General features: G+C 50.6%; 175 protein-coding genes, 2 tRNA genes and 1 pseudogene (1 of these 178 only partly in view). 74 read left to right on the plus strand and 104 right to left on the minus strand.

Going from position 1 to position 230,686, the window contains the following annotated elements; translation table 11 throughout:
- Positions 1-68: the beginning of a PAS domain-containing protein gene (locus tag GK091_RS04785; protein ID WP_317166271.1), read on the minus strand. 364 nt of this gene lie to the left of the window's left edge; the window shows 68 of its 432 coding nt (coding positions 1-68); the start codon lies at positions 66-68; its stop codon lies off the left edge, out of view.
- 367 nt (positions 69-435) lie between these two features.
- Here GK091_RS04785 and GK091_RS04790 point away from each other — a divergent pair.
- Positions 436-512 (plus strand) — tRNA-Asp (locus GK091_RS04790).
- 102 nt (positions 513-614) lie between these two features.
- Here GK091_RS04790 and GK091_RS04795 read toward each other — a convergent pair.
- The 3 genes from GK091_RS04795 to GK091_RS04805 all read right to left on the minus strand — a co-directional run bounded on the left by GK091_RS04795 (position 615) and on the right by GK091_RS04805 (position 3,219).
- Positions 615-863 (minus strand): hypothetical protein, encoded by a 249-nt coding sequence (locus tag GK091_RS04795; protein ID WP_164035465.1) that lies wholly within the window; start codon positions 861-863, stop codon positions 615-617.
- Positions 864-1,449: 586 nt separating this feature from the next.
- Positions 1,450-1,758, minus strand: a complete 309-nt coding sequence (locus GK091_RS04800) for a hypothetical protein (RefSeq protein ID WP_164035466.1) — start codon at positions 1,756-1,758, stop codon at positions 1,450-1,452.
- 888 nt (positions 1,759-2,646) lie between these two features.
- Positions 2,647-3,219 (minus strand): hypothetical protein, encoded by a 573-nt coding sequence (locus GK091_RS04805; protein ID WP_164035467.1) that lies wholly within the window; start codon positions 3,217-3,219, stop codon positions 2,647-2,649.
- A 427-nt stretch (positions 3,220-3,646) separates the two neighbouring features.
- Between GK091_RS04805 and GK091_RS04810 the strand changes: the two genes are divergently transcribed.
- On the plus strand, positions 3,647-4,033 hold the full coding sequence (locus GK091_RS04810) for a hypothetical protein (protein ID WP_164035468.1): 387 nt from the start codon (positions 3,647-3,649) through the stop codon (positions 4,031-4,033).
- Between the two features lie 30 nt (positions 4,034-4,063).
- On the opposite strand, the gene GK091_RS04815 is transcribed toward GK091_RS04810, so the two are convergent.
- Positions 4,064-4,987 (minus strand): SMP-30/gluconolactonase/LRE family protein, encoded by a 924-nt coding sequence (locus tag GK091_RS04815; protein ID WP_164035469.1) that lies wholly within the window; start codon positions 4,985-4,987, stop codon positions 4,064-4,066.
- A gap of 273 nt (positions 4,988-5,260) precedes the next feature.
- Here GK091_RS04815 and GK091_RS04820 point away from each other — a divergent pair, with 273 nt between their 5' ends.
- Genes GK091_RS04820 through GK091_RS04830 form a run of 3 tightly spaced genes read left to right on the plus strand, consistent with a single transcriptional unit; the run spans position 5,261 to position 8,511 of the window.
- The gene (locus tag GK091_RS04820) at positions 5,261-7,498 is read left to right on the plus strand and encodes an ATP-binding protein (protein ID WP_164035470.1); all 2,238 of its coding nucleotides are present in this window, start codon (positions 5,261-5,263) and stop codon (positions 7,496-7,498) included.
- A gap of 3 nt (positions 7,499-7,501) precedes the next feature.
- Positions 7,502-7,942 (plus strand): response regulator, encoded by a 441-nt coding sequence (locus GK091_RS04825; RefSeq protein WP_317166272.1) that lies wholly within the window; start codon positions 7,502-7,504, stop codon positions 7,940-7,942.
- Positions 7,939-8,511 (plus strand): biliverdin-producing heme oxygenase, encoded by a 573-nt coding sequence (locus tag GK091_RS04830; RefSeq protein ID WP_164035471.1) that lies wholly within the window; start codon positions 7,939-7,941, stop codon positions 8,509-8,511. Before GK091_RS04825 ends, GK091_RS04830 begins: the two co-directional genes overlap by 4 nt.
- A 15-nt stretch (positions 8,512-8,526) precedes the next feature.
- Here GK091_RS04830 and GK091_RS04835 read toward each other — a convergent pair whose 3' ends face one another.
- From GK091_RS04835 to GK091_RS04870, 8 genes are all read right to left on the minus strand, one after another.
- Entirely contained in the window at positions 8,527-10,566 is a 2,040-nt protein-coding gene (locus tag GK091_RS04835; RefSeq protein WP_164035472.1) for a PAS domain-containing sensor histidine kinase, read from the minus strand.
- A 157-nt stretch (positions 10,567-10,723) separates the two neighbouring features.
- On the minus strand, positions 10,724-13,099 hold the full coding sequence (locus tag GK091_RS04840) for a M43 family zinc metalloprotease (protein WP_164035473.1): 2,376 nt from the start codon (positions 13,097-13,099) through the stop codon (positions 10,724-10,726).
- 4 nt (positions 13,100-13,103) lie between these two features.
- Positions 13,104-13,598: a hypothetical protein gene (locus tag GK091_RS04845; RefSeq protein WP_164035474.1), complete on the minus strand. Its 495-nt coding sequence runs from the start codon at positions 13,596-13,598 to the stop codon at positions 13,104-13,106.
- A 20-nt stretch (positions 13,599-13,618) separates the two neighbouring features.
- Entirely contained in the window at positions 13,619-14,542 is a 924-nt protein-coding gene (locus tag GK091_RS04850) for a hypothetical protein (RefSeq protein WP_164035475.1), read from the minus strand.
- A 77-nt stretch (positions 14,543-14,619) separates the two neighbouring features.
- Positions 14,620-15,993, minus strand: coding sequence for a RagB/SusD family nutrient uptake outer membrane protein (locus tag GK091_RS04855; protein ID WP_164035476.1), 1,374 nt, complete (start codon positions 15,991-15,993; stop codon positions 14,620-14,622).
- A gap of 35 nt (positions 15,994-16,028) precedes the next feature.
- Positions 16,029-19,067: a SusC/RagA family TonB-linked outer membrane protein gene (locus GK091_RS04860; RefSeq protein WP_164035477.1), complete on the minus strand. Its 3,039-nt coding sequence runs from the start codon at positions 19,065-19,067 to the stop codon at positions 16,029-16,031.
- 467 nt (positions 19,068-19,534) lie between these two features.
- Positions 19,535-21,223 carry a RagB/SusD family nutrient uptake outer membrane protein gene (locus GK091_RS04865; RefSeq protein ID WP_164035478.1) on the minus strand — a complete coding sequence of 563 codons (1,689 nt, stop codon included), beginning with the start codon at positions 21,221-21,223 and terminating at the stop codon, positions 19,535-19,537.
- Between the two features lie 19 nt (positions 21,224-21,242).
- On the minus strand, positions 21,243-24,506 hold the full coding sequence (locus GK091_RS04870; RefSeq protein WP_164035479.1) for a SusC/RagA family TonB-linked outer membrane protein: 3,264 nt from the start codon (positions 24,504-24,506) through the stop codon (positions 21,243-21,245).
- 456 nt (positions 24,507-24,962) lie between these two features.
- On the opposite strand from GK091_RS04870, the gene GK091_RS04875 reads away from it, so the two are divergent.
- Positions 24,963-26,279 carry a gluconate:H+ symporter gene (locus tag GK091_RS04875; RefSeq protein ID WP_164035480.1) on the plus strand — a complete coding sequence of 439 codons (1,317 nt, stop codon included), beginning with the start codon at positions 24,963-24,965 and terminating at the stop codon, positions 26,277-26,279.
- Between the two features lie 93 nt (positions 26,280-26,372).
- Here the strand turns inward: GK091_RS04875 and GK091_RS04880 are convergent, their stop codons facing one another.
- On the minus strand, positions 26,373-27,425 hold the full coding sequence (locus tag GK091_RS04880) for a fasciclin domain-containing protein (protein WP_164035481.1): 1,053 nt from the start codon (positions 27,423-27,425) through the stop codon (positions 26,373-26,375).
- A 138-nt stretch (positions 27,426-27,563) separates the two neighbouring features.
- On the opposite strand from GK091_RS04880, the gene amaB reads away from it, so the two are divergent.
- The 10 genes from amaB to GK091_RS04930 all read left to right on the plus strand — a co-directional run bounded on the left by amaB (position 27,564) and on the right by GK091_RS04930 (position 36,726).
- On the plus strand, positions 27,564-29,087 hold the full coding sequence (gene amaB, locus GK091_RS04885; RefSeq protein WP_164035482.1) for an L-piperidine-6-carboxylate dehydrogenase: 1,524 nt from the start codon (positions 27,564-27,566) through the stop codon (positions 29,085-29,087).
- A 112-nt stretch (positions 29,088-29,199) separates the two neighbouring features.
- Positions 29,200-30,396, plus strand: coding sequence for a tyrosine-type recombinase/integrase (locus GK091_RS04890; RefSeq protein WP_164035483.1), 1,197 nt, complete (start codon positions 29,200-29,202; stop codon positions 30,394-30,396).
- Positions 30,397-31,031: 635 nt separating this feature from the next.
- Entirely contained in the window at positions 31,032-31,676 is a 645-nt protein-coding gene (locus GK091_RS04895) for a VOC family protein (RefSeq protein ID WP_164035484.1), read from the plus strand.
- A gap of 338 nt (positions 31,677-32,014) precedes the next feature.
- Positions 32,015-32,488 (plus strand): DUF6985 domain-containing protein, encoded by a 474-nt coding sequence (locus tag GK091_RS04900; protein ID WP_164035485.1) that lies wholly within the window; start codon positions 32,015-32,017, stop codon positions 32,486-32,488.
- Between the two features lie 374 nt (positions 32,489-32,862).
- A complete protein-coding gene (locus GK091_RS04905; RefSeq protein WP_164035486.1) occupies positions 32,863-33,522 on the plus strand; it encodes a hypothetical protein in 660 nt (219 codons plus the stop codon).
- Positions 33,523-33,690: 168 nt separating this feature from the next.
- A complete protein-coding gene (locus GK091_RS04910) occupies positions 33,691-33,900 on the plus strand; it encodes a hypothetical protein (protein ID WP_164035487.1) in 210 nt (69 codons plus the stop codon).
- A gap of 48 nt (positions 33,901-33,948) precedes the next feature.
- Positions 33,949-35,115 carry a retropepsin-like aspartic protease gene (locus tag GK091_RS04915; RefSeq protein ID WP_164035488.1) on the plus strand — a complete coding sequence of 389 codons (1,167 nt, stop codon included), beginning with the start codon at positions 33,949-33,951 and terminating at the stop codon, positions 35,113-35,115.
- 39 nt (positions 35,116-35,154) lie between these two features.
- Complete coding sequence (locus GK091_RS04920; protein ID WP_164035489.1) at positions 35,155-35,550, plus strand: hypothetical protein; 396 nt, start codon at positions 35,155-35,157, stop codon at positions 35,548-35,550.
- 44 nt (positions 35,551-35,594) lie between these two features.
- Positions 35,595-35,804 carry a hypothetical protein gene (locus GK091_RS04925; protein WP_164035490.1) on the plus strand — a complete coding sequence of 70 codons (210 nt, stop codon included), beginning with the start codon at positions 35,595-35,597 and terminating at the stop codon, positions 35,802-35,804.
- Positions 35,805-35,997: 193 nt separating this feature from the next.
- A complete protein-coding gene (locus tag GK091_RS04930; RefSeq protein WP_164035491.1) occupies positions 35,998-36,726 on the plus strand; it encodes a 3-keto-disaccharide hydrolase in 729 nt (242 codons plus the stop codon).
- Between the two features lie 91 nt (positions 36,727-36,817).
- Here the strand turns inward: GK091_RS04930 and GK091_RS04935 are convergent, their stop codons facing one another.
- On the minus strand, positions 36,818-37,855 hold the full coding sequence (locus GK091_RS04935) for an aldose 1-epimerase (protein ID WP_164035492.1): 1,038 nt from the start codon (positions 37,853-37,855) through the stop codon (positions 36,818-36,820).
- 215 nt (positions 37,856-38,070) lie between these two features.
- Between GK091_RS04935 and GK091_RS04940 the strand changes: the two genes are divergently transcribed.
- A complete protein-coding gene (locus tag GK091_RS04940; RefSeq protein WP_164035493.1) occupies positions 38,071-39,141 on the plus strand; it encodes a phosphatidylinositol-specific phospholipase C1-like protein in 1,071 nt (356 codons plus the stop codon).
- A 36-nt stretch (positions 39,142-39,177) separates the two neighbouring features.
- Here the strand turns inward: GK091_RS04940 and GK091_RS04945 are convergent, their stop codons facing one another.
- Positions 39,178-40,422: an alkaline phosphatase family protein gene (locus GK091_RS04945; RefSeq protein WP_164035494.1), complete on the minus strand. Its 1,245-nt coding sequence runs from the start codon at positions 40,420-40,422 to the stop codon at positions 39,178-39,180.
- A gap of 310 nt (positions 40,423-40,732) precedes the next feature.
- Here GK091_RS04945 and GK091_RS04950 point away from each other — a divergent pair, with 310 nt between their 5' ends.
- Positions 40,733-41,704: a hypothetical protein gene (locus GK091_RS04950; RefSeq protein WP_164035495.1), complete on the plus strand. Its 972-nt coding sequence runs from the start codon at positions 40,733-40,735 to the stop codon at positions 41,702-41,704.
- Positions 41,705-41,716: 12 nt separating this feature from the next.
- Here the strand turns inward: GK091_RS04950 and GK091_RS04955 are convergent, their stop codons facing one another.
- The 3 genes from GK091_RS04955 to GK091_RS04965 form a co-directional block, all read right to left on the minus strand.
- Positions 41,717-42,541, minus strand: coding sequence for a TIGR02757 family protein (locus GK091_RS04955; protein ID WP_170312626.1), 825 nt, complete (start codon positions 42,539-42,541; stop codon positions 41,717-41,719).
- A complete protein-coding gene (locus GK091_RS04960) occupies positions 42,538-42,750 on the minus strand; it encodes a hypothetical protein (protein WP_164035496.1) in 213 nt (70 codons plus the stop codon). Before GK091_RS04960 ends, GK091_RS04955 begins: the two co-directional genes overlap by 4 nt.
- 78 nt (positions 42,751-42,828) lie before the next feature.
- Positions 42,829-43,932, minus strand: a complete 1,104-nt coding sequence (locus GK091_RS04965; protein WP_164035497.1) for a LysM peptidoglycan-binding domain-containing protein — start codon at positions 43,930-43,932, stop codon at positions 42,829-42,831.
- Between the two features lie 343 nt (positions 43,933-44,275).
- Here GK091_RS04965 and porX point away from each other — a divergent pair, with 343 nt between their 5' ends.
- The 3 genes from porX to GK091_RS04980 all read left to right on the plus strand — a co-directional run bounded on the left by porX (position 44,276) and on the right by GK091_RS04980 (position 47,722).
- Entirely contained in the window at positions 44,276-45,850 is a 1,575-nt protein-coding gene (porX, locus tag GK091_RS04970) for a T9SS response regulator signal transducer PorX (RefSeq protein WP_164035498.1), read from the plus strand.
- A 290-nt stretch (positions 45,851-46,140) separates the two neighbouring features.
- Entirely contained in the window at positions 46,141-47,397 is a 1,257-nt protein-coding gene (locus GK091_RS04975; protein WP_164035499.1) for a helix-turn-helix transcriptional regulator, read from the plus strand.
- A 118-nt stretch (positions 47,398-47,515) separates the two neighbouring features.
- Complete coding sequence (locus tag GK091_RS04980) at positions 47,516-47,722, plus strand: hypothetical protein (protein ID WP_164035500.1); 207 nt, start codon at positions 47,516-47,518, stop codon at positions 47,720-47,722.
- Between the two features lie 162 nt (positions 47,723-47,884).
- On the opposite strand, the gene GK091_RS04985 is transcribed toward GK091_RS04980, so the two are convergent.
- From GK091_RS04985 to galK, 5 genes are all read right to left on the minus strand, one after another.
- Positions 47,885-51,178 (minus strand): reprolysin-like metallopeptidase, encoded by a 3,294-nt coding sequence (locus tag GK091_RS04985; RefSeq protein WP_164035501.1) that lies wholly within the window; start codon positions 51,176-51,178, stop codon positions 47,885-47,887.
- 376 nt (positions 51,179-51,554) lie between these two features.
- Positions 51,555-53,351: a M61 family metallopeptidase gene (locus GK091_RS04990; protein WP_164035502.1), complete on the minus strand. Its 1,797-nt coding sequence runs from the start codon at positions 53,349-53,351 to the stop codon at positions 51,555-51,557.
- 198 nt (positions 53,352-53,549) lie between these two features.
- Complete coding sequence (locus tag GK091_RS04995) at positions 53,550-54,230, minus strand: cell division ATP-binding protein FtsE (protein ID WP_164035503.1); 681 nt, start codon at positions 54,228-54,230, stop codon at positions 53,550-53,552.
- A gap of 81 nt (positions 54,231-54,311) precedes the next feature.
- A complete protein-coding gene (gene fsa / locus GK091_RS05000) occupies positions 54,312-54,980 on the minus strand; it encodes a fructose-6-phosphate aldolase (RefSeq protein WP_164035504.1) in 669 nt (222 codons plus the stop codon).
- 80 nt (positions 54,981-55,060) lie between these two features.
- On the minus strand, positions 55,061-56,227 hold the full coding sequence (gene galK / locus GK091_RS05005; RefSeq protein ID WP_164035505.1) for a galactokinase: 1,167 nt from the start codon (positions 56,225-56,227) through the stop codon (positions 55,061-55,063).
- Positions 56,228-56,497: 270 nt separating this feature from the next.
- On the opposite strand from galK, the gene GK091_RS05010 reads away from it, so the two are divergent.
- From GK091_RS05010 to GK091_RS05020, 3 genes are all read left to right on the plus strand, one after another.
- Complete coding sequence (locus GK091_RS05010; RefSeq protein ID WP_164035506.1) at positions 56,498-57,217, plus strand: tetratricopeptide repeat protein; 720 nt, start codon at positions 56,498-56,500, stop codon at positions 57,215-57,217.
- A 164-nt stretch (positions 57,218-57,381) separates the two neighbouring features.
- Positions 57,382-57,735, plus strand: a complete 354-nt coding sequence (locus tag GK091_RS05015; protein WP_164035507.1) for a transmembrane 220 family protein — start codon at positions 57,382-57,384, stop codon at positions 57,733-57,735.
- Complete coding sequence (locus GK091_RS05020; RefSeq protein WP_164035508.1) at positions 57,732-58,577, plus strand: hydroxymethylglutaryl-CoA lyase; 846 nt, start codon at positions 57,732-57,734, stop codon at positions 58,575-58,577. The genes GK091_RS05015 and GK091_RS05020 overlap by 4 nt, the downstream gene beginning before the upstream one ends.
- A gap of 114 nt (positions 58,578-58,691) precedes the next feature.
- On the opposite strand, the gene GK091_RS05025 is transcribed toward GK091_RS05020, so the two are convergent.
- A complete protein-coding gene (locus GK091_RS05025; RefSeq protein WP_164035509.1) occupies positions 58,692-59,216 on the minus strand; it encodes a DUF7935 family protein in 525 nt (174 codons plus the stop codon).
- Positions 59,217-59,352: 136 nt separating this feature from the next.
- Between GK091_RS05025 and GK091_RS05030 the strand changes: the two genes are divergently transcribed.
- Complete coding sequence (locus tag GK091_RS05030) at positions 59,353-59,646, plus strand: iron-sulfur cluster assembly accessory protein (protein WP_164035510.1); 294 nt, start codon at positions 59,353-59,355, stop codon at positions 59,644-59,646.
- A 153-nt stretch (positions 59,647-59,799) separates the two neighbouring features.
- Complete coding sequence (locus GK091_RS05035; RefSeq protein WP_164035511.1) at positions 59,800-63,645, plus strand: sensor histidine kinase; 3,846 nt, start codon at positions 59,800-59,802, stop codon at positions 63,643-63,645.
- Positions 63,646-63,764: 119 nt separating this feature from the next.
- On the opposite strand, the gene GK091_RS05040 is transcribed toward GK091_RS05035, so the two are convergent.
- A complete protein-coding gene (locus GK091_RS05040) occupies positions 63,765-64,352 on the minus strand; it encodes an HNH endonuclease (protein ID WP_164035512.1) in 588 nt (195 codons plus the stop codon).
- A gap of 307 nt (positions 64,353-64,659) precedes the next feature.
- Between GK091_RS05040 and GK091_RS05045 the strand changes: the two genes are divergently transcribed.
- A complete protein-coding gene (locus GK091_RS05045; RefSeq protein ID WP_164035513.1) occupies positions 64,660-65,031 on the plus strand; it encodes a CoA-binding protein in 372 nt (123 codons plus the stop codon).
- Positions 65,032-65,158: 127 nt separating this feature from the next.
- On the opposite strand, the gene GK091_RS05050 is transcribed toward GK091_RS05045, so the two are convergent.
- The 7 genes from GK091_RS05050 to selD all read right to left on the minus strand — a co-directional run bounded on the left by GK091_RS05050 (position 65,159) and on the right by selD (position 70,786).
- Complete coding sequence (locus GK091_RS05050; RefSeq protein ID WP_164035514.1) at positions 65,159-66,166, minus strand: 3-oxoacyl-ACP synthase III family protein; 1,008 nt, start codon at positions 66,164-66,166, stop codon at positions 65,159-65,161.
- A 142-nt stretch (positions 66,167-66,308) separates the two neighbouring features.
- A complete protein-coding gene (gene purS, locus GK091_RS05055; RefSeq protein WP_164035515.1) occupies positions 66,309-66,560 on the minus strand; it encodes a phosphoribosylformylglycinamidine synthase subunit PurS in 252 nt (83 codons plus the stop codon).
- A gap of 55 nt (positions 66,561-66,615) precedes the next feature.
- Positions 66,616-67,317: a CDP-diacylglycerol--serine O-phosphatidyltransferase gene (gene pssA / locus GK091_RS05060; protein WP_317166273.1), complete on the minus strand. Its 702-nt coding sequence runs from the start codon at positions 67,315-67,317 to the stop codon at positions 66,616-66,618.
- 61 nt (positions 67,318-67,378) lie between these two features.
- Entirely contained in the window at positions 67,379-68,035 is a 657-nt protein-coding gene (locus tag GK091_RS05065) for an MBL fold metallo-hydrolase (protein ID WP_164035516.1), read from the minus strand.
- A gap of 62 nt (positions 68,036-68,097) precedes the next feature.
- Positions 68,098-68,799 carry an SAM-dependent methyltransferase gene (locus GK091_RS05070; protein ID WP_164035517.1) on the minus strand — a complete coding sequence of 234 codons (702 nt, stop codon included), beginning with the start codon at positions 68,797-68,799 and terminating at the stop codon, positions 68,098-68,100.
- A gap of 58 nt (positions 68,800-68,857) precedes the next feature.
- Positions 68,858-69,628 carry an alpha/beta fold hydrolase gene (locus tag GK091_RS05075; protein ID WP_164035518.1) on the minus strand — a complete coding sequence of 257 codons (771 nt, stop codon included), beginning with the start codon at positions 69,626-69,628 and terminating at the stop codon, positions 68,858-68,860.
- Positions 69,629-69,703: 75 nt separating this feature from the next.
- On the minus strand, positions 69,704-70,786 hold the full coding sequence (gene selD / locus GK091_RS05080; protein WP_164035519.1) for a selenide, water dikinase SelD: 1,083 nt from the start codon (positions 70,784-70,786) through the stop codon (positions 69,704-69,706).
- A gap of 327 nt (positions 70,787-71,113) precedes the next feature.
- Here selD and GK091_RS05085 point away from each other — a divergent pair, with 327 nt between their 5' ends.
- Positions 71,114-74,500 (plus strand): TonB-dependent receptor, encoded by a 3,387-nt coding sequence (locus GK091_RS05085; protein WP_164035520.1) that lies wholly within the window; start codon positions 71,114-71,116, stop codon positions 74,498-74,500.
- A gap of 153 nt (positions 74,501-74,653) precedes the next feature.
- Positions 74,654-75,517, plus strand: a complete 864-nt coding sequence (locus GK091_RS05090) for a glycerophosphodiester phosphodiesterase family protein (RefSeq protein ID WP_164035521.1) — start codon at positions 74,654-74,656, stop codon at positions 75,515-75,517.
- A gap of 24 nt (positions 75,518-75,541) precedes the next feature.
- Here GK091_RS05090 and GK091_RS05095 read toward each other — a convergent pair whose 3' ends face one another.
- Positions 75,542-76,507 (minus strand): patatin-like phospholipase family protein, encoded by a 966-nt coding sequence (locus GK091_RS05095; protein ID WP_164035522.1) that lies wholly within the window; start codon positions 76,505-76,507, stop codon positions 75,542-75,544.
- 276 nt (positions 76,508-76,783) lie between these two features.
- On the opposite strand from GK091_RS05095, the gene GK091_RS05100 reads away from it, so the two are divergent.
- The gene (locus tag GK091_RS05100; protein WP_164035523.1) at positions 76,784-77,758 is read left to right on the plus strand and encodes a polyprenyl synthetase family protein; all 975 of its coding nucleotides are present in this window, start codon (positions 76,784-76,786) and stop codon (positions 77,756-77,758) included.
- Between the two features lie 102 nt (positions 77,759-77,860).
- On the opposite strand, the gene GK091_RS05105 is transcribed toward GK091_RS05100, so the two are convergent.
- The gene (locus tag GK091_RS05105) at positions 77,861-78,649 is read right to left on the minus strand and encodes a sterol desaturase family protein (RefSeq protein WP_164035524.1); all 789 of its coding nucleotides are present in this window, start codon (positions 78,647-78,649) and stop codon (positions 77,861-77,863) included.
- A 201-nt stretch (positions 78,650-78,850) separates the two neighbouring features.
- Between GK091_RS05105 and pafA the strand changes: the two genes are divergently transcribed.
- On the plus strand, positions 78,851-80,533 hold the full coding sequence (gene pafA / locus GK091_RS05110) for an alkaline phosphatase PafA (RefSeq protein ID WP_164035525.1): 1,683 nt from the start codon (positions 78,851-78,853) through the stop codon (positions 80,531-80,533).
- A 107-nt stretch (positions 80,534-80,640) separates the two neighbouring features.
- On the opposite strand, the gene GK091_RS05115 is transcribed toward pafA, so the two are convergent.
- The gene (locus GK091_RS05115) at positions 80,641-81,408 is read right to left on the minus strand and encodes a biotin--[acetyl-CoA-carboxylase] ligase (RefSeq protein ID WP_164035526.1); all 768 of its coding nucleotides are present in this window, start codon (positions 81,406-81,408) and stop codon (positions 80,641-80,643) included.
- Between the two features lie 112 nt (positions 81,409-81,520).
- On the opposite strand from GK091_RS05115, the gene rsfS reads away from it, so the two are divergent.
- Together rsfS and ftsH are read left to right on the plus strand one after the other, a co-directional pair.
- Positions 81,521-81,934, plus strand: coding sequence for a ribosome silencing factor (gene rsfS, locus GK091_RS05120; protein ID WP_164035527.1), 414 nt, complete (start codon positions 81,521-81,523; stop codon positions 81,932-81,934).
- Positions 81,935-82,039: 105 nt separating this feature from the next.
- Positions 82,040-84,070, plus strand: coding sequence for an ATP-dependent zinc metalloprotease FtsH (gene ftsH / locus GK091_RS05125; protein WP_164035528.1), 2,031 nt, complete (start codon positions 82,040-82,042; stop codon positions 84,068-84,070).
- 66 nt (positions 84,071-84,136) lie between these two features.
- On the opposite strand, the gene GK091_RS05130 is transcribed toward ftsH, so the two are convergent.
- Both GK091_RS05130 and GK091_RS05135 read right to left on the minus strand, forming a co-directional pair.
- Positions 84,137-84,628 (minus strand): metallophosphoesterase family protein, encoded by a 492-nt coding sequence (locus GK091_RS05130; RefSeq protein WP_164035529.1) that lies wholly within the window; start codon positions 84,626-84,628, stop codon positions 84,137-84,139.
- Between the two features lie 17 nt (positions 84,629-84,645).
- Positions 84,646-86,328 (minus strand): fatty acid--CoA ligase, encoded by a 1,683-nt coding sequence (locus GK091_RS05135; protein ID WP_164035530.1) that lies wholly within the window; start codon positions 86,326-86,328, stop codon positions 84,646-84,648.
- Between the two features lie 544 nt (positions 86,329-86,872).
- Between GK091_RS05135 and GK091_RS05140 the strand changes: the two genes are divergently transcribed.
- Genes GK091_RS05140 through GK091_RS05160 form a run of 5 tightly spaced genes read left to right on the plus strand, consistent with a single transcriptional unit; the run spans position 86,873 to position 93,911 of the window.
- Positions 86,873-88,459, plus strand: coding sequence for a hybrid sensor histidine kinase/response regulator (locus GK091_RS05140; RefSeq protein WP_164035531.1), 1,587 nt, complete (start codon positions 86,873-86,875; stop codon positions 88,457-88,459).
- Between the two features lie 27 nt (positions 88,460-88,486).
- Entirely contained in the window at positions 88,487-92,101 is a 3,615-nt protein-coding gene (locus tag GK091_RS05145; protein ID WP_164035532.1) for a response regulator, read from the plus strand.
- A 59-nt stretch (positions 92,102-92,160) separates the two neighbouring features.
- On the plus strand, positions 92,161-92,526 hold the full coding sequence (locus GK091_RS05150) for a response regulator (RefSeq protein ID WP_164035533.1): 366 nt from the start codon (positions 92,161-92,163) through the stop codon (positions 92,524-92,526).
- A 12-nt stretch (positions 92,527-92,538) separates the two neighbouring features.
- Positions 92,539-93,348 (plus strand): CheR family methyltransferase, encoded by an 810-nt coding sequence (locus tag GK091_RS05155; RefSeq protein WP_164035534.1) that lies wholly within the window; start codon positions 92,539-92,541, stop codon positions 93,346-93,348.
- Positions 93,330-93,911, plus strand: coding sequence for a chemotaxis protein CheB (locus GK091_RS05160; RefSeq protein ID WP_164035535.1), 582 nt, complete (start codon positions 93,330-93,332; stop codon positions 93,909-93,911). The genes GK091_RS05155 and GK091_RS05160 overlap by 19 nt, the downstream gene beginning before the upstream one ends.
- Before the next feature lie 16 nt (positions 93,912-93,927).
- Here GK091_RS05160 and GK091_RS05165 read toward each other — a convergent pair whose 3' ends face one another.
- The 7 genes from GK091_RS05165 to GK091_RS05195 form a co-directional block, all read right to left on the minus strand.
- Positions 93,928-95,736, minus strand: a complete 1,809-nt coding sequence (locus GK091_RS05165; RefSeq protein WP_164035536.1) for a glycoside hydrolase family 9 protein — start codon at positions 95,734-95,736, stop codon at positions 93,928-93,930.
- A 147-nt stretch (positions 95,737-95,883) separates the two neighbouring features.
- Positions 95,884-98,067, minus strand: a complete 2,184-nt coding sequence (locus GK091_RS05170; RefSeq protein ID WP_164035537.1) for a plastocyanin/azurin family copper-binding protein — start codon at positions 98,065-98,067, stop codon at positions 95,884-95,886.
- A 26-nt stretch (positions 98,068-98,093) separates the two neighbouring features.
- The gene (locus GK091_RS05175; RefSeq protein WP_164035538.1) at positions 98,094-99,980 is read right to left on the minus strand and encodes a 3-keto-disaccharide hydrolase; all 1,887 of its coding nucleotides are present in this window, start codon (positions 99,978-99,980) and stop codon (positions 98,094-98,096) included.
- 71 nt (positions 99,981-100,051) lie between these two features.
- Positions 100,052-100,396 (minus strand): cupin domain-containing protein, encoded by a 345-nt coding sequence (locus GK091_RS05180; protein ID WP_164035539.1) that lies wholly within the window; start codon positions 100,394-100,396, stop codon positions 100,052-100,054.
- Positions 100,397-100,925: 529 nt separating this feature from the next.
- Positions 100,926-101,729, minus strand: a complete 804-nt coding sequence (locus GK091_RS05185) for a phytanoyl-CoA dioxygenase family protein (protein WP_164035540.1) — start codon at positions 101,727-101,729, stop codon at positions 100,926-100,928.
- An 85-nt stretch (positions 101,730-101,814) separates the two neighbouring features.
- Positions 101,815-103,077: a 3-phosphoshikimate 1-carboxyvinyltransferase gene (locus GK091_RS05190; protein WP_164035541.1), complete on the minus strand. Its 1,263-nt coding sequence runs from the start codon at positions 103,075-103,077 to the stop codon at positions 101,815-101,817.
- A 38-nt stretch (positions 103,078-103,115) separates the two neighbouring features.
- Positions 103,116-103,706 carry a hypothetical protein gene (locus GK091_RS05195; protein WP_164035542.1) on the minus strand — a complete coding sequence of 197 codons (591 nt, stop codon included), beginning with the start codon at positions 103,704-103,706 and terminating at the stop codon, positions 103,116-103,118.
- 103 nt (positions 103,707-103,809) lie between these two features.
- On the opposite strand from GK091_RS05195, the gene GK091_RS05200 reads away from it, so the two are divergent.
- A complete protein-coding gene (locus GK091_RS05200) occupies positions 103,810-104,877 on the plus strand; it encodes an Ldh family oxidoreductase (RefSeq protein WP_164035543.1) in 1,068 nt (355 codons plus the stop codon).
- Positions 104,878-104,928: 51 nt separating this feature from the next.
- Here GK091_RS05200 and GK091_RS05205 read toward each other — a convergent pair whose 3' ends face one another.
- On the minus strand, positions 104,929-105,552 hold the full coding sequence (locus GK091_RS05205) for an outer membrane beta-barrel protein (protein WP_164035544.1): 624 nt from the start codon (positions 105,550-105,552) through the stop codon (positions 104,929-104,931).
- A 216-nt stretch (positions 105,553-105,768) separates the two neighbouring features.
- Positions 105,769-106,437, minus strand: a complete 669-nt coding sequence (locus GK091_RS05210) for a PepSY-like domain-containing protein (protein WP_164035545.1) — start codon at positions 106,435-106,437, stop codon at positions 105,769-105,771.
- Positions 106,438-106,781: 344 nt separating this feature from the next.
- Between GK091_RS05210 and GK091_RS05215 the strand changes: the two genes are divergently transcribed.
- From GK091_RS05215 to GK091_RS05225, 3 genes are all read left to right on the plus strand, one after another.
- Positions 106,782-108,287 carry a circularly permuted type 2 ATP-grasp protein gene (locus GK091_RS05215; protein WP_164035546.1) on the plus strand — a complete coding sequence of 502 codons (1,506 nt, stop codon included), beginning with the start codon at positions 106,782-106,784 and terminating at the stop codon, positions 108,285-108,287.
- A gap of 121 nt (positions 108,288-108,408) precedes the next feature.
- Positions 108,409-109,389, plus strand: a complete 981-nt coding sequence (locus GK091_RS05220; protein ID WP_164035547.1) for a glycosyltransferase family 2 protein — start codon at positions 108,409-108,411, stop codon at positions 109,387-109,389.
- A 117-nt stretch (positions 109,390-109,506) separates the two neighbouring features.
- Positions 109,507-112,419 carry a T9SS type B sorting domain-containing protein gene (locus tag GK091_RS05225; RefSeq protein WP_164035548.1) on the plus strand — a complete coding sequence of 971 codons (2,913 nt, stop codon included), beginning with the start codon at positions 109,507-109,509 and terminating at the stop codon, positions 112,417-112,419.
- A 97-nt stretch (positions 112,420-112,516) separates the two neighbouring features.
- On the opposite strand, the gene GK091_RS05230 is transcribed toward GK091_RS05225, so the two are convergent.
- Both GK091_RS05230 and lysA read right to left on the minus strand, forming a co-directional pair.
- On the minus strand, positions 112,517-113,230 hold the full coding sequence (locus GK091_RS05230; RefSeq protein ID WP_164035549.1) for a YebC/PmpR family DNA-binding transcriptional regulator: 714 nt from the start codon (positions 113,228-113,230) through the stop codon (positions 112,517-112,519).
- Positions 113,231-113,336: 106 nt separating this feature from the next.
- Entirely contained in the window at positions 113,337-114,590 is a 1,254-nt protein-coding gene (lysA, locus tag GK091_RS05235; RefSeq protein WP_164035550.1) for a diaminopimelate decarboxylase, read from the minus strand.
- A 42-nt stretch (positions 114,591-114,632) separates the two neighbouring features.
- Between lysA and GK091_RS05240 the strand changes: the two genes are divergently transcribed.
- The 3 genes from GK091_RS05240 (at position 114,633) to GK091_RS05250 (ending at position 118,236) form a co-directional block, all read left to right on the plus strand.
- The gene (locus tag GK091_RS05240) at positions 114,633-116,000 is read left to right on the plus strand and encodes an alkaline phosphatase D family protein (RefSeq protein WP_164035551.1); all 1,368 of its coding nucleotides are present in this window, start codon (positions 114,633-114,635) and stop codon (positions 115,998-116,000) included.
- Positions 116,001-116,088: 88 nt separating this feature from the next.
- Positions 116,089-116,811, plus strand: coding sequence for a glucosamine-6-phosphate deaminase (locus tag GK091_RS05245; RefSeq protein ID WP_164035552.1), 723 nt, complete (start codon positions 116,089-116,091; stop codon positions 116,809-116,811).
- A 105-nt stretch (positions 116,812-116,916) separates the two neighbouring features.
- Entirely contained in the window at positions 116,917-118,236 is a 1,320-nt protein-coding gene (locus GK091_RS05250; RefSeq protein WP_164035553.1) for an NCS2 family permease, read from the plus strand.
- Between the two features lie 105 nt (positions 118,237-118,341).
- On the opposite strand, the gene GK091_RS05255 is transcribed toward GK091_RS05250, so the two are convergent.
- The 8 genes from GK091_RS05255 to GK091_RS05290 all read right to left on the minus strand — a co-directional run bounded on the left by GK091_RS05255 (position 118,342) and on the right by GK091_RS05290 (position 125,803).
- Positions 118,342-118,773: a BrxA/BrxB family bacilliredoxin gene (locus GK091_RS05255; RefSeq protein WP_164035554.1), complete on the minus strand. Its 432-nt coding sequence runs from the start codon at positions 118,771-118,773 to the stop codon at positions 118,342-118,344.
- 94 nt (positions 118,774-118,867) lie between these two features.
- A complete protein-coding gene (locus GK091_RS05260; RefSeq protein ID WP_164035555.1) occupies positions 118,868-119,179 on the minus strand; it encodes a DUF59 domain-containing protein in 312 nt (103 codons plus the stop codon).
- A 37-nt stretch (positions 119,180-119,216) separates the two neighbouring features.
- On the minus strand, positions 119,217-119,654 hold the full coding sequence (locus tag GK091_RS05265) for a SufE family protein (RefSeq protein ID WP_164035556.1): 438 nt from the start codon (positions 119,652-119,654) through the stop codon (positions 119,217-119,219).
- Between the two features lie 2 nt (positions 119,655-119,656).
- Positions 119,657-119,950 (minus strand): type II toxin-antitoxin system RelE/ParE family toxin, encoded by a 294-nt coding sequence (locus GK091_RS05270; RefSeq protein WP_164035557.1) that lies wholly within the window; start codon positions 119,948-119,950, stop codon positions 119,657-119,659.
- On the minus strand, positions 119,938-120,144 hold the full coding sequence (locus GK091_RS05275; RefSeq protein ID WP_164035558.1) for a hypothetical protein: 207 nt from the start codon (positions 120,142-120,144) through the stop codon (positions 119,938-119,940). Before GK091_RS05275 ends, GK091_RS05270 begins: the two co-directional genes overlap by 13 nt.
- 18 nt (positions 120,145-120,162) lie before the next feature.
- Positions 120,163-121,401 carry a cysteine desulfurase gene (locus tag GK091_RS05280; RefSeq protein WP_164035559.1) on the minus strand — a complete coding sequence of 413 codons (1,239 nt, stop codon included), beginning with the start codon at positions 121,399-121,401 and terminating at the stop codon, positions 120,163-120,165.
- Positions 121,402-121,648: 247 nt separating this feature from the next.
- Positions 121,649-122,032, minus strand: a complete 384-nt coding sequence (locus GK091_RS05285) for a DUF4870 domain-containing protein (protein ID WP_164035560.1) — start codon at positions 122,030-122,032, stop codon at positions 121,649-121,651.
- Positions 122,033-122,347: 315 nt separating this feature from the next.
- Positions 122,348-125,803 carry a pyruvate carboxylase gene (locus GK091_RS05290; protein WP_164035561.1) on the minus strand — a complete coding sequence of 1,152 codons (3,456 nt, stop codon included), beginning with the start codon at positions 125,801-125,803 and terminating at the stop codon, positions 122,348-122,350.
- Between the two features lie 241 nt (positions 125,804-126,044).
- Here GK091_RS05290 and GK091_RS05295 point away from each other — a divergent pair, with 241 nt between their 5' ends.
- Complete coding sequence (locus tag GK091_RS05295; RefSeq protein WP_164035562.1) at positions 126,045-126,482, plus strand: hypothetical protein; 438 nt, start codon at positions 126,045-126,047, stop codon at positions 126,480-126,482.
- 20 nt (positions 126,483-126,502) lie between these two features.
- Here the strand turns inward: GK091_RS05295 and GK091_RS05300 are convergent, their stop codons facing one another.
- The 3 genes from GK091_RS05300 to GK091_RS05310 form a co-directional block, all read right to left on the minus strand.
- Entirely contained in the window at positions 126,503-127,297 is a 795-nt protein-coding gene (locus GK091_RS05300; RefSeq protein WP_164035563.1) for a bacteriorhodopsin, read from the minus strand.
- A 66-nt stretch (positions 127,298-127,363) separates the two neighbouring features.
- A complete protein-coding gene (locus tag GK091_RS05305) occupies positions 127,364-128,023 on the minus strand; it encodes a DUF305 domain-containing protein (RefSeq protein ID WP_164035564.1) in 660 nt (219 codons plus the stop codon).
- A gap of 115 nt (positions 128,024-128,138) precedes the next feature.
- Positions 128,139-128,939, minus strand: a complete 801-nt coding sequence (locus tag GK091_RS05310; protein ID WP_164035565.1) for a Nif3-like dinuclear metal center hexameric protein — start codon at positions 128,937-128,939, stop codon at positions 128,139-128,141.
- Positions 128,940-129,288: 349 nt separating this feature from the next.
- On the opposite strand from GK091_RS05310, the gene GK091_RS05315 reads away from it, so the two are divergent.
- From GK091_RS05315 to GK091_RS05325, 3 genes are all read left to right on the plus strand, one after another.
- Positions 129,289-130,674, plus strand: a complete 1,386-nt coding sequence (locus GK091_RS05315) for an MATE family efflux transporter (RefSeq protein ID WP_164035566.1) — start codon at positions 129,289-129,291, stop codon at positions 130,672-130,674.
- Between the two features lie 214 nt (positions 130,675-130,888).
- On the plus strand, positions 130,889-132,175 hold the full coding sequence (hflX, locus tag GK091_RS05320; protein WP_164035567.1) for a GTPase HflX: 1,287 nt from the start codon (positions 130,889-130,891) through the stop codon (positions 132,173-132,175).
- 58 nt (positions 132,176-132,233) lie between these two features.
- Positions 132,234-132,308 (plus strand) — tRNA-Arg (locus tag GK091_RS05325).
- 211 nt (positions 132,309-132,519) lie between these two features.
- Here GK091_RS05325 and GK091_RS05330 read toward each other — a convergent pair.
- Positions 132,520-137,877 (minus strand): beta strand repeat-containing protein, encoded by a 5,358-nt coding sequence (locus tag GK091_RS05330; protein ID WP_164035568.1) that lies wholly within the window; start codon positions 137,875-137,877, stop codon positions 132,520-132,522.
- Positions 137,878-138,288: 411 nt separating this feature from the next.
- Between GK091_RS05330 and GK091_RS05335 the strand changes: the two genes are divergently transcribed.
- The gene (locus tag GK091_RS05335; RefSeq protein WP_164035569.1) at positions 138,289-141,561 is read left to right on the plus strand and encodes an ATP-binding protein; all 3,273 of its coding nucleotides are present in this window, start codon (positions 138,289-138,291) and stop codon (positions 141,559-141,561) included.
- 92 nt (positions 141,562-141,653) lie between these two features.
- On the opposite strand, the gene GK091_RS05340 is transcribed toward GK091_RS05335, so the two are convergent.
- Complete coding sequence (locus tag GK091_RS05340; protein ID WP_164035570.1) at positions 141,654-142,892, minus strand: serine hydrolase domain-containing protein; 1,239 nt, start codon at positions 142,890-142,892, stop codon at positions 141,654-141,656.
- 478 nt (positions 142,893-143,370) lie between these two features.
- Between GK091_RS05340 and GK091_RS05345 the strand changes: the two genes are divergently transcribed.
- Positions 143,371-144,990: a GAF domain-containing hybrid sensor histidine kinase/response regulator gene (locus tag GK091_RS05345; protein ID WP_164035571.1), complete on the plus strand. Its 1,620-nt coding sequence runs from the start codon at positions 143,371-143,373 to the stop codon at positions 144,988-144,990.
- 203 nt (positions 144,991-145,193) lie between these two features.
- On the opposite strand, the gene GK091_RS05350 is transcribed toward GK091_RS05345, so the two are convergent.
- Positions 145,194-145,520, minus strand: a complete 327-nt coding sequence (locus GK091_RS05350) for a YXWGXW repeat-containing protein (protein WP_164035572.1) — start codon at positions 145,518-145,520, stop codon at positions 145,194-145,196.
- Between the two features lie 593 nt (positions 145,521-146,113).
- On the opposite strand from GK091_RS05350, the gene GK091_RS05355 reads away from it, so the two are divergent.
- From GK091_RS05355 to GK091_RS05365, 3 genes are all read left to right on the plus strand, one after another.
- Positions 146,114-146,503: an HNH endonuclease signature motif containing protein gene (locus tag GK091_RS05355; protein WP_164035573.1), complete on the plus strand. Its 390-nt coding sequence runs from the start codon at positions 146,114-146,116 to the stop codon at positions 146,501-146,503.
- Positions 146,504-147,123: 620 nt separating this feature from the next.
- On the plus strand, positions 147,124-147,489 hold the full coding sequence (locus GK091_RS05360) for a hypothetical protein (protein ID WP_164035574.1): 366 nt from the start codon (positions 147,124-147,126) through the stop codon (positions 147,487-147,489).
- A 55-nt stretch (positions 147,490-147,544) separates the two neighbouring features.
- The gene (locus tag GK091_RS05365) at positions 147,545-148,078 is read left to right on the plus strand and encodes a hypothetical protein (RefSeq protein ID WP_164035575.1); all 534 of its coding nucleotides are present in this window, start codon (positions 147,545-147,547) and stop codon (positions 148,076-148,078) included.
- A gap of 75 nt (positions 148,079-148,153) precedes the next feature.
- Here GK091_RS05365 and GK091_RS05370 read toward each other — a convergent pair whose 3' ends face one another.
- Positions 148,154-149,326 (minus strand): PAS domain-containing sensor histidine kinase, encoded by a 1,173-nt coding sequence (locus GK091_RS05370; protein WP_246202143.1) that lies wholly within the window; start codon positions 149,324-149,326, stop codon positions 148,154-148,156.
- 685 nt (positions 149,327-150,011) lie between these two features.
- On the opposite strand from GK091_RS05370, the gene GK091_RS05375 reads away from it, so the two are divergent.
- Both GK091_RS05375 and GK091_RS05380 read left to right on the plus strand, forming a co-directional pair.
- On the plus strand, positions 150,012-150,251 hold the full coding sequence (locus GK091_RS05375; RefSeq protein ID WP_164035577.1) for a hypothetical protein: 240 nt from the start codon (positions 150,012-150,014) through the stop codon (positions 150,249-150,251).
- Between the two features lie 212 nt (positions 150,252-150,463).
- A complete protein-coding gene (locus tag GK091_RS05380) occupies positions 150,464-150,793 on the plus strand; it encodes a hypothetical protein (RefSeq protein WP_164035578.1) in 330 nt (109 codons plus the stop codon).
- A gap of 214 nt (positions 150,794-151,007) precedes the next feature.
- Here the strand turns inward: GK091_RS05380 and GK091_RS05385 are convergent, their stop codons facing one another.
- From GK091_RS05385 to GK091_RS05405, 5 genes are all read right to left on the minus strand, one after another.
- A complete protein-coding gene (locus GK091_RS05385) occupies positions 151,008-154,241 on the minus strand; it encodes a TonB-dependent receptor (RefSeq protein WP_164035579.1) in 3,234 nt (1,077 codons plus the stop codon).
- A 272-nt stretch (positions 154,242-154,513) separates the two neighbouring features.
- Positions 154,514-155,434, minus strand: a complete 921-nt coding sequence (locus tag GK091_RS05390; RefSeq protein WP_164035580.1) for an esterase-like activity of phytase family protein — start codon at positions 155,432-155,434, stop codon at positions 154,514-154,516.
- 86 nt (positions 155,435-155,520) lie between these two features.
- The gene (gene sufD, locus GK091_RS05395; protein ID WP_164035581.1) at positions 155,521-156,846 is read right to left on the minus strand and encodes a Fe-S cluster assembly protein SufD; all 1,326 of its coding nucleotides are present in this window, start codon (positions 156,844-156,846) and stop codon (positions 155,521-155,523) included.
- A gap of 78 nt (positions 156,847-156,924) precedes the next feature.
- Positions 156,925-157,674 carry a Fe-S cluster assembly ATPase SufC gene (sufC, locus tag GK091_RS05400; RefSeq protein WP_164035582.1) on the minus strand — a complete coding sequence of 250 codons (750 nt, stop codon included), beginning with the start codon at positions 157,672-157,674 and terminating at the stop codon, positions 156,925-156,927.
- A gap of 231 nt (positions 157,675-157,905) precedes the next feature.
- The gene (locus GK091_RS05405; protein ID WP_164035583.1) at positions 157,906-161,670 is read right to left on the minus strand and encodes an SdrD B-like domain-containing protein; all 3,765 of its coding nucleotides are present in this window, start codon (positions 161,668-161,670) and stop codon (positions 157,906-157,908) included.
- A 383-nt stretch (positions 161,671-162,053) separates the two neighbouring features.
- On the opposite strand from GK091_RS05405, the gene GK091_RS05410 reads away from it, so the two are divergent.
- Together GK091_RS05410 and ctlX are read left to right on the plus strand one after the other, a co-directional pair.
- Entirely contained in the window at positions 162,054-163,559 is a 1,506-nt protein-coding gene (locus tag GK091_RS05410; RefSeq protein ID WP_164035584.1) for an arginine deiminase family protein, read from the plus strand.
- A 102-nt stretch (positions 163,560-163,661) separates the two neighbouring features.
- A complete protein-coding gene (ctlX, locus tag GK091_RS05415) occupies positions 163,662-164,591 on the plus strand; it encodes a citrulline utilization hydrolase CtlX (RefSeq protein WP_164035585.1) in 930 nt (309 codons plus the stop codon).
- 52 nt (positions 164,592-164,643) lie between these two features.
- Here ctlX and GK091_RS05420 read toward each other — a convergent pair whose 3' ends face one another.
- Positions 164,644-165,663, minus strand: a complete 1,020-nt coding sequence (locus tag GK091_RS05420) for a Gfo/Idh/MocA family protein (protein ID WP_164035586.1) — start codon at positions 165,661-165,663, stop codon at positions 164,644-164,646.
- Between the two features lie 173 nt (positions 165,664-165,836).
- Between GK091_RS05420 and GK091_RS05425 the strand changes: the two genes are divergently transcribed.
- The 4 genes from GK091_RS05425 to GK091_RS05440 all read left to right on the plus strand — a co-directional run bounded on the left by GK091_RS05425 (position 165,837) and on the right by GK091_RS05440 (position 168,380).
- Positions 165,837-166,289 carry a MarR family winged helix-turn-helix transcriptional regulator gene (locus GK091_RS05425; RefSeq protein ID WP_246202144.1) on the plus strand — a complete coding sequence of 151 codons (453 nt, stop codon included), beginning with the start codon at positions 165,837-165,839 and terminating at the stop codon, positions 166,287-166,289.
- A gap of 50 nt (positions 166,290-166,339) precedes the next feature.
- Entirely contained in the window at positions 166,340-166,549 is a 210-nt protein-coding gene (locus tag GK091_RS05430) for a hypothetical protein (protein ID WP_164035588.1), read from the plus strand.
- A 170-nt stretch (positions 166,550-166,719) separates the two neighbouring features.
- Positions 166,720-167,442 (plus strand): head GIN domain-containing protein, encoded by a 723-nt coding sequence (locus GK091_RS05435; protein ID WP_164035589.1) that lies wholly within the window; start codon positions 166,720-166,722, stop codon positions 167,440-167,442.
- A gap of 89 nt (positions 167,443-167,531) precedes the next feature.
- Positions 167,532-168,380 carry an SDR family NAD(P)-dependent oxidoreductase gene (locus GK091_RS05440; protein ID WP_164035590.1) on the plus strand — a complete coding sequence of 283 codons (849 nt, stop codon included), beginning with the start codon at positions 167,532-167,534 and terminating at the stop codon, positions 168,378-168,380.
- Between the two features lie 98 nt (positions 168,381-168,478).
- Here GK091_RS05440 and GK091_RS05445 read toward each other — a convergent pair whose 3' ends face one another.
- On the minus strand, positions 168,479-169,366 hold the full coding sequence (locus GK091_RS05445; protein WP_164035591.1) for a porin family protein: 888 nt from the start codon (positions 169,364-169,366) through the stop codon (positions 168,479-168,481).
- A gap of 196 nt (positions 169,367-169,562) precedes the next feature.
- On the opposite strand from GK091_RS05445, the gene GK091_RS05450 reads away from it, so the two are divergent.
- Positions 169,563-170,276 carry an SDR family oxidoreductase gene (locus GK091_RS05450; protein ID WP_164035592.1) on the plus strand — a complete coding sequence of 238 codons (714 nt, stop codon included), beginning with the start codon at positions 169,563-169,565 and terminating at the stop codon, positions 170,274-170,276.
- Positions 170,277-170,305: 29 nt separating this feature from the next.
- Here the strand turns inward: GK091_RS05450 and GK091_RS05455 are convergent, their stop codons facing one another.
- The 4 genes from GK091_RS05455 to GK091_RS05470 all read right to left on the minus strand — a co-directional run bounded on the left by GK091_RS05455 (position 170,306) and on the right by GK091_RS05470 (position 177,314).
- Entirely contained in the window at positions 170,306-171,967 is a 1,662-nt protein-coding gene (locus GK091_RS05455) for a S8 family serine peptidase (protein ID WP_164035593.1), read from the minus strand.
- 78 nt (positions 171,968-172,045) lie between these two features.
- A complete protein-coding gene (locus GK091_RS05460; RefSeq protein ID WP_164035594.1) occupies positions 172,046-172,450 on the minus strand; it encodes a MaoC family dehydratase in 405 nt (134 codons plus the stop codon).
- Positions 172,451-172,555: 105 nt separating this feature from the next.
- Positions 172,556-174,166, minus strand: a complete 1,611-nt coding sequence (locus tag GK091_RS05465) for a RagB/SusD family nutrient uptake outer membrane protein (protein ID WP_246202145.1) — start codon at positions 174,164-174,166, stop codon at positions 172,556-172,558.
- A 13-nt stretch (positions 174,167-174,179) separates the two neighbouring features.
- The gene (locus tag GK091_RS05470; protein WP_164035595.1) at positions 174,180-177,314 is read right to left on the minus strand and encodes a SusC/RagA family TonB-linked outer membrane protein; all 3,135 of its coding nucleotides are present in this window, start codon (positions 177,312-177,314) and stop codon (positions 174,180-174,182) included.
- A gap of 1,213 nt (positions 177,315-178,527) precedes the next feature.
- Here GK091_RS05470 and GK091_RS05475 point away from each other — a divergent pair.
- Positions 178,528-179,871 (plus strand): amidohydrolase, encoded by a 1,344-nt coding sequence (locus GK091_RS05475; RefSeq protein ID WP_164035596.1) that lies wholly within the window; start codon positions 178,528-178,530, stop codon positions 179,869-179,871.
- A 71-nt stretch (positions 179,872-179,942) separates the two neighbouring features.
- On the opposite strand, the gene GK091_RS05480 is transcribed toward GK091_RS05475, so the two are convergent.
- Complete coding sequence (locus tag GK091_RS05480) at positions 179,943-180,740, minus strand: SDR family oxidoreductase (protein WP_164035597.1); 798 nt, start codon at positions 180,738-180,740, stop codon at positions 179,943-179,945.
- Positions 180,741-180,886: 146 nt separating this feature from the next.
- Here GK091_RS05480 and GK091_RS05485 point away from each other — a divergent pair, with 146 nt between their 5' ends.
- A complete protein-coding gene (locus tag GK091_RS05485) occupies positions 180,887-182,185 on the plus strand; it encodes a DUF2851 family protein (protein WP_164035598.1) in 1,299 nt (432 codons plus the stop codon).
- A 74-nt stretch (positions 182,186-182,259) separates the two neighbouring features.
- On the opposite strand, the gene GK091_RS05490 is transcribed toward GK091_RS05485, so the two are convergent.
- From GK091_RS05490 to GK091_RS05515, 6 genes are all read right to left on the minus strand, one after another.
- Positions 182,260-183,585 carry a Gfo/Idh/MocA family protein gene (locus GK091_RS05490; protein ID WP_164035599.1) on the minus strand — a complete coding sequence of 442 codons (1,326 nt, stop codon included), beginning with the start codon at positions 183,583-183,585 and terminating at the stop codon, positions 182,260-182,262.
- A gap of 83 nt (positions 183,586-183,668) precedes the next feature.
- Complete coding sequence (locus GK091_RS05495; protein ID WP_164035600.1) at positions 183,669-184,412, minus strand: 3-keto-disaccharide hydrolase; 744 nt, start codon at positions 184,410-184,412, stop codon at positions 183,669-183,671.
- Positions 184,413-184,504: 92 nt separating this feature from the next.
- Entirely contained in the window at positions 184,505-185,431 is a 927-nt protein-coding gene (locus GK091_RS05500) for a sugar phosphate isomerase/epimerase family protein (protein WP_164035601.1), read from the minus strand.
- A 196-nt stretch (positions 185,432-185,627) separates the two neighbouring features.
- On the minus strand, positions 185,628-187,340 hold the full coding sequence (locus tag GK091_RS05505; RefSeq protein ID WP_164035602.1) for a RagB/SusD family nutrient uptake outer membrane protein: 1,713 nt from the start codon (positions 187,338-187,340) through the stop codon (positions 185,628-185,630).
- A gap of 47 nt (positions 187,341-187,387) precedes the next feature.
- Positions 187,388-190,570, minus strand: a complete 3,183-nt coding sequence (locus GK091_RS05510; protein ID WP_164035603.1) for a SusC/RagA family TonB-linked outer membrane protein — start codon at positions 190,568-190,570, stop codon at positions 187,388-187,390.
- 68 nt (positions 190,571-190,638) lie between these two features.
- Entirely contained in the window at positions 190,639-191,445 is an 807-nt protein-coding gene (locus GK091_RS05515; RefSeq protein WP_164035604.1) for a FecR family protein, read from the minus strand.
- 469 nt (positions 191,446-191,914) lie between these two features.
- Here GK091_RS05515 and GK091_RS05520 point away from each other — a divergent pair, with 469 nt between their 5' ends.
- Complete coding sequence (locus GK091_RS05520; RefSeq protein ID WP_246202146.1) at positions 191,915-192,664, plus strand: hypothetical protein; 750 nt, start codon at positions 191,915-191,917, stop codon at positions 192,662-192,664.
- A gap of 91 nt (positions 192,665-192,755) precedes the next feature.
- On the opposite strand, the gene GK091_RS05525 is transcribed toward GK091_RS05520, so the two are convergent.
- From GK091_RS05525 to GK091_RS05560, 8 genes are all read right to left on the minus strand, one after another.
- Positions 192,756-192,956, minus strand: coding sequence for a hypothetical protein (locus GK091_RS05525; protein ID WP_164035605.1), 201 nt, complete (start codon positions 192,954-192,956; stop codon positions 192,756-192,758).
- Positions 192,957-193,540: 584 nt separating this feature from the next.
- Positions 193,541-195,562, minus strand: coding sequence for an alpha/beta hydrolase domain-containing protein (locus GK091_RS05530; RefSeq protein WP_164035606.1), 2,022 nt, complete (start codon positions 195,560-195,562; stop codon positions 193,541-193,543).
- Between the two features lie 78 nt (positions 195,563-195,640).
- Positions 195,641-196,783 carry a glycerate kinase gene (locus tag GK091_RS05535; protein ID WP_164035607.1) on the minus strand — a complete coding sequence of 381 codons (1,143 nt, stop codon included), beginning with the start codon at positions 196,781-196,783 and terminating at the stop codon, positions 195,641-195,643.
- Between the two features lie 223 nt (positions 196,784-197,006).
- Positions 197,007-197,966 (minus strand): D-2-hydroxyacid dehydrogenase, encoded by a 960-nt coding sequence (locus tag GK091_RS05540; RefSeq protein ID WP_164035608.1) that lies wholly within the window; start codon positions 197,964-197,966, stop codon positions 197,007-197,009.
- Positions 197,967-198,302: 336 nt separating this feature from the next.
- Positions 198,303-200,072 (minus strand): L-lactate permease, encoded by a 1,770-nt coding sequence (locus GK091_RS05545; protein ID WP_164035609.1) that lies wholly within the window; start codon positions 200,070-200,072, stop codon positions 198,303-198,305.
- A gap of 145 nt (positions 200,073-200,217) precedes the next feature.
- Positions 200,218-202,395 carry an alpha-amylase family protein gene (locus GK091_RS05550; protein WP_164035610.1) on the minus strand — a complete coding sequence of 726 codons (2,178 nt, stop codon included), beginning with the start codon at positions 202,393-202,395 and terminating at the stop codon, positions 200,218-200,220.
- Between the two features lie 323 nt (positions 202,396-202,718).
- Positions 202,719-204,428 carry a GMC oxidoreductase gene (locus tag GK091_RS05555; protein WP_164035611.1) on the minus strand — a complete coding sequence of 570 codons (1,710 nt, stop codon included), beginning with the start codon at positions 204,426-204,428 and terminating at the stop codon, positions 202,719-202,721.
- A 100-nt stretch (positions 204,429-204,528) separates the two neighbouring features.
- Positions 204,529-205,113 carry a gluconate 2-dehydrogenase subunit 3 family protein gene (locus GK091_RS05560; RefSeq protein WP_164035612.1) on the minus strand — a complete coding sequence of 195 codons (585 nt, stop codon included), beginning with the start codon at positions 205,111-205,113 and terminating at the stop codon, positions 204,529-204,531.
- A 463-nt stretch (positions 205,114-205,576) separates the two neighbouring features.
- Here GK091_RS05560 and GK091_RS05565 point away from each other — a divergent pair, with 463 nt between their 5' ends.
- Complete coding sequence (locus GK091_RS05565) at positions 205,577-206,578, plus strand: NAD-dependent epimerase/dehydratase family protein (RefSeq protein ID WP_164035613.1); 1,002 nt, start codon at positions 205,577-205,579, stop codon at positions 206,576-206,578.
- Between the two features lie 26 nt (positions 206,579-206,604).
- Positions 206,605-206,948, plus strand: a pseudogene (locus GK091_RS05570) (DUF4260 domain-containing protein).
- 20 nt (positions 206,949-206,968) lie between these two features.
- Here the strand turns inward: GK091_RS05570 and GK091_RS05575 are convergent.
- Both GK091_RS05575 and GK091_RS05580 read right to left on the minus strand, forming a co-directional pair.
- On the minus strand, positions 206,969-208,009 hold the full coding sequence (locus GK091_RS05575; RefSeq protein ID WP_164035614.1) for an AraC family transcriptional regulator: 1,041 nt from the start codon (positions 208,007-208,009) through the stop codon (positions 206,969-206,971).
- A gap of 27 nt (positions 208,010-208,036) precedes the next feature.
- On the minus strand, positions 208,037-208,786 hold the full coding sequence (locus tag GK091_RS05580; protein WP_164035615.1) for a helical backbone metal receptor: 750 nt from the start codon (positions 208,784-208,786) through the stop codon (positions 208,037-208,039).
- A 121-nt stretch (positions 208,787-208,907) separates the two neighbouring features.
- On the opposite strand from GK091_RS05580, the gene GK091_RS05585 reads away from it, so the two are divergent.
- From GK091_RS05585 to GK091_RS05595, 3 genes are all read left to right on the plus strand, one after another.
- The gene (locus GK091_RS05585; protein ID WP_246202147.1) at positions 208,908-209,750 is read left to right on the plus strand and encodes a GLPGLI family protein; all 843 of its coding nucleotides are present in this window, start codon (positions 208,908-208,910) and stop codon (positions 209,748-209,750) included.
- 64 nt (positions 209,751-209,814) lie between these two features.
- Positions 209,815-212,805, plus strand: a complete 2,991-nt coding sequence (locus GK091_RS05590; protein WP_164035616.1) for an outer membrane beta-barrel family protein — start codon at positions 209,815-209,817, stop codon at positions 212,803-212,805.
- A gap of 298 nt (positions 212,806-213,103) precedes the next feature.
- Positions 213,104-213,685, plus strand: a complete 582-nt coding sequence (locus GK091_RS05595; RefSeq protein WP_246202148.1) for a C40 family peptidase — start codon at positions 213,104-213,106, stop codon at positions 213,683-213,685.
- A 12-nt stretch (positions 213,686-213,697) separates the two neighbouring features.
- On the opposite strand, the gene argB is transcribed toward GK091_RS05595, so the two are convergent.
- From argB to GK091_RS05640, 9 genes are all read right to left on the minus strand, one after another.
- A complete protein-coding gene (gene argB / locus GK091_RS05600; protein WP_164035618.1) occupies positions 213,698-214,486 on the minus strand; it encodes an acetylglutamate kinase in 789 nt (262 codons plus the stop codon).
- 80 nt (positions 214,487-214,566) lie between these two features.
- Positions 214,567-215,541, minus strand: coding sequence for an N-acetylornithine carbamoyltransferase (locus GK091_RS05605; protein WP_164035619.1), 975 nt, complete (start codon positions 215,539-215,541; stop codon positions 214,567-214,569).
- 169 nt (positions 215,542-215,710) lie between these two features.
- Positions 215,711-216,853 carry an aspartate aminotransferase family protein gene (locus GK091_RS05610; protein WP_164035620.1) on the minus strand — a complete coding sequence of 381 codons (1,143 nt, stop codon included), beginning with the start codon at positions 216,851-216,853 and terminating at the stop codon, positions 215,711-215,713.
- Between the two features lie 167 nt (positions 216,854-217,020).
- The gene (locus GK091_RS05615) at positions 217,021-217,740 is read right to left on the minus strand and encodes an alpha/beta fold hydrolase (protein WP_164035621.1); all 720 of its coding nucleotides are present in this window, start codon (positions 217,738-217,740) and stop codon (positions 217,021-217,023) included.
- An 18-nt stretch (positions 217,741-217,758) separates the two neighbouring features.
- Positions 217,759-218,379 carry a hypothetical protein gene (locus GK091_RS05620; RefSeq protein ID WP_164035622.1) on the minus strand — a complete coding sequence of 207 codons (621 nt, stop codon included), beginning with the start codon at positions 218,377-218,379 and terminating at the stop codon, positions 217,759-217,761.
- Positions 218,380-218,588: 209 nt separating this feature from the next.
- Positions 218,589-219,200, minus strand: a complete 612-nt coding sequence (locus GK091_RS05625; RefSeq protein WP_164034597.1) for a hypothetical protein — start codon at positions 219,198-219,200, stop codon at positions 218,589-218,591.
- Positions 219,201-219,411: 211 nt separating this feature from the next.
- Complete coding sequence (locus tag GK091_RS05630; protein WP_246202149.1) at positions 219,412-220,038, minus strand: hypothetical protein; 627 nt, start codon at positions 220,036-220,038, stop codon at positions 219,412-219,414.
- 160 nt (positions 220,039-220,198) lie between these two features.
- On the minus strand, positions 220,199-221,431 hold the full coding sequence (gene clpX / locus GK091_RS05635; protein ID WP_164035623.1) for an ATP-dependent Clp protease ATP-binding subunit ClpX: 1,233 nt from the start codon (positions 221,429-221,431) through the stop codon (positions 220,199-220,201).
- Between the two features lie 479 nt (positions 221,432-221,910).
- Positions 221,911-222,585, minus strand: a complete 675-nt coding sequence (locus GK091_RS05640; protein WP_164035624.1) for a ClpP family protease — start codon at positions 222,583-222,585, stop codon at positions 221,911-221,913.
- Positions 222,586-222,825: 240 nt separating this feature from the next.
- Between GK091_RS05640 and GK091_RS05645 the strand changes: the two genes are divergently transcribed.
- The gene (locus GK091_RS05645; RefSeq protein ID WP_164035625.1) at positions 222,826-223,239 is read left to right on the plus strand and encodes a helix-turn-helix transcriptional regulator; all 414 of its coding nucleotides are present in this window, start codon (positions 222,826-222,828) and stop codon (positions 223,237-223,239) included.
- Positions 223,240-223,335: 96 nt separating this feature from the next.
- Here the strand turns inward: GK091_RS05645 and GK091_RS05650 are convergent, their stop codons facing one another.
- Positions 223,336-226,440, minus strand: coding sequence for an efflux RND transporter permease subunit (locus tag GK091_RS05650; protein WP_164035626.1), 3,105 nt, complete (start codon positions 226,438-226,440; stop codon positions 223,336-223,338).
- 210 nt (positions 226,441-226,650) lie between these two features.
- On the opposite strand from GK091_RS05650, the gene GK091_RS05655 reads away from it, so the two are divergent.
- Positions 226,651-227,481 carry a response regulator transcription factor gene (locus tag GK091_RS05655; protein WP_164035627.1) on the plus strand — a complete coding sequence of 277 codons (831 nt, stop codon included), beginning with the start codon at positions 226,651-226,653 and terminating at the stop codon, positions 227,479-227,481.
- A gap of 27 nt (positions 227,482-227,508) precedes the next feature.
- Here GK091_RS05655 and GK091_RS05660 read toward each other — a convergent pair whose 3' ends face one another.
- Positions 227,509-227,994, minus strand: coding sequence for a response regulator (locus GK091_RS05660; protein ID WP_164035628.1), 486 nt, complete (start codon positions 227,992-227,994; stop codon positions 227,509-227,511).
- Positions 227,995-228,165: 171 nt separating this feature from the next.
- On the opposite strand from GK091_RS05660, the gene GK091_RS05665 reads away from it, so the two are divergent.
- The gene (locus GK091_RS05665; RefSeq protein WP_164035629.1) at positions 228,166-229,443 is read left to right on the plus strand and encodes a sensor histidine kinase; all 1,278 of its coding nucleotides are present in this window, start codon (positions 228,166-228,168) and stop codon (positions 229,441-229,443) included.
- A gap of 79 nt (positions 229,444-229,522) precedes the next feature.
- Here GK091_RS05665 and GK091_RS05670 read toward each other — a convergent pair whose 3' ends face one another.
- Entirely contained in the window at positions 229,523-230,662 is a 1,140-nt protein-coding gene (locus GK091_RS05670; RefSeq protein ID WP_164035630.1) for an NAD(P)/FAD-dependent oxidoreductase, read from the minus strand.
- Positions 230,663-230,686 lie beyond the last annotated feature (24 nt).

Below are 230,686 nucleotides of genomic sequence, written 5' to 3' on the forward strand. Positions count from 1 at the left end.
TCGAATAACTCAGTGAGCTGATTGAACAGTGCAACTTCTTTCCGGCTGGCTCGCTGCTGTGCTTGCACAAGCAGAGAAATCTCAAAACAGGCAGCAGGATACGATCGATGACCTTCCTTTTGAGAATGACCATACATCCTGTTTGCTAGTTCTGAGTACGAATCTGATGGAAGCATGACGTGATATATAAACGGTTTTAGTAGAAAGGTAACGGGTAATGGTATCAAAACCTAACGACCACTGGTCATCTAGGTGACCAGACAACGAATGAATGAAATTTTTTTACGATAAAAGTGACTGATAGCCAGTAGCTATGAGTCCTTGGTGCCAGTTTTGTCTAATTTTTTTCGTGTACCCTCTTGTACATACCATTAAAAGCCTATACTTTTGTGGCACGATTAAGGGAAACGGAAACGCTAACCGGAAATCAAAAATGGTTCGGTAGTTCAGTTGGTTAGAATACCTGCCTGTCACGCAGGGGGTCGCGGGTTCGAGCCCCGTCCGGACCGCCACTGAAAATCAAGCACTTATCAGCAATGGTAAGTGCTTTTTTCGTTTTAGCTGTTAGCAACAGGTTCTATCTTAGTTCAGCTTACGTTTGCTGTTTGACGAGATTAGTGCTCCGAAGCGGCTCTACGACTGGTTGCTGATCGTATAGTTCGGATAGACTCGGCGAACGTAAATTGTGACGATAGGCCACCGTAGTTAAGTCCTTCGGCGGATTCGGGATAAAGGGCCTCATTATAGATTGTCCCGTCAGGTAGTAAAAAGCTCACCTGCATCTGCCTGTCAAGCACTACTCGACCATCTTCCTCCAAGTGGACCGTGATCGTGATACCATTCTGGGTTTCAGTTTTTTGCATTGTCTGATGAATAAAAGGAGTTTGTATCAGGAAGGAGCGGTACGGCTACTCGTCAACTGTAGATGAACAAAGTTGCTACTGCGCGAAATTAAATACTTCTGTCAATTTTGTTACCGAATAGTAGATATTGAATCTAATGTATATGTTTTACTCGTATATATACAATTAAAATTAGTAAAAGAGATAGTTCATAACAGATTACTCCGCTGGGGTAATCTGTTTTTTTGTGGTGATAGTATTAGAATTCAACCTATTACCAGAACTGAGCGGAAAAAGCATTGATTGATACCGAAAAAAGACCGAATAATAAATATGATCCCATTATGTGACTTTTTGTCCTTCTGAGGTCATCTGAATTCTTGCGTACTACGTATGTACGCTTGCATTAAAATTCAAAACACTAAGAATAGCGAAAAGAGCCGTTTCTATGAGATGGCTCTTTTTAATTTCCAACTACCAGGTAGCGATAGGCATTGGTAGAATCGTACTCAATTGGTGATGATGAGATAAGCCCGTAACGACTCTTGACATCAAGAACAAAGCCCTTGGGCAATAGAACGGTAAAGACCGTGTATGATCAATGCCCTTAGGCAACTGGCTGATTGATAGTCAGCGTAGGGTTATAAAGCTCAAATTCTTCCAGACCTTGCAGTCCAAATTCTGTTACCAGATAATGTATTTGGTCACCGTTGTTGTCACTAGCCTGTAATAGACCCTTACCCTCCAGATCGGTGATGTAGGCTTCCACCATGTGTTCATCAAAACAGGCCTGTCGTGCGACCTGAGATGGAGTCAAGCCCTGATCAGAGGCTAACAGAATATAGTACTGACCAAATGTAAGTTCCATATAACCAGATGAATAAATAATATATGTTGAAACGTTTGCGGCAATCATGCCCTGCCTGACCGGATAAGATCAGTGCTGAACAGATTGAAAGAAAGCGTTTCTCGTTGAGTATAAATCAGCTCTGAAAGAATCTTGATGGGAAATAGTTTCAGATGCATTTAGTGGTTTTGTAGCAAATGTAGTGCCATTATATTTTACCCACTTATGCTGTTAATGAGTGAATTAGTCATATTTGTTACTGAAAAAGTCGTAGTATGTATAGATGAGTACGTTTCTAACCCCACGTAATCTTGATTAAACTAATTAAATGAACACTTTTATGAAACAAGTATATGTGTTGAGTAGTGAACGGGATTTTGATTGGTAAATTTAAGCTGTCTTTTTTTTTAGCCTCTCGACTGCCACGATCATCGGGATTATTCTTATAACGGGCACAATCTTTGATTCCGTCAAAAAAATGATACAACTAGTGTATATATAGTTACTAAACTATTGTAGTATGCGTTTTCGGGATACTTCAGTGGTTTAAGTTTTCTGTACGTGCCGTGTTCTCCGCTAAGTTCTTATGATTACTCCTCGCATTAGCCTGCATGGAATCCTACGACTCAGACTAATCTTGCTTATTGTAGCTTAACCCGCTGTCGAAACGTTGCTTCACTACTTGAAACGGGCATGTTTTTAAGCTGTTCGCAACGGTTGTCTGGCGTTGCGCGTACTGGTGATAGAATAGGTAATATGAACAAGATGAAGCAAAACGCCCGACCGATTGTGTCGGGTTGTTTTTTGTGTTCAGTGCGTAGCTTAACCACCTTTTAACACCACCGCTCCCAGAACTACTTAACTTTGTTAGGAAGGTTTTTGGAAAAGAAGATAGTCAAAAAACGCCGGGCTTATTAGGCCCGGCGTTTTTACGTTGATGCCTTTTATCGGGTAGAGCTATCTATATACCGCTATCGCCAGCCCTTGATCGATATAACTGCGTGTATCAATACCCCGACTATCCAGATAGTTCAGCAACGCCTGAACGTTGATGCGGGCCGGACTGGCTAATCCGTCGGTCCAACGCTCAGACGTTATGACGCCTGCTTCGGTAATGACAAGCTTAATCGGGCCCGATCGGATATCAATCTGTGTTTCGCTCCGGATCAAGCTAACGGCTTCCCGCTGGTCCCAGTAGGGGTATCCCATCCGAAAACATTGTTTCGCTTCATGTTCAGCCAGGTTAGCCAGTGGACGCAGTAGTAACCGTACACTTTGCAAGGGTATCAGGCGTGGAATCGAATCACCATCGAAACAGATTCCTACTGTTGGTGTCAACGAATTACCATCTATTCGGTCGCGGACGTAGTTGAGAAGGCCAATCTCGCCATGTTTAGGATGCCCGGCAGAGTCAATCTGAACCTGTTGTCCAAGATGTCGGACCAGTTCTTTAGCTGTCAGAGTTATCCGTGGGGTCATCATCAACTGGTTTCCACTCGTCGCGAGTGCTGCTCTGTCTAGGCTTGGCATGTGCCAATAAATATCGGGTAGGAATGGATTTTCAACAAAAAAACTAGTGATTTTATAGGCAATACTTTAGTTTAGTATATCTATCCGGGTGAGACGATGCGCTAAATGAGCCGTTTTTCCGTCGTGATCGTGCCACGGACAAATAACCTCTGCATCGAAATGCCATTAATTATAAGACTGAAAATAAATGCTGAATAAGCAACAGAAGCTAAAGTTCAATAAATCTGGCCGTTCATCTCTACCGTATATAAACTAGAAAAGAAGCTTACACTATTCGGATCAGACTATCCCATTGGGGTAGTCTGACTTTTTTTACAGGAAACCGCTCCGGGGAATTCAACCGAGTGTGAACTTACTGTCGGAAAGAGTCTTGCTAGTTCCAACGCATCGGTGTGAAACGGAATCTTGATGCTATAACCGGCAGAACATGAAATCAGGACTTTCGTTACTTAGCATACTGGTAACCATATTGATGGGCTGCCGGACAACAGTTGACGTTTTACCAACGGACACCTGGTCCGAAGGCTGTATTGCGCTGACTCCCTACCAGGGGGCCTATCGACTGTCGGGCATGTGTTGCGAATACCTGCTGCTACCCGCACTGGAATTAACTAAAAGCAAACTATTCGTGGTCAGGGGAAGCTATCATTCGTTCACTGGTGCGGGCTTCAGCAATGTTCCTATTCAGGTAAAGGGGCAGCTATCAGCCGACGAAAAGGAACTGGTCATTGCTTATTCACTCAATTCAACCCCCGTTACGCACCGACTCGCCCCCGGACCGGCCAAAACAGCCTGCACGTGTTTCTGTGATTAAGATCGATATACCTCAACCAGAGCACCCAGGTTACTCGATACCTTTTACCCGCATCTGAAGCGTGTAGACGGATTCTGAAGCCGTAATAAATAACGTCTGGCGGTCTTTTCCCCCGAAGCACAAATTGCCGACCCAGCCGGAAGGAACCGGAATGGTACCCAGTTTTTTGGCTGAAGTGTCATACACCGTAACACCCCGCCCCGACAAGTATAAATTGCCCTGGCTATCAAGCGTCATGCCGTCAGAACCCTGCGAAACGTAAAGCTGTCGCTGGGCCAGACTACCATCCGGATTGATCTGGTATTTGTAGGTCTTATTGGCGCGAATGTCAGCCACGAATAAATACTTGCCATCGGGCGTTCCGACAATACCGTTGGGCTGCATCAGATCGCCATCGACCACAACCGCTTCGTTGGCTCCTTTCGGCAGATAATAGACCTTCTGGCCATCAAGGTCAGGCTTTTTTCGCTCCCAGTAATCACGCTGGTAATACGGGTCTGTGAAGTAAATACCCCCTTTTGGATCAAGCCACAGATCGTTGGGCCCGTTGAAGCGCTGGCCCTTAAAATTGCTGAGTAACACGGTAACTTTCTTGTCCGGACTAATCGACCAGAGTTCATCTTTTTCGTCTGCACAGGCTAATAAATTGCCTTTCTTATCGATGTATAACCCGTTGGAACGCCCCGTTTTGTCCATAAAAACAGCCAGCTTTCCGTCGGTGTCATATTTCCAGATTTTGTCGTTTGGCTGATCCGTAAAGTAAATGTTGCCCTTCTTATCGACGGTAGGGCCTTCCGTGAACGTAAACTGACTTGAGATCTTACGTACGGAAGCGCCGGGGGCCACGACATGTATAGAATCAACCGATTGGGCAGCGAGCTGATGAAAACACGTAGTCAGGAAAGGTATCAGAAGAAGGGTGGCCCAAAATCGGGAGAACTCGGAGGTCGTCATACGCAACAAACGGTTAGGCACAAAGAAGAATGGCTGGCTGCGGTTCTACTGATACACCCAGGAATGGGAATGGCCCGACGCATAGACCAGTAACCTTTCTTGGGTACTTAACCAATAAAAACGACATGGGCAAAACCATCATTCAGTCAATAGGTTTATATAAAATAGACCGCACCTATGCTTATATTGCCGATTGATACGATAATATCAGTACTGGTTCTATGACTTGATTGCCAGTCTGATTGACATAAGATGCCAACGTACTGTTGCTGAATGACTCCATCAACGTTTGATCTAACTAATTGCGAACGAGAACCAATTCATATTCTCGGTTCGATCCAATCATATGGTTATCTGCTGGCTGTTCTGCCGGATACCTACTCAATTGTTCACGCCAGCGATAATATTGCTGATCTGATCGGTCAATCAGCCGATGAGTTACTGGGGTTGCCTATCGATCAGGCCTTGTCCAATTCCAGTCTGTCGGCCAATGCACTGATCGAATTCCTGAATGTGGGTCGGCGAAGCGAATCATGGGAAGGACTCAATCCGCAACAGTTCGCAGTCAACGGAAAATCCTGGAATCTGATCGTTCACCAGCATCAGGGCCTTATTGTACTTGAATGGGAGCCAGTCGGTGAGCATAATATAGCCCGGAATCAGCAGTTGATTGCACAGGCGCTAACCGAGGTGCAGGCGAGTCGGACGCTGAGCGATCTGTTACAGAATACTGCCCAGCGGGTCAAGAAAATCATTGGATTCGACCGGGTCATGGTCTATCGGTTCGAACCAGATTGGCATGGCCATGTCATCGCTGAAGCGAAAGAAGATCATCTGGATTCGTACATGGGCTTGCATTTTCCGGCGTCTGATATCCCGCGTCAGGCCCGCGAACTGTATAAAATCAACCTGGTTCGGCTGATTGCCGATACGACCAGTACGCCTTCCCGCATTCTGTCGCAACCAGACTGGCCCAACGATAAACCCCTTGATCTCACCCACTCTGTGCTTCGGGCAGTGTCGCCCATTCATATCGAGTACCTCACTAACATGAGTGTACAGGCATCCATGAGCATTTCGCTCATGTACCGGGGTGAGTTGTGGGGATTGGTCTCCTGCCACAACACCGTTCCTCGTTTTGTCGATTATCCGGCACGACAGGCCGCTAAATTCGTGAGCCAGTTGCTTTCGACGGCGCTGGAGTTCCGCAAGGATGAAGAAGACCAGAGCAGTTTGCTCCACTTCCGTCAGAATGGACAGTATTTGCATGAACAACTCCTGCTCGATGAGAATATCGTGAAGGCGCTGACGAAGCAACCGGTTTCTATTCTGGATATGACGAAGGGAACGGGAGCCGCGCTGTTGTTCAACGGCACGGTTTACCGACTTGGACAGACGCCCGACGACGACGAGATCAGGGGGCTGGCCGACTGGCTGAAGCAGAACGATATGGAGTCTATATTGCAAACAGATCAGCTTCCTAACTTGTATCCTCCCGCCGAAAAATTCCGGCATGTAGGAGCGGGGCTATTGAGTATTATCCTGTCGAAAGAGCTGAATGAATATATTTTCTGGTTCAAAGCCGAGCGCATCCAGCAGGTTACGTGGGCCGGAAATCCGGATAAGCCAATTTTGGTTGACGCCGATGGTCAGCATCGAATCAGTCCCCGAACGAGCTTTGCCGCCTGGGTGCAGAACGTTCGAAATACGTCGGAAGCGTGGGCCGAGGCTGAGGTGGCTGCCGTCGTCAAGTTGCGTGAAGACGTATTACAGGTCATTACCAAACAGGCGAATGAAGTGCGGCTGCTGAACCAGCGGCTGCAACTAGCCTACGATGAACTGGATGCTTTCAGCTACACCGTGTCGCACGATTTACGGACACCACTGTCTTCGATCCGGTGTTATTCGGAAATCCTGCTGGAAGAATACGGACAGGATCTTAACCCCGACGCCACAGCGCTCTTTCAGAAGGTCATCGATTCAACTGAACGGATGCGGGCGCTTATCCGGCATATTCTGTTCTATTCCCGAATGGGCCGCACGGAGCTGAATACGCAGTCGATCGACATGAAACAGCTGCTGGAAGGCATCCGAGAAGAGATTATGATCACCGCCAAAGATCGCTCGCTGACCATCACGATTGGCGATACCCCCCCGATTGTGGCTGATGAGACGATGGCCATTCAGCTGTTTACCAACCTGCTTAGTAATGCCGCCAAGTACACGCAGTTAGAAAAAGAGGCTATTATTCGTATAAACGGAAAACAATCTGACGGCGAAGTTATTTATTCGATAGAAGACAATGGTATTGGTTTCGATATGAATCAGGCAGGTAAAATGTTTGACTTGTTCAAGCGACTGGAAAATGCCCGGACCTTTGAAGGCTCCGGTGTCGGATTAGCCATTGTCAAACGAATTGTAATTCGGCACGGGGGTAAAATCTGGTTTCACAGCGAACTTGACCGGGGAACGTCTTTTTATGTTTCATTGCCATCAACACAGACACGCTAGGCTATGGTAGATATGATAGACGTTCTATACGTAGAAGATAATGAAAATGATGCGGATATATTCAGTCGCCTGATGCACAAAATGGGGCGGCCGGTCACGTATACAATTCTGTCGAGCGGTTCTGAAGCACTTGATTATCTGGCGGGGCAGGGAAAATACAAACAGCAACTGACTCCGCTACCGAAACTGTTGCTGCTCGACCTCAATCTGGTGGGATTGAGTGGCATTGATGTCGTGCACAAAGCTCGCCAGCACGACCGGACGCGTTATCTGCCCATTATTGCCTTTAGTACCTCCGATAGCCCGAGTGATGTTCGATCGGCTTACGAAGCCGGTATCAACGCCTATGTTGTAAAGCCTGGTACGTATCAGGATACGGGAGCCCTACTAACTCACCTGTATGACTTCTGGCTTGAACGAAATACCCGGATTTACAGCAAATGATCTCCTTACCCGAACGGCTCCGGCACGAAACCCGACCCGAACACGAGCAAACAGAAGTTCTTTTCTATACCGAGTCGCTGCAAAACGGAACGCTGACAGTTGGCAAATACAGCCATTTGCTTCGAACGCATCTGGTGTTTCATCGGGCACTGGAGTCAGCCATCGATCGTTACCCCGCATTTTTTCAGGAATACGACGCTACAAACCGGCAAAAGACGCCGTGGCTACTCGCTGATCTGGCTGCTCTGCATGTACCGGAACCTCAGGAGTCAGTCAATTTATTTGCGGACTGGTCGCCCGTTGAATTACTCGGCGCGGCCTACGTTGGCGAAGGATCGATGCTGGGCGGTACGGTTATCTGGAAAATGCTCCAGCACAATCAGGCTGTGCTGCCTTTACTGACGCATGCGCGTTTCTTCCGGGGATATGGCTCGGAAACCGGAACCCGCTGGCGAACCTTTAGCGCATTTCTGGTTCAGCGCGGAGTTGACTTTCCAGACGAGGTTGTAACATCGGCCAAGCATGCCTTTACCGCTTACCAAACTGTTTTTCAACAAACGAAAGAGTAACCGCAAATTCAGAAGTTAGTCAGGGTTGGTGTCGGCAACTGGCAGGAACACCCTGAACGTCGATCCCGCGCCGGGCTGACTTGTTACGTCAATAGCTCCACCGTGACTTTCGGCGACACGCTGGCAAATAGCCAGACCAATGCCGGTACCGCTGTACTTCGTTGGGTCGTGCAATCGCTGGAAAGGCGTAAAGATCCGATCCTTATACTTTTCGTCGAAACCGATGCCATTATCTATAATGGTAATAAGCCAAAACGGCGACTCCTGCTGGTCGTGCAGTCGAGGAGGTAGGTCGTGGGCCTGAGCTGGCTCTACCCGTATCTGTAGCATGGGCACCTGATCGGGCTTCGAGAATTTAAGTGCGTTGATGATCAGGTTCTGGAAAAGTTGGCGCAGTCGTGATGTGCTTCCCAGGACAACCGGTAAAGGGGCTACATCAATGGATGCCTTCTTCTCCGTTATGGTCATCTCCAGATCGCTGATAACATCGGTGAGCACACTGGTCAGCGAAACGGGAGAGAACGGTTCCCGCTGCGTAGTCAGCTGCGAATAGGCGAGCAAGTCCCTGATCAGCATCTGCATACGCCGGGCCGATTTCTGAATCCGGCGAACCATATCCTTCTCACCATCCGACAGATTGTCCACAAACTGGCTTTGAAGCATATCGCTGAATGCCTGAATCCGTCGGAGCGGTTCCTGCAAATCGTGGGAGGCTATCTGGGCAAACTGCTGCAAATTTTCGTTAGACCGTTTCAGTTCAGCAACAGCCTCCTTTAGTTCATTTTCCTGTTGCTGAGCGGCTATTTCGACCTTTTTTCGGTCGGTTACGTTGTTATAGGTGACAACAACACCATCGTTACCCTGCTTAACCGCCGATACCTCAAACCAGCCTTCCAGTCCAAATTTATCCCGGTAATACTGAAGACTTTGTTCTGCCTGACCATTAGTAACTACCCGTATATACAAGTCGAAAAAACCGTTTTCGCGATTGCCCGGGAACACGGTCAGCAACGATCGACCAATGATCTGATCGGGTGTCATGAAGTTACTTTTGATGACCGCTTCGTTCGCGGTATCCATCATAAAATCGACGATACTACCAGTCTGGTCCCGCATGGCCGTCATGGCAATGATGCTGTTCAGTGATGCGTCCAGCGTGGTTCGCAATTGGTGTGTCTGACGCTCCAGAACCTGCGTTTGTTCGGCAACGCGCTGCTGAAGAATCTCTTCGGTCCGTTTGTTGGCTGTAATATCGATGACAGTACCGGTAAGACCGTTTGCCTGACCATGTTCGTCGAAGAAGGCCTGTCCATTTGCCTGTAACCAGCGAATTTTACCGTCGTTGAGGCCCACCGTGCGGTACTCGATTGCGTAATGACCACCACTACCGGATTCCAGCGAATCCTGAATCGTTCGCTCTACCCGGTCCCGATCAGTTGGATGAATACCCTGGATAAAGGTGGGATAATCGACCGATGCCGTTACGGGTAGCCCAAACAGTTCTTTCGTTCGATCTGACCAGGTCAGCTCATTTGTGATCGGGTTCAGTTCCCAGGTGCCTAATTTGGCCGATTCGATAGCGAGTCGTAGTCGCCCTTCAACTTCCTGGGCATGAATTTCGGCTTTTTTGCGGTCGGTGACGTCGACCAGCACCCCTGAAAAGATGCTCGGTTCGTTCTGGTCCGTGTAAGCTAACCGACCACGGGCGAGTACCCACTTTATGGTGCCCGTTCCGGTAACGATGCGGTACTCCGCTTCATAGGTCCGATTGAGTCGCATCGCATCCTCAATGAGCTGTACAACAAGCGAACGGTCGTCAGCATGAATAGCATCGGTGAATGTGTTCAAGGGTAACCCGTCCTCGGTTGGTAATCCCTGAATACCAAACAGTTGAAATAGGTTCGAATCGCCGTAAACCCGGTCGCTGCCAATGTTCCAGAACCAGGTCGCAATCATTCCTATACTGAGAGCGGTTTGGAGCTGATCGTATGAACGAAGAAGAATATCTTCCTGCAACAAATGTGGATTACGTTGAGCGGCAACGAGTTGGTTCATTCTTAACTGGCTAGTTACGATCAGATGTCCTTAATCAAGTGGTAACTAAAAACGTATACGGTTGGTTATTAGTGTTAGTACTCAGCCCGGTCGTCTCTTCATTGTGAAAAGACGACCGGGCTGAGTTAGCGTTTAACGACTACGAATGCTGACTTGCTTAGTTTTTTATTACCCGCTTCCTGAATATCTGCTCACCAATGCGCACTTCCACGAAGTAAACGCCACCCGAAGCCGATTGCAGGTTGAGCGACTGCTCGAAGGTATCGGTCGTTTTCTGATGCGCCTGCCGGACAATCTCGACGCCGTTCAGGTTCCGGACGGCCAGTGTCAGCGCCCCTCTTAACGGACTGCTGAAGGATACGGTCATCAACCCATCGCTGGGGTTCGGCGTTACGGTCATTGCCTGCTCGACCAGCGGGTTGGTGGCCGTAACGGTTCCTGTCCGCACATTGACGCGCACTGTCGCCTGGGCTGTACAAAGGTCAACGCCTGAGCCTGATACGGTGTACGACGTCGTTTGCGTTGGCTGTGCCACGACCTGTGGACCCAGGGTGGTGTTCAGCCCAGTACCGGACCACGTGAATACACTGGCTCCCGTCGCGTTCAGCGTAACGGTCTGGCCCGGATCGATAAACAGCGACGACGACGCTACCTGTACCGATGGCTTCATGCCGATGCGGGCGGTAATGTTATGCGAAACGTTTATGCCCAGACTATCGGCATAGCGCAGCCAGTCACCTTTCTGATTCTGCCGCCAGGCCGTGGCAAACAACGATTCCCCGTTTTGAGACGTGACCAGCGCAACAGTGTCACCAGCGGCATAGGGTAGGAGAACCCCAACATGGTACGATAAGCCGAAGAGCGGCACATTTTTGTCGAACGTCACGGTTGTAGGGCGGTTGTTGGCTACATCATCAAGAATAGTTCGCAACGGAACGTCTTTTTGACCCAGAATAGCGCCGGGGCCGTTCTGAAAACCGCGACCATTCCAGACCGTTACCGTCACGACTGATTCCGTAGCGGCACCTCGGGCGGCTTTGGCCACACCAAATTTTAGGGATGCACCTGCCAGATTATTATAGCTCAACGTGTTGTCGAAGAATTCCGAAACGGCCTGTGCCCGTTTGCTGTTCTGGCCCGCCAGATAACCCGTTCCGCCAGGCTCTCGTATGACGGTAGGTGTTCCGCTGAAGTTGGTGACCTCGGCGCATAAACCCTGATTCAGCACTTCGATGTATTCGGTGCGAACCAGCGGGTCCGATGTGCCAATGGCATTCGACGTGACCAGCGTTACTTTGAATTTACCGGGCTGATTGTACGTTACCGTTGGGTTCTGCTCGGTTGAGGTAGCCGGTGTGCCGCCCTCAAAGGTCCATTCCCATTTAGTCGGAAATCCACTCGAAATATCAGTAAAGCGAACCTGTCCGCCGAGCAATACTTTTCGCGTATTGGCTTGAAAGTTTGATGTAGGGCGAGATGCTACCAGCGTGCCACAAACGTTAGACGTGAGCAGGGTATTTCGGCGCGGACTGATTTCCATCACGGCCCGAATCCGGTCTTTTTGGTTCAGCGTAAAGATATTCATGCAGGCATCATTGGAATAGTCCATGTAGTTCTGCACCATGTTTGCATTGCCGCAACTAACTCGTCCCGTTGGGCAGCCACTACTGGCCGATGCCTGCGGGGGCGTATCGGCACAAAAATCATCACCGCAGTTAGCATCACCCCAGATATGGCGCAGACCCAGCCAGTGACCTGTTTCGTGCGTTAAGGTGCGACCCAGATTGTAGGTGTTCCGCATGGTCGGGAAATTACCTTTGCTGGCATTGCCAAACGACCGGTAATCGATCACGACACCATCGGTACTGGCCGGACTGCTGGTTGGAATACCCGCCAGATTAGACTGGCTCGGAAACTGCGCATAGCCAAGGACGCTACCTCCTCCGGCCACGGGTTCATTGAGTTCCAGCACCCAGATGTTGTAGTATTTGTCGGGATTCCAGTATGTACCTGGCTTAAGGATACCGTCCGTGTCGTTGATATTCCAGTTAGCGCGGTTGCCATTGTATCGATCAATACCCGGTTCGGCCATCGTCTGCCCCTGAGGATTGACCACTGCCGCACAAAACTCAATTTCGATATCCGCGCCAACCGGATTCGCGTTGAAACCCGGTGTGCCCGCTTTCCGGCGGTAATCCTCATTCAGCGTTTCCAACTGCGACTGCACCTGGGCGGCACTGATGTTTCGGCCCGAGCCAACTGCTTCGCCATTATGCACAACGTGAACAACAACTGGAATGGTAATAACCGTTGCTGTCTGGCGGCTGGCGGCCATTCGCTTCTTAAGTTCAACCATTTTGAGTTGCAGCTGCCGTTCAAAATCGTTGAGTGTGCCCAGCTGTGGGTATTTGGCACGTAAGGCACTGTCCATTTGCATGGTAGCGCATTTATCCGGTGGCCCAAGCGGATCCTGAGCCTGGATTGCTTGGCTGCAAATAAAGAGAAGTGACAGGCTGAGTAGTAATCGGAACATACGCCTATTTGGTAGTAACAGAATTGAATGTGAACCGATAACTGGCATCGATATCACCAAAGTAAAGTTCTACGGTTAAAACGGTAGCCGTCAGGGTTTTTACTGTAGCCAGGTACTTACCATCCAGAACCGGAATGTAGAACGCCAGCGTAGCATTGGCATTGACCAGATCCCAGCTATCCGTTAGGTAGATATCGGATGCCGATGATGAGCATTTGGTAGCGCCCTCACTCGCTTCGAGTTTGTGCTCGGCGTTGGCGTAGAAAGTGATCAGATCGTCATAGATGCAAGGATCGATACCACTCTGATTGACAGGAATGACTCCTGATCCGGTACCACTATCAAAAACCTGTAAAGAGACCATCTTCCATGATTTTTTTTCGGTGCCAGTCAGCAGTTGACTATAGGTGGTGGGTTTGGGTTCAATTTTTTCGGAACATCCCCCAAGCAGCCAGCCAACTATACTCGGAATGAGCAGAAAGCGTAAAAAGTATCGCATAAAGCAGCGTGTCGAACGGTTTATTGGGGTGTGTACGTCTGTGTAAAAAGAAGTGTGGTGTCCCGATAGGTAGTCACCGAATTACTCGTCATCCCGATCCGGACTTTTGCCTGAAGGTTCAGGGTGATCTGGCGATTACGTGGATTCCAGGCTCCGGTTCCGCTAAGTGCTCCATTTGTGCCAAGCGCGTCGTTTGCCTGCGAAGGAACAGTCAGTGAGTTATCACCATTATCCGTAAAAATTAACGCTGGCTTTTCGGCATTGAACCCGAACAAAGTACTGTTGCCTACAACCACAAAATTAATCAGACCGATGTTCCAGTTGCTTAGCGTATACTGCTTACAATCGGTGCTGGTTATCTCAACATTTGGCACCGTTGCTGTTCTTCCTGCTACGACGCCACTTCCCGTATAAAAACCGCCGAACAGGCAGTCGTCTTTGATTGTCAGCGTAAACCTTCTACCTATGGGTACTTCGCCCGTACCAAAACCGACCTGTAAGGTGTTGGGTTGCACACCCGTCAGTGTAAAGGTGAGCGATTGGGAGTCCAGGATATTGTTGGCATTATTGATCAGTTTTACGGAAATTTCGCCGAAGCTCTTGTTGGCTGGGATGATCACCGTCCCTTTCGTGCCGACAATACTATAGTCCTTTCCTTCGCGCGCTGTCCCGCTCACGCTGTAATTGATCGTAATCGGCTGACTTAGTATCGGACCAACATTATGCACCCGAATGGCAATCGGCTGGCTATAGCTTTCCTTGTACGTTAGCGTTGAATCGGTGAACCGGACGAAGTACGGTCCTTGGAACGTTCGGTTCAAATCGTGATCTTCCTCACAGGCCCCCGACACCCACCCAACCGCCACGACCATAAGAAGGGTCACCAGCCAATGGTGGCTGGTATACTGTTTACCCGATTGTTTATATGTAGTTTGGTCTTTCATATTGTAGACTTCACTGAATCGATTTTAAGAAATGTAAACCTATAGGGCTTTTGACACCCAGCACGCTCTGACCAGATCTAGTAACCCGGATTCTGGTTCAAGCTTGGGTTTTGCTGGATCTCACGCTGCGGGATAGGCCAGAGCTCGTAGCGGCTGTTCCAGTTGGGCGTGAAGGCGGACATAACTGCCTGCGCCCGCCCCGTCCGAACCAGATCGTACCACCGTTGTCCTTCGAACGCCAGTTCATAAACACGTTCCCGTTCAACGGCTAGCAGCACATCGGCCTGGGCAGATACGGCAACCGCTGGTGCTTTGGCACGGGTACGCAACACGTTGATGTCGGCAATGGCTCCGCTGGTACCGGTCAGTTTTCCCTGCTGAGCACGGGCTTCGGCCCGGATCAGATACAGTTCGGCGAGCCGCATTAAGACAATGTTGTTGTTATCCTCCGAAGCTGTACCGTATTTAAGTACCGTCCAGCCGTTGTCATTTCCTTTCAGGTTCTGAACGCTGAAGCCAATCGTAGCACTGCGTGTACCCGATTCCGCCGATGTAAGAGCAGCAACGATCTGATTCGATGGAATAACCTCCCGGCGGCTCACATACAGGTTATTTAAGCTATAGCTACTGGTTCCCGGATCATCGGTGAGATTGTAACCAACTTCAAGAACAGATTCAGCCGTAAAGTCTCTCAGAACAATATCGGAGTAATTGGTTAGCAGGGTATATACCCCCGCACTAATTACAGTTGAAGTCATCTGTTCCGCCAGTGCCCAGTTTTTCATGTACAGATAATACCGGGCCATAGCTGCCTGGCAATTCAGTTTATTGATGTAGGTCGCATTCGTGGTTACGTCCGTTGATCCAGAGGCTACGGAGGGTAAATCGGTGAGAGCTGCCTGGTAATCAGCCAGTACCGAAGCCAGAATGTCGGCTTTGGCCGTTCGGCCTATATTACGGTTCGTTGCCTGATCGGTCGTTATTACTTTTGGAATATCCCCGTAGGTGTACGCACCAATGAAGTTAGCCCAGCCGCGCATAAACTTCGCTTCGGCAGAGACCTGTTTCCGCGTGGCTTCCGTAACACCACTTACCTGCGGTAGCCTGTCCAAAATAAAATTAGCCACGTAAATGGTGCGGTACAGATTTACCCAAAGCTCATCAACGGCCCCGTTTGCCGCTGTAATTTGCTTGGTGCCCAGTTCCCGGTAATCGGTGAACGTTCCGTTATGCTGAATGTAATCAGCGGTGAAATCGCCCGCAATCATGTTTGGCGAGGCCATCCCCCGGAATGAGCTATACAAACCAAGTCGAACAGGCTGCACATCGTTCGGTTCGTTCAGGACCAAATCATCAACTAACAGGGCCACTGGCTCCTTGTTAAGTACCTGCTCACAGGAAGCCAGACTGAACAAGGTAAGTACTATACTATATCGTAGAAAGCGAATCATATCAAAAGTTGCGCTAATTGTCGAGTCCGTGCGGATCAGAACGTGAGTGTCAGTCCTGCCAGCACGGTTTTTACCTGAGGAAACGTAAAAAAGTCAATGCCCTGTGAGGTGGTTGAACCATCGAGCGTACTCACTTCTGGATCAGCCCCCGAATACCGTGTCCAGGTTAGCAGATTTGTCGCTGAGGCATAGAGTCGGACATTACCAACCTTATACTTGTTAGTCCATTTCTTTGGCAAGTTATAGCCAAGAGATACATTCTTTAGACGCAGGTATGAGCCATCTTCTACGAAGCGGCTGCTAAGGTAGTTGTTGTAGGTGTCCTGGTATACGTACTTCGGTACGCTGGTAATGTCGCCCTCTTTTCTCCAGCGTTTGAGCGCCAGCTTAGACTGATTGTTTTGTATGTCAGCACCGGTATTCAGCAGCGCGGTAGCGTTCGACAGGTTGAGCGTACTGTTTCCATACGAGAATTGAAGTAAGGCACTCACATCGATACCGTTCCAGGAAACCCGGTTCGTCAAGCCACCGTATAGTTTGGCCTGCGCATTCCCGATTACCTGTCCGTCGGCGGGTGTTATGCGGCCATCACCGTTCTTATCGTCATAGATAGCATTGCCCGTAGCAGGATCTACACCCAGAAACTTGAGTCCCCAGAACGTTCCCAGCGGTTGACCCTGCAAAATTACATTGGTTCTATCCACGCCGTTACCCGTATAGCCCCGGAACAAGGGTACGTCACTCGCTAGTTCGACGACCTTGTTTTCATTATGCGAGAGATTCAGATCCGTAGTCCAGCGAACAGCTTTATTCATATTGACAGACGAAATCGTTAGTTCGATCCCCCGGTTACCCACTTTTCCGATATTACCCTGTACCGTACTAAATCCGGTCGTTTGCGGAATGGGCTGCGCAAACAGAAGTTTGTTCGTCAGGTTATCGTATGCGTCAATGATCAGGTTCAGACGGCCGCTGAAGAACGATGCGTCTAGTCCAATATTGGCTTCGCGGGTGCGCTCCCATTGCAGCAGTGGATTGGCCAGCGTAGCCGGGCCGATACCTGTTGCTCCACTGTAGGTAGTGGAGGCCCACGTTCCCAGGAACTGATAGTCCCCAATGCGTTCGTTTCCGGTAAATCCGAAGCTGGCCCGCACTTTCAGATCGCTCAAAAAGCGGAATGACTCCATGAATTTCTCACTGGAAATTCGCCAGGCCAGCGATGCAGACGGGAACAGACCAAACCGTTTCTGCTGTCCGAACCGTGACGAACCATCGTAACGAGCCGTGATCGTTGCCAGGTATTTTTCGTCGTAGTCATAGCGAACTTCGCCAAAGGTCGACAGCAATCCGTTGTTGACAAAGGTAGATGTCCCCTGGTCAACGATACCGGCAGAGGTAATATAGGTAAAATCATCACTCGGGAATAGCCGGCCCTGTAAGTTGCCGTACCGCTCCGTATGCTGTAATATCTCAAGGCCGGCCAACGTATTAAATCGGTGTTTTTCGGCCAGTTGAAAGCTATAGTTCAACGTATTTGTATTGATTAGCGTCGAGAGGGTGGTGTTGCCGAAATCGCCATAGCCCTGCCCGCCAACGCTGGCCAGAAAGCCGCCAATGGCTGTTGTCGATGGTTCGAAATTGTCTTCGGTTACGTTATTATAATCAACACTAACCTTCGACCGGAAGCGCAGGTTTTGAATAATTTCGTATTCTCCGTAAATGCCCGCCAGTAATTTGACCGTCAGGGTATTGAAGCGGGGGAGAACGGCCTGTGCCAGTGGGTTGAAGTTCGGGAAGCCGGGGTAGTCCGGATCGTTGGGGACGGTGAGCTTGCCCTGGTCATTATAAGGCGAATAATATGGTAAACTTTTCATGGCCCCCGAATAGACCCCATCCAGGAAATTATCGCCTTTCACCCGCTTGTTGAACGCGCGTGACAAGGTCATGTTCGTGCCGAATGAAAGTTTTTGGGTTGCTTTGTGATCGAACTTAAATTGGCCTGTGTAGCGTGTAAACTGGTTGTTGACCTGAACGCCCTGCTCATCGCGGTAGCTGCCGCTCAGATAAAACTGCGTTTTGTCGTTGCCACCCTGCGTCGACAGCTGGTATTGCTGATAAACGCCTTTTCGCAACACAGCGTCTACCCAATCGGTATCGATGCCATCGGTAACGCCTTTTATCAGCCCCAATTTATCCGGGTTGAGCCCGGCATTGGTAACTGCTTCCCGTTGTAAATCGAGTAATTCGGATGAGTTAAGCAGATCTGGCCGCCGAACGACATCAGTCATACCGCGCTGAACGTCAAGGGTAAATCCTGTTTTTTGGTTCGATTTCCCCCGCTTGGTTGTTACAATCACAACACCATTAGCCGCCCGTGATCCGTAGATTGCCTTTGCCGACGCGTCTTTCAAGACCTCGATTGATTCGATGTCGTTGGCGTTAAAGAGCGAAAAGGCATTATCCTGCTGACCACCAAAATCGCGGCCAGTCAAATTACCATCTTCAACAGGAACGCCGTCGACAATAAACAAAGGTCGGTTGGAAGCAGAAATAGAGGTGTTGCCCCGGATGCGTACCGTCAATCCACCCCCCGGTGTACCCGACGACTGCGATACCTGGACACCAGCCGCCTGCCCTTGCAGGGCCTGATCGAAGCTGGCAACGGGAATATCCTTGAACCGATCGGGAGATACGGACGCAATGGAACCGGTGATGTCTTTGCGCTGGGTTGTGTTGTAGCCAGTTACAACGACCTGACTCAGTTCATTGATCGCTTCCTGCATTTGTACGTTCACGGTCGTACGGTTGCCAACGGCGACTTCCTGGGTAATTAGACCAATGGAGGTGAGAACCAGGACGGCTGTGCTTCCCGGAGCGGTGATGCTATAATTTCCGTTTGCGTCGGTGCTGGCTCCGGTGGTTGTTCCCTTAACCTGAATATTGACGCCCGGAATTGGTAACCCATCCTGCACCGATGTTACTCTACCCGTTATACGCTGGCTCTGGGCCAATAATCGAACCGGCAGCATAGCCAGTAAGACTCCGCAAATAAAAATACCGTAATAGTTCCTCATGTATAGCTTATAATCCAGACAAAATCATTTAGGGTAGAACGTGACTCAATCACAAAACAATGTACTGAAAATACAGTAGGATGCTACCGCTTTTAACGAAAAAATTGATTTCGTCGTATAAATCCATAGGCGAACTAGTGCCCTATTCCTACGCTTATTTTTATTGCCTTATCGCGCTCCAGGGCTGTTCCAGGCCGCTTGACCACACGTCATGAAAAGAAGGCGCAATAGGTTACGCAACGGTTTTACTGAGCAACTTCGCCTACTTTATTGATGATCAGTAGTATACGCACCGTGCAATGGGTGACGTTAGACGTTACCGATGCCTGTACAACATAAAGAGGTTCTTCCGCCTAAGAAGAACCTCTTTATGCACAAGTAGCTGTCTTTGCTAAATGAGCTTTCCTGGTAAGCCGTCAGCCTGATTTAGCTTACTCGCTGTAGGCATCACTCGCGTGGTCTGAGCGCTAGTAATTAGGATTTGTCGTTGAAACGCTGGAAGAAGGTACGTTCAGCACCGATTCGTCGGCGGGTACATCCCAATAATCCATAAAGTTGTAGTTGATGGTGACGTTCTTATTGACCGCGCCAGCCGTCGTTACAACCGTATTTCCGTAGCTTCCCCCGCCAACGGCAATATCATACGTCCAACCCCAGCGCCGACTGTCATAATAGGACAAGCCCCGGCTAAACAAGGCGACCCGTCTTTCGCGCGTCAGCTCAGTCAGGGCACCTGACAAGGATAAGCCGGTTCCCGCAACGGCTGCCACGCCAGCACCCTGGTAGGTTCTCTCCGCATCGACAAAAGCCAGCCCCGCATCAATGTTGCCTAAACGTATGTTAGCCTCAGCCAGCATCAGCGCGTTTTCCTCGTAACTACCCGCAATATACAGCTCATAGGCACCCGCTGTCCGGCTTCCCATCATGTACACACCAGCGGCTCCGGCGCCCCCATCAATCAAACTATACCGTGTCGTATAGATATAATTGTTTTTGTAGGTCGTCGTCGTGCTGAAGTTGTTCGTCAATCGCTTATCACCCGCGTTGAAATTCTGGATCAACCGTTCGCTGATTCGGAACGTCGTGCTGGTATTTGACCCCGCAGCCAACGACGCCACCGTTCCCCCGGCAGGGGAGAAGAAGTAATTAGACGCTGTACTTCTGCCCGTAAAGACAAGATCCGTCTTCTGAATGCCATTGGTTACCAGATTCAGTACGCTGGTCCAGTCAGCCGCTGTCATCGCCGTTGTCGATGATTTGGTGATTGTCGCATTCGGATTCCCCTTCACAAAAGGAGCCAGTTTGTTGACCAGAATGTTCCGGGCGAGCATCGTGTTGATATTCCGCTTCCACATATCTACCGTAAGTATACCACCACGTCCCACCTGACTATCCGACGGGATCAGCGCTCCCAGAACCGCCTGGTAATCAGAGACACTGGTGATCGCACTCAGCGTAGTGGCTGCCAACGTAAAATAGCTGTTCGACTGGTTGATGATGGCATCATGCAGCACGTAATCACTATTGGTCGTTCCTGCTTTGTCGTTGATCAGACCGGAGTAATACATGGACCCAATCGACGCATAGGCATAGCCTTTCCACCAGTAAGCCCAGGCTTTGATCGTATTTGACCGGGAAGCGGCATCTCCCGAAAACTTGATCCCGTCAACCAGGCTCAGTATCTGGTTACAGCCGTTGTTCAGCGAATACATATTCGTCCACTGGTAATACAAGGGGTTGTTGCCCGCCCCGGTTGCTGCCCGGCTGTTGAACGACCGGATAATACCGATCTGTGGCGATGGGTTCGTTACTTTCGTGCCATCGTCCAAAAGAATATAATCCGGCTGACCAATGGTTGTTACCTGGTTGTTCGAGGCATCGGCCCCAACTAAGTCGGCCATCAACGCGCTATAGCCCCAGGGTAGCGAAAAGTAGCTGTCTCCCAGCCAGTTGTCTTGACCATTGCCCGCAAACCCGTTGATGTAAACGGCCCCCTGAGCGAAGTTGATAAGGCCCGCTTCGGTATTGACGTTAGCATCGTACGTTGGTGCGTTGGGGTTACCGACATCCAGTTGTTCTTTGCAGGAAACCGCCCCCAGCAGGAGTACCGTCAAACAGGCAGTGTAGAGAAATTTATAGTTATTGATCCGTTTCATGTTCAAGGTAAGTTAACGATTAGAACCCGATGTTCAGGCCAACCTGATACGACTTGGTGTTTGGCAGTGTACTGTGATCTACCCCTCTGTCGAATGATGAGTTAGACGACCCTGAGCTAATTTCAGGATCATAGCCCGTGTATTTCGTGAGCGTAAAGAGGTTCCGGCCGGTCAGCACCAACTGAACCTTGTTGAGATACGGTAGTTTGACGAGTTTGGCTACGTCCAGCGCCAGCGATACGTTGCGCAGCCGGGCGAAAGAAGCATCTTCATAGAAGAAGTCTTTCGTGGCATTGTTGCCCGCACCCCGTGTGCTTCCCCAGAGTGCATAGTAAGCACTGGACCAATAGGCCGAATAAGCACCTGTTTTGCCATCGATGGTTACCGGTTGAGCAAAATCGCCGTGGATGCCGTCGCGGTACATCCATTCTTTCGTCTGGTTGTACAGGTGGCTGCCGTATACCCAGTCGATCTGGAAGTTAAAGGTCAGGAAGTCCCTGAACGTAAATCCGTTGATAAACGAAGCGTTGAATTTCGGGCTGGGATTACCAAACGAATAGGTCTGGTTGGTAAACATAATCTGGTAATCAGACTTGCGTACAACACGCCCGTTTACCATCGTGTAGTTCCCTTCGTCCGACTGGGGTATATACCGCGCCCCTTCTTTGTTTACGTAATCGAAGCTCGTCAGGGCTTTATAACCGTAAATCTGTCCAATTGGTTGACCCGGCGTCAGAACCAAAGCCGTGCTACCTGCTGCCGACGATAAAATAATATCGGCACCACCGGCAATGGCATCGATCTTCGAAATCTGATGGCCGAAGTTGGTCGTGAAGTCCCACTTGAAATTCCGGGATTTGTAGACCGGCAGCGTCAATTGAAACTGTACCCCGTTCGATGACATATTGATCGCGTTCGTCAACTGGCCCGTTGCGCCGGTCGATGGTGGTACGCTAACCGTATAGATCACGTTTGCACTCGAACGTTTCCAGTATGTGAACGAACCCGAAATAGAGTTCAACCACGTCCGGTTTGAATTACCCCCCAACGTAAAGTCGGTACCGGCTTCAAACTCTTTGGATACCTCCACCTGTAGGTTTGGATTATTGCTGGTGGTCTGAATCGAATAGACAAGGCCCGTACCTAGATTTTGCTGATTCAAAACAGGATACCGGTCAAACGCACCCGGCTGAATACCCGCTTCACCATAGGCTGCTCTTAACTTGAAGTACGTCAGCGTATTCGACAGACGATTGCCTTTGAAGAACGACAGGGGTGCAACGTGACCGTCGAAGTGCGGGAATGTGAACGGCGTCGAACCAGCACCAAACGCGGAAGACCAGTCTGTTCTGAACCCAGCCGTAACACCGCCATACTCACCAAAATCAACTTTCTGGTTGACCAGATAACCATACGTCACAAACGGTTTGACGTAATCAAGTGCCACGGCCTGTTTCGATGTAGACGAGATATTGTAAGGGGGGGCGGTTCCTAAGCCTGTGCCATAGGTGTCGTACTCGGTATACCGGTTTTTCCGGTAGTCGAACGAAATCTGCGTACTGGTTTCGATTGGCAGGTTGATATGAAAATCGTCCTGAAAATTAGTCCGAATGAAGGCGGTGCCTAAAAAATTCTGGAAGGTCGTGTTGTACTGCCAGTTATTAATTTCGCCACTACCACTGTTCACAAAGTTGTACGAATAACTCTTATAAAAGGTGGAGTTTACGTTTTGTGTCTGGTTGTAATACGTCCACCGGGCGTTCTCGTTCCGGTAGTTGATCCCGTATTTGGCATCCAGTTCCAGAAACTTGTTTACCTTATAATTGGCATCGAAATTCTGAATAACGTCTACCTTATTATCTAAACCGTCCGTGTACTGGAGGTTGTAGTATGGGTTACTCGCGTTGATACTCAAGTAGCTATCCCCTTGCTGGTGCCGTGGATACGAACCATCGGCCAGTTTGGCGGTCAGATCAAAGAAGGGAGAGGTATTGAGAAAGCCGTAGACTGAACCAATGTTACCCAACGAGTTTCCCTGTCCGTAGTACTGACCACCTGCGGCACCTAGTCCTGGTTTCAGCGTATTCTTAGTGTACACCAGCTGGGTTGTCGAGCGTATCGTGAACCCTTTAAACAGTTCCGTACCAAAATTGGCCGACAGATTGCTTCTGTCTATATACCCGTTTTTCAGAATTGGTGTAACCGTATGGTTGTTGGCCGCAGCTATGTTGAAGTCACTTTTTTCGGAAGCACCCGAAACGTTGATTGTGTTGTTGGTTGTGCTTCCCGTTTGAAATACCTGCTTGAAGTGATCGTAGTATTTCAGGTTCGCATTGTAGGCTTTATCCGCAACATTTCGGATGTCCTGAATGGCATAGCGCGTTGCACCGCCGTATTGGTAGGAAATGCCCGGTACTGACCCGTATTGGTCGTAGCTAACTATACCACCCGTAGCATTGACGAGGTTATTATTGGCATCCGTCAGATACGGATGTAGTTCCGCTTTGTGCACATTACCCGTGTTCAGAAATTCATTCGCCGAATAGCTGCTCGACAGGTTAATGGCAATCCGCCCTTTCTTCCCTTTTTTCGTAAATACCTGAATAACACCGTTGGCACCCTGAGCTCCGTAAATAGAGGCCGAAGCGGCTCCCTGAACAACTTCTACCCGGTCTACGTTGCTCAAGTCCAGTGAGTTGATGTCCGTGGCTGCCACCTGGATACCGTCTACCATGATCAGCGGCTTTGTACCACCCTGCACGGAATTGATACCACGCAGCAGAATATTTACGGGATCGCCGGGGTTACCACTAACCGACGAAATCTGCGCTCCCGGAATTTTACCGATCAAGGCCTGATCAATAGAAGCCGTTGGCGTTTGGGGCAGATCTTTTGCCGAAACACTTTCAACGGCAATACCCAATTTGGCCTTGCTGGTAGCAATACCGCTACCGGTTACCACAACTTCGGTCAGTAAGCGCGAATCGGATACCAGACTTATGTTTAGTTCTGATTCGTTGCCAATTGGGATCTCCTGAGTAGTGACTCCCACGAAGCTAAATATCAGCACGGTCCCTTTTGCCGATGGTATCGAGATGTCATAAACCCCGTTAACGTCGGTTGTCGTTCCTCTACTCGTTCCCTTCACAACGATGGATACCCCTGGCATGGGTGATCCATCTTCCGCCGACGTAACCTTGCCGATTACCCGGCGCTCCTGAGCCCAGGCCGCCGTCCAGAGTGAGCACAGCAAAAGCAGGCTCAGACATAAAATTTTTCTCATTTCTAACGAATCGTAGGTTAAAAAAACTTGTTCACTTCGACAAAACTAGAAAGGAGAAAAGACCCGAACAATATTGCTTCACCCTGGAATATGACCAAATATTAATTCTATCCTATTCTCAATTTGTAAAATATTATTTTAAGAATTAAAATATAATTAAATCAACATATAGTGTCTTTCATTAAGCAATTATAGGGGGCGTGTAAAAGTCAATGGGAGTATTTATACTTAGTACGCTTGTTGCTGGAACCAGTGAAGTTTTAGGCCGATTTAGTGTGATTCGTTCAGGAAGATCAGCCTCTAAAAAGCATTGCCTGATCCAGTATAGATGGCCCAAGCAAACAGGCCAACGTTGGGCCAACTAACGGCCCGGTACTGCTACAAACAGGATGGGATAAACGGGCTGACTGATTTGGTAAAGTAGTAAAACCGGTACGTGCCACTCTTTCTGCGATTATGCCCCTGCTCATCACTAGTCTCGGTATCCTCGTTCTGATCGTTCTGATTTCATACGTACGGCTGCACACGTTCCTGTCTTTCCTGCTTGTTTCGATGGGTGTTGGTCTGGCCCTGGGTATGCCGCCCCTGTTCATACTGGAATCGATGCAGAAAGGCATGGGCAGTACGCTGGGTTCCATTCTGGGCATCATTGCGCTGGGTGCTATGCTGGGGAAACTCGTGGCAACGAGCGGAGCCGCTCAGCAGATCGCCGTAACCATGATGGCGCTGGTGAAACCAGGAAACGCGCGCTGGGCATTTATGGTGACGGGCTTTATCGTGGGCTTACCGCTGTTCTATTCGGTGGGGTTTATGCTGCTGGCTCCGTTGGTCATCACGGTCGCTTACCGGTACAAACTGCCCGCACTCTATATAGGGCTGCCCATGCTGGCGTCATTGTCGGTCACGCAGGGGTATCTGCCCCCGCATCCGGCTCCGCTGGCGATTCTCAAACAGTTTAATGCCGATATGGGGCTGACGCTTTTCTATGGTATACTCGTTTCGATTCCGGCTATCCTTATTTCAGGAGCGTTGTTTGGGTCAACGCTCAAACGTTACACGACGCTGCCCAACAAAGCGTTTATGGCGGCTGAGTTAACGGATGAACAGATGCCTTCGGTAGCCGTAAGTTTCCTCACCGTTCTATTGCCTATTCTGTTGATCGGTCTGAGTACGGTGTTAAGCCCTTTCCTGGCCGAAGGGTCAGCAACCCGGCAAGTACTACTAACGCTTGGTGAACCCACGGTGAGTATGCTGATTGCTGTTCTGGTTGCCATTGTGACATTGGGGCTGCAACGCAACCGGTCAATGCCGGTCGTCACCACGTTACTGGCTGATTCTGTAAAGGAAGTTGCTATGCTTTTACTGGTTTTTGGCGGGGCGGGGGCGTTGAAGCAGGTGCTGACCGATGGCGGGGTAAGCCAGAACATAGCCGATCTCATGCAACATTCATCCTTGCATCCCTATGTGCTGGCCTGGAGCATGGCTGCGATCATTCGGGTGTGCGTAGGCTCATCGACGGTATCGGGTATTACGACGGCAGGCTTTGTGGCACCGCTTCTAACGGTTTCGGGTGTTGAACCGAATCTGATGGTCCTGAGTATCGGTGCGGGCAGTATGATGTTTTCGCACGTGAATGATACGGGGTTTTGGTTGTTCCGCGAATACTTCCAGCTATCGATGGCCGATACGCTCAAAACATGGTCGGTGATGGAAACGCTGGTGTCGGTGGCGGGGTTGGGGGGTGTTATGGTATTGAGCCTTGTCGTAGGTTAGTCCACAACAGACAAAAATGGAATGGACAAAAAAAGGACGGTCCCGAAAACACGAAGTCAACGGGACCATCCATCTACAAGCACGGCTTACTGCCTATCGGAACAGAGTTCCGCCAGCTTTGGGCATCAGCACAACATTGATGCTGTGCACGACACCGTTCGCTGATTTGTAATTATCAGCCGCATCGATCGAAGCCGTATGGCCCTGATCGTCGGTCAGATCAATGCTACCGTTCGATCCTTGTTTTGCTGTTAGCGTGCTGCCGGCCAGCGTTTGCAGTTCGGCCTTACCATTCCCCGCTTTAACTCGACGGGTCAGCTCGGCCATATCTACTTCACCCCGCACTACGTGGTAAGAGAGTAGCTGCTTCAGCGCTTCACGGTTGCTGCCTTCCAGCAGGCCATTCTGTGCGCTCGTTGGTAATTTTTTAAAGGCGCTGTTCGAAGGAGCAAAGACCGTATAGGGTCCGGTCCCTTTCAATGTTTCGAACAGATCCGCCGATTGCAGGGCATTTTGCAGGGTCGTATAATTCGGTGATGACGAAATGAAGTCGCCGACGCTGCTGCTCCGATTGGTGCTACCGGCTTTTACGGCCGGTGCTTCGCTGGAACGAGCACCCGACACGGCCGCTCCCGTACCCGACGTGCTGACACTTGTACCCGATGGTGTTGCACCGGTATTTGGCGAATAGCTGCCTCCGCTACTACTTCCCGAACTGCGGGCTGCCGAGTTATTCTGCCCGTTGCTCACCTGATCAGCAGGTGTGGTTGTGGTAATTGTCGATGGGTTGCTGCCGACACCGGTAGGGGCGTTGGTAACGTTGTTACTGTTATAGTTTGTCGTGTTGCTGTTGTTAATGGCGGTGCCATCGCTGGACGAACTCTTCCGATACTGACCGTCCTGAATGCTGGTCGAAGTACCTGAATTGGCATTTGTACGCGCGTTCTGTTCCATGGCTTTTTTAGTGCGTTTCATGGCTCGTCGCTGGCTTCTTGACGAATTTCCTGATGTTGAGTCGGGAACGATAGCGCCCTGCGGATAGGTCGTAGACGTAGCCGCTCCGGTGGGCGTAGTCTGTGCCCAGGTGGCTTCTGCTGCCAACACGGCACCGAGTGTCAGCAAGCTAAGGGTTCGGTTGATTTTCATAACGTTGCGTTGTCGTTGAGCGAATAAGTCGTCACAAGAAGAACCCGATTGAGCGCAAAAAGTTTACATTCAGGTGTCTGTTCTTTGAGGGGCGGCCACTAGATTTGTCCTCCTATTAACCATTGTATACCGAACGTTATGCAGTCGATTCTTCCCTTACCAACGCAACCCGTAAAACCCGGAACCAGCACCGGACAGCAGTTCTGGCAGTCGTCGGAGAAAACGCTCGATTCCTATTCACCCGCCGATGGGCAGCTCATTGCCCGTGTTCATCCGTCGACCCGCGCTGATTACGATCGCGTCGTCGAAACGGCACAGGCCGCATTTCTGGAATGGCGACAGGTCCCGGCTCCGCGTCGGGGCGAAATTGTCCGGCAGATGGGCGAGCAGTTTCGACGTTACAAACGGGAACTTGGCACACTTGTCAGTTACGAAATGGGTAAGTCGCTTCAGGAAGGACTGGGTGAAGTGCAGGAAATTATCGATATCTGCGATTTTGCGGTAGGGCAGTCGCGGCAGTTGTATGGGCTGTCGATGCATTCTGAACGACCGGCTCACCGGATGTATGAGCAATGGCATCCACTAGGCGTAGTCGGCATTATTTCGGCCTTCAATTTTCCGGTTGCTGTCTGGTCGTGGAATGCCATGCTGGCCTGGGTGTGTGGGGACGTTTGTATCTGGAAACCTTCGGAAAAAACACCCCTGACGGCTCTGGCCTGTCAGCAGATTATTGGCGAGGTACTGCGCAACAACGATGTGCCGGAAGGGGTTTCCTGTCTCGTTACGGGTGCCCGCGACGCTGGCGAATGGCTGGCCCGCGACCCACGTGTTGCGCTGGTATCGGCCACGGGCAGTACGCGCATGGGAAAAGCGGTGGCAGAGTCCGTTGCTGGACGGTTGGGTCGTAGTTTGCTCGAATTAGGTGGTAACAATGCCATTATCGTGTCGGAACACGCTGATCTTGATCTGGCCATTCCGGCTATCGTATTCGGCGCGGTGGGCACGGCTGGACAGCGATGTACGTCTACACGTCGGCTCATCGTTCAGGAGAGTATTTACGACGATGTGAAAAATCGGCTCAGAAACGCGTACGCTCAGCTGCGCATAGGGAACCCGCTAGACGAATCGTTTCATGTTGGACCGCTCATCGATCAGCAGGCCGTAAAGGGGTATCAGCTGGCAGTTGACGAAATCCGTGAATCGGGTGGGCGCTTTGTTGTTGAACCCGGCCTGATCGACGGAGTAGGGTTTGAATCCGGTTGTTACGTGAAGCCCTGCGTTGCTGAAGCGGAAAGCCAGTGGCCGGTGGTTCAGCGGGAAACGTTTGCGCCCATTTTGTACCTGCTTACGTACACGACACTCGACGATGCCATTGCCCAGCAGAACTCGGTGCCCCAAGGCTTATCGTCGGCTATTTTTACGTTGAATATGCGGGAGGCTGAGCGATTTCTGTCGGTGGCTGGCTCTGATTGTGGCATTGCCAACGTGAACATCGGCACGTCAGGCGCGGAGATCGGTGGTGCCTTCGGGGGCGAAAAAGAAACGGGTGGTGGCCGCGAATCGGGTTCCGATGCCTGGAAAGCCTACATGCGTCGACAAACCAACACCATCAACTACGGGACTACGATGCCGTTGGCACAGGGCATTACATTCGAACTGTGAGAGTAGGGGTTTCTGGCTGGATTCTCGGGATTGATCGTACGGCCTACCGCCTGTTCATCTCGGGAATCCTGCCGAAGAGAGACTTTTTGGTCGTTGTCAGGTCTTACTGTGTATGATCACGATCTGCCTTGACGACAAAGATCCCAATCTGCTTGCTGTTTCGTTTCCCCAGGATCCCATCGGTAACGACTTGATCCGCACCGTTCCGGGAAGGCGCTGGAGTTATTCCCGTCGGTGTTGGGTAGTGCCCAATACCCGCGAAACGGTAGTCCATCTTGGTAAACTTTTTGGTAAAGCCTACTGTCGTTTCGATGAAGCCCTGGTTCGGCTGTACAGACCCGATGCTACGCTTGCCGAGATTGAACAGGCTACCAATCCAGCGTGGCCTCCCATTGATGGGCGTATTGCAGGAAAACAGCGACTGCCGTTTCGTTACAGTCCGCGTTCAGGCGAGTATGACAAGCATCCGGCTATCATATCGTTGAGTAACACATTGCGTACCCAAAATTACAGCTATAAAACACTCAGAAATTGCAAGCAGGCAATCAGGGCGCTTATCCGATATTGTAACACGACACCGATCGATGAACTGACAAAACTTCAGTATCAGCAGTATTTGTTGTTTCTGGCAGAAAAGAAACGATTGAGCCCGGCCACCCGCAACGTTCACATAAATGCGTGGAAATTTTATCAGGAGAAAGTGTTACGGCGGGACAAAGCGTTTTACGATATCGATTACCCGAGGCAGTCCACGAAGTTACCGACGGTCTATAACGTAGCTGAAGTGAAAGCCCTGTTTAAGGCCACGACAAGCTTGAAGTACCGAACGCTTTTTAAGTTAGTGTACGCTACGGGCCTGCGACTCAGCGAAGCTGCTCAACTGCGTTTGACGGACATTGATCAGGTACGTAGACTCATTACTATTCGGGGAGGTAAGGGAAAGAAAGACCGGGTTGTGATGATGACTGACAAACTGGAGAGTACGCTCCAGGAGTATCTGAGTCATTATGCAACTAACCGTGGACCGTGCCAGATATTTTTGTTCGACGACTGGGAAACCGGTGAGCCTATTGCCAATCGTACGATACAACAAGTGTATAGTAACAGCGTTCAGGCGGCAGGTATTCAGAAGAAGGGAGGTATCCGTACACTCCGACATAGCTTTGCGACTCACCTGTTGGAAGCTGGCACTGATATTCGTTACATCCAGCAACTGTTGGGTCACGAAAGCATCCTGACTACGATGCGTCACACCCACGTAAGTGCTGACAAAATCAGTACGCTTAGAAGTCCACTGGACGATCTGTAGCTATGTGTCTGCGGAGGATGGGTCGCAGTTGGGCCAGACTGAAAAAACGGCTCTTCAGCACTTAGCCCATCGTGTAACAAACGACAACACGTTTATTCCGTTTCAGGCAACCTCTGGAATCAAAGCGATACAATTGCTTATCGTGCCCGAAGAAATAATTTGGGAATCCATCAATATCCCAGATACGCTCAACGTTGCCTGTGATATTAATTTTTGTGTCATAGTAGCATGTAAGACTCGGCTTATTTGTCTGTGATTTAAAAAATAATGTATCTTTAGTCGTGTCAGCAAAAGTACAAAAAAGGAATATACGATAAATGAATCTACCGCTGATTTTCAGGTGTTTATCATTTAGTGATTCAGCGTACAATAATACGTTGGGTGACCTGTTCAGCCAGTGCTTCCATTTCCAAGTTGCAGGCGACAGTTTGAGCGCCCCGTATGGGTATGCCTGGGCTTCCATTTCGACGTTTCGGTCGACAGGTTACAGGCCGTAGCGGTCATGTTTTTACTCGTTGGGCGGGTTCCGGCTGATACGAGAAACGACTTGGTTAGGCAGAGTACGTTTACAGGGCAGCGTCCCAGCGACAGGCTAAACATATTGGTTGGATAAGCAGCATGAATCAAAGCAAAAAATGAATATTGACCACATATTTATCTTCACTGAAGATAAAGGACAAGTAGCCGATCAACTTGTTGGCTTTGGATTAACCGAAGGAAGTGGCAGAACTCATGTAGGGCAAGGCACAGCCAATCGTAAATTTTATTTTGCAAATTTCTTTCTGGAGGTACTATGGGTTTATAACGAGGCCGAGATAAACAGCGAGTTGATCGTAGAGACTGGTCTTTGGCATAGAGCTAATTTCAGGGATACTCACTTTTCTCGTTTTGGGCTTTGTTTCGTTAACGATGATACAACGGAACGACTGTTCGACAAGGCAGGCAAATATCAACCAGTATATTTTCCGGAAGGACTGGCAATCGACATTTTGCAGAACAAGAATAACCCTAAATTTCCTTGGACTTTTAGGCTTCCTTTTAAAGGGCAAAAGAAAAACGAAACTGAGCCAACAGAACATAGAAACGGTATCCATTCATTAACTAAATCGATTTTTGAATACGAAAGCGTGGTTAGTGAGGATTTTCTTGAATACTTTAAAAATGAGAACGGCCTTGAATTTAAAAACTCTTCAAGAAATTGGTTAACCTTGATTTTTGACGAAGAAGCTCGGAGGCTAAGCTTTGATTTTGAGAGTCTTAGTTTAACAATTCGATACTGATTCGCTCCGAGCCGTGTAGCCCGGATGACAGGAGGCAGGCCGCAAGGTCAACCAGAGCAGCCCAACCGGCAGGGGGTGTAAAGGCAGGCGAGCCATTTGCCCATTTCAGCTAGCTTGTAGGGCCATCAACCCCCTGAGTCGTTGGGTGGACGTAACAGCCAGTGCTTCAAAGTCTGGCTCGCGTGCGACAGACGGCACGTCCCGTAATCGGGCGGCTTTAGTTCGCCAGGCGGCTTCGGTTAAAAAAACAAACGCCCGAGTTGAGCGGCTTAAAAAGTGAATTTGGTCAGGCGCGTGTGACAATGGAAACGCCCTGATAGGGCAACTAAAATTAATTTATGCTCATCCAGAATATAAAGTCTGATAGTAGTTTCCCTGAAGAACTTGAAGGAGAGGTGTTCTTTCCCCTGTTCAACAAAAAGATAAAAGTAAGTGAGTTCACTTCTGATAACATTGAGTACGCTAATGAATGTGCCAAGCTTCTCAAGGAACTGAATGATGAAGTAATTAGGCACCTATGCTTGGCTTCAATAAGGTATTGTAATGCTTTTTTAGAAGCCGACAGTGAAGAGCAATATTCATTCGACAATGAACGAGATGTATTAGCTTTGATTGACCCGCGCTTCTTACTGATTGAACAAGATGAAACCAGGCCAGCTATACACTTAGAGTTAGAATGTGACTGGGAACAGGAACACGGTATGGAGTGGGCCATACGAGATGGAAAGGTGGTGTACGTTGGCTCATACAATGGAGTTAGTCCTTTCGATGATTTTATTGAAAAGGATGAATGGAATTTTGCACAGCAATAAATCGCTTCGCGTGGGGTAGCTTACCGTCGACAGGACGCTCGCCGGTAAGGAAGCTTTGCAGCCCAACCAAACAGGGGTGTAAAGGCAGGCAGCTACGTTTGTGATTTGAAGTGGTTTTAGGGGCCATAAACCCCTGTGGGTGTTGGATGCGTTAGATAAATAGAAAAAGCGTGTGCTCCATCGCTCCGGCGACAGGCCGCACGTTTCGACAGGGTAGCTTTTTGCTCGTTGGTCAGGCTACGGTTGACAAAGAGCTAACTTAAATGAACAGTTCGACAAGTAGGGTAGGTCTTGTCTGACAAGCTGTTCTTCTCGACAGTCCATTCGCTGAGTGAAGCCAATTGGTTTAAAAGCAAACCCTTTACCTGTGAATAGTGACTATTAAAAAACTGCAAAATATAAAGCAAACGTTAGGCTTCATATTGCTACCAGCATGGTTGCTCTTCAGTTGTGGTTGCCCTCCTGATGTAAAATTAGGGGAAGTCCAATTGATAAAACCTGAGTTCTTAAGTGTGTCAGGGGCAGCATCAATGACTTATACCAACTCTATGACAGGTGAACTGCTTGCATTTAGGGGGGAACCAATGCAGTACAATTCGGAAAAGCTCATTGTGGCTTCACTATGCGCGAAACCGCCTATAAGCTCACAGATCAGCTACTACGAGGTAGTTCCTTTTGCCAGTAAACGCTATAAAACTGAAGGCCCTCAGTATGAAGAAATATATTTGTCTTACAAGGTGTACACGCCGGTTCAGGGTGATACGACATCAAGCATAGATTTGCTGTCAATAGCTGGCAGACAGATTAGTATGTCCATTTTGGTATCAGATCGTGGGAAGGCAACCGCAAGCTCTCTACCTCTGATCAGCGGTAACAATCAGACTTGTATTGTGGCTGACACGACGATAAATAACCAACGCTTTCAACAAGTATACTGCCTGGTTGTTAAGCCTACTGTCTATTTCACGCCCAACAGGGGCGTGATTGCTTTTTACCGTAATGAAGCATGGTGGTTTCAAACGGGTTTTAGGTAGCTACATGGCTCATACCATCCAGGCATAGTCGTCAAACTCTACCCTGACAAACCGTTCCACATGGGGGGGGGCTAAGCGACAGGGAGCACGTTCCGGAGGATGGCAGCGGCTATTGTGTATGCCAATCTGAAAAAATCAGATTAGGTAATGTGGTCAGTAAGGCAAAAAATGAAACGAAAGCCCTTCTTCATGGATGAGCCTGTTTGGGTCTGGATTATCATGTGGGCTGGCTCACTGGCTATACTCCACAACATGGGATTCATGCTTTTTCAGGACTATGACCAAAGCGGATCGTTTGAAAAATCGAGCAGCGCATTCGGTATGCTGACCTTTGCGTTCTATTTGAGCAGAGGGTGGTTCCTGGGGTATTGTAAGTAGTTGTGACTATGTCTCAAACACCTTCTTCGGGTTTTTTCTAGTATACGAATGAGAATCGATACTGTTGTCAAAGCTGTTAGTTGCCTAAGTTTCGCTTATCTGTGGTTCAGTCCCGTTTATGGGCAGTCCAAGCGTCTGAGCGATACGCTAACGTCAACCTATGTCACAGCGGTCAGTAGCTGGCTACATGGTCGCGACGAACAGGCTAAAAAACAGCTTCTTGCCGTTCCCGCTCATCATGATTCGACAGAACAACGTTCGGCTTGGCATCTGCTACTGGACGAATTTTACTTCTGGCCGGGGGAGTACCAGCGTTATCTGCAACTCGCTGACTCATTACAGGTGGCTGCCAATTTTTACGGTTCAGCTAAACTGCTTGCTCAGCAACCAGCAGTACAGTATCAGCTACGGACAGACAGTATAGTGATCCCTATCCGACTTAAACACAAAAGTCATCCGGTAGTAGACGTTCTGCTGAATGGACACATCTGCCGCTTGATCCTTGATACGGGGGCACAACGAACGATGCTTTCGCGCCGGTTTGTCAACCGATTAGGAGCCGCGAAATTAACCACTCTAACCGTAACGAACTATAATGGAGAGAACGTACAGGGTTCATTGTTGATGGCAGACTCGCTAGTCTTGGGCAGCCTGACAGTCAAAAATTTACCGGTTATTGGCGCACAAATGCCTTTTCTTGGAGTTGATGGGTTGCTGGGCTGGGATGTTTTACGGCAGTTTGCCATTACCATTGATTATGTCAACCGGCAATTCACATTACGGCGCTCTATGCCTAAGGCCAATGGCAACCCGAACCTGTTAGGAGGTAGTTACCCAATGGTGCTGGCTTATGGGGCTGTTAATAATCAGCTGAACGTAGTATTGGACACAGGAGACAACAGGCAGTTCTCTGTCTCGCCCACCGGCCTGACCAAGATCGGCCCCTATCGAACGAAACAACGTCTTGCATTTTCGTCAGCTGTGGGACAACCCGTTCACATAAGCCGTGATCGGCTTGTAAAACGAACGGCCATTTCCATTGATGGAGTCAGCTATCCGTTCAGGAACTCCGCCGTTTTTCGTGCCGATAATGTTGTTGGCCAGGTCATCAGGGATGGTGTGCTTGGTAGTGGAGCCTTCCGTCGAGGTATTCTAAGGCTCGATGCACCTAATCACCGGTTCACTTATCAACACAAATCGAAGCAGGATCAGTAAGCACTAGTATGGCATTTCACGTTATTCGGACTGTGGCCAATGAAAAATAAAAACCGGACTCTCTTCTCGCTTATACCTGCCTATTGGGCCGCCTTGTTCGATATCATTATTACCGTTACTCATCAGCATCCGGACTATTGGCAGGGAAACCTTAAAAAGGCCAATGAAGGTAACCCCATTGGCGCCTACATGATGGCAAATCATGTGTCAGGCATTTTCGTTATTTCCTTCATCTGGCTGGTCATTATTGGGTTGGCAGGGTATTTTTTACCTGAGAGATACGCGCGAATATTTTTGCTGTTTGTGCTGATCGCCCATTCGTATGGGGCTTCGACGTGGATTTCATTGCATTATGGTTTTTGGTGGGTGATCGTTTTTATCGCCATTAATTCAATTCTTTACCGGGTTGTTGAAGAGACGCCACTAAACCGGTAATTTGTCGAAGTGAGACAATTTACTGTTCACCTCACTGATCAGATATGTTTTGCACAAAAGTGAAGAAGGGGCTTGTTACGGTGTTGATGGTTCTTACCTGGCTGATAATGTTCGGTACGCTTATTGGCGCGCCCAGTCTGAAAGGTAAAATCGCGATTGTATCGACGGCCCTGCTGATCAACGGTATGCTGGCGATCTATTATAGTTGTCTCAATCGGCGTCCTGCCAACCTGAAAGAATGGTTCAGGATGTAGCTTCACGCAGAGTAGTACAACAATTCGATCCCGGTTTATAGCTGTTTCACGTGCCGACTTGTTTGAACGGGCCTGAAAAAGCAGAAAATCGCATAGCCGAGTGTGCTTTGTGGCAAAAGAAGCCTGGTTTCGGTCTCTAATGAGGAGGTATTCCTAACGCCGGGCTTTCTATGGGTAAGTAATCCCCTCAACTATGTTCCGTATTCTGTTTGCGCTCTTTTCTGTTATCGGTATCACCGCTGAAGTCGCCCGTTCACAATCGCTCAATACGTTATCAGCTCAGGAAAAAAAGGAAGGATGGACACTTCTTTTCAATGGTAAAAACACGACTGGCTGGCATACGTATGGCGGCAAACCCGTGGGTTCATCCTGGCAGATCGAACAGGGTGCCCTGAAATTAAATGTTCCTAACAGGGTCGGGAACAAAGCGCCGGATGGGGGCGACCTAGTAACGGACGCTGTTTTTGAGGGTGATTTTGAGTTTAAAGCCGACTGGAAGGTGGAGCGGTTTACTAATAGCGGCATCTTTTTCTTCGTGCAGGAAGCTCCTCAATACAAAAACATCTTTGACACCGGATTGGAACTTCAGGTACTCGATGACGCTATTTATGAGGGAGCCGCCGAGAACAAGCACCGCGCCGGCGATTTTTTCAGTGTTGCTAACGCGCGGGTGCGGGAATTGAAACCCGTCGGTGAGTGGAATCAGGTTCGGTTTGTTGTCAAAAATAAAAAGATGACGGTCTATCTGAACGGCTTTAGCATTCAGGAGCATGAGCTAACCGGCGCCGACTGGAAACAGCGTTTGGCTACCAGCAAACTGAACAACGCACCCATCAGTAAAGGCAACTACACTGGTCGGATTGGTTTGCAGGACTGGGGAAGTTCGGTCTGGTTCCGTAATATCAAGATCCGTACGATTTAGGGCATAAGGAGGTTGGGCCTTTGACACTAGCCAAAAAGGAGAGTCCTATTTGTCCAGATCAAAAGCCCAACGTATACCATCCAGGAAGAATCTATTTTAGCCGGACCCACATCGAACCGCTGAGTGTTTCGCCGGGGTTCAGCGTAACCAGCCCGTCGCCGTTGTTGAACGAATCGACGTTGGCCGTGAGTGGTTCAATCGCAATGCTGTCACGTCGGGGGGGGGTGTAGCAAACCAAGTAATTTAATTTACCCTCGCCCGTTTCCTGACCGATCACCAGTTTAACGCCTGCCTCCGGTGAATCCAATACCGTTTCGGCAAAGCTGATACCTTCCGGCGTCTCACCCGTTGGGTTGATTTTAAAAGGCGTATCTAATTCAAGGTCTTTTAGAGTCAGTGTTTCCGGTTCTTCCGCAGGTTTCTGGCCATTCGGGATCATGGCGTCGTCAAGCGTGATGGCCGTTCGGCCCGGCAGTGACAGTGTTAGTTCATCGATAGGGGAACTGGTGAAGGTGAAATAAGGGTGCCAGCCAAAGGCCACTGGGGACCGGGTCGTTCCCGTATTAAGTGCCGAGTAGGTGATGCGTAAAGCACATAACCGGTCGGCGTTGGGGTCGCTGCCCAGGGTTAACCAGTCGGCGCGGGTAAGTTCGTAATTTACCGTAAGCGCAAACGGGAACGGGTAACCAACGGCATCGCCGGAATAATCATAGCGAACCGTTAGACTGGCATGGTTTGGCGTTGTCTCCTGATCGATGACCGAGAAGGATTTGCCGTGAACGAGTCCATGCAGCGCGTTGTCACGACTGGCTTCATTCATTCTAAGCGCATGTTTTTCGCCCTCGAATGCGTAGATGCCATGCCGGATTCGGCTTGGGAACGGGAAGAGTAACGCGCTGGCGTATGATTCATCCGCGAACAATGCCTGTGGGGATTCTGGGGCTTTGAGTAGCGCAAACAAATGCTTGCCCCGACCAAGTACCAGACGCCGAATCATGCCGCCGAATTCGGGAATGATCGTCGCAAACTCACCTGTTTCTTCGTATTGAAGGATGTATTCAGTCAGCGGTTTATGATCAGTAGGTAGCGGCAGGGGACCAAATGGCCGCGTCGTAATTGAAAAAGGCATACTGCTTTTTAATAGTTAGGTTGGTAGTTTAGTAAGTAGTCCGATCGCGATTTTGTTTCTTTTCTTTACCAAATAGACTTTTTGTCGCTCACATCCCCTCGCTCAGCATGGGAGAGAAGTTGGTGAGGGAAAGGTGAGGGAGGTCCATAAATTTAACGTTGCCTTAATTCGCCTGTCAGTACCTTGCTCCTATAACTGAAACGCTTCCAACGTCCATGAATTATTCCCTTTTTGCTGTTCTCCTGGCTTGCCTTCCGGCCCTGACACCCGCTAATCTGGATAGTCTGCCGATTAATAAAATTCAGGTCATTGGCTCGCATAATAGCTACAAACAACCGATCGATCCGGCATTGGTTCAGGTGTTGAAACGAGCGGATTCATCGATGGTAAAATCAATCGACTACAGCCATCCCAGCTTGTCAGAACAGCTTTCGATGGGATTGCAGAATCTTGAAATCGATGTTTATGCCGATGCCGCAGGCGGTAAATACGCTCATCCGAAAGGACTTGACTGGACCGGGAAAAATGCGCAAACTACGCCCTACGATCCGCAGGGCGTAATGAACGAACCGGGCTTCAAGGTATTTCACATACAGGAAATAGATTTCCGCAGCAATTGCCTGACGTTCAAAAACTGTTTACAGGAACTCAAGAGTTGGTCTGACGCGCACAAGGGCCATTACCCCGTTTTCATTACGATGAATGCAAAAGACGACGTCATCAACCGACCGGGGTTTGCCGTTCCGGAGAAATTTACGGCGGAGGTTTATAATCAACTGGATCAGGTGATTGTAGAAACGCTGGGTCGGCAGAAGCTCATCACACCGGATGACGTGCAGGGATCGGCTGAAACGTTGGAAAAAGCCGTTTTAGCGGGCAAATGGCCAACGGTGGCAGCAGCCAGAGGCAAATTTATGTTCGTGCTGGATGAAATCGGCGCAAAACGAACGGCTTATATCGACGGACATTCATCGCTGAAAGGACGTATCTTATTTACCAACTCTGAGCCGGGCACGCCCGAAGCGGCCTTCATTATCCGTAATAATCCAATTACCGAATTGGCAGCTATTCAGGAGCTTGTCAAAAAGGGGTATCTCGTTCGTACGCGCGCCGATGCGGACACGAAACAGGCTCGCCAGAACGATAGACGAATGTTCGAGGCTGCCTGCCAGTCGGGTGCGCAAATCATCACGACGGACTATTACGTCAAGAGCAAACACTTCGATTCACCCTACGTTATCAGTTTCGAGGGGGGAAGCTACATAAAGCAGAATCCGCTGTTGTAAGCGAACTCTGCGCTGAACGTAAACTCAGTTCTCAACTCACTTCTGCCCTTCCGAAACTAACCACCGGTTAACAGTATTTGCAGGGCCTTCCAGCACAATTTTGTAAAAAGACGAGGGCATCTTGCTCGCGTTGATCAGATAGCGCTCATTTTTCAGTGGCACTTCAGCCATCAGTTTGTAATCGTCTTTACCGCCTGTTTCGAACTGATTCGTTGTGGTTAGCCACAGTTTAACGGTGCCGGTCGGGTCTACTGCTTTCCAGGTTACTGCTAGAAAATCACCCTGCTGTCGAACAGTGGGTTCCGCCAACGATACAGGGCCGGTGAGTGGTATCCCATCCAGTTCCCGACTGACTTCCGATGGAATTGTGATGTTCAGGAAACGGGCAATTGTGGGCATGATGTCTACTACCGCCGGCTGAAAACGAGTGGCATACGCATTGAGGTCGGGGGTATTGGTAACCAGCCACGTAGCACGCTCACGGGGCGATTGTCCACCGTGATTCTTACCTGTTTTTTCGTCTCTGCCGTGGTCGGTCGTGATGAAAATCTGCCAGTCCTCACCTTGTTTCTGACGCTCCTGAATGGCACGCCAAATGCGCCCGATTTCAGCATCCATTTGCTTCACGGCACGGATAAAGGGCGGACTATCGCCATAGCGGTGGCCCATGTCGTCGGTGTATTCGAGGTAAACCCACGATAAATCAGGTGCTTGTGTTTGTAAAGACGCTACCGCATCGGACACCACCTGGTGGTCAATTTTGGCCATAAAATCACGTTCCTGATCGTGTGGAAACCGTACCGTATCGAGTTCGTAGCCATCGGCGTGGTAATCCAGTTGCAAAGACCCGGTTTGTGAAAGGCCTTCACCAATCAGTTTTGTCCGATTATCGGTCCAGCTCGAAAAAACGGCTGTCTTTTTCGTCGGGTATTGCTCCTTGAACAGCCGGAAAATAGTCGGATAATGGTAGTTCGGCGCTTTGATGCTGTTATCCCAAACGTTGTGCTTGTTGACCCAGGTGCCGGTCAGCAAACTATTGTACCCAACCGCCGAGATGGTTGGCGTCTGTGAGTAGGTGCCTTTGATACCGCCGACGTAAGCCTGTTTATAAGCCCCTTTTTTGGCGATACTATCCAGATACGGAGTCGATTCCCGCTCGATAACATCCGCCGGAATACCGTCAACGATGATAAACAGCGCTTTCTTCGGTTTGCTCTGAGCGATCGACCAAAGCGGAGACAAAAGCCAGAAACCAGTTAGCAGGGTCAGAAGCCGACACATACGATTTTAGGGAAAACGCGAAATCACAAAGGTACAAAATCGCACTGGCAAAGGCTCAGGACCTCTATTATCATTCATGTATCGATCAGTTGCGGACTTCATAAGTGGATAAAGAATAGTGCGTTCATGCTACAACTGGCTGGAATTTTGCTACAACTAAAGAACTCGCTTGGTAGGCGAGCAGGAAAGAGATAAATAAATAATTTCGGCGTCATCTGAAAACTATTTGTTTACATATCTTTGTTATTGATTAATATATAGCTACTTCATTGGCATAAATAAGATTAGTGATGTGCTAGTCTGGCAACGAATGAAATTTATCGGCGCAGTGATTCTGGTTCTTATGCTGTCGTTGAACAGTTGTCAACCCGTTATTCAGTTGACGGGGATCGACTGGTTCGGCTCGACCGCGTCAAAATCGGATGGTTTACCGTGGGTGAACTACACGGCTGATGAACTGACGACTGACAGCACGTCGTTTACAAAACCGCAAGCGATTGGTTTACTGAACGATCCGGCTCTGACCGAGACATCAGGTATGGTAATGAGTCAGCGAAACTCGGGTTATTTCTGGACAGAAGAAGATTCGGGAAATTCAAATCAAATTCAGTTGCTGTGCCAAGATGGTCAGGTGATGGCCCGCTTCGTGGTGGACGGAGCGACCAACCGCGACTGGGAAGACATGGCCATTGGGGCCGGTCCGGTGGCGGGTGTACCGTATATCTATCTGGCCGATATTGGCGATAACAAACACCTGCGTTCTGAAAAGATCATTTATCGGTTTCCGGAACCAACCGTTGCGGGGCAGCGACTACCGTACGAAGGTCACATCACCAATGCCGAAATCATTCACCTGAAAATACCCGACGGCTCTCAGAATGCCGAAGCGATTCTGGTCGATTCGCAAACAAAAGATCTGTTTGTTCTGTCGAAGGGCGATCATTCTGTAGTCTACCGGGCCGCGTATCCGCAGTCGTTGACAAAGCCTGTTCTGATGACTCGTGAACTGGTATTGCCTTTCAGGGACGTTACGTCGGCGGCTGTTTCGCCGGATGGTCGCGAGATTCTGGTTCGTACGTATGAGCAGCTTTTTCATTACAGCCGTCAGGCAGATGCGACGATTACGGACGCGCTCAAAGCATCTCCCCGGATTCTGCCAGTAGCCTGGGAGCCTCAGGGTGAGGCTGTTGGCTGGTCGCTTCATGGCGACGGCTATTACACAACGACGGAAGGTATGGACAACATTCCTCAGGTGATTCACTACTATCCTCGCAAGCGATAGCGATTTTCGGGCTTACATTTCTCCTTCGACACCCAACCCAAACAGGGCAAAGTCATACCGTACCGGATCGATGGGGTCGAACTGGCGTAGTGCGTCCGTGAGTTCCAGTGCCGCTTTCCAGTCCGTTTGTGGCCGGGTTAGAAGCCCCAGTTTACGAGCTACCCGATTTACGTGGACATCAATCGGAATGACTAGTTGGTCGGGGCTAAGGCGACTCCAAATCCCAAAATCAACCCCGCCACCAACCGTATTTCGGTCGTCGCGCCGAACCATCCAGCGCAGAAACATCAGCAGTCGTTTGCACGATGAGTTACGGGCGGGCGTAGCAATGTGCTTGCGCGTACGTTCGGGGAAGAAATCCGTTAAGCTACAGAACCGGTCGTGGAAGGCAATGAGGTTTGGCTCGACTGTCTGTATGGTGGCTGGGAAGCCGCCTGCTGTCGTAGGAGGCTTTCCCGTTCCATTACTCAGAAACGCATCTTCTAATGAGTCGTGTTCCTGGTAATACTGGCGAAAGAAATGTAGGAAATAAAGTGCGTCGGTTGCGTTGAACGTGCGGTGCTTGAAGTTCAGAAACCGTTTGAGATCGCTTTCTTCGTGAGTCCGAATGAAGTCATAAGGTGCCCCATCCATCAAGTCAACCAGCTCGGTTGACTTCTTTAAAATGACCGACCGCTGTCCCCAGGCCAGCACCGCCGACCAGAACCCCATGATTTCGATGTCCTGCCTGGTAGAAAAGCGGTGCGGAATGCTGATGGGGTCCCGGTCAATAAAGGAAGGCCGATTATACTGATCGGCCTTCTGGTTGAGTAAATCGGAAAGCTCGTTGTGTGTCAATATGATTTCCCTCCACTAACGACCCAGGCCATGGCGCGGGACACGCCCGAAAACACGGCCAGTAGCGTTGACATGACGAATGTAAATACCGCAATGAACGGATAAGCCAGCATGAACATAACACTGAACGTTACGTAGCCCGGCGAGGCTTTCATCTTCTGATCACGTTCCCGATTGCGTCGGATAATGCGTTCTTCTTTCGTTTCCATACTCACTACATAGTCTGTATAATTCGGTTCAAGCGGCAGAGACTGGAAACCTGAAAACGACAGACGGTTGCGTTATTGTTAAGGGGCAATGTAACTGACCTCTGCTCGGAAACGTCGGTCCTGGGGGGAAAGTTTCGCAAACGCCTGCGCCGAGAGTTTTACGAGAATTTTATCGTTCACACCCGTGTTCGGCAGGCGGCCAATCACCTTTACCCATAAGCTCTGGTTATTGAACTCATTCCGGACCTGCACCAGCGTACCGATCGGGGCCGTGCGGTGGAGCGCCAGGTATTTGCCGGAACCGTCGCCTTCAATCATCTCCGCTACACCACTCGTGGCAAGGCGTCGGCCACGGGTTGGCATCGGAGCGTCGTTGCCAGGGTGGGGGATTTCGATAACCTCTTCGGTCTTGGCCGAAGTCGATGAGGCATTGTCTGGCTTCGTCGGAGCGGGGTTCTCTGGTTTCGGGGCAGCGGGCTCGGTTTTGGCCGTAGTCGTTTCTTCGGGTTTCTTCGGTGTCGGACGTTCCGGCTTGGGTGCTGTTCGTGCGGGGGTTTCCGGGTGAGCCGGGGGCGGAGTTTTTGCCGCTGCTGCTATCTGAGCTGCCGGTGTCCGGGCCAGATAGGCTTTCTCGCTCACGATCAACGCCTGGCCGATCAGGACATTGTTGCCGGGCAGGCTGTTCCACTTGCGCAGGTCGGATTGAGCGATGTCATACCGGACGGCAAGGCTGTACAAGGTCTGACCGGGTTCAACAACGTGAATACCTACTTTGGCGGGGTCATTACTTTTGCGCGCTTCCCGGTTTTCCTTTGTCGATGCCTTCGCAATGGCGTCCGGCGTGTTTTTTGCTTCTTTCTCCTTGGCTTTCTCTTGTTTCCGAATCGCCTTGTCGATCGTTTTTTCTTCTTTCCGGCTCAGCGAACCGGCAGCCATGGGGATTCGGACGATCTGTGCAGCGCGAACGGCATCGCCAATGGATGGGTTGGCCGCTTTAATCGCAGCTACGGAACTGGAATAGCGACGGGCAATGGAATAGAGTGTCTGATTCTGATCAACGCGGTGTAGAATAAACCGCTTGCCATCTTTTTTCTCAACACCCACAGAATCGGCTACGGTATGGGCGTTTGCAATACCACTTAACAAAAACGGCAGGGCAATGAGGACTATGTACTTTTTCATGGGTTGGTATGAACCAGAAACCGATAGGGAGTTCAAAAAACAGTGTTTGTCGTAAAAATAACGTAAAAATCCGGCCAACTTTCATTAAGAACGGTTTGAGCGTCAGTTTCTGTCTGATTTATCTGCCCCAATAGCACGCATTGCCTGTGTTAAAAAAGCTTAATTATGAACCGCTTAAACACAAGCGGGCGTTCTCTGTTTAAAAGAAGGGGATCTTCGGATTCATACACTCGCCTGACCTGCTGCGTTTCAGTTGCTTCTGATCAGCAAATCCTTCGCTACTAAGCCGAAGAATGTCAGTCGCTTAGTACTTAATTTGTTAACCATTGAAAAGCCAGACTACATGCAAAATTATTCGATACTGTGGGCCGACGACGAAATTGATCTGCTCAAGCCACATATTCTGTTTTTGAAAAACAAAGGCTACGATGTAACACCCGTCAACAGCGGAGCTGATGCACTCGAAGAGGTAGAGCAAGCCAATTACGACGTCGTATTTTTAGATGAGATGATGCCCGGTATGACCGGCCTCGAAACGCTTTCACAGATCAAACAGATGCGGCCAAACCTGCCGGTTGTCATGATCACGAAGAGCGAAGAGGAGCACATCATGGAAGAAGCTATCGGTTCCAAGATTGCTGATTACCTGATTAAGCCACTGAATCCCAATCAAATCCTGCTGTCCGTCAAGAAAATTCTGGACAATAAGCGTCTGGTCACTGAACGGACTAACATTGGCTACCAGCAGGATTTTCGGAACATATCGATGCAGTATAACGACCGCATGGATTTCGATGAGTGGGCCGATGTCTACAAGAAGTTGATATACTGGGAGCTGGAATTAGATACGTCGCAAGATAAAAGCATGGTCGAGGTGATGAACATGCAAAAAAGCGAAGCCAATTCTACGTTCTGTAAGTTCGTGATCGATAATTACGAAGACTGGCTGAACGAACCGAAAGCAGAGAGTCCTGTCATGTCGCACCAGTTAATGCGCAAGAAGGTATTCCCGCTGCTGGACCAGACGAGCAATGACAATTCGGGCCCCTTATTCTTTATTCTGGTCGATAACCTGCGCTATGACCAGTGGAAGGTGATCGAACCACTGCTGAGCGAATATTTCACGGTCGAAGAAGAATCGTCGTATTATTCCATTCTCCCAACAACGACGGGGTTCGCCCGGAATGCCATTTTCTCCGGTATGATGCCGAGCGAGATGGAACGGAAACACCCCGATCTGTGGGTCAATGACGATAGCGAAGACGAAGGGCTTAATAACCACGAAGACGAGTTTCTGCGTCGGCAACTCGAGCAGAGCCGCCTGAACGTGAAGATGTCGTACCACAAGATCCTGAACGTTAATCAGGGAAAATCGCTGGTCGATAACTTCAACAACCTGCTGCAGAATCAGTTGAACGTGGTTGTCTACAACTTTGTGGACATGCTATCGCACGCTCGTACGGATATGGCCATGATCAAAGAACTGGCTCCCGACGAGTCGGCTTACCGGTCGATCACGCGGTCGTGGTTCTTACACTCGCCCTTGCTGGAATTTATTCAGAAGATTGCGGCCAAAAACGGACGGCTTATCATTACCACCGATCACGGTATGATTCGGGTGCAGAAGCCAGCCAAAATCGTTGGCTATCGCGAGACCAATACGAACTTGCGTTATAAGCAGGGTAAGAACCTCGGCTTCGACGATAATCACCTGTTCGTGGGCCGTAAGCCGGAACGGTTGTTCCTGCCGAAGCCTCACGTTTCGACGGCGTATGTCTTCACGCTGGAAGATTACTTCTTTGCCTACCCGAACAACTACAATTATTACGTCAATCACTACCGCAATACCTTCCAGCACGGGGGCGTATCGCTGGAAGAGATGATTATTCCGTTTGCTTACCTGACGGCCAAGCGATAGGGGCAACGATTCAGATTCATACCATTAGTACAGTAAGAGGGCTCTCTACCAGGCTATCGTTCACGATCGCAGGTAGGAGCCCTCTTATTATTTACGACATGTAAGGAAACTGTTCGTTATTTTTGTTTTAATTTAAGCTGTATTAGTATACAACATGTTGCCAGCGTAAAATTAATTCACGGAAAAGTGATCAACCCTTGTTGCATTGGTTTTTCGTACTAAATAGTTCGCACCCGTAAAGACAGCTCTTACTGGTAACGACCAATGCTGAACAGCCAACTTGACATTCTATGACAACTCTATACACCGTACGTTTTCGTTTATTTTTCGTGCTTTCTTTGTTTACGACTTACCTGTACGGGCAGACGGGCTCATTTCAGCAGTTGGAGACGAAAGTTTACAAGCTGAATAATGAATTGAAATTCAACGAGTCACAGGCCTTGCTCTTGCCTGTGATACAGGATGATGCCGTAAGCAATGAGGATAAGTATCAGGCGGCTACGCTGTTGTCGTATACGTATAAGCGCGTATTCGATTATAAGTCGGCGCTAAAATTTCTGGACATTGCCCGAACCTTTGCCAGCGAAACGCCAAAAAAGGAACAGTACCTGACTGCAATCCAGTCTGAGAAAGCCTTTATTCTGTTCGACACCCATGAATACAAAAAGGCTGATCGCTTGATGAGCCAGCTGGCAAAGAACGGCTTTGCCTACATCAACCAGGAGAACAAGTCCAAGCTGATCATGCAGCAGGGCTATCTGTTGTTTCTCAGCAAGCAATACGAAAAAGCGGAGTCTACCTATGATCTGGCAGTTAGCCTGATGCGTACATCGTCACCCTGCGATTTGCCGATGATCTTCGTCAAGAAGATGCAGCTCTACAACGCCATGAACCGCTCCGACCTGATGACGGAAGCGTTGCGGAAATCGTCTTTTTATGCTGACTCGTGCAAGATTATTAAATATGACATCTACACATACGATGAGTTGTTACACATCTACGAAGGGCGAAATGATCTGGCGGCCATCCTCCAGACCAAGAAAAAATTGGATAGCCTGAACCTGGTGTATGCCAGTAACGAACAGATTGCGTCGCTACACGATCAGAAAGAAACCATCCTGCTGAAAAATAAGGATCAGCAACTAAGTCAGAAGACGAGCATGGAGAAATACCTCACGATCATACTGATCGGGGTAGTCGTGCTGGCTATGGCCCTGCTGGGCTGGCTGCTCCGGTATCGTCGCGGGCAGCGGCAACTGGAGGCCGACTTCATCCGGATGAAGTCGGAACTGGAAACCTACATCCAGATGAATAAGTCTGTTGCCCTGAGCAAGGAAGTACCCGAAAGCGGGCAGTCAGCCAAACTGTCGGAACGTCAGCAGGACGTGTTGAAATGCATGGCCACGGGAATGTCGAACAAACAGATCGCCGATAAATTGTTCATCTCTGAAAACACGGTCAAATACCACATCAAAAATATTTACCTATTACTGGAGATCAAGGATCGGAAGGAATTTCTGGTCAATGTCAAGAAGCCAACTGTTTAAACTACCCAATTGGGTAGTTTAAACAGTGAATCAAACTTATATATTTGAGCGGTGAGGGGACGCCAATAACTCGTTGGCACTGAAACCTATTGATCATTCATCCTATTCCTGTCCTGCAATGAACCTAGATGACAGTTTTGACTATGACGATAAAAGTGCCTACTCGGCAGGTTTTGAAAGGAACGCATTTGCCTATCTGTTGGCTCAATACAAACGGGCTGTTTACACAAAATGGTTTTCCATTGCCTTTCCGGAATCCTGGCAAACCAGTGAGTCGATCGACATACTATCCACCATCTACGGCAGAACCGATACCACGGAGTGAGTGACACCCGTGACGTATCAAATCAATAACGGTTGCTGACTCCTCATGCAGCGGAGCCAACACGATTTGCACTGAGTTATACGTAGTGACTGTTCCCTAAAAAGCCCCGACCATCTTTACCCAAAGACGGTCGGGGCTTTTTAGGTGATGCCTACTGGATACTTAGTCCACCTTAAGCACGGTTACGGCCTTTGACTCCGTGGGTGTAGCGACACGTAACACGAGCGCACCCATCGGCAGACGACCTACCTCGAATGTATGCTGCTCAAGCGAACGGGCTTGCTCAACATGATGCGAACCTACAGCCTGACCACGCATATCGGTTAGACTCAACTGCAACGGTTGACCAGTGGCACCGCGCACCTCGAATCGAACCTGTCCGTTTTGAGCCGGATTACCGAACAGCCGAATCGACAGCGTTGTCGGTTGCTCTGCGCTCACTTTAGATAGGGTTCCCGTTCCGCAAGCGGCCAGCCAGTTATAGATGAAACTGGCTTCGGCAGCCGTGCCGGTTTGGGTTGCTTTCAGGACGATAGCCGGATTGTCGGTATATAAATTGAGCGTATAAGGTCCGGATGCCGTCGTCGGTACCAGTTCATTAACCACCGAAAAGCTTACCGGCTGCCCGTTTGTACCTGTGTACTGGGGTGTGAAACGTACCTGACGTAAACCGGGAGAAACCGTCTGACAGCTCACCATCGTTGCACCGGTGATCGCGAATGACGCAGGGGTAGCGGGCGAACAGGCCGCCAGCCAATTGTAAGTGAAGCTGGCTTCGGTAGCTGTGCCAGCCTGGGTCGCTTTCAGGATAATGACCGGATTATCGGTATACAAATTGAGCGTATAAGGCCCGGACGCCGTCGTTGGCACCAGTTCATTAACCACCGAAAAACTCACTGGCTGCCCGTTCGTACCTGCATACTGGGGTGAGAAACTCACCTGACGCAAACCCGCCGATAGTGTCTGGCAACTTACGGGCGTTACGGCTGCAATGGTGAACGTGCCGGTGTCGTTGTCCTTGATGTTTAGGGTCGTTGTCAGAGCATCCGGATCTGGATCATACGCATCGTCATCAACCAGCGTAATGATGATTGTTTCGTCGCCCTCGATGATATCGTCCTCAATCGGGTCTACTTCTTCGGTGTAAACAGCCTGCCCATCCGCAAAGGTTACCGATGTGGGCAACGACGCAAAATCGACGCCATTGGTAGCCGTACCACCAATCTGATAATTGACGACCAGCGTACCTTTCGTGTCCGTACGCTCAAACCGGATAAAGCCCGGATCAGCGGCAGAGCCTGCCCGTGCTGCTCCCCGGCGCGAACCACCGGTACTGTTACCTTCAGACGAGTTAGGGTCGGTGCTGTTTACTTTAACGATGGGTGCGCCGGTCAGCATGATCGGATCGCTGATCGTGAAATTGGCGTTCGATATGTCGAAGAAAATGCTGTTGCTGCTAACGATCTTGATCCGGCCCTGGCTGGTTCTGATATCCGGAAAGCGAATGGCTTCGCTGCCATCGTTGGGCGTATTGGCTACCAGCGTCGTCGGAAATGTCTGACCGCCATCGGTCGATAGCAGAATGTTGACGCTGGCGCAGTTCACCGGGGGCGCAGTTGTATTGGCGACGCTCCAGGTGATGGTCTGGAGGGAGCTGGCCGGATAAGTGCCAGCCAGGTTCGTAGTCTCCAGAAATGGTCCCGAATTTCCGTCTACCGTCACGGTCATGCTCTGGAACGTTACGCCCCCAACATTGTCGCGTACCGTGAGGGTGTGGTTGGTGGTGATGCCCACCGAAGGAAGTTTGTCCCCCTTTGCTTTGTTCGATCCGTTCAGGATGGCATCCAGCCGGGGATACAACCGCGTACCGGTTGAGGATGGCGCATAGCTACGGAAAAAAGGTGGCAAGGCCGTATTGGCCAGTGTGCTGGCATCGGGTACAACCGTACCGATATCAGTCCCTTCCCAGGAATAGGTCAGCTGATCACCCGCATTGGCATCGCTCGCCGTGGCCGACAGCATAAACGGTGTCGATTTTGGAATCGTCACGTTAGCCGGGAAGTTGGTGATCATCGGTAACGCATTATTGAGCGGGGTGCTGGTGAAGCACGATAATGTGTTGATATAGTTAACAGCCTGCTGGTAGCTAACGGTATGGAAATTGAGAAATGGCTGATAGGGGGCTTCGTAATTGTCGTTTCGAGCGGTATTTTTATCGTCGCTACAGGTGAACCCGTAACTCATGATGGTGGTGCCCGCACCGGGTTCAACGGACGTTTTGGCTTCGCGGGTCGTGCAGACGGGAATGCTGCTGTTGAAGGTGTGACTCATGCTGAACTGATGGCCTACCTCGTGGTTGAACGTTTGATCGTCGAAAACGGGGGCAAATGAGCCATCACCAAAGCTGCTGGCTCCTTTAGCCTTGCTGGTAGGTACGCAGGCTGATGAACCCTCGGCCAGCCCCTCGCCCGATCCACTCGAATTGCCAATTACGTGCCCAATGTCATACCCGGCATTACCGATGGCGTTATCGAGAATAACCTGGTTTTTGTCCAGCATTGATCCTAAATCGCCATTATTCAGGCCCCCGTCATTGCCGGGTGAGTAGACAGTACCCTTCCCGCTTACCAGGGTAAATGCCACACTGAGTTCGGTTCGGTAAACGGCGTTCAGGCGGTTAACGTAGCCAACCACTGCGTTGAACGAACCATCGACAGTGCCTCCGCCCTTCGTTTGCGTAAATTCTTTCGTCACCGACAGCGCGAGTCGAAATGTACGCAACACCGTTCCGGTATTATTGAGTGCTGCCCCCGATCGTGCCTTTGCTCCCGACTTTTCGGGTAACGCTTCGATCAGTGGAGTAACGGTGCTGCATTTTCCAAACGAACCGAACGGTTTGGCGGGGTCATTTTTTTTTACGTCTCTGGCAAAATACGTAACGTATTGCTGGTTACTAACTTCGCGCGAAACTTTCGTGATATACACCGCGCTCGTTTCAACACCCAGCACAATTGCGTCGAAGCCGCTGGAGGTCAGGCTGAGCCGGATGGTGTAGGTCGGATGATTCAGTCCTTTCCCCGCGTACGTTTTGATGTCGCGGTACTGGGCAGCCAGTTGGGGAGATAGAACGGAAGACTCGGTCATAGCAAAGGGCTCGGTGGTGCCGTTAGGTAGTGGAATATCGAGCCGAAGCGTAGTCGTGGCAGGCTGAAACTCCTGCGGGGCTTTGGACAGGTGAGCCCGTAGCGCATCTGTTTTAAGCTGGTAAGCCGCAAATTTGTCAATGGGGACAATATCCGTCGCACTCGCCCGCAACTGCGAAGACGCGATGGGTACGAAGAAACCATCCTGTGCAACCGCCGTAACGGTATTTACCAGCAGACAGCCCAGCACAAGCCAGAGAGATAGGCCGTTCTTCTGGCTCGTGAAACCGACTCTGATAGAATCCGACGACATTCGTTGCAAGCTCGGAATCGGATAGGAGCTATCCGTATAACTACTTAGTCGTGCTTGTAAGAACCTGCGAACACGAATCGGGCAGGTAATCAAAAAAGTAAAGATTGGCATAGATGTATTTTATTAAAAAGTAGGCCAAAAGTAAGTAACTGTACGTCCGCCATTCCTACCCATTTGGGTAGTTTTGAGTCGATGAGGCACAATTCTCCCTGATTTGATAGGTTTTCTGAGGCAAAAACGGATTTGTCGGATTCGCGGTAGCACGTGTGATTGCCGGAAGCCATACCGCAAGCAACTCGTGAGGAATTACTGAAAAATAAAAGCCCCGGCTATTGTAATAGCCGGGGCAGTGTGTCGTGATGTTGGTTTGTTGATTCTACGAATTTTTCTGCCAGCGTTCGCGCAGTTGAATCTGCTGCGGGTTGGCTTGCGGATCAGGCTCAAACACGTATCGATTTACTTCGTCTATCTCCTGCATAGTCGCTTTGATCGGTACAGGCTGGCCATTGCGCCGAACCGTAATTTCATACGGATCGCCTGCTTTGAGGCCACGGATCTGCTCCCGAACGATCGAGATCGTCGACTTATCGATAGCTTGCTGATTAAAACTGATTAACTCATCATTTTCCTGAACACCTGCCTGGCTTAATGGGCTGGTTACCTGTTTCAGGCGAATCGTGTCGTTTGCCTGAACGAGCCTCATGCCCAGAGATGGCAGTTTCTTGCCTGATGCAACGGCTGGTTTGTACAGAATTCCAATCTTACCGAAATACTCCTGAAGCGGCAGATGCTCGGCACTCTTGACGTACCGATCGAAGAAATCGGCAATTTCGGGGTAGGTCTTTTGCGCAAAAATGTCGAAGAACTCTTTCTCCGGAAAGGGCCGGTTCGGACCGTAGGTTTTGGTCAGCTCATTGATCACCTCACGCAGACCGCGCTGCCCGCCAGATAACTCCAACAGGCGAATGTCCAGCAGACCCGCTACCAAGGCACCCCGGTTATAAATATTGCCATACTGTTTCTGGCCTTCGGGCGTGTAACAGGTCAGGGCCAGTTTCTGCAAGCTGTAGGTCGTGTCGAGCTGCTGATCGATTTTAACTTTCTGGCTCAGTTCGGTGCAGTAAGCCGATAAATCCGTCAGGCCACCCCGTAGTCGCATGGCTCCGTTAGCCCATTCGGTTACGCCTTCGTATAGCCACAAATGTTGGGATGGGGTAGGGGTAACGAAATTGAACTGCTGGATAAGCTCGCTGTGGATATTCAATGGAGTGACCACGTGGAAGAATTCGTGGGCGGCAATCGACGTAACCGTTTCGGCCAGTCGCGGAGAAAAGGGTGTTTCCTTAAAGATGTATTCCGAGCTATACGAATGCTCCCAGGCCCCCCAACTCTCGTCTTCGAAATGGTATAAAAAAGTGTATCGTTTTACCGGCAGTTGTTTCAGGAATTTTGCGGCTGCCTGAAGCATCGACTGCATGCTGTTGAGTAATTGCTGAGACGTTACCTGATCGGTTTTTGAGTACGTGTACATCTCGATGGCGGCTCCGCCAATGGTCGTTTCGGCGCGGGTCAGTCGACCCAGCAAAATCGGCGAATCAACGATCCGGTCGTAACTGTCGGCCAGAAAATAGCCATCCTTATTCTTTTCCAGCGCCGTACCGACTGTCCATTCCATCGGGTAGTTGATCTTCACCGCCAGCGGAGTTGCCTGCATACCCTGTGGAAAGCCAAACACGCCTTGTCCATTGATGAGTGCATGATCTTTCTCGATGGATGTGCCACACATGCGGTAGATAACGTCCTGCTTAACGGGCGTATCCCAGGTTTCGGCTATCTGATAGGTAATCTGGCGTAATTGAGCGGGTTGCTGGATTTTCCACTGATTCGTTGACATCTGCTGCGTTGCCAGCTCATTGCCTTTTTTATCGAATGCTTTGAACGAGCGGACGAAACGTCCGATATCCATGACTTGATAGGTGCCTGGTGCTGTCGATGCAAACTGATAGACCGCATTTTCGGGTTTCAGACCGTCAACGTGGAGCGTTACCTTAAACTGGTCATCGGCCCGGTTGGTTAGGTCAATATCATAGACCAGCGGGGCTGGACCGGCTGCCCACAACGGTGTTGCCATAGAACAGCAAGCCAATAGTGCGCCCCAAACAAAGTTGTTCATACTATGTGTGAAAAAAGTAAACGAATGCCTAAACAGGTAAGTGATCAGTAAATTTACGTAATCTTTCGAGCCTACGCCTAAAAACTGGGATGAGAGGAGTGTCGGCTGGATTTATGGAGCGCCAGTCGAAAAGTTAGCTAGCTCTAAATACGAAAAGCCTCCATAGAAGAGGCTATATAGCTGTAGAAACGAAGAAAATTAGCCCCCCAGTTCGATAACCTGCCCATCCTGACAGCGCAGCACGCGGGCCGGATACTTGTTGAGCAATTCGTAATTGTGGGTAGCCATGAGCACGGCTGTGCCAGCATTGTTGATGGCTTGAAAGACTTTCATGATCTGGTCCGACACGGCTGGATCAAGATTGCCAGTCGGCTCATCGGCGATCAGCATCTGTGGTTCATTTAGCATGGCGCGGGCAACTACAACCCGTTGCTGTTCGCCCCCCGAAAGCTGGTGGGGCATCTTCTTCTGAGCCGTTCCCAGACCAACCTGCATCAACACATCTGCGATACGATTATTCATCTCCGCCTTACTCGACCAGCCCGTTGCTTTCAGAACGAACCGCAAATTTTCTTCGACCGTGCGATCAGAGAATAGTTGGAAATCCTGAAACACGATGCCGATTTTACGACGTAAGAACGGTACGTCGCGGGGTTTTAGCTTTTCCAGCGGGTAACCGGCAACAAAACCTTTACCGCTCTGGAGCCACAGATCGGCGTACAACGTTTTCAGCAATGAAGTTTTCCCGCTACCCGTTCGCCCGATCAGATAAGCAAAATCGCCTTTGTTTATCTGAAACGACACATCGCCCAAAATCAGCTTACTGCCCTGATAAATGTCCGCGTGGTCTAGACTAAGAACGGGTTCGGTAGAAAACATAAATTTACTTGTTAATGAACAGTCATCAGTCACTGATGAGTCTTTCTAGACAACAACGACTGATGACTGCTCACTAGTTTGTTACTTTTTAACCGGTAAATTGGCTTTCTCGTGATCAGCCAGGAATTTAGCCAGACCACTATCCGTAAGCGGATGGTTGAGCAACATTTTGATAACGCTTAACGGAGCGGTCATCACATCAGCGCCAATTTCAGCACACTTGATCACGTGAATTGGGTGACGTACCGAAGCGGCCAGTACTTCGGTGGTGAAACCGTAGTTAGAGAAAATGGTTACGATCTGTTCGATCAGTTCCATACCGTCGGTTGAGATATCGTCTAACCGGCCAACGAATGGCGATACGAACGAAGCACCCGCTTTAGCGGCTACCAGTGCCTGACCAGCTGAGAAAATAAGGGTACAGTTCGTGCGAATGCCTTTTTCAGAGAAGTATTTGATTGCTTTGATACCATCAGCAGTCATTGGCACTTTAACAACGATATTTTCGTCGAGTTCAGCTAGTTCGTCGCCTTCTTTGATCATCTCGTCGTATTTGATCGAGATAACTTCCGCGCTGACATCACCTTCCACGATTTCGCAGATCTGCTTGTAGTGACGCATTACGTTGTCTTTGCCCGTAATGCCCTCTTTCGCCATCAGCGATGGGTTGGTGGTAACGCCGTCGAGTACGCCCATCTCCTGAGCCTCGCGAATGTCGGCCAGATTGGCCGTGTCAATGAAAAACTTCATAGTTAAATTAAATTAATTAGGTCGGTAAGTTGGCAAGCCCGAAAGCTAACAAGCAACAAATGCCTAAAAGACACACAGACTTAGTAACTTACTGACCTACTGATTAGGTTCGTACCGTTTTGAATTTTGCAGACGTGAAGGTACGTATCTTTACCCGTTCTGACTTTATATTGTTTAGTAATCAGGTGTGTAAAATCATCGAGCGCATTTTCGTAGACCAGATTGATCGTACAGCCGCCAAAGCCTCCTCCCATCATTCGGGCACCCAGCACGCCGGGATGGTCGCGGGCAATATCAACCAGCGTGTCCAGTTCAGGACAACTCACTTCATACCAATGGCTTAAGCCTTCGTGCGAACCGTACATGAGCTGCCCAAACGCACGGATGTCATTCGCTTCCAAAGCCGCCACGCCATCGAGCAGACGCTGGTTTTCCTGAACCACGTACGCACACCGCCGATAGATGAGCGGCTGGGCATGTTTCAGATGCGTGTCGAGCATGACCATCGTCACATCGCGCAAGCTGTGGATTTCAGGGTAAAACGTTTTCAGAAACCGAACACCTGCTTCACATTCGGCCCGGCGCGTGTTGTATTCCGACGTCACCAACGAATGCTTAACCCGCGAGTCGCAGAGAACGATGCTGATGCCGTCCATTTGCAGGGGCGCGTAGGCATACTCCAGTGAGCGGCAGTCCAGTTTAATAACGTGATTGGCCTTGCCCATCATGCTGGCGAACATATCCATGATGCCGACTTTGGCCCCCACAAAATCGTTTTCGGCCCGTTGCGACATTTTCAGCATCGCTATCCGATCCAGACCCAGCCCAAATAACTCATTGAGCGCAAAGCCAACACCATTTTCGAGCGCTGCCGACGACGACAGCCCTGCCCCCATTGGAATGGTGCCGCCAAAAACGCAGTTGAACCCTTTGATCGGTTGGCCCGCCAATCGGAACTGAGCGGCTACGCCCAGCAGATAATCGGCCCAGGTATGCGTTGGTAGAAGATCGTTTAATGTACCCTGATACGTTTTGTTCAGGTCGTAGGCTACGAAGTGAAGTTCATCGTCGGTACGGGGACCAACGGCCAGATAAATCGCTTTATCGATGGCAGCCGGCAGTACGAACCCTTCGTTATAGTCAGTGTGTTCGCCGATCAGATTAACACGGCCAGGGGAACAGATCAGGAGCGGATCAGAATGAAACGCGTCCTGAAACGACGCGGTAAGTTGATTGAGCAGATCCATGTTGGGTTCAAGGAATTAAGCGGTCTGATACAGCTACCCCGCATAATCCGCTAAACAAATGAATTGTTTCCGTAAAACCAGTATGGCAACCGATCGGAAATAAAAAATGGCAAACCAATGTCTCACCGCTACGACCACCTACCCTTGCTTCGGTCAAGACCTGGGGGATTCAGCAGGAGCTGGTAGCACCGATTTGCCGATGCAAAGTTAAGCAATTGTTCGTCAAACGACCAAATTTCGCCCGTACCTTTACGTCAAAATAGATGAGTGATGAAGAGTTATTTTTATAGTTTTTTTTGTACGCTGTTCATTATCAGCGCTTGTAGTTCGGCAGACAAACAGATCGAACAGGGACGAGATTATTTAAAACAGGGTAAATTTCGGGAAGCAATACAGGTTTTGAACCAGGCTGTCGAGTCTGATGCCGACAATGCCGAGGCATTCAACTCACGCGGTGTCGCTTATTTTGAACTGAAAGAATACGCCAATGCGACACTGGATTATGATCAGGCAATTAAAATCGAGCCCGGTTTTTATCGGCCTTACTACAACCGGGCACTGCTCAAAGTGGCACAGAATGACCTTACGGGAGCGGTGAAAGATTATTCGGATGCGATTCGGCTGGCACCCGATACGAGTCGTACCATCAGTGCTGAAATCTTTCTGAACCGGGGGCAGTTATTTGCGGCCCAGGGACAGATTCAGCCAGCTATGACCGATTTTTCACAGGCTATTTCGTTAGATCCGAAGAATGCGCTGGCTTTGTACAATCGGGGTAATCTCCGTTTTCAGCAAAAGGACCTTAAAGGAGCAACGACTGATTTCCAGCAGGCTGTGCAGGCCGACACGAAGTTTGGGAAGGCCTTCTACGGATTAGGTATCGCCCAGATCCTGCAAAACGAGCGGGAAGGCGGTTGCCTGAGTCTGAAACAGGCTCAGAATCTGGGCTATGCTGATGCCGCTAACGCCGTAGCCGAATACTGCCGGTAAGGAGCGTATGCTGGCGTATCGACCTCGTTCAGCCAGCACTTATCCGTAAGATGCGAATGGAATGATCGTCAATTATGTTGTGTGAGCAGATTTCGTAGCTAATGTCAGGAAACTGACTGGTACGTGACTGTTTTCTCGAAGTATCCAAATCATTATCCGACCTCATGCGTAAAGTGCTTTCAATTGTTTTTGGACTGCTTTTTGTTCTGTTTGCCGCTTTTCAATATAACGATCCGGACCCGGAAGTGTGGATTCCTATCTATGGATTCGCGGCTATGGCTTGTTTCATGGCCTACGTAGGGCTGGCACGCTGGTGGTTTCTGGTGGCCATGGCAATCATGTATGTGGTTGCGGCTACTTACCAGTGGCCCCCCGTTTTCGAAGGATTCATGTTCAGTGAAACGGGCATGCGAAGTCTGAACATCGAACTGGCGCGTGAGGCCGGTGGACTGGCCATCTGCGCAGTCGTGATGCTGGTGCTGGCTGTACTGTCACGTCAACCCGTTTCTCGCGCATGAAACTCATCGAATGTCCCCGTGATGCGATGCAGGGGCTTACGCATTTTGTGCCGACGGATCTGAAAATCAGGTATCTAAATGCCCTGTTGCAGGTTGGTTTCGACACGCTCGATTTCGGCAGTTTCGTATCGCCCAGGGCTATTCCTCAACTGCGCGATACGGCCGAGGTACTGGCTGGACTGGAGCTGGATGATACCCGAACGAAACTGCTGGCTATCGTCGCCAATGTCAGAGGAGCTGAACAGGCCAGTGCTTTTTCGGCCATTCAGTACATTGGGTTTCCGCTTTCGGTATCCGAAACGTTCCAGCAGCGAAATACGAATAAGTCCATTGCGCAGGCGTTTGAGGAAGTAGACGAAATTCAAAAGCTTTGCATAGAGGGTGAAAAGCAACTGGTTATCTACCTCTCGATGGGTTTCGGAAATCCCTACGGTGATCCGTATAGCCCCGATCTGATCAGTGATTTTACGGGAGAGCTGGTCGATATGGGCGTTCAGATCATTGCGCCTTCCGATACGGTAGGTTCATCGACGCCGGCGCACATCGAAACGCTATTTGAGCAACTTATAGCCACTTTCCCGACCGTCGAGTTTGGGGCTCACCTACACGCCCGACCGGGTGAAGGGCCTGCCAAAGTACTAGCTGCTTATCGGGCAGGCGTTCGGCGTATCGATGGGGCACTGCGCGGTTTTGGCGGCTGTCCAATGGCGGCCGACGATCTTACGGGAAACATTCCGATGGAAGATGTCGTCGAAACGCTTACGAATCAGGGCGTTTCCCTTCATCTCAACCAGGCTGCCCTTCAGAAAGCACTGGCTTTGTCAGCCGGCGTGTTTATGTGAATCTGCTGGCAGAGTGGTGTTCGATACGCCAAACGACCACTCTACAAGATATGGCATATCGAACACCACTCTGCCAGCAAACTCGTTTATACAGGCCCGCCCGCCTTGCGTTTATTACATGAACATGGCCTGGATCTCTTCCTTGACGGATTTGAGTGCATCAGTAGTAGGCAGCCGGTCTTTCTGGATAATGCGTTCGAAAATACGCTTAGACAGATCGAGAGCCGGTGCGTCGGGTTGTGTATCGCCGGAGGCCTGATTGATGAGTGTCATCACGTCGTTCATCGCCGTCTGGACCTTATCCCAAACAGCCTGACTCATGTAGACCTGCTGCGAGAGGTTGTGGTTGTATTCATCCCTGATTTCCTGTAAAAGCCGTTGCTGAAACTCAAGGGAGGTGGTGGCGGTTCCGCCCAGGCGCAACAGAAGATTGTTAGGGCTAATTCGCTCCAGAAACAACACCATCCGCTCGTAAGCCTGCAAACGTACAGGCACAACCGTTTCGGTATATCGGTTTTTAACATCGAAGCGATGGCGTTCTGCTTCACGCTCCAGCAGTAACTTGACCGTTACATACATGCCATACAGCACCAGACCGGCGGGTATAATTAATTTTAGAAAATCACTCAGCAACTCCATATACGGGAAAACGTTGTTTACGTAAAAAAAGGTAATTTTGAAAAAAGGGTTTATGGTTTTGTGCAATGGATCAGGGTAGGCAGATCGAACTGTTCACCCGAAACCAGACGCCAGAACTACAAACAACAACTAAATCATGCTGGTACTCGATAATCCTGTCCGTGTTCGGCCCGAAGCGCGGCAGCAGTTACTGGACACATTACAGTCCAATAAAATTCCTGACGAATACGGTTTACGCATTGGTATTCGGGGTGGGGGCTGTGGCGCATCCTGGCTACTGGGTTTCGATATACCCGGCACTTCCGACGAAGTGTATAACGTTGAAGGGGTTCGCATCATTATTGATCGTAAGCATTTGTTGTATGTATTGGGGGCCGAAATTGGATACGAACCGGGTGGATTCACGGTCGACAAAGACCCGCCCGCTTAATGGTTACCAGGCGATCGTCAAGAACTAACAAATTTGTTCGTGTAAGGGCCGGAAATAGCCCGTCATAAACCATCTGCTGTAGATTTTAGCCTGTTGCTGACCAAAATTGGCATGATTTTAGGTCAGTTTTGACCAAACCCTCCCACCGGGATCGTGAAGCGAATTGAACAACATATTTTTTTACTAGTCGCTATACTGGCTGTAGTCTCTTCGGTATTGTGCTATTGGGTTCTGGAGCAGAATGCGCCGGGAGCTACGGATGAGCAATACATGGCTGCCGTACAGCAACGGGTGAAGGAGGAAATGCGGGTCAGCACGAATGAATTAGCGCGTGTTGCCGAGAACCTTCGAAAAGCACCCAATGCTACGTTCGCCAGCATGAGCCTGCCAACTCAATATCCGTACTTCGTTTTTCGCAACAAGCCGGGTCAGCGGGGAGGGCCACAGCTGTTGTACTGGTCCGACTACCGATTTATTCCGGAGTACGCCCGCATTGCTTCCGTCAAATACGCGACGTTAATTGATTTTGAGCAGGGCAAATATATTGTCAGTCGTCAGCGCGTACGCAGTGGAGACGATACGCTGGACGTATTCTCGCTGGTGAACGTTTATCGGCAGTATCGCAACACCAATACGTACCTGCAATCGGGTTACAATCCCAGCTTGTTTGCTATTGACCCTGACTCGATCACCAACACCAGAACCAACGTTTACCAGGCTATTTACGATAATACGCCGGCTTATCTGTTTTCGGTGGTGCCTCCTAAGGTCGATGTGTTTCGGAATCATTCGACGCCCGTCAATACCGTAATTCTGGCTGCGCTGGGCATGATTTTTCTGGGCTTGTATGTCATTCAGACGCTGATCAGGCTCCGTCGGCGCCGACGTTACGAGCTGGGATTCGTCTGGCTGGCTGCTTATCTGGTCCTGCTACGGGTCGTGATGCTGTATTTCGGTGTGCCCTTCTTATTTGTCGAATCCGATCTATTCAATGCCAAATTTTACGCGTCGTCGATCTTCGTACCGTCGCTGGGCGATTTGCTGCTGAATGCCCTGGTTGTTCTGATTCTGGCCTACTATTGGGTCAATCATTACTACCGCTCCCGATCGTATGGCCAGCTTATCCACTTGCCGGATACTACAAAAAAATTGATTTCCATTGCCTGCGTGGTCGTCAGTTATCTGGTCTTCTTTGTTTGTTACGACGAGCTGAACAATATTTACGAGAAGTCACAATTCACGCTCGACATTACGCTCAACATCCGATTTTCTCCGTTAAAGATCGTTTGCCTGATTGTCTTCGTTGCCATTTCGTCCATCTACTTCCTGCTGAATCATCTGCTGGCCAGCCTTTTTTTGCGCTTCAATCGCGCTGTGGGCGTTGGCCTGGTGTGGATGTTGGTGGGCACACTAATTTCGACGGCTTTAGTATACGTAATCAACCAGTCCGTTGAGCCGATCATCTTCCTGAACGGATTCTACTTTCTATTGATTTACGTAAGTCGTTTTCCCAAGGCACTCTACACATTCCGGTATAAAACCTCTATCTATCTGTTCCTGACTGCCTTCATCTGCGCGGTCACGACGGCCTATGTCGTTTATAATCAGGAGATAAAAAAGCAGCTGATTCGTGAACGGGAGTTTGCCATGCAGCTATTGGCCGAAAATGATGAGTTTGGCGAATTCCTGATGAGTAAGGCGCAGGAGTCGATTATGGACGATGCCGATATTGCCCGCTTATTACGGAACGATACCCTATTGGTTCGCGAGCGTATTCAGCAGCGCATAAAAAGTGTTCATCTGGACAAATATTTCGATAAATACGACATCGATGTATCGTCGTACCGGGCTAACGGTCAGTCGCTCGATATTAGCCCGAACGCCAATACGTTGCCCAAGTTGAAGGCCCGGTACCGTCGGCCACTGTATCAGACGCAATATTCTGGCGTGTATTTTGTGAACGAAGCGGGGAATCAGTTTATCAAACAGTATATCTGCTTCATTCCTATCAAACGGATCGGCGAGGGACAGTCGACCACTGCCGACACAATCGGGACTATTGTGCTTGATCTCAAACTGCGCAGCGAACGGCCCAAAAGCGTTTATCCTGAACTGCTGGTCGATGCAAAATTTATGCAGACTCCTGATACGCAGGAGTATAGCTATGCCATTTTCAAAGGGCAAACGGCCGGAGGAACCACCCACCATCGAATCCTATACAGCGCGGGTAGTTACAATTATGACCGCAAAATGCCGCCTGCCCTGCTGGACGATCCAACTCTCTACAGTACGGGCCTCATCGCCAACGGGTATCAGCATGTTGGTCAGCGCGGGCAGGACGGGCGTATCGTAGTCGTTTCCTCGGCTGAATATCCCTTCCAGAACGTCTTTTCCAACTTCTCCTTTCTCTACCTGTTGCTTGTCCTGACCGTCCTGCTTGTTATCGTTACCTATGCCGCTTATTACGGATTCTCGCGCCTGAGCATAAATTATTCCACGCGGATTCAGATTCTGCTGAACGTCGCGTTTTTCCTGCCGCTGCTGTTCGTAATCGTCATTATTTTGAGCGTAATCAGTTCGAACTACATCACGAATCAGGAAAATTCGTACATCAGTAACACCCGGAACATAGCCTCCAATTTTGAAACATACCTCGATGAGTATTTACAGGGTAGGCGAAGTAAAGCGTCGATGGAGGAAGAGTTGCGCAAAATTGCCCGCGACGCCGATATCGATATCAACCTGTTCACGACAGATGGCCGGTTGAGCACCTCGACGCGCCCATTGATGTATGAGGGTGGGCACCTGTCTAAACGGATCAATCCGGAGGCCTACATCCATGTTATAGAGGAAAAAGAAAACCAGAAACTGCTAAACGAATCGCTGGGGAGCAAACAGTACCGAACAGCGTATGTAGGTATTAAATCCTACGACGGGCGGCTGCTGGGCGTATTGAGCATTCCCTATTTCTACGCCCGCCCCGAACTCGACCGGCAGATCATCGAAGTCATCTCGTCGGCGTTGAGCATTTTTACAGGTTTGTTTTTGTTCTTCCTGATCCTGTCCTACTTCGCGTCGAACGTGCTGACCAAACCACTTAAGTTACTGACGCAGAAGATCCGAAAAACGAATTTGAACCAGCCCAATGAGCCGCTGCCGTGGCGTTCGGACGATGAAATTGGCTTACTTATCCGTGAGTACAACCGAATGCTGGTCAAACTGGAAGAGAGTAAGCTGGCACTGGCGCAGAATGAGAAGCAGTCTGCCTGGCGCGAAATGGCCAAGCAGGTGGCTCACGAAATCAAGAATCCGCTCACCCCCATGAAGCTCACGTTGCAGCACTTGCAGCGAACACTTCCGGGTGCCAATGGTGACGAGAATGCATCGAGAAAAGCCAATGATCCGGCCATGCGACGGGTCATTCAGCGGACGTTCGATTCGCTCCTCGATCAGATTGATAACCTGAGCGATATTGCCACCTCGTTCTCTGATTTTGCTAAAATGCCGTTACCGAAGACCGAGGTATTCGAGGTGACCGGTGTTATCAACAAGGCCGCTGATCTGTACGCCGACGATAAGCATATTAGCCTACAGCGGGAAATTGCGTCCGGTCCGGTCATGGTTACGGGCGACCGCCAGCTTATCGGTCGTATTCTAACTAATCTGATAATCAATGGCATTCAGTCCGTTCCGTCCGATCGTAAACCCGTGCTCAATCTACGACTCTACACCAGCGACGATGACGTTCGGATCGAGGTGCACGACAATGGCGCTGGCATTCCGGAAGCGATTCGCAAAAAAGTTTTTCTCCCCAATTTTAGTACCAAGCGGGGCGGATCAGGATTAGGGTTAGCGATTGCCAAACGTGGGGTCGAACATGCGGGCGGATCGATCTGGTTTGAAACGAATGAAGGGGTTGGCACTTCTTTCTTCCTTTCATTGCCCCTGGCCCCCCAATCGGTCGATGAACAGGCTGCAAACCAACTGGCCAACCGCTAAGGGCAAGGCGTCCTCAAGGCAGGTCAGGCTATACCAGAAAACGACGAAGCCATTCAGGGTTTCCGAACGGCTTCATTAGGTGGTCTCCAAAACGGCGTATTGTCGAGTTCCCACTAGGGTTAATCGCCGTCGATCGTCACGTGTTTCCAGTTCTCGCCCGATCGAATTCGATTGAGTTGCGTGTGGGTGATGCCAAATTGCTTGGCGATCATTTTGAGTCGATTTTTATCGTTCCGGAGCAGTTTCTTGATGATTTTGACCTTGGTTTCCGTTAGCTTGTAGTTTCGGGTTGGGCGCGGCATCGGACGATTCAGAATATTCGGATTGTTCCGATTATGCTCGATCATCTCATTTTTACTGACCCATTGCAGGTTCTGGTAGTAATTGTTCTGTTTGTCGTGATCAAGGTGAATCACAAACGTCTGGTCCTCCTGCTGACGGGCAAGAAACTGTTCGGCAACCAGCTTATGCACATAGCGATTCAGCGTTTTTCCGTCGGTTCGGATGTTCAACGAGCGATACCCCTGAATGACAGATCCTTTGATAATTGTTCCAGACACATTGCCTGAACTATCGGGACGCGCGCCCTGGAAGCTACGCAGGCGCCCGTAATTTGACACGTCATAACGAGGTGGGTTTACAACACCGTCGAATAGAATGGGTACCCACTTCTCGTTCCAGAAACTCTGATTTTTTTTCTCCGTCATTGTCAGCGGTCATTATGTACCTGGATTGTAGTATGCGTTTATTTGCTTGAAAGTGATGTTTTGTTTAATCTACGTTCAACAAAAGTAAACGAAAATAATTACCCATCAACTATAAAAAAACTGATTATCAATCATTTCCGGATATGCTTGATAAAATACCGGTTTAAAGTAGCTAATTATATGAAATTGTGCTCAGATGTCCTGTGAAACCTATCCTACGAGAATAAAATGGGTTGAACTAACCTCGCTCCTATAGGTTTTATCAGAAAGACAGTGCGGGTCGGTGGACCAGCACGAATCAAAGCAGATGGAGGTAAAGCAAAAGAAAACAGTCGTAATCGGCGCGTCTGAAAATCCCGAGCGGTACGCGTACCGGGCTGCTCATAGCCTTTTACGGCACGGCCATGACATAGCGTTGGTTGGTGTGCGGCAGGGTGCTATTCAGGGACATCCTATTCAGACAGGGCAACCTGTTCTGACTGATGTCGATACCGTCACGTTGTACGTAGGGCCGCGTAATCAGCCGGTTCTCTACGAGTACATCAAAGCGATGAAGCCCAAGCGGGTCATTTTTAACCCTGGAACGGAAAATCCGGATTTTGAGAAGCAGTTACGGGCAGAAGGCATCGAGCCTATTGAAGCTTGTACCTTAGTGATGTTGTCGATTGGGCAATATTAGCCAAAGCTGGCTATCAGATGAGAAGAAATCCTGATCGCCTTTTGTAATGCTGCTCGATACGCTAGATCTTAAACACTTGGCGTATCGAGCAGCATTACAAAAGGCGACTGGTCCGGCTACAATTGAGCTACCATTTGATGAGTGCCGATGCCCAGGTGAATCCACTACCAAATGCGGCCAGGCAAACCAAATCACCGGATTTTATCTTGCCCTGTTCAAAGGCTTCGGTTAGCGCGATGGGAATAGAGGCCGCCGTCGTGTTACCGTACTTCTGAATGTTGTTAAATACCTTCTCATCAGGCAGATTCATCTGCTGCTGCACATAGCCTGAAATGCGGATGTTGGCCTGGTGGGGCACGAGCAGATCTAAATCCTCGTGCGTATACCCATTTGCATTGAGACCTTCGTTGATCACTTCCATGAAGCGCACGACCGCGTGTTTGAACACCGTGTTTCCGTTCATAACAACGCGGCTACCGCCCGATGTTGCCGTATCGGCCGTGATAAAATGATCAGGGCGGCTGCTACCGGGGTCTTTCAGGTACAACTCTTCGGCATAGCGCCCATCAGCGTGCAGGTGCGTTGACAAAATACGATGCTCCGGGTCAGTAGTAGCCTGAACAACAGCCGCGCCCGCACCATCACCGAAAATAACGGCAATACCACGACCTTCGGTTGTCTTGTCCAGAAACGTCGATTGTATTTCCGATCCAATGACGAGCGCCGTTTTATACATGCCTGACTTGATGAACTGATCGGCGATGGATAGAGCGTACACAAAACCGGAGCATTGCTGCCGAATGTCGATGACAGCTGTACCTTCGAGTCCCAGTTCACGCTGCATCAGAAACGCTGACCCAGGAAAGTAATAATCCGGCGATAAGGTAGCGTACACGATCAGATCAACGGCTTTCGCATCCAGCCCGGCGCGGTCGAGAGCCATTCGCGCGGCTGCGGTCGCCATGCTGGAATTAGTCTCTTTTCCATAGGTAAAAAAACGCCGTTGTTTGATCCCCGTTCGTTCCTGAATCCAGGCGTCGGAGGTTTCCATATACTGAGTCAGGTCGTCGTTCGTGACAATGTTGTCTGGTACGTAAAAGCCCAGCCCAGTAATCCTAGAATAAGTCGTAGTCATTCGCTAATGGCAAAATAATTGGCAAAAATAGCACTTTTTAAGGTAGCTATTGGGGCCGTAGCTTGCCTGTCCAAGTATTCATCGAAAAATGCAGTTTTTGTCTCGCAGACAAAACCCGCTCTATTCGCGCGCGAACTGACCGTTAAGCGGGCTGTAGGTCGAATGAATATTCTTCCATGATCAGGTTGGCCAGCAGTTGACGGCAGGCTGCATCGACTGTTTCGTGGGCTTTTTCCTGGCTGTCGGCGTCTACTTCGAGCCGGATATGTTTTCCGATACGGACGTTGTCAATGCTGTCCATCTGAAGATTATGAAGACCCAGTTTGACGGCTTTGCCTTGAGGATCAAGTATTTCCGACCGGGTCATGATGTTGATTTTAGCGACGTATTTCATTGGTAAACGTGAAAGAGAGAGGAATGACCGAATGCGTGTAACGAGTACAGAAATTTTACCCGTTCGCTTGTTCGCTCGTTCGCTCCTTAGAAAAAAGTGAAACAACAATATAAAGTAGAATAATCAGCGGGATCGCTGCAAACTGCAAAAATAACAAGAGTAGCGTGGAAGCGATCAGAAAACTATATTTAATCCGATTTTCGGTCCAGCCGAACGACTTGAATTTTAGCGCAAACAACGGTACTTCCGAGACAAGCATGAACGAAAAGGCAATCATCATGCCCATTGCAATGTCATTTTGCCAGATCGTGTCGTATTGTGGCTGGTAGTGACCCATAAGCGGAAAGGCGGCAAGCAGCATCGCATTCGCCGGTACGGGCAAGCCAATAAAGGATTCCGACTGCCGGGTGTCGATGTTAAAATTTGCCAGTCGCAGTGCCGACAATACAGCAATCAGAAAAGCACCGTATGAGATTGTCCCCAACCCCTGAAACCAGCACAGCTGAAAGACGATCGTAGCCGGCAATACGCCAAATGTAACGACATCGGCCAGGGAGTCCAGTTCTTTGCCGAATGGTCCCGACACGTGCACCATGCGGGCGACAAAACCATCGCCGAAGTCGAGTAGAGCCGCTAGACCGATCAGCCACGCAGCCGTGTCCAAATGCCCGCGTAAGGCCATCACCACGCCTATGCATCCACACAGCAAATTGCCGCAGGTCATGGCGTTGGGAAGATGTTTGAGAAAAGGTTTCAAGTAGGAATATGAAATTATAAAGTAAAATCAGGAAGGATAAACCGTCAGCAAGCTTGCCTATTCATCGCTCTTGAGTGGATGCTCCCTGAACAAACGGATTTGTGCGCTTTTCCTGCCCGATCGTCGTTGACGCCATATGACCAGCGTAGACAACGTAATCGTCGGGCAGCGTATAAAACTGGGTTCGGATGCTGTTGACGAGATCGGCGTGGTTACAGTAGGGGAGATCGGTCCGGCCCACGCTTCCCTTGAACAGCACATCGCCACCAATCACATACCGATCTTTGTGATTAATGAAGGCGACGTGACCCGGCGCATGACCCGGCACAAAAACAACATCGAGCGTTGTGGTACCAAACGTAAATTGATCGCCCTCCTTCAGGTATTTGTCGATCTCAGCAGGCTCATACCCCCGCAGGCCGTATAACGCGCAACGGGTCGGTACATCGTTGTAAATCACCCTATCCAGCTCGTGCAGATAAGCGTCTACCCCAAACTTTCGTTTGACGTAAGCCACACCAAATACATGATCGAGGTGAGCATGGGTAAGGAGCAGGTACTTGACCGTTAAGTTATGGGAGTCGACGAATCGCCCTAACGCTTCCTTTTCGGCCTGATCATAACAACCGGGATCGATGATAACTGCTTCGCCGGTCGCGTCGTCGGCAATAACATAGGTATTTTCGCTGAAGGGAGAAAATTCGAAGGCCTGGATCATTCGGGAACGCGGGTAGATGCCCGCATTTTTTGCTGTTTGCTGCGAGGTTCACCCGCGTTACCTCACAAAAGTAGAAATACGGTTGGTTTTTTGCGCAAATCAGGGACCTGTGTTTTCCACTCGCGAATGGTTCGGGTGCGGATGAAGGCGTCGGGTGCAGTCACGTTGCAGGCTACGCACAGGCGGGTGTTTGGTTCGCAGTTGGCGATAACCTCCGCAAAAAGCGCATCATTCCGGTAGGGCGTTTCCATAAAAATCTGGGTTTGCTGCCGTAACTGTGCTTCTTTTTCGAGATGGCGAACGGCACGGGCGCGGTCCTGCCGCTCAATGGGTAAGTAGCCATGAAAGACAAATGACTGACCACTCATGCCGGATGCCATAAGGGCTAGTAAGATAGATGACGGACCAACAAGCGGTTCGACTCGCCAGCCCAGCGCATGGGCCATACCCACCACCACCGAACCCGGATCGGCGACGCCCGGACAACCCGCTTCCGACAAGACGCCCGCGTTGCGTTTTCGTTCGGTCAGTTCCTGAATCTGTCGGCGGGTATCAACGGGGGGCGTGTCTTTGTCAAGGTCAAAAAAGGTTGTCTCATCGATAACGCGCGATGTTTTCAGGCCACTGATGAATCGCCGGGCTGACCGTACGTTCTCGACAAAATAGGCGTCGGTTCGTTCAATGATAGCTTTGTGATAAGCCGGCAGGACCTGTTCGGTTGTGTCGTCGGCCAGTAGGGTAGGAATGAGATAGAGCGTTGGCATGATGCATGAGCGCCGATAGTTGAAAAACGAGTCGTTGGCAGCGCCCTTCTGAATAGAGTTACTGGTTAAGAAAAGACATGAGCGCATCCACGAATTCCACTGGCTTTTCGGCCTGCACCCAGTGTCCGGCATCCTGAATGACCGCGAATGTAACATTCGGGAAAAGGCGCTCAATCACCGGAATATCGTCGTCTTGGATATAAGGCGATTTGCTGCCCCGAATGAACAGCGTGGGTTCGTTGACAATCCGTGGATTTGTGAGTTCTTGGCCGATACCTTCTAGTTCGCGCTCGATGACCGGCAGGTTTAACCGCCACGCAAACTTGCCCTGTTCGTCCCGGTACAGGTTTTTGAGTAGAAACTGCCGAACCGTCAATATGGGTTCGTAGGTACTCAACAGGGCGTCGGCCTCGTTGCGGCTTTTAAGACTGTCTAGGTCGATCGCGTTCAGACCACGTACCAGTTCGTCATGGTGAACGGGATAAAATTTGGGTGCAATATCAACGATAACAAGTTTTTCGAACGTGCCCGGATAGGTCATCGCATACTGCATAACCGCTTTACCGCCCATCGAGTGACCGACCAGAATGGGATTTTCTAGTTGATGATCGATTAGAAATTCGCGCAGATCGGACGCCATTGTCTGGTAATCGTGCTCATCGGCGCGGGGTGATTGGCCGTGGTTCCGTTGATCGAGGGCAAAAACGCGATAGCCCAGCGCAGCAATCGACTTGCTGTTGGTCAGCCAGTTGTCTGATGACCCAAAAACACCATGAAGAATGACAATTGCCGGACCGGTTTCGCCCGTTTGTCGGAAGAATAATTTCATTGAATCAAATAGAGAAAGAGCGAAAAAAGGCAAGAGCTAAAAAATGGCTATCGGTGTAGCGTGCTCGTTCACTCTTCAGTTTACATAAACTACTTTTTCCCGCTGGTTAACCAGTTCGCCAAAGGATTGGAGCGAGAAACCGTTTTCACTGGCAACCCGCTCAAACTCGGCTGTACTGTTTGGCTCAACGGCAATGAGCAACCCGCCTGACGTTTGCGGATCAGCCAGAATATAGCGTTGATGTTCGGTCAATTTGGTGATCTTGTGCCCGTAACTATCCCAGTTTCGGACCGTACCGCCCGGAAAGCTTTTTTGAGCCAGATAATCGTCCACAAAGGGTAGGGTTGGCACATCGGTAAACGAAATGACGGCACTTAATCCAGACCCTTCGGCCATTTCGGTAAGATGCCCCAACAAACCGAAGCCCGTAACATCAGTCAGCGCCTTGACGTACGGCAACCTGCCCAAAACAGCCCCGAAGCTGTTCAACTTTGCCATTTGCGTAGGTGCCAGCGTGGCATGTTCGGGTTTCAGAATCCCTTTTTTCTGGGCCGTTGTCAGAATACCAACGCCAAGCGGTTTCGTCAGGTATAGCCGACACCCCTCGGTGGCCGTATTGTTCTGTTTAAGATGATCGATGCGAACCCGGCCCGTAACGGCAAGGCCAAAAATGGGTTCCGGCGAGTCGATACTATGACCACCCGCGAGCGGAATCCCCGCTTCCCGACAAATGGCACGAGACCCCTCAAGCACCTGACCCGCTACCTCGGGCGGCAGTTTGTCCAGTGGCCATCCCAGAATAGCAATAGCCATAATTGGCTCACCGCCCATGGCATATACATCACTGATGGCATTGGCCGATGCGATCCGCCCAAAATCGAAGGCGTCGTCAACGATCGGCATAAAGAAATCGGTTGTGCTTATAATGGCTTCCCCATTGCCGAGGTCAAGAACGGCGGCATCGTCGCGGGAGTCATTGCCAACGAGAAGGGTTGGGTACTGTGGCTGGTCAATCGGTTGGTTGTCGACTCCCGTGCCGGGCCCAACTGTTCGACTGTGCAGAATCTGGTCCAGGATTTTGGGCGAAATCTTGCAGCCACAACCCGCACCGTGACTATACTGAGTGAGTTTAACAGGAATTGTTTCGGTTGGCGTCATAACAAGACAAAACTAAGAGCGTGACCACCTAAAATCGGAAAATCTATCACTAATGACTACGACCATCGCTGTCGATTGGTTCCTATTTTCGGTAAAGCTATCTAAATGAAACTGTGGACTTAATAATATGTTAACAACCATTTATAGAATCTAACCGCATTCGAATAGGGTTATTTTTAGAATCTTGGTTAAAGTCCAGCAAATAGTGGTACTTTTTGAAGATGCCCTGCTTTACCAACTCAAAAAAAGTAGCATCTTTGTCATTAAATTAATGACCTATCTGACTGGATGAGTTGCTCACGACTACAAACTAAATCAATCAATTTTATGTCAAAAAAATTACTGCATTTTAGGGCGGCTTTTGTGCTAGTCAGCGGTATGCTGCTGTCTGTGCTTGGTGGGAGCGGAGCACTGGCGCAGGTTACGACCGCTGTTATTAATGGTCAGGTAAATGATGACAAAGGAGCGCCACTGCCGGGTGCTACAGTTGTAGCGATCCACGAACCCTCAGGTAGCCGGTACGGTACGACGACGAATGCTTCAGGACGGTATACAATCCCTGGTGTTCGGGTGGGTGGACCTTTTAAGATTACCTCCACTTTTGTTGGTTTCAAGGATCAGGTTGTCGATGGTGTATTCACGAATCTGGGTACATCGTCAGACGTAAACTTCAAAATGACTGACAACAGTACGCAGTTGTCAGAAATTGTTGTAACAAGCAACCGGAATGGAATTATCAGCTCAAACCGCACGGGTGCTGCTGCATCGTATGGTCGGGAAACGATCAATACCGTTCCTACAATTGGCCGTACGATCAATGATGTTACCAAGTACAACGCCTATGGTAATGGTCAATCATTTGGTGGTCAGGATGCTCGCTTTAACAACATTACCATTGATGGTGCTGTGTTCAACAACGGTTTTGGTCTAGGATCATCGGCCATTGCTGGTGGTCGGACAGGAACAACCGCTGTTTCGCTTGACGCTCTGGACGAAATTCAGTTGAACGTAGCGCCTTATGACGTTCGTCAGACTGGTTTCTCGGGTGCTGGTATCAATGCCGTAACGCGTTCAGGAACGAACGACTTTTCGGGATCAGTCTATTATCTTTTTCAGAACAGCGATCTAGCTGGTAAAAAAGCGGATGGTAGAGATTTAGCACCCGTAACAATTAACAAAAACACATCTGGTTTCCGGTTAGGTGGGCCGATCATTAAAAACAAGTTGTTCTTCTTTGTGAACGTAGAGCAATTTAAAAGCAGTGTGCCTGCACTGGACTTCGTGGCTGACCGGGGAACAACGTCTGGGAACGTATCGCGTACAACGGCAGCTGATTTAGAGGATCTTAGTGCGTTTATGAAAACGAATTTCAATCGTGATCTAGGTGCTATTGATAACTTCAATAATGAAATAAAAAGTACCAAAGGTCTGATTCGGCTTGATTATAACATCAATGACAAACACAAACTGTCAGTGCGTTATTCTCACCATAATTCTCAGTCAGATCAGGCAATCAGCAATAGCAATAGTAGCAACACGGCTGGTAATGGTAACCGCACCGGCTATGCGTCTACGGGCTATTCTGGTAACCTGGCGCTTTCTCCACAGAACACAGGTTACAAGATTGCTGACAATACCCGCTCGATCGCTGCTGAATTGAACTCGACGTTTGGTGGCAAATTTGCCAATAAGCTGGTTGCCACTTATAACAAGCAAATTGAAGATAGAACCTATCGGACCGACGTATTCCCGACTATCGATATTCTGAAGGATGGAACGACGTATACCTCAATTGGTTTTGACCCGTTTACGCCGAATAACAAACTGAATTATTCGACACTGAATATTACGGATAACTTTAGCTACTTCGCCGGTAAACACACGCTGACATTAGGATTGTCTTACGAAAAGTACACGTCAAACAACGTGTTCTTCCCTGCGTCAAACGGTGTGTATGTGTATAACTCGATTGCCGATTTTAAGGCAGCCGCGCTTGCTTCAATAAGCAACCCAAATTCAACTACGTCGCCGGTTTCGGTAGCTCGCTACAATCTGCGTTACTCGCTAGTCGATGGTGGGGCAGAACCATTGCAAACATTGCACAGAAGTACGTACAGTGCCTATGTACAGGATGAGTTCCAAGTTAATCCCAGCTTTAAATTAACGGCTGGTGTTCGGGCAGATATTTTTGCCTATGACAACTCAACTGCTGCTGCTTTTACTAACGAGAAGGTCGCTAGTTTAAACTACAAAGATGAGAATGGGCTTGATTATAAAATCAACACCGGTGCCTTCCCCAAAGCTCGTTTACTAGTCTCTCCGCGTGTCGGTTTTAACTGGGATGTGAAGGGGGATAAGATGACGCAGATTCGTGGCGGTAGCGGTCTATTCGTATCGCGTATTCCTGAAGTATTAGTATCTAATCAACTAGGTAATAATGGTGTAAATACCGGCGTATTTAATATTCTGAACCAGAACATTCCATTTGTCACTGATCCGAGTAGAATCCCCGCAGGAGTATTACCCGCAATCACTTCAAATGTTCAGAGTTTATCGGGGTATGCCGTTAATGCAACTGACCCTAACTTGAAATACCCAACTGTTTGGAAAACAAATGTCGCTATCGACCAGCGGTTGCCTTGGGGATTGATTGGAACATTGGAAGTAATCTATAATAAAACCATTCAGGGCCTTCGCTATATTGATGCTAACCTGAAAGGACCTGACCGCCAGTTGACCGGCCCTGATACTCGGAGCCGATTCCCTGGATCGGGTTTGACCGGATCTGCTGTTAACGCAGCCCGCTACATTAACTCAACCAACACAAATGCTTTCGTTCTGAAAAACACAACGGAAGGTAGTGCTTATACATTCACAGCTAAACTTGAGAAGCCAGCTAATAATGGTTTTGGCGGAATGGTTGCTTATACCTATGGCTTGGCACGTGACTTAATGTCGGTAGGTAGCACGGTAGTTGGTAATACGCCCACGGTTGCTGGTCAGAATTATCTGACAACTTCGTATGGCGATAATGACCTGCGTCACCGGATCATTGGCTATTTGAATTATCGTCTCAATTACGGTGGCAAATTTGGTGGTTCTACTACGTTTACACTCGGCGGTACCTCTACCAGTGGTTACAAACAATCATACTTGTATGGTAGTGATCTTAATGGTGATGGCCAGACGAATGACCTGATCTTCGTTCCAAGAGCTGCGTCTGATTTGACATTTGCTACGCTTACGGTTGGCAGTGGAACTTCTGCTGTGACGTATACGCCGGACCAGCAACAAGCTGCTTTCGAGGCCTACATTAATGGTAACGATTACCTGAAAACCCGTCGTGGGCAATACGCCGAGCGGAATGGTGGGTTTGCGCCCTGGTTGAGTCGTTTCGACTTCTCAGTTATTCAGGATTTTTATGTCAAAACAGGTGCTAAGGGAACAAGACATGCCATCCAGTTCCGGGCCGATATTCTTAACGTTGGTAACTTGCTGAACAACAAATGGGGCGTAGGCTGGATTCCTACAACTGCTAACCCATTAGCGTTGGTAGGTGTTAATGCTGCTGGTTTGCCAAGCTATCGCCTTGCTACGCAAAATATCGTTGTTGATGGCAAAGCACAAACGATCCTATTGAGAGATTCATTCGTTAAAAGTGTAACGATTGATAACGTTTGGCAGGCTCAGCTTGGCGTTCGTTACTCATTCTAATAAGATTGATCAAGTGATCGAAAATCCCCCGCACAGCAATTGTGACGGGGGATTTTCAGTTTTCGACCAGATGAGAAGTATGGCGGGTGAGGGTAACTCATCGTCATCGCCCACATCGATTGATGTAGACAAGGCAACAACAATCTAGTTATTATGAAGCTGTATTCTTTTCTTTTGCTTCTCGTGCTCATGGCCATTGAGTCGTCTGCGCAGGCTGTCAATCGGTTTCAGGATGAGAAGGCGATTGACGCTTTCTTTACCTATCAGCCTGGACGAAAGCGACCTTATATCCTGGCGCATCGGGGTGGCCCCGGACCAGCAGATACGGAGAACGCCATCCCGACGTTCCAAAAAATTGCCCGTGTTCTGCCCGATGCTATTCTGGAGATGGACGTACGCATGACGCGGGACAGTAACTTTGTGTTGCTACACGATGCAACCTTAGATCGCGAATCGAATGCGGTCGGCGCAGTGGCTGATTGGTCGTTGAGCGATTTGAAAAAGGTTCGGTTAAAGACAGTCGCCGGTCAACTGACGGATCAACAAATGCCGACCTTTGCCGATGTACTGGCCTGGAATCAGAACCGGTATGTGCTGGCGCTCGATGTGAAACCCGGAACCGATCCCGTTCGTGTGATGAAGGAGGTACAAAATTACAACGCGCAACATTCGGTATTCGTTATTTGTTATTCGCTGGCCGATGCGCAGCGGGTGCGGGCTAGCTTTCCTACTCTCTGGCTGGCCGTGGGCGTTAATGGCATAGGTGATCTGGAGCGTTTGGAAACGAGTAATCTCGCTACGCGCCTGATCGCGCTAACCCCGCAGAAACTCCAGCCCGCGTCTTTTTACGACCGCTTGCACAAGCTTGGTATTCTCAGCTCCGTTGGCACATATGGGCCGAATCAACTGGACGAAAAGCCGCTCCCGGAAGCTACAGCTGGTTATCGTGAATTGTTGCGACTGGGCGGTGATATCATTACCACAGACCGTCCTCAGGAGGTATCCAGTCTATTTTAGACCTTGGCGGGTTGGCATTGAATCTTACCGTTGCGCTTTCATTACATCCGTTCCTGCCTGATAGCCCGAAACAATCATCCGGCCAATATCGTCGGAGGTGAATTTCATCAGGTTCAGGGACAGAGGCTCCGTTGGGCGAATGATCGTTAACGTAAGATCGCGACCATGGAGGTGTTCCCGCTCGGCGAAACGCTCGGCCCAGGCAATGTCATTGTTGACCAACTGATTGACCGTAATGTCTTTAACGCGGTCCATCAGGTTCAGTAAATTCCGGTAGTTGAATTTTTCGTTGTAAATCTTGCGGGAGTGACAGGCGACGCAGGCAATTTCGGTCGCTCCGTCTTCGATCGCAACGCGTAGGGGAGCTACCTCCCGCAGACCGCCATCCAAAAATGCCTTCCGGTGATCGCCCCCAATCTGCACGGCAGGCATCAGAAAGGGCAGGGAACTGCTGGCGTAAACGTATTCGAGAAAGTCGGGGTCCTGCGCATCGGCGTAGCGCATATCGCCTTCGATGATGTCCACGGCACCCACTTTTATGCGCAACGGCCCCTTCCGGATGGCTTCCAGATCGACGTGATTACGAATCAGGTTTTTGATCGGAGAGTTGTCAAGCAAACCGTCAAACCGCCGAATAAGCGTGTTGTAACCCAGTCGAAACCGCGACCGGATAAACGCGACATCATCGGGTTTGGTAATGTTCCGAATCCAGAATTCAATCAAAAATTTGCCAACTTTCTCCCAATCGATTTTGCCGCTCTCTGCATACTGACGGGCTGTTTCGTTGGCAATGAATGTGGCGTTGAGGCTACCAACCGAAATACCATAGAGCTGATCTGGCACAAATCCCGATTCGAAAAGAGCCATTACGGCCCCAGCCTGAAAAGCACCTTTCAGAGAACCACCGCCCAGGACAAGGGCTTTCGTGGACCTTCTCTCGGACGAAACTGCTGTGGGGTGAGGAACGGGAGGGACCGGATTATTGATCATGAACGACGCAGAAAAGTAAGATAGACGACGGTAAATTGACAGTTTATTGCGTAAGAAACAAAGGGAAAGCGATTATAAAATGGCGTTCTGGTTCATTGGTTTTCTAAGCGGCTTTTTCGGCGTCTGCGCTTTCCTTGCTATACTTGCCGAAAATTTAGCCAGTTGCGGGTTGTCGATGGCCGTTTATTCGCAGTTCGTAGCACATAATCGTTCATTCTGCTGTTAATGTGGTATAAACGAATGTGCACTACTGACCATTGACCACCTCACTTCACTATGTCTCTTTCTGTCGCTGATATACAAGCCCCGATTGCTGCCGAAATGGAATTGTTCGAGCAGAAATTTCGGGGGCAAATGAAAAGCGACGTCATGTTACTCGACCAGATCATGAACTACATCGTGAAACGGAAGGGTAAACAACTCCGCCCCATGTTTGTGTTTCTGATGGCGGGCGTCTGCGGTCAAATTACAGAAGCCACGTATCGGGGCGCATCGCTGATTGAGCTACTGCATACGGCCACGCTTGTCCACGATGATGTGGTGGACGATTCAAATTACCGGCGTGGTTTTTTTTCGGTGAATGCGCTTTGGAAGAATAAGGTAGCCGTTCTGGTTGGTGATTACCTGCTGTCTCGTGGCCTGTTGCTATCGGTCGATAACGGCGACTTCGAACTGCTCCAGATCGTCTCGAAAGCCGTTCGGGAAATCAGTGAAGGTGAATTATTGCAGCTTTACAAAGCCCGTCGACTGGACATTACCGAGGCCATCTACTACGAAATCATCCGTCAGAAAACGGCTTCGCTGATCGCTGCCTGCTGTGCGGTCGGCGCGCGGTCAGCGGGTGTTGATCCATCAACTGTCGAACGAGCCCGTAACTTTGGGGAGAAAGTAGGCATCGCTTTCCAGATAAAAGACGACCTTTTTGACTACGGTACTGCCGAAGTCGGTAAACCGCTTGGTATCGACATCAAAGAGAAAAAGATGACGTTGCCGCTTATCTACGCGCTCAATAATGCGGGTTTTCTGGAAAAACGCCGGATCATCAATATCGTTAAAAATGAGAGCGAGAACCCGAAAAAGGTCAACGAAGTAATCGCCTTTGTTAAGAATTCAGGCGGTATCGAATACGCGACCGAGTCGATGAACCGGTACGTCGTTGAAGCCCGGCTCCTGCTGGATTCGTTCCCCGAATCGCCTTACCGGCAGTCGTTGTATCAACTTGTTCAATATACCATTGAGCGCAGCAAGTAACCCGCCAGATATGCGCTGGCAGATTCAAGCAACCAGATGCTGACTTGTGAACGTACGCAACATAGGTAGACCGTTCAATATCCAACACCTGATCATTAAAAGTTAGCGTCCCGCATCTATTTTAGTGGTTTTCTGCTTGAACAGCCGGTGAAAGTCGGGGCTTTCCGTTTTCATCCACTTGTCCCAGAAAGTAAAATAAAGGCCGTAGTTAAATCTGAACTGCGAGTGATGGAGCCCGTGATGCGTAGCTCCGATAAGCCAGCGTCCCAGCCAGTGCCTGTCGAAATCGCGGGGATAAATTTCTGTGTTGAGGTGGTTGATCGCGCTCGAAATGGTCATAATCGTCAGGATTATCCCCACTGCCGAAATATGCAGTGGCAGCACAAACAAGAGCGCTGGAATGACAATAGCCTGTAATGTACTTTCGGTCGGGTGAAATGAGAACGCTGTCCAGGGCGACGTGGTAATACTGTCGTGGTGCGTTTTATGTACCCACCGATACACACTTGGTTTGTGCATCCAGCGGTGGAGCCAATAATAATAGGTCTCATGCGCAAACAGGACCAGCGAAATACTGATCGGATACCAGATCAGTGGATATGCCTTGATGTTCGTATAAATCAGTGTATGGCCTTCCTGATAGGCCAGAATCACACCCAGGGCAATCGCGGTAAAAATCAGTGAGGTCACGATCGACCAGCCGATCTCCCGCCAGTCCTGGCCAGGCTTACGGGGGCGGGTCTGCACCGCCCGATGCGCAAATTGGTCCTTCATAGAGACGCTGAACAGCCACCAGAAGCCCAGCGAAAAGAGGACATAACGCCCGAAAACGGCAAGAAAAAAGAACAAGGCTGTCAGCCAGAACGAAGTTGGCCCGGTAATATAAATCATGACTGCATTTGCGGCCGAATAGTCCGCGCTAAGGTCAACTGAATTGATAGACTAATGTTGAGAAATAGGTTTTTTCGACAAGGTTTTGGCTGCCAATGCGTCTAGCCACTCTTCATAATCGCTTCATCCGGGCCGTTGGTCTGCCTCCTTATTTGTTCGTACATTTGTGAAACGTGTAACGAATCAATCAATAACGGCTTCATGCGCCTATATTCTCCTGTTCTGCTGTTGTTGCTGGTCGCTACAACCGCCTTCGCCCAAACCAAAAAAACAACCCCAGGGGCATCGCCCGCATCTCGTCAGGTGGTAACGGGTCAGCCACTGGCCCGGCCAAAACTCGTGGTTGGTATTGTGGTCGATCAGATGCGTTATGACTACTTGTACAGGTATTACGATAAATATACGACTGGCGGATTTCGGCGGATGATGGACGGGGGGTTCAACGCCCGAAACAACCATTACCATTACGCGGCTACCTACACCGGTCCCGGTCATGCGGCCATTTATACTGGATCGGCCCCTGCTTTAAACGGTATTGTGGGTAACGATTTTTACGAGCGCAACGTTGGCCGGTTGATGTATTGTGCCGAAGATACAACGGTGACTACGGTTGGCAATACGGGAACTGCCGGTAAAATGTCTCCTCGCAATCTGCTGGTTACAACCATTGGCGACCAGCTCAAACTGGCAACCGACGGACGGGCGAAAGTCGTTGGCATTGCTTTGAAAGATCGGGGGGCTATTCTACCAGCCGGTCATGCGGCTACTGGCGCTTACTGGTTTGACTCGAAAGACGGCAATTTTATTAGCAGTACGTTCTATCAGAAGGAATTGCCCCAGTGGGTTCAGGAGTTCAACAATCGTAAGCTGCCTGAGCAGTTCATCAGCCAGAAATGGGAGCCAACACTCGCCATGGATCAATATGCGGAAAGCACGATCGATGATGAACCGTATGAATCGATATTGGCGGGCGAGACGAAATCCATTTTTCCGCATACCTTCAACGCGATGCAGGCGGGTGGCAGTAAGTACGAGCCGCTGAGAACTAGTCCTTTTGGTGATCAGATCACGAAAGAATTCGCATTAGCGGCCATCAAAGGTGAACAACTGGGGCAGCGTGGCATAACCGATATGCTGTGTTTGAGTTTCTCGTCGCCGGATTACATTGGCCATGCTTTCGGTACGCATGCTATTGAAACCGAAGACAACTACCTTCGGCTGGATCGGCAGCTGGCCGACATTTTTACGCAGCTCGACGCCACAGTGGGCAAGGGGCAGTGGGTGGCATTCCTATCCGCCGACCACGGGGTTGTCGATGCCCCCGGCTTTTTACAGCAATACCGGATTCCAGCTGGTTTCAAAAGTTACGGTGAAATTGGTGAGGTCGTGAAAACCGCGCTTGAGAAGGCTTACGGTCCGGGGCAATGGATGCTGTCGTACATCAACCAGCAGATCTATCTGAACCATGACTTACTGATCGAGAAGAAAATCACGATCAAGGAGGTGTATGAATACCTGAGCACCGTGTTGTTGAAACAGAAGGCAATCGTCAATGTCGTTAATTTGCACAACCTGGGTGCTGAAGCACTACCGCTGCTTCAGGAGAACCTGTTTCGCAATGTGTATCATCCTAATCGGAGCGGGGATATCTACGTCATGCAGCCACCGGGCTGGCTGGAAGGTCGTTCGAAGGGCACTACCCACGGAACCACCTACGCCTATGATACACATGTTCCGTTCCTGCTTTATGGTTGGGGTGTCCGGCCTGGTCAGACATTCCGCCGGACACACATACACGACATTGCCCCTACGATCACGGCACTGCTCAGCATCCTGGAACCAAGCGGCTGCATCGGCAATCCGGTAGAGGAAGCGATCAAGTAACTGAGTGAATTTGTGATTGGGTGATTGAGGGAATCAGCGATTGAGTAGATCTGACGTGAAGTAATCGCCTGGATAGGACGAACTCACTGACTTGCTCAGCCGCTCGATCACCCGATCACAAAGCGTATTTCTTTAAACCCGAAATAGCGCACCTGCCCGTCCTCGGCGACGGCCAATCGACCGACAGCATCTACGCCTACAATCGTTCCCCAGAAGAAGCGGCCTTCGCTCTCGAAGCGCTGTTCCTGCTGATATCGATAGAGCGTTTGCAGGTAATTGATTTTCAGGCTATCCCGTTGTCCGGAACGCAGTTGAAGGTAACGTTGTTCTACTTTCTCGCAGAGGGAGCTAAGAACGCCCGGAAGGTTGTAATTATCCGAAATTGGTGCCAGTTGCTGAAGCGATGTAGCGGTTGAGTAGTGGAATTCAGTCTGGTTAACGTTTAGGCCCACACCTGCAATCGACCAGGCAATGCTCTGTCCCTGTAACGTGTTTTCGATCAGGATGCCCCCTACTTTCTGGTCACCGGCATAAATGTCATTTGGCCATTTGATACGAAGAGGGGCGCCGATCAGGGGTTGCAGTGAGTCGTATATACCGAGTGAAATTGCCATGTTGAGCCAGAACTGCTCACTGGGTAGCAGAAACGACGGCTTAAGAATCAGCGAAAATGTCAGGTTCTGAGCCGGTTTTGCTTCCCAAATGTTACCCCGCTGACCTCGCCCCGCCAGTTGGTGGTCAGTTACGATAACAAGACCCTCTGCTGGATCCAGATGAGCAATCAAAGCCGACGCTTCGTCGTTAGTAGACTGACAGCTTGGCAGATATTTAACTATTTGCCCGATAAAAAGACTTTTGGGATAGATTTTGTACAAAATATTGTATAGTTTAGTAGTAGGAAGTTAATGAATGGTGCTCTGAATGTTTATGTATTCATTTTGTAAAGTACCCTCTGATTGGCTTGTCGTGCAATGTTAAACCGAAAGCATGAGAATTAAGATAAACAGTGAGTTTTCAGCCGAGCAAATCCGTGATTTCGTTGTACGGGGTATGCTGGAAAAAAAAGGGCAGGATGTTGTCGTAATGGACCTGCGGAACGTAAAAAATGCCATCTGCGACTATTTCGTTCTATGCTCGGGTACGTCCGACACACAAATTGATGCCATCTCGACCTCGGTGGAGGAAGAAGTTTACAAAGCCAGTCACCAGGACCCCTGGCACAAGGAAGGTAAGTTGAACCGGGAATGGATTTTGCTTGATTATGTGGATGTGGTTGCCCACGTGTTTAAAAAAGACCGCCGGTCGTTCTACGACCTTGAACAGCTCTGGGGTGATGCCGAAATTCATCACATCGAAGAAAGTGTGCTGGCAACGGCAGGCTATGAACAAGGGAGTTTATAACCGCTTATCGAGCAGGTAAACCGCCTGTCCGAACCACTCCGTCTAAGAAACATTAGTCTTCTGAACGGTGTTACGCTTAAAATCCGTTATGTACAACCTGAGGAAATGTCAGAAAACAATAATAGAAATCCGCTAGTACCCCGAGGTGGTCCGAGAAAACCTAACTTCCAGGGGTGGATTGTTGCACTGCTGATTGCTGCTATTCTGGGTATTACGTTCTTTAACAAAAGCTCCTCGACACACGAGATTGCGCAAAAGCGTTTTGAGCGAATGGTTAAAGAGCACGAAGTAGCCGATGTAGTACTCGTCAACGACAAAATTGCCGAGGTTACGCTTACCCAGCAAGCTGCACAAAGTCCGAAATACCGCAACCTGTTTGCTGAGAAGCCTTACTTCGGAACAAGCCACGGTCCTCATTTTCAATTCCAGGTAGCTTCCGGCGAGTCGTTCAAAAAGGACTTAGACCAGTTGCAACAGGGGCTTCCTGACAATGAGAAGATCGATTTTCGATTCGAAAGCCGGAGTGATTTCGGTAGTATCATCAGCACATGGGGCTTTTTGATTGTCATGATTCTGGCGATGTATTTTCTGCTGGGCAGAATGTCAGGCGCTGGTGGACCGGGTGGTCAAATCTTCAACATCGGCAAATCAAAAGCTGCGTTGTTCGATGCTGACAATAAGGTTAAGATTACGTTCAACGATGTAGCGGGTCTGGATGAAGCCAAGGAGGAAATTAAGGAAATCGTTGATTACCTGAAAAATCCTACCAAGTTTACCAAGCTTGGGGCGAAGATTCCCAAAGGCGCACTGTTGATCGGCCCTCCCGGTACAGGTAAAACGCTGCTGGCGAAAGCGGTAGCGGGTGAAGCGGGCGTTCCGTTCTTCTCGCTGTCAGGCTCCGACTTCGTTGAAATGTTTGTTGGGGTAGGCGCTGCACGTGTACGTGACCTGTTCAAACAAGCGAAAGAGAAAGCACCCTGTATCATCTTCATTGATGAGATCGATGCGGTTGGTCGTTCGCGGGGCCGTGGTTCTATGCCTGGTGCCAACGACGAACGCGAAAACACGCTGAACTCGCTGCTGGTTGAGATGGATGGTTTTGCTACCGACTCCGGTATTATCATCCTTGCTGCTACGAACCGTCCCGACGTACTTGATCCTGCTTTGCAGCGTCCCGGTCGTTTTGACCGCCAGATCAGCATTGACAAGCCAGATATTATCGGTCGTGAAGCGATCTTCCGGGTTCACTTAAAGCCAATTAAACTGTCGACGGATGTCGATCCGAAAGAATTGGCTGCTCAGACGCCTGGTTTTGCGGGGGCCGAAATTGCCAACGTTTGTAATGAAGCTGCCCTGATTGCCGCACGTAGCGACAAAGAGGCTGTAGACATGAAGGACTTCCAGGATGCGATGGATCGTGTTATTGGTGGTCTCGAAAAGAAGAACAAGATTATTTCGCCTGAGGAGAAAGAAATCGTTGCCTACCATGAAGCTGGACACGCTGTGGCCGGCTGGTACCTCGAACATGCTGATCCGCTCGTGAAGGTAACAATTGTACCTCGTGGTGTAGCGGCACTTGGTTATGCGCAATACTTGCCCCGTGAGCAGTATCTGTACCGCACAGAGCAACTTATGGACGAAATGTGCATGGCGCTGGGCGGTCGGGCTGCCGAAGATATCATCTTCGGTAAGGTGTCAACGGGTGCGTTAAGCGATTTGGAGCGTATTACGAAACTCGCTTATAGCATGGTGACGATGTATGGTATGAATGACAAGATTGGTAACGTGTCATTCTACGATTCGAAACAGGCGGACTACGCATTCAACAAGCCTTACTCTGAAGAAACCGCCAAGTTTATTGACGAAGAGGTTCGCAAGATCGTAGACATCGCGTACAGCCGTACTAAAGATCTGCTTACTGACAAGCGTGGTGCACTGGAGATCATTGCCAAAGAATTGCTTGAAAAGGAAATTCTGTATCAGAACGATCTGGTGCGGTTGATCGGAAAGCGACCTTTTGAACGCGAAACGGTGTATCAGGCTTATAAGAACAAAGGTGTAGCTGAAGAGATAAAAGAAGAGATTGGTAAAGAAGCAAAACCTGCTGAAACGGAACCCGAATCGCTTCCTTTATAGACTACCAATTGTAGATAGAAATGACCCTTATCAAGCTTGATAAGGGTCATTTCTGTTTATGGCTACTTACCGTTTCCCTAGCTCAATAACTTGCATGTCAACAATCCGGCCTTCGTCAATCGCAAACCGAATCGCCGTTCGCATGACATGAAAGCCGGTCTTGCCTGCTGCGCCAGGATTTATGAAGAGCATGTTAGCCAGTTTCGGGTCGCGTACAACTTTGAGAATATGCGAATGCCCACATATAAAGACGTCGGGCGGATTTCCTTGTAAAGTAGGTCGAACCGTCGGATTATACCTCGGTGGCGTACCGCCAATGTGCGTCATCCAGAAATGTAACCCGTCGATGGTGAACCGCTGATTGGCGGGAAGATCGTTTGCTTCCTGATCAATATTGCCAGAAACGACGCGCAACGGACGAAACGCCCGCAACTGATCAGCAACGGTTAGCGCACCGACATCGCCCGCATGCCAGATTTCATCACATGCGTCGAAGTGAGTGAATAGGTGGGGATCAAGATAACTGTGCGTATCCGAAAGCAGGCCAATACGAATCATGTTTTACGTAAACTTGATTACGACGAAAGAAGTTGCGCTTTCATTTCAGATCGGATACGCTTTTTATCGATCTTACCAACGCTGGTCTTCGGAATTTCGGAGACGAACAAAATCCGGTCGGGCATATACCACTTGTGTAGTTCGCCACGATCGATTCTGGACTGTAAGCTGGCTTTGATGCCTTCCGCCGTCAACTCATACCCCGGTTTCGGAATAATGAGGGCATGAGGCCGTTCTCCCCAACGATCATCGGGTAACCCAACCACCGCCGATTCCGCCACCCCTTCCAGCTGCGACAATGAATCTTCCATGTCCAGGGAAGATACCCATTCACCGCCCGTTTTGATAACATCTTTGGTGCGGTCGGCTACTATGATCCAGTGATCAGGGGTAATGCTGGCAACGTCGCCCGTGTGCAGCCATCCATGTTTCCACAGCTCAGCTCCCCGCTCCGGGTCATTGTAATACCCCTGCGTTGTCCAGGGTGTTCGTACCACAATTTCACCCAGCGTCTCGCCATCGTGTGGCAAAAACTCGCCCTCATCGTTCATTAGTCGCGCGTCGACATACGGAGCGATTCGACCCGCACGCGTGCGGAAGTCAACCTGCTCATCAAACGGTAATGCTCGTTCTGCGTCGTTCAAATAGACGACAGACAGAATGGGAGCTGTCTCCGACATACCGTAGCCGGATGTTACGTTAATGCCTAAATCCAGTGCTGCCTTAGCCAATCCCTTCGTCAGTGCTGAACCACCGATCAGTACACTCCATCGGCTCAACTGGTCGCGGAATTTTTGTGCTGCCGGGCTGCTGACGAGCATATTCAGGATCGTTGGTACGCAGTGAGAGAGCGTTACACCTTCAGTAACGAGCAGCCTGAGGAGCATTTCGGGTTCATACTTACCGGGATAAACCTGCTTGGCCGCCAACAGTGTAGCCAGAAAGGGAAACCCCCACGCATGAACGTGAAACATGGGCGTAATGGGCATATACACGTCGGTACGCGATCGGAAAGGTAATGCTTCGTAGCCGATCAGATACGTCAACAGGCCCATCGTATGCATGAACAATTGACGATGCGAGAAATAGACTCCTTTCGGGTTGCCTGTTGTACCCGTGGTGTAGAAGGAGGTTGCCCACGTATTTTCATCGAAGTCCGGGAAGTCATACTGATCAGAAACATCCCGCAGTAGTGCTTCGTATTCACCTGTCAGACCAGTCGGAACCTGACCAACGGCGTTGAGGTCCGTGTAGACTTTATCGCTGAGCAACACAAAGCAGTCTACCGTTTTTAATTGGCCTTTTATTGAATCAAGAATAGGAAGAAAGTCCTCATGAATAAGTACAAACTTGTCTTCCGCGTGATTCATCGTATACAGGATTTGAGCCGGAGATAGCCGTACATTGACCGTATGGAGAATGGCGCCAATGCTGGTTACACCAAAAAAACACTCGAGGTATCGATGGCTGTCCCAGTCTAAAACGGCAACTGTATCGCCCGGTTTCACGCCAAGTCCAGTCAATACGTTAGCTAACCGTCGAACCCGCTGGTTGAACTCGATGTAATTCATCCGGAACAGATCGCGGTAAACGATTTCGCGTTGCGGCTCATACTTGAGCGACTCGGCCAGTATGTTCTTTATCAGCATCGGTGGCTCAAAAGCTTCGTCGGTTCGGGGAATCAGTTTTGTCTGGATCATGGTTCGCGCTGATAGTTATGTAAAAAACGAAAAAAATAACCCGAAGTTGACTTATCAGAAGAAAAAATAGTAATTCCTGTGAGCTAATCGTTCGCTTACCCATCAATTCACTCAATAAGCCTTTACAAGCTGTATTGCCTAGTACTCAAGGAAACCAAGTTTGAGAAGCGTTATCGACGTAAACCTGGCTCTAGGCTGTAAATCCTGAAATAGACCAAATAGTTGACTGACAGATTGGCAGTGCTGCCTCTCGACAGTTCGATAAGCTATTAGGTTGTAGCCAGGTCAGGGTATGAAAAAATCGGGTTTAGGCAACCGGTTTGACTGGCTACAGGGCCGTATAAAAACTAAGCGTGGCTTTTTGGTTGCTGCGAACGTCATATGTTTGGATGCACCTGCTACTCTATTCTATCTTCACACACCCTTTTCTGGATGCTTTGATTTTAAACTTGACGGCTCATTGCCGAATTCAGCGAAATTTCGTTTCATCCAGAAAAACCGTTCCAGGCGGCTGATGTCAACGTTATAAACAGGTATCCCGAGTATGGTTCTTATTGTCGATGATAGGCCGGAGAATATTCTGCCGCTGAAAAAGATTTTAGAGCTGCATAAGTTTGCTGTCGACACAGCCGAGTCGGGCGAAGAAGCGTTAAAGAAAATCCTGAAAACAAATTACTCGGTCATCATTCTCGATGTGCAAATGCCGGGAATGGATGGTTTTGAAGTGGCTACTGCCATAACAGGTTTTAGCCGATCTAAAGACACCTCGATCATCTTTTTGTCGGCGGTCAATACCGAGAAAAAATTTATTACGAAAGGCTACACCTCGGGTGGCGTCGATTACCTGACTAAACCGGTCGATCCCGATATTCTGGTTCTGAAAGTGAAAACCCTGCACCGACTCTATGAGCAGCAGCAGGAGCTACGAGCCACACAGGATTCGTTACGGAAGGAGATCGAGGTACGGAAGCAGGCACAGGAAGAACTGAGTAGTCGAATGCAGGAGCTACGGCTGGTACTGGCGTCTCTGCCACAAATGGCCTTTACCGTCACTACCGATGGAACGATCGAATACGTGAACGAACATTGGTTTAACTATTCGATCAACTCGAAAGCGTTTCCTTTGACGCATGACGATGATTTGGATACCTGCCAGGAATGGCCCAGCTACTTAGAAAAAGGCATCGAGTTTACGCGCGAAATGCGGCTGAAAGAGATTGCTACCGGCGATTACAGGCATCATCTGCTGCGCATCACACCCATAAAACAACAGGATGCACTGGTACGCTGGGTAGGCACGTTCACCGATATTCACGCCCAGAAACTGGCTGCAGAAACCCTAGAAGAACAGGTTGCTACACGCACGAAAGAGCTCCTTCTCAAGAACACCGAGTTAGAAACGACCAACCACGAACTTCAGCAGTTCACGTGGGTTGTATCGCACGACTTGAAAGAGCCACTCCGTAAGATTCAGCTTCTGCACGATCTCATTAAAGAAAGATACCTGAACGGAAACCCGGAGGCTATCTCGTATCTCGACCGCTCGATCCGGTCGTCGGCTCGCCTGTCCAAACTGATCGATGATTTGCTGGCCTATTCGCAGCTAGCCAGACCCGCCATGTTCAAGCCAACGGACTTGAAGGCATTACTCGACGAGATTCTGGTTGATTTTGAGGATACGATCAACAAGAAGAGCGCGGTGATTACGATTGATACCTTGCCTGTGATTGATACGATACCGGGCCGGATCAGGCAGGTCTTTCAAAACCTGATCAGCAACGCGCTCAAATTCACCCGAACCAATGTGGCACCCATCATTACGATCAGGGCTGAACTCGTTGCGGAAAAGGAACTCGACAGTGAACGATGCGAGAACGGGAATTTTTGCCGCATTGTCGTGAGCGATAACGGTATTGGATTCGACGAGAAATTCCTCGACCGAATCTTCGTTATTTTTCAACGGTTAAATAATCGTACCAGCTACGAAGGAACGGGTATTGGCCTGGCCATCGCTAAAAAGAATATCGACAGGCACAGCGGACTGATTTCGGCCAGAAGCAAAATAGATGAAGGAACGCAGTTCATCCTTATCTTGCCCACACAGCAACTGGGCGAACCTGCCACGAATTGATAAAAATTGTCCACCCAGTTAGTAACTATGCCCAAGTACTCTACGTCGAATTCGGTGATACGGCAACTGCAACTTGTCTTCTCGATCTCTACATTTCTGTTAGTTATCAGTTTATTTGCTTCCTACTACAGCATCCAGAAACTGATCGATAATTCGAAGCTGGTGAACCACACGAACCAGGTGCTGATTGAGGCCGAGAATATTATCTCCTACGTGAAAGATGCGGAAACAGGTCAGCGAGGCTACCTGCTAACGCTTGATCCCCTCTTTTTGCAGCCCTACAATGGAGCGTATGACAAAGTCAAGAACAGCCATGACGCGTTGACCAGACTGACTCTCGACAATACGGATCAGCAGAAAAATCTGGCCGCTATAAAATCGTTGTATGAGGCAAAATTCGCGCAGATGCAGCGGATTATAAATTTGACCCGGCGAAATAACGCGTTCAGCCGGGACACGACAGCGCGGTATACGGAAATGGTTCGTGGTAAAAAGATCATGGACCAGCTCCGGCTGACGGTCAATCAGGTTGAAAGCGAAGAAAACACCGTACTGGCCAGCCGAATCCAGGAGCAGCAAATTTACATTACCTACACGCCTTTTCTATTGCTCGTCGCGGCTGCCATATCCATCATGATCACCATCAGCACGTACGTGCGCATCAAGAAGGACCTTGACGACCGCATTGCGAATCAACGGCTGGCGGAGACAAAATACAGGGAAACGACCGAGCGCATCAACGTGATGGAAGACATCACAACCGACATTGCGGGCGGAAATTATGCGGTGAGAAGTCAGGATACTCGCGACGATGAACTGGGGCAGATCGGTAAGGCACTCAACACAATGGCGACCGCGCTCGAGAGTACGTTTACCGATTTGACGAACAGAGACTGGCTGCAAAAGGGTACACTTACGCTGGCCGACTCGATTCGGGGTGAGCGTGATATACACACACTGGCTACCAATCTGATTACGGCCATCAACGGGTACTTGAATGCACCGCTGGGAACAGTATACATCATTGACCGTGATTCAACATTTAGGCTGGTTGGAAATTATGCTGCCAGCGATGCACCAACCACCGTCGTATCGGGTGTGGGCCTAATTGGTCAGGCCATCAAAAGTAAGAAGACCGTTATCATTGAGGACCTGCCCGCATCCTACCTAAGGGTGAATTCCTCGCTGGGCAGTACGTTACCCGCGTCATTGATCATTGCGCCTTTGGTCTACGCGGATGTGTGCATCGGTGCGATTGAACTGGGGTTGATGCGGAAGCCTAGTCCACTGGAAATGAGCTTTCTGGAGTCTAATCTGGATGTGCTGGCCATCGGTGTCAATTCGGCGCTGGACTACGTAAAACTTCAGAATTTTCTCGAAGAAACGCAGGCTCAATCGGAAGAGCTACAGGCGCAGCACAACGAGCTGGAAAATGTTAACGCCGAACTCGAAGCGCAGGCGCAGAAGCTTCAGGCGTCGGAAGAAGAGCTGCGCGTGCAGCAGGAAGAGTTACAGCAGACCAATGCCGAACTCGAAGAGCGTAGCGTCTTGCTGGAAGAGAAGAACGAGGAGATCGAGCGAAAAGCTGAGGAACTGGAAGTGAGCACGCGCTATAAATCGGAGTTTCTGGCCAATATGTCGCACGAGTTACGGACGCCACTCAACTCGATTCTGTTGCTCAGCCGGTTACTGGCCGAAAATAATGACGAGAATCTGACGAGCGATCAGGTTGAGTATGCAACAGTTATTCGGTCGTCGGGTGATGGATTGCTCGGCCTGATCGACGAGATTCTGGACCTGTCGAAGATTGAGGCCGGGCAGATGAAACTGGAATACCTGGACGTATCAGTTCAAGAAATAACGGACGAATTGCAGTCCCTCTTCAGACCGCTGGCCAACGAGAAAAAGCTGAAGTTTGCCGTTGATATAGAACCGACGGTGCCGAAGATCATCGAAACGGACAGGATGCGGCTGGGGCAAATTCTTAAAAACCTGATTTCTAACGCGCTCAAGTTTACGTCAGCCGGGGCCATTACACTAACCGTCAAACGATCACCGTCAGCGGATAATGCGTTGCAGTTCGTCGTTAATGATACCGGCATTGGTATCCCGGCCGATAAGCAGCACCTCATTTTTGAAGCCTTCCAACAGGCTGATGGATCGACCAAACGGAAATACGGCGGAACAGGTCTGGGCTTGTCCATCAGTCGTGAACTGGCTAAACTGCTGGGTGGCGAAATTACATTGATTAGTGCCGTTGGCAAGGGAAGCACGTTTACGATAACGTTGCCACTGGTAAACGGGCAGGGCTCGGTGCAACCGGAAACCGGTTTTGTGAGCCGAAAGCCAGAGCCCGCTCCGGCAAAAACCGAAAAAGAGCCGGAAGTAACCAATAAGTACATTAGTACCGTTATTCCTGAGTCGATTCCCGATGATCGGAATTCGATTCTGGCAACGGACAAGGTGATCCTGATCGTTGAGGATGATACTGGTTTTGCCAAATCATTGCTCGATTATTCCCGTAAAAAGGGCTACAAAGGCATTGTTGCGGTGCGGGGTGATGAAGGCATACGCTTGGCGGGTATCTACAAACCGCTCGGAATTTTGCTGGATATTCAACTGCCGATCATGAGCGGCTGGCAGGTGATGGATGCCCTCAAAGCAGACCCGCAGACACGACCTATTCCGGTGCACATCATGTCGTCGCACAAGTTGAAAAAGGAAAGTATCCTGAAAGGGGCTATTGATTTTGTGGATAAACCAATGGCCTTTGAACAGATGCAGGAGGTGTTCGAAAAGATCGATTACGTCCTGAATCGATCGACCAAAAAAGTGCTGATCATCGAAGATAACCCGCAGCATGCTAAAGCGTTAGCGTATTTTCTGGAGACGTTTAGTATCAACTCCGAGCTGAAAAGTACGATTACCGAGGGAGTTGCGGCTTTGCAGCGGGACGAAATCGACTGCGTTATTCTGGATATGGGCGTGCCCGATCAGAAAGCGTACGATACGCTCGAAGAAGTCAAGAAAAATCCGGGTCTGGAAAATCTGCCAATTATAATCTTTACCGGCAAAAGCCTGTCGATGGCCGAGGAGTTGAAAATAAAAAAATACGCTGATTCAATTGTTGTAAAAACGGCTCATTCGTATAAGCGTATGCTGGATGAGGTTTCCCTGTTTCTCCATCTTGTCGACGATTCAAAACAGACGCTGACCAAAACGGCGGAGCGACGAAAACTGGGTGCATTGAGCCAGGTACTGACCAACAAAACCGTACTCATCGCTGACGACGACGTCCGGAACATTTTCTCACTGTCAAAGGCACTGGAGAATTACAAAATGAATGTCATTACGGCGCTGGATGGGAATGAGGCCATGCAAAAATTAACCGAAAATCCGACGATCGATCTGGTGTTGCTGGATATGATGATGCCGAAACTGGATGGCTACGAAACGGCAAAAAAGATCCGTGAACACTACCAGTGGAAGTCACTCCCCATCATTGCCGTTACGGCCAAAGCAATGACCGGCGACCGGGAGCGGTGCATCCAGGCCGGTGCTTCGGATTACATCACCAAACCAGTCGATATTGACCAATTGATGTCGTTATTACGGGTTTGGCTGTACGAACAGCGTTCCTGATTAATAACACTAGGTAACGGGTTACCTTTGCGAAAAAGGGTGTCCTGACGATTAACGAAATGACGAAAAAGCGAGTACTGATTATTGATGACGATGCACGAAATATTTTTGCATTGACGGCCACATTAAAGGCAAAATCGTTTGATTGTCTATCTTGTTCGGGCGCAAAAGAGGCACTGGATTTACTGAAAACAGATGAGATTGTGGACGCGATCCTCATTGACATGATGATGCCCGAGATGGATGGTTACGAAGCCATTCCCCGCATAAAAAACATCGAAAAACGACGGAATACGCCCATAATCTCGGTAACCGCTCAGGCAATGGTAGGTGACCGGGAGAAGTGTTTGCAGGCTGGTGCCATGGATTATATTTCGAAGCCAGTCGATGTAGACAAATTGTTGCAACTACTGTTGCGTGTTTAATAGAATGCCCCAATGATAGAGGAAGCTCAAGTCGATATAATATTGAATGATCTGTACGAATTATACGGATATGACTTTACGAATTATTCCAGAGCGTCACTAAAAAGACGATTAATTCGTCTTTGTTTGCTGGATAAGTTTGCGGGATTTGCGGAGTTCAGGGATCGCATAAGGGATGATGCTGATTATCTGAAACGGTTTGTGGAGGAAATTACCGTTACCGTTACGGAAATGTTCCGTGATCCGCTGTTCTACAAATGCCTCCGAACGGACGTATTACCGTCACTGGCGGCCAAACCGTTCATTCGGATATGGCACGCCGGATGTTCGACGGGTGAAGAGGTTTATTCAATGGCCGTTCTGCTAAAAGAAGCCCGGCTTCTCCACAAATCATTGCTGTACGCGACCGATTTAAATCCGGCGGCACTCGACAAAGCCCGCAAAGGAATTTTTCCGCTGGCACAGATGAAACAATACTCCGAAAACTATATCGAATCGGGTGGTGTACATGATTTTTCGGCCCACTATACGGCGCAGTATGGACAGGTAAAATTTAGCGAGTCGTTATCGGAAAAAATGATTTTTTCGATCCATAATTTAGTGTCGGACCGATCATTCAATGAGTTTGATCTTATCCTGTGCCGGAACGTACTGATCTATTTCGATAAACCGTTGCAAGATCGGGTGTTGAATCTATTCGATGAAAGCTTGGGACAGCTCGGTTACCTGGCACTTGGCTCGAAAGAGACATTGAAATTTTCGCTCTTGAAATCTACGTTTAAGCAGTTGGATAAGGAAAAGATATGGCGGAAAGTAGGCTAACGAAGGCAATTGTCATTGGCGGATCGGCCGGTGGGCTTGATGTCGTATTGAAGCTGTTACCCGCTCTGGAACCGACGCCGTCATTTACCATAATTATCGTTCTTCACCGTAAGAACTCCATTGATTCGACGCTGGAGGAACTGCTTGCCAGCAGAACAACCATTCGGGTTAAGGAAGTAGAGGATAAAGACGTAGTTAAACCCGGCACTATCTACCTGGCTCCGGCCAATTATCACCTGTTGATCGAACGGGATCTGACGTTTTCGCTGGATGACTCCGAAAAAGTGAACTACAGCCGCCCTTCGCTCGATGTTACGTTTGAGTCGGCTGCCGATGTGTACGGTGATGCGCTGGTTGGTATTGTGCTGTCTGGCGCCAATGCCGATGGCACGAATGGCCTGCTGGCGGTCAAAAAAGCGGGTGGTATTGCGGTGGCCCAGGAGCCTGCCGGGGCGCAGTCTGCGTTCATGCCCCAACAGGCCATTGCCCGCGTTCCAGTCGATTTCGTCCTGGATGTGCCTGAGCTCAGTATATTCATCAATGCGCTGAATAAACCGGTCTGACGCGCATCTAATTGCCTTAGTTGTTTGCCGATCTCGTTGTCTTTTGTTCGTTCTGCAAGGCTTCCAAGGCGAATGCCAGATAGACAAGCGGTGCATTCCAGTTGATGGCAATCTCGTTGGAAGCGTACGAACAATCCGCGTCAACATATACTTCATCGGCTACGGTAGCAGTATAACCCGCGCATTTGTCCTGACGGGCTGCATTCGCATTGGTACCGCCTGATAACAAGCCCGGTACAGGTTCGTTGATGCCATCGGCGACGGACGGGCGGTGATGCGGATGCATGGGCGTTTTGTCGCCAAAGCCCGTCACGAAAGAATACCCAACGGCATTACGACCCAGTAAATAATCCAGGTTGCCAAGCGCGTAATGCAGGTACTTGCTCCGGTTGGGTGAAGTGGTCAGGCGGTAAGCCTGGAGAAGGGCGATGCCCTGATTAGCTGCCTCGGCGCTACTACCCCAGATGAAATCGCTGGCCGACTTGCCCATTACCGTCTGGAACGCTTGGGTATCAGCACCCATGATCAGCGAGTCGGCCATTGCCGTTAGCCGTTGTTGTATTGTTTGAACATCTTTCTTCCCAACGGCAGTCAGGTTCTTGCCAAAGCGGGCCAGCGTGTAATAAGCCAGCGTACGTACCTGCGGCCACGATGGTAAGGGCGTTTTCGGGTCGGGAAATAGATTGATGGCTTTGTAATAAGCATCATCCCTGGTAGTGACGTATAACTCCGTAGCCGCCCAGATCCATTCATCGCTGGCATTACGATCCTCGTAGCCGCCCGTCACTACATCCGGATCGAAGGCCGCGTTCATGGCGGTCTGGTTATAGGCAACCGTTGGATTCGCTTTTGCCCAGGTCCAGGCTTTCGTTGCGGCTGCGACACAGGAGTCGGCCAGACCGGGTAATTCGCGGTCATACGCTCGGTAAACGCGCGCAGCCTGTGCCATGACAGCCGCAAAATCGAGTGTAGCCGTTATGCCTTTCTGCACAACATACCGACCCTTCAGTGGATCCGATGAACCGGTTTTATCGGGCATGACCATACCGTCGAATTTCGGGTTGGTCAGTTTGTGATAAACGCCACCGTCGGCCGGGTCCTGCATGGTCAACATCCACCGTAAATTCCAGAGTACCTCATCGAGCAGGTCCGGAAGTCTGTTGCCGCTTTCGGGAATGTTAGTGGTTATTGATTTTGAATAAGCCGGAAAATCCTCATAAAGCGACAGAAGCGTGCCCATTGTAATACCCGAATTGACGATGTACTTGTTGTAATCACCCGCATCATACCAGCCGCCAGGCGACGAAATAACGGTGCCCGCTGGCCGATTGGCCGAAGCCGCCGATGGATGGACGAGTACATGTGTATCCGGATGGCCCGCTGGTCTGGCCCATTTCCCCGCAAATTTTTCGGGCAGATCAGTCGAGGCCCGCTGATAATAAAACCCTTTCAAGGCACCTATCGCCAGGTTCTTGTGCACATCAGGGCGAATGTCGAACGGGTAGGAGTGGCCCAGTCCGGGAATGACGACGACGAATGTTCCGGTTTTGCCGAAGGCCGAAAAATCGGCGATACGCGTCATTTTACGGGAGATGGCATTTTGGCGGGGCTGGCTTAACGTACCGGTGAAGAGCGCTTTCTTGCGATCCGGCGTCATCAGTTGAAACGAGTCCCCGGCATTACCGACAACTACCGCAAGTTTGGCTGCCTTCGGGTAATAGCCTAGTTGGTTAAGCCGGATCGCTTCGGAAAGGTTTTGGCCTTGAGTGGTTCCTTTGCCTAGAATCAACACCAGTAATAAGGAGACAATCGATAGTAGTTTCATTCCAAAAAGAGGTAGGGGTAAAATCAACGGACGGGTGTGTTGAAAACAGATGTGGTGCCAATCTCTGCGAAACTGACACCACACCTGTATCGGGTTAACGAGTGAGCCTACGACGGAAATGAATTCGTGGTCCAGCCCGGTTTGCCCTTATTTGACAACTTTCATAATACCCTGCATCACGTAGAAGTGGCCCGGCACCGAGCACTCGTACGTATAATCGCCGGGCTTTTCGGGAGCGGTGAAATAGATTGTCTCGTTCGTATTGGGCTGAAGCAGATTCGTATGGTGCAGCACCTTTTCGGTCTGCGGAATGTAATTTTTTTCCTGCCCTTCCAGCCCAAGTTTCATCGCCAGTTCACCAACCTGAATAGCTGAGCCAGGCGTTACGACGACGAAGTTATGAAGCATGTCGTCTTCGTTGTTGAACACAACGCGTACCTTACTGCCTGCTTTCACCTGGAACTGCTCCGGCGCGAATTTAAGCCCCGGTTTCGTGCCCAGTGTGATCGTATAATCGGGTTCACCCCATGATGCGGGCATTTCCGTTACTCGTTTGGCCACACTGGCCGTGGCTGGTTTGGCAGCAGTCGGTTTGGCCGTTACTTTACCTTTCGCACCTGTCAATTTTGTGCTGCCTGATTTCGTGCTGACCGGCGGAGTCGAAGAAGCTGACGCCATGGCCATTTCCGAATGATCGTGTTTTGGCGCTGCGGCTGCAATGGCTAGTTTCTCGCCGTCCGGCAGGTTGTTCAGGGTGTAATAGCCAACATTATGGAGCAACGCCCGGCCCGTTGTCGAACGAACACCATTCGTCGTAATTTCGTGAATATAGCCCAGTCGCAGGCTATCCACGACTAAGCGGGCTTTCAGGCCATCTTTCGATACAACGATGCCGCGAATCGGGCAACCGCCCCGGTTAATAACCGGACTACCGTAGGTGGCGTGGTATTTGTAATTGAAGCCCGTTACTTTATACGATGCCGGATCAGCCGCCAGTTCCTGATCAACGGGTGCGGTAAATTCGATCTCGAATCCATCAGGCATGGCATGAATCGTCTTCATTTCGAATGGCGTTCTGCCCGTCCAGACAAGGCGTTGCAGGCTGAATAATTCTTTTCCCGTCGAGGACCAGCCCCGGCTGGTCATGCCCACGAACATCGACGCGTCGTGCCCCCATACCATGCGCAGTACACCGGATGAAAAGCCTTCCCGAAACGGAAAAACAACGCCCTGATATTTACCTTTTACCTTCTCAAGATCAACGCGGGAGAGGATACTCTGACCCTGATCGCCGATGAACATCTGGTTGGCAAAGGGGCCAAATTTTCCGGCGGTGTTGTCAGTCAGCAAGCCTGATGTCGAGATGCCCAGAATGCCGTGCGGTAACCAGACCGCGGGTGCTTTCAGCGCTGTAAAGCGCTTGGATACGTCGTAAAGTGGCTCGCCCGTATTCGGTACATCCTGCGGCTTTATCGTCAGGGGAGAACCGGGCAGGCTTGTCCAGCGAAGACTCTCGGCATTACCCAGAAAGTCACCTTTTTCCACCTGCGAAATACGACCAGAACCTACCCAGTCGCCCTGATTTTCGGTATAGAAATAATCCCCGGCCGCGTTCATGCCGTACCCAGCCGGTGAGCGCATGCCAGCCGCAAAGGGGGTCATTTTGCCATCGGGGGTGAGTTCCAGCGTCCAGCCGCGCCAGGGGACCAGGCTCACGCCATGTCCCAGACTATTGCTCCAGCCTACATTCAGCGTAACCAGCATGTTGCCGTTGGGCAAAAACGTGGGTCCGTACGAATATTCGTGGTAATTGCCGGATAAGGGCCATGAGTAAATTTTGTCGTACGAGTCCGCTTTCTGGTCCCCGTCGGTATCGCGCAGACGAGTGACTTCACTGCGTTGGGTTACGTAAATATCGCCGTCTTTGTACGTAAGCCCCAGCGGTTCATGCAGACCCGAGGCAAATCGTTTGTAGGTAGGCTTCTCTGTGCCGCTGATGGACGGATTCGATACGAGCCAGACTTCGCCCCGTCGGGTACAGACCGCCAAACCACCGTCGGGCAGGGTAACCATACCCCCCACTTCCAGAATGATGTCTTCCGGTACGGGCAACGAAATGAGTTTGTAGAAATCGTCCTCTTTCTCCGGATCGACTTCCAGCTTGGCTAGTCCTTTGGGGGCTGGCGCGGGTTGCTTACTGCTGGAACTGACCGGTTTGCCGTCTTTGGATTGGATCTGAGCCAGCGTAGGTACGGTATTAAAACAAGTCAGGCCGGAAGCGAGCAGGGCCGCCAATGCCAGACGATTTATAGATTTATGAGAAATGGTCATGATGCTGTTTTTCAGAAAATTGAGCCTTACCAGACGATTGAATAGGTCACCGCACCCGCATTATTCGTCGCTTTTACGGGTAACAACATCTCCTTCGTGTTTTGCGCGGTGTTGCGGATAACGGGTTTTGTCGCGGCTGGCAGCTCGATAAAATATTGCTTGTCGTTGATCGCATACAGTCCGTTTGGCAACACGCTTATGTCTTTCCCTTCGGCAACGCGGCACCAGATTTCTTTCGTCTCCGAGCCGGGGGTAACGGTAAACGAATGTGTTAGTTTACGGCCTTCATCCGTTGACGCCAGCGATTCACGAACACTGGCCCCACCTAGTGTATACTTGAAAATAGGACGACCGGCCTTATCAACGTCGTAGCCCAGGTTCGTATACGTAGCGTTGGAGTCGGGCCAGACTGCATTCTGATCGGCCAGAAACGTAAGCGATGGTTTGCCCGGTAACTCGATCACACTACCCATCGGTACGGACAATTGCGTTTCGCCCCGACCGTGCCACATCGGCGTCGCATCCAGAAAATCACCCCGCCAGATTTGCAGAAACTCGCCTTTGCGCAGATCGACCGTGTAGTTGGTAAAATCGGGCTCACCGACCGAAATCGTGTGGGTATGCTTAATGCCATGGTGATTCATAAAGCCGCGCTGCATGATCGGTTCGTTCTTGGCGATCAACGAGATTTCACTGACCGGCTCTTCGATGCGGATCACCTGATTCAGCGGGGTGTACTGAACGCCCGGTCCTTCGATCGTCAACAGAATGTCATTACTACGAGCGTACCAGAAGCCGAAGTTCTTGTAATAAGCCAGCTCGAATGGAAAATCACCGGCTTCCAGACTGGTGGTCGTCGTGGCAAAATTGTTGTCTTTTCCCGTGATCGTTAACAGTTTCTTACCGGCAATCGACAGTTCGCCCGCTCCGTTGGGATTGGTTGGCAGGGTTTCGTTCGGAATAAAGCGTAGTGTCAGGTTCAACAAATACTGACCCGCGCGGGGAATGTGAATTGTGCCGGTGATTTTACCGCCGAACTTATCCCGGCTACCGGGTGCCTGATGAGCCAGAATTTCGATAGGCATCTCCCGTTTGGGCGTAAGTGCGTTGAAATCGTCTACCGACTGGAACTTACCTTCGTAGGACTTGAGCATAAGCTTGGTTAAGGTAACTGGCTCAATACCATACGATTTGTACTTGATGTTCTGAATGGCTACGGGGCCATGATCGCCCTGAATCATCAGTGGACCCATTGGTTTCTCATCCTGAAACGCAGCGGCCCGTGTTGGCCCCGTCACTTCGACGTTTTCGTGGATCGTAACCCCATTCTGGATCACTTTTATGAACTTGGCATTGGCGGTTTTCTCGCCTTTCTCGTTGAAACGAGGTGCCTGAAACACAATTTTCATGTGCTGCCACAAGCCCGGTGCCTTGCTTACATTTTGCGATGGGGGATGCCCTTCGTAGCCTTTACGCCCCTCGGGACGGCTTTCGTCCCAGCGTTCATAAATGGATCCGCAGTCCGATGATTTCGGATCTTTTACGGCCCAGCTGTCAAACAGTTGGATTTCGTAGCGACCCTGCAAGAAAATTCCCGAGTTGGACCCCTTTTCCATCATGAAATCCAGCTCCAGCTCAATGTCGCCATGTTCCATCTTGGTGAAAAGCTGGTCTTTACTTTTGCCGGAGAAGTCGTTGACCAGAATTCCCGTGCCGTTTTTTGTTTTGCCTGCGCCACTTTTGTTAAGGTCGTAAAAAACGTCGCTAACCAGTTTCCAGTTGTTACCAGCTGGCTTAAAATCATTCAGGGTCTGAAGATTGACCGTTGTGTAAGGTAATTCAGGGGTTTGTGCCGATAGGCCCGCCGAAACGATCAACAGGCATACGAACAAACAACAAAGAGGGCGTTGCATGATTAACTGGTAAAAAATGAATGAGAAGAATCAGAAGACGCGGTCAGGCGTCGATCAAAAAAGTGAATTAATTACACAAAATCCTGGCGCATGGGACTGAAAATATCGATCAGCACACCGGCTTCCACACATTCGGCCCCGTGTCTGAGGTTCGACGCAACGTGGAAAACGTCACCTGTCCGTAGCGTTCTCGTTTCATCGGCAATCGTGATGGCAAAAACGCCACTCTCAACGTAGCTCATCTGCGTATGAATGTGCTGATGCGGGGTACCGACGCCACCCGTTTCGAAGGCGACTTTCACCATCATCAGGTTGGCATCGTAGGCCATAATTTTACGCTTTACTCCTTCGGCTACCGACTCCCAGGCAATAGTCTGGTCATCAACAAAACGAGTGGCGGCTGGTGTTTCTGTCATTACGAACGTTTTTTTTGTGAGCAGTTCAGGTTGTAGTATTTACATTAGAAATAGAATTATTCAGCAAGTTAATTCTGTTTCTCGACTGATCGAAGTAAAAAACAAAAAAGCCGCTCCGAAAATTCGGGGCGGCTTTCCGCTTCTATCCACACCATTTCAAGATCGACGACCGGGTGGTCACCGAATCTTGATGTTCAACCTTCCCTTTGTAAAGGATCGTTTTGCTCAGAGTGAGCAAGTTCTTTGGTAGTTCCAAAATGTACTGGTCTGTACGGCGGAACGTTGACCTGTTTTATACCTCACTAAGTTGATGAGTTATTATCTATTTAACGCAAAAACGGGGGCCGAAATTATTTAACGTAGCAAATTATAGCGTAAACAACTATAGAAACCTGAATAGATCGAATAAAACACGCGCCGACTAGTCGGCAAGAGATATTTAGTTGACTGATATACAGACTAAAAACAGCCTGGTACAGCGCAAAGTTTCCCTGCTCGTAGTTGTTTAGCGTACGGTCCACGCAGCCAGTTACAGCAGTTTTTTTACGTCCAGCACCTCGATCTTATTTTGCTTCGCTTTTTCCAGGACAGCGGGCGTATAGGTCGAAAGCCTGACATTTTCCTGGACGTCGGCCCGTTTTAGCAGGTGTTGATCCAGGTAGTGATCCAGATGCTTGCCGGTCAGGCCATAGCTAAAGAAGAGCGATACGCGTTCGCCCTGCTGTTCGCGAAAGAGGAAATCGGGCAGGCGATTTTCCAGACCCACATGCAACGGTACATTCGTAAATACTTTCATCCGGCGGGCATTGCCGCTGTGGAGCGTGCGCATGTTCCAGACAACGATGTCGCCGGCGCGGGTATCGGCAAACACGTCAGCTCCGTCGGCTGACTGATGACTACCGGCCTTGAACCGGATACCACCGCTATAGGTGTCGTGATCCTGTAAATAAATGCCGAACCGGATGAGCGGATAAGTCCCTTCCCAATCTGATCCCTGACCAAACTGGTGGCGGTCAATGTTGTCCCGGTGGAAGCCACGGGTTCCAGTTCCGATCTGGTACGTGCTGTCGGAAAAATAAACGGGCGTGTCGCCGAGCAATTCGGTCGCAATAGTAACGATCCGTGGTTCATAAATGACCCAGCCCAGCCCGTCTTTGCTGAGCAGATCGCCCTTGACGGAAGCCGCCTTTTTTACCTGCGTAACCAGCCCGCGTTGCTGCTGCTGGTCACGATGCATGTAGGCAGCCTGGCGTAGGGCGGCAATTTCTTCGGCTGTAAATACGGCACGAACAATAAGGTAGCCTTGCTGGTCAAATTGCTCCCGGCGAGTCATGATTGATTTGGTGTTTTATCGTATCGGTCACGAACCGATAACGACATATCGTCTGGTTACTATAACGCTTAGGTTGGGTCTGGCATTATCCGGCAACGTTCGTACCGGCCTGCATTGCCTGTACGTCGACAATCCGGGCCATATCGTCCCAGAAGCTGGGGTATGATTTCGCCACAACACCCGGCTCTTCGATCACGATTTCCTGTCGCATCGATACGGGCGCAAACGCCATCGCCATCCGATGGTCGTCGTAGGTTTCGATGGTGGCAGCGGATTGGTTAGTTGTAGCCACTTGCCGAACCTCATACAAATGATTGGGTTCAATTTCGACTAGTTCTGCACCGATTTTCTGTAGTTCCGCCTGAAGAGCGGCCACGCGATCCGTTTCTTTGATCTTGAGACTTTCGATACCGGTCAATGTCAGCACAACGCCTTTCATCGCGGCTGCAACGGCAACCGTTTGGGCCAGGTCGGGGCAATGGGTAAAATCCCAAGCCAATGCCGTTTCGGTGGGGCGTTTGGTTAGCAGGACACCCGTATCCGTGAAGGTACTCTCAACGCCCAGTGGCCGCATGATATCGACAATGGCGCTGTCGCCCTGTAGCGATTTCGCTTTCAGACCGAGTAGTTCAAGTTCGCTGGTTTCGTCCTGAGCCAGAGCTGCCACGCTATACCAGTAACTGGCTCCCGACCAGTCTGATTCAATCGTGTAGGGCTTTGGAGTGTACGGACTGGGCTTGACTGTGATCACCTTATTGATCCAATCGGCAGTAGCATCGGCACCGAAATACGTCATCTGCTCCAACGTCATATCGATGTAGGGCTGTGAGCCGATGGCTCCGGTCAATTCCAGTGTCAGACCGTTGGGCAAGGTTGGCGCAATCATCAGAAGCGCCGAGATGTACTGACTGCTTACATCGCCCCGGATACGTACATTCGCTTCGGCAGAAGGTGAGAATCCATTGAGTTGTAAGGGTGGATATCCTTCGTTTTTCAGGTAAGTAATGTCGGCACCCAGCGTTCGCAGGGCATCGACCAGAATGCCGATGGGTCGCTCACACATGCGTGGCGTACCCGTCATGGTTTTTTGTTGCCCCGTCACGGCAAAATAGGCCGTCAGAAACCGCATAGTCGTTCCGGCATCGAGCACATCGGCAACGGGGTCGCCTGATTGAAGCAGACGGATCATCGTTTGCGTATCGCGGGCGGTCGATAGATTTTGCAGATCGCAGCGAAAATTGGTCAGTGCGTCGATAATAAGAGCACGGTTACTTTCGCTTTTCGACGAAGCCAGCGGAATGGTTGCCCGAACGGGGCCAGTGGGGGGAGTCAGTTTAACGGCGTTCATTCCGGCAAAGATACAGCATCATAACCCGTTACGCCAACTCAATACGTACGTAACACCTTTAGCCGATGGTTTTTATTAATGCTGATATGCGGATTGCTCAATAGGTGAAACAGAACACCACTCACGATAAACGCCCCCGTAACCGGCAGAACGTTCGCATTCAACTGGCCATTATTGACCAGATCGGCAATCAGGTAAACGCCCCCTGCCAACGGGAAAATCGTACCGGCAGCCGTCACGAACGGTATCCGGCGGTGTAGCATGACTTTCTGAACCTCGTCCAGCCGAAACGTCACGGGTTCATCGCGGTTCATGACTTCGTTGGCCATCAGAATGGTGAAGGTACTGTCGGTAACGCTGTACAGTTCTTCCCTGAATTTTTCGCCCCGTGCCTTGAAATGAAGTTCGTCGCCCTCAAAGAAACGATACCGCCGGAAACCGCCGAGGGTATGATTAACGTCCAGCGCCAGGTAGCGCGACGGGCGGATCAGCGCCGAATAAGCCGTGCCTCTTCGCTGAAGGAGCTGTTCGGTCGTGAGGGTATCGGTGGGTTGCGCCAGCGAAAAATGACTGAGAAATAGACCAGTAATAAGTACGAGAAAGGACAGGTGGGTGCGATATGCGTTCATGGGTGCGAAAATGGCGTTGTCTGGTATAACGCAAAACAAGCTCAATTGGCTGATTTTTTAATGAAGTTTAACCCATTCGCCCGGTGTTCGTTAATTTGCGGCCATGATTACAGCGAACCAACTCCGTTCATTTACTGAACAAATCTTTATAGCCATTGGCTGTTCGGAAGCTGATGCCCGTTTAGCCACCGATGTGCTGGTGAGCGCCGACCTGCGTGGTGTCGATTCACACGGTGTGGCTCGTTTGCCGGGTTACGTTCGGCTTTACGACAATGGCCGTATCAACCCGCAACCGCATATTCGAATCGTTCATGAAACGCCCTCCACGGCCGTGGTCGATGGGGATCGGGGACTTGGTCTGGTTGTTGGCCCTTGGGCGATGCAGGTCGCTATCGAAAAGGCACGTATTGCCGGAACGGGATGGGTAGCCGTTCGTAATTCCAACCACTTCGGTATTGCGGGCTATCATGCGTTGCTGGCCGCTGAGCACGACATGATCGGGCAGGCCATGACCCACGCGGCTCCGTTGGTCGCTCCAACGTTTTCACTGGACAAACTATTAGGAACGAACCCCATTGCGGTAGCGATTCCGGCAGCAACGGAACCGACCTTTCTGGCTGATTTCGCATCAACGGCGGTAGCGTACGGTAAATTGGAAATTCTACAGAGGAAAGGGCAGGACATCCCCCACGGCTGGGCACAAAATGCGGAAGGGGAGTCAACGACGGACGCGAATGCCATCCGAAATGGGGGGGCGCTGTTGCCATTGGGTACGGATCGGGAGCATGGCAGTCACAAAGGATACGGCCTTGGCGCTATCGTCGATATTTTCTCCGGTGTTTTGTCCGGCGCTAATTACGGCCCGTGGGTGCCACCCTTTGCAACGGCAGGTTTTATGCAGGCCAATGAAGGTGTTGGACAGGGGACCGGTCACTTCTTCGGAGCCATGCGCATCGATGCGTTCCGGCCCGCTGATGAGTTTAAAACGCACATGGACACCTGGATACAGCGATTCCGGCAGGCCAAAGCCGTTGACGGAAAACGGGTGTTAATTCCCGGCGATCCGGAGCGGGATATGGAAGCCGAACGACTGGCAAACGGGATTCCGCTAGTCGAACCGGTCATAAAAAGCTTGGAAGAACTCGGCGAACGATTTGGCGTAAGCTTATGACTGGATTGTTCTCACGGGTCAGTACTGCACTGACCCGTGAGAACAATCCAGTTACTTTCCGAAGAAGATCTGAAAGCCAATTGAGAGAGACGCCGATCTGGAGTCGGATTTTATATCGGTGACGGTCGGATTGTTGTTTGCAAAAGACAAATAACCAATTTTAGATGACAGAATGTTATAATTTAAACCGGCATAGATCGCAATGGTTTGGTTAATGAAATAAGCAACCCCAAGGGTTGGCACCAGTGCTATCGAATAGCCATCCGACGAAAAATCGGTGCTAAAAGCAGACGAATTATAGGTGTTACGTACAAAACTGTGGCTATAGGATAAACCTACGTATGGTTTCAGTTTGGCAGCACCGAAGAAATAGCGCACGAAAGGCGACAAGCCGACAGAGGTGCTTGCGTACTTAGACACGTAAGGGTTGTTTCCCTGCTTAGAGGTAGACAGGCTAAGTGGTACTCCCGTTCCGATCAGCAGATTATTAGCAACGAAGTAGCCAACTGAAGGGGATAAATTGCCGGTAAATGTTTTCGTGTCGGCGTTTTTATTATCCTGGTACGAAAAATTACCAACGCTAACGCCGACATTCCAGCGCCCCTTTTCAGTTTGAGCCGTTGCCAATACACCGCTAATGAGCAGCAAAAGAAGACTGGTAACGATTGTTTTCATACCCGTTGTTGTTCGTTTGTTTGTAGACAACAAGGTATAAAATGTCTTTATTTGGTTGCAAGGATTTAGCTTATTTTAACAAAAAAGGGGATCAACTCATGCCGATCCCCTTTTTTGTACGCATTCAGTCCATCGTACTTGTTGTAGTAACGTGGTTGGAAACCCGCGATAGCTCGCTAAAAATCGCGGGTTTCCAACCACGTTACTATAAGTCTGTTACTTACCAGTGACCGCTTTTTTGAATGTACCGTCAGCACCGAATATTAAGCCTATCCGTTTGCTGTCAGCCGTTTTGATTGCGACGATATAATCGCTGCTTTTCTTGTCCTGTGCGGCTTTCTCGATGGTTGCACCCGCATAATTCGTGCTGATGTACGTTGTGATCGCAGCGGGTAAGCTCGATACGGCGACTACCGTTGCCATCGGGCCCTGACCCGGTTTGCCCTTATGGAGCGTATCGCCGGGGGCTGGCTTGGGGTGGTGGGTTGAATCACCGGGGGCTGGTTTTGGGTGATGCGCTGAATCACCATGAGCCGGCTTGCCCTTACCATCAACCACTTTGTCGAACGTACCATCTGCCTTAAAGGACAATAGTGTAATGGTGCTGTTCTGCGTGATGGCAACTACATAATTGCCCTTCGGCCCTTTAGCGGCTTCTTTGATCGTGGCACCCGCATAATTCGTGCTGATGTACGTCGTAATCGTAGCGGGCAGACTCGATACGTCTACCACGGTCATGCTGTGGGGGCCTCCCGCCGTTGTGCTGGTTACGGAACTCGACCGGGCCGATGCATCGGTACTTGTCGGGTCGACGGAATTACGGTTACAGGCGTTTAGGCTGACCACCAGGGCTGCCACGCAACTGAAAACAAGCAAAGTTTTCATGGAATTGTTGTTGGTTTGTTTACTGATTGGATGAATCAACTAACCAGAGTTCGATACTCTCGCTAAGTCAAATGCCCATACGCCCTAAGTATATATACTGTTGCACATTGCTTAAAAAATGTTAAAACGCGTCAATACGAAGAAATAAGAGCGGTTGGAATTAAAATGGCCTTAAGGAGATTCACTTAGTAGCGAAGAGTCCACTGGACAGGCTGTTTGTACAGGACCGCCACCCAATCTCCTTTCGATCAACTTTTCTTGACTTTTCTCAGGTTGTCTATTGAGAATAGTAACTGTATCAGATTTCTATTTGGTCATTTCAATAAACGGCAATATATTGTTCCATGAAACGAAAATCCACCGCACAATCACAGGCGCAAACACTCAATGGAATGACGCAGTCTCAGGGCCAGCTCACGTCCAACTTTTCTTTTACCGATTACCAGACCGAAAATTTCTTCGATGAAATGTTTGACGGTCAGACCGAAGTGCGGTCTGGTTATGCGCCGTTCCAGCAGCGCGTTGAACAGCTTACTCGTGAGGATATTATTGGCCGACAACATGCCGCTGAGCGTTCGCTGATGAGTATGGGGATTACGTTCAATGTCTACTCCGAAGGCGAAGGAACGGAGCGGATCATGCCCATCGATATTATTCCGCGCGTCATCGAATCGGCTGAATGGGATCGGCTCGAAGCGGGATTGATTCAGCGTATCAAGGCGTTGAACATGTTTCTCGACGATGTCTACAACGAACAGCGAATTCTGAACGACGATGTTGTTCCCCGCGATCTTATCGAGTCCAGTAAATCGTTTTTGCCACCCTGCCTCGGCGTCAAACCGCCCAAAGGTATCTGGTGCCACATCACCGGCACCGATCTTATCCGGGGTGAAGATGGCCAGTACATGGTGCTGGAAGACAACCTCCGTTGTCCGTCGGGCGTGTCGTATATGCTCGAAAACCGCGAACTGTCCAAGCAGACCTTCCCCGAAGTACTGACCCAGACGGGCGTTCGGCCAGTGTCGGATTACCCGATGCGATTGCTTCAGATGCTCGAGTTCATTGCTGATCGACCCAATCCAACGGTTGTGGTGCTAACGCCGGGTATCTACAATTCTGCATATTTCGAGCATTCGTATCTGGCTCAGCAGATGGGCGTTGAACTGGTTGAAGCGCGTGATCTGGTCGTGTCGGGTGGGTACGTGAAGATGCGAACAACGAAAGGATTCCAGATCGTTGACGTGATCTACCGGCGCATCGATGATACATTCCTCGACCCGCAGGCATTCAATCCGGATTCGATGATCGGGGTGCCCGGCATTTTTGAGGTGTACAAGAAAGGGCGGGTTGCCCTGGCCAATGCCCCCGGAACGGGCGTCGCCGACGATAAGGTGATTTACGCCTACGTGCCCCGGATTATTCAGTACTATCTGGGCGAGGAGCCGATCATTCCGAACGTCAAGACCTATATCTGCCGGGAGGAGGAAGACTGCAAATACGTGCTGGAAAATATCGAGCAGCTGGTCGTGAAGGAGGCTAACGAAGCCGGTGGCTACGGCATGCTTATCGGACCTAAAGCGACGCCCGAAGACCATGAACTATTCAGACAGAAAATTCAGGAGAACCCGCGCAACTACATCGCTCAGCCAACCATCTCGCTCTCGCGCGTGCCGTGTCTCGTTGGTGATCATGCCGAAGGACGTCACGTCGATCTGCGTCCGTATATTCTCTACGGCGATGGCGTGAACGTCATTCCCGGCGGACTGACGCGGGTGGCTTTGCGGAAGGATTCGCTCGTGGTCAACTCCTCACAGGGCGGGGGTGGTAAGGATACCTGGGTTTTGTATTAAGCCTGTTGGCTGCATAGACTGGAATTGGGTAGTCGAGGTGATTTGTTTGTAACGAATTGCGTCGATTACCCAATTCCGTTTTTACGAATGCCTATCTTTAGGCCCCTCAATTCAATCTGCCTTGCTCGATTTAAGTATTATTATCGTCAATTATAAAACGCCGAAGCTTATTCTGGACTGTCTGGCATCGGTTAGCACCCATACAAGTGGTATCGCATTTGAGGTGATTGTCGTTGATAACCAGTCGGAAGACGATAGTCAGGCTATTGTACAGGCAGCTTTTCCGGCGGTCCGCTGGTTCGACATGGGTTATAATTCGGGTTTCGCAAGAGCCAACAATTATGGTATCAAACAGGCGAAGTCACGGAACGTACTGCTACTCAATTCGGATACGCTGCTGACTGACAATGTACTGGCCCGCTGCGTACGCGTACTGGACGAACAGCCTGATGTGGCGGCCGTGAGCGTGCTGCAACGCGGTGCCGACGGACAGCTTCGCCCCAATCTGTATACGACGTTTGGGCAGATGCGCCGGGCCTTTTACATTTTACCCGCTGGTGCGTTTTTTCAAAACTGGTTGCAACGGATCATGCCCGATCCGCAGTATACGGATAAGAATCAAGCGGAATGGCTCTCCGGGGCTTTTCTAATGACCAGACCAGCGACTATTGCCCGCGTTGGCGGACTGGACGAGAGCTTTTTTATGTATGGCGAAGATGTGGAGTGGGGCTACCGGTTAGGCAAACAGGGACGGATGCTGCTGCTCCAGGATGCCAGCTTTATCCATCTGGAATACGGCAGCAGCGACTCGAATCAGCAGCATATTGTGACGCACATCAACCGATTCAAGCCGCAAATACAGGTGTCGCAGTTGCTGTGGGTCCGGAAGCAGTACGGAATTGGTGCTTATCTGGTACTTATTTTGCACTACGTAGTAATGATTCCCATTGTCTATGTCTGGAAAATCGCGGTTAATCTTCGTGACCGACGACTTCCATGGGCTGATTTGGGCAATCAACACGCATTTACCAAACAAGTGGGTATATTTCTGCGGTTTTTCTGGAGAACACTAGTCAACCAGCCGGGCTTTTACAAAGTGTGACAACCTGCTGAAATAGGAATAAAATCTTGCCAGAGGAGTAAAAACAGACGTTTTCTACCTCAATGGGAAATATACTTTTAGGGTCAGAATTCGTTGTAAGTGAAATGCGATAACTCTATGCGTTTAGTTTATACAATTGGGTTGGTTTCCTTCTTGATAGGAGCCATTCTATGGCCAACTGTCAGTCAGGCTACACACGTCCGTGCCGGCGAAATTACGACCCGGCGAATTCCAGGGGCGTCGTTGACTTACGAAATAACACTGACAACGTATTATGACGAAGTGACGGGCCGAACAGCCGCCGACGATGCCAACTCCTATACATTCTGTTTCGGGGACGGTACGCAGGCGGAGGTAAGACGGAACAGCCGCCGGTTTATCAATGGGCGAACCTCATCCGTAAACACCTACGTCACCACCCATACCTATCCGGGGCCGGGTGCCTACACGATCGGCGTTCAGATTCCGAACCGGAACAAAGGAACGGTCAACCTGCCACCAGCCGGTAGCTCCGATCAGCTTACGTTTTACGTGTCGACTACGATTCTGATCAACGCGGCCCTTCAGGTGAACTCCACCCCGGTAATGCTCAATCCGCCACTGGACTCGGCCCGCGTCGGGCAAAAATTCTGTCACAATCCGGCGGCTTTCGATGCCGACGGCGATAGCTTGGCCTACCGACTCAGCAGACCACAGGAAGGAATTACCAACAGCTGCCGGAGCCGGTTTATTCCGGCCTATCTGGACCCGGCCAGTAATTTTAGCACGGTGCGGGAAGATGGGAGTGGATCACCAACGTTTTCGATCGACTCCCGGACGGGTGATCTCTGCTGGGATTCGCCTGGACAGGCTGGTCAGTTCAACTTTGCCTTTATCATTGAAGAATGGCGTAACGGTGTCCTGATCGGGGAAATCACTCGCGATATGCAGATCATCGTTGTCGATCAGCCCAACAAGCGGCCGCTGATTGTAGGCGCTGAGATTTGCGTGGAGGCCGGTACGCTGATCCAGCAGGCGATCCGGGCGACCGATCCCGATGGACAGCGGGTAATCATCACGGCTTTTGGAGGTCCTTTCAACGTGAACAGTGACGGATCGGCCTTACCGGCTGGCCAGCTGGTGCCACCCGAATATGCCCGACTGATCAATGGTGGTGTGTCGCAGGCTCAGCCCGCAACGGCCACCCTGTCCTGGCAAACGAACTGTAATCAGGCCCGAGAAGAACCGTATGACATTACCCTGAAAGTTAATGACGTGCCCGGACGAGGAACGACCTCGCTCGTCTCCTTCGCCACGTTACGGATTCGACTCTATGCGCCATCCGTCAAAAATCTGACTGCCCGCCCAACGGCTACCGTTGCCGGACGGGCCATTCAGCTCAACTGGTCGGCTTATAGCTGCGGACGAGTTACCAATACGGGTGCGGGTAATGATACGACCAAGCTTATTATTTATCGCAAAGAAGGCTGTACACCGATTCAATCCCAGAGTTGTACGACGGGGCTGGACCCAAGCTTCGGCTATCAGCAAATTGCCAGCATTCCCTACACGGCAACCAGTTATGTTGATACGAGTTCGCTCCGACGGGGTGTTAGCTATTCGTATCGAATTGTAGCGCGCAATCCGGGTATCGGTAATAACGGCGGCCTTAGCGTTGTTTCGACTGAAGCCTGTCTGGAACTTCCGTTATTAGCACCCGTTATGACGCAGGTTACCGTTGACAGCACCGATACGCAGCGGGGTCGGATCACCGTTCGCTGGACCCGGCCAATCGGGCTTCAACCCGGCGATCTGGGTGCGCCCTACCAGTATCGACTCCAGCGGGCTACGGGCCTGGCGGGTACTGATTACGTGAACATCGCGACCATTAACACCACGTTACAGGCAGGTGTGGCGGATACGGTTTACATCGACCGAGGTACCTCTGTAAGTGCGTTGAATACGACGGCCAATGCGTATCGGTATCGGGTCGAGTTCTATTATACCGGTACCAACGGTCAACTGACCCGACTAGATGTGACGGACCCGGCTTCCAGCGTTCGATTGGCGGCTACGCCCGCCCAGCGACAGATTGCGCTGAGCTGGCAGGCGAACACGCCGTGGAGCAACGATAACCGCGTGCATGATGTGTACCGGAGCCGATCCGGTCCCAATGGGCCCTTCAATAAAATTGCCGAAGTAACGGTGCAGGGGCCCCAAACGTATGTGTTTACCGATACGGGTAATGATGCGATTGTGGCCGATGGTAATACGAGTCGGGTACTTTCGGCCGATAGCAGCTATTGTTATCGGGTAATGACCCGTGGGCAGTATGCTGATCCGAAACTGGCTACATTGGGCGTACTCATCAACTACAGCCAGATTATCTGCGCAACACCGACCGATACGACCAAGCCTTGTGCGCCCCAACTGGGTCTCGATAGCCTGAACTGCGCCAACCTGAGCAGTGAGAGCCTGTGTGGTCAGACAAGCTTCACTAACAAGTTACGATGGACGCTGACTGCTGGCCCAACCTGTGACCCGAACGTAGTAGGGTATAAACTGTATTACGGTCGGTACAGTCAGGATACGCCCACTGAATTAGCCAGCATTCCGGCACCAACGACTACTTTCGATCATACGAATTTGACGACGGTGGCGGGGTGTTATTATGTGACGGCGGTAAGTAGATCAGGCGTCGAAAGTTTGCCTTCGAACCGAGTTTGTAATGATGCCTGTCCGGCGTTTGCGCTGCCGAACGTGTTCACGCCCAACGGCGATGGTAAGAACGATGTGTTCGCGCCCTTGAAATGTCCACGCTTCGTGGAAAGCGTTCAGCTGATCGTTTTCAACCGGTACGGCAGTAAGGTTTATGAAGGAACCAGCCCGACACTGGCCTGGGACGGTAAAGCGAGCGATGGCGCTGACCTGCCTAGTGGATTGTATTACTATCAGGTGAGCGTTCGGTATGGGGTGCTGGATCGAAATGCGGCTCCACAAGTGCTCAAGGGCTGGGTACAGATTCTGCGCGAAGGCGTGAGTATGAAGTAACGACAGCGTAGTTTACATAAAAAAGGGATTGGGGTAAGTAAGGTCGTTGGTAAAACCAGGCCTTACTTACCCCAATCCCTTTTGCAGACCTCCTGCTCTAGCGCATGTTGTGGTATACCATCTGTACGTCGTCGTCCTCTTCGATGCGTTCGATGAGTTTTTCCACGTCGGCAACTTCGTCGTCGGTTAATTCCTTGTAGTCGTTTGGAATACGCTCGAATTCGGCCTGTTTGATCTCGTAGCCCTTTTCTTCCAGAAATTTCTGGATCGAGCCAAACGCTGTAAACTCGCCGTAGATGACGTACTGATTCGCTTCATCATCGAGTTCTACTTCGTCGCCCCCGAAGTCAATAAGTTCAAATTCAAGCTCTTCCTGATCGATACCTTCGGCTGGAATCCGAAATACCGATTTCCGGTCGAACATGAAGTCGAGCATACCCTGCGTGCCGAGGCTGCCGCCGAGTTTGTTCAGGTAACTGCGCACATTGGCGACCGTCCGGTTGTGGTTGTCTGTTGCCGTCTCGATCACGAGTGCGATACCGTGCGGGGCATACGCTTCGTATACGATCTCTTTGTAATCCTCCTGATCTTTCGAGGAAGCTTTTTTAATGGCCCGGTCTACGTTATCCTTCGGCATGTTGGCCGCCTTGGCATTCTGGATAATGGCCCGAAGCCGACCATTGCTATCAGGATCAGGACCGCCACTTTTGACGGCCATCACGATGTCTTTTCCGATGCGGGTGAAGGTCTTCGCCATCTGCCCCCACCGTTTCATTTTCCGGGCTTTCCGGTATTCAAATGCGCGTCCCATTGTAACAGATTGATTAAAAAACGGAGATAAGACGTTCTCAAACACAAGCAACGAAAAGCCATCGTGTCCGTCGTTAAAAGCGCCAGTGTCTCCGTGTTTATCTAGTTTAGTTTTTTACGAACTCTTCCTCAAACTCAAGTATTTCCTGCCCGCGCATCAAATCTGCAAAGGTTTCGCGCTGACGGATCACATACGGGCTTCCGTCATACACCAGAACTTCTGCCGGACGGAAGCGGGCATTGTAGGTCGAGGCCATACTAAAGCCATACGCCCCCGCATTTTCAAACGACAGCACATCACCCGGTCGTACGTCGGGCAGTGGTCGATCAGTGGCGAAGGTGTCGGTTTCGCAGATATAGCCAACGACCGTATACGTTTTTTCGTCGCCCAGCGGATTCGATACGTTTTTAATATCGTGGTAGGAATCGTACATCATAGGTCGAATAAGGTGATTCAGGCCCGAATCGACGGCTACGAACGTGCGGGACGGGTTTTCTTTCACGATATTAGTCCGAACCAGTAAATGGCCACACTCGCTCACCAGAAACTTACCCGGTTCAAACCACAGTTCCAGTTCCCGGCCATACTGCTGGCAAAACGACTGAAACGCTTCCGACACCTTGCGGCCCAGATCGGCTACGTCGGTAACGTGATCGCCTTCTTTGTAAGCAACCTTGAACCCACTTCCGAAATCAATGAACTTCAGATCGGAATAATCGCTGGCCAGATCGAACAGCACCTCAGCGCCCCGCAGAAACGCATCGGCATTCTTGAAATCCGACCCCGTATGAATATGGAGTCCGGCAACCGAAAGCTGGTATTTATCAACAACAGCGCGAATATCGGACCGCTGAAGAATCGAGATGCCGAATTTAGAGTCGGCATGACCCGTCGAAATCTTAATGTTTCCGCCCTCGGCAATGTGCGGATTGATGCGGATGCTGATGGGAACCGAATGACCATACGTCTGACCGACCCACTCCAGCAAGGGTAAACTATCCACGTTCAGTTGCAGACCAAGGTCAACGGCTTCGCGGATCTCATCGAACGATACGCCACTGGGCGTAAACATGATCTGACTTGGCTCAAAACCCGCCAGCATACCCATTCTGGCTTCATTGACCGATACCGAATCCATGTCAACACCCTGCTGCCGCATCAGCTTCAAAATCGATACATTGGTCAGGGCTTTGGCCGCATATTTAATCTTTAGGTTAACCCCAGCGAAAGATGACCGGAGTAAGCCGATTTTTTCGATAATTTTGTTAGCGTCATATACGTACAAAGGCAAACCGAATTCATCGGCAATAGCCAGCACGTCAACACCCTGAATCTGATAGTTGCGGTCTTTTAGTTGCATGGTTTTCGTAAACGAACCGCAAAATTACGCCATCTTTCTACTATGTACAAGACTCGACACATACTCTTGTGGCTACTGTTTGTCAATCCGTTGCTGCTGCTCGGGCAATCGGCCAAAGTAGCAGCCACCAGTAAACTTCAGGCAGGTCCGATGGTTGGTTATTCGGATATGCGCGAGGTTATGCTCTGGGTGCAGACCAAAGGACCCGCCCGCGTTCAGATTCGGTATTCAGAAACGGGCACGTCCAAAAATGGGAAAGTCGCCCCGGTTCACCTGACCAACGAAGTGCAGACCAACCGGCAAACGGTTTTTACAGCCCACCTGCTCGCCGATCAGGTGGAACCCGGAAAAAAGTACAAGTACGAACTGTTAATCGAGGGCAGAACGGTGAGCCTGCCCTACCGGACCCAGTTTCAAACCCAAAGCCTGTGGCAGTGGCGGACGGACCCACCCTCTTTTCGTTTCGGCGTCGGAAGCTGCACGTACGTCAACGAGGAGGGCACTGACCGACCCGGTAAAGCATACGGCGATGGCTACGAGATTTTTACCGCCCTGACCGCTCAGAAACCTGACTTCATGCTCTGGACCGGCGATAACACCTACACGCGCGAGGTGGACTGGAACAGCCGTACGGGCGTAATGCGACGCTATACCCATACGCGTTCGCTACCCGATATGCAGCCGTTACTGGCCTCGACGCATAACTACGCCATCTGGGACGATCACGATTACGGCCCCAATGACGCCGATCGGTCCTACTGGCTAAAACCCGTTACGCTGGAAGCCTTCAAACTATTCTGGACGAACCCGAATTTTGTGTTTCCGGAAGGGTGTGCCGGTACGTTTTTCTGGAATGACTGCCAGTTTTTTCTGCTCGATGATCGCACATTCCGCGCCCCAAACGACAAACCGGACGGGCCGGAAAAACCTTATTTTGGCGATAAACAGCTTCAATGGTTACTGGATGCGCTGACCTTCAGCAAAGCACCGTTCAAATTCATCGTGACCGGTGGCCAGATTATCAACCCGACCGTTGCGTTCGAAAATTACGCCACCTACGGCACGGAGCGGGAACGATTATTTAAGGCTATTGCCGATGCCAAAATACCGGGTATTCTGTTCATCACCGGCGATCGCCACCATTCGATTCTGCACCGGCTGGATCGGGAATCGGCGGGGTATCCGCTATATGATCTGACCATTTCGCCCTTGACCTCTTCCGTCGCACAACCGCGCGCTGATGAACTGAAACAGCCTACTTATGTGGATGGTACGCTGGTCGCGGAACGCAATTTCGGTATACTGAGCGTTACGGGTCCATTGACCGACCGAGTGCTGAACATAAAAGTCTACAACCAGAAAGGAGCCGAACGCTGGAGTCGGGACATCCGAGCCAGTGAATTAAAATGAAGCCGGAATGGCATGGTGGATCAATTTTTGGGGGTAGGCAGGCGCGTTAACTTGCTTTGGCATGTATTGGCATATCCTGACCCGTTTTATGAATCTTCAGAAATTTCCCGATCACAACACACTTTCGCAACACGCAGCCGAACACATCGCCGAGATCATCAACCGAAAACCGGATGCCTTACTGTGCGTAGCGTCGGGCGATACACCCATTGAGACCTACCACCGGTTTGTGGCCTTAGTGCAGGCCGGGAAAGTGGATGTCAGCCAATGTACATTCGTTGGCCTCGATGAGTGGGTCGGCTTCGGTCCCGAAGATGTAGGCAGTTGCTCGTATTACATCTACCGGGATCTATTCAAACCGCTGAATCTCCGTCCTGAACAGATGCATATCTTCGACGCAAAATCGGCTGATCTGGCGGCTGAATGCAAACGGACCGATGCCCTCATCCGGTCGCGGGGCGGCTTGGATCTGTTGCTGGTGGGCATGGGCATGAACGGCCATATTGCGCTGAATGAACCCGGTACGCCCTTTAACCTCGGTTGCCACGTTGTCGAACTGGCGGAGAGTACTAAAACTGTAGGGCAAAAATATTTTGAGCAGGAAACCGAGCTGACGCAGGGCATTACCATCGGTCTTCGCCATCTGGCCGAAGCGCGCGATGTTGTGCTGATGGTTAGCGGAGAAAAGAAAGCACCCATGCTGCGTCAGGCATTGACCGGACCGATTACGGAGCAGGTGCCGGCCAGCATTGTTCAGACGCGACCAAATGCCCGAGTCTGGGTCGATGAAGCCGCCGGACGGTTGATCTAAACGGGAGTGCGCATAATGAATCGGTGCACACGATATTTTCCGGTAAATTGGCATTGTTCGTCATTCGTTGTATGTTCAGCAGTGAATGACAACCCTGATTGATCAATGTCCAGTAGTGCGCCTGCCGTTATCGCCCGTCGAACCGAAGTTCTTGCCGGTATTTCCACCTTTCTGGCCACGATGTACATCATCGTGGTCAATCCGTCTATTCTGAGTCAGGCGGGGCTGCCGTTTAGTGGCGTGTTGACCGCTACCGTGCTACTCTCTTTCTTCTGTAGCCTGATGATGGGCCTGTACGCCCGCAACCCGATTGTGGTTGCGCCGGGTATGGGCCTGAATGCTTTCTTTACGTTTACGGCGGTGAAAGGAATGGGGCTCCGGCCCGAGGTGGCACTCGGTGCCGTGTTTTGGGCGGGCGTCCTGTTCCTGTTGTTGTCGATGCTGAATGTCCGCTCGGCAATTGTCCGGATCATTCCACTGCCAATTCGGTATGCCGTTTCGGCGGGTATTGGTCTGTTCGTCACGCTGATCGGATTCGAGAATGCGAAGTTCATCATCGCTAATCCGGCTACGTTAGTGGGCGTTGCGCACCTGACAGACCCGATCATACTCACGTTTATCCTGGGACTTTTGCTGACCAGCGTGTTGGTCGTACGCGACGTGCCGGGAGGTATCATCATTGGTATCATCGTGACCACGCTGATGGCCTGGCCCATTGGGCGGTATTGGGGCGACGCGTCGGCGGTTAACTTCGGACAGAAAACGCTGGTCAATTTTCAGGGCGTTTGGGCGGCACCCGATTTTTCGCTGATTGGGAAGCTGGACCTGAAAAGCTCACTCACGTGGGCGCTGTGGCCGGTAATCTTCGCGTTTGCGTTTACGGACCTGTTCGATAGCCTGTCTACGTTCGTGGGTGTGGCCGAAGCCGGGGGGATACAGGACGCCGATGGCCAACCGCGCAACCTAAATCGTTCGCTACTGACGGATGCGGTATCGACAACGATTGCGGGTGTGCTGGGAACGAGTCCCGGTACGGCTTACATCGAGTCGGCGGTGGGAATTGCGCAGGGTGGACGAACGGGCTTGACCGCTATCGTGGCCGGTTGTTGTTTTCTTCCCTTCTTGTTTCTATCGCCCTTGTTGTCGGTTATTCCATCGATTGCAACGGCTCCGGCGCTGGTCCTGGTCGGCGCGTTCATGATGAAACCCGTCACCCGCATCGACTGGGGGCACCTGGAAGATGCATTGCCGGCTTTTCTGTCGCTTGTGTTGATTCCATTCACCTATTCCATTACGCAGGGACTGATCTGGGGATTTCTGTCCTGGACGGTCATCAAAGTGGCGGTTGGCAAAAGCCGAGAATTACCCATTGGGCTATGGATAGTCGATGCGTTCTGTGTGTTGGCCTTGTTTGGAGGGCACTAAACGTAGCATGGGCTTTGGCCCGTGTAATCGAAGGCTGATCGTAGGTATTGATTGCTACGATCAGCCTTCGATTACACGGGCCAAAGCCCATGCATAGTAGTCAACTTAGGCGTTTGCTGGTGTGCAGAACTCTTCCAGTGCCATTTCAAGGTGTTGAGCAATCATCTGCGCCGAACGACCTTCGATATGGTGCCGCTCGATGAAATGAACCAGATCACCATCTTTGAAAATACCGATTGCTGGCGATGACGGTGGGTAAGGAAGGAAGTACTCCCGCATTTTGGCGGTAGCTTCTAGGTCTCCACCGGCAAATACCGTCACCATTTTGTCGGGTTTCACAGGGCTGGCTGCCAGCGCTGCTTTCACGCCCGGACGAGCCGCACCAGCTGCGCAACCACAAACCGAATTCACGACAACGAGTGTTGTCCCTTCGGCGTTTTCCATTGTGTTTACCACATCGTCGGCAGTGGTCAGTTCTTCAAACCCAACGCTTGTCAGGTCTTCCCGCATTGGGATAAGCAAATGAGGAGGATACATAATTGATTTACAGTTTTTACAGTTGTCAACGGTTCGCCGAAGCGGGTTGCAGTGTTGTCGCTATTCGGTAATGAGCCGCGACTAACCGCTATTTTTACATAAAGCCTAGTTCAAGCTTGGCTACTTCCGACATCAGTTCGGTGGAGTAGGGGGGATCGAAGGTCAGTTCGACACTCACGTCGTTGACGCCATCGATCGCACGCACTTTTTCTTCGATTTCCGCTGGAATCGACCCCGCTGACGGGCAGGAGGGTGAGGTCAGCGTCATCAGAATGTAGACGTTATTGATCGGGAATATCTTGATGTCGTAGATCAGGCCCAGCTCGTACACATCTACTGGAATCTCAGGATCGTATACCGCCTTGAGCGCCAGCACGACTTGTTCTTTTAGTTCTTCGTCCGTCATTGGAAAAGACGTTATCGCGTAAAAATTAACTATATACTTATTTTGCCTGGGCTGTCTGGCCGGCATAAGCGCGACCGTACCCTTTCATGCGTTCGATCATTGAGGCTAATCCACCCGCCCGTAACGAGGTAATCAGATTACCCATACCGACTCGCGGAATAAAGTACAAATCGGCATTCGCGATGTCTTCCGGTTTTTCACCTGACAACACCCGAATCAGCAGACCAACGAGTCCTTTCGAAATCTGAGCGGTCTGTTCACTATCCCCGAAAAAATAGAGCCGATCATCTTTCAATTCGGCATCGACCCACACCTTCGACTGACAACCCATGATCCGATTTTCGTCTGTTTTGTTCAATTCGGGCATGGGCGGCAGTTTCTTGCCTAAGTCAATAATGTATTGCGTCTTATCGAGTTGATCGTCGAATAAGTCAAATTCTTCGATAATCTCGTCCTGTTTCTCGTTAATTGTCATTATCAAAGTTTACCAAGTGGTTGCAGCATAGAGCGTACGCTAACAACTGTAATTATCTTGTTCTGGAATGTATAAACGATTCGGTATTGTCCGGCAAAAATTTCTCGAATAAACGAAACATTAAATTCAGGGACGATTCGGCCCATTTCGGGAAACTTGATTAACATGTCCAGCTTACGTTCAACTTCGTCAGCCCAGGTTGCTGCATAGGTGGCACTGCCTTCAAATAAATAGCCGTAAATATCACGGGCATTTTCTTTGGCTTTATCGGCCCAGATTATGCTTATTTCTTCCATGAACGAATTTCGCGCATGGCTTCCTTGTGAGGTGTTGTCTGGCCGCGTTCTGCCTGCTCAATTCCACTCGCTACGCTTTGAATAAAAAGTATGTGCTCGATCAAAGCATCCGCAGAAACACGATCTGGTAGTTCTTTGAAGCTATCCAGAACTTGAGTCTTATTTAATAACGTCCCAGTTACTGCCGTTGTCATATAGCTGAAATTTAGAGATCACAACATCATTTTCTGGACCCGGCGCAACCCCTGCACAAGCCGATCAATCTCATCTCTGGTGTTATAAACCGCAAACGACGCCCGCGTAGTTCCGGCAATACCGAAACGTTGCATCAGCGGTTGGGTGCAGTGGTGACCTGTCCGAACGGCAATGCCCTGCTGGTCCAGAATGACGCCCGTATCCTGGTGGTGAATACCGTCCAGCACAAAGGAAATAACACCAATTTTTTCTTTCGCCTGCCCGATAATGCGTAGTCCATCCAGCTCACTCAGTCGTTCAGTAGCGTACTGGAGCAGGTCATGTTCGTGGGCGGCAATGTTTTCCTTACCCAGATCAGCCATGTAGTCAAGCGCAGTTTTGACCGCAACCACGTCGGCAATGTTGGGCGTACCGGCTTCGAACTTATAAGGAATATCGTTGTAGGTCGTTTTGGCGAACGTAACTTCCTTGATCATCTCACCGCCACCCCGGTAAGGAGGCATGGCATCAAGAATTGCTTTTTTGCCGTACAGCACGCCCATCCCGGTTGGTCCATACAGTTTATGGGCGGAGAGTACGTAAAAGTCAGCGTCGAGTGCCTGCACATCCAGCTCCAGGTGAGAACTGGCCTGGGCCCCGTCGATGAGCACAACCGCGCCGACCGCGTGGGCCTGATCGATGATTGTCTTGACCGGATTGATCGTTCCGAGGGAGTTAGAGACGTGGACACAGGAAACGAACTTGGTGCGTTCCGAGAGCATTTTTTCGTACTCGTCCATCAGCAACTCGCCGTTGTCATTGACAGGAATCACCTTTAACACACATCCTTTTTCTTCGCAGAGCATTTGCCAGGGCACAATATTGGAATGGTGCTCCATGGTCGAAATGATGATCTCGTCGCCCTCGTTCAGGAACCGGCGGCCATACGTCTGCGCAACCAGGTTGATCCCGTCGGTTGTGCCGTAGGTAAAGATGATCTCCTGCCAGTGCTTGGCGTTCAGAAATTCCTGCATCGCCCGGCGTGATGCTTCAAAAGCAGCCGTTGCTTTCTCGGCCAAATGGTGGATACCCCGGTGAATGTTGGCGTTATAACCTTCGTAGTAGTCGGTCAAAGCACGAATCACCGGGAGCGGCTTCTGATTCGTAGCGGCATTGTCAAAATAAACCAATGGACGACCGTTGATCTCCTGATCGAGGATCGGAAAATCAAGGCGGATTTTTTGTATATTGAGGGTACTTTCTATAGCCGACTGCATGGGGTATTCGCGATAAGAAGAGGTGAATGAATCACATCGTTGACCAAAAGGCTATTGGTAAAACGTAAAATAAGGGCAATTAGGTTCGGGGATTCGGTCAGTAAATCGAGTCGCAGCGCGTTTAAAATTGACCGAAGCCAGTGGCTGAGAACCGCGCCGATGACCCGCAAAAAGGAAAACGTCCGGGTCAGGTTAATGAAACACTTCCGGACGTTACTGGTTGATTATCAATGTAATAGGGATTCGCTTATTTAAAGAAGCGGATCGATAGCGGGTAGCGGTAATAGTCACCGTTGTTCGCTTTGATGGCGGCAATGATGGTAAAGATGAGCCACACCGCGCCGATTATCCACAGCAGAAACAGACCGATCAGGATGAACATAAGAATGAACGAGATACCCGCAGCAATGGCAATCGTGATGTTGAAATTTAGGGCTTCCTTACCGTGAAAATCGATGAAGGCCGACTTTTCTTTCTGAATCTGCCATACCACAAGCGGGCCGACAACACTACCAACGACGGTGAACAGGCCGGTCAGCGCACTTAAATGGGCGAGCATAGCCCACATACGGGCATCGGATTCGCTAAGCGGAGTCGGGTTGTAAGGCTGAATTGGGGGAGGGGTTTCCATGCCGAAAGCGGTTAGTTTTGCATTAGTAAGTTGGCGTAAATTTTTGACGAACACAACGTTATCAGGACAAATCAAACACACGCACAATTCTGGCGATATTGTCTGGTGGGGCAGGCTGTTCGGGACGTACCAGAATCCGAAAGAGTTTAGGTCGACCTGTGGTTTCGATGAAGAAACGGAAAGGCGGCTGGGTGATAGGCTGCGCTTCAACGACGTACATCGGGAGTGAGAAACGGGAGATACAGGTCCTTTTACAAAGCGTCGTGCCACGGATTAGCTGGCTAACCGTGGCACGACGCTTTGAATGGTATTTAGCTAGGAAGCTAGTTCGACAACGCAGTCGTCCTGCTCAACGGTGATGCCTTCTTTAAGCACGACCTTCGCTACTTTTCCGGCTTTAGATGCGGCTACGATGCTTTCCATCTTCATGGCTTCGATCACGAAAAGCGGCTGGTTCTTCTTGACTTCATCGCCTTCTTTAACCAGAATGCGCGTCAGTCGGCCCTGCAACGGAGCGCCCACATCGCCGTCCTTACTGATCTTGGCGTTCATGGCCTTCTCCACCTTCGAGGCTCTGTCCCGAACCTGAACCTGGCGACTTTGTCCGTTCAACTCAAAGGTGATTGTCCGCATCCCAAACTCATTGGGTTCGGACTTGAACAGTAACCGCACGAGAATGTTTTTGCCTTCCTCGATGTTGATCAGGATCTCCTCGTTCTCTTTCAATCCGTAGAAGAATGCGGGTGTCGGGATAATGCTGACATCGCCGTATTGCTCGTTGGCTTTGTAGTATTCCTCGTACACCTTCGGATACATCTGATACGACAGATAGTCTTCAAAGCCGTCGTTTAGCGGGTATTTTTCCTGGAAAGCCGCAAAATCAGCCTCGAAGTCGATTGGCTTCAGATGCTCGTTCGGACGACCCGTAATGGGTTCTTCGCCTTTCAGAATAACCTTTTGCACGTCTTCCGGAAAACCACCGACGGGTTGCCCCAGAATGCCCTTCATCAGCTCTTTTACGGATTCCGGAAACGACAGCGATTCACCCCGTGTCATTACATCGTCGGCGGTCAGGTTGTTGGCGGTCATGAAAATCGCCATGTCGCCGACAACTTTCGAGGAGGGCGTTACTTTCACGATGTCGCCAAACAACTGGTTCGCCACCGAATAATTCTTCTTCAGCGTTTCGAACTTGTCGCCGAGGCCCGTTGCAATCGCCTGCGGTTTCAGGTTAGAATACTGTCCACCCGGAATTTCGTTTTCGTATACCTCCGCGCTACCCGCTTTCATGCCCGACTCGAACGGATAGTAATACTCCCGCACATCCTCCCAATAGTTGGAGTACGCATTCAGCGACGACAGATTGATTGGGCATTCGCGCTCGTGGCCCTGCATCATGGCCACAACCGAGTTGAAATTAGGCTGTGAAGTCAGCCCCGACAAAGCACCCAGCGCACAATCCACGATGTCGACGCCCGCATCGATTGCTTTCAGGTACGTGGCCGCCTGAATACCCGCCGTATCGTGGGTGTGCAGGTGGATCGGAATGCTCACCGCTTGCTTCAATTCCCGCACCAGCACATCGGCAGCCAGCGGTTTGAGCAAACCAGCCATATCTTTGATGGCCAGCATGTGTGCGCCTTCGTCTTCAAGCTGACGGGCCAGATCCAGATAATATTGGAGGTTGTACTTCTTATGCTTAGCCGGATCGAGCATATCGCCTGTGTAGCAAATAGCTGCTTCGCAGATCGCATCCGTCCGTTCGCGAACAGCCCGAATGCTTACTTTCATAGCCTCAGGCCAGTTCAGCGAGTCGAAAATCCGGAAAATATCGATGCCCGATTCCCACGATTTCTCGACAAATTTCTCGATCAAATTATCCGGGTAAGCCGAGTAACCAACGGCGTTGGAGCCGCGAAACAGCATTTGCAGTAGCATGTTCGGCATAGCTTCCCGCAGGGCCGCCAGTCGTTTCCACGGGCTTTCGTACAGAAACCGCATCGACACGTCGAATGTAGCTCCGCCCCACACTTCCATCGAAAAGAGTTCGGGATGGTTTTTGGCGAATCCTTCGGCTACTTTTTGTAAGTCCTGCGTCCGGACGCGCGTTGCCAGGAGCGATTGGTGCCCATCGCGGAAGGTCGTATCGGTATAGAGAATGCTCTTTTGATCGAGAACCCACTGCGCGAATTTCTCCCGACCCAGTTCTTTCATGCGGTCGCGATTGCCGGCTGGGTAAGGCGCATAGGTATCGAACGGCGGAACGACGGGTGTTCTGAAAAACTTGGAATCGTCTTTCTTTTTTACCTCCGGATTTCCGTTGACAATTACGTCGGCGAGGTAGTTGAGCACCCGCGTCGAGCGATCCTGCGGTTTGCGGAAATTAAACAGTTCGGGATGGGTTTCGATGAAGGAGACCCTGGCTTCACCACGCTGAAAAATCGGGTGGCTGATCACGTTCAGCAGAAAGCCGATGTTCGTTTTGACGCCCCGAATCCGGAATTCGAGCAACGCGCGTGTCAGGCGTTGGCTGGCTCCTTTCAGCGTCCGCCCACGGGCCGACACCTTCACGATCATCGAATCGAAGTAGGGCGAGATTTTCATGCCCGCGTAGCTGCTGCCTTCGTCAAGTCGAATACCGAAACCGGCTGCGTTCCGGTACGCGATAATGGTGCCAAAATCAGGCTTGAACCCGTTGGCCGGATCTTCGGTCGTGATGCGACACTGGATGGCGAACCCGTTCAGCGGAATCTCGTCCTGATGACGAATATAGATGCCGTTGTCCGACAGTTTATAGCCCATCGCAATCAGAATTTGCGTCCTAACGATGTCGATGCCGGTAATTTCTTCCGTTATCGTGTGCTCGACCTGAATGCGCGGGTTGACCTCGATGAAATAGATATTCTCCTGCTTATCGACCAGAAATTCGACCGTACCCGCGTTCGAGTAGTTTACCGCCCGACCGAGTTGAAGCGCATACTCGTATAGTTTTAATTTCGTTTCCTGCCGTAAGCCGAAGGAGGGCGCTACTTCGACAACCTTCTGAAAACGTCGCTGTACGGAGCAGTCGCGTTCGTAGAGGTGAACGATGTTGCCGTGCTGATCACCAAGCAGTTGCACTTCGATGTGCTTGGGATCTTCAATGAATTTTTCGAGGAAGATGGTATCGTCACCGAATGCGTTGCGGGCTTCGTTCTTCGCTTCCGTAAACGCTTTTTCAAATTCTTCGGCCTGGCGAACGACACGCATGCCGCGCCCGCCACCACCCGCAGCCGCTTTGACCATGACCGGGAAACCGATCCGTTCCGCTTCCGACTGGGCAAATTCAGGGCTCATATTTTCTTCCCGTGAGTCGGGAATCAGGGGCACACCCGCTTTGGTCGCCAGGTTTTTCGCCCGTACCTTATCGCCCAAGGCATCCATAGCCTCCGGCGAGGGGCCAATGAAGATGATATTCTCGTCGCGGCACCGTCGGGCCAGTTTCACATTCTCGGACAAAAAGCCGTAGCCGGGGTGGATCGCGTCAATCTGATGACGTTTTGCCAGAAGAATAATGCCTTCTACATCAAGGTAGGGTTTCAGCGGGTCCTCATCGCGACCGATCTGGAACGCTTCATCGGCCTTATACCGATGGAGCGAATAACGATCTTCGTAGGTGTAGACGGCAACGGTCGTAATGCCTAATTCAGTAGCAGCCCGCATGATACGGATTGCAATTTCACCCCGGTTGGCGACTAACAGACGTTTGATGGGACGGATGTATTCCTTCATAATTCTCAACAAAAACAGCTTCGGGCTATGAGACTCTTAAATGACAAAGCAAGATTGTTGAAAATTCTGAAAAACCATCCATTCCCGGAAGGATCATAAGATAAGATAGCATTTTCCGGAAATAATACAGTCGACATGGGCTCCTGTAGCTGGCTATACAGATTACCTGTGCGACCATGATTGGTTATTGGCCGGTAAATGTTCGATCTTTCGATGACAGATTTGATGTTCACTACTGTCAATGTCCCGAACTATGCTACCTGCTCAACTGCTGTTTATTCTTTCTTTGCTTATGGGCTATGCGCCCAAACCCGTGATTTCATCGGTTGAACTGGAACTGATTACCCGAGGTAGTCAGAAATCGATTCGTATGGATGCCCGGAAAACGCAGATTCGTATCAATGATGACACGACGACTGTGACGACCCCCGCCAAGTATTGGAAGCAAGTGCTGAAAAACCTCAAGACAGTCAAGTTGAGCAAACTGGCTACGCTAAAAACCAGCAGCGAACGCTCACAGGTCGACGCTGATTACATCACGCATGTACGCGTCCAAACGTCCGCTCACCTGTACGAGTCACCGCAGTTCGATCGGGCCACTCCACCCCGCGAGCTGACCCCGCTTATAAAGACGCTGATCGACGGAATACCCAGCAAAAATCAATCGGCTTTCCGATAGCGAATCCACAAACGAAATACTTAGGCTGGTTGTGTCCGCTTGCCCGCCCAAAAAGCGATCAGTCCTACGCCAATTTTATTGATGACATCGGCGACCGAAAAGGCAATGTGAATCCAGTTGGTATCGATGTTGAGGACCGTTAGGATGTAGCCAATCGGATAGACGCCCCAGAACGTAACGGTTGTCAGCGCCATCAATCGATAAGCCCATTGGTCTTCGGGTTGGACCTTGGCAGCAAACTGTTTCCAGAACCTGTAGAGCATGAAGGGTATGACTCCGTAACCTACCGTCGAAACGGCTCCCCAAATCAGTTTGGGGCCGGCCAGAATTTCATTGTCGAACGCCAGCTGCTGCTCACCGATGTAGCCGGTCAGGATCATGAAGAGGTCTGCCAGAAGCATCACCGTCAACGGGCGTTTGATTTCCCGAAAATCGACCCGGAGCATCGATACCATTTTGATGAGCAGCAAAGGCGTCGTTACGGCCCAATCCATGTAGCGGTACTGGCCAATGGTGCTGTAGGATTCCCGAATCAGTATCTGGCGATTCTCGGCATCGGACAGCGTAGCCAGCTCGGTCAGCATAGAGCGGTAATAATCCTGAATGAAAAAGTAGGAAAGACCGGCTACGGCGGCAATGATAAGCGTTAGCGTTTGAACCGTCAGGTGTTCGGGTTTGACGCGGTCGCGGGAGGCCAGTGCGAAGAGGAAATTGGCTAAAAAAGCATACATGGTCACAACCAGAAAGAAGTAGGTGACCATGGGCAGCAAACCGACTACGCCTGCCGTTGGAATGAATGTATCGGATAGCTTCATAAAAAAGCAGTACTGCTAACCAGGTTTTTTATCCAGTCAACAGTACTGATACAAATAAACGACTAATTAGTTTTGCTTGGGCAAAGCTGCTTTAGCCTGCGTCATCTCGGTTTGTGCCTTCGTGACCAGTTTCTGCGCATAATCCCTCAGTGTGGAATTTTTGCCATACTGTAAGTAGGTCGTTGCCAGATCGATAGCATCCTGCCGGTGGTCGAGCAACACCGTGACGAAGTTTTTGTCAAAGTCACCCGTTAGTTTATCGGCCGTACCACCCTGTTGTAATTTCAGCGCCATAGCCTGCACATTCTGGCTTTGCTGTTGCGTGAACGCCTGGTTAGGGCGCGATGGTTTGAGTTGCTTTATCGTTTCGTCGATAGCCGCTGCATCGCTCTGGGCGGTTGTTAACAGGCTTTGCGCCATCTGTTTCAGGGACGAATCTTTACCGTTCTGAATCTCCTGCTTCAGCAAGTCTTGCTCGCCCTGGGTATGAATCTTTGCCTGAAAAGCGTAATCAAAATCGGGATCACCCGTGGGTTGGAGTTTCTTTATTTTATCCATCATCTGACGCATCGGCGTCAGCAGAGGTGTCTTAGCCGGATCGGTTGAGGCCGTTGTCGATGCTGTAGTAGCGGCCCCAGTTGTTGCCTGAGCGCAGGCGGCTAGTGAGCTTCCAGCTAGTACAACTGCCAATGACCAGGCGAAGATTGTCGTGTGTAAGGTCTTCATCGTGTGTTTGTGGTTGATAAATACGATACGATCGTTCAATAAGGGCTGCCAACCGTGGCAGTTACTTAGTTAAGACAAACGAAGGCAAAAATGGTTTAATGCATTCTTGTTGATACTACCTGGAATTTTTACTGCTCAGTGTATGAACGGGTTGTTCCTTCAGCGGTACTATAACTTCCAGTGCTGGCCAGCGGCTTTGTAGTACGTCTGCCAGTGCCCGCATACCCCATTCTTCGCTTCGCTGATGGCCAACGGCAATGACGGCTATACCCGTAGCATCGACCGCCGGTTGCGCTGGTTTTCTGTATTGCCCGGTCAGGTAAAGACTCGCCTGTCGCTCGTGGGCCTCGTGGATCAGGGTGTCGTTCATTGCACCGACAACCGCAATTCGGTCGATGATGTGATCGTTGGTCTGACAACGCCCTGCTTCGGCTCGATCATACCCACCAAACAAGCCGTTGATATCGCGCAGCAGGGCGTCGAATTCCAGCCCGACAATGTCGAACAGCATACCAATGGGGCGGGGAGAATATGCGTTCCCGTTATCGTCCGGGGTTTGTTTGAAACCAAGCGGTTCGGGTTGCCCCAGTGTTCCCAATATACTGGCAAGGATGCGGTTATCGCCTATCGTCAGCGTTTCGTCGAATGGTAAATGGTGAAATAAAATGCCAGTGTCCGGCGGTAAGGTAGCAAGGTCAAGCTTCCACGGGCGATGAAGCCAGATCGCATCCAGTTGATTATCGGCAACCCATTCCGGAAGCGTAGGCCAGGGGTCCAATGCCAGGCCAAGGCGGGTGATGGGTCGGTCGGAAAGCCGGTAAATACCGCCCTGTTCACTGCTGTTGTAGCGATCTATTGAAAACTCAGTCTTGAGGAAATCGTCGATTTCGCCAAGACTATATTGTTGATTGGTCATACGGTCAATACCTTGTGCTGCGGATGAAAAAAACAGATCATCAACACAAAGGTTTAAATTAATTAGCAGGCTATCAGGTAAATAAACGGAGAAAAGGGGCGCATGTTTATTATTTTAATCGACCATTTACGCAAACAGGGTTGATTTTTTTGTGAAGAAAGCTATACCTTTGTGTTGTAAATGTGTCCGCATTGGCGGTCCCGCAAAGCCCATGATTTTCCTCGCTTAAGAACCTACGCGGTTTTTCTTTCTTCCCGTTTCTGCCGCCCGCCTGGGCTGGCCATTTTCAGTTTCAGAGTCTTCGTGTATTGCTCGTAGTCGTATCGGCTACAGCTTAGTCTTTGTGTCAATGACCAAATTTTTTCGGTTATTCCTGGCCGCATTGCGCGGTACAGAAACCAACTTCACGTCCGGTAGTATCAATCGGGCCATTTTTCTGCTGTCAGTACCGATGATTCTGGAAATGGTTATGGAGTCGCTATTCGCCGTGGTCGACGTATTTTTTGTCGCCAAGATCGGCACCGAAGCCATTGCCACGGTAGGACTGACCGAATCGGTATTAACCATTGTCTATTCCATCGCGATTGGTCTTAGTACAGCCGCTACCGCACTGGTCTCCAGGCGTATCGGTGAAGAAAACAACCGGGGTGCGGGCACGGTCGTCGGGCAGGTCATTCTGGTGTCGACGGCATTGGGTCTGCTGATGGGCATTGTGGGTTTTCTGTTTGCCGAAGACATCCTGCGGCTAATGGGGGGCGATCCAAAGCTGATTCGCAATGGCGTGGGCTTCACCCGAATGATTTTCGCCAGTGCGCCCGCCATCATGTTGCTCTATACATTGAGTGGCTGCCTGCGTGGTTCCGGTGACGCGTCAGTTGCGATGCGGTCGCTGTGGCTGGCGAATGGCGTCAATATCGTGCTGTGTCCGGTGTTTATCTTCGGACTTGGCCCCTTTCCCGAGCTGGGTGTCATGGGATCGGCAGTAGCGACGACCATTGGCCGATCGGCGGGCGTGCTGTACCAGCTAAATGCGCTGACGCGTGTGAAAGGAGCTATCCAGGTGCTGCGGGCCGATGTTGTCGTCGATATGGGCATTGTTCGGAATCTGCTTGGTCTGGCTATCGGTGGCACCAGCCAGTTTTTGGTCGGATCGGCCAGCTGGATATTCCTGACCCGGATCTTGTCTACATTCGGGAGTGACGTGGTCGCTGGCTACACCATCGCTATCCGCATCATTGTGTTTACGATTCTGCCTTCGTGGGGGATGGCCAATGCCGCGGCTACTCTGGTCGGTCAGAACCTGGGGGCTAACCAGCCCGAACGTGCCGAAACCTCTGCCTGGCGGGCGGCTTTCTGCAACATGCTCTTTCTGGCAACGGTTGGCGTTGGCTTTTTTCTGGGAGCTAAGCCAATTGTTGGCCTGTTCGACAACAACGTGCAGGTAGTCACCATCGCGGTAGAATGCCTCAAAATATTCTGCCTGGGCTACCTGTTTATGGCGTATGGCATGGTATTGAGCCAGTCGCTCAACGGTGCGGGAGACACCCGTACACCAACGATCATCAATATTTTTTGCTTCTGGATCGTCGAAATTCCGCTGGCTTATACGCTCGCTCACCTACTAAACTGGGGACCTTCAGGGGTGTTCTGGTCGGTGGCCATCAGCGAAACGTTACTGGCAGGAATCGCTATCTGGGTGTTCCGGCGCGGTCGCTGGAAAACGGTACAGGTGTGATAGGCATCAACCAGTTAAGGTCTCCGCGCCTAGAAACTTTTACCGAAATCAGACCGTTATTTCATATGGAAGGTTACAAAATGGATACCTGAACGTAGACATCGAATTCGGACGTTGGGTTACCGACAAAAAGTTGTTGACCCGATGGTCAGTTGTCCCGTAATTACCGTCCTTTATCTGGTATCCATCCGCTGCCTTTTCACTAAATTCTAGTATGAACGACACACATAAACAACCCGAGACCGCTGTTCTGGTTGCGCTAATTACGCAGAAACAAACCGTAGAACAGACTAAAGAATACCTGGATGAACTGGCATTTCTGGCAGAAACGTCGGGTATCATCACCAAAAAAACATTTACGCAGAAGCTGGAACGACCTGATATACGAACGTTTGTGGGTAAAGGTAAACTGGAAGAAATTCAGACGTTTATTCTCGCAAACCCGGTCGATTCGGTCATCTTTGACGATGATCTTTCTCCTTCGCAGGTGCGGAATCTGGAAGCTATGTTTAAGGATGTCAAGGTTCTTGACCGAAGCCTGCTAATTCTTAACATTTTCTCGATGCGGGCACAAACGGCTCAGTCGCGGGTGCAGGTAGAACTGGCGCAGTACCAATATATGTATCCCCGTCTGACACGGATGTGGAGTCACTTGACCAGCCAGAAGGGTGGGGTAGGGATGCGTGGACCGGGTGAGAAAGAGCTCGAAACTGACCGTCGGATCGTGAAGGACCGTATCTCGTTTCTGAAAGAGAAACTTGCCAAGATCGACAAGCAGAGCCAGACGCGCCGGAAAGAACGTGACCGGTTGGTGCGGGTCGCCTTGGTAGGTTATACCAACGTAGGTAAATCGACGCTGATGCGGACGATGGCTAAGGCGGATGTGTTCGCTGAAAATAAGCTCTTTGCTACGGTAGATTCTACCGTTCGCAAAGTGACGCTGGGCAATATCCCGTTCCTGCTAACAGATACGGTCGGGTTCATTCGCAAGTTACCGACCATGCTGATCGAATCGTTTAAATCAACGCTCGACGAGGTACGTGAAGCCGATATTCTGGTTCACGTGGTGGATGTATCCCATCCGAATTTTGAAGAACAGATTGAGGTCGTCAACACAACGCTGGCTGATATCAAGGCTGCCGATAAGCCAATGGTGTTGGTTTTCAATAAGATGGATCAGTTTTCGCCCAAGGATGAGTGGACCGAAAAAGTCGATTTGCCGGATGAAGACGAAGAGTTTGGTGGAGAAACTGAGCAGGAAGACGTTATGGTGCCGGTTGCTGTTCGTAGAAAAACCGCGCTGGAATACCTGAAGAAGACATACCTGGCTCAGAAAGCAGACTACGTCGCTTTTATTTCGGCACAGACAGGCGAGAACGTTGGCGAATTGCGTGAGCTGCTATACGACCTAGTGAAGGAACGGCATTACCAGATTTATCCGAATTGGGTGAATGTGCCACTAACCGAATCGGCTGAGTATGGTGATAGTTTGGCAGGTTAACGGATTTTCGTCAATTTTGTAGATAAAAGCGAGCGGCCATCATGACCGCTCCTTTTTTGGTCTCGTAGTTCAACGGATAGAATAGACGTTTCCTAAACGTTTGATATGGGTTCGATTCCCGTCGAGACCACCACCCAAAGTCAGAAGCCCTCACGTAGTGCGTAGAGGGCTTCTGACTTTTAAGTCACTCACTAATTGAAGGTAGCTTAGCGACCGTTCGTTTCTGTAAGGTTTTGACGAGCCTAACAAGGTGTTACCAATTATCTGAAACGAGCCACCGCCTGTTCACAAAAAACGCTCAGACCGGTTCGATCTGAGCGTTTTGTACGCAAAAGAATTAATCACTAATTTGTTCTGAGCAGCTTCACCTGCTGGTGCTGAGTAGGGGTACTTACCTGTAAAAGCAAGACGCCATTACTAGCTCCTAGTGGCAAACTCACCCGCTCCACAGCACCCGCCTGCTCAATACGCTGGGTATGTGCCAGTTTACCTTGCAAATCCACCAACTTAAGCTGTACGGACTGGCCCATTACTCCGCTGATTTCAACCTCGGCAGTTTGGTCCATAACGGGGTTACCCAGTACGCGCACCTGTAGATCTAAGCCTGCTTCGCCTGCACTGACTCGAGCCGCTGGCGTACACACCGCCAGCCAATTGTAGCGGTAGGTGCTTACGGCAGAACCCTGCTGGGCGCTCAAGGTGATGCTGGGGTTATCGGTATAGAGGTTCAGGGTGTAAGGACCCGCATCGGTGGTGGGTAGCTTCTCATTGACCACCGAGAAACTAATGGGTTCACCGCTTACCCCGGCGTACTGGGGTGTAAAGGTCAACCGGCGCTCACCCGCACTAATCACCTGACAACTTACTGTCGAGGCCCCCACGATAGCAAAGCCTGTAGGCGGGGTGACTGGTTGAGGGCTCACCGTCAGTTGGAAGCTCGTATTTGCGGTCAAACCACCGGGGTCTAGTGCCGTCACGTTCACCGTGGATACCCCCGTCTGGGAAGGCGTGCCACTGATCACCGAGCCGTTCAGGGTGAGCCCGGTGGGTAGGCCCGATGCCTGGAAGCTTAACGTCTGCCCGTCGGGGTCGGAGAAATAAGTCGTCAGCTGTAGCTGGTAGGCCTGATCCTGCACAATCGTCTGATTGGGGATACCGGTGGTAGTCGGCGGCTGGTTAGGGCTGGTGCTGCTCTGGCAGGAAGCCAGCCAGTTATAGGCAAAGCGAGCCTCCCCACTACCCGTCTGCGTAGCGACCAAGGTGATTACCGGATTGTCGGTGTACAACCGTAGCGAGTAAGGCGCGGGGGCGGTGGTGGTGGCTAACTCGTTAACCACCGAGAAACTGATGGGGCTGCTGCTCTGCCCTGCATACTGGGGAGTGAACTGCACCTGGTAGCCGCCCTTGGCTTCGTCGATCAACTGACAGTTGACCATGCTAACCCCTGTGATAGCAAACCCACCGGGCCGGATCTGTACGCTCAATGGAGCCGAGGCTCCACTGGTGCACCCGTTCAGTGAACATGTCGCTGAGAGCGTATAGTTGCCCGGCTGCGTCAGCGTGTAGGTGTTGCCACTGGCTTGTCCCGATCCGCCCAGCACGGTCCAGTTGATCATCCCGTTGGTGCAGCCATTGGCCGTGACGGTGATGGGCTGGTTAGTGGTGCTGATGGCTGGACTGGCTGTTAGGGTGGGAGCACCCGGTGCATCGGTGGTGCCGTTCACGGTGGCCATCGCCATGGCCCTACACCCGTTAGCACTGCTCACCGTCACGGAATAGGTACCCGCCAGACTGACCGAAATGGTAGCCGTGGTTTGGCCCGTACTCCAGGTCAAACTAGTCACGGCTGTGTTGGCCGTCAAGGTGACGGTGGGCATAGCACAGGTGAGCGTGGCCGTGGTGGGCGTAATGTTCACGACAGGTTGGCTGTTGTCCTGATTCACTACGACACTCACTGTGCTGGTGCATCCGGTAGCGGTACTCGTCACCGTGACTGAATACGTACCCGCCAGATTCACCGTAGCTGTATTGCCATTCCCTACCTGAGTAGCTCCTTCGCTAAACCGGTAGCTGAGTCCATCACCGGCATTAGCCGTTAAGGTCACGCTGCTTACCGCGCAGCTTAGGCCGCCACTGGCGACCAGCGTAGCAGGGGGCGCGCTCTGAGACGATTCGATCACGACTGAGTTGCTGGTGGCTGAGCAGCCGTTGGCCCCGGTCGCTGTCACGGAATAGGTGCCGGCTATGGTCACGGTGATACTCGGCGTGGTTTGCCCGGTGCTCCAGCGTAGAGCGGAGGCCGACGTCGTAGCCGTCAGCGTCAGGCTTGGACTCGCACAGGTGAGTGTACCACGGGTGGGATTGATGGAGACCGCAGGAGCCGTCTGTTCACTCGTGACAACCGCACTCGACATGGCTACGCAGCCATTACCCGAGGTCAGGGTAAGCGAATAAGTACCCGCCGTGGTGACGGTGATCTGCGAGTCGGTAGACCCGGTACTCCAGCGGAAATTACCCGTTCCCACCGCTGTCAGCGTTGCCGATGGGTTGGCACAGGTCAAGGTGGCACTGGACGGATTGATGCGCACGGTGGGCACGCTCTGATCACCCGTGACGGTGGTGGAGGCCACCGACGAGCAGCCATTGGCTGAGAGAACCGTCACTGAATAGATGCCCGCGGTGGTGACGGTAGCCGTGTTGCCAGTACCTGCCTGGGTCGCTCCTTCGCTAAAGCGGTAGGTGAAGGGCGATCCCGTCCCGCTCCCGATAGCGGTGAGCGTAACGGACGTATTGGTGCACGAAAGGGTTCCATTCGCGGTCAGGCTGGCTACGGGCGTGGTCTGGTCTGCGGTGACGGTAGCCTGGGCTACCGCCGAACAGCTATTCTCGCTCGTCAGCGTTACCGAGTAGAGGCCCGCCTTGGTGACGGTGATCTGCGAATCGGTAGACCCCGTGCTCCACCTCACCGCTCCTGAGCCTACCGCCGTGAGCAGAGCCGACGGTTTTTCGCAGGTTAGCGTCGCACTCGATGGATTGATGCTGACCGAAGGGGTATTCTGATCGCCCGTTACGCTCGTCGAGGCCACGGCCAGACAGCCACTGCCGGAGGTGACCGTGACCGAGTAGAGACCCGTGGTCGTCACTGTCGCGGTAGGCCCCTGCCCGATCTGGGTCGCTCCGCTACTGAAGCGGTAGCTGGCCCCCGCGTTGACGGCTGATCCCCCCGCCGTCAGCGTGACACTGGTGGCGGCACAGCTCAAGGGGCTACTGCTGGTAAGACTGGCCACGCCCCCCGATACCGTCAGGGTGACGGCATCGGACTGCACGGCTCCGTTGCCACAGCCGTAGTTGATGTAGACCTGGTAGCTACCCGCATCGGCGCTGCTGACCGACGAGAAGCTTAATACCGGTCCCGTTTCGGCTAGCCGCTGACCGTCTTTGTACCACTGGTAGCTACCCGCCCCCCGGGCGACCACCGAGAAGCTAAAGGCGTTGCCTACGCAGGCGGTGCCTGATTGGGGATATTGACTAACGACCAGCTGGCCACCGCTGCCATCGCGACAGAAAGCCGCAAAGTCGCCCCCACCGGGCAGGCCGGGGTTATTGACAAAACTCACATTGTTGTCGCACAGGCTGGTATAGCTAGCGGGAAAGCAGCCGCTGAGCTGATTAGCGTAGAGTTGCAGGTTCTGAAGCTGGGTGAGGTTGCCCAAACTGGCGGGTAAGGTGCCGGTGAGCCCACTTTCATTAAGCAGCAGGTTTTGCAACTGGCTGAGTTGGCCCAGACTGGCGGGGATGCTACCGCCCAATTGGGTACGGGAAAGGTTAAGCGTTTGCAGGTTGGTCAGGCTACCGATGCCGGTGGGAATACCACCGGTCAGGGTATTGGCCCCCAGTTCGAGGCTGGTGAGCGCCGAGAGGGCCGAGAGGCTGGCGGGGAGGGTGCCGGACAGGTTGTTGCCGATCAGGTTGATGCCCGTGACCCGGTTGTTGCCATCGCAGGTGACCCCGTACCAGCCGCAGGGCGAGCAGCCGGAGAGCCAGTTGTCGTTACGGGTCCAGCTGGCCCCATTAGTGGCGTTGTAGAGATCGACCAGGGGCTGGTAGTCGGAGCTAAAGGGCGTCACCGTCAGGTTGAAGGCCGTCGAGGTTAAGCTGTTGACCGAGTTGCTAACTACCACCCGGTACGCCCCGCTTTGGCTGGTCTGGACATTGGATAGGGTTAGAGTAGCCGAGGTCTGGCCCGTAACTGGGGTGCCATCCCGGTACCACTGGTAGGCGCGGACATTGCCGCTGGTAGCCACGGCGGTGGTGACGGTGGCGCCCACACACACGGCCGATGCGCTGGCCGGCTGGGCGGTGATACTTAGGCAGTTGGATTGTACATCCTCCACCGAACTACAGCCGGGTGCATTGCCCGATATTTTAAGCTGATCCGGTGATTTAGTGGCGATGAGTTGACAGATAGCGGGCAGGGCACAGACCGCCAGGGCCTGGTTATTGTTGATCTGAAAGTCACCGCCCACTTGTTGCAGGTTATTGAGGCCCGTTAGATTCGTAAGTTGGGCATTGTTACTGATTAGCAGTCTACTACCTACACTAGTGAGAGCCGTCAGGGCAGCGATGCTGGTCAGGGCCTGGTTATTATTGATCTGAAGGTCACCGCCCACGGTCTTCAGATTACCAAGCCCCGTTAGATTCGTAAGTTGGGCATCGTTACTGATTAGCAAGCTAGCGCCCACGCTGGTAAGAGCCGTCAGGGCAGCGATGCTGGTCAGGGCCTGGTTATTGTTGATCTGAAGGTTACCGCCCACGGTCTTCAGATTACCAAGCCCCGTTAGATTCGTGAGTTGAGCGTCGCTACTGATTTGCAGGTTATTGCCCACGCTGGTGAGGGCCGTCAGGGCGGCTATGCTGGTCAGGGTCGGGTTGCTGTTGATCTGAAGGTCACCGCCCACGGTCTTCAGATTACTGAGGCCCATTAGATTCGTAAGTTGGGCATTGTTACTGATTTGCAGTTTACTACCTACACTAGTGAGGGCCGTCAGGGCGGCTATGCTGGTCAGGGTCGGGTTGCTGTTGATCTGAAGGTCAACGCCCACGGTCTTCAGATTACTGAGGCCCATTAGATTCGTGAGTTGAGCGTCGCTACTGATTTGCAGGTTAACGCCCACGCTGGTGAGAGCCGTCAGGGCAGCGATGCTAGTCAGGGCCTGGTTGCTTTCGAGCCGAAGGTCACCGCCTACGCGTTGCAGGTTATTGAGGCCCGTTAGATTTGTGAGCTGGGGGTCGTTACTGATTTGCAGATTATTGTCTACACTAGTGAGGGCCGTCAGGGCGGCTATGCTGGTCAGGGTCGGGTTGCTGTTGATCTGAAAGTCATAACCCACTCGTTGCAGGTTACCAAGCCCCGTTAGATTCGTAAGTTGGGCATTGTTACTGATTTGCAGAGTACCGTCCACGCTGGTGAGGTTTCGTAGGCCATTCAGATTGGCGATATCCGCTCCCGAAATAGTTAACTTATTGGCAAAGTTAGTACAGCCCGGCGGGAAGGCGTTGACCTGCGCCTGGGTAGAGAGGGTTATGTCGGCCGACGGGCACTGGGCCTGGGCCAGACCGGGTAAAATCAGGCCTAAAAAAAATAACCACCTCAAGGGTAAAGGGGCGGGTTTGGCGTTGAGAAAATGGAGAAATGATAGCATCTTGTGTATTGGGTTAGTGAACTGCCAAAACGGATTATGGCCGTCGCGAGCAGTCCACAAAGTTCAGCGGGAATTGCCGGTTGCGAGTAACGGTATCGAACCACTTTAAGCGGTATCGAACCATTTTTGACTATTTTCAGCTTTTTTTGGGTACAATAAAGGCCCGGCAGGTTACGCTGAAGTAGGTGACGATGCGCTGACTTTCGGTCTAAATAGACGCGTGAAGCAGGGTGCCCGAAATCCAGTTAAAATCGTTTTTCGTATATTGATCGACCAGCTCAGCCCGAATATCGGCGGACATCGAGTCGGGTTTGGTTCACTGAATGCTACGGCTGGGACTGGCCAAGCCACAGCAACGCCTACTAACTGCCGATGACGGCCTCATCCGTCTCTATCACCGGATCTATTTTTATGCGTAAGCGTGCCCTGTGGCGAATAAGTATTTGCTGGTTTTGGCTAAACCTGGTCGCCGGATTTAGCGAAGCCCAGTTGCTCGTGCCCCGGCTGCTGCGGCAGTTCGACGAAAAGCGGGGCTTGAGTCTGACCGCACCTGGCATGACCCAGGACGCCCAGGGGCGGCTGTGGCTGGCCTCGACCAATGGCATTGTATGCTTCGACGGAAGTGGGTTCCGGGTCTTCCACGATCCGGTCATGAAGGAGGGCGATTATTATTATCACCTGATGGCCTCACCCGATGGGCGGATCTGGTTCAAGATGAGTTCGGGCTTTTCGCTTTCTTACATCGATACCCGCCAGTCCCGTCTGGTACGGGTCGCCGACACCACCCGGCTGGTGCGCGCGTACCTGGCCAAGTACGGATCGCACAGTTTTTTTGCCGATGCTCAGGCCAACCTCTGGATCGGTCTTCAACAGCACGGTCTGCTGAAAGTCAATCCCCGCACGCTGGCCGTAGAACACCTCATTGATCAGGGGTTAGACGTTCGCTTTATTACCCAGGACCGCCGGGGTGTGGTGTATTTTACGACGGCTAAGCAGGGGCTTTTTGCCTACAATCCGCAGACCGGGGTACTGACCAACTACCGCCACAATGACAAAGACACTACGTCACTGAGCAGCGACGCGGCCTTCGGATTGCAGGCCCGGCCCGATGGGAGTATTCTGGTAGGGTTGATCAACGGTGCCGATCTGTTCTGGCCTGCCACGGGGCAGTTTCAGCACTTAGGGCTCAATGCCCAACGAACCACCAATGCCCAGGCACCCGCCTACGTCAGCTCGTTTGTACTCGATGCAACAGGAAACGCCTACTTCACCACCGGCGAACTAACCTACCGCTACACTGCGCAGGGTGTTCTTCAACAGCTTGGGTTTAGCTCACCCACCCATGTGATTAGAAGTCTGTCCGTAAGTGCCTCTAACCGACTGTGGGTCAGCTCAGACAACACGCTCAACGAGTATGATCTCAGCCAGACCGAGGTCTTTCCGTCGCTCTTATTTCTCAAGTTAACCATCAACGGCACCGAACTGCGCGACAACACAAGTACGACTCAGAACCTGGTGTATGACCAACGGGGACATCCGACGCTAACGGTTGGGGAAAACGTGCCCTTCACCATGCAGTTCACCGTGGCGGCTAAACTCGCCCCGCAAACGCTGCGCTGGCGACTCAACGGGTACAATCCGGAATGGATTTCGTCGCAGGACATACAGGGGGAGGTTGCTTACCAATTACCCGCCGGCACGTATACCTTTACGGTTAACCAGGGCGCGCGCAGTGGAAGCTGGCAACCAACCGTATCGACGCTGACGATTGTGGTGGTGGCTCCCTTCTGGAAAACGCCCGCCTTTCTAATTTTCATCGGGTTAATGGTGGTGGGGTTGGGTTACTATTTTGTTCGAGCCTACAGCCGACGACGCCAATTGGCCCGCCAACTGGCTCGTCAGCAGCAGGAGGCCGATAGCCTGCGCCAACTCGATGAGCTGAAAACGCGGTTTTTTAGCAACGTTACCCACGAGTTCCGCACCCCCTTGACCATCATCCTCAACGCCACCGAGCAGTTGACGGCCAAAATTCCCACCATGGATGAGATGCCCGAAGTAGCCCTTATTCAGCGCCATGCCCATCAGTTGCTGCGGCTCATCACCGAGACGCTCGACATCGCGCGGCTGGATGCAGGCAAGCAGGAAGCCCACCCACAAGTAGGCAATCCCGGTTGGTTCATCGGGCAGGTCGTGGCTCAGTTTGCCGGTCTGGCTGCGCAGCGGGGCATTGACCTGACCTACCATACTCACCCAACCACCCATGCTGAATCAGGCTCAGATTCTTCTCCGAATGGACGCATACCTGACGAGGTATTGTTTCGTTTCGAGGCCGAAACATGGGAGAAGATTGCCTATAACCTGCTGGCTAACGCGTTGAAGTTTACGCCTACCGGCGGCCGCGTGGACGTTTGGGGGGACATCACGGCTGACCAGACGTTTTTGCTGCGGGTTCGTGACACCGGCATTGGTATCCCTGCCGATCAGTTGGAGCGGGTCTTTGATCGCTTTCATCAGGTGGATGCCCGCCTGACGCGGGCGTATTCGGGTACGGGCATTGGCCTGTCTCTGGTGCGGGAGCTGACCAGCTGGCTAGGCGGTCAGGTGTGGGTAGAAAGCCAGCCTGGTCAGGGTAGTACCTTTACGGTTCGTTTACCCTTAACCGCTGTAGATGGGGAACAGGCTGTACTACCCATGACGCCCGTGGACTCCGTATCGGAACCGATTCGTCAGGGAACCCTCGAAAAAGGGTCGTTACCCAACCCGCTGGCCGTGTCCCGGAGGGATGTACCCCTGATGAACGGAACCGGCCAGCCGGTGCTGGACGAATCAAATCCTAAGCCGTTGATCTTGGTAGTCGAAGACCATGACGATCTGCGGTCTCAGGTGGTCGGCTACCTTTCGGGAACCTACCAAGTGTTGTCGGCCTCAACGGGGCTTCTGGGATGGGAACAAGCCCTTGCCCAGGTGCCCGACGTAATTGTGAGCGACGTGATGATGCCCGAGCTGGACGGGTACGAACTACTGGAGCGGTTGAAAACCGACGAGCGAACCAGCCATATTCCGGTGATTCTGCTCACGGCCCGCTCCGCTCCCGAGAGTCGTATGCGGGGACTACACCGGGGGGCGGACGACTACCTGATTAAACCCTTTAGCCTGGCTGAACTGGCCCTGCGGATCGGAAACGGCCTGCGCACCCGTCAACAGGGACAAAAACGCTTTCTTGCCGTGTCCACGGGGGCCGTATCTACGGGGGCTGTGCCTACGGGAGCCGGAGTGGACACAGCTACCGTGGATGTGCCACCCGGAGCCGTGTCTACGGGGGGCGCATCCAGGGGAGTCTTGTTACCCGTTAAGGTAGGCTTGGATCGGGAGGAAGCGTTTCTGGATCGATTGCGTCAGGCAATTCTGGCGCAACTGACCAGTGATGCCCTGGACGTTGACTGGCTGGCACGGCAGGCGAACATGAGTCGTACCCAATTAAATCGTAAACTCTCCGCCCTGACGGATTTAAGTCCGAACCGATTCATCCAGCGGGTACGCCTGGAGCGGGCGGCTGAGCTATTGCAGGAGGGAACGCTATCGGTAGCCGAAGTGGCGGACCAAATCGGCTATAATTCGCCATCCCACTTTACCAAAGTCTTTCAGGAGCATTTTGGTTACCCGCCCGCGCGGCTGAAAAAATAGACATAACCCAGCCAGTCTAAACGATATTGTGGCACTAAGTCGTCGACACTGCCTGAACGTGATCGCAGGGAAGACCCTGCGGGCGTACTCTGCTACTTTTTCGCTGATTTATACCACTCATCGAAAGCCGCCAGTATTGAATCAATGGCCAACTCTCCATTAGGCGCATCATTTTTGTTCGTCGTGACAAAGACCTGGGAGTTAGCGATGAAAGCCACCTGAACGTTGTTATCAAAGCCGATCAACCACGACTCGAGCTGACCCGCATTGTAGTTCTTGCCGAAATTGGTGCCGTCCAGCACTTTATTGGCGTACTTGCCAGGATAGCCCCCACTCTTGGCGTAATAACCCATCTTATCCGTGGTCGTACTTCGGGAGTCATAACCCGCCCGATCGTTCTTCATCATATCCGACAGACTTTTCGGGATAATTTTTTCAGTGTAGTGCAGCGTGCTCAGAAAAGCGGCCATCTGCACCGTCGTCATGTTCCAGCCCCGTTCGGCGTTGGTCAGCGTCATATCGCCAAAGTCAGTTCCTTTACCATTGTCTTTGGGAAACTGATAGCAGAGCGCCGGGTATGGGTCGGTGGGTTTACAAACAATCGTGTTCATACCGCTGCCGGATACGCCGAGCACATTTTTCTGACAATAATCGATGTAATCATCCGCGTACTCCTGGGCCTGTTTGGTTTCAACCGTTGCCAGTGTTGTGCTGTTGGCATTGGCTGGTAGGCTGGTAACCGTGTAACCGGCCAATGTCGTGATCAGGAAACGCATCAGCGCGTAATTGGCGTTGTTGTATTTTTCCGGCTTCGAAGCATCAATCAGGCCCTTACCGACTAACTTCTTTAGCCCCGCGTAATCTGACCCGTATGTCGTGTCCGCGAATCCTGAGCGGTGGGTGAGCAGTTGTTTGAAGGTGATGGTTTTTATGCCCGTTCCCAGTGCCCAGTGGGTTGGCAGATACGGATGAATCAAGTCATCAGCCGTTTTCTGTTTGGCATTCAACGCTCGGAGCAAGGCTGCGGCTGTAATGGTTTTGCTGCAACTGGCAATGTTGTACTTGTCGTTGACGAACATACTTCGGGGATTACCGTCCTGCGCCAGTCGCGCGTCACCATTGGCGTAGATGCTTTTCTGTGAGCCGTTGACGGAAATAACGAGTTGATAGCCTACGCACCTGCCATCGAGCCGTTTGGCAATGGCTTTGGCCAGGTCATCGGTATTGAGGGTTGAGCCACTTGGGCCAACCTCAACGGTTTTGTCGCAGGAGGAAAGAAGAAGAGTGAAACCTAATAAAGTAACCAGTAAACTGTACGCTTGCCGTTTCATAATTGCTTTAAAAAAATAAGGTTGAACCGATGAATTGTGTCTCGTTATCCGAAAAGTTTTCGAGCCTAACTGATGGCTTAGTCGCTTGCGAGCGAAAATGGAAAACATACCAGCGGATGGTTTGAGCGAACGGTTAGCTGATGAACTCACGTAGGCTATTTTGACCAGAATGGGCCAAAAATGAGTTGAATCAGTGAACCTGATGAGTGCCTCAAGTCAGGCAATACCCCAGCTTTCCAACGACAGCAATAAGCTGGGCAGCGGGTTAATCAGTCGATAGGTAGAACGGGATGAAAACCGTGAAAGGAAGCCCGCAGACCGTCTTCGTTTTTCTACTCTTTTTCGGTCAGTTTCCGGCAGCACCTTTGGCGACTGGACTACTACAGTTAAGTTTATCAATATTAATCATACGTTAATATTGATAAACTTAACTGTATTTATATTCACAAAAGAGTTTCTATTGTATCTTGCATTACCTATGCTGATCGCTCCTATTCCAACCAACGAGAAAGAACGACTTGAGTCGTTGAACCAGTATAATTTGCTGGATACCGCGCCCGAAATTGAGTATGATCGGGTTTCCCATATTGCTTCACAGCTCTGCCAAACGCCTATTGCAATGGTTAGCCTGATTGATCAGGATCGGCAATGGGTCAAGTCCGTTCATGGGCTAACCGTGTCTACCATTCCTCGGGAATTGTCGCTCTGTGCGCATACCATTACCAATGAGTTTCCGCTGGTTATTGAAGATACAACGAAAGACACCCGTTTCTGGGATAATCCGGCCGTTACGGGGCAGCCTTTCATAATTTTCTACGTTGGTATACCACTCCTTTCCTCAGAAGGTTTAGCCATCGGCTCGATCTGCGTCATTGATCACTATCCCCGTCAACTAGCTTCCTCTCAGCAACTTGCCTTGCAGGCGTTGGCCGATCAGGTTATGCTGCTCATGCAATTGCGACGAACCAACAATCAACTAAGCCGGGCGCGTACAGAAGCTGTCGAACTGGCGCACCAGAAGGCTCATTTACTGGCTACGTTGAGCCACGAAATTCGCACACCACTGCATGCGCTGGAAGGTTACACGCAGCTGTTGATCGACGAGCAGCCCCATCTGGATCAGCAGCATAGCGTTCAGCGACTCCAAACCACAGGCCGTACGCTGGTTCAATTGGTCAATAATATTCTTGATTATAGTAAACTACAGGCGGGTAAGTTGACGCTGGAACGTATGCCGTTTTCACTGCGAGAGATCATCCAGCAGGCCGTTGATATGCAAAGCTGGCAGGCGAAGCAGAAAAGCGTTCAGTTAATAACGAAGATTGACCCAAAATTGCCCGCTCGACTAACGGGTGATGCAACCCGGTTGTTGCAGGTAGTATTAAATCTATTGAGTAACGCCATCAAGTTCACCCAGGAAGGTGAAGTGCGGATACAGGCGACTATTCTGGATGAGACCTTCTCGAAGGTAACGGTAAAAATTGACGTGAGTGACACGGGCATTGGCATTCCCGAAGCTTCGCTGGCGTTGCTGTTCAACGAGTATACGCAAGTTTCAACTGCTACGGCCCGTCTCTACGGGGGCAGCGGACTAGGGTTGGCCATCACCCGGCAGTTACTGGAGTTAATGGGCAGTCAATTAACGGTTGATAGTCAGGAAGGGAAGGGATCGACGTTCAGCTTTGCCCTATCACTGGCTGTTGTTGCCGATGCGCCCACCGGATTACCCGCTTCGCTCGCGGCAGATGGCTTATTTCTGGCCGTTGATGACAATGCAATAAACACAAAAATTCTGTCGCGCCTGATCGCTAAACATGGTGGTCAGGTAGCGGTGTTCAATTCACCCCTCGACGCGCTCGAATCAGCTAAGCGTGTTCCCTACCGGGGTATGCTGCTGGATTTGTACATGCCCGAAATGGATGGGTATGAACTGGCCCAATGCTTACAGGAAGTCCAGCCGGGGGTGCCTTTAGTCGCCTTATCCGCCGATGACAGCCTTGAAACATTGGATCGCGTGAAAGCAACGGGATTTCAGTTTTTTCTGCGTAAACCCTTTTTACCGCACGAACTGGTAAACTTACTCGCTCAGCTCGCCTGATCTGTTGCTTTTGTAGTTTAACTCGGAACAGGAGCTTGGCCCAGCCAAACCCGGCTACGAAACCAGTGACTGTATAGATTGATAGCGTACTCGCCTGGTATGAAGTAGTAAATAGTTGCTGGAACGGTAGCTTGCAGAACAATGGCAGAGAATCAAACGGAAAGTGCCCCGAGAAACGAATCAGGACACTTTCCGTTTACCCTTTAGTAACTCCAATAGCCTTCAACCCAAACTTGTCCACGGCGGGTTTGACGCCAATAACCGGGGTTCCAGGTCTTATACCGGGCTGGCTTCGAATACGTAACACGCTGAACGGGAGCTAGTCGATGATAACCGTCTACCCAGATGTAGTCCCGGCCTCGACGAACGTAATGACCCGGAACCCACACTTGACGGGCTGCCGGAGCACTGGGAATTACGATAACTCTTCTGGGAGCAGGTACTTGTGCTGTGGCACTGTCTGGATTAACGGTACACAAGGCAGCGAGCAATAAGCCCACTAATGCCACTACTTTCACGTTCGTTTTCATAGCGTTTACCGATTAAGTTCGGCAGAAACCGGGTTCTCCATCAACTCAGATGGCCGTTTTCTGCTCCAATTATCTTGACTTGGCTATAGTTTATAAACCGTAAAGTTTCAAACCTGGCTATAAATCAACGTATTTAAATACAATATTGTTGGAGGATTTTGCTACTTATTGGTCTGTCGTGATTCGCTAGCCTGTTATTTGACCCGGCGAAATCCCTGAAATCTCCTCTGTAAGTTAAGACGCTTGCGCAGACTACTAATCAGCCATAGCAGGGATAGTGTTGTTAGTTGAACTTCTTTTACAAATAACTGAAAGGAGTCAGCAATCGTGAATCGTGTGGTTCATCGCTTACGCTCGGTCATTTATCCGTGAACTCCCTGATCATTATTCGTAGCATCAACGGGACTGCCAGACTGATAACTCGACCCGATCGACTGAGGCAATAGTTAGTTGATTTGTGAGTCGTGTTCGTTGGCATCTGGTGGCTTGACAAGGATCAGTGGAGCTTAGCCTGAGTTAGCCGCCAATGGTGAATTCTGATTGTTGCCAAAATCAAATCGTAGACGTATGAAGCCTATAAAGGCAGATGATGTATGGCGACTAAGAAAGAGCGTGAGTTGATAGTTGCCAAATATGGTGGCCGATGTGCTTATTGTGGTTGCGAATTAGTTAAGGGCTGGCACGTCGATGAGGTGAAACCCATTCGTTGTAAAAAGAAGTGGGATCCTATCAAACGAAAATGGATTCATGATGGCACGTGCCGGTATCCTAAACGTCTCCACATCGACAACCAGAATCCATCCTGTGCCAGCTGCAACATCAATAAGCACGCCATGTCACTGGAAGACTTTCGAAAGCTGATTGGCGGTTTTCTTACGTCGCTGAACCGGGATTCGACGCAGTACCGGATCGCAAAACGATATGGGCTGGTCGTGGAAAACGAAAAGCCTGTCTTGTTTTATTTCGAGACAGTCGAACTGTAGGCCGCTTGCATCAGCAGCATGGTTGGTGTAATGTAATGACAGTGCACAAAGAAGCCGGACCCCAACAGAGTTCGGCTTAATACACTATCTCGTTTTGTTTAGCCAAATATAAACGATAATAATTAAATAGCTTACTGTTAAACTTATATTCGCTCCCTTATAATAAATATAAATTCATAATAAGGTATATGTAGTAACATTGGTTTATGTTTACATCGTCTATCTCGCTTATATAAGTGAGGCCGGGTTGCCTATGGGTGATCCGGCTTTTTTTATGGGGGCAGTTCGGGTAGTTCGTCGTTGCGCAAACGGGAGCAGTCAAGAAGTTAAATGGATACGCAATTGCATTGCCTTTTCAATAGCAACTGAAATGCGAATGGTATCGTGAAAAATTGCCCTTTTGAGAGGATGCTTTGCCAATATATGGATACCTAATGCGGCACAACGTTGCTAAACGTCACCTTTCACATATGTAAGTAGTTGACTATGAGGGAACTGGATTTTTATATATTTACATGGGACTATTTCAATAAGTAAATATTTTTGTTTAATATTTGCGATTCATAGTGGCCAAAACATTAAACAACAATATCCCGTGGATGGCCAACCCACCGATCATAATGCGCGCGCACCGATCGATCTTGATCCCCAACTTGTGCTTACTGACTGGATTCGGGCAACCCAAGAGTTTTACCAGTGGTATTGCCAATTGGATCAATTCGTCCAGCAACCGGGGTTATCGAGTTATCCTTCGACAACTGACTGGCTCCAGAAGTCCGTGTGCGACTCGAGTGCCGAAAATCAGGCAACTACAGCGTGATCTGAGGGTGATGCTGGCTGCTTTGCAAAACGATATGCGGCAGGTGGATAACCAGCAGGAAGCGTCATCAAAATTTGATCGGCTTGTTGGCCACACCAGTACGATGCTTTATTGGAGCAAGCAGATACAATGGGCTCTGGGTATCAAACCAACTGCCCTGGGCTAATCGTAATCAATAAATCTATCCTAATAGTAGAAGGTTACTGTTGACACCGCATCTAATGAAGAAAGCACACCAATCCGTCCCTCAATTGCTGGAGCAGTACGTTTTTACGGTAGCGGCTCAGTTCATCGAACAGCTCGACAAACCCGAGCAGGATCAGCTGATTCAGTTTATCGTCAAGCTCGATCCAGGTCCGGGTAGCCAAACAGAGCTGTATGTTGATCAGCCCATTGAAACAGGGTTTCTGGCAGACGCTGATCTTGGTGAACTAATTTTCGAGACGCAAACGGGAAGCCGGAATAATCAACCGGCGCATTTTCGTCAGGAGGATGCGTGCTTATCGCCTATAGACCGCTTAATTGCCACTCAGCAGACGCACATCGATTCGACAATTATTAACATCGCCAGGATCGCCGTTTTGATCAAACATACTCAGAACACGCAGATGAGTAATCAGGTCAGGAAGAATAAACTGGTGACCCGTTATGAGTTATTCAGAGATAGGTATGTGACTTATCTTGCCAAGTTGCAGGTTCTACAGGAACAGCAGAGGAACAAGCTGACCCGGTATCAAAAACAGCTTGCCTGTTAATCCAGATGTGTACGCTTAGCGAAAAATCCATCCTATAGGGTAGTAGCCTTTGGCCAACCCGGTCGTATTATCGCTTCACACGGGTAAATATATGCTAAACGTTGCCCCCTGCCCCGGTTGACTACTAGCCGTGATAGCTCCCCCGTGATTAGCCACTACTTTCTCACAGATGGCCAACCCAATACCTGTACCAGCATAATCGTTTTTGCCGTATAATCGCTGAAACACCTGGAAAATGCGATCCAGGTACTTCTCGTCGAAGCCGACCCCATTGTCAATGATGTCGATCCGGTGGTAAGCAATGGCATATCGACTGGGTTTCACATCTTCAGGTAAATTATCGGCTGCTACCCACCCCGCTTTAATCTGAATGTGTGGGAAAACGCCTGGTTTATGAAACTTGAGGGCGTTGCTCAGTAAGTTCTGAAACAGTTGTTCTAACTGCGAGTGGTCGCCCTCCACCGTTGGCAGGCTACTCAGTTGGATCGTTGCGTTCGTTTCGTCGGTGGCTACTTCCAGGCTTCTCAAAGCAGCCTCAACAATCGTTGTTAGGGAAACATCTCCGTTAGTATCCCGCTGAGTAGAGATCCGCGAGAAGCTGAGCAGGTCGCGAATTAACGTCGACATCCGACTAGCGGCTGACTGCATCCGCTCAATGTAAGTTACCCCTTCGCCCAGTAAATGGCTGTATTGACTCCTGAGCAGATCCCCGAACTGTTGTACTTTACGCAAGGGTTCCTGTAAATCGTGGGACGCAACGAACGCGAACTGCTGAAGATTCTCATTCGAGCGACGTAAATCCTGAATGGAATGCTCAAGCTGGCGAGTCCGCTCCTGAATTTGTCGATCCAGGTCAGCAGAAAGCTGGCGATAGCGTTCCTCGCTAAGTAGCAGGGCCTGTCTGTCCGCGATCTGCTGGGTGATCTCGATTCCGGTAGCGATGATGCCATAGACGGCACCCTGACGATTGCGGATGGCCTTAAACGAGAAGTCAAAATAAACGGTTCTGGTGACCCCGTTGGACACCATGTTAGCTGGGGTATTGTTCGTAGAAAAGGTCTTACCGGTGGCAAATACCTCGTCCAGTATCGCTAAAAAAGGCTGTCCTTCCATTTCCGGGATGGCCCTGGCTAACGACAAACCGAATACATCATTCCCTTTCCCCCACACCGCTAACTGAGGGTCATTTGCTACGGTAATTATCAACTCCCGGCCTACCAGCAACGCAATAGGGATGGGCGACTCCATGACGATGGAACGAAAAAGGGATTCGTTGTCTATTGTATCAATATCACTGGTCATGGGGAAATAGACATAAAGTTGTTAGCTATCTAACTTGATTGGGCTATTTGAGTTATTTACTTGTGCAACCGGTACTGCTAACAGGCCTTTGGCCCGCTCATTTCGCGCCACTTCGTAGGTAATTGTGCTTACCCGATCTCATCAACCATGTAGGCTGCAACGGACTGCCCATCAGGGTTCGACATCTCGTGCGGATCAACGCGTCGGCTTCGATGGCGACTGCTTGGCGTGCAGTACCAGCCACGCTCTTAATTGGTGCGGATGTACTTTGTTCTGGTTTTGATCCGCACTATCCCTGCGCAATCGTAGCCTGTAAAGCCGCGCTGATTCGGGAACTGCTCGTTTTCGTAAGGGTAACCATGTGTTCGCCAAGCCGTGTACGGGGCGATGTGGCATCGCAAACCCACGGTTGCGACCACTCTCTTGCAAGGGTACAATTCGTAACGGTTTGGTCATAATCGTAACTATAAGTATCTCTGTTTCAGGGATAACGTAGTAATACAGAAACGACCAGACTGTTGTGTAGATAAGCCGTATCGCGTTTAATCAATTAAATGCCTAATTAATCTCTAGTCTCGGTAGACTTGTTAGCTTTAAGGGGTACTGCATATGTCTATCCAAACCAATGACTATGGATCAACTCGAAACCCTGCATCGTCGCAAGTGCTACCTTGAGTGGCTGCTAATGGCTTGCAACGGCAGCATCAATCAGACTGAAGCCATGCTGAAAGCGGTGTCGCTGCCCCCAAAAAGCCAGATTGAAAAAATCACCCGGCTTAAACTGATGGGGCTGGCCTACAGTCAGAAATGTACGCAGCAGGTGTACATGGCTCAGTATATGGAAGTGCTGAGAGACATTGGAACGCAGTAGAACAGTCCGATCAATCGGAAGGGAATCGCTACGGTTAATTTATTCGCGTGGTTGTTTTATTGAGCCAACGCTTTTCGGTAGGATAAAAACAGAGGCTGTCGCGCATCGCTCGTCGGAGATTTCTCACTGATCGCGTTATTGATTTTAAGCGAAAACTATAAACATGCCGTGAGCCCTGCGTGTTAGAAACAGACATCTATAACGAATCAACAATGAGTCAGGAATCAGAAAATCTCAAGGTGATATTTTATCAGCTTACCCCCGAAGGTGAGCGGGACGCTATCGTGGGCGATGGCTATTTTAGCTTTGTGCCAACCTTTAAAGTAGGCGATGCCATTAATATGTCAACCAGTAATCCAAAGGCCACCGACCCGGTCGTTCATGATCCAATTGGTAACAAAACGCACCACATCGCAGCCACTGACTGGGTCGTGATGGTTGACGAGGCTTCGCGTAAAGCGGTAGCCACACTCATTGTTTCGGTGTCGCCCATTGAGCAAATCGAACCGGTTCTCTATCCGAATATTATCGCTACGCATTGATTGTCAGGCGTAAAACTACGCAAAAACCCGTCCAGCGCAGTCAGGCGAAGCGTTGGACGGGTTTTTGCGTAGTTTTACGGTCGACCAGATCCGGTACACTACGCAATTGTATGCAGATGAGGTGACGACTGACGTACGGCAAAAAAAACGCCCGGCACTATTGGCCAGGCGTTTGAAGGAATCAAAGGAATCATCCGTATAATCGACTGACCGGTTAGAAGTTGAACCGGGCACCGAGTTGCATTTGCCAGCGAGAAGCCAGCGGGTCGATTGAATAGGGGGCTGCCGGAGCAGTCCAGGTAAAGGTTGGATCGCCTGTGGTTGGGTTCGTCGCCCGCGCCAGACCAATCGACGCTGTTGAGTTAAAGGTGTTGGGCGAGAAGTACGAATAGCCCAGTTTCTTATCCAGCAGATTCAGGAAGTTGATGATGTCGTAGCTGATCTGGATTGACTGACGGCCTTTCAACTTGATCTCATGCAGGAAGCGCAGGTCCATTGTGTTGTTCCAGGGCGTGCGTCCGCCGTTCCGTTCGGTAAAGTTGCCCTTGCGTGTTTTCAAATACGAATCGGACTCAACGAAGGCCATAAAATCCGTCGCCTGCGTACCGGTGGGCAGAAGTTTCTGCGCTTCGGTCAGGTCGCGCGGAATATACGCCAGACTGTTTGCCTGCCCTGACCCATCGATCGTTGTATTCACATACCCCCACGAGAAAGGCGTGCCCGACTGAAGCGCGTAGAAAAGTGTAACCGTTGTTGCGTTCCGGGGATTCCAGATGCGCCGGTAGTTTACCGTGCCCACAATCCGGTTCCGAATGTCGAAATTAGAATACGCCAGTTGTGGATTATTTGGGCTCAACGCCTGGTTCAGCTGCCAGTTCGACTCCATCGAGTTTCGGATCCCGTTGGTTAAGTCATACGATTTGCCGTAGGTATAGGCCGTCGAGAAACCGAAACCCGTCGGGAAGTTCCGCTGCACCTGGGCGGTCAGGCTATACCGGTAACCCTTGTTCGTGTTCGATAGCAGGTACGCGTTGGCAAAATTGTTATCGATTCGCTGCGCCCCCGCCGAGCCGTTTGCGGCTACGTAAATCGGCTGTTGCTGCTGCGTATCGTAGCTGTAGTACCGGACAACGTCTTTGGTGTTGACCTGTTGGAACTGAAGATCCTTGATCACTTTCGTGTACAACCCTTCGAGTGTAAACTTGTAGCCGCCGACCGTATAATCGACCGCGACGTTGCTGCGGAACATCTGGGGCATCTTGAAGTTGTTGTCGATCAGGTCAACCTGTGTTCGTCTCACCCCCCCATTGGCTGGGTTATTATTGATCAGGAGGCCGCCATTGGGAGCGAGTGGATCACCAACCAGTTTGGTGGTAGCCGTAGCGTTGTTATTGAAGTCATAAGCACCATAACCTACGCCATTGTTGTAGAACGCATAACCCAGCCAGGCAAAGGGAATCCGACCCGTGAACAAGCCTGTTCCCCCGCGAATCACCAGACTTTTATCGCCCTTCGCGTCGATCGAAAAGCCCAGGCGGGGTGACACCTGAACCGTGTTCAGATAGCTGTTGCTGATCTGGTTTAGCGGGGTGTAGGTGTAGGTCGTACCATAGGCAGCATCGCCCGTCGAGGAGCTAACGAGTGGGCTTAGAGCGGGCTTCGTAGGCAGGCCCGAATAATCGAAACGAACGCCGGGCGATACTTTGATGCGATCGGTGAGCTGAATGTCGTCCTGGGCATACAGACTCAACAGGTTGACATTGAAGTGGGCGTACGGATTGGCAAACTGATTGTCCAAGCTGTTAGACGCATCGCCGTAGGGAAACGAACCCCGAACCCGGTTTGGCAGGGATGCATTGTTGGGTGTGCCGATCCCCAGAAACTGATTGAGGTTGCTGTAGGAGATACGGCCGTTCGGCGAGTTGACAAACCCATAATCGATGGTATAGAACTCGTTGTGCGTGCCCACCGTAAACGTATTTTTCCCGACGTAGAACGTAAAATTGTCGGTTAGCTCAAACGTTTTCTGTTTCAGATTGAATACCGAAGCCTCCCGGTCATTGCCCAGGAAAATCGTTCCGCCGTTGTAGCCAATCTCGACCTGCGGAAAGGTTCGTACGTTCGACAGGGTGGTCCGATAATCGTGAATGGACGAGTAGCCCACGATCAGGCTGTTCGATGCCCGGCCTCCAAGCTGGCTCTTAAGTTCGGCAACGGTACTGCTCTGGTTGTTGTTCTGCCGAAAATCGATACTGCCGAACCGGAAGTTCTGCGCGTCCCGTTCGAGGTTCGTTGCTTCCGAGAATACCGTGTTATTGCGAATCGATAGCTGGTGCTTGTTATTGATCGTCCAGTCCAGCCGGTTGAAGAACTTGGTGCTTTTCGAATAGATCGAGTAATCGCCGAACGAACCGGCATCCAGGCCGTAATTGGTCTTGACAAAATCGCTGATTTGCTGGGCAACAGCGGCATCTTTGATGAGCGATGAGTTCGTACCCGCCTGATACTGAACCGGGTCCTGCCGATTGGTCACTTCTTCGTTCGTAAAAAAGAACAGCTTGTCTTTGATCAACGGAAGGCCGACGCGGGCACCCGCCTGGTATTCATGAAAGGACGAAGGCAGTTTTTCTTTAGCATCCGATGCGCCATTCCATTTGCCCACCAGCGACGCGTTCCGGCCAAAAGCGTATACCGAACCCGTTACTTCGTTCGTGCCACTACGCGTAACGGCGTTCACCGAACCACCCAGAAAGTTACCCAGACGCACATCAAAGGGAGCAACCGCCACCTGAATGTCCTGAATGGCATCTAAACTGATCGGATTGGTACGGGTGCTCGATCCGGGCTGGCCAGTCGTACCCGTTGAGCCACCCAGCGATGGGCTGAACCCGATGGCATCGTTGTTGACCGCACCGTCAACGGTAACGTTATTGTACCGAAAGTTAGTCCCGGCAAACGAGTTGTTGTTAGACACTTGTGGTGTCAGTCGAGTCATATCGGTCAGACTGCGGGAAATGGTCGGCAGCCGGCGAATGGTTTCGCTGTTCACGTTCATTCCTGTACCCGTACGCTCGCCACCCCGCGCTGCCTTGACCGTAACTTCGGTCAGGGTTGAACTGGCATCCCTAAGAATAATGTTCAGATTCGCTGTTTCGCCTAGTTGAAGGGAGATGTCAGCTACTGTTTCTGGATCGAAGCCGACATACGTAACTGTCACCTGATAAGGCCCGCCCGAATTCATATTATTGATGCGAAAACGACCATCAATGTCGGTAACGGCGGCATATTTTGCTCCTGTGGGCACGTAGGTAGCCTGAACGGTCGCGCCGATCAAACTCGCTTTTTTTGCATCAGTGACCAGACCGCTTAAGCCACTCGTCGTTATCTGAGCGAAGGCCGTACCAGTCAGTAGTAGCAGTAAAACAAGTAACGTACTGTAAAATTTCATCGAATAAGCCTGATTGATTATCAACTGCAAAATTCATGGAATCGGCAGAGACTTGTATTATGCCAATATTATGAGTTGACCCAAACGCATTAAAATGCGCTTAAATGGCCGGTAAACAGGTATTTGGCAGTAGTTCGTCGGTATATCACGAATCGACATACTTGCATTTATCCGAATCGATCACCTTATCTAATTGACACTGTGCCGTGGCTATAGACAGGTTTAGTCGCTATGATTTAACGGATTGAGCTAGGAGAGAGGATGATGGGAGTCTATCGTCGGCGCAACAGGATAACCTGGTTGCGCAATGTCTGACTTCGGCGAAAATTGTCGTCGGCAATGAGTATGAGGGTTTGCTTCTGCTCGTCAGCCCACGCCATGGCTTCGAGATTGCAGACGGTGCCGGGAAACTGTTTCGCAAAGTCGAAGGCTACTTCTTTCCTTAACGTATGCGTTATCGTGTCCTGCGTTGCCACGTATAGATTTGCCGTAACGCGTTTCTGGTTAGCGTCATAGCAGCGTTCCAGAACCAGCAACCGCTGTTCATCGACAGCCAGAATTTCCGAAATGCCGCCCAACCGTTCTTCCCCCTGCGCGAACGGACAGCGATCGATGGGGTATTTATAGCGCACAACCACGGGGTCGGCGGACTGCGGTTTTGCATAGTAGAAAAACGTGATCGTATCCTGACTCATCCGGGTTTCGCCTTCCCATCCGGCTTCGGGCGCAACCCAGAGGCCACCCGCTGCCGTAATGGCTATACCTTCAAGTCCTTTGTTCGAGCCGGGAAGCGGTACTTTTAACAGAAGTTGTCGGGTGCTGTCACTGAGGGATTTGCCGTAGTACAACGAGGTTGTAAATTCGTGTTCATCGGTCCAGCAATAGGTCCCGGTTTGGGTGTCGTACCGAACACTTTCGAACCAGTACGGCGTTTTCTGCGTCATAGTCAGCCGGGATGTATCGGTCAGATCGCGAAGAGTACGAACGTTCGTAAACACGAAATGCCAACCCCGATCACTCACCAAGTGCCATTCGCCCGATGCGGGCCGTATCTCAAGTCCTGAAAGGCCGTGCAGACTATCCCGTAACACCGGTATGGTCAGTGAATCACCCTCGAAAGTGAACCGTATACGCTGACTGTGAGCGACTCGACTCATTACCAGAAAGAAGAGCAGAAGAAACAGGGTTCGCATAAGGAGCAAAATAAACAAAAACGGTCGGCTAGCGAAGGCTGACCGACCGATATAATATGAGTCTGGGAAACTGGCTGAACTGTGTATTATTTCGTCAGTTTCTCGGTTACAACCCGTTCCAGATACTCCCGGATCGGTTGAATCTTGATCTGGCTCAGGACATCCTGTGAGAACGCGTACAGCAGCAGTGTCCGGGCTTCATCCTTGGGAATACCCCGCGACCGCATATAAAACAAAGCTTCGTCGTTGAGTTTACCGGTTGTCGTTCCGTGCGAACATTTCACGTCGTCTGCAAAAATTTCCAGCTGCGGTTTTGTGTTCATCGTGGCTCCTGGCGAGAGGACAACGTTTTTGCAGGACTGATACGCGTTGGTCTTTTGCGCGTCGGGTCGAACATAGATTTTTCCGTTGAATACGCCCGTGCTGTTGTCGTCGAGAATGCCCTTGTAGAGTTCATTACTGTAGGAGTTCGGCATGGCATGATCGACCAGCGTGTGATTGTCAACGTGCTGACGACCGTTCGGCATATACAACCCATACATGAACGCTTCGGCATATTGACCGTTCAGCACGATGTTCAGGTTATTCCGGACAAAGTTGCCGTTGAGCGTCACCGTCGCGGAATAGAAATGGCTGTTATCGGACTGATTGACCTGCGTAGTACCGATGTGATAGGCCTGCTGCGTTTCGTCCTGCACTTTATAGTGTTGCATCCGCGCGTCGCGATCCAGTGCAATCTCGGTGACGACGTTAACGAAGCTGGACCGTTCGCCGAGGGTTCGATACGATTCAGCCATCATCACCTCCGCGTTTTTACCAACGATCACCAGGTTACGTGGCTGGGAGGCTACGTTCTGATTACGGGCATCGGTAATGAACCGCAGAATAATTGGCTGTTCAACGACCTTATTGTCGGGAACCCGCACTACTACACCATCGGTGGCCAGCGCTGTGTTTAGGGCCGTAAAGGCATTGTCCTGATAATCGGCGTAATGCGCAAAGTGAGAACCAACCAGCTCAGGGTCAGCTTTTATGGTGTCAGCTAGACTCGTAATCTGGACCTGATCGGCGGGGCTAACGATGCGCGAAAGTGCTGGCTGATAGCGTCCATTCACGAAGTAGAGAATATTGCCGTCAAGATTCGGTATTTCCAGCGTGGCCAGATCACTGGCTGTCAGCGTCGTTGTGCTGTCGAGAACAAACGCTTCTTTGAACAGGCCGCTCACGTTCGAGTACTTCCATTCTTCGTGCCGAATGGTTGGAAAACCCAACAGGTCGAACTGGTTCAGCGCTGCCCGTCGGAGCTGATGCAAGGGGGTTTTGCTTTCCCCATTCATCCGTTCTTCGTTGGTTCGGAAAGCCGCCAGAAGCTGGTTCTTGAAATCGTTATATGATGCGTAAGAGGGGTTCATCGTGTTGATTGTAAATGATGAATGTTGAGTAATGAATAAAACGGGACGTCACTCATCATTTATGGTTCATCGGTGGTTTTATGCGGCTTCGGCTCTAATCCAGTCGTACCCTTTTTCTTCCAGCTCAAGCGCCAGTTCTTTAGGGCCCGATTTAACGATGCGACCCTGATAGAGTACGTGAACGTAGTCGGGAACGATGTAATCCAGCAGTCGCTGATAGTGGGTCACAACGATGGTAGCCCGCTCCGGCGACCGCAGTTTGTTAACGCCATCCGCCACGATCCGTAGAGCATCGATATCGAGTCCCGAATCGGTCTCATCCAGAATGGCCAACTTGGGTTCAAGCATCGCCATCTGAAAAATTTCGTTGCGCTTTTTCTCACCACCAGAAAACCCTTCATTCAACGAGCGACTCAGCAATGACTGGTCAATATTAACCAGTTTCATTTTCTCTTTCATGAGCTTCAGAAACTGTACGGCATCCAGTGATTCCTGGCCACGGTACTTACGAATTTCGTTCATAGCCGTTTTCAGAAAGTTTGTCGTGCTCACCCCCGGAATCTCAATAGGGTACTGAAAAGCCAAGAAAATGCCTTCAGCGGCCCGGTCTTCGGGAGCCATATCCAGCAGGTCTTTACCATCAAACAATACGCTGCCACCCGTTACTTCATAATCTTCACGACCTGCCAATACGGATGCCAACGTGCTCTTTCCGGCACCGTTAGGGCCCATAATCGCATGAACTTCACCGGCATTGACTTCCAGGTCGAGGCCTTTCAATATTTGTTTTGTGCCAATGGAGGCCTGTAAATTACTGATCGATAACATAATAGAATATAGCGTGACGGCTAAATGAAGCCGCAAAGATAGCAGATCAAACAGTATCTGCTTTGAAGGGATAACAAAATCGGGTACTTAAAAGTTGATGCGGGCCCGGTTTATTGCTACTTCGGTGCATTTCCGGCCTACTTACCAAATGATCGGGATGAATACATTACCAGGATGAAGTCCACTATAACCGGCGTAGGCTTCATCCTGATAATACTGGCTAGTCTGAAATTACCTCGATTTGGTACGTGTGATAACGATTGGAACGCATACCGTTGTCGAACAGCAGTTCGGTGCGCTGTAAGCACTGGTTCCTGTTGAGCAGCCGGGGAGGGACGCTGTCAGAACGCGGGGACTGCCATCGGCGGGTAAGCCAGTGAAAACGGCAGTGACCGAGTTCGAACCCGTCATACCTACGGCGAAGGTTTTGGTCTGAACACCATCGCTAACGGTGAGCGTACCCGCTGCGGGGTTCGTCAGTTGAATGACTGCCGTGGTTGAATACGTACCCGTTGACACGTCGCACGAGCCCGTTGTCCTCGCAATTGACAGGGAGCATACGGGCGCGGTTGAACAGGAGGTTGGTGCAACGTAGGTCGTGGAAGTGCTTGCCGAACCAGGCTGCGAGGCTGTGATAACATGACTGGCTCCATCGGCGTTGAGATTGCCAAAAACAGCCGTGATCGTTTGGGAACTGGCATTCGTTACAACAAAAGTCAGATTCTGGCTGCCAGTTGATACCGTAAGCGTACCCGCTACGGAATTGGTAAGCCCAATAACTGCCGTCACTGAATATAGGTTAGTGGCCGGATCACAACTACTTGCCGTCGCCGTCGCGCTCAGGCTGTAAACCGGTACGGTCACGCAGGCCGCCGGAGCCGTGTATGCCGATGTTAGGGTCGTACAGCCCGGTAGGGAGGCCACCACATTGTGACTGGCTCCGTCGGAAGCTAGTCCGCTGAATACCGCCGTAAAGGTAGCCGGTTGACCCGCACTGACAGCGAAAACCTGACTTTGCGTGTCGGTACTGATGGTAAGGATACCCTCGGTTGGGTTGGTGACGGTTACAATGGTCGTTGCGGAATAGGTGTTGGTAACGCCGGAGCAAGCCCCCACAGTCGTTGTCGCGTTCAGGCTGCAAATGGGGGTCGTTGAGCAGGCTACTGGAGCCGTATACGTTTTACTGATTGTGCCGCAGTTGCCCGATGTCAACGTTGCCGTATGGTCGCCCGTACCGCTCGTTAACCCGGTCAGCGAGAAACTGGCCGTAGTCTGTCCAGCCGCAATCTCGATGGTTGTCTTTCTTGTTCCATCGGTAAGGGTAAGACTTTGGGCCGGAGCGTTGACCAGGCCAATCGTACCCCGCAGCACATACGTGTTCGTGGCTGGATCGCAGCCGCCCGGTGTTACGCTCAGGTCGGTGATGGTACACGCTTGCGTTTGACCCTGAGGAGAAAATCCCTGATCCCACCGATAGTCAAAGCCACTACCCGGCAGTGTTGTGATGGCCGTGATAGCTAGCGTATCGCCCGAGATAATGGTTGCAGTACCGTCCGAGTCGAGCGAGTCGTCGGGCGTTACGACATTGGCCTGAGTGATTGTCAGGCTGCCGATTGGTTTGTGGAAAACAGCGTAGTAACGACCTGGACTCAGGTTACTGAATTGATAATAGCCCGGATTGCCGTTTTTAGAACTGGTCAGGGTGAAATTGACCAACTGATCGGCGGACACATTAGGCGTGTCTCCCGTTGGTCTGTAAATATCCACCCGAACACCATTAATACCCTGTGACGGGTCTTCGTCCTGAACGCCATTGCCGTTTACATCTCTCCAGACATAATTGCCGTAACCCGCCGGAACGAGGGGTAATGCTTTTATGCCAACCTTTATTGGTTCAGTCGCCAGTAGTTTAGAGTTGTTGTCGGTACGGGTCGCGATATAACCAAATGAATTCCAGGCGATTTCGCCGTTCGTTGGCGCATCAACGGGAGCCCGCATGGCCCACGATAACGTAAGGGCATCCGTGGGCTGCAAAACCGTTGCACCAAAATCGAATTTCATGGACTGGACCGTATTGGGGTCGGCAGGCAGGGTTGTCGACCAGTTAGGTGCCTGACAGGGGCTGGGTATGCCGGGCGTTAGTTCATCGCGGCAGGGGTTTTGCGCCGTACTGTAGAACACGCGGACGTTGGCGGCCGAGGTCGTAACGGCACCGATCAAAAACGGCCGCCATTGCGTACCTCTGGTACTTAGATCAACGACACCCTTATCCCCGATGAACGGAAGAATATCAATGACGACAATGTCTTTCAGAGGTATCGTGCCGACATTCTTGATCTGAAGTTTATAATCGGCAATACCACCCGGAACGGTGTTCCCTGACGATGGATACCGGATGTAGTCCGTATCCAGCGAGCCCCTGACAAATTTCGTCGATTCCAAGCCAGCACCCGTTGGCGCAACCACGTTGAACGGAATGCTGCGTATGCAAAGGCTATCGGTGGTGAGACCATTGCCATTGATGTCGCTGGCGTCGATAAGGTCATGACAGAAGGTGGGGCCAACGTAGTCCTGCGCCATCGTTGCCGTATTGGTGTAAATACCGAGTGGGATGCCCGGTCTGATGCGGGTTTTCAGGGTAATGCGCAGCACTGACGAGGAGCCATCACTGCGTTTCGGAATCGTCAAGCCGGTAAAATTCCACCGGAGCAGGGTCTGAGCCGAGTTGTTGTACTGATCAAGTTTAGTGTAAACCGGCGTAAAGTAAGGGGGCGTACTGCCGAGTGGTGTTGAGTCGAAGGCGTTACCTACGGAATAACTAATTAGCTCCAATTCGGGTGGTAACAGATCGGTGATGATCGGATTCTTGATGTCCAGGCCCGATTTGCTGTCATTGCCGTAGTCAATGGTAAACTCCAGTGTATCACCCGTCACATAACCAGATTTCAGATTCTGTATGGATTTGTTGTTGTAGGTAACCAGCCGGGGTGTCTGAAGAATTTCCGATACGCAGGCTTCCGAAATGGCAATCGGGGTGGCATTCAGCTGCCCGGTCGCTCTGATGCAGTTGATAACGTTGTCGCCTGTCGCACCCGTGTGCTGACCGAATAGATTGCCAAGCTGCAAATTGTTCGTCGAATTAGCGTCAGCGTAGTAGGTACCATCGCCGGGAATTGGTCCGTATTCCCACTTCAGAGCGGTCAGGTAGCTGCCCGTTGACAGCCCTAAACTACTGACCGTATGCGCGTTGGTATTCGTTGCATTCCAGGGGCCACCAGGCCAGAGCTGGTAGGTGCCGTTGGTATTCGTTTTGTAATAGATCTGGTAGGATACCGTGGTGCTGCCATTCGGAAAGCTCGCATCGTTGAAGTTATCGACCCGGATGCTGGCCGGGAACACATCTTCGATCACCAGACTAGTCAGCGTTTTATTGCTTTTATTCCCAAATCCCCATCGATAGGCGAACCCCGAACCGGGATAGCTGGCTCCGTTAGTCGCTTTTGTCAGATAGACCGCATCCGAAAAATCGGGGGGCGTGATACCATTGGTGGCCGTTGTGGTAACGGTGTTCGACGGGCTGGTGTTGCCGGGACCGCTATAGGCCGTGTTGGCCGCTACGGTGCCCGTATACGTGTTTTTCTTGAAGCCTACCGAAATTTGTACGTCATCTGTCGTCCCGTTCAGAACGGGATTCATCGTAACGGTTACCGTGTGTGTGCCGGTGTTGTACGTAACCGACTGCACATTGCCCGTTGGCGCACTTGCTCCGTTAAATTCGAGCGAACGGGGAAGCGGGTCCGTAATGACGACGTTGTTACAGGTTCCCACGATATTGGGGCATCTGATTTGCAGAATATAGGTAAACGGGGCACCCACATCGGCGGTTGCTTTATCCACCGATGTCGTGACCTGAACCTGACCCAACGCCCAGGTCGATACCAGCGAGAAGAAAAATAAAAATAGCGCTTTGTAGCGTTTCGTAAATGTGTATGGCATACCTTAATTAGTAATCACTTTACCCGCACTGCCGATGACCTGTACGTTACGGAACGTACCGCGTTATCCGGAAAGTAGCTCTCGTTTGTCTATGGTACAGGTTATATTGTATATACATGGTACAGATAGACTAAATTAGGTTAACAAGTAACGGATGGCATTCACGTCTCAAAAGTTATGCCATTTATTAAGACGTAGTTACATGATAACGGTCATATATGATGTAGGACTTTCTTAAGAGAGAAGAGACCGCTAGTGGGTTCGTCAGCGAGAGTAGCCCACTACGCCTGTCCGGTGGGGGCTTCGTTCACTGGTTTCATTTCCTCAACCAAAACCGTACCTTGCAAATCTGAGCCCGATATTAACCGGGTCCAGATTTGCGTATGAAAAACCAAACGGATAATGCTGTTGCCGAACGGATAAAAACACAAAATGCTGGTCACTCGCTTCCCCCACAACGCATTGCTATTTCGTCTGAAATTGGTACCCTTAAGCGCTTGCTTATTCACAGCCCCGACCGGGGATTAGGAAAAGTGGTGCCTTCGAAAGCGCAGGACTGGCTCTTCGAGGACATCGTTCATCTCGACATGATGCGCCGGGATGAGTACGATTATTACGTTAAGATTCTGTTGTATTTTTTAGATCCTGATAAAATTAAGGGCAAAGTAGCCGATCTGGGGCCTCACGCCGACCGATCGTTTTTTAAGCCCGATCATGCTGATTATTTTAAATCCGACAACGTAATCGACATCCAGCGGTTACTGGCCGATATCCTGGCTGACGAGTCCATTCGCACCCGGCTGATCGCGGCCATTTGCGGTATCGAACGGACATCGTTTCGAACCCAGCAGCAACTGAACGAATACGATCCGGCGGAGCTGGCCAAGATCATGATCTCGGGCACACTGCCCGATCTGACGATGCTGTTTGCGCCCTTGCCTAACTTCATCTTCACGCGCGACATTGGCATCGTCATAAACGACCATATCCTGCTCAACAAACCCGCCAAGTTAGCCCGGACTCGGGAAGCGTTGCTGGCTCAGTATATTTTCTTTAATCACCCGCTGTTTGCTGATTATCAGGATAAGATCATTGAGATCCCCGACAACGAACACGCGTTCCTGCTTCCGGATGCTGACATAAACCGCGATGTTACCCGCTCAACGCTCGAAGGGGGCGACGTGATGATGATCGCTAAACGTCATCTGTTGATTGGCGTCAGTGAACGAACGACACTCTACGCGGCTCAGCAGGTCATGCGGCTGGTCTTCGACAAGAATCTGGTCGATACCGTTACGGTCCTTAAAATTCCGAAGAAGCGCGATTACATGCACATCGATACCGTGTTCACGCAGGTAAAACGGAATGTGTGGGTGCTGTTGGGCACGTTGGCCCGCACGGGTGATGAAGCCAGAAAACGGGATGTTATTCATTTCTTCGCGCCGAAAGATGTATCCGAAGACCTGAAAATTCTACAGTTCATCAAAGGGCTGGAACACAAACCGATCGAAATCGAAAACCTCGAAGACTTGCTGACCGACATCAGCAAAAATGATCTGGGCGCTACGGAACCCGTACGGTTTATTTATTCGGGTAATAACGAGTTTCCGTTCGGAGCGCGGGAGCAATGGACGGATTCCTGTAATCTGCTGGCCCTGAAAGATGGCGTTGTCATTGGCTACGACCGGAACGAAAAGACCGCCGAAGCCTTTCGCGAAGCTGGATTTGAGGTCATCGGTGCCGCCAACTTGCTGGATCGTTTTGAGCGGGGCGAGTCATCGCCGGAAACGATCGAAAACACCTTTATCATGCTGCCCTCCGCCGAATTATCGAGAGCCAGGGGTGGCTCGCATTGCATGAGCCTGCCGTTGTTGCGCGATGACGTATGAGAACCGAAACCAGCTTTACCCGAACGAAGTAGCAAATTCTGGCGGTGCTGTTTGCAATGATTTGTGTAATTTGCTACCTAATTTAGATTAACCCATTAATTCATGCAATCACAGGCAACGTCAAGAATTTTCATGATTCGTCCGGCTCATTTCGGATTCAATCCCGAAACAGCCGAATCAAATGCGTTTCAGGATGGTAAACTGGCTGCGCAGACGAACGATGCAACTCAGGAAGATGCCCAGCGCGAATTTGATGAAATGGCGCGCCAGCTTCAGGCCACCGGGGTTGATGTGACGGTGTATGAGGATACGGATGAGCCGCATACGCCGGATTCGATTTTTCCGAACAACTGGGTATCATTCCACGCCAGCGGTACGGTTGTACTCTACCCAATGCAGGCTAAAAACCGTCGTCTCGAACGTCGTTCCGATATCATCAATGACCTGGGTGAGCGGTATCATGTTGCTCGTGTCGTCGATCTGACCCATTTTGAAGCGGACGGTAAATTTCTCGAAGGAACCGGCAGTATGGTACTCGACCGAATGAACCGGGTTGCTTTTGCCTGCCTCTCTCCCCGGACCCATCCGGATGTACTTGCCGAATTTGCTCGCCAGACGGGTTACCGGACGGTGGCCTTCCACGCAGCAGATGCTGATGGGAAAGCGGTTTACCACACCAACGTGCTGATGTGTATCGGCGATCAGTTTGCGGTGATATGTCTAGCTGCCATAACCAATCCCGACGAGCGATTGATGATCCGTCAGGAACTGGAAAAACTTAACAAGCGCATCATCGACATTTCACTGGAGCAAATGGCCAGTTTCGCTGGCAACATGCTGATGGTTCAGTCGCAGAAAGGCCAGAAATTACTGGTCATGTCAACCCGTGCGTTCGAGTCACTAACTCCGAAACAGATCGATCAACTGGATGATTACGCCACACTGCTCCATTTCGATCTGCCCGTAATCGAAAGTAATGGGGGCGGATCAGCCCGGTGTATGCTGGCCGAAGTGCATTTACCCATGAAGTAATTAATTTGTGGCTAGTTAACGATAGTATGCCCGCGTCAGCTAGCCACAATTATTATCGATTCGACTGGTAAATCCGTTCGACTATCTCCTGTAAAATAGCACCCTGTTCGGCGGTGCACACGGTGGACGGTTTTCCGTGGCAGGCGTCCAGAAAAGCGGCTGTATTTTTCAACTGGATATCAACCTCTTCCAGATATGGAAACTGGACATCAGCCAGTTCGCCCGCTAGTTCGGTGTGTAGCGAAAAGGGAAACAGCTTCACACCACCTTTGCTGCCGAAGAGTTCCAGATTCCGGTCCTTGTCCTGTTGCGTGTTCAGGGCAAACGAGGCCGATAGCATAATCGACGCTTTGTTCGGGAAAGAGAGGTAAGCTGTAGCCGCATCGTCGACCTCAAATGTAGCTGGATTCCAGTCGCCCATCAGTCCTTTACCCCCCGCCTTGCCGATAAAATCGTAGGTGTTCCCCAGAACCTGGTCGGGTGTCGGATAGTCGAGTGCGCACAGGGCCAGATCGAGTACGTGAACGCCCAGGTCCATCAGGGCACCACCACCCTGCATAGCCTTGTTAGTGAAATAACCCCATCCCGGAATACCCCGCCGACGCAGAAAATGGGCTTTGATGTGATAGATATCGCCCAGCAAACCATCGGCTTTGCAGCGCATCAATAATTCCCATTCGCTCGTTTGCCGAAGCTGAAAATTATACGCTAACACCCGTCCTTTCTCAGTGGCTAGTTTGGCCATCTCGCGCGCATCTTGAGCCGTGAGGGCGGGTGGTTTTTCGCAGAACACGTGGCAATTGTGGGCCAGTGCTTCCATCGTCTGTGGGTGGTGTAAGTAATTTGGCGTGCAGATTACGACGATGTCGGGAGCGCATTCTCGATAAAGCGTAGCCGTGTCGGCAAAGGCGTGAGCAATGCCGTGTTTGTCGGCAAGCGTACGGGCTTTGCTCAGGTCGCGGCTACAGACGGCCACCAGTTCTACCTGTTCGGCTAGCTGTTTGAGCGCCGGGATATGATTTGTATCGGCAATGTTTCCGCCACCGATGATGGCTGCTTTGAAGATCGACATACCGTAAAGAAACGAAAGAGAACGGATTTATCGAAGCAACCCGGTACGAATGGGTAACGCACCACGAACGTACGATAAGCAGTAAAGACAAACTTTTTATAATTTTTGTTTGCACATACAAATAAGATGGGATACCTTTGTTTCACCAATCTGAATGAAGAGTTATGACGATTATGAACGACGTAGTACAGGAAGAAAAAGCCGAAACCCGGTTTAGTGCCTGTCTGCTGTTTTCGGCCAATGCGCTGGCTCGGGCCATTACCGCCATTGGTGATGAAGAGTTCGGGAAATTTGGCATGTGCTACTCCCATGCTTATCTGTTGTGTGAGGTTGTCGGTCAGCCGGGGATATCTCCGTCACAGTTGAGCGAAACGCTTTACCTGACACCGTCGACCATTACACGATTGGTGGAAAAATTGGAGCAAAAGCAACTGGTTCGGCGTGAGTCGGAAGGAAAGAAAACGCTGATTTACCCAACGCCTGAAGGTGAGGCTATACAGCCCGCCATTGCTCAGGCCTGGGATCGGGTGGGCGCCCGGTATTCGAAAGCCATTGGCGAGAACAACATCTGCCAGCTGACACAACAGGTTTTCAAGGCGACCCAAGCATTGGGCGAGGGCCTGTAATGTATTTGTGAAATTTATTGTATGTGCAAACAATATAAAAACTGACCGCTATGAAAACTGACAACGAAACCATCGGATTGATGATCGGCAACTGTGATGCCACCACCAAAGATATTTGCCGTTCATTGGCCAAAGAAGGCATTTCGGCCATTGTGATGCAAAAAGACACGTATGTGTCTGACGTAGATGATGCGCCTAAACAATGGTCAGGGCAGCCTGGAAAAGATCTCTTTTTTAACGGTTGGAAACTGCTATTTTGATAAAAACCATACGTACCGTGCCCAGCGCACATGCTAGAAATTGAAAACGGAGTCCTGCCACGGACTCCGTTTTTGTTGTTGGTTGAGGTCAGGTATAATTCCTGCGCAGGATGCAACGATTTAGTCGTTAATGGTATCTTTCAGTCTATAAATCACTAGCTAATTCAGGTATGAAAACAGTAATCACTGGCCTTTTTCTTGGCTTTTTAGTCCTTTCGAATCAACCCGCCACTGCCCAGGGTGAGCTTGTTGGCAATGGTCAGCTTGTGAAGCAGCAACGCACAATCGGTAGTTTCAGCAAACTAACCGTGCGTGTCGGTATGCGGGTGCTTATTACGTCAGGCAACGCGCAACAGGCCGAACTTGAGGGAGAGAGTAATGTGCTCGAACACGTGCTGACTCAGGTGAAAAACGGCGAACTGACTGTTACGCTCAATGAGAAAATCACGGCCAAACAGACGAAGGCTGTCACGGTTACCATCCATGTGCCAAAACTCGATAAGGTGCTGGTTAGTACCGGCTGCGTGGTTACGTCGGAACTGCCTCTTGTAGCCGACAATCTCACGCTAAGCGTAGAAACGGGTAGTGCGCTAACCGCACCGATCACAACGAAAAAACTGACGTTAACGGTCAAGGAAGGATCGAAGGCCAGCATTCAGGGAACCGCAACCAGTGCTGTGATACAACTAACAGCAGCTGGCCGGCTGGACGCTCCCAGACTGACCATCAATCGGGCCGACGTTAAGCTGGAGAGCGCTAGCCAGGCGACTATTCATGTTACGGAAACGTTGTCGGCATCAGCTGATGGGGTTAGTACCATCACCTATGCGGGCAATCCGTCCATAACGTCGCAGGAAGCAACGGGTATGTCGAGAATCCGGAAGCAGTCATGAACAAAACCGATAAATTACGGCTTACTATCTAGTGGTTGGCTGATGCCAACATACTGAAAATAAACCGTTACTCACAGGATATTGTCTTCATGGGAATCAAAACTGCCCTTATAACGGGCGCCAATTCGGGCCTGGGATTAGCTACGGCCAAAGCACTGGCGCAACGCTCGTTCGATCTTATTCTGGTTTGCCGCAATCAACAGAAAGGTCGCGAGGCCCAGGCCGACATACAAAAAGCAAACCCAGCGGTTCAGGTTGATCTATTGCTGGCTGATTTAGCGGATGCGGAGTCCGTTCGTTGGGTGGCCGAGAAAATAAAGACCGATTATCAACGGCTCGATGTGCTGATCAATAATGCCGGTTATACACCCGCTACCATTGAATTTACCGCAGACGGTATCGAGAAATCGTTCTATGGCAATCACATCGGGCATTTTATCCTGACGTACCATCTGCTGGATCTGCTCAAAAAAACGGCGTCCGAAACGGGCGATGTACGCATCATCAGTTTATCGTCAGCGGCTCATGCGTTCGGTCGGAAAGCCCGTTTTTTCCGGCGTATCGAAACCATGTCGGCGTGGTCTGCCTATGGCGACGATAAGCTGGCGAATCTGCTGTTCGCAAAAGCAGCGGCCAAGCAACTCGCCGGAACGGGGATTACGTCGTATGCCGTACATCCCGGTGCTGTCCGAACAAATTTTGGGGGTGATACGCCGGGCTTCATAGGGCAGATGCTCCGCGTGGCCGGGCCGTTCATGCGTACGCCCGAAAAAGGAGCGCAAACGTCTGTATTTTTGGCATCGGCTCCCCTTAAATCAATCGGTGAACGCAACAATGGGGGTTATTTTGCCGATAGTCGTCCGAAATCACCATCCAATCGTGATGCAACTGATGCGAATGCCGACTGGTTATGGAACTGTAGTTTAGCCTACGTGTAACAGGTAGTGAACGTTCTTTCCGGATGCTACGAAACGAAAATGGCGATGACCAGCAGTCATCGCCATTTTGAAACCCACTCTATGAGAAATCACAAAAATTAACGGCCAAGCGGAAATACGTAACCAATTGTTCCCTCGCCAAGTATCGTTTTAGAGGCTGTACTGAAGCCATTTACGTTGTCCCCGAGTTGGTACGATCCCCGAACTTCGATCGTTACATGACCCGGTCCGGCTTTCAGCATGGTGCCAACACCAGCGGCTGCCCCAAAACTGAAACGACCTATCGTATTGTCGAGACTCTGCTTCACGCCGTTCACGCTGGCACTCGAAAGGTATGATCCGTACGGGCCAATGTTCAGAAAGAAGCGGTTTCCGTCAAACGTACCCGACGAAATTTTAAGAAATAACGGGACAACGAACTGATTCGCTGAGCCGTTGAATGTACCAAATGCTGACGTCTGTTTCGTTTTTACGCGGCTGTAGTTTACCTCTGGCTGGAACGAGAATGTACCGCGCCCAAATTGGGCTACCACGCCACCCACGAAACCAACAACCGGATCGCGCCCCGCCATTTCTTCGAAGTAGATTGGGTAAGTAACGCCAGCGCGTGCACCAATCCGAATCGTTGCACGCTGGTCAGCTACCGGTGCATTTTCCGGGACACTGGCAACCACCGGTTCAGGTCGGGTGGCCTGGGGCGTCGGTTCACTGGTTGCCGGTACTGGTGGTATTGGTGTTGGTTTCTTTGTTATGCCATGATACTGATCATATAATTCCTGTTGTCGATTCGGTTTTGCTGACGTAGGCGTGGTCGATGCGTTCAACTCGGCGGCTCGGGTGGCAGGCGGGCGCACCGAAGGGCGACTCGTTGCACTACTCGTGGTTGATCTGGGTGCTGTCGTTGATGGTTGAGTTACTGGATTTTGCGCGTCGGCCAAGACTGGCACCAGCAGGCCAAGACCCAGCAGAACACACAACGATTTCATAGGGGAGTTAGTCATTTAATCGATTCTGTAAGATTAGTCGGTAAGGTACTAAATATGGAAACACCAATGAGTATACGGTAGTCAGGATGAGCATGCAGTTGTTTTTCTGTAAACATTTTTCTGGTTAGCGGAGTAGATAAACGAACGACGAGTGGTGTACGTTTGGTACACATCACGCTCTATTCTGACCTCGATTATGAAAACTGAAAACCAACGGACAGCTCTGATTACGGGAGCCAATAAGGGTATCGGCAAAGAAATAGCCAGACAACTCGCTCAGCGTGGGTTTGCCGTTTTTATCGGTGCCCGTGACATTGCCAAAGGCCGGGAAGCCTCTGAAGAATTGTGCCAGGCTGGTTACGATTCTACTTTTATACAGCTCGACGTGACTGACCCAGTTAGTATAAAAAATGCCTGTGGTACGTTTTCGCAGAAGGCCGATCACCTCGATGTTCTGGTGAATAACGCGGGTATACTGGAAGATCACGGCGAAACGATCGTGAAACTGAATCCCGAGTTACTGGACCGTACGCTTAAATCGAACGTTAGCGGGCCAATTATGGTGATTCAGGACTTTTTAGAATACCTGCAAAAAAGCCAGGATGGCGGGCGGATCATTAACGTGTCGAGTGGGGCAGGTGCGCTGAACGATATGGACACATACGCGCCTGCCTATAGCATCTCGAAAACGGCGCTCAACGCAGTAACGAAACAGTTCGCGGGTGCGCTCCGGGACCAGAACATTGCCGTGAACTGCGTTGATCCGGGTTGGGTGCGTACCGACATGGGTGGAGAAAATGCCTCCCGGTCAGTCGAGAAAGGGGCCGAAACGATTGTGTGGCTAGCCACCGAAGCACCCCAGTCAGAAAGTGGTAAGTTCTGGCACGATAAGCAGGAGGTGGCCTGGTAATTGCCTGAACCGCCGGGCCGCCCGGCGGTTCAGAAACTTTTCGAAGCGGCCATCTTCACGGCTTCGTACGCATTAAGCAACCCGCCCGTGCTACTTAGACTGGTAAACGGAACCGACTGCCCCGACCAGCCAGGTTTATGAACAGTGAATCTTGGCTTGTAACTACTTTTCTTAAGAATTTCTTTAACCTGCACCGCCGTTAAATCCGGAAAATAGGAGCGGAGCAGAGCCGCTACGCCCGCCGTGTGCGGAGCCGACATACTGGTTCCTGAAAAAACGGCATATTTGTTATTGGGCACGGTCGATAAAATGTCGGTGCCGGGCGCGAACAGATCGACGGTTTGCGCCCCGTAGTTCGATGAACCTGCAACCAGTCGTTCGTCAAGACGCCAGGTGTTGTTGCCCACTACCAAGACATTTTTGGCTACTTTCCCGTTCTCGTATCGGGCCGATGGGTAAGCGGGAATCGAGTCGAAATTTTCCCCATTGTTTCCGGCAGCATGGACAATCAGCACATCATGCTCTTCGGCAAAGCGAATAGCCGCGTCGACCTGCTCTTTGAAAGGTGATAACCGCTTGCCGAAGCTCATATTAATGACCTTTGCCCCGTTTTCGACAGCGTATCGAATACCATTGGCCACGTCTTTATCCCGCTCATCGCCATTGGCCGGAACGACCGCAACGGTCATAATACGGGCGTTATCAGCAATACCATCGATACCGATGTCGTTACCGCGTTTGGCCGCGATGATCCCCGCGACATGGCTACCATGAAGAGCCAGTTCTTGCGATTGCCCGATCACTAAAGTTGGACTGCCGTAATAGCGTTCGGTTGGATCGGCTGGATTGTCGCCAATGGCCGCACGGGGATTGTAGTCCGGATTGTATGCAATCTCGGCATCGCTGGCCGTTATCGTCCGAAACCGTACCCAATTCTTCCTGATCAGTTGTCCGTAGTTTGCGAATGAGCCATAGGCTGGAGTATAGGCATTGGCCAGCAGACCGCGCACGGTGAGCGCCAGCGAATCGTTACCCACGTCGACGGTCCGAATTTTCTGTTGCGTCAGGCCACTATCGGGTAGGAGGGAGGCAATTTTATTGGCGGCTTTCCAGAACAGGGTTGTATCGGCGAAGGCGATTCGTTTAGGCCGTGCTGCCCGGTAGCGGGGCAGAAATATTTTTTTTGCCGATTGATACGTGTCGTACTGGCGTTTTTCGGACGGAGAGAGTTTGGCGCGATCAGCTTGATCGTACTTGGCCTTCAGGAGAATGTAGGTTTGGGTAATTTCGGGCTGATCGTACTCATAGGTGGTTCCGTCTTTGGCCCCCATAAAATTCCAGCCGCTCACGTCGTCGGTATACCCGTTTTTGTCGTCGTCGGTACTGTTGCCGGGTGTTTCGTTGGGGTTTTTCCAGATCACATCCCGCAAATCTTCATGCGCTACATCGACGCCCGAATCGATTACCCCCACGATAACCGGAACTGATGGTCGACCTTTCAGGAAATCGTACGCCTTGTATAAACTGATGCCAGCTATCGAATCGGTGGTCGGATCGAGGTAGGGCCAGTCACGTGGTGGCTGACGCTGACTCAAGCGGCTTTGCGCCTGTACAGTGAGCGAGATCAGCAGCAGAGAAATGCAGCCGACGTAAGTAAGTTTTGTAAACAGCGCAGTACGTAGGCTCTTCATGCGGTTGGATAACTTTTCTCTAAAATACGAGTTTGTCCTCGTTTCTCACACTTTACCAGGCGCACCTGTCCATGAGGATCACGAGAACATCTCTTTGTGAAAGACAATGCCGGTTCCGCGTAGTGTCGTCTTGTTCGTGGCCGGATCAACGACCGTACAACTGATCTCCGCCGTGTGTCGTTTGGTGTCGATCGATTTACATTCGAAGCGGGCTTCGTAGTCAACATCCGGATACATGGGCCGGACGAACTCGAGCAGTTGTGACAGATGAACCCCACCCGATCCGCCAAAATCGCGGCCAAACACTTTCGCGAATACGCTGGCACTTAACATGCCGTGCATGATCGGACGCTTGAAGGGCGTCGTGGCTGCATAGTCAGCGTCGAGATGGAGTGGGTTATCATCGCCCGTCAACGTCGCGAACGTTTGAACGTCCTGTTGGGAAAATAAATATCGATAGTTGTGTGTATCGCCGATTTTCATAGTGAGAGGAATCGTTTAGGAACAGCAATCAACGCCATATAGTTACTAACAAAAAGGCTCCCCAAACGTTTGGGGAGCCTTTCTAAAAACAGTACTGAAAACCGATTAATAACCCGGATTCTGCTGCTTAGCCAATACGGGATTATTTGCAATTTCTTCCGTTGGGATAGGCCATAGAAAGCGGAAGTCGCTGTAAGGGATACCCGCCTGTAATCTGAAAGTAGTTGCAGGATTGTTTGTATATAGCGGAGCAAAGTTCGTAATCGCAATATCTGCTTTCGCTGGAATACCATCAGCCTGTTTGAAATCGGCATCCTGAGCTAACCGGTGAATATCTAACCAACGCAGACCTTCAGCCAGGAACTCAGGCCGGCGCTCATTGATGATCGCTCTGGTCAGGTTCTTGTTCGTTGCGAAACTAGCCGTCGTATACTGATTGGCGGCATCAGTTACCGACCGGTTGCGTACGGCGCTCAACAGAGCCAGTGCCCGTGTATCAACACCCGTACTTGTACGAGACAATGCTTCAGCCAGATTCAACAAGACTTCGGCATACCGGATGATCGGCGCGTTTTCTGTCTTTGTCGTTACGTCTGGATACTTGCGGGTGAAGTTACCACCTTTACCTGCCGAACCTGGTGTATCCGATGCAATAGCTGTTGAGGATTTACGCAAATCAGTGGATGGGAAAAACGATTGGTTCCACAAAATTGGGCTAATCAGGATGATACCCCGACCGTTGTTCGCACTCACTGCCGAGTACATAGAGGCAGGTGCACCATTGGTACCAGCATTGTCGACATCGTTGTTCTCAACTGAGAAAATTGACTCCGAATTGCTCTTATTTGCTGAGCCGAAAGCGCCCAGTGGACTGGATGTCAGCGCATAAGATCCTACTGAACTTGTGAACGGAGCCGATGTTGGAACCAGTTTATTGGCTTCTCTGATCACTTCTGCCCAGTTGTTCTGGTGCAGGCGAACCCGCGTTTTCAGAGCAATCGCTGCGCCTTTGGTTGCCCGGGTTATTTTCAGGTTTCCGGTGCGCGTATCAGGCAGTTTCTCTTCCGCGTAGTTCAGGTCTTCGATAATCTTATCGTAGGTTTCCGATACCGTATTGCGACCCTGCTGAATGGCTGCATCTACCGTGCTCCCTCCCGTAACGGCGGCTGTACGGTAAGGAACACCACCAGCGGCAGCCGTTGGGTTATCGCTGAAAGGACGAGCGAAGTTAACAACCAGATAGTGGTGTGCCATGGCCCGCAGGAACCGGCACTCTGCTTCATAGGCATCCAGTTGAGCCTGTGTCAGAGAGGCCGATACAGTAGCCGTTTTCAGACCGGCAATAACAACATTCGCCCGGTTAATCATGGCGTACGCATTCTGCCAGTAATAAACGTTGTTTGGCTGTGTAGGGTCGTAGTTGTTCTGATACGTTACCGCATAGAAGGTAGCCGCTAGGGCCATATCTTCGCCACGCATGTCACCCTGTTCCAGGTGAGCAGCACCAAACGCGTAACCACGAACGACATTACCGGCATAGAATCCGGATTGACCACCATCGTAAACACCCGCTACTGCCAGCGCAATACGATCGGGCGTCTGGAACGCAGTGGTCTCAGAAAGAGCCGTTTGCGGTTCCAGGTTATTCACGTCGCAGGAAGCCATGATAAGCGACCCACCCAGTAGTGTTAGTATATATTTATTCTTAAAATTCATGGAATAATTCGTTTTAAAAACCAATGTTTAAGCCGAACGTCATCACCCGCAACTGTGGGTTGGTGTTGAAGTCAATACCGAACTCACTATTCGTGTCACCATTCGCATTTGCTTCAGGATCCAGACCTTTGTACTTGGTGAAGGTGAATGCGTTCTGAACCTGCGCATAGACGCGGACTGTGCTAAGGGCAAACGCTCCTTTGGGCAGTACCGTTTTTGGGATCGTATAGCCTAAAACGATGTTCTGGATACGGATGAAGTCACCGTTTTCAACAAATCGACTGATGGCCACACCCGTTTGGTTGATGATACCACTCTTCGATAGATACACCTTTGGTACGTCTGTTACGTCGCCTTCTTTCTGCCAGCGATTGAGGATCTCACGACCGTTGTTGTTGAAATCGTTATTCAACAGCGTTTCCTGACGCGTTACGTTCATGAGCTTATTGCCACCAGAGAAGCGAACAAATACTTCCAGGTCAAGCCCTTTGTAGCTGAACGAGTTGGTCAGACCGCCGTAGTATGTTGGGTTCGTATTGCCCAGAATAACACGGTCGTTGGTTGCACTCAGGGCCGCACCGCTCGTATTGGTCAGGCTGTTCGGAGCCGTTGGATCAAAGTATGAATAACCGGTTGAAACAATATCCCGCTGTACAATCCGTCCATCGGCCTTGTAGTACATTGGGTTACCATTCGATTGGTTAACACCAGCATACCGGTAACCGTAGATCGATCCAACCGATTCGCCTACACGGTTGATGTTGTAGGTGTAAATAATGTCCTGATCGACGCCTTCGTTGTTTTTGTTCAACGCTGTTACCTTGTTATTCAGACCTGTGAAGTTGGCGCTCACGTTCCAGCGGAAACCATTGTGATTGACTGCTTCAACGCTCACGGCAGCTTCAAAACCTTTGTTGATCATCGATCCTACGTTCCGGTTGATCGAGTTGTTGGGAATACCCAGCGAACTTGGTGTTGGTGCTGCAAGAATCAACCCATCGATGTTGTTCCGGAAATAATCGAAACTAGCTGTGATCCGGTTGTTCAGGAAGCCCAAGTCGATCCCGTAATCTTCTTTCTGGCTGCGTTCCCATCTCAGTTCAGGGTTACCAGCCTGGTTGAAGCCAATACCGTTCTGCGAAGCATACTGAGCTGAACCATACGTACCTACGTATGGGAATGATCCAATATCGGTGTTGCCTACTTCGGCGTAGCTAGCCCGTATTTTGATGTCATTCATCACTCGACCTACGCTGGAGTTCTTGTAAAAATCCTCCTGCGACAGACGGTAGCCCAGCGATCCACCTTTGAACGTACCACGACGGTTGGCAATTGGCAATGACGAAAGTCCGTCATTACGAGCGCTGAACGACGCTAAGTATTTGTCGCGATAGCTATACTGAATACGACCGAAATAAGAATCAAAACCATTCGGCACGTATGTACCGCTCGACGTCTGAGTCGCATAAGCTCCTGAAATCAGACCATTTTGCAGGAAAAACAAATCCGAGAAACTCTGACCACCGGCTGTGAATGACGAGGTCGTCGTTTTCTGGAATTCTGTACCCAGCGTCAGGTTGATATTGTGGCCACCGAAATCATGGTCAAAATTCAAGACGTTCTGCCAGTTCCAGCGCAATACTTCCCGAGATACCTGACTAACTAAACCATTGCTGCCACGGCCATCACCATGACGAGGGTCCCACGACTGGAAGCTGCGAACGCCGGTATAATCCGTACCGATCTGTGTACGAAGGCTTAAGCCTGGAAACGGGTTAATCGACACGTAAGCACTTGGTAAAATACGGGTCGTTACCGCATTGAACTTGTTGTTGTCGATGACAAAACGAATGTTCGTGTAGTTGTTGTCGATATTCCGCGTATTGGCACCACGTCCTAGAACCGAACCATCCGGCGAGAGATTATAACCGGTAGCATTGGTTGCATCGTAGACCGGTACGTTTGGAAACAGGCGGGCGGCACCCGTCAGGTTCCCTGAAAGCGCACTTGAGCCCGTATTCAAACCGTTGTTTGTGGTACGCGCTACCTGAACTTTAGCCCCAACCGAAATGAACTTGTTGAGGGTGTGGTCGATGTTTGTCAGGAACGAGAAACGAGCCTGATCGTTGGGCCGGATAGCGCCCACTTGTTTGTTGTATCCTAACGAGTAATAATAGGTGGTCTTCTCACCACCACCCGAAATGCTCAGGTTATAGCTCTGTGAGGTACCCGTCCGAAGGATTTCGTTCTGCCAGTCTGTTTCGGTGTTATTGGCATCCATGGCCGCAATAGTCGCGCCACCCGAATTTGCACTTTTTTCGTTAGAGATGGCAACAAACTCCTGCGCGTTCAATAAATCGAGCCGCTTACGAGCGACCGACGTACCCCCCTGAATGTCAAGGTTTACACGAACGCCTGTATTTTTCTTACCTTTTTTCGTTGTGATCAGAATCACACCGTTAGCGGCCCGCGAACCATAAATAGCTGTAGCCGCGCCATCTTTTAGGATGTCATACGATTCAATATCCTGTGGATTGATGTCGCCTAATGGGTTCGTTGGCGTAACACCACTCTGGTTTCCTGTGATAAGCGGTATACCATCAACAACGATCAATGGGTTAGAACCCGACGAAATTGAGTTTGTACCACGAATCCGGATAACGGGGGCTTGACCCAATACACCCGACGGGGTCGACACCTGTACACCAGCTGCACGGCCAGCCAACTGCTGGTCAAAGCTAGGCGTTGCCAGGTTCGCAAGAGCACTTCCGTTCACGACCGAAATCGAAGATGTTACGCGCTGACGCTGCTGCGTACCATACCCGATTACGACTACTTCGTTCAGTTCTTTTGAATCACCTGCCAGCGCGACATCGAGCGTTGTGCGATTGCCAATGGCAGATTCCCGCGTTGTGTACCCAATGAAACTGAAAACTAGTGTTCCATTAGACGGAGCATTTAGTCGATAGCTTCCTTGCGAATCCGTTGTCGTACCGCGTTGGCTACCTTTTACCTGTACAGTTACTCCTGGTAAAGGAGAACCATCATCTGATGAAGTGACGCGGCCACTAACCGTTACATCCTGTGCCAGCACTGGCAAACAGAAAAGCAGCGAAAGCAGCCAGCTTCCCAATAAAATTTTGTGCATAAAACAGTATAAGTTAAAAACATAACACAATCCCGGAAACGGGGATACAAAGTTAGTGTTCGAATTAGTAAAATGTTTATCGGGACTTGCTTTTTTTTGTAATATTCCGATAAATCATCTTTGCCGAAGCGAATTTGATTAAAAAGTTGAAATTCGTGTCGTACAAGATATTAATGAAATTTTTTGGTTACTTAATATGCCTTGTAAAACAGGATAAAATGTAGTCTTTCAAAGTTTTTAGCACGCTGTTTCTTGCTGACATCGATACGATATAATACCAATTAGTTAGCGTGGATGGCTGAAAATTCGAACGGAATTACAGTGACTACCTGCTATAATAGGCTGGTTAGCAGTTGATTGACGAAGTGAGCTGTGTTTCTTGTTGTGCTCTCTTTTTTACGAGCCCACGCACTAATTGACTTTCGATAAAATGATAGAAACACTTAGGGAGCAAGAAGCGAAAAACAATAAGCATAATTTTTAATGTATATTTAATTTTATTTTATTCTAATATTTACACATATATTAGAATATATATTGGTAAAAGATAAAAAAAATAATATAATATTCTTCAAATAAGTGTATATTATTACATGTTCATTGGGTTATTAATTGTACATTTTAAGGACGATGCCTTGTTGTGTATTTAAGTAACTATCAATTAGAAGACTACAAATTGCTTGGATGGAATTTGACCGGTATTACCCCTCTGTTTTATTTTATGCAGGTCTGTGCACTGTACCTATAGTTCATGCCTGACTGCTTATCTCAGTTATAAACAGCTATGATCGGCTGCTTTGAATGAAAGAATTCTGTCTACTTTGTTGCGCAAGGCCCCGCTTGTTCTGAGAATTTATACCCAACTCATGTTAATCGAAAGCCGGAGCAAATGAAGTGACATCACGTATCACTACCAGTTTGGATTGCCTCTGTTAGTCGTCGATACACGCTATGGTTCCTTTCCAACTAACACCGACTAAGTGTCCATCGTATATCTATGTACGCCATCATTATTTTAAAACGAAATTGAAAAATACTAACGATAGAATACTGATACTATAACCATCAAGATAGTTAGTTGAGGGATGAATTATTTTGTTATTTTTGATATTGTCTATTAAAAAGAATTAATCAGGAGGAAAATTTGATAGTATATATGGATTAACCATAAATTGCATTTTTAGCGTAGGAATTATAAAAATTGAACAATTTGATGACAAAGTATCCATTATTTGTAGCCGCTATGGCATTAAGTGGTTTAGCCACGCACACGGTTTCAGGACAGACGACAGCCTTAAATGCGCGAATGGATAAAACAGCGGAAAGCCTTGAAAAAAAAGTAGTCGCTTGGCGCCGTGATTTCCACCAGCACCCTGAACTGGGTAACCGCGAATTTCAGACAGCCGCTAAAATTGCCGCTCACTTACAGTCGCTCGGTATCGAAGTAAAAACCGGCGTTGGTAAAACGGGCGTTGTCGGATTGCTCAAAGGTGGTAAGCCCGGTCCCGTGGTTGCGCTACGAGCCGACATGGACGGATTACCCGTAACTGAGCGTGTCGATTTACCGTTTAAGTCGGAAGCACATACGGAGTACAACGGACAGCAAACGGGCGTTATGCACGCGTGTGGACACGATACCCATGTAGCCATGCTGATGGGTGCGGCTGAAGTACTGGCGTCGGTGAAAAGTGAACTGAAAGGAACGGTAAAGTTTATTTTCCAGCCTGCCGAAGAAGGCGCACCAACGGGTGAAGAAGGTGGCGCTTATCTGATGATCAAAGAAGGCGTGCTCGAAAACCCCAAAGTAGATGCTATTTTCGGATTGCATATCAACTCGCAAACTGAAGTCGGTACGATCAAATACCGGCCTGGCGCAACGATGGCTGCTGTCGATTCGTATGCCATTAAGATCAAAGGGAAACAAACACATGGTGCTGCGCCGTGGTCAGGCGTTGACCCCATCGTAACGTCGGCGCAGGTCGTTATGGGTTTACAGACCATCGTTAGCCGGAACCTGCCCCTTACCGAAAATGCGGCTGTCGTGACGGTCGGTGCCATTCACGGCGGTATCCGGCAGAACATCATTCCGGAAGAGGTGAACATGATTGGCACCATTCGCTCGCTGGACAATGAAATGCAGAAAACGATCCACCGCCGGATCAATGAAATTGCTACGAACATTGCCGAGAGTGCCGGGGCAAAAGCAGAGGTTAAGATCGATGTGATGTATCCGGTTACGTACAACGACCCTAAACTGACGGATCAGATGGTACCGACGCTGGAAGCAATAGCCGGAAAAAACAACATCAAATTGACGCCTGCTCAGACGGGTGCCGAAGACTTTTCATTCTTCCAGCAAAAAATTCCGGGCTTTTTCTATTTCCTGGGAGGGATGACGAAGGGCAAAAAGCTTGAAGACGCTGCGCCCCACCACACCCCCGATTTTCAAATTGATGAAGGTTGCTTTGTGCTGGGTATGAAATCGCTTTGCCACCTGACCGTAGATTACATGGATCAGGCCGGAAAAAGCAAAGGTGTTGCCGTTAGCGGTAAATAAGTCTGATTGAACACGAGGTCCCAACGAACACAATGGCGATAATCAGTCTTGTGTTCGTTGGGACCTCACTTTTAAGCACCTTCCCGGTTGCGCAGAATGCGCGAAAGCAGACCTGGCAGGAATCGTTTGAGGTAAATGCCGTAGATTTCTGACCCGCCAATATAGACTTCCTCTTTTCTCTTGGCCACTGCCCGCAAAAGCCGTTGCGCAAATGTATTGACGTTCATGCCCTGTGCCTGATTGGCATCCATTTTATTGTGAACCTGCCCATCAGCATTGAGTGCGTGAAGTGAAATCGGTGTTTTAATATAACCGGGGCAAACGATTGTGACGTGTAAACCTGCGTTGTAGGTTTCGGCCCGTAATGAGTCGAAAAATCCGTGCAGTGCGTGTTTACTCGCGCAGTAGCCCGAACGCTGTTTTGTGCCCAGTTTCCCTGCTACGCTACTCGTCACGACGAAGTGCCCGCTCTTTTGGGCTAGCATCGTTGGCAACACGGCTTTCGTCATTGCCACGACGCCGAAGAAATTCACGTCCATCAATTGCTTATACACTGCAAACGCCGTGTCAGCAACCGCGCTTCGCTGAGTAATTCCGGCGTTTTGAAAAACGTAGTCGATTCGCCCAAACCGTTGACGTACGGTGTCTACATGATCAGGCAAGCGATCAACGTCGGTCATATCCATCGGCAATACTAGTAAATCGAATTCGGGAAGGCCCGTTTGAGCCGCTACCCGTTGCAACTCGTCAACGCGACGGGCTGACAACACGAGTTTCGCGTTTTGTTTTCCCAGATGAAGGGCAAGTGCCTCGCCGATACCCGATGAAGCTCCCGTGATCCAAACGACTTTCTGCGAAAATGTATCCATAAAATCAGGCAAGGGTATTCTGCAAAAGTACAACTACGCAATCTACTGTTTAGTATATACTAATTTGTAAATAGTTTATTTACCTTTGAGTATCCTCTGAACCGAAAACGAGCCTTGCTACTATCTACCGTCAATGTTCTTTCGCTGTGCCCGAAGCTTTTCTGTATTTCATCTGGCAGTACCAATATTTCACGACAAACAGCCTGACCACTACCGATGGCGAATCGGTGCAGGTACTGCATCCCGGCTTCCGTAATCTGGATTCTGGTCCCGATTTTTTCAATGCCCGGTTGCTGATCAATAACGTCGAATGGGGCGGAACGGTCGAGATGCACAGCCGTACATCGGATTGGCTGGTGCATCGGCATCAGAACGACCGGGCCTATGATAATGTCATTCTGCACGTTGTCTGGGAGGACGATCGAATAGCTACTGGTCGTCGGGTGGATCGGACTAATGGCACACCGTTGCCAACGCTGGAAGTTGTCCCATTGATTGACGCTATCCTGATCGATCGTTTTAAACTACTGGCTGAATCAATCGATTCGATCCCGTGCGCTGGTCAGTTTCGGTCGGTTCAGCCGCTGCGTGTGACTGCCATGCTCGATAAGGCGATGTTTCAGCGTTTAGAACGTAAAGCGGCTGGTGTGCATGCGGTATTTGAGCAAACGAATGGTGACTGGGAGGAGACGGCTTACCGCTTACTCGCCATCAATATGGGCTTTAAGATCAATGCGGAACCGATGGCGCAGCTTAGCCGGGCCATACCGTTGAAATCGATTCTGAAACTTCGCGATGTGTTGATCCAGGCCGAAGCCATGCTGTTCGGTACGGCGGGCCTGCTCGAAAGCGAGGACGAGCCAGACGAGTACGTAACCATGCTTCAGCGCGAGTATCGGTTTCTATCGGCTAAATACGGGCTTATCGATAAACAGGTGGCGGCTCATGCCTGGAAGTGGGGCCGTTTGCGACCGGCCAATTTCCCAACGTTACGGCTGGCTCAATTGGCCCGCTTGCTGACCCATCATGCCAGTTTATTTTCGCTGTTTATCGGCACCAGCGATGCGGAGGCTTTACTGAAGGCCCTTCAACTGGCCCCATCCGGTTATTGGCATTCACACTATCGATTTGGGAAAGCAACGGATAAAGTAGTGCCTACGTTAGGTGTCAGCTCGGCGGCAACGATCGTGATCAATACCGTTGTGCCGTTGCTGGCGGCTTATGCCAATCACCGGGGGCAGCCCGCTTTTATGGATCGGGCCATTGGTTTACTAGAGCAATTGCCAACTGAAAAAAACCGCCTGACCGACGGTTGGGAGGAACTTGGTTTGGGTATGCGCACGGCTTTCGACTCGCAGGCTGCTATCGAACTCCATAACGAATTCTGTTCCGTTAAAAAGTGCCTGAACTGCCAGATCGGCGCAGGACTGCTGAAAACTATATGATATAGTATGTATGATATATGATGTCTCAGTCAAAATACATCATGCATCATACATACTATATCATACATCCAGAATTAGCTGATAATCATATCCTGTTTGGTCGAATCCCAGGTCACGCGTTTGCCTGTGTGCAGGGCCGTTGTCGCCATGATATTAGCGACCGAGTGATTGAACCCAACGCGGGCGGGGGCATTTGGCTCCTTGCGACTGCGTACACATTCCATCCAGTTGAGCATGTGTAGTGAGGTCATCGGATCACCACCCGTGTTGGCGGAGGTTTCCATTTTTGCCCCCTGGCCAAGCGACATAGTAGGCAGTAAATTCGCCTGCATGTTCATGTCTTTGGCATATTTAGCTTCCAGGCCACCCTCCGGCGAAATCTTGTTCGTATCGAGGTTGATCATACCGCCGTTCGAGTAGTAATATTCCTTAACCCCGCCCGCTTCGTTGTTCATCCGGGAGGAATAAAGCACCTGAAATCCTTTGGTTTTGTCGTTGTCAGGGCCGTAATCGAATACCGCCGTGAACGTATCGGCATTGACGCGGCCATCTTTCCAGCTATATACGCCACCATTGGCAACGACCGAACGCGGATGATCTAATCCACTGAACCAGTGAACCGTATCGATCTGGTGCGACATCCACTGACCCGGAATACCGGACGAGTAGGGATAAAACAACCGGAATTCGAGGTATTTGCGCGGGTCCCAAGCCGTCTTCGGGCGATTCAGTTGGTAGCGATCCCAGTCCGTATCTTCCTTCCGGATCTCGGATACCAGCTTGGGCCGACGCCAGCGACCAGGCTGATTGACGTTCCAGGTCATTTCGACCATCGTAATATCACCGAACTTGCCCGATTTAATAAAGTCGTTGGCCGAGTGATAGTTTGGGGCAGAGCGTCGCTGCGAACCAACCTGTACGATCTTTTTGGAGCTTTCAACAGCTTTAACGGCCTTGCGCGCATCGTCGAGCGCTTCGGCAAACGGTTTTTCGCAATAAGCATCCCGTCCCGACTCAACAGCTGCTACGCAATGCAGAGCGTGCTGGAAATCGGCGGTGCTGATGATAACGGCATCAACATCTTTGCGGTCGAGCAGTTCGTCGTTGTTCCGGGCTTTGAAGAATGAACTGTCATTTAAGCCCTTACCTTTTAAGTACTCTTCGGCTTCATCGCGACGACGGCTCCAGATGTCTGAAACGCCGACAAACGCAAAGTTTTGCGCTTTGGCATGTTCAGCGAATGCAGGTGCCAGCGATTGACGGAAACGATCCGAGAAGCCGATGATTCCTACGCGGACCCGGTCATTCGCACCTAAAATGCGGGCGTAGCTACTGGCCGAAAAGCTCATGCCGAGCCCAGCCAGTGCTGATTTTTTTATAAACTCACGACGGTTTTCCATGTGATTCAGGATGTTAGGGTCTGACGTTAGCTACTACACAAAGACAAGCGCCCTGAGAATCTAACGTCTGTTATCCGGCATCTTTAAAGGGTTTTGATTTTAATGTTCCGGTATGATACCTTGTTGCCGTGATCTTGTAGTAAGATGTGACCTTTCGGTGCTTCACCGAATCGACCGTTGGCATTGTAGTCCGGCGTTTTGTATTTGCTCATAGCTACCAACTCCCGGAACTGGTCACTACCCCGTTCGTATTCCACCACTTTCTTACCATTCAGCCAATGCTCGACGTGTTTACCTTTCGAGACAACGCGTCCCGTGTTCCAGTCGCCAATTGGGTGGGCCTGCTTTTCCTTGGCCGGAATCAGATCGTACAGTGAGCCAACCGTGCGGTTACCATTGCGACCAAGCTTTGCATCCGGGTGTTTATCATCGTCCAGCACCTGAAATTCCAGTCCGAAGGCCGATCCTTTCGGTTTCGGATAATTCTCGACCACAAAATACTTAACGCCACTATTCGCCCCTTCGGTCAGCTTGAAATCGAACATAAGGTCGAAATCACCGTACTCGTTCGTGGTTAAAATGTCGCCGTAACTTTGCGATTCGGAGCCATCGGATTGCTGAATGGTCAACAGACCATCCGAAACATCCCAGCCTTTCTGGGGAAATTTGTCTTGGTAAGCTCCCCGCCAGCCGCTGGTCGTTTTTCCGTCGAAAAGCAGTTGCCAGCCGTCTTTCTTTTCTTTTGTGGTAAGCGTGTTCGGCGTTTGTGGTGTTTCGGCAGCGAGCAGCGTAGTCAGGAGGAGCCCTGTCAAAAGGAGTTGTTTCATGAATATTTAGTAGGTAACTGAGCAAATTGTGACTTAGTGAATCGCAAACTAATTAACGGTTCTCTTAGTCGAAAATAGCGGATTAAAGTCAGTTACAATGGGAAATTGAGTGTTTTCGTAATGTAGTCTTTATTGATCTGAGCGCATTGGGCAGCCGTTTTATCTTTTTCCGGCACACCATCCAGCTCAATAATGCCCCATCCTTTGAAGTTAATCTCATCCAGCGCTTTAAAAACCGCCGGAACATCCACATTACCACGACCCAGCTCAACAAATTTGTACGCTTTCGGGTCGTTGGGCTTGTCGGGTAGGGGCGACATGGTGTCTTTCAGGTGTAGGGCATGAATGATGCCCTTGTACTGTTTAACCGCCTTCTCGGGTTGACCACCGCCTTGCTTGTAGTGAGCAATGTCGAGCAGGAGTTTCGTGTATTTCGGATTCAGCGTCTGCACGATTATGTCCACCTCTTCGGGTGTTTCACCGAGTTGGTTCATGTGGTTGTGGTACGTCGCCTGAACGCCCAGATCGGCGGTTTGCTTGCCAATTTCGTTCATAACAACGGCCAGCCGTTTCAGCTCCTCGGTTGTGGGCAGCCGGTCTTTCTGGCGCAGTGTATTGGTCATCTGAAGCGCCGAACCGCCTAAGGCTTTCACAAAACTGGCGTGGGCCACGTGCATATCGATGGTGCTTTGCTCCTTGGCAGGGTCGATCTCCACGTTGCCGCTCGAGAACATAGCCAGCGTCAATTTATGCTGATCGAGCAGGGCTTTCAACTCCGACGGTTTGGCTTTATAAGGGCCAAACGTATTAGCCCGCAACTGAATACCCCGGTAGCCCAGCGTAGACAGATCGGTGATGGCCTGCGCGTCATTGCCGCCCCAGGTAATGGCCGAGTAAGCGATTTTTAAGCCTGACGGCTTTGCCCCATACGCAAACAGTTTATTGGCCCCGACAGACAGTGCCAGTGCCGACAAACCGGCTGTGGTGAGAAACTGTCGTCTGTTCACCGTCTTGTTCATAATAAAAAGTGACTAGTCAGTATGAGCCGATGGATACGGATACTGCGTGTGAAAAAATCGTTTTCCGTACCTGAATAAGCGTAAACAGGTCGTGTTCTACTGATACGTAAATGGGTAGTTGGGGTAGATCGGTAACCGGGTGGCTGTGAACCTCGATTACGTAAGTACCTCAATTACCCATTTACCCGATCACTTACTAATAACCTGGATTCTGTGGAAACCCTGGACTGCCATCGGCGGCTTTCTCCGACCGGTCAATTTGGGTTTGCGGAATGGGGCGAAGGTTATTCGTCTCTTTTACATTTACCGCACCTTGGGGGTTGTAGAGTTTAACCCGCTCTACCAGATTTCCCCAGCGTTTTAAATCCATCCAGCGTATCTGTTCCCCCATTAATTCACGACCGCGTTCCTCCATCAGGAAATCCATCGTAGCATTATCGGACTTGATTTCCATCGCTGCTTCTTTGCCGGGCCAGGCTGCCCGCCGACGTACTGCATTGATAGCCGTAGCCGCTTCTGTTGTTTTTCCTAACTTAATCTGAGCTTCGGCCAATATCAGGTATGTTTCGGCTAAGCGGAACGCCAGATAGTCGCGGCTACCAGGCTCATACGTTTTGTCAGGACGAAGTGGATCGAAAAATTTTTGAAGTGGCAAAAACAGAGTCTCCGTATAGGCACTAGGTACCAGAACCTGATAGGGTTTTTTTGCCCGTTCGGCCAGCGGCATTTCGTAGCCGGGAATAAAAATGGCTGTGTCACCCGCTTTGAACGTAACGGTTGATTTCGATTTATCGAAGGCCGTGTTAAACGTGCCTGGATTGTTGCTTAACCAGGTATCACGAAACGACTTTTTATACCGCGAATCATTGACGCGATCCTTGAAAACAGTTTCTAGAGCGTAAGTTGTTGGTCGTAGGCGCCTAAAAGGACGATCATAAAAAACATCCCGAACCATGCCTGCCTGCGTATCATACTGCATGCCGAAGAATAGATGAAGGTTATTACCCCCGGTGTTACCCCCCGAACTGGCTAATGGCGATGAGGCCGCATTGGTCAGCGGATCAGACGTATACTGGACCGCGAAAACTACTTCATCATTAATTTCGCCTGCTCCCTGCGCAAACACACTCGCAAAATCGGACAATAATTTAAACCCATAGTTGGCAATTACATTCTGAGCATAGGTCGCGGCTTTGGCGTAATCATCAGTTGCTTTTGCTGATGATGTTGCTTTTGTGAGGTATACACGAGCCAAAAGATGCTCCGCAGCCGCTTTTGTGGCACGGCCATAATCCGACGACCGGGCCTTGTTTTCTAAGTCTGGCAATGCCGACTCAAGGTCAGACAGAATCGCTTTGTAAATATCGGCTTCGGTGGCCCGGCTGGTTTTTTTTGTAGGGCCCAGCGTTTCCGTTAAACGCAAGTCAACCCCACCCCATTGTTGTACCAGAATAAAGTAATAGTGTGCGCGAAGAAACTTAACTTCCGCTACCCGCTGCTTTTTTAGCGCGTCACTAAGTCCCGTTGCTGCCGGTGCCCGTTCGATAACCGCGTTGCACGTGTTGATGCCTCGGTAAAGCTCTTCCCAAACGCCCTGTAAAATATCGACAAAACTATTTAGCTGGGTATCGTAGAAATGGAAGCCTTTGTAACTCCCGTCAGAACCGGTCGTATACAAATCCGTACCGAATTCCGTCATCGTCAGGCCCTGCTGTGTTGCGTAAAAACTTCGTAGTGGAGCATAAGAAGCTCGGGTAGCATCCTCGAAACCCTTTGGGGTGTTGATATAATCATTCCCAATGCTGGAAATAACTTTCTCCTCCAGTACGTTTTTACAAGATTGGCTAACCAGCATAAACGCTAGTACGCCAAGCGTACAAACTGATTTTTTTATATGTATACGGTTCATTTTTTTCAGGAATTAAAAGTTGCGTCAAACAGCCTCGTGCAGTACGGTCAAAATTTAACATTTAAGCCGAAGGTCGTTATCCGGGTAGCAGGCGTAACATTATTATTGATTGTGCCATCGGCTGTTTCCGGATCGACACCGTTGTATTTCGACCGATACGTCGAGAAGATGAACGGCTGCTGAATACTGGTAAAGACACGTAGCGATTGCATACCTAACTTCTGAGTTAACTTTGACGAGAAGGTATACCCAAAATTGATATTACGAACTTTCACGAATGTACCATCGAAGTAAAATAAGGCGGAGTTATTGACAGGGAATTCCTGGTTGTGATTGGGGCGCGGAAATTCATTGGTCGGGTTATTCGGCGTCCAATAATCCACTTTGATTTGATTATATCGACCGGCCAGCTGATTGTTATCCCGGTGGAATCCGCTCAGGATTGTTTGGCCAAAACGTCCATATACGAAGAACGATAGATCGAACCCTTTGTAACTAAAGCGGTTGGTAATCCCAGCACTAAAGTTGGGAATATCTGAACCCAGGAAGACACGGTCATCGGCAGTAATTTTGCCGTCTTTGTTGGTATCCTGTATTTTAATTTGCCCAACCGCACTTTGGTATGACTTCGCTGCATCGGCTTCGCTCGTCTGCCAAATACCTGCCTTCTTGTAATCAAAATAAGCCGTTAATGGTTTGCCAATAAACCACTTGTTGCCGAGGTCATCAACAGCACCGTTGTAGAGGGAAATAATGGCTTCGTTATTTTTGGTGAAGGCGAAATCCGTTGTCCACTTAAACCCACCTTTTGAGTTAACGTTTACCGTCGATAAACTAATTTCGACCCCCCGGTTGCGGGTTTCGCCGACGTTTTTTGTAACAGCGTTAAAGCCAATAGACTGAGGTAACTGGTCAGACAGTAGCAGGTCGGTTGTATTGGTTTGATAGAATTCGATCGAACCGGCTACGCGTCCCCGCCACAGGCTAAAGTCCACACCAATGTTTGACGATGTTGACGTTTCCCATTTTAAATCAGGATTGCCAATCGTACTAGGGCGATACCCATAAGCTGCCGTATTGTTCCAGGCATATACGGTACGGCTCAACAAGCCCTGTGTCTGATACGGAACTACCCCCTGGTTTCCTACAGAACCCCGGCTAACCCGTAACTTTAACTGATCGAGCCATGTAACTTCTTTTAGAAAATCTTCATTATTGATATTCCATGCCAGGGCTATACCCGGAAAGTTACCGTATTTAGTGTTTTCACCAAAACGGCTTGACCCATCCCGACGGAGCGTAGCGGTTACCAGGTATTTGTCTTTGTAATCGTAGTTAATCCGGCCCATGAACGAGTTGAGCGTCCATTGAATTAAATTGCTACCGACACCCAGCACTAGGCTGGCATTCCCTACATTGTTGTATTGCTGCGTTTCGGCCGGAATACCTTGTACGGATAGGTTACTGTATTCAAAATTATCCCGCTGAATGGATTGTAGTGCCGTTATGCCTATATTATGATCACCAAACGTCTTGCTATACGTCAGGATATTTTCCAGTGTATAATTGAATCCAAACTGATTGTTGTTAGACGCCGTTGGGTCACCACCCTTCCGGTCGTTCGTTTGGGAGCCAGTAAAGCGACCTGCGCGCGAAACGGAAAAATCGGGGCCAAAATTGACGCGATACTTCAAGCCATTAATGATGTTGGCCTCTGCATAGATGCTGTTGAAAATGCGGTATTTCTTGATTTGGTCTACCTGAGCGCCCGGCACAATTTCTGCCAGTGGGTTAGTCAACAGGGCATCGTTGGTAGGCGAGAAGATGATGTTGCCGTTATCATCATAGGGCCTGCCAAGTGGGTTTTGCGAAAGCGTGAAACCGTATGGATTAAGATTGGCTCCATTTCGAAGGCTGTACATCATATACGAAGAGACACCGACTTTGATCACCTTATTGATTTGATGATCAATGTTGGCCCGCAATGAATAACGCGAGTAATCTAGGCCAGGATTAATGCCTTTGTCGAGAAAATAACCAGCGGAAATATAGAACTGTGTTTTTTCGGTTCCCCCCTGAATGCCAAGTGAGTGATTTTGTTGAAACCCCTGCCTTAGGATCAATGACTGATAGTCGGTGTTCCGATTGGCGGCAATACCGGCGGCTACAGCAGGGTCTCCCCCTAGAGGAGCAACGTGGGCGTCTGCATAAGCATCCGCTACACCTGTTGGTACGGGCTTTCCATTGGCGTCATTATACTCATTGGTAGACCGGTAAGCTTCCCGTACGTATTCGGCAAATTCTGGGCCATTGAATAGGTGAACTTTGTCTAACGGATCTGTAACGCCCGCGTAGGCATCATAGCTGATCGTCGTCTTTCCGTTGTTATTGCCCCGTTTGGTTGTTACCAGTACGACGCCGTTAGCACCTCTGGCCCCGTAAATTGCAGTTGCCGTAGCATCTTTTAAGATTTCCAGCGAGGCAACATCGTTTGGATTCAGGTCTTCGTAACCACCCGAGGTAAAATCGAATGGACGAGAGCCCAACAATTCATTTCTATCTCCAGTAAGCGGAATGCCATCGACAACATACAGCGGGTTATTACCGGCATTGAACGAACGACGGCCCCGAATCCGGATCGTCGGTGTTGAGCCTGGCTTACTCCCGGATTGCGCTACATCTACACCTGCGACACGGCCCTGCATTGCCTGACCTATGTTCGTAATGGGTTGTTCGGTAATTTGCTTCGCCGAAACCGATGAAATAGCACCGGTCAGCTGGCTCTTCTTTTGAGTACCATACCCGACAACAACGACTTCGTTCAGAGACCGGGTATCTGCCTGAATCGTTATGTTGACCGCTGAACGGTTGCCGACACTCACTTCCTGCGAAAGAAAACCGACTGAAGAAAAGACCAGAACGGCCTGATCGTTAGGAACATTGATGCGGTAATTGCCCGATGCATCAGTCGTCGTACCACGGGTGGTTCCTTTGACGGCTACGTTTACACCCGGTAATGCGGTATTGTCATCGGATGACAGTACTTTTCCTGTGACAGCACGTTCCTGCATCGGATTTTCCAAGGCCAGTTTCTTGGTTGGCGGAGCACTGAACACTGGCTGGCTTACCAGCGAAATTGCGGCCAGACCGAGTAGTGGAAGCCAGGTCCGCTGTACGGCTAACCGACGGCCAGACGGCAGCCTGGGCTGATTGGTAATTGTGTTTTGCATTAAGAGTAAGAATTAAGGGTTTAAGAAAGCAATAGGGTACACTGATATTGGGTACTGTTACTAGAATACTATTGAGGTAAATCCTGTACTGATCCGGCTGCTATTTCAACCGAGTCGCCGGGATTGAGCCGTATCGTTTTTTGTTGATGGAGTAGTAAATTCACCTGCCCCGATTGTAGGGCAACCCGCGTACAGCCGGGGCCTTGCTGAACCCGGAAGGTCGTACCCAGCGCTTCGACGGTAAGATCGGGCGTATGCACCCGAAAGAGCCGGGCCGACGTTGTATCCTCACGATGCGCTACGGCAAAATCGGCTTCGCCTTCCAGCCAGACAGCCCGTGGCGTTTCTTCCGACCATTGGCGTGCGAAACCGCGCCGGTCATACCGAAGCTGGCTGTTGGCATGAAGACGCACGGTTGAGCCGTCGGGTAAATTGATGGTGCGGGGCGGTCCGGCAGTTGTCTGGATGGTTTTGATGGATCGACCCGGCCCGTATTGTATCCATAATGCCCACCCCAGGAGGAGTATGACACCCAGCGTAGCCGCAACCGTCCGTAGAAAATACCACCAGCCGACCACGGCCCGTACATCGGGCTGCAATGGCCGTAGGTCTTCCATTGTCTGAAGCGATTCGCGGATACGTCCCCAGACAGATGAAGTTTCGTCCGGCGTTAAGGAAGAACTGCTGGAACGCGAGGCCGTTTCGACCAGTTCACGCGCTACCTCAACCGTATCCGTACAATCTGGATTATGAGACAGCCAGATTTGCCAATACGCCACAACCTCTTCGTCGGTTGGGTGTTGCACCCAGCGAACGAACAGGTCGTCGAGGGCGAATTCCTCGGCGGTGTAGGCTGAATATGGCTTGTGAGACACGATTTGTATAGCTGCTAAATGTCGACTAAAGAAAATCCACTAAGGGTTTCTACTCATAGATATTCTGGTTCCAAAACCGCCTTGTTCACGAAAAAGAACAGGGTCGGTGTTTAATGTGCTGATGGTTAGGTAGGTGTGAGGGTTGCATCAGTTATATCGGCAGTCAAATAATAAAAGGTTCGATCGTTATTTGTTTTAACGGTTTTCCTGAAACGGTTACGGGTAAGCTGATAATTTATGGTAGTTTAGCAACTGCTGACCGGGATTATAACTATTAAGGTGATTGCCAGTTATGTAGTCTAGTTCGATGGCTGAGAAAGTAAGTAACGGTCATTTACTACTAATCAGATAAAGCGCGTTGTCATTTCTGGCAAAAAGAGGTCGTGGAAGATTTACCCCTCACTGTTATGAACCCCCTATGCCGGAGTCGGCAGATCACTGCATGCTGAGTATACGTATAGTCTCTTTTTTGTTTGTTTTAAGTCTATTAGGCCGACTTTGTGTTGCTGGTTCTACACAGGCGCAGATTCAGTTGCGCGATACGCTGGCTGCCAAGAGCACAAAACCTAACCCGCTTACCTTTACTGCTTCGACCGATCAACGATTTTTCTTTTTCAGCGATACGCGTAACGACAATGGTCGGCGGATACCAGTGAGTGTTTACGGAATACGGGCGGGCTTTCTGTTTCCACCGAAGCAGGATCGCCCAGCACTCCAGGGAGGTCGGTCTGCCAGTTTCAAGGCTGGCGCAGGCTTTTATTTTATCAACCAGCACCTCGACCGGCCCGGTTTATTGCCCAATACGTCCGAATCTGTAACGCGCCATTTGCGTATTGCCACGGTTTACTACGAGCGCTATTGGCTTCGACGAAAAGCGTTTGAAATCAGTACACCCATTGAGTTTGGGTACGGACACTCCCGCTACGAGCGAAATGACGAGCAATCGAACGAAGTAGCCCGTGGTATATTTTTGCCGCTTGGCGTCGGTGTATCAGCCGCCTATCAGTTCCCGGCCATACGCTGGCTAAAACCAGTACACTGGTTCGGACTGAATATGCTGACCGGCTACCGGTTTATTCTAAAAAGAGATATTCCCGAAAGCCAGATTAATTATACCGGTTTCTACATCTCGGTCGGTCCTTCGTTCTTTCTCGAAAACCTAACGGCCGATGTAAAGGCCTGGCGGCAAAAACGGAAAAAGAAGAAAGCCGCGCGTTGAATCGGGGTGTTCTATAGGCGATAAGTTAGGCCCAGCGCACAAAGTTGCCTGCTACCAATGGTAGTTGACTGGTGTGATCTACGTGCCTTGCTTATGATTTGCTTTCATCGGCCTGCGTTGTGTCCGCATCTTCGTCTTTCGTCATAACCAGTTCTGTCCTGATCCCGTGATCGGAATAACGCTCTTTATTCTGGGTGAACAAAGGACCCGTACTGGTACCAATACCGCATAACGCTAATGTAATCAGGCACAAGAGGATGACTGCTTTCAGCAGTTTTCTGAGATGGTTCATACCAATAAACGAATGAATTGATGCTGTTTCTAAGCAGCACATCGGATGGAGTAATTGGGAGAGGACTACCCGCAAACAGGACGGATACGGGCAAGCTAGACGCCGGGAGAAACGGAAGCTGGCTCTTCGGAGTCGGCTGGAGCGGTCTTGATGGGTAAGAGAAAGGAAATCTGTTTGCTAACGACGAATCGATCGTCGCTTCTGCTCAACTTGTTGGCAACTAGTCTATTGTACGTGAGCGTCGCTAGTGCCAGGGAATGTCTTTTGTTTGGGAACGCTGGTGTTTGGTCAGGAGAAACAGCCGTTATACCTATACTTGTTTGCTGGCTCGGTTCCTGTCTGTTTGTAGCGAACAGTTCTGTATGTACTACCGCTTTTGAGCGACTTTGATTGTCGCTGACATCGCCCAGAAATGCCAGGAAACTACAAAACAAGGCTTATGGTTAGTAGCCCATTTGTTAGTTGACTTACGGACCAGAAACGATACCGCTGCATGGCGTTTGATGGATCAATCACAAAATAGGTCAGTAAGTTAAGCGAACTTCTGAAAAATAAGGCTTAGATGAATTATAAAGCCCGACAAGTTAGCGCAAAATAGTACTAGCCTGAGCTTTTTGGACGTACGCTCCGGCGTCTTCGGGCAACAAAAATCGTTGCTTGATCAGTTTCTGAACGGCCCGTCGAACGGCGTCGACATAGCCCTCATGCGTGGCGTAGCGTTCCTGTAGCGATAGACGCGGATCGTGCGCGGTTACTTGTTCGGCCTTATTTGTTTTGAAGGGGATCATCTGGCCTGCTCCTTCGCAGCCGTCATTTCCGCCAAAGCTAGCCTGACGCAACGCCCATCCAGTGGTTGTAGCAATCGGTACGGCAACGGGTGGCAAGCGAATACCGGCCATTTCGTTCCCGTCAGAATCCACCTTGGAAACAAAATTAACGTAGGCCGGTCGCCCTGCCACACCCGTCGGTAACTTCGTTATGATGCCCTGCTGGAACGAAGGACCAAAATCGAGCAGGTAATGTGTGGTAATAACGCCGGTATACGTTACGCCCGGAATTGTTGGCCAGCCAAGTGCCAGTTGCGGAACCAGCCCCGTTTCGGAACCTGCTTGCGGAATCGCCACGACGGCGGTTCTGGTTGCTCGTCGGGGAACTTCGCTGGCCGGTGGCGCAACGCCTTTTGTGACCCATTCGTCGAGAGCAACGAAAAGAGCCCTCAAAACTGGTTCGGCATTGGTTGGGTTCTGAAATTGCTGACATAGGCCCCGGTTGGCCCCATCGCCCGTTCCGTGTTGTGCACCAGATACCAGAAAAAAGCGAACATTGTCGGGGTCAGGCAGATCGTTGCCTTTACTGTCGGAATGCAATAGTGACGCGGCTTTTACCCAATATTCGTTGGCGGAGTTGATCTCAAATACCTTTGGACAGGTATTACTGGCCTTGCATCTCGCAGTGCGTCCCGCTGTTTTGCCCGTCAGCGGATCGGTCGTTGTGGGATAGGCGAATGGGAAAATACCCTCCGGGTACAGGTGATTCTGCCGATTGCGTTCTGTTCGGCCGGGTTGCGCAAATCGAACGTTAAGCCCGATTCCGCTAGCGCCCCCCATCCAGTTTTCAATCCCGTCCAGCACTTGCCGGTTCTGCTCATCGGCATTGAAGCCCAGCGTCTGAAAATCATTGACGTAACGGGCCGGTTGTGAGAGCGAATACGAAAATGTATGCCGAATATCGCCCGCTACCGGATTGGGATGTCCGAAATCGTCGGCGGTGGCATACCGCAGGAACGACACGAAATCGCGGGTAGCCGCAAAACCAATGCCTGCCACAACCGGATCGCGAGCGGTGTACCTGAATTCATAAATGGCACTTTGCCGAAACGGTGTCCCGGCGGGCATTAACCGAATGGTTTTCTCATCGATGTATTCCCACGCATCGGCAGGGATGACCACCGGTGCATCCTGTAGGTGATCACGCACGGTGAGCGTCGCCTGCACCTTTGCCAATGTGGCTGCCGGATACGCTAGTGAATACGACAATGATGTCGCATTGTCATAAACGATGTATTCATACGACGGCCCGGTAATGGACGATCCGTCTGAATTCTTCGCTATGGGAACATTGATGGTCAGGTTATTATTGACTGACTGTGCCGAGCAGTCCCAACCGTTCCAGGCCATTGTGTAGCCCCTGTTCATCAGAAACCCTTCACCAGCCTGTTCCGCCGTACTGGGATCGTTGCCCCCGCTGCTTTGGTTGAAACCACCGATTAGTTTCCCGCCCCGGTTGTTGATCTCCAGAACGAGTTTATGATTGCCGGTGGCGAGGTTGATTGGCTTCAGGATGTAAATATCCATGGCGTATTCTACCATGCCCTTCGCATTACGCGGTGCCAGCCTGATATCGGTAATGACGGCGTTTTGCGGACTGTTCGGGTCCAGTTCGCCATAAGCTCTGCCCCGCAGTTTTTCGTAAGCGCCCACCCGGCCGAAGACTTTTCCGTCGAACGTAGGCGATTGAACGCTGGTAATATCAATTCGAATAATGCGGGCCTGCGTCAGCGAGGTTGTAACGAGTGAGAAAAACAGGAGCAGTCTCAGGCCAGTCATAGAGCTTCTTTATTCACAGTAAATCGTTTCCGGGTGCTTCCTACTCAAAACGGTAGCCGGATTTGTTTTTTTTTGCGATCAGCGAGAATTCATGGCTAGTAAATTGCCGAGTTGCCAGGCGGTGCGTACCAGATTTTGTTCCGTACAACCTAGTGCTGTAGTCATATCGGTCGGCCCATTGCCGACTGCCAGTAGTACGTCGAAATACTGGTTCAATTTAGCGTTCTGTTCCAGGGGTATCTTGCCCGCCAGGCCAATGACAGGTAGGTTCTTCTGCTTCGCCTGATACGCGACCCCAAACGGGCCTTTGCCGTGTAACGTTTGTTCGTCGATGCTGCCTTCGCCCGTAATCACCAGATCCGCGTTGGCCAGCACTTCGCTGAACCCCGTAAATTCGAGAAAAAAATCGATGCCGTTGACCAGTCTGGCGTTGAGAAAGGTATGAAGCCCGGCTGCTACGCCACCAGCCGCCCCGCCATGCCTAACAATCGTCATGTCGATACCCGTTTGTTGCCTGGCTACCTGGGCGAATGTAGCCAGACTGGCATCGAGTTTTTTCACGCCATTGGGTGTCGCTCCCTTTTGTGGCCCAAAAACAGCCGCCGACCCTTCATCGCCCAGTAATGTATTTTCGACATCGCAAAGAATGGTGATGTCACAAGCTAGAATCCGCTGATCGAGGTTTGACAGGTCGATGCGAGTCAGGGCGGTCAAGCGTTCGGGGATGGTTAGTTCGTTGTTGGCCGCATCGAGAAAGCGGATGCCCAGTGCGCGTAAAATACCGGTGCCGCCATCTACCGTTGCCGAACCGCCAATGGCCAGAACGAATTTTTTGACGCCCTTGTCCAGCGCTGCTTTAATAAGTTCGCCCGTTCCGAATGAGGTTGCGCGTAAGGGATTTAGCTCCTCGGGTTTGACGAGTTGAATCCCTGATGCATTCGCCATTTCGATGATGGCCGTGTCACCCTCATTGACTAGCCCAAACAACGAGGTAATCTTCCGATCAAAGGGATCACTCACCTGAACCGAAACAAGTGTCCCCTTATGCTTCTGGATTATCAACGCCCCCGTACCATCTCCACCATCGCCCACCGGAAAGCATTTACAAACACAGTCGAGCGTACTTTTCTGCAACCCCTCCTGAATCGCCAGGGCTACAGCGGTGGCGTCGAGACTGTGCTTGAACGCATTGGGGGCAATAAGAACGCGGGTCGGTTTCATGATCGGGAAAAAGAAGGGGCGACGTTACTTTTTTGTGTGATTAGCTGGCCATGCATTCTATTTAGCCATTGTTCTGGCTGAATGTCAATTCTGTGTCCGAGCCGAGAAAAAATGGATTATACCCCGATCAGGTGGCGAAAAAACAGGTGAATACACGCAACAAGACACTTAACGCGTTCGTCCGACGGGTAACGAACAAACGCATTTTCCTACGTGAACTAGCTCACTTGTTGACTACATTGACCGGATTTCCGTTTATGAATGCCGACAGATTATCGACGGTAATAGCCATGAGCCGGGTCCGGGCTTCTTTCGTCGCCCAGGCAATGTGCGGTGTGATTAGACAATTCTTCGCCTTGAACAAAGGGTTGTCGGCGGCTGGCGGTTCTTTGGACAACACATCGATACCCGCGCCCGCAATGACCCCGTTATTCAGCGCGTCGGCCAGGTCCTGATCGACGACCAGTGGTCCCCTTGACGTATTCAGCAGAAACGCCGTGGGTTTCATCAACGCCAGATTTTCTTTATTGATAAGCCCCTGCGTTTCGGGCGTTAGTGGCGCGTGAATACTGACGACATCGGACTGTGCGAGCAACTCGGGGATTTCGGCCCATTTAAAGTTCTTGCGGTGCGACTGGTCCGTACGATGCCGTTTCGAGCCAATCACATTCATGCCGAAGGCTGTGGCTGCATCGGCGACCTTTTCGCCAATACTACCGAAACCGATAATGCCCATTGTCTTGTCGGCCAGTTCGATGAGCGGATAATCCCAGAAGCAAAAATCCGCCGAACGCGCCCATTTGCCATCCATAACGGAATCACTATGACGTTGTACGTGCAGGGTTAGTTCGAGCAATAGCGCAAAGGAGAGTTGTACTACCGATGCGGTGCTGTAGCCGGGTACGTTGCTGACGATAACCCCATTTTTTTTCGCTACGTCCGTATTGACGATGTTATACCCTGTAGCCAGAATACCGATGAATTTCAATTTGGGCAATTTCGCTAACACGTCTTCGCCCAGTGGTACTTTGTTGGTGAAAATGATCTCGGCATCCTGCGCCCGTTCCACGACATCATCGGCTGCCGTTCGGTCATATACCGTTAACTCGCCAAGTTTTTCCAATTCTTTCCAGGATATGTCGCCCGGATTTAATGTATACCCATCTAATACGACAATCTTCATCGTTGACATTTCTTGTTGATAGAATAAGACATCCGGATCCATACTGCCCGAATGATAACTGGCTAAACGCGCACTCAGGCTACATGCCGTATGCGCTTGGTATTGGCAAGAACGACATCTGAACCTTCATTGCCAAACGGCTTTACGTCAACGCTAACGACGGGCGGGTGGGCTGTGTTTAGATAATCGATCTCCAGCGTGTTGTTGAGGTTTCTAGGGCTGTGAAATAGGCAGCTGACATAAACCCTGCGCCTTTTATGGTTTTGGCAAACGTCATGACGTGGGCCATATCAACGGTCATACAATCACAAAGACGGGCATTCGGAAAACAAACAATTAATTGACAAGATCGGGGGTTGGTTCTTTCGTTTTGGCCGTTCGCAGAATGGCGGTGGCGATAACGGCTAGTAAAATCGCTAAACCAATCAGGCACGTGTAGCCTTTCGAAACGTCGGGAATCGTTGCCGTTTTCTTGCTGCCCAGCATTTCGTAGACGGGAATAACCCACTTTATCGCATACGCCTGTGCCAGCACAAGGAAGCAGATGAAGAGCAGCATGAAGAAACTATGCTTTACCGTGAAGCGGAACAATTCGGATTCCTTGCCTACCAGATTACCCGCTGCTGCGGCTACGGCGATGGATTGGGGCGATATCATTTTACCCACAACGCCACCCGAGATGTTGGCCGCTACGGTTACCACCGGATCAACGCCGATGGACTGCGCGGTGGCGTATTGCAGTTTGCTGAACAGTGCATTGGCGGAGGTGTCGGAGCCGGTGATAAATACACCTAACCAACCCAGTACGGGCGCAAAGAATGGGAACAGAAAACCCGTATTCGCCAGCACTGCGGCCAACGTGAGCGTAATCCCCGAATCATTGAGGATATAGGCGAAACCCAATACCGCAGCAATCGTGAGAATTGGAAATTTGAGTTGATTCAGCGTCGCACCGAACACGGTTGCCCCCTCGCGATAGGTTAGGCCAACGAGCGGAATCGAAATAAGTCCCGCCATCAGAATGGCCGTTCCTGCCGCCGACAAGTAATTGAATTTGAATAGCTTGGGTAACAGACTACCATCTTCGCCCTGAATAGCATTGTGAAGCCCCGGAAATTCGAACTGTACCATGCCCGCCGAATTCAGCGCATCTTTGATCGGTTGTACACCCCAGGCAATGACCATGATCGTCAGCACAATAAACGGTGCCCACGCCCGAATGAGTTGGCCTCTTGTGTAACGAACATCGGTATTAATCGTGGCGGCTGGCTCGTTGGTAAACCGCCAGGTGGTTTTCGGTTTCCAGACTTGCAGGAATACCATCAGGCAAACAATGGATCCAAGACCGGCGATAACGTCGGGTAGGGCAGGGCCTAAGAAGTTGGACGACACGTACTGAAGAAAGGCGAAGGAGAGACCCGATACCAGGACGGCGGGCCAGATTTCCTGCGCTTTTTTGACGCTGGCAATGATAGAAACCAGGTAAAAAGGCAGCATGATCGACAGGATCGGTAATGTCCGGCCCACCATCTGCGAAATGGGTAGCTCGGGAATGCCCGACACTTGCGAGGCTACCGTAATGGGAATACCGATGGAGCCAAACGCGACCGGCGCGGTATTAGCAATCAGGCAGATACCCGACGCGTAGAGTGGATTGAACCCCAACCCGACCAGCATGGCCGCCGTGATGGCAACGGGTGCACCGAATCCGGCAGTACCTTCCAGAAATGACCCGAACGAGAAGGCGATCAACAGCGCCTGCAAGCGCCGGTCAGACGTGATCGACGCCATAAAATGCTTGATGATCTCGAACTGACCGCTCTTGACGGTAATGTTGAACAGAAAAACCGCCATGATCACCAGCCAGCAAATGGGAAACAGGCCGTACAGCGCCCCGTGTGCCGCCGACAACAGCGCGAGTTTCACCGGCATTCCGTACACCAGTGTGGCAATGATCATGGCAAGACCTGTGGCGATTAAACTGGCCTGATACCCTTTCATTTTTTTGATGATCAAGGCCCAGAAGATGAAAAGGATGGGAATGGCCGCAACCAGGACAGATAAAGCAATACTGTTGAAGGGGTCAATAACTTGTTTCCAGATCATGGGTGTATTCGATTAGTGGTAACGTTCATTCCAACAAGTCGATGGGTGTTCTGTATCGCTTGCGCTACTGCTGACTCCTGAATAGCATCGGGCTCGATGGTCTGAGTTGTCTCAACCCGACAAAGTCGACACCATTTCAAGTAAGTTAAGCCAAATCCAGCGCAACAATTTCGTGATCGAGGATTTTGGGTACGGCTACCGTCAATTTGCCGCCTTTTACCTCGAATTTAGGTTTCTGATCGCTCATCAGCAGCTTGACACCGGTCACTTTTGCGCCCACCGGAACCTGAACGGTAACCTGCGCTTCGACCGGGATCAGTTCTCGGAAAGGCCCTTTCATCATCATCGGATTGGTCAGGTTCACCAGATGGACGGTCATCGAATTGGCCTGCCGCCAGACGTTAACATCGATAACACCCGGCCCTGTGATGGCAGCAACCGGTTCTTCGTCAAGCGCCCAGTTGATGACGTTGCTCAGCAGTTGCCCATGATCAGTGCCCAGCAGTTGCCAGAACGACCGGTCCAGATCACCCGGAATGTAGGCGACGCGGCCTTTGCCAACCTGCCGCAGATAAAGCTCCCGTGTATCGGTTTCGGCAACTCGTGGATACACATCCTCCATCGGTAGATCCGGGTAGGTCGGAATGAGCGTGATCGGGCTGGGGAACGTGGCCGTTGGTTTTACATTGACTTTGTAGATTGTATTAATAATCCGTGGCGTATCATCCAGCCCTTTTAGAATCAGTTGTGTCTGGCTATTTTTTGCGTCGTTGCGCAGTTGCAGATAGCTGTTGCGCATCGGTCCTTCTACTTTCTTGTCGTAGGAAACGCCGAACAGACTGGCCAGTCCGAAATCGGGTCGTTGTTGGCCTTCTTCGTTATAGAGCGATGTTTCAAACGTAGATACGATACTCCCGCCATTGTCCACAAACGCTTGTATTTGCTTGCATTGGGCATCGGAAAGAGCCGCGATATTGGGCAAGATCAATAACTTGAATCGCTTCAGATCGTCGGGGGTCAGCAGGCGGTCGTTCACCATGTCGAACGGAATGCGGCTCTCGACGAGGTTGTGGTACACGCCGTCCAGATGGTCACCGCTTTTCTGCTGCCACGGCTGACCGCCGTAGTTTTTGTCGGTCTGCTCCGAATACACCACGCCGACGCGGGCCATTGAAGCTGTGTTGCGCAGGTATTTCTCGTTTTTATGGTAGCCTTCGTACACCTTAGCTACAGACTCCATCCAGCGTTTGTCGTAGATGTCACCACCGAACTTTACGAAGCAGGGGCGCATACCATTGGCGGTTCCTTCTGCCACCCAAATGCGAATTTCGGCATCGCTCTGTACGGAATCTTTCCAGCGAAATTCTTCTTCGATGCCGATGCTGAAAATACCGATCAAGGGTTTTAGTCCCAGCGTCGACCGCAGCTCTTTAGCGCCTTTCCCATTGGCCCAGGGTGCGGTTAATCCCTTTCGCGCCTGTTGGTCGGCGAAGAAGAGATCGGCCTCTTTACCCGTTATTACTTTGTCGGGAAAACCGTTCGGAATGAAGCGGGCACTCGGTTTTTGCTTCCGGATACCGGCATCCCACACCGACCAAACGTCGCGCAGCCGCTTCATGCGCCAATCAGCCCATTTTCGGTACGTTGGATTAAGTTTGTCGGCAGCCTTGGGTAGTTCCAGTCCGGTGGCCGCTTTGAAGTTGGTCGTGCAATGTTCACAGTAGCAGATGTCATGACCATGCCAGCGGTTCGAGAAAATTCCTTCCGGCTGAAATTTCTCCATGATCTCCTGATTCACCTGCGTCATGAACTCAAAATTGTAAGGTCCCAGCGCGCAGGTTACCCATAAATCCGGATTGGCCCAGTGACGGCGTTTCTTACCATCGGCGGTTACCGCAATCCAGTCGGGGTGCGCGTCGTAAACGTCCTGCCGGGCGGCATGAGGATCGGTACGCAACATGATTTTCATACCCTGCTTTTTACAGCCGTCCACCAGATAACCCAGCGTGTCGGAGTTACCCATAAAATCGCTGCGGTGGTGAAGCGGAATATTGGTCGGATAGAAGGCAACAATACCACCCGCACTCAACAAAGCACCGTCGGCGTGAATCCGTTTGAAATAACTGAGCCAGAAATCCGGATCATAATGGCCGGGGTCACGTTCCACAAACGCAAGCTGTGCCCAGCGCATCGGCCCGTCGAGCCAGAATGCTTCGGTTGGAGCCGGTACAGCCATTGACGGATTTGCCAGCGCAGAAGGTCCTGAAAAAGCGTAGGCACCTCCGATGAGGCCGGTCGTCCTGATGAAATCTCTTCTTTCCATAGTACAGATGAGCGAAAGGGCTTAGAGTCGGTTTTGGGTATGAGGTGCCTTTGGCTGTTAGTCGTGAGGTGAATAATGGTGCGGAGAGGTGAACAAAAAAGGATCTTATTGAACGCTGGATGTTTCGGAAACAGGGTATGACTGTTTATGCGTTGACGCTGAGCTGGTGAAGCTGGATTTATGGGCTGATATTCGGTGGTTTACGGGTATTGGACGTCTGGCCAGATTGAAACAATTGTATACTGCCAAGATCCGTTCTGAGTGCTTACATGGTGTATGCAGGGATGGTCCCTCACGGCAGCTGCCGTGAGGGAAAACCAGCTTCAAAGATTCCGCGCTTTTAACTGCTCGACGGCATGATTGGCTGCGCGAGCTGTCAACGCCATATACGTCAGGGATGGGTTCACATTAGAGGCCGACGCCATCGCCGATCCGTCGGTTACGAACACGTTTTTGCAGGTGTGAACCTGATTGAACTTGTTCAGGATCGAAGTTTTAGGGTCTTTACCCATACGCGCCGTTCCCATTTCGTGAATGCCCAGCCCCATGTGCGCGACGGGATTGTCGTAAGCAACCACGTTTTTGAAACCGGCTGCTTCGAGCATTTCGGCACCATCGTTCATGATGTCCTTGCGCATGGCTCGTTCATTTTCGCCGAAATCAGCATCGAACACGACTTGCGGTAGTCCCCATTTGTCTTTCTGGTCTTCGCTGAGGGTAAAGCGATTGTTGGGGTTCGGTAAGACCTCGCCAAAGCCACTGAGGTTAATTTTCCAGGGGCCGGGCTGCGTCATTTTCTTCTTGAAGTCGGACCCGAAGCCCGTTTCCGTTGCCCCCCGCGACCAGTCGGCCCGCGTGGCTCCGCCCTGATAGCCAAAACCACGGAGATAGCCTCGTTTGTCGTTGCCCCAGTTTCGGAAACGCGGAATGTACAAACTGCCCGGACGGGCTCCGAAAAAGTAATCATCGTCGAACCCATCGATGTCGCCCCGAGCGCCAATGGCCAGGTGGTGGTCCATCAAGTTACGGCCTAATTGATCGCTGTCATTGCCTAGTCCGTTCGGGAACCGGGCCGACTTTGAATTCATCAGAATCGATGTGGAGCCAATGGTTCCGGCATTCAGGAAGATCACTTTGGCGTAAAATTCCCGAACCTCCATCGTGTTCTGGTCGATGACCCGGACGCCTTTGGCTTTTTGTGCTTTATCGTCCAGGATAATTTCTTTAACGATGGCGTTGTGGACAAGGGTTACGCGATTAGTTTGGCGGGCTGCGGGGAGCGTAGCGGCCAGCGAACTAAAATAAGCCCCGAAGGGACAACCCCGCGAGCACCGATTCCGGAACTGACAGGTAGCCCGACCCACCGCCGAATGCCACGGCTGCGGTTTGGTCAGGTGAGCGACCCGGCCAATGGTAATGGGTCGATTCAGCTTCTGAGCCACCGAATTTTTGAGGTGTACTTCGGGCGCTGTCATGGCCATGGGCGGCAGGAACGTACTGTCTGGTAATACCGCCAACCCTTCGGGCTGGCCGCTGATACCCACAAACTTTTCGACGTACTTATACCAGGGTACTAGTTCATCGTAACGAATGGGCCAGTCAACGCCGAGTCCTTCTTTGGCATTCGCCAGAAAATCTTCCTGATTCCAGCGGTACGTATGCTTACCCCACAGCAGCGATTTGCCCCCCGTGTGATAGGCCCGAATCCAGTTGAACGGCCGTTTCTGCACATACGGATTTTCTTTGTCGTTCGTGTACAGGTACTGCGAGCCTTCCTTGGCCGAAAAATACATCGTGGCGTAATGCTCTTCGGCGGCTACGATGGATATTTTGCCGCGATGCTCGAACTCCCACGGATCTTTAAACGCCGTTTTGTAATCTTCGACGTGCTTGAGTTCGTAGCCTCGTTCGAGTACCAGCACGCGCAGCCCTTTTTCGGCTAGCTCTTTGGCTGCCCAGCCGCCGGTCATTCCCGATCCAACGACAATGGCATCGTAGGTCTGGTCTTTTTCTGCCTTTAGATTCAGGTTCATATCAATCGTACAAGAAAGTTTGTGGTTCACCGTAGCGCGACTCGTTGGTCCCATCCATAGCTCTTCAGACAGCTACGCGGACCAGCGATCTACGTTATACTTAAGCCTGGTTACCGTACATGAAATCTTTTTGACCCGGTTTGATCTTGATCGCTTCAAATCGCCCCGGAATTGGCTGGTAATCGAACGATGCCTTGATACCCATTTCGGAGGTGAAATAGCCAAGCAGGGTCAGTTCTTTGCTGATGAGCCAGAACGATGGGTTACTATTCTTCTGCGCGTCGGCCTCGATTTGTGTCAACATGGCGGTCTGCTGATCGGGCGAGAGCGTCAGAAATCCCTTCCGTTCCAGTTCGCCAACGCCTGTCAAGAATAGATCCTGCGCCGGTTTTCCATAGCAGTCGCGAAGCATCACCTCCATAAAATCGGGCACACCGACGTCAAGGGCACCCGGCGAGTCCACGCCGGGCGAATCTACGCCAGATGCATTGGTGCGGGGGATGATGAGTTCGGCAACGCGACCCATAATGGCATGTTGCGTTTCCGTCAGAAACGAACCCGGTTTGCTGCTACCCGTTTCGGTACTGGCAAGCTGCTCCCATCGGCTCATGGCCTGTAGCGTCGGGGCTGAAAAAACTCCTCCCAGTATCCAGGCGACCTGCGTTACTGCTTCCCGTCTGTTCATTCGTGTATTGATTACGTTAGGTTGTTGGTAGCGCGGACGGTCGTTGTCGTGGAATTCTGTCCGGAGTAGGGTTGCGTTTATGCTCGGCTTTACGGGTTTCTACCCACGTTACGGCCAACTGGCTGCGCTACAAAAATGATTACTTACCTAAAAGGGTACGGTATTCATTTAATACCCAGGGTTTTGTTTGATTTTGTCTTTGGCGCTGTCAATCTGGCTCCGCGGAACGGGAAAGACCAGGTTGTTACCGGTCAGCACGTTCACCAATTGAATCTGACTTTTCCGTCATTGAAGACCGTGATAGACTGGTTTGTGCGAGGGGCTGGGGGGCCGTTTGACGTATTGGTGAAGGGAAACCACTCCCCATTTTTTCGTGATTGGTCAGTCGATTTGCGCAGTTCGTCAGCGACCGCGCGCCCGGTTGGCGGGACCTTTGTGCTACACTAATCGCCAGATAAACGCCATGCATGCAATCATTGAGAAAACAACTTTTTCTACCCTCGTTCTAGGCGCAACCGGCAGTATCGGCTATGCTGTGACAGCTACTTTACTCGCCCGCCAATGGCCGGTTACGGTTCTTGTTCGTGATGTAGCCAAAGCCGAGGCTCTATTCCCGAATCAACCCACGCTGACCATCGTTGCGGGCGATGCGCAGGATGCGAACCTGCTCAACCGCCTTGCCATCACTCACGACTTCATTTTCCACGGTATCAATTACCCGTATGATAAATGGTTTGGTAACATGGACACGGTTACGCAGAAAGTAATCGAGGCAGCCGCTCAACGTCAGGCAACTATTGTTTTTCCGGGTAATGTGTACAATTTCGGGAACACAAACGAGCCAATCCGCGAAGAGAGCCAACCGAATCCCTGCACCCGAAAAGGACAGTTGCGGGTCGAGATCGAAGCGATGCTGGAACGAGCGGCCCGCGCGGGTCAGTGCCGTGTTGTGAATGTTCGACTACCGGATTTCTGGGGACCGAACGTGTTGAACGAAGGAATAGCGCCTATTTTCAGGAATGCCCTGACAGGAAAGGTACTCCCCTGGCTTGTGAACGTCGATGTGCCGCATCAGGCGGTTTTCACGGGAGATGCTGCCGAAGTTATCGCCCGGCTCATGGTTCGGGAATGGTCATCGGACGCGAAATCGGCAGTGCCGTATCAGGTCTGGAATTATGGGGGAGCAACGGTTCCCTCCATGCGGTCATGGTTCGAACAAATCAGTGGAATCGTGGAAAAGCCGCTTAACGTTCGGATATACAGCAAGTTTCTGATTCGCGTGCTAGGGCTGTTCATGCCCGTGATGCGGGAAGTGAACGAGATGCTGTATCTCTACGAAAACACGGTCCGGCTCGATGACCGAAAGGTATTGGCCCTGTTCCCTGATTTTCGGCCTACGCCGATGAAGCAGGCCCTGACCGAAACCCTGACCTGGTTTTCGGATCATCAACGTAAACAGTCGTAATCACCAATCATTCAATCAAAACTTTTATGAAAACGCTATTGAAATCCGAAGAATTGGTCCAGTTTTTAGGCGCTATCTACCTGTTCTCACGACTGCAATTCGCCTGGTGGTGGTTTCCGGCCTTGTTGCTGGTTCCTGATGTGAGTATGATTGGGTATGTCGTCAATCCGGCGGTCGGTGCGATTACCTATAACATCGCTCATCACAAAGGATTGGGGTTGTTATTGGCCTGTTGGGGTTGGCGACTGGCAGTCAGAACCTGATGTTGGCGGGTATCATCCTGTTCGCCCACTCGACCTTTGACCGTACGTTGGGGTACGGCTTAAAATACCCGGACAGTTTTAAGCATACGAGCCTGGAAACGCTCTGAACCCGCCGGATTACCCATTCTTAAGCAGCTTGTGCTAATCGGAAAGCTCCTGGTGTTACACCTGTCCATTTTTTGAATGACCGGAAGAAAACACTTGGTTCGGCAAATCCCAGCAGATACGCAATGTCCGTTGTGCTCAGATTCTGCTCCCGCAGGTGCTGAATGGCCAGGTCTTTCCGAATCTCGTCCAACAGCTGCTGGTAGGTAGTACCTTCTTCCTTAAGGTGTAATTGCAGGGTCCGAACGCCCATTGCCAGCCGGTCGGCTACGGTTGCCAGCGTTGGTTCTTCGCCCTTCATCAGTAGAATGATTTCGGCTTTTACGCGACTACTAAGTGTAGGTGTTTTCAGTTGATTAAGCAAGCCGGTTGCGTGTTGTTCAAACATCGCGGATAGGGTAGGGCTTGCGTTCAGAACAGGCGTATCGAGTAGGGCGGCATCGAGGACCATGGTCGTTACGGCGGCATCGAACGTCAGGCGGGCGGGGGCAAATAACCGCTCATGTTCGCTTATGTTCAATGGGCGAGGGTAAGCAAACGCAATTGCAGAAGCCGATACAGGCTGGCCCGTCAATGCCCGAATCGCGGACAGATAGATCGATAATTCAGAATTCAGCGTGTGTTCCGGGTAAATGATGTCCGGGCAGATGATGTGCAACGACAAGACGAACGTAGCGCCATGCTGTTCGCTGTGCACTAACTCCCCCCGCGTAACGATGCCTTCGCAGACAATATCCTGATACTGGCATAGTTTCTCAAACGCTTTGCCCAGCGTTGGGCTGTGCATCATCACATACGCCAGCACGCCGATGGCGGCCGGATTGATCAGTTCGCCCAGCTTCAGTGCAATGTTCGGTTCACCCGTAGCGGTTACGACCTCCCGCCAGAGGGCCTGTACCTGACTGATTCGCACGCGCCCGTCCGGATTCTGCAACGAATCAATACGAATGCCCACCGCCTGCGCCAGCGCTGTCGTGTCGGCTCCGTATTGCCGGGCCGCAAACAAAATCAGATTGACCGAGGCAATGGAAAGCGTGTTCTTACTGGTTGGTATAGGTTCCATTCGGGTCAAGCTGAGAAATATCGGTGATCATGATAGTTGCCGGGAAATTTCGTTACGCAAGTTCTGAAAATACGCGGATGACCGCAATAACCGACTGCCGTACCACGAAAATAGTTCGCCATCAACGACCATGACTGGTACAGATGGACAGATAGCTTGAAACTCGCCGATGTGTTTTTCGGAAAATGGGAACGGCTCCGACGATAAAAAGATCAGATCGGGCTGGGCTGCGTTTAAGTCGTCCGGTGTTATTTCCGGATAGCGGGTTCTGTCGCCAAACACGTTTTGAAACCCGGCAATTTCAAGCATGGCATGAATGAACGTGTCGTTTGCGGCAACCATGTAGGGTTTTCGCCAGATGAAGTAAGCGACCGAACGGGGGGCGAAATCCGATGGGGCAACGAGTAGCGACCCAATGTGCCGGGCCAGTTCAGCCGCCTGCGCTCCTTTCCCGACCAGCGTTCCAACGTCCTGAATCATAGCCAGTGCATCGGCTACCGTCACTACATCGGTTACGTGAACCGGATAGTGGCGCTGTAATGCCTCAACTTCGGCGCGGGTATTTTCTTCTTTGTTGGCGATGATCAGATCGGGCTGGAGCGCGTGAATCTTGTCGAAATCGAGCGTTTTCGTGCCACCGACAATGGCTTTGCCTCGGTGTGTGTCAGCGGGATAAATGCAGAACTTTGTGATCCCGACAAGCGCCTGGTCAAGGCCGAGATCGACCAATAATTCAGTCTGCGAGGGTACCAGCGAAATGATACGTTGAGGAGGCATAACAAGCATTCGGTAGTCAAAAATACGGGTTTAGCGCCAGTTTAGCGCCTTTTAGCAAATACGCTGGTAAGAGCAGCGAATTTTGTGCAACTTTTACAACCTATTTTGGCTCCTTATCCCCATGAAAGCGCAGCTACTCACCCTACTGGCCATCGGATTGATGGTTTCCCTACAGACAACCGCTCAGCCGGCAGCCCCACCAACAGCGGGTAAGATCACTTACGAAGGTATGCGTCGGATTGATCCGTCGCAGATGCGAATGGTTGTCAACGGTCAGGAAGTCCGGCCCGGAAGCGCTGGCGCTCCCGATGCACCCGAAGGTATGCCTGACGTACTATCATTCACCCAGAAACTGGTCTTTGCCGGAACAATGGCAAAAGAAGAACGGGACCGTCCCCAGAACATGATGCGCCGGAGTAGAGACGGCGATGGGGCGGGTAGTTCGGGTAATGCCGGTGGACCGCCCAGAGCCATGCGCATGGGTGCTCCGTTCGAGCAGCAGACCTACCTGGATCTGGCCAACAAGACGCGGATTGATGTCATGACGGTGAAGCGTGATTCGACCAGCCAGACGACCTACCGCTCCGAAAAGCCGATGCCAACCGCAAGTGACTGGCAAACGAGCGAGAAAACAAAGAAAATAGCCGGTTACACCTGCCACAAAGCGACCGCTACGCGCCGGAAAGAAACGTATACCGTCTGGTACACGACCGACTTACCCTTTACCTATTCGCCCGTTGCCGATCTGACACCCCCGACGGGTGTTGTTCTTCAGATTGAATCGGACAGTGAATCGTTCAAAGCGACCGCTGTTTCTTCGGAAGCGGTAGCCGCCACTGCCGTGCAGCCGCCAACGGATGCAAAAGTCATCACGGCTGACGAAATGGAGCAGATTCGTCGGAAAACAATGGCCGATTTTCGCCAGAAAATGATGTCGTCTATGCCGGGCATGGGCCGGAATTGATAGAAAGCAGCGTGGACGAACTGGCCGCGCGACCTCACTACTTACTCTTCACTACATCCTAGCTATGAACCCATTCGTTAAGGTCCGGCCTTTACTGATCCTGCCTGTGATGCTGCTCCTGCTAAGCCTGATGACCAGTATTCGGACACAGGCACAATCGGGCACAATTACTGGGACCGTTGTCGATTCGGTATCGCGCAAGCCGTTGCTGGAAGCCTCTGTTTCATTATTGCTGGCCCGTGATTCATCAATGGTTACGTTTGGCATTACGGACGGAGATGGGCGGTTTGTCTTTAAAAATATTGTTGAAGGGCAATACCGCGTACTGGCAACGTATGTCGGTTACCGGGGTGCTGCCAAACGGATTTCTGTTACTAAAACAGATCCCACTGCTGATGTCGGCACGCTTGAACTACTGGCTCAGTCTCAAACACTAACGGAAGTATCGGTGCAGGGCGAGCGGGCACCGATGGCGGTGAAAGGCGATACGCTCGAATTCAATGCCGGGTCATTTAAAACGCAGCCGAACGCACAGGTCGAAGATTTGCTTAAGAAATTGCCGGGTATTCAGGTAGACCGCGATGGGGCCATTACGGCGCAGGGGCAGACGGTCAAAAAAGTCCTTGTCGATGGAAAGCCGTTCTTTGGGGACGACCCGAAAATGGCGACCCGGAACCTGCCCGCCGACATTATCGATAAAGTACAGGTGCTGGATCAACTCTCAGAGCAGTCTGCGTTTTCGGGTGTCGATGATGGCGATCGGTCCAAAACGATCAATATTACAACGAAGAAAGACAAGCGCAAAGGTACGTTCGGGCAACAGTCGATCGGGGTCGGTCCAAAACCCGGCGACGATCCGCGCTATGTAGCCAAAGCGACCCTGAACCGATTCAACAACGGGCAGCAGATGTCGATTCTGGGCATGGCCAATAACATTAACCAACAGGGGTTTTCGGCGCAGGATTTGGGACTCGGTAACAACTTCGGCGGTGCCGGTCAGGGGTCGGGTGGTAATCCGGGGGGCGGTAACCTCGTTCGTAGTGGTGGTGGGGGCGGCAACAGCGGCAACGGAAATGGACAGGTGGGAAATAACGCCATCACAAAGTCGTGGGCGGGCGGTCTAAACTATCGAAATAGCCTGGGCAAAAAGATCGATCTGGCGGGCAGTTACAACATCGCCAACACGAACACCCTGACAAATCAGACCAGCCGGCGGGAAAATATTATCCCCGGTTCGTCCGGCACAGCTGGCACGGCTACCCGCACGGATTCGACATTCGTCCGGAATCAGGTCAACGGATCGGAGAACAGCAACACCAACAACCGCGTTAACCTCCGTCTCGACTACCGGCTGGATTCGCTTACCACCATTCGCGTCATTCCCAATATCTCCTGGCTTTCGTCGAGCTACATGAATCAAAGCCAGTCGCAGACGTTTAATGGACAAGGCGCCACAACGAATACCAGCAACACAAATTACAATTCGGCGGGGAGCGGTGTCAACGGAAACAACTCGCTGCTGTTGTTTCGTAAGTTTCGCAAGATTGGCCGGACGTTCTCGATAAACTGGAACGTAGCCGTCAACGATCAGGATAATCTGGGTACGAACAAGTCGGTCACGCAATCGACTACTCCGCTGTCTACCTCCGTAGGATCGCCGGGCAGCCAGACGGCGGTGGGCGGTTTATATACGCAGACGATCAATCAGCAGAACAGCCAGCAAACGAACTCCCTGACCAACAGCATCAACGTGTCGTATACGGAACCGTTGTCGATGCGGCAAACGCTCGAGTTCCACTACAACCTGTCCAACAACCACAACGAGTCGAACCGGGCGGTTACCGATTTTAACGAAACAACCGGCCAATACGATCGACCCAATAATCAGCTGAGCAATAACTTTATCAACACGTACATGACCAACCGGGGCGGACTGACGTGGCAGACCAAGCGGCTAAAATATACCTATGCCTTGGGGGTCGACGGGCAGCAGGCCAGTTTACGTTCGGACAATCTTAGTCGGGAAACCAGCCTAAACAGAACCTTCACGAACCTGCTTCCCAACGCGCTGTTTACCTACAATTTCGCCAAGAATACGACACTGCGGTTCAATTACCGAACCCGTATAAACGCGCCATCGGTCAATCAGTTGCAGCCCGTAGCCAATAATACGAATCCGCTCAACGTCCAGTTGGGTAATGCCGATCTGCAACCCGAGTATAGCCATAACGTATCGTTCAATTTCAACCGGTTTGATCCGGCTACGTTCCGCAATATGTTCGTGTCGGTCAATGCCAGCCGGACGGATAATAAAATCGTAAACGCAACGACATTCGATCCATCGGGCGCACAAACGACCCGGCCTGTCAACACCAATGGGTATTACACCGTAACCGGCTTTCTGGTCCTTGGTCGGGCGCTGAAGTTCCAGGACCAGCGGGTCAATCTGAATTTAAACACCAACCTGACTTACAACCAGGGAACTAGCTTAGTAAATGGACGAGATAACCGTGCGCAGAACTGGCTTGTTGGGCAAGGACTGAGCCTAAATACGAACCTTGACGATAAGCTCGACCTGAATCTGGCGGGAACAGTTAGTTTGCAGTCCGCAAAATACTCGTTGCAGCCTCAGCAAAACACTACCTATCTGAATCAGACGGGCACGCTGGATCTGTATTATCAGCTGCCACTGCGCTTCACGTTCACGACCAACGTAACGTTCAATCATTACGGGGGTACGTCGGGGAGCTACAACCAGTCGTTCACGTTGTTGAACATGGCCCTGGCGCGTCAGTTGTTCAAACAGAAGCAGGGGGAGTTGCGGCTTCAGGTTTTCGACCTGCTCAACCAGAACCGAAGCATTGTCCGGAACGTGACCGATACGTACGTCGAAGAAGTGCAGAGCCGGGTACTGAACCGGTATTTTACGCTGAGCTTTGTGTATAATCTGCGCAATTTTGGCGCTGGCTTTACGCCCCCGTCCAATAACCGCTTTATGCGTCCGGGTGGTGGACGTAATGGCCAGCAGGGCGGAGGCTTCCGGCGTAATGGATAAGTAAGACAAGTTTTTTACTTCGTGTTCACCCTGTTCAGATAGACGATGGCTATCTGAACAGGGTGAATTTTTTTGGCGGTCCCTCCACGGTCATTGCACGGTGCTTTGGGCTACCGTAAATTAAAAATACCCTCCGTTTCCTCTTTTTTTGCTGGCTTATCGCGCTGGGAACCAGTAATGTATAAAAATTGGTATGTGAAATTTATGTTAAAAGTGTGGAAAATACTCCTCATTTATTTGGCAATAATTCCACAATACCTTACTTTTATACAACCTAACTTGGTTTTGACCTATTTCTATGATGAAAAAAGTGCTCCTGACAGCAATCGCTGCTGTCTCGTTTGGCATCGTTCAGGCCCAAACCGTACCGACCGTAACTCAAGATTTCGTAGCCACCGTAAATGATAATAAACCCGCTGTAACTCAAGAAGTACCCACCGTAACTACCACTCAAAAATCATTTTACGAACAGATTCCGCTCGTCGGCGATCTGATCGGATTTGCGAAAGAACACCTCGCTATTCGTTATCGCTCAGGGGGCACCAGCACACGCGGCTTCGACTGTTCGGGTTTTACCCGGTTCTGTTTTAATCAGTTTGGTATTTCACTTCCTCATTCAAGTGCCGCCCAGGGAAATGTAGGACAGGCCGTTGACAAATCTGAAGCTCAACCTGGTGACCTGATCCTCTTCAAAGGGCACAGTTCAAGCGCCAGCCGTATCGGGCACGTTGGCCTGATCACCGAAGTCGTTGGTGATCGCATCAAATTCATTCACTCGGCCTGGAACGGGGGCGTTCGTTACGATTACCTCCACGCTTCCTATTACCAAAATCGATTTGTGGGCGTTCGGCGGGTAGTCAATCTCCTCACATCGAACTAAGGTCTCGTACCGCTACTTCTCCAGTCGCAGTGTAGTGCCTGCTCCCTGCTGTGCCGCTAAAGCCAGCTCATCGGCGTGGCAGATGATCACCTTCGCCACACCATTACCTAACGCTTTGAAAGCATTGTCGAGCTTGGGAATCATCCCCTTATTGACGGTTCCGGCGGCTTTATGCTCGGCGTAGACGGTAGGCGTTAGTTCGCCGATAACGCTGTTGTCATCGGTTGGGTCAGCCAGCACGCCTTTTTTCTCGAAACAGTAGACCAGCGTAACTTCATTGTGCTTGACCATATCCACGGCAATCGCTGAGGCCATCGTGTCGGCATTGGTATTCAGCAGTTCTCCCGCTTCCGTGTATGTGATCGGCGCAAACACGGGTGTCAAATCCTGGTGCAGAAAAAATTGGATCTGTCCCGAATTTACTTCGTCAATGTCACCCACCAGCCCGTAATCAATATCCTTGACCGGCCGCTTTATGGCCAGCACCGTACCGCCATCTGCACCTGTCAGCCCAATGGCGTTGATATCGAGTGTTTGTAGCTGAGCCACAATCTGTTTGTTGACCAGACCGCCATAAACCATCGTCACCACATCGAGCATGGGCTTATCCGTGATGCGACGCCCCTCAACCATCGTTGTTTGGAGGCCTAATTTATCCGCGATCTGTGTCGCAATTTTCCCGCCACCGTGAACAAGTATTTTTGCGCCGGATAAAGAGGAAAAGGCCGTGAGAAAGCGATGCAGGGCGGCTGAATCGTCAATGACGTTGCCTCCTATTTTAACAACTGTAAGCGTGTTCATGAACCAGAGGACGTTGGCTAGTGAATGGCAGGCAACAGACTTCTTCATCAGTCGTCTACGGGCCACCAGCCAACGTTAATTTACAAGCTTTTTAAGATTTCTTTCAGTACCGCCTGCGCTGACCATTCCCGATTAGCCGCCTGCTCGACGACGAGCGAATGCGGACTGTCCAGTACTTCGTCAGACACTTTCAGGTTACGCCGGACGGGCAGGCAGTGCATAAACTTGCCATTATTTGTCAGTCGAATATCATCCATTGTTACTGCCCAGGACGGGTCCTGCGTAAGTACCTGTCCGTACTGCGTATACGACGACCAGTTTTTGCCGTAAATAAAATCGGCTCCCTCAAACGCTTCGCTCTGATTATAGATGACGCGGGCGTTACCGACAAACTCGGGGGCCAGTTCGTACCCTTGCGGATGCGTCACCACAAAGTCTACATCACCCGACTGGGCGCGGGCATTCATCCATTCGCAGAACGAGTTCGCTACCGCCTGTGGTAACGGTTTAAAATGGGGGAGCCAGGTCAGCACAACTTTTGGACGGGCCGGAATCAGACTTGAGTTCGCTTTGGCTTCTTCGATGGTAATGCAGTCGGCAAGTGATTGGAGCGGGTGGCGCGTCGCCGATTCCAGATTGACGATGGGCACCTTGGCATATTTCGCGAACTGGTGCATCACCTGCTCACGGTAATCTTTGTCGCGGTCTGTTAATTCCGCAAAAGCCCGGATGCCAATAATGTCGCAGTAGCGCCCGATCACGGCGGCTGCTTCGCGGACGTGCTCGGCTTTATCACCATTCATCAGCACGCCTTCTTCCATCTCCAATCCCCAGCTGTCCTGTCCAACGTTCATGACCATAACGTTCATGCCGAGGTTTTGAGCCGCTTTCTGGGTACTTAACCGGGTCCGCAAACTGGAATTAAAGAAGATAAGGCCAATGGTTTTGTTCTTACCCAGCTGCTGATCAGCGAATGGGTTGGCCTTGGCATCGCGGCCGGATTGTATCAGTGCGTCGAGGTCAGTGACGTCGGCGAGGGATAGGAAATTAGTCATTGATTTTTTACGCGGAGGAACAGTGAAAACAGCGATTAATGGCGGTCTTCAACTCGTTTTAAACCATTTTTTAGTAGAGCAGCGTTAAAATTGATAGAAGACCGAATCTGCAACTTGCTACATGCAGATTTGGTCGTAAGGTTTTGCCGGTCAGAACGGTACGGTGCCGTTATACTGCTATCTTCTCTGTTTTCAAGCACTTTTCCAGGGCTTCCAGGAACATGTCGGCTTCGTCGACGCCGATAGCCAGTGATGGTAACAGGCGGATGATCGTCTTGCCCGCTACACCCGTGAACTGCTTGTGTTCGAACAGCAGATTTTTGCGTAGTGACTCGACCGGAAAATCATACTCGATACCGATCATCAGACCACGACCGCGTAGGTCTTTGTAGCCGCCAATTTGACGAATGCCATTCATGAAGTAATCACCCATGCGAATGGCGTTTTCAATGAGGCCCTCATCTTTCATAATATCGAGCACAGCGATGGCGGCTGCGCAGGCCAGGTGGTTTCCGCCGAACGTAGTGCCGAGCAGACCATAGCTGGCTTTGAACTTAGGTGAGATCAGAATGCCGCCAATGGGAAAGCCGTTGCCCATGCCTTTTGCCATCGAGATGATGTCGGCTTGAATTCCGCTAAACTGGTGCGAGAAGAATTTGCCCGAGCGACCGTAGCCACACTGAACACCATCCAGAATCAGGATTGCGCCGGTTTCATCGCAGCGCTTACGGAGCGTTTGCAGGAACTCATCCGTGGCTACGTGGATGCCACCAACGCCCTGAATGCCTTCGATAATGACGGCGCAGGTTTCGGTTGTGATGGCTTCGTGAGCCGTTTCAGCATCATTATAGGGCAGAAACGTAACGTGCTTATTGTAGTTGACAGGAGCCACGATAGCCGGGTTATCCGTAGCGGCAACCGCACCGGCAGTCCGCCCGTGAAACCCTTTCTTGAAGGCGATCACCTGCGTTCGACCCGTATGAAACGACGCCAGTTTAAGCGCGTTTTCGTTCGCTTCGGCTCCCGAATTACACAGAAACAGCGAATAGTCTGGATGCTTAGAAAGACTCCCCAGTTTCTCGGCCAGTTCCTGTTGCTGGGGAATCCGGACGGAGTTTGAATAGAAAGAAATTTTATGAAGCTGATCGGTCAACGCGTTCACGTAACGTGGATGCGTATGACCCACTGAGATTACAGCATGACCGCCATAAAGATCGAGGTAGCGGGTGCCGGTTGCATCCCAAAGATAGCTGCCCTGCGCCCGAACGGGTTCGATGTCGTAGAGGGGGTAAACGTCAAAAAGTTCAGCCATTGCCAAACCGGATAACCGCTGCATCCGGTATTTACGATGATAATGAAAACCAGGTTCTTGAAAACCAGTGCAAGTTTACGGAGAATCGGGGGGAAAACGGCGTATAAACGCAAAAAGGAAGCGGTTAAGCCTCCTTCTTGATTCCCTGTCGATGGTAGTACTCCTGTCTAGAGTTTTCGAAGGAAGTCTACAAGTATTTTTTTGGATTCGTCGGGCTGTTCCACCATGCTCATGTGTCCTGCGTTGTCGATCGTTGCGATGCTAATCTGGCCGGAAAGGTCTGCCAACGGCTTCGTTTTTTCGAGCGGAATCAATTGGTCCTCTCTCCCCATCACCAGTAGTACCGGGAAGGTAGCATTCCGCAAGACGTAGGTTCGGTCCGGGCGACCGGCAATCGCTTCCATACCGGCAACGAGCGCTTCGGTCGGTAAATTGCGGAAACGGCCCACCAGCTTGTTGACCTGGTCAGCTGGATAATCGGGCGCAACCATTTTGGGGAGCTGCTTTTCGATAAACTGTACTCCGCCTTCCGTCTGCATCGTTTTTATGAGTTGTTGACGCTGTGCCTTTCTATCTTCATCGTCAGCGTAAGCCGTTGAGTGATACAGGACCAGACCGCGCACCATTTCCGGATATCGTCCGGCAAAGGCCAGCGCGATATAGCCGCCCATCGAATGGCCAATTAAAACGACCTCACTAATGGATACCGCCTGTAAGCGGGCCGCGAGCTCTTCGGCATAGGCTTCAATGGTCGTGTGCGACGTTAACCGAGACAGATCAGGATTTAAGACGGTTCCTTCTGCCGCCAGGTCGGCATAGATGCCGTCCCAGATCGATGCATCTACGCCGTGGCCGTGGATCAACAGGATTGACAGTGGTGTCTGCATGGGTTGCTTAAAATGGCTTTATGATTGTACGAGGTCCAGGATGATCAGTACCAGACCAACGACGAGGGCTATGCCGCCAAGTGCTGCACCGAAACCGTTACCAATGAGAAGCAATACTAAACCTGCCGCGGCAACGATGATCCCAATCGTAAACATGGACTTGGCCATTGTCTGGTCGGGAGCCAGCTTGTTCTTGATTCGCTTATCGATCCTCTTCACGGCCACCCGTTCCAGCAGGGTCATCTTCTTAGAGGCTACATTGGTGGTTGAGGCCGACGATGTTTTTGTGACGGCTGAGTTGAGTAAGGATTTGACCCGCTCAATTCGTTTCGTCAATTTGTTATTTGACGCTAGTTTGCTGTCGTTACGAACGTACGCTTCAATCTGATTTACGGTCTGTTTGGCCTGATCGACTTGTTCGGTCGGTGCGACTACGGATGTAGCAGCATCAGCAACGGGCAAGGATACTTCGGGGGATGGGGTGGGGGTGGTGACTGCGGCAACCGTTGCGGCTTCGGTTTTTGGCGCGTGGTAGTTTTCTACCGGTCCACGTTGAAAATAAGCAACAGGGCGACTGCAGGACGACAAAATGGTGGCTCCAATTAACGCTGCGTAGATGTGTTTGGTCATTATTTTCATAAAGCTTCCTTTGTTTAAAGAGTGATGTGTTGGTTCTCATTGTCAACAACCACTCATCCACTACTTTGTTAAGCAAAAAAAACTGAGTGAAAAAACTCCCGCTAAAAACGCGTAGATGGTCATTCACTGATAACGCAAAAAGTTGACGTTAGCCTATCAACTTGATAGAAACGTCAACTTTTTGCGTTACACGAGGAATCTATAAAAGACTACTCAAGGATGCCCAATAGGATCAGAACGATACCCACAACGAGCAGAACAAGACCGATTACACCGATAACACCACCGAAGATGAGGGACAGGATCAAACCGATGGCACCGATGATGATACCGTTTCTCGTGTTCCGGTTCAGCACTTTCGCTTCTTCCGGCGCTACGTGGTTTTTAATCTTCTTGTCCATTTTCTTCAGCATCGCCCGCTCCATCATCGTCATTTTCTTCGCTGTAGTGGCGTTCGTCGAAACGGCAGCTTTCTCACTCGCATTAGCCAGCAGCTCATTCACTCTAGCTATCCGCGTCGTCAGTTTTTTGTTCGATGCCAGCTTGCTATCATTGCGAACATACGCTTCAATTTGGCTCATCGCCTGTTTCGTCTGAACGATCTGTTCAGCCGCAGGAGCAGTTACGGGTGCCGCTTCCGACACGGGTGCTACGGCTACCTCTGCCGTGGCTACAGATGGCGTAGCGGCAACAGTTTCCGTTTTAGGTGATGTAAAATGTTCCCGCTGGCTTGGCTGAAAATAAGCTACCGGACGGCTGCAGGAAGAAAGGATCGATGCTCCGATCAGAGCTACGAAAAGATGTTTGGAAATTGTATTCATAGAGGGCACTTTTTTGAGTGGGACCATAAAATTATCAATCTCATCAACTGGAACGCTACCGGTTTGTTAGATGATCATTCTATATTTTTTCAAAAAAAACTAGAATTCGACTCAATGAGCCGAAAAGTGATAGAAAAATCCCGTTCAATCGATCGTGTGAGCGGTTGAACGGGATTTGACTTTCGGGTAGTTAACCTGATCCAGATGCTTATTATAGCAATCCGACCAGCAGGATTACGGCACCGCCAAGCAGTACGATAAGACCGACGGTTGCGCCGGTACCGGTCGTTAGCAACAGTAACAACAACCCGATGATCACCAGCACGGCACCTGTTGCCAGAATACCGGTATTAGCCATCGTTTTGTTTGGATTAGCGGGAGCCAGTTGGTTTTTGATTTTCTTGTTCATCTGCTTCAGCACCATCCGCTCCATCAGATTTGCTTTCTTGGGCGCAGTGGTCGCCGAAGGAGCCATTGTTGATTTTGCCGAGGCAGCTTCCAATAGTCCACGAACGCGATTCATCCGTTTCTGGACGTTTTTGTCCGCAGCCAGTTTGCTGTCGTTGCGCACCATAGCCTCCATCTGGTTCAATGCTTCATTAATCTGAGTCGCTGGTGCAACTGGAGCGGCAACGGGTGCGCTTTCTGTCGTGGTCATGGCGACCGCTGGCGATGAAGGTGCAAGTACCTCGGGAGTGGCTGCAACAGTAGGTGTTGCTGTAGTGGTTGCAAACTGTTCGCGCTGGGTTGGCTGGAAGTAAGCAACCGGACGATGGCAGGCGGTGAACAGTGTAGCCATTGTCAGAATGGCCAGCAGGTGTCGAGTATTGATTTTCATCGTAAAAATTTGATTAGTGTGTGTAACAAATAAATTGTCAGGGTTTAAACCGACTGCCTCTTCATTTGTTGAAAAACCATGTATAAAATCTGCTTAGCGGCAAAAAAAGCCCTGACTTCGTTATGAAATCAGGGCTTTTGACCGAAGATACGTTTGTTTGTCAGGCTACTGACCGCATCTGGTAGGTACTGGATTTTCCGAATTTTTCCCGGGCATATTCCAGGCTTATCGTTAGCTCTTTAACGTTCGTTTGGGAAGGCATTTCAAACATAGCATCGGTTATAATCGATTCACAGATCGACCGTAATCCTCGTGCGCCAAGCCCGTATTGCAGCGCCTGATCAACAATGTAGTTCAATGCGCCGGTGTCCCAATGCAACGTAATGCCTTCCATCTGAAACAGCTTGTTATACTGCTTGGTAATGGCATTTTTTGGTTCGGTCAGAATGAGAAGCAAAGCGTCACGATCGAGGGGTTCGAGGTGCGTCAGGACCGGGAGCCGACCGATGAGTTCAGGAATCAACCCAAACGATTTCAGGTCGAGGGCGGATATATAGCGCATAAGATGCCCTTTCTCGAAGGTGTCGTTCAGGCGACGGTCGCCCGAAAAACCAATCGGTCGGGTATTGATGCGTTTCGTGATGTGTCGTTCGATACCGTCGAACGCGCCCCCGCAGATGAACAGAATATTTTCGGTATTGAGCGCGATGAGCCGCTGATCGGGGTGCTTTCGTCCACCCTGCGGTGGCACATTGACGACCGATCCTTCCAGCAATTTCAACAGCGCCTGCTGAACCCCTTCTCCGCTGACATCGCGTGTGATGCTCGGATTGTCGGATTTGCGGGCAATTTTGTCGATCTCGTCGATATAAACGATACCGCGCTCGGCGGCCTCGACATTGTATTCAGCCGCCTGTAACAAACGGGTTAGAATGGTTTCGACATCCTCCCCGACATAACCTGCTTCGGTAATGACAGTTGCATCGGCAATGCAGAATGGAACTTCAAGAATTTTGGCGATCGAGCGGGCCAGGTAGGTTTTGCCCGTACCAGTTTCGCCCACCATGATGATATTCGATTTTTCGATCGTTACATCATCGTTGGTTTTCGGCTGCATCAGCCGTTTATAGTGATTGTAAACCGCAACCGTTATTGATTTTTTAGCGTCATCCTGACCAATCACGTACTGGTCGAGGTGGCGTTTCATCTCCATCGGTTTGATGAGATTGATCGATACCTCAGTCGGTTCGCTCCGTTTAGGGCGCATTTCTTCCAGAACAACCTGATGACCCTGCTCGATGCAGTAGTTGCAGATGTGCGCATCGATGCCCGACAGCAACAGGAGCACTTCATTTTTGCGCCGTCCGCAGAACGAGCAACTGGTTTGTGGCATGTGCGTTTGCAGTGTGTATTGTAGTTACAGTGATTGCCCGTATAAACAGGCAATTGATTGATTGTACGTCAGTTCATTCAACGCTGTGACGTTGGTAAGCCAAGTTAAGCAACAAATGATGATTCAGGCTAAGTTGCGTAGCTGGCAATCAACAAAATTACCATTCGGCACTGAGACGGCCAAATCGTAGGTTGATGGGAGGCAACGATTTTTGATATAACGTTACTTTGTTTCTGGTTAAGAGGCTGTTCGCAGAACGGTGCTTCGTATGCCGTATCTCGAAGATACGGCATACGAAGCACCGTTCTGCGAGCAAACCCAGTCAACTACATGGCTTTATCAAAGCAATCATACCGTGTTTGGGGGCGACTAATAAGTACGATGCCATAAAAAAACGAGCGCAGACTGCCCGGAAGCGATCTGCGCTCGTTTGAACGCGTGGTATGAGACAGACTAGCTGCTGCGTTTTCGAAAAAAGCTTATTTTTCGCGACGTAGTACTTCGTCGATCAGGCCGTATTCTTTCGCTTCTTCGGCACGCATCCATTTGTCACGATCCGAATCTTTTTCGATCTCTTCAACAGTTTTACCTGAATGCAGCGCCAGAATTTCGTATAACTCTTCGCGGAGTTTAACGATCTCGCGGGCTGTGATCTCGATATCGACCGATTGCCCTTGCGCACCACCCGAAGGCTGGTGAATCATAACACGGGCGTGGGGGAGGGCCGACCGTTTACCGGCAGCACCGCCAGCCAGCAGGACCGCACCCATCGAAGCCGCCAGACTCGTGCAGACAGTTGCTACGTCGGGCCGCACGTACTGCATGGTGTCATAAATACCCAGACCAGCGTATACTGAACCGCCGGGGCTGTTCAGGTACATCAGGATATCTTTCTTTGGATCGGCTGACTCCAGAAACAGCAACTGCGCCACAATGATATTGGCAATGTTGTCGTCTACGGGCAGACCCATGAAAATAATACGGTCAGCCATGAGCCGCGAAAATACGTCTACTTCACGGAAGTTCATCGGACGCTCTTCAATAACCGAGCGGGTCATGTTTTCGACGGTGTGGTTCACATAACCATCTACGGTCAGGCCATTGAGGCCCATGTGGTGTACCGCAAACTTGCGGAATTCTTTTTCGTGATTCATAATTAGGTTTACTCCTTTGGTTTGAGAACGAATAATGGGTGATTCGGGTTCGAGATTTTTTAATTGCTGGCAGGCGTTGGCTAGTAGACACGGGATAGTCAAATCTGTTCTATCGCCTGCTTACTGTATCTTAGCCAAGGCCCAATATCCGGCTTATCCGAATTCTTTCATTGCAAAATTGCGTTATCCTACCGAAAATTAGTGTCAGTTTAGGTTCAGAATTTATCGTAGTTACTTGATATGAAGACTTCCATCGAAGAAAAAATACGCCTGCACCGTCTTCAGCGCGGTTTATCGCAGGAAAATATGGCTGATTTGCTCAATTTATCGACTACGGCTTATGGGGATATTGAGCGCGGCAAAACCGACCTGACACTATCGAGACTGAACCAGATTGCTACTGTTCTTGCCTTGTCACCCCTGGCGTTATTGAGTGAAGAGGCCATTCAGGCCCAGGTCGTCGAACAAAAAAGTAGCCAGGACACATCGCACGAACTGGAAACATTACGACTGGTCGTAGAAAAACAGCAGGTCGAGCTGGACAAGCTTCGCCTGGAAACAGATTACTGGAAACGGAAATACGACGATCGAATCGCGCTCGAACTGGCCCGGACGCTCGGTATCCAGCAGACGCGCGAGCGAATCGGGTTTTGAGCAGCAAGTAGCTATAAAAATAAGGGGGTTAGGTCATTTGTCGTAGGCAAGCTAACAAATGACCTAACCCCTTTACGCTATACTGATCAGCTTCACCTATTCCGATAGCGAAGCAAACTTATTCTGGTAGAAGGCGTAAAAAATCAGGGGGAAGATAAACAGCGTCAGCAATGTGGCGGTGATCAGCCCGCCGATCACGACAATGGCCAGTGGTTTCGCCGTTTCGGAACCGATACCGTGCGAAATGGCCGCCGGAATCAGGCCAATACCAGCCATCATGGCCGTCATCACCACGGGTCGAATGCGTGATACGACACCCAGCCGAATCGAATCATTGAGCGACATTCGGTTGTGCAGATTTTTCTTGAAAACCGAGATCAGGATAACCCCATTCTGGATACAGATACCGAACAAAGCGATAAAACCGATGCCCGCCGAGATGCTGAAATTGACGTGCGTAATGAGCAAAGCGGCAATACCTCCGATGATCGCAAAGGGCACATTGAACAACACCAGACCCGCATCTTTCACATTTCCGAATAAGACGAACAGAATAAAGAAAATGGCGATCAGACTGATGGGCACAACCTGTTCCAGCCGGAGCGTTGCCCGTTGCTGGTTCTCGAAATCACCCGCCCATTTGACCGTGTACCCCGCTGGTAACTTCACATTGGCCGTTACTTTTTGCTGCGCTTCCGCTACCGCACCGCCCATATCGCGTCCCCGCACCGAAAACTTCACGGCGCCATACCGCTGACTGGCTTCCCGGAAAATCAGTACCGGCCCGGTCTGCGTATAGACATGCGCGATCTCCTTGATCGGAATCATCGAGCCACTTTCCGTTGGCACCATCAATTGGCTGATCTGCTGCTCATTGGAACGAAATGGGCGGTCGTAACGAATGCGCAGATCAAACTTGCGCTCTCCTTCGTAGATCTGGGTGGCCGCCTTACCGCCAATCGCCATTTCGATGACTGCTTCGGCGTCGGACTTGTTAACGCCATAAGCGGCCAGTTTTTGTTCATCGAGCTCGATCCGCATTTCGGGCTGACCCGTGGTGCGGATCAAACCGAGGTCATCGATGCCCTGAACGGTGGCCAGCTGCTTTTCGATTTCGCCCCCTTTTTCTTCGAGTACGTTTTGATCAGGACCGTAAATTTTAACGGCAATCGACCCTTTCACACCCGATACGGCTTCTTCGACGTTGTCCATGATAGGCTGCGAGAAGTTGAAGTTTACGCCGGGGAAAACGCTGAGCCGTTCCTGCATTTTATCGATCAGTTCTTCTTTGGTCAGCCCGCTTTTCCACTCGTCCTGCGGGTAGATATCCACTAGAAACTCAATGTTATAGAAGCCGGTGGGGTCCGTGCCATCGTTCGGGCGGCCCGTCTGCGAAATGACGCCTTTTACTTCCGGATAATCTTCGAGAATGTGGCGCATCTGAACCGTTTGCTTAACCGATTCCGGAAGCGAAATACTCATCGGCATCGTTGCCCGAACGTAGATCGATCCTTCGTTCAGTTCGGGTAAAAACTCCGTGCCTAGCAGGGTGAAGCCAGACAGGCCAACGGCCACAATGATGGTCGTTACGAGCAAGCTCATCTTCTTGTGTGCGAAGGTGAAGCCAAACGCTTTTGTTGAGTACTTGGTGACGACGTTTACGAAGGGATTGTGTTTTTCGCGGACGTTTTTATTGAGCAACATACTCGCCAGCACCGGAACCAGCGTGAGCGTGAAGATCAGCGCACCCAACAGCGCGAACCCGAGTGTCCAGGCCAAGGGCGAGAACATTTTGCCTTCGACTTTCTGGAACGAGAAAATAGGAACCAGACAGGTGATAATGATCAGCTTGGAAAAGAAGATAGCTTTCCCCATTTCCGTGCCTGTTTTGCGCAAAACCCCCAGCTTGGCCAGTTTATTGAACCTAGACATCCCCTGGGCGTGAGCCAGTTCATCGAGCGTTACGAAAATTCCCTCGACCATAACGACCGCTCCGTCAACGATGATACCGAAATCGATGGCACCCATCGACAGCAGGTTGGCCGACATTCCCTTTAAGCGCAGACAGATGAACGCGAACAGCAAGGCCAGTGGAATAACGATCGATACCGTTACGGTCGTCCGCCAGTCGGCCATGAACAGGAATACGATAACCGTTACGAAGACAATGCCTTCGATCAGGTTGTGCGTGACGGTGTGCGTGGAAAAATTGATGAGCGTTTCGCGGTTGTAGAACGTGTTAATCTGTACATCGGACGGCAGAATATTGGTGTTCAGCTCGTTAATTTTGGCTTTTACCCGTTCGATAACTTCGCTCGGGTTCTCCCCCTTGCGCATCACGATGATACACTCAACGGCATCGTCTTCCTTATCGCGTCCCGCCTGTCCGAGCCGGGGGAGGGCTGATTCGGATACCTGCGCCACGTTGCGGACCATGATCGGGGTTCCGTTGGCGTTTTTAATGATGATGTTCTGAATGTCCTGCTGGTTTTTGAGCAGGCCAATACCCCGGACAACGTAAGCTTCCGAATTTTTCTCGATCACATCGCCCCCCACATTGACGTTGGAGTTCGCTACCGCCTGATACAATTGCAGGGGTGTGATGTTGTAGTCGGTCAGTCGGCGCGGGTCGACCGAGATTTCGTACGTTTTTACTTCGCCCCCGAAGCTGACCACATCGGCCACCCCCGGTACACTCTTCAACTGACGGTCGATGACCCAGTCCTGAATGGTTTTGAGTTCGCGGGCGGTGCGTGTCGGCGATTGCAGCGTATAGCGAAAAATCTCACCGGTTGGTCCGTACGGGGGCTGAACATCGGGCTTAATACCTTCCGGCAATTCAACACCATTCAGCAGGTTGTTAACCTGCTGACGGGCAAACGTATCGTCAATGCCATCTTCAAAGAGCACTTTAACCACCGACAAACCAAAGAGTGATGTTGACCGGATATCGGTACGCTTCTGAACCGAATTCAGACCAATTTCAATGGGAATCGTAACGAACTTCTCGACCTCTTCGGCTGACCGGCCCGGCCACTGCGTTATGAGCGTAATCTGAGTATTTGTTACATCCGGAAAGGCTTCGATCGGCGTATTCTGGTAGCTGATAACCCCGGCTACAACAGCTAGTGCCGTCAGAAAAAAGATGAAAAACTTGTTCTTCAGGGAGAACGTGATAATGCCCTTGATGAATTTATTCATGAATTGGCGGAGTACTAGTTGCCTTGTACAAAGGTGCCGGCAGCAGCTTAAATTGGTCTTAAGTCGCGGTTAAAAGAGCGTTAAATCGATAATCGGCGAACACGGCAACCGTAACGAATCGGTGAACAGCTTTCCCTGCTGCGTAAGTGACCTACCGGTGAGTAGTATAACGCTGACAAACAAAAAAATAAAACAAGACTTTACTATAGTATGAAGCAGAACGATGAGATAGTAAGCAATCTGGCTATAATTACTCACCTGACTGGAGCGAGTAATTACACGTGGGTTCACTTTAAGGATAAACCCCGACTACTGGTATCGAAATCGCTGACCTACTTTGAGGATTTACTGCCCTCATGCGTTCGAATCCACAAGACCGCTTTAGTAAACCCAGCGTATATCGAACAGATCAAACCGCCACTGCGGGCCAAAACGCCCGGATCCGTCACCATGTTGGGTGGTGATTCGTTACCTATCAGCCGCCGGCGTTGGCAGGAAGTAGCGGAACTGTTGCAGGCATCGGAACCGTTCGGCGAGCCAGTAACCAAGCTGAAAAACAGGTCTGTTGCGGCTTTGGAAGGTCAGGCCGAAACGGTAACTGACTGGCCGAATCGAGTTGTTGATTCATCGGAGCGTTTTGTCTATGCCTTCATGCAGGACGAACGAAAGTGCCGGATGCTTGAAGAAATAGTAGACGAAAACTGGCCGCATTATACGATCCGCTTTTTTGATAATAGCTCGTCGCTCACGAGCCAGCTGACCCAGGTTGGAACGAATGATCTGCCTACGCTGGTGTTTCTGGAGGTGCGTAACGTGGGCTGGCCTTTACTGAGCACTCTGGAATTTATGAAGAACGACAATCGGTTTCGGCACATTCCCGCCCTTGTCTTTATCCGCGATCAGTCTGGCAACGATGTCGAAGTGTGCTATGCTGCCGGGGCAAACTCTGTTGTTTGTCAGTCTGGTTCAACCGTGTTCGCCGAAGCCGCTGAGCAAATATGTGCGTATTGGCTGACGTTTGCTGCGCTGCCCGTTAATTGACGGGAATCGCTTCGAGGCATTTGTATGCTAAAAAATGATCCGGTCGTTGGGTAGCGTTACCGTCTCCCACCAATAGATACGGAGCGTGTCGATGTATCGCTTCCACTCATCGACATCCGACGGCTTGGTGATGTACGAAGTGCTGCCGTAAAAATAAGACTCACTGATGTCTTCCCGATCGCTGGAATGACTTAACACGACAACAGGTAGCTGCTTGCAAGCCGACGAGCTTTGCTTAAGCGCCTTCAACAGTCCCCAGCCGTCTTCGCGCTCGGGCAGATACAGGTCCAGCAAGATCAGTTTGGGTAGACCACGACCTTGTAAAAAGCAATTGTCGAGGTAAGACGTAGCCTCTTCTGCACTGGCTACCCGGACTGCTTTTACGGTTGAGAATGATTGTTTCAGTGCAATCTGAATGAGCTGCCATTGGTCATCATTGTCCTCAACAATCAATAGACTGGCATGTCTGGCATGCTGACTGCTGGCTGAGGTATTATAGCGATTTACGCTCATTCGTATCGTTGAGTGGGGCGGCTGGCGATAAACACAGCAATATAAACAGGAGAATCAATAAAAAATAATTAAGTGTTTCGGTTGGTGCTATCGATAAAATCTCAGCCAGTATATTGCAGTTGATAAAGTTGACTATAATAACTGATCTGACTCGCTAATACCGGCTTCCGTATGGACAATGAGCATACACCAGTAACCCCGTTACAACCTGATTTCGCCACCTATCTATTTGCCCGACGGGAGGCTTTGCTAAACAGCTGGCGCACAATATGCGAGCAGGATACCACACTACAGAGCGTTTCGGGTCTTTCTCGTGAAGAGTTTAATGACATGGTTCCGACCATTTTGAATATACTGGGTCAGCGGTTGAACGGAGATCCGGTTGTGCTGAACCCCATTCAGGTGGCCAATGAACACGGATTACATCGGTGGCATAAAGGCTATACCTTACGGGAATTACTACGGGAAATTGGGCACCTGTTTCGCGGAATAACCGACGAACTGCGAACCTACGCAACCCTTTATTCAGCCACCAGTATCGAGACAATGGCGGAAGCTTACCGTATGGTTATGTGGCTAAATGAAGATACCGTAGAAGGCAGTGCCGCCCGTTATGATGAACTGGAACGGACTGCTGCGGCCAGTCGCGCCGATACCCTTCAGATGGCTCTCAACCAACTGAACGAGCTTTCGCACCAGCGTTCGGATCTGCTACGCACCTCCAGTCATGATCTGCGCAGTAGTGTGGGTATCGCGCAGGGTGCTGCCTCCATGCTTGATATGGAAACGAACAGTCCTGAAGAGCGCGGTCAGTTGATGGAAATGCTCAGCCGAAACCTGGCCAACCTGGAAACGATGCTTCAAAATCTTATGAATCTGGCGAGGCTGGAAGCGGGGCAGGAGGTTCCGGAAATCAGCACGTTTGATGTGGCAAAACTACTACGCGAGCTGGTTCAAAGCACGCAGCCCCTGGCCGCGCACCGGGGATTGCCGCTTTTGAGCAACGGTCCGGAAGCGCTTATTGTGGAGAGTGATCCGAACAAGGTCCGGCGTATTGTGCAGAATCTGCTGATAAACGCGCTGACCTACACACCAGCGGGTATCGTCTCTGTTTCCTGGGTAGGAGAGGGCGAACACCGCTGGTCAATTGCTATTCAGGATACGGGCCCCGGATTGCCGGACAACGCATCAACGTCGATGATTGGTACATTAAAACCTACTCAGGATAGTGCATCTGTATTCGAGAGTCGCGAAGCTCCCAACGAACCCGTTAGTGATTCGCCGGGTCCACCACGTCAGGCAAATACAATCAAATCGACAGGCGAAGGGGTAGGTTTACACATCGTGAAGCGGTTGTGTGAATTGCTGGAAGCAAATCTTGATATCGAAACTAGCCCCGATAAGGGTACGCTGGTTCGGGTTCGTTTCTCCATGATATACAGAAAGTAGCCAGTGGAGCAAACGGGGGTCCAGAAAAGGCTGTCGTTGCTGAACTCTGTAGGATTGCGGTTCCAGACTATAGCTGCGCTCAGTCACTAATCAAGGCACCATGCGTTTGGCTCATAATACCCCGAAGCGCAGGAGTGAACATACGCAGGGTTCGCAGGGCGGTCTCCGTTACCCAGGCATTGCCAAAAAGCTGCTGAACCGTTCGCCCTATCCACAGTCGACGGGCGAATTGTTCCGACCACGCGCGCTGGTAACGCTGTTCCAGTTCAGAGCGGGTGAGTTGGCCTTGCAGAAACGAACTGGCCAGGTTGCTGGCCAGCTTGGCACCGCGAATCGCCATTGCCATACCATTGCCGCACAGGGGCGTAATGAGTCCTGCCGAATCGCCCGTCATCAGTATATGGTTGTCGATCACCTGCTTCGGCGCAAACGAGATATCATTGATCACTTCGGGTCTTTCGTACAGAAAATCGGCGTTCTCGAAAACAGTTTTCAGGTGCGGATTTCGATACAGAATCCCATTTTCCATAGCTGGAATCGTACCGAACTGCCGCAAGTTTGATCGGGTCGTGAGGTAGCACAGACAGTATTTATCATCCTCGATGGCCGACATGCCGCAGTAACCATGACTAAAGTTATGAAGCGCGATCAGGTCCGTCGGGAAGTCACACCGGATGTGGTATTTGACACCAATGTACGGAGAGGGTTGTCGCATGAAAGCCCGATCGAGGGTCTTGTCGAGCTTCGACCGTTTGCCGAATGCACCCAGCACCAAACGGCTGGTCAGTGTCTGGCTCGTTATGCCGGTCCGATCACTGACCGAGATCTCGAACTGGTTGTCATTGAACGAGACCGTCTCAACCTGGCTAGCCAGCAGAAACGCTACACCAGCTAGTTTAGCCAGCTGGTATAACTCGTAATCAAGGGTATAGCGACTGATGCCAAAGCCACCCATATCCAATGGCGCGTACAACGACTGACCTGACGGTGCCGATACCTGAAACCGATTGATGGCCGCTGCGCCAAGTGCCGACAAATCGACGCCCAGCGACTGAACATACGGTTTTACCTCGTTCGAAACGTACTCACCACAGACCTTATGAAAGGGATAGGTCTTCCGTTCGACGAGCGTAACAGAATGGCCGGCTCTCGCCAGTTCGAGTGCACTAACTAGGCCCGCCAGTCCCCCACCAATAATGACAACGTCTGTTTTGATCATTCCGATTGTCGAAAGCACGACTGG

The organism is Spirosoma agri, assembly GCF_010747415.1.
In the GTDB taxonomy this organism is placed as follows: Bacteria; Bacteroidota; Bacteroidia; order Cytophagales; family Spirosomataceae; genus Spirosoma; species Spirosoma agri.

Coding starts and splice junctions, on each gene's coding strand:
- GK091_RS04795 (WP_164035465.1), bottom strand. CDS start 863: ATGCAAAAAACTGAAACCCAGAATGGTATCACGATCACGGTCCACTTG.
- GK091_RS04800 (WP_164035466.1), bottom strand. CDS start 1,758: ATGATTGCCGCAAACGTTTCAACATATATTATTTATTCATCTGGTTAT.
- GK091_RS04805 (WP_164035467.1), bottom strand. CDS start 3,219: ATGCCAAGCCTAGACAGAGCAGCACTCGCGACGAGTGGAAACCAGTTG.
- GK091_RS04810 (WP_164035468.1), top strand. CDS start 3,647: ATGAAATCAGGACTTTCGTTACTTAGCATACTGGTAACCATATTGATG.
- GK091_RS04815 (WP_164035469.1), bottom strand. CDS start 4,987: ATGACGACCTCCGAGTTCTCCCGATTTTGGGCCACCCTTCTTCTGATA.
- GK091_RS04820 (WP_164035470.1), top strand. CDS start 5,261: ATGACTCCATCAACGTTTGATCTAACTAATTGCGAACGAGAACCAATT.
- GK091_RS04825 (WP_317166272.1), top strand. CDS start 7,502: ATGGTAGATATGATAGACGTTCTATACGTAGAAGATAATGAAAATGAT.
- GK091_RS04830 (WP_164035471.1), top strand. CDS start 7,939: ATGATCTCCTTACCCGAACGGCTCCGGCACGAAACCCGACCCGAACAC.
- GK091_RS04835 (WP_164035472.1), bottom strand. CDS start 10,566: ATGAACCAACTCGTTGCCGCTCAACGTAATCCACATTTGTTGCAGGAA.
- GK091_RS04840 (WP_164035473.1), bottom strand. CDS start 13,099: ATGTTCCGATTACTACTCAGCCTGTCACTTCTCTTTATTTGCAGCCAA.
- GK091_RS04845 (WP_164035474.1), bottom strand. CDS start 13,598: ATGCGATACTTTTTACGCTTTCTGCTCATTCCGAGTATAGTTGGCTGG.
- GK091_RS04850 (WP_164035475.1), bottom strand. CDS start 14,542: ATGAAAGACCAAACTACATATAAACAATCGGGTAAACAGTATACCAGC.
- GK091_RS04855 (WP_164035476.1), bottom strand. CDS start 15,993: ATGATTCGCTTTCTACGATATAGTATAGTACTTACCTTGTTCAGTCTG.
- GK091_RS04860 (WP_164035477.1), bottom strand. CDS start 19,067: ATGAGGAACTATTACGGTATTTTTATTTGCGGAGTCTTACTGGCTATG.
- GK091_RS04865 (WP_164035478.1), bottom strand. CDS start 21,223: ATGAAACGGATCAATAACTATAAATTTCTCTACACTGCCTGTTTGACG.
- GK091_RS04870 (WP_164035479.1), bottom strand. CDS start 24,506: ATGAGAAAAATTTTATGTCTGAGCCTGCTTTTGCTGTGCTCACTCTGG.
- GK091_RS04875 (WP_164035480.1), top strand. CDS start 24,963: ATGCCCCTGCTCATCACTAGTCTCGGTATCCTCGTTCTGATCGTTCTG.
- GK091_RS04880 (WP_164035481.1), bottom strand. CDS start 27,425: ATGAAAATCAACCGAACCCTTAGCTTGCTGACACTCGGTGCCGTGTTG.
- amaB (WP_164035482.1), top strand. CDS start 27,564: ATGCAGTCGATTCTTCCCTTACCAACGCAACCCGTAAAACCCGGAACC.
- GK091_RS04890 (WP_164035483.1), top strand. CDS start 29,200: ATGATCACGATCTGCCTTGACGACAAAGATCCCAATCTGCTTGCTGTT.
- GK091_RS04895 (WP_164035484.1), top strand. CDS start 31,032: ATGAATATTGACCACATATTTATCTTCACTGAAGATAAAGGACAAGTA.
- GK091_RS04900 (WP_164035485.1), top strand. CDS start 32,015: ATGCTCATCCAGAATATAAAGTCTGATAGTAGTTTCCCTGAAGAACTT.
- GK091_RS04910 (WP_164035487.1), top strand. CDS start 33,691: ATGAAACGAAAGCCCTTCTTCATGGATGAGCCTGTTTGGGTCTGGATT.
- GK091_RS04915 (WP_164035488.1), top strand. CDS start 33,949: ATGAGAATCGATACTGTTGTCAAAGCTGTTAGTTGCCTAAGTTTCGCT.
- GK091_RS04920 (WP_164035489.1), top strand. CDS start 35,155: ATGAAAAATAAAAACCGGACTCTCTTCTCGCTTATACCTGCCTATTGG.
- GK091_RS04925 (WP_164035490.1), top strand. CDS start 35,595: ATGTTTTGCACAAAAGTGAAGAAGGGGCTTGTTACGGTGTTGATGGTT.
- GK091_RS04930 (WP_164035491.1), top strand. CDS start 35,998: ATGTTCCGTATTCTGTTTGCGCTCTTTTCTGTTATCGGTATCACCGCT.
- GK091_RS04935 (WP_164035492.1), bottom strand. CDS start 37,855: ATGCCTTTTTCAATTACGACGCGGCCATTTGGTCCCCTGCCGCTACCT.
- GK091_RS04940 (WP_164035493.1), top strand. CDS start 38,071: ATGAATTATTCCCTTTTTGCTGTTCTCCTGGCTTGCCTTCCGGCCCTG.
- GK091_RS04945 (WP_164035494.1), bottom strand. CDS start 40,422: ATGTGTCGGCTTCTGACCCTGCTAACTGGTTTCTGGCTTTTGTCTCCG.
- GK091_RS04950 (WP_164035495.1), top strand. CDS start 40,733: ATGAAATTTATCGGCGCAGTGATTCTGGTTCTTATGCTGTCGTTGAAC.
- GK091_RS04960 (WP_164035496.1), bottom strand. CDS start 42,750: ATGGAAACGAAAGAAGAACGCATTATCCGACGCAATCGGGAACGTGAT.
- GK091_RS04965 (WP_164035497.1), bottom strand. CDS start 43,932: ATGAAAAAGTACATAGTCCTCATTGCCCTGCCGTTTTTGTTAAGTGGT.
- porX (WP_164035498.1), top strand. CDS start 44,276: ATGCAAAATTATTCGATACTGTGGGCCGACGACGAAATTGATCTGCTC.
- GK091_RS04975 (WP_164035499.1), top strand. CDS start 46,141: ATGACAACTCTATACACCGTACGTTTTCGTTTATTTTTCGTGCTTTCT.
- GK091_RS04980 (WP_164035500.1), top strand. CDS start 47,516: ATGAACCTAGATGACAGTTTTGACTATGACGATAAAAGTGCCTACTCG.
- GK091_RS04985 (WP_164035501.1), bottom strand. CDS start 51,178: ATGTCGTCGGATTCTATCAGAGTCGGTTTCACGAGCCAGAAGAACGGC.
- GK091_RS04990 (WP_164035502.1), bottom strand. CDS start 53,351: ATGAACAACTTTGTTTGGGGCGCACTATTGGCTTGCTGTTCTATGGCA.
- GK091_RS04995 (WP_164035503.1), bottom strand. CDS start 54,230: ATGTTTTCTACCGAACCCGTTCTTAGTCTAGACCACGCGGACATTTAT.
- fsa (WP_164035504.1), bottom strand. CDS start 54,980: ATGAAGTTTTTCATTGACACGGCCAATCTGGCCGACATTCGCGAGGCT.
- galK (WP_164035505.1), bottom strand. CDS start 56,227: ATGGATCTGCTCAATCAACTTACCGCGTCGTTTCAGGACGCGTTTCAT.
- GK091_RS05010 (WP_164035506.1), top strand. CDS start 56,498: ATGAAGAGTTATTTTTATAGTTTTTTTTGTACGCTGTTCATTATCAGC.
- GK091_RS05015 (WP_164035507.1), top strand. CDS start 57,382: ATGCGTAAAGTGCTTTCAATTGTTTTTGGACTGCTTTTTGTTCTGTTT.
- GK091_RS05020 (WP_164035508.1), top strand. CDS start 57,732: ATGAAACTCATCGAATGTCCCCGTGATGCGATGCAGGGGCTTACGCAT.
- GK091_RS05025 (WP_164035509.1), bottom strand. CDS start 59,216: ATGGAGTTGCTGAGTGATTTTCTAAAATTAATTATACCCGCCGGTCTG.
- GK091_RS05030 (WP_164035510.1), top strand. CDS start 59,353: ATGCTGGTACTCGATAATCCTGTCCGTGTTCGGCCCGAAGCGCGGCAG.
- GK091_RS05040 (WP_164035512.1), bottom strand. CDS start 64,352: ATGACGGAGAAAAAAAATCAGAGTTTCTGGAACGAGAAGTGGGTACCC.
- GK091_RS05045 (WP_164035513.1), top strand. CDS start 64,660: ATGGAGGTAAAGCAAAAGAAAACAGTCGTAATCGGCGCGTCTGAAAAT.
- GK091_RS05050 (WP_164035514.1), bottom strand. CDS start 66,166: ATGACTACGACTTATTCTAGGATTACTGGGCTGGGCTTTTACGTACCA.
- purS (WP_164035515.1), bottom strand. CDS start 66,560: ATGAAATACGTCGCTAAAATCAACATCATGACCCGGTCGGAAATACTT.
- GK091_RS05065 (WP_164035516.1), bottom strand. CDS start 68,035: ATGATCCAGGCCTTCGAATTTTCTCCCTTCAGCGAAAATACCTATGTT.
- GK091_RS05070 (WP_164035517.1), bottom strand. CDS start 68,799: ATGCCAACGCTCTATCTCATTCCTACCCTACTGGCCGACGACACAACC.
- GK091_RS05075 (WP_164035518.1), bottom strand. CDS start 69,628: ATGAAATTATTCTTCCGACAAACGGGCGAAACCGGTCCGGCAATTGTC.
- selD (WP_164035519.1), bottom strand. CDS start 70,786: ATGACGCCAACCGAAACAATTCCTGTTAAACTCACTCAGTATAGTCAC.
- GK091_RS05085 (WP_164035520.1), top strand. CDS start 71,114: ATGTCAAAAAAATTACTGCATTTTAGGGCGGCTTTTGTGCTAGTCAGC.
- GK091_RS05090 (WP_164035521.1), top strand. CDS start 74,654: ATGAAGCTGTATTCTTTTCTTTTGCTTCTCGTGCTCATGGCCATTGAG.
- GK091_RS05095 (WP_164035522.1), bottom strand. CDS start 76,507: ATGATCAATAATCCGGTCCCTCCCGTTCCTCACCCCACAGCAGTTTCG.
- GK091_RS05100 (WP_164035523.1), top strand. CDS start 76,784: ATGTCTCTTTCTGTCGCTGATATACAAGCCCCGATTGCTGCCGAAATG.
- GK091_RS05105 (WP_164035524.1), bottom strand. CDS start 78,649: ATGATTTATATTACCGGGCCAACTTCGTTCTGGCTGACAGCCTTGTTC.
- pafA (WP_164035525.1), top strand. CDS start 78,851: ATGCGCCTATATTCTCCTGTTCTGCTGTTGTTGCTGGTCGCTACAACC.
- rsfS (WP_164035527.1), top strand. CDS start 81,521: ATGAGAATTAAGATAAACAGTGAGTTTTCAGCCGAGCAAATCCGTGAT.
- ftsH (WP_164035528.1), top strand. CDS start 82,040: ATGTCAGAAAACAATAATAGAAATCCGCTAGTACCCCGAGGTGGTCCG.
- GK091_RS05130 (WP_164035529.1), bottom strand. CDS start 84,628: ATGATTCGTATTGGCCTGCTTTCGGATACGCACAGTTATCTTGATCCC.
- GK091_RS05135 (WP_164035530.1), bottom strand. CDS start 86,328: ATGATCCAGACAAAACTGATTCCCCGAACCGACGAAGCTTTTGAGCCA.
- GK091_RS05140 (WP_164035531.1), top strand. CDS start 86,873: ATGGTTCTTATTGTCGATGATAGGCCGGAGAATATTCTGCCGCTGAAA.
- GK091_RS05145 (WP_164035532.1), top strand. CDS start 88,487: ATGCCCAAGTACTCTACGTCGAATTCGGTGATACGGCAACTGCAACTT.
- GK091_RS05150 (WP_164035533.1), top strand. CDS start 92,161: ATGACGAAAAAGCGAGTACTGATTATTGATGACGATGCACGAAATATT.
- GK091_RS05155 (WP_164035534.1), top strand. CDS start 92,539: ATGATAGAGGAAGCTCAAGTCGATATAATATTGAATGATCTGTACGAA.
- GK091_RS05160 (WP_164035535.1), top strand. CDS start 93,330: ATGGCGGAAAGTAGGCTAACGAAGGCAATTGTCATTGGCGGATCGGCC.
- GK091_RS05165 (WP_164035536.1), bottom strand. CDS start 95,736: ATGAAACTACTATCGATTGTCTCCTTATTACTGGTGTTGATTCTAGGC.
- GK091_RS05170 (WP_164035537.1), bottom strand. CDS start 98,067: ATGACCATTTCTCATAAATCTATAAATCGTCTGGCATTGGCGGCCCTG.
- GK091_RS05175 (WP_164035538.1), bottom strand. CDS start 99,980: ATGCAACGCCCTCTTTGTTGTTTGTTCGTATGCCTGTTGATCGTTTCG.
- GK091_RS05180 (WP_164035539.1), bottom strand. CDS start 100,396: ATGACAGAAACACCAGCCGCCACTCGTTTTGTTGATGACCAGACTATT.
- GK091_RS05185 (WP_164035540.1), bottom strand. CDS start 101,729: ATGACTCGCCGGGAGCAATTTGACCAGCAAGGCTACCTTATTGTTCGT.
- GK091_RS05190 (WP_164035541.1), bottom strand. CDS start 103,077: ATGAACGCCGTTAAACTGACTCCCCCCACTGGCCCCGTTCGGGCAACC.
- GK091_RS05195 (WP_164035542.1), bottom strand. CDS start 103,706: ATGAACGCATATCGCACCCACCTGTCCTTTCTCGTACTTATTACTGGT.
- GK091_RS05200 (WP_164035543.1), top strand. CDS start 103,810: ATGATTACAGCGAACCAACTCCGTTCATTTACTGAACAAATCTTTATA.
- GK091_RS05205 (WP_164035544.1), bottom strand. CDS start 105,552: ATGAAAACAATCGTTACCAGTCTTCTTTTGCTGCTCATTAGCGGTGTA.
- GK091_RS05210 (WP_164035545.1), bottom strand. CDS start 106,437: ATGAAAACTTTGCTTGTTTTCAGTTGCGTGGCAGCCCTGGTGGTCAGC.
- GK091_RS05215 (WP_164035546.1), top strand. CDS start 106,782: ATGAAACGAAAATCCACCGCACAATCACAGGCGCAAACACTCAATGGA.
- GK091_RS05225 (WP_164035548.1), top strand. CDS start 109,507: ATGCGTTTAGTTTATACAATTGGGTTGGTTTCCTTCTTGATAGGAGCC.
- GK091_RS05230 (WP_164035549.1), bottom strand. CDS start 113,230: ATGGGACGCGCATTTGAATACCGGAAAGCCCGGAAAATGAAACGGTGG.
- lysA (WP_164035550.1), bottom strand. CDS start 114,590: ATGCAACTAAAAGACCGCAACTATCAGATTCAGGGTGTTGACGTGCTG.
- GK091_RS05240 (WP_164035551.1), top strand. CDS start 114,633: ATGTACAAGACTCGACACATACTCTTGTGGCTACTGTTTGTCAATCCG.
- GK091_RS05245 (WP_164035552.1), top strand. CDS start 116,089: ATGAATCTTCAGAAATTTCCCGATCACAACACACTTTCGCAACACGCA.
- GK091_RS05250 (WP_164035553.1), top strand. CDS start 116,917: ATGTCCAGTAGTGCGCCTGCCGTTATCGCCCGTCGAACCGAAGTTCTT.
- GK091_RS05255 (WP_164035554.1), bottom strand. CDS start 118,773: ATGTATCCTCCTCATTTGCTTATCCCAATGCGGGAAGACCTGACAAGC.
- GK091_RS05260 (WP_164035555.1), bottom strand. CDS start 119,179: ATGACGGACGAAGAACTAAAAGAACAAGTCGTGCTGGCGCTCAAGGCG.
- GK091_RS05265 (WP_164035556.1), bottom strand. CDS start 119,654: ATGACAATTAACGAGAAACAGGACGAGATTATCGAAGAATTTGACTTA.
- GK091_RS05270 (WP_164035557.1), bottom strand. CDS start 119,950: ATGGAAGAAATAAGCATAATCTGGGCCGATAAAGCCAAAGAAAATGCC.
- GK091_RS05275 (WP_164035558.1), bottom strand. CDS start 120,144: ATGACAACGGCAGTAACTGGGACGTTATTAAATAAGACTCAAGTTCTG.
- GK091_RS05280 (WP_164035559.1), bottom strand. CDS start 121,401: ATGCAGTCGGCTATAGAAAGTACCCTCAATATACAAAAAATCCGCCTT.
- GK091_RS05285 (WP_164035560.1), bottom strand. CDS start 122,032: ATGGAAACCCCTCCCCCAATTCAGCCTTACAACCCGACTCCGCTTAGC.
- GK091_RS05290 (WP_164035561.1), bottom strand. CDS start 125,803: ATGAAGGAATACATCCGTCCCATCAAACGTCTGTTAGTCGCCAACCGG.
- GK091_RS05295 (WP_164035562.1), top strand. CDS start 126,045: ATGTCCCGAACTATGCTACCTGCTCAACTGCTGTTTATTCTTTCTTTG.
- GK091_RS05300 (WP_164035563.1), bottom strand. CDS start 127,297: ATGAAGCTATCCGATACATTCATTCCAACGGCAGGCGTAGTCGGTTTG.
- GK091_RS05305 (WP_164035564.1), bottom strand. CDS start 128,023: ATGAAGACCTTACACACGACAATCTTCGCCTGGTCATTGGCAGTTGTA.
- GK091_RS05310 (WP_164035565.1), bottom strand. CDS start 128,939: ATGACCAATCAACAATATAGTCTTGGCGAAATCGACGATTTCCTCAAG.
- GK091_RS05315 (WP_164035566.1), top strand. CDS start 129,289: ATGACCAAATTTTTTCGGTTATTCCTGGCCGCATTGCGCGGTACAGAA.
- hflX (WP_164035567.1), top strand. CDS start 130,889: ATGAACGACACACATAAACAACCCGAGACCGCTGTTCTGGTTGCGCTA.
- GK091_RS05330 (WP_164035568.1), bottom strand. CDS start 137,877: ATGCTATCATTTCTCCATTTTCTCAACGCCAAACCCGCCCCTTTACCC.
- GK091_RS05335 (WP_164035569.1), top strand. CDS start 138,289: ATGCGTAAGCGTGCCCTGTGGCGAATAAGTATTTGCTGGTTTTGGCTA.
- GK091_RS05340 (WP_164035570.1), bottom strand. CDS start 142,892: ATGAAACGGCAAGCGTACAGTTTACTGGTTACTTTATTAGGTTTCACT.
- GK091_RS05345 (WP_164035571.1), top strand. CDS start 143,371: ATGCTGATCGCTCCTATTCCAACCAACGAGAAAGAACGACTTGAGTCG.
- GK091_RS05350 (WP_164035572.1), bottom strand. CDS start 145,520: ATGAAAACGAACGTGAAAGTAGTGGCATTAGTGGGCTTATTGCTCGCT.
- GK091_RS05355 (WP_164035573.1), top strand. CDS start 146,114: ATGGCGACTAAGAAAGAGCGTGAGTTGATAGTTGCCAAATATGGTGGC.
- GK091_RS05360 (WP_164035574.1), top strand. CDS start 147,124: ATGCGCGCGCACCGATCGATCTTGATCCCCAACTTGTGCTTACTGACT.
- GK091_RS05365 (WP_164035575.1), top strand. CDS start 147,545: ATGAAGAAAGCACACCAATCCGTCCCTCAATTGCTGGAGCAGTACGTT.
- GK091_RS05370 (WP_246202143.1), bottom strand. CDS start 149,326: ATGGAGTCGCCCATCCCTATTGCGTTGCTGGTAGGCCGGGAGTTGATA.
- GK091_RS05375 (WP_164035577.1), top strand. CDS start 150,012: ATGGATCAACTCGAAACCCTGCATCGTCGCAAGTGCTACCTTGAGTGG.
- GK091_RS05380 (WP_164035578.1), top strand. CDS start 150,464: ATGAGTCAGGAATCAGAAAATCTCAAGGTGATATTTTATCAGCTTACC.
- GK091_RS05385 (WP_164035579.1), bottom strand. CDS start 154,241: ATGAAATTTTACAGTACGTTACTTGTTTTACTGCTACTACTGACTGGT.
- GK091_RS05390 (WP_164035580.1), bottom strand. CDS start 155,434: ATGCGAACCCTGTTTCTTCTGCTCTTCTTTCTGGTAATGAGTCGAGTC.
- sufD (WP_164035581.1), bottom strand. CDS start 156,846: ATGAACCCCTCTTACGCATCATATAACGATTTCAAGAACCAGCTTCTG.
- sufC (WP_164035582.1), bottom strand. CDS start 157,674: ATGTTATCGATCAGTAATTTACAGGCCTCCATTGGCACAAAACAAATA.
- GK091_RS05405 (WP_164035583.1), bottom strand. CDS start 161,670: ATGCCATACACATTTACGAAACGCTACAAAGCGCTATTTTTATTTTTC.
- GK091_RS05410 (WP_164035584.1), top strand. CDS start 162,054: ATGAAAAACCAAACGGATAATGCTGTTGCCGAACGGATAAAAACACAA.
- ctlX (WP_164035585.1), top strand. CDS start 163,662: ATGCAATCACAGGCAACGTCAAGAATTTTCATGATTCGTCCGGCTCAT.
- GK091_RS05420 (WP_164035586.1), bottom strand. CDS start 165,663: ATGTCGATCTTCAAAGCAGCCATCATCGGTGGCGGAAACATTGCCGAT.
- GK091_RS05425 (WP_246202144.1), top strand. CDS start 165,837: ATGAACGACGTAGTACAGGAAGAAAAAGCCGAAACCCGGTTTAGTGCC.
- GK091_RS05430 (WP_164035588.1), top strand. CDS start 166,340: ATGAAAACTGACAACGAAACCATCGGATTGATGATCGGCAACTGTGAT.
- GK091_RS05435 (WP_164035589.1), top strand. CDS start 166,720: ATGAAAACAGTAATCACTGGCCTTTTTCTTGGCTTTTTAGTCCTTTCG.
- GK091_RS05440 (WP_164035590.1), top strand. CDS start 167,532: ATGGGAATCAAAACTGCCCTTATAACGGGCGCCAATTCGGGCCTGGGA.
- GK091_RS05445 (WP_164035591.1), bottom strand. CDS start 169,366: ATGAAATCGTTGTGTGTTCTGCTGGGTCTTGGCCTGCTGGTGCCAGTC.
- GK091_RS05450 (WP_164035592.1), top strand. CDS start 169,563: ATGAAAACTGAAAACCAACGGACAGCTCTGATTACGGGAGCCAATAAG.
- GK091_RS05455 (WP_164035593.1), bottom strand. CDS start 171,967: ATGAAGAGCCTACGTACTGCGCTGTTTACAAAACTTACTTACGTCGGC.
- GK091_RS05460 (WP_164035594.1), bottom strand. CDS start 172,450: ATGAAAATCGGCGATACACACAACTATCGATATTTATTTTCCCAACAG.
- GK091_RS05465 (WP_246202145.1), bottom strand. CDS start 174,166: ATGAATTTTAAGAATAAATATATACTAACACTACTGGGTGGGTCGCTT.
- GK091_RS05470 (WP_164035595.1), bottom strand. CDS start 177,314: ATGCACAAAATTTTATTGGGAAGCTGGCTGCTTTCGCTGCTTTTCTGT.
- GK091_RS05475 (WP_164035596.1), top strand. CDS start 178,528: ATGACAAAGTATCCATTATTTGTAGCCGCTATGGCATTAAGTGGTTTA.
- GK091_RS05480 (WP_164035597.1), bottom strand. CDS start 180,740: ATGGATACATTTTCGCAGAAAGTCGTTTGGATCACGGGAGCTTCATCG.
- GK091_RS05490 (WP_164035599.1), bottom strand. CDS start 183,585: ATGGAAAACCGTCGTGAGTTTATAAAAAAATCAGCACTGGCTGGGCTC.
- GK091_RS05495 (WP_164035600.1), bottom strand. CDS start 184,412: ATGAAACAACTCCTTTTGACAGGGCTCCTCCTGACTACGCTGCTCGCT.
- GK091_RS05500 (WP_164035601.1), bottom strand. CDS start 185,431: ATGAACAAGACGGTGAACAGACGACAGTTTCTCACCACAGCCGGTTTG.
- GK091_RS05505 (WP_164035602.1), bottom strand. CDS start 187,340: ATGAACCGTATACATATAAAAAAATCAGTTTGTACGCTTGGCGTACTA.
- GK091_RS05510 (WP_164035603.1), bottom strand. CDS start 190,570: ATGCAAAACACAATTACCAATCAGCCCAGGCTGCCGTCTGGCCGTCGG.
- GK091_RS05525 (WP_164035605.1), bottom strand. CDS start 192,956: ATGAACCATCTCAGAAAACTGCTGAAAGCAGTCATCCTCTTGTGCCTG.
- GK091_RS05530 (WP_164035606.1), bottom strand. CDS start 195,562: ATGACTGGCCTGAGACTGCTCCTGTTTTTCTCACTCGTTACAACCTCG.
- GK091_RS05535 (WP_164035607.1), bottom strand. CDS start 196,783: ATGAAACCGACCCGCGTTCTTATTGCCCCCAATGCGTTCAAGCACAGT.
- GK091_RS05540 (WP_164035608.1), bottom strand. CDS start 197,966: ATGAAGATTGTCGTATTAGATGGGTATACATTAAATCCGGGCGACATA.
- GK091_RS05545 (WP_164035609.1), bottom strand. CDS start 200,072: ATGATCTGGAAACAAGTTATTGACCCCTTCAACAGTATTGCTTTATCT.
- GK091_RS05550 (WP_164035610.1), bottom strand. CDS start 202,395: ATGGAAAGAAGAGATTTCATCAGGACGACCGGCCTCATCGGAGGTGCC.
- GK091_RS05555 (WP_164035611.1), bottom strand. CDS start 204,428: ATGAACCTGAATCTAAAGGCAGAAAAAGACCAGACCTACGATGCCATT.
- GK091_RS05560 (WP_164035612.1), bottom strand. CDS start 205,113: ATGAACAGACGGGAAGCAGTAACGCAGGTCGCCTGGATACTGGGAGGA.
- GK091_RS05565 (WP_164035613.1), top strand. CDS start 205,577: ATGCATGCAATCATTGAGAAAACAACTTTTTCTACCCTCGTTCTAGGC.
- GK091_RS05575 (WP_164035614.1), bottom strand. CDS start 208,009: ATGGAACCTATACCAACCAGTAAGAACACGCTTTCCATTGCCTCGGTC.
- GK091_RS05580 (WP_164035615.1), bottom strand. CDS start 208,786: ATGCCTCCTCAACGTATCATTTCGCTGGTACCCTCGCAGACTGAATTA.
- GK091_RS05585 (WP_246202147.1), top strand. CDS start 208,908: ATGAAAGCGCAGCTACTCACCCTACTGGCCATCGGATTGATGGTTTCC.
- GK091_RS05590 (WP_164035616.1), top strand. CDS start 209,815: ATGAACCCATTCGTTAAGGTCCGGCCTTTACTGATCCTGCCTGTGATG.
- GK091_RS05595 (WP_246202148.1), top strand. CDS start 213,104: ATGATGAAAAAAGTGCTCCTGACAGCAATCGCTGCTGTCTCGTTTGGC.
- argB (WP_164035618.1), bottom strand. CDS start 214,486: ATGAACACGCTTACAGTTGTTAAAATAGGAGGCAACGTCATTGACGAT.
- GK091_RS05605 (WP_164035619.1), bottom strand. CDS start 215,541: ATGACTAATTTCCTATCCCTCGCCGACGTCACTGACCTCGACGCACTG.
- GK091_RS05610 (WP_164035620.1), bottom strand. CDS start 216,853: ATGGCTGAACTTTTTGACGTTTACCCCCTCTACGACATCGAACCCGTT.
- GK091_RS05615 (WP_164035621.1), bottom strand. CDS start 217,740: ATGCAGACACCACTGTCAATCCTGTTGATCCACGGCCACGGCGTAGAT.
- GK091_RS05620 (WP_164035622.1), bottom strand. CDS start 218,379: ATGAAAATAATGACCAAACACATCTACGCAGCGTTAATTGGAGCCACC.
- GK091_RS05625 (WP_164034597.1), bottom strand. CDS start 219,200: ATGAATACAATTTCCAAACATCTTTTCGTAGCTCTGATCGGAGCATCG.
- GK091_RS05630 (WP_246202149.1), bottom strand. CDS start 220,038: ATGAAAATCAATACTCGACACCTGCTGGCCATTCTGACAATGGCTACA.
- clpX (WP_164035623.1), bottom strand. CDS start 221,431: ATGCCACAAACCAGTTGCTCGTTCTGCGGACGGCGCAAAAATGAAGTG.
- GK091_RS05640 (WP_164035624.1), bottom strand. CDS start 222,585: ATGAATCACGAAAAAGAATTCCGCAAGTTTGCGGTACACCACATGGGC.
- GK091_RS05645 (WP_164035625.1), top strand. CDS start 222,826: ATGAAGACTTCCATCGAAGAAAAAATACGCCTGCACCGTCTTCAGCGC.
- GK091_RS05650 (WP_164035626.1), bottom strand. CDS start 226,440: ATGAATAAATTCATCAAGGGCATTATCACGTTCTCCCTGAAGAACAAG.
- GK091_RS05655 (WP_164035627.1), top strand. CDS start 226,651: ATGAAGCAGAACGATGAGATAGTAAGCAATCTGGCTATAATTACTCAC.
- GK091_RS05660 (WP_164035628.1), bottom strand. CDS start 227,994: ATGAGCGTAAATCGCTATAATACCTCAGCCAGCAGTCAGCATGCCAGA.
- GK091_RS05665 (WP_164035629.1), top strand. CDS start 228,166: ATGGACAATGAGCATACACCAGTAACCCCGTTACAACCTGATTTCGCC.
- GK091_RS05670 (WP_164035630.1), bottom strand. CDS start 230,662: ATGATCAAAACAGACGTTGTCATTATTGGTGGGGGACTGGCGGGCCTA.